The following is a 230686-nucleotide window of genomic DNA, read 5'->3' on the forward strand; positions in this document are numbered from 1 at the left end:
CAATTATCGGTTTTGGAACACGATCGAACGGTTTCGGCGGCTACCCTTCGCGGATATTTACCTTCAAGCGATAATTATTTACCGGCTGTGGTCAATAAAACCAAAAGTGACAGCGATTTCAGTAACGAACGTGAGATTTTATACAAGGTATTGTTTGACATGAAGAGTGATTTGAACGACTTGAAGAAATTAACGATGGAGTTAATGAAATCGGGCAATGCTACCGAAGTTCAAAAAAAGAATGAAGGACTCATCCAAAAAATATACGGTGGTGAAAAAGATCTCGACTACGAAGCCGAAATTGAAGAAGAAGAAGAAGAAGACAATGTGCTGGCAATAGAACCTCGCAATCTTTATAATCAGGAAATCATTGACAACACAAAAGATAGTTTTGACTTTGCCGAAGAAATTGAAGAAGAAGAAACCTTATCTTTACAAGACAAAGAACTAGAACTTATTAAAAAATCGTTGGAAAAACACAAAGGAAAACGAAAGTTAGCGGCAGACGAGCTCGGTATCAGCGAAAGAACCCTTTACCGTAAAATTAAACAATACGATTTGTAAAACCTGCGTTTTACCGATTAAACCATTATATGAAAATATTAAAGTACAGCCTTATTCTTATTTTAACAGCCGCCTTGACTAGCTGTGGATTCTATTCCTTCACCGGTGCAGATACCGGAACTGCTAAGACCTTTCAGGTGAACTTTTTTCAAAATAACGCACCATTAATTGAGCCCGGATTAGATATAGAATTCACAAATGCGCTTCAAGATTTAATACAAAATCAAACCAAGCTAAGTTTAGTAAATTCAGGGGGTGATTTAATTTACGAAGGTGAAATTGTAGAATATCGCATCTCCCCTACTACGGCTACAGCCAACGATACCGCCGCTCAAAACCGACTTACCATGACGGTAAATGTGAGATTTTTTAACAACACCAAAGAAGAGGCCAATTTTGAACAGCGCTTTTCCTTTTTCTTTGATTACGAAGGTCAAGATCAGCTTATCGGTGCACAAAAAGATACCGCACTTGCCGAAATTTTTGAGCGGATTACACAGGATATTTTTAATGCCTCATTAGCAAACTGGTAAAGCATGCAGCTCGAAACCTTTACATATTTATTACAACAACCCGAAAAAATTGATGGCGATTATACCAATGAAATAGAAGCTGTTGTAAAAGCCTATCCTTATATGCAAGCCGCCCGCGCACTTTATTTAAAAGGACTTAAAAATAAACAAAGTTTTAAATACAATCAACAATTAAAAACTACAGCGGCCTATACAACAGACCGAAGTGTGCTTTTTGATTTTATTACTTCGGAAGTCTTTAATCAAAACGAAATTTCAGAAACTATCAAGCGAAACTCAGAGCACATTAAAAATATTGCTGTTTTTGATGTTCAAGATATTTCTGTGAATAATAGTGTGACCATAGATGATGCACTTAAGCAACACATCAAAGCTTCTGAACCGACGATTGATCCCGATTTATTCGAAACAAAACTTCAAGATTCATCAGAAGACAACACAATTAACACCCAGATTTCTTCAAATGAAACATCCACTGAAACTAATTTAGACTTAGGTAAACCACTAGACTTTGACAAAAACGAAAAGCATTCGTTCTCAGAATGGCTCAAATTAACAGGAATAAAACCAATTGAAAGAGACAATAGTCCTCTAGCTAAAAATGAACTTGAAGGTAAAGCCCCGCTTGACGAAAAACTGCCAATTATTGATAAATTTTTGAGTAGTAATCCAAAAATAGAAGCTTCAAAAGATGCGCCAATTAAATCGTTAAGTATTAGTACAACCAATACATATGATGGCTTGATGACCGAAACTTTAGCCCGCGTTTATTTAGAGCAAAAAAATTACGATAAAGCCCTGCAATCTTATAAAATTTTAAGTTTGAAATATCCGGAAAAAAGTGGTTTCTTTGCAGACCAAATTAAAAGAATAAAAGAATTACAAGAAAAAAATAATATATAATGGGAACATTTACAGTATTTTTAATTTTAATAGTAGCCGTAGCATTTTTGTTAGTGGTTGTAATCATGGTTCAAAATCCTAAAGGTGGAGGTTTGTCATCATCGTTTGGCGGTGGTGGAACACAACAATTAGGTGGCGTAAAGAAAACAGGCGATTTTTTAGATAAGAGTACCTGGACTTTAGCAACCTTATTATTGGTGTTAATTCTAGCTTCAAACTTTGCCGTACCTGGACTTGGTGGAAATGTAGAATCAAAAGTGTTAAGAGACGATCAAACTACAACCGCACCGGCACCTGTTTCAGTTCCTGAAACGCAAAACACTCAGGATAACAGCGCTGAGGAGAACAATTAAGATTATCAAAATATCATAGGGAAGTCAACCACATCGGTTGACTTTTTTTATTTCATTTTCCGGGAAACTGACATTTTTTTCAAACCAAAAAACTTCGTCGTGAAACTTTGTCAGTAATAGAACAATGGCATATTATTAGCTACTTAGCAAACCGAACAAATGTTTAACCATTTAAATTAAAATAACAAAATATGGCTTTAAAAATTAAACCTTTAGCAGACAGAGTTCTTGTAGAACCAATGGAAGCTGAAACCACAACAGCTTCAGGAATCATCATTCCTGACAACGCAAAAGAAAAACCACAAAAAGGGAAAGTTATTGCCATTGGCAGCGGTAAAAAAGACGAACCTTTAACCGTTAAAGTTGGAGATACCGTATTGTATGGCAAATACTCAGGCACCGAACTAAAATTAGAAGGTAAAGATTACCTGATGATGCGTGAGAGCGATATTTTAGCAATTATTCCTGCGTAAACAGGAATCTCAGATTAGACAAGACTAATTTAAATTTCAGCTTAGATATTCATCTAATTCAATAAAAAAGCAAAACAATTTATTAACGAGATACCCGCTTCCGCGGGTACAAAAAAATAAAAATTATGGCAAAAGACATAAAATTCGATATTGATGCACGCGATGGTTTAAAACGCGGCGTTGACGCATTGGCAAATGCAGTTAAAGTAACCTTAGGACCAAAAGGTCGTAATGTAATTATCAGCAAATCGTTTGGCGCGCCACAAGTTACTAAAGATGGCGTAACGGTTGCAAAAGAAATAGAATTAGAAGATGCACTTGAAAATATGGGTGCACAAATGGTAAAAGAAGTAGCTTCAAAAACCAACGATTTAGCGGGTGATGGTACTACAACCGCTACCGTTTTAGCACAAGCCATCGTAAAAGAAGGTTTAAAGAATGTAGCCGCCGGTGCCAATCCAATGGATTTAAAACGCGGTATTGACAAGGCAGTCCAAGCTATTGTTGAAGAATTAGAAAAACAAGCCAAAAAAGTTGGTAATTCTACCGATAAAATAAAGCAAATTGCCTCTATTTCTGCCAATAACGATGATACTATAGGCGAACTCATTGCTCAAGCATTTCAAAAAGTTGGAAAAGAAGGTGTGATTACTGTGGAAGAAGCAAAAGGAACAGACACCTATGTTGATATTGTTGAAGGTATGCAATTTGATAGAGGTTACCTATCACCTTACTTTGTAACCGATGCAGATAAAATGGTTGCCGAATTAAACAATCCATACATTTTATTAATAGACAAGAAAATTTCTAATCTTCAAGAAATTCTTCCAATCCTAGAACCGGTTGCGCAATCTGGAAGACCCTTATTAATTATTGCTGAAGATGTTGAAGGACAAGCCTTAGCAACTTTAGTGGTTAACAAATTACGTGGTGGTCTAAAAATCGCGGCTGTAAAAGCACCCGGTTTTGGCGATAGACGCAAAGCGATGTTAGAAGACATTGCCATCTTAACCGGCGGCACTGTTATTTCTGAAGATCGTGGATTTACTCTTGAAAATGCTACCTTAGATATGTTAGGTACTGCTGAAACTGTTACCATTGATAAAGATAACACAACTATTGTAAATGGGTCTGGTAAAGCTACCGATATCAAAGCAAGGGTGAATCAAATTAAAACTCAAATTGAAACTACCACTTCTGATTACGATAAGGAAAAACTACAAGAACGTTTGGCTAAATTAGCCGGTGGTGTTGCTGTACTTTATATCGGTGCTGCTTCTGAAGTTGAAATGAAAGAAAAGAAAGACCGTGTTGACGATGCACTTCATGCAACCAGAGCTGCTGTTGAAGAAGGTATTGTTGCCGGTGGTGGTGTTGCTTTGGTACGCGCGAAAAAAGTACTCGAAAAATTAACTACCGCTAATTTAGATGAAACTACCGGTGTTCAAATTGTGAACAAAGCCATTGAAGCACCTTTAAGAACAATCGTTGAAAACGCAGGTGGCGAAGGCTCTGTGGTTATCAATAAAGTACTAGAAGGGAAAAAAGATTTTGGCTACGATGCCAAAAACGATGTATATGTTGACATGCACCAAGCCGGTATTATCGATCCTAAAAAAGTAACACGTGTAGCTTTAGAAAATGCGGCTTCGGTTGCCGGTATGATTCTTACTACAGAATGTGCTTTGGTAGATATTAAAGAAGATGCACCGGCCATGCCAGGCGGAATGGGCGGCGGTATGCCGGGAATGATGTAAGAGAAATTGAAACTTTTTCAATAAATTATCAAACCCTTTCAGAGTTTAAACCTCTGAAAGGGTTTTTTTTAATCTGAAATTTCAATTTATAAATAAATACACGTGTTAGTATCACTTTCTTTTTCTAAAAAAATTAACCCATACCGAGCCAATAAAAGCCATTACAGTAAGTACTATAATAATTGTATTAACAAGTCTCGCCTCGGGCAACCAGCCTGTAAGTTTTTCAATTAAAAAAGCAATATAACTATTTGGCATTCCTGTTTCACCTAATTCACGCAACACCTGATAATGCCAATCGGTTAAAAAGCAATAACCAAAGCCATACCATATCCCCAATACACCCCACGAAAACAAGGTAATTAACAAACTGTACAAATGCAACTTTCGGGTTTTGGGATACAACCAGCCAAAAAGGTTAAAAACAATCAATACTGTATGAAAACCGAAAAAGAAATAATTTAAAACATGGAGCCAAAAAGTATTCATTATTGATTCTAATATTCTGTTTAAAGTGTTAATATCTAAACCAATTTAGATGCACACGGAAATAACGCCGGTGTGCCTCCTGTGTGCCAAAACAACACCTTATCTTTCTTGTCAAATTGTTGTTTTCTTATCAAATCAATTAAACCGGCCATCGCCTTTGCCGTGTAAACGGGATCGAGTAAAATGCCTTCAGAACGAGCGAGTAAATCAATAGCTTCTTTTTCAGCTTCGCCTACTATTCCGTAGCCTTCACCTAAATAATTGTTATTTAAATAAATGTCATTTTTATGGAACTTCATTTCTAAATTGAGTTTTCGAGCGGTTGTATTGGCCAACTTTACAATAAATTTTTCAAGTGTCATACCTTCTATCTCATCTTTGTCTATACCGATTCCTAAAATTTCGGTATCTATATTATAAAGCGCTTTACCAACCATTAGGCCTGCATGTGTACCACCGGAACTAGAAGCAAATATAATATGACTAAATTGCAAAGACTTGTCTTTCATTTGAATCTTAAGCTCTTCAACTGCCCCAACAAAACCCAAAGTTCCAATACTGTTAGAACCACCATAAGGAATAATGTAAGGTGTTTTTCCATTGGATTTAAGTTGTTCAACAATTTCAGGGATTTTCTCTCCTTTTCTAAGATTACCGCAATAATGAAGGTGCGCTCCAAACAATTTATCTAATAATAAGTTGCCATTAAAATCACTCGGTTCTTCTCCGCCCAAAACCAAGTGACATTCCATTCCCAACAATGCCGAAGCAGCAGCCGTTTGCCGACAATGATTTGATTGTTGTGCACCTGCGGTTATTATGGTATCACAATTTTTAGACTTTGCATCTCCTAATAAAAATTCCAACTTTCTTGTTTTATTGCCGCCAAAAGCCAGGCCTGTGAGATCGTCTCTTTTGATATATATTTCAGGACCGGCCAAATGTCTTGTTAATGACGTTAACATAGTCAAAGGCGTTGGATAAAATCCGAGTAATATGCTGTTAAATGGTATCATAGTTATTTAAAAAGCATCCAAAATGCCATGACCAGCATGATCGCATTTTCAATAAAGGTGGCCTGGGTCATTGGTAATTTCAATGCTGTACCTAAACAAGCGCATTGAATTGATTTTTTATCTAACAAGGTTTTTGTAACACCAATGGTGGTAATACCCAATACAATGATGGTGGTTATTAGGGCAATATCCAATTCAATTCGCATTAAGAACATAATACCTAAAGCCGTTTCAATAAATGGATACACCCAACCATAGGCCGGAATTATTTTCGCCAAAGGATCGTACATTTTAAATGATTCGGGAAAGCCTTTTAAATCCAACATTTTAAAAAAGCTGAAAACAATATAAAACAAGCCCATGAAGTCAAACATCGCTTCGCCGAGATTCCACTCTTTGTAATTCAACAAAATGGAAGCCGCTGTAATGTATACTAAAATAAGAAATAAAGGGGTTAATTGTTGAAGCTTAGATTTTTCAGGCTCAGTTAATGTCGCAGAGGAAAAAACATTATTAGATGACTTTTCTGAAAGCTGATACTTCTTAGACAAGGCATTTTGCAGTATGTCTGTCTCTATATGCTGATTCATTGTGACCGTTGCAGCATTATCTTTTAAACGAACTTCCACGTTGGTGACTCCAGATACACTTTCGAGTTCATTTTTTACTGTTGCTGCACAGCCTTCGCAGGTCATTCCTGATATATGATAGTCATGTTTCATTTTTTTAAATTTTGATTGTTTTGATTGTTTTGATTGAAAAACCCACTCTAATTAGGAGTGGGCTTGGGTGTTTATTCTACTTCATGATGGTTACTGCCTTGGCCTTCAATTGGCTCGGTAAGACTCATTTCCATTTCGTGGTCATATTGGCAGCAGTTGGGCAATTCTTTGTAAGCTTCTTTGCTTCCAGCCACTTGATCAGTATCATAACCCGATGCTGCAATGGCCTTGTGAATGGTCATTTCATCGGTTTTGGAATCGTCATAAGCCACATTAATTTTTTTCAAGTCGATACTCCAGTCAGCTTTGATGACTCCATCCACATTGGCGGCAGCTTTTTCAATGGTTTTTTTGCACATTCCGCAGTTGCCTCGCACGCCAAAGGTGGTTTCGGCCATGGCTATTTCTTTCAATTCTTCAGTCACTTCTGTGTTTTCTTGTTTTTCTTCTGTTTGGTTTTTGCAGGAAGTCATTCCTATCATCGCTACAACGGCGATACTTAACATTACTTTTTTCATGGTTTTAAATTAAAGGGTTATTAATTGCTTTCAAATTTAATTATTCTCTTCTATTCGCTTTAAGTATGCTTTCATCAAAGCGATTTCTTCTTTTTGTAGTTCAATGATATCTTCTGCCAGTTTTTTGGTTTCCGGGTCTTTTAAATTGGCATTTTCACTTGTTAAAATTGCTGAAGAATGGTGCGGTATCATCGCCTTCATGTACTGCACATCCGATATCCCGGTTTGATTGCGCATCATGGAAAACACTACTCCAAATCCAATCACTGAAACCACTAAAATAAAAACGTTGAATTTTTTGTTTTTGTACATACCCCACATATATAACAGCATTACTACTGCCATAGGTGCGATCATCAGAAGCGTCATGTAAGCGCGCATGGTACTGAGCATCAAATGGTCGCTACTGGCTACATTCAAGAACATTACGGCATACATAATCACAAAGGAGGTAGCCATCATCAAGGCAAATTTTAGATACTTGTTCATTGTTTTTGTTTTAAAATTTTATTGTATACTATCAGTCACTTCACCACAACGAAGCATCACACTTCCAAAATACGGATTTTTTATCTCTTTTGAAAGGCTTAGCCAGTCGGCTCCCTGATTATTGTTTGCCATTGGGCAGTGCTGTACATAAATTACATCATCATACGGACCTGTTTGTTCGATAAACTGAATGAGTACATCTGAAATTGTTTGAAATTGTGAACGAAAACCTTCAATCTTCTTCTGATCGTTTGCCGACTCTAAGGCTGTTTTCATTTGTTTATCGAAAGCCATCCAAACATCGTTAGACTTTCCTTCAAAATACTTCATGTTGACTTTGCCCAAAGCATCCTTGAGGTTCTTTCCTGATATCAGAGCATTTTCAAAATTATCTTCAGCCAAATGTTCTTTCAGAGAGAAGTAATTTTTAAAAAGGGGCTGCAGTGCTATTTTTGCATCGTTCGTAAGTTTTACTTTTTCCGAAATATTTGGCACCTTTTCTAAATCGGAATCTCCGTGATTGTGTTCTGTATTAACACGCCCACCTTGCGGACTCATCATACTGGGTCTTCCGGAAAGTTGCACCGCTGCATCTATGGTAAATGCGCCATTAACCACCACTTCCTCACCTTCAGACAAACCACTTTTCACGATGTAATTTTCGCCCAATGCAGACCCCAAATTCACTTCCCGCAAGGCAAATCCATTACCCTCTTTTACATACACGATGGCGCGTTTTCCAGTCCATAAAATAGCCGATTTGGGCAGGATCATCTCGCTTTCAACGGTTTGTCTGGATGCTGCTTGTACCGTTCCCGACACGAACATTTCAGGCTTTAACTTTCCGTCTTTGTTGTTGACTTCAACGCGTGCCGTTGCGACGCGTGTTTGTGCGTTCATTAAGGGGTCTATAAAAGAAATGGTTCCTTCAAAGGTTTCCCCGGGGAGCGAATTCACCGTAAAAGTAATCTTACTCCCTTCATTCACCCAGTTCATCTGACTTTCATATACATCAAACAATACCCAGAGTTTACTTAAATCGGCTATTTCATAGAGTGACATTCCGCGTTCTACATAATCGCCCAATTCTACATTCTTTTTGGTAACTACCCCATTTACATCGGCTTGAATGGTAAAACGATCTAACGGTTTTTGATTGGCAATGATTTGATCAATCTGTGCATTGCTAATTTTCCAGTTACGCAATTTGGTTTTGGCCGCTTCAAAAAGTTCGGGTTGTGAGTTACGAATGACGTATGCCTGTAACAACTCTTGTTGGGCAGTGACCATTTCCGGCGAATAGATTTGTGCAAGGGTTTGTCCTCGGGAAACTTTTTCCCCTGTAAAATTGATGCGCAGTTGTTCAATTCTTCCTTGAATATGAGTGGTTTGAGAATAGGAATTGCGCTCGTCTACCTGCACTTTTCCGTTTAAACGAATGGTGCGTTCTGCATTGTCGGTTCCTACAATCATTGTGCTCACATTCGCCAGACGCAGGGCATTTTCGCTCATTACGAAGACCGTAGGATCTCCTCCTTGGTCTTCTTCCAAAGGAATGAGATCCATTCCACAAAGCGGGCAAGCACCCGATTCTGACTGCTGAATTTGCGGATGCATCGAGCAGGTCCAAATGGTCTCTCCGGCAAGTTCTTGATGGTTATGCTCATTTTCGGTGGTACCACTTACGCCAAAAATCAACCAGCCTAGGAATAACCCCAGTGCCAGAATGGCAATTGCTTGTATTCTATTTTTAGTTTTTGTTTTCATCTGTTAATATTTATTGTTTTTTTAAGGTCAGATGCAATGCCCACAAAATCATTTTCGGTTGGTTTACCATTTTGTTAATGGGCATTTCATAATTACTCTGTTTTATAACCTAAGTATTCCAGTTGTGCCTGAGCTATAAAGCCATTTTTCAAGGCTTCCAACTGTTGGGTTTGTATTAGTATTTTTTGTTGGTTCATTGTTAATATTTCTTCAAAGTCGGCCGTATTGTTCGCAAAACCGGCAACATACAAACGCGTAGCTTGATTGATACGCTCAAGTTGACTTTTATAAAGTTTTAACAGTTTTTCTGCCTGATTCAGCTCATAGCGTGTTAATTGAAAGCTGCTTTCCAAATTGTTTTGTTGTGCTTTTCGTCTTGCCGCTACTTCCACTTGCATAAATTCCACTTCCTTTTTTGCTGCTCTGTATTTTTTTCGAAAAATGGGAAGCGTTACCGAAACCATCGGCATAATGGCATCTTGCCCGTTATTTTCCGGATTGGCATCGGTACGTTTAGAAATAATTGAATAATCTATTCCTACACCAAATTTTGGTAAACCATCTTTTTCAATGGCGGTAATACGACTGTCTAAAGCCAACTTTTCACTTTCTAATGCCACCAAAGTGGGATGTTTTTCAAATAGAGGCTCATTTTTCGGTTCTTTCATTACAGAAAGGTTTTGTTCCAGATTTAGCGAATCCAGAATGGGAACACTTAAACTTTTCTCCCGATTTAAAAGCAGGTTGAATTGAACTTCCATTGGTTTCTTTTTGTCTTTCAACAACTCGATTTCGGTGATTAACGCTTCGCGTTCCATATCTACTTTTACCACATTCACCATAGGTGCATTGCCACTTCTGAAACCACTTAAGGCCAGTTCGCGATAGTTTTCGAGTATGGCTAAATTTTCTTCTTTCAGCGCCATAATTCTTTCCAGCGCATACAGTTCAGCATAACGGGATTTCACCTGAACAAATAACAAACTACGTTGATTAATATATTGATAAAACCGTGTCTGAGCAGCAGCTATTACGGCATCTTCTTGCGCTTTCAGCGTACCAAACCACGGGAACATTTGCACCAATGAAAACCTAGCTTCCTGAGCTCCAAGACGGGTTTCTATCATACGTCCAAAGGCACTTACACTTAGGCTTGGGTCTGGCAAACTCGCTACCTGCGGCGCTTTTTCTAAAGCGGCTTCAAAGCCTGCATAACTGGATTTTAGCTCCGGGTTGTTTTCGGCTGCTTCTTTAAGGTAATCTTCTAAGGTTTGTGAATACACGAACTGATTTCCAATACTTAGCACGAACACCACTAAAATTATATATTTAAACGTTGCTTTCATCTTATTCAATGGTTTCATTATGTTTGACAACAGATTCTCTCCAAGAAGCCTGTAATACCGGCACTACAAAAATGGTCATAATCTGAATGACCATACCACCCACAATGGGAATGGCCATAGGCACCATAATGTCTGAACCTTTTCCTGTGGAGGTCAATACCGGTAAAAGTGCAATTATGGTTACCGCTGTGGTCATCATTGCTGGTCGCACTCGTTTTAAACCGGCTTCCATCACAGAATCTCGCACCGCTTTTACGGTTTGCGGATTGTTTTTTTCAAATACCTGATGGATGTATGTCCCCATCAAGACCCCATCATCTGTAGCAATTCCAAAGAGGGCGATAAACCCAACCCATACCGCTACACTCAGGTTGATAGTGCCCATTTGAAAGAGGTTGCGCATATTCATATCGGCAATTGAAAAGTTCATAAACCAACCTTGACTGTAAAACCAAATCATTATAAAACCACCGGCAAACGCCACAAATACACCCGAAAAGTGGATGGATGAAGCAATAATGGTTTTGAACTGAAAATACAGCAAAAGGAAAATAATAATCAAACTGATAGGGATCACAACGGCCAAACGCTCCATAGCACGCACCTGATTTTCATAATTTCCGGAAAAGGTGTAGCTCACGCCTGCCGGCACTATTAATTCGCCTGAATCAATTTTACTGGCGATGTATTTTTGTGCATCTTCAACCACATTCACCTCAGCATAATCGGCTTTTTTGTCAAATAATACATAGCCTACCAAGAAGGTGTCTTCACTCTTAATCATTTGCGGTCCACGCACATAGTTGATTTCTGCTAGTTCGCCTAGAGGGATTTGAGCTCCATTTCCTGTGGGCACTAATATATTTTTCAGGTTTTCGGGATCATCGCGCAGTTCCCTTGGGTAACGCACTCGCACGGGGAATCGTTCTCTTCCTTCTACTGTGGTTGTGATTTCCATCCCTCCCACAGCGGTTTCAATTGTGCTTTGCACCTCTTCAATACTCAGACCATAACGGGCAATCGCCGGACGGTTGATGTCTATTTCAAGATAGGGTTTGCCCACTATCCTGTCTGCAAAAACGGCTTCGGTTTTTACTGAAGGAACTTCCTTGAGCAAGGCTTCCAATTGGGAGCCAAAATCTTCGATAGTTTGCAGGTCCGGGCCAAACACTTTAATGCCCATAGGTGCCCGCATTCCTGTTTGTAGCATCACCAGACGCGTTTCAATGGGTTGTAATTTAGGTGCTGAAGTCACTCCTGGCAAGCGTGTTACTTTTACAATTTCATTCCAAATATCATCAGGACTATTTATGTGCTCCCGCCAGTTTCTGAAATATGCTCCGTCTTTATCTTCGATTAAATAGGAATTTGAAAATCCATTGTTCAATACCTCCTCATTAGAAAGTGTATCACCCGATTTCAATACAAACCTTTTCTCCTTGTCTGTTTTAAACTTTAGCGGTTTACTGTTAGCATCTAAAGCATATTCCGGTTTGTAATTGATGACGTTTTCATACATCGATATGGGTGCCGGGTCGAGTGCGCTTTCAATGCGACCAAGCTTACCGACGGCTATTTCCACTTCGGGTATCGAAGTAACAGCAATATCGAGCTTCTGAAGGATGTCTTTTGTAGCTTCCATACCTGCGTGAGGCATCGCCGTTGGCATGAGTAAAAAGCTTCCTTCATCTAGTGAAGGCATAAACTCTTTACCCACCCCCGGAAACGTATGTGCCATGGTTGACCACGCGGCTGTTGCTCGGATATTGACCCCGACCTTGTCAAAACCAGTGGCAGCAAATCCAAATAGTTTAGGGAAACCAATCCAGATCATTGCTCCAAATAAAATAGTCACCAGGGGAAGAAGTAAAAACTTTCCTTTGTTTTCGAGGCACCAAGCGAGTATATGGCTGTAGTATTTTACTACACTGAAAAGGATGATCAATATAAACGCTAGCAATACCAATACAAAAATGTAGTTAGATACCAGCGAATTGCGATACCCAAGGGGCAACCATTCTTGGGTTAAAAACAAAATTGTAACTGCGAGAATTAACCCAAGAATGATTCGGGAAGTATTTTTCCCTAAGACTTCCGGTTTTTTGGTTTCAAGTATTTTTAAAATTCCTATTGCTGTTAGTGCCAAGGGCAACCAAAAACTGAAATACAACCACAAGGCAATACCCAAGACAATCAACAACACGTTAGAAAATTGTTTCCATTTTTCTTTTTTCACTTTAAAGTTGAAGGCGTAATAAGAAAGCATCGGTAAAATAACAATCCCCACAATAAAAGATGCCACAAGAGCAAAGGTTTTGGTAAATGCCAGTGGCCTAAACAGTTTTCCTTCGGCATTTTCCATAAAGAACACAGGCAGAAAACTCACCACTGTGGTTGCCAGGGCGGTGGTCACTGCAGGCGCCACTTCGATGGTTGCTTTATAGATGACATTCAATAATTTTTTGCCACGCGCTTCAAGATTTTCAGGGAGCTCGAGATGCCGAACCGTATTTTCGACAAACACAATCCCGACGTCGACCATGACACCAATGGCAATAGCAATACCTGAAAGCGCCACCACATTGGCATCCACCCCAAAATACCGCATCACTATAAAGGTCATTAAAACCGCTATGGGCAGCAAACTTGAAATCAGTAGCGAAGCCCTCAAATTGAGAACCAGCACAATAATCACAATAATACTAATGAGGATTTCGTGAGAGAGCGCGTGTTCCAAGGTGGAAATCGTTTCATTGATCAGCTGGGTGCGGTCATAAAAAGGAACGACGGTTAATTTACTAATCGTTCCGTCAGCCAACACTTTTTCAGGCATCCCTGAAGCCATCGCCGCTATTTTTAGCTTTGTATTTTCAATGACCTGTAACGGATTGGATCCATAACGCGCCACCACTACGCCACCAACAACCTCAGCGCCACCCTTGTCAAGCACACCACGGCGCTCAGCAGGACCCAGGGCAACTTTTCCTAAATCTTTAATTAAAACCGGTTTGTTGTCCGTTTGTGAAACAACGGTATTTTCAATGTCTTCGATGGATTTGATGTATCCCAAACCTCGCACCAGGTATTCCACCTTGTTAATCTCTAAAGTTTTGGCGCCGGCATCACGGTTGGAGTTTCTTACCGCCATCATCACCATATCAATACCGAGGTTGTAAGCCCTGAGGGCATCAGGGTTGACATCAATTTGATATTCCTGTACAAAACCTCCTATGGATGCCACTTCTGAAACACCTTCTGCTGCACTTAAACCGAGTTTTACATAGTAGTCCTGTACTTTTCGCACTTCGTGAAGATCCCATCCACCGGTGACATTGCCATCCCGGTCGCGACCTTCAAGGGTGTACCAAAACACCTGTCCAAGTGCTGTAGCATCAGGGCCTAGGGTGGGCTGTGCATCATCCGGCAACAAACCAGCAGGTAGCGAACTAAGTTTTTCCAGCACACGGCTGCGCGACCAGTAAAACTCCACCCCTTCTTCAAAGATGATGTAGATACTGGAGAAGCCAAACATAGATGTACTTCGAATGGACTTAACCCCTGAAATTCCCAACAATGAAGAGGTAAGCGGATAGGTAATCTGGTCTTCAATATCCTGAGGCGACCTTCCGGGCCATTCAGTAAAAACGATTTGTTGGTTCTCACCTATATCAGGAATGGCATCAACTGCAACAGGATCACTGGGAAGAAAGCCTGTATTCCAGTCAAAAGGAGCGGTAACCATGCCCCATCCTATAAAGAACAGCAGCAAGATAACTGTAACCAGTCGGTTGTGTAAAAAGTATTTTATGAGTTTTGAAAACATAAAAATTGAATTTGAATTTTAGTAACAAACAATTGCATGGTTTTAAAAAACCTACAATAAGCCTAGTAAAGTAGGCAGACTAAAATTTAAAATCAGATTAAGTATGTTTCGTTAAGAACAATTCGATCTAATGTGATTCGAGGCGGCGAATAGTCGTCAAAGGGAATATGCTTTTCAGAAAGCGGCTCAAAAAGATTGAAGTATGAGTAACTAAAGAGTAAGGCAAACTGTAGGGCTTGCAATTCGTGTTTATCAAAAGAAACCTTTAACTCTTTCTGACCTTCCACTGTGATAGTGATGTCTTCACAACAACTTGCTTTTTTAAAGGTATCACCAGTGGTTTTGGAATCCTTTTCCATCCCGCATTTTTTGACTTCAGAAAACATGGCCTTATCCACCAAATGCCCACCACAATAGTGCATATCCACAGTAAAAGACATCGTGGAAAACAGCACTAAAAGCGCCATTAATGGGCTCATTATTTTCTGAAAAACAGGAGTCATAACATGCAAATATAGGTAATTTTTTAATACAACGTATTTTTTAGAAAAAGCTTAACTATTTGGTTTTAAGTTTTTGATAGTAAAAAGCCGGCAGCAAGATTAAAAGAAGTATGGGTTGAATCAAAAAACGTCTGATATTAAAAAACAAATAGTAATCTTCTTGTCTTGGGTTAATTACAAAGTATAAAAAAGGCATCAAAAAAATTAAAAATGCCAACACATAGATGAGGAATGAAAAATGTACCACACCCCTATCTTTAAAAAACAAGTAGATAACACCAATTGAAATGCTACTATTAATAACATATCTAAGTGTTGTAAACATGATTAACTTAAAGGTTTCTCTTCGGGGAAAATCCATATACAAATAGTCATTTTGAAAAAAAAGCAGGTACGGATCATAAAATAATTCATGCTCAAAAACCCTTACCAGGACTAACAATCCGAAGAGCATTAAGATTAAAACTATTCTAAGCGGATTTAACATAAGATTTTTGTTGTTTAGAATAATAATAAACCCATAGCATCCATAGCACAAAAACCAGTCCGTAAATAATTAAAGGAAATACAACTGTATGCAACAAATCGCTTCGCCACGGATAACGATATAAACCTATACTTAAAACGGCTATTCTAAATAAGTTAATTGCATATATTAACACACTGCCCGCCAAACCAAACAAAAAGGTACTCTTAACTGAGGCCGAAAAGGCCATAACGAAAGACAGAAATAGAATAATCACACTTACCGAATTACAACCCTCTACCACACGTGCCACAAATTTGTTGTTGATTATAAGTTTCATTGAAGGTTCCATCTCATGTGGAGCAATTTCAGCCTTATAGCCTAACCCATTAATTAACAACTTACTTTGCTTTGCAACAAGATTAGTGACATAATCAGGGTAATATTTAGAACCATCGCTTAAATCGAGATAAAACTTATAAGAAAGGGTCATCAAACCATAAACAACTGCAAATGAAACAATGAATTTTATGACCAGTTTATATTTTTTAAAAATATCTTTCAAATATCAGTACTATTTTTGATGTGTTAAAGTTAGCCAAATTTAAATTTAAGCTAGCGACCTATTAAATACTTTTGCAAAAAAACACATCTCCATGTTTCAAAGTCTTAAGCAACAAGTAAAGCAAATTAGTAAACAATCCGAAATTGAAGTATCTGATAAACTTTTTCAAATTTGCCAATTACTCTCAAACAAAATTGAATACTACAATTGGGTTGGATTTTACTTTAGAAATGGCGACAAACAAGAACTGAAATTGGGACCATATGTTGGCGAGCCTACAGACCATACTATCATTCCATTTGGAAAAGGAATTTGCGGGCAAGTGGCCGTAAGCAATCAAAATTTTGTAGTACCTGATGTAAAGGCTCAAGACAATTATATTGCCTGTAGCATGACCGTGAAGGCCGAAATTGTAGTACCGATTTTTATCAATGGCGAAAATATTGGACAAATCGACATAGATTCAAATACCATAAATCCGTTTACGGAAGCCGATGAGCGTTTTTTAGAATTTGTATGTAAGGAAGTAGCAAAAGTATTAAAGAACAGCAACTATTTAAACCAAAACTTTTTAATTAAAGTATGAGTATCGAGTATAGTTCTCCAATAGCTTCTAAATAAATTACTGATTAAATACCAGTTCTGATAGCTTCCACCGGATCTAATTTTGACGCCGAGATTGCCGGAATAATTCCGGAAATAAGCCCAATTACTGAAGACAGTAAAAAGCCTAAAAACATATTTCCAAAGGACAGTACAAACTCAAATTCTCCGGTGAATTGAGACGCTACTAATGTGGCAATCCAAACTAAAAATAAACCTATAAGGCCACCAACCAGTGCTAAAATAACAGCTTCAAATAAAAACTGAAGTAAGATAAACTTATTTTTTGCACCAAGAGATTTTTGAATACCAATAATATTGGTGCGTTCTTTAACGCTCACAAACATAATATTGGCAATACCAAAACCACCAACCAGCAAAGAAAATCCGGAGATGAGCCATCCAATAAAATTCATGGTAGCAATAATACCATCAATAAACTGGGTAAATCCCGAAATTTTATTGATAAAAAAATTATCAGGCTCATCAGGTTTTAAACCCCTAAAAATGCGGATATTTTGTACCAAATTAGCTTCAAAGGCATTAATATCAACATCTTTAGCAGGTGTTATAATGATGGCTCCCGGTAGTCCTTGAGCACCTCCGGTTTTAAATTGCCTAACAAAATTTACGGGTACATAGGCTTTGTCATCGGGTGATTCAAAAAGTCCGGAACCATATTTTTTCAAAACACCTATCACCTGAAGTTTTCTTCCGTAAACTCTAATTTCTTTTCCAATTGGATATTCACTTTCAAATAAATTCTCGGCTACCGAATGACCCAAAACAATAACCGGCGCACCAATTTCAGATTCGGCCTCGGTATAAAATCTGCCTTCTGCAATTTTTAAATCTTCAATTTGATAGACGCCGTCTGTTATGGCAGTAACACCAACATTTGTTAAAGTTTGACCTCCGTAGCGTACCGTTTCAGAACCACCTAAAATTGCAAAAGCAATTGCTCCAATATCTGATACATTTCGTCTTACAAAGTCAAAATCTTTATATTCGGTTTGAGGAAAATTATCTCGCTGCCACCTTGGGACATCTGTTGGGCCAAACGAAAATTTTGTGAGATACATGGTATTGGTATCTAATCCTGAAAGTCCTTCTTTTATATTTCTCTCCAGAGAATCTACCGCCGCCAAAACAGCAATGATAGAAAAAATACCAACTGTAACGCCCAATAAAGATAAAAACGTTCTTAACTTATTATTTACCAGAGCACTGACTGCAAAAGAGAAACTTTCTGCCAGCACTCTTAAATAGATAATCATACACCAAACTTTTAACGGGTTAAAAATAGGACGTTTTCAACAATTGATTGTTACAAAATTATTGAATAAAGTGCGAGATTTCATTAAACTCTGTTTGTTATAATATGTACTTTTGCAACTTAAAACACAAGAACACATCATGAGTGATCCCAAAAAAATAAATTCGGCTTTAATATCGGTCTTTAATAAAGAAGGATTAGAACCGTTATTAGCCATTTTAGATAAGCTAAATGTCACAATGTATTCAACAGGTGGTACCGAAACCTTCATTAAAAATTTAGGTTATAAGGTAGTTGCTGTTGAAGATTTAACATCATATCCCTCTATTCTGGGTGGTCGCGTAAAAACATTACATCCCAAAATTTTTGGAGGTATCTTAAACAGGCAAAATGTTGATAGTGATATTGCTGAAATAGAAACTTATAACATACCTCAAATTGATTTGGTAATTGTAGATTTATATCCGTTTGAAAAAACAGTGGCATCAGGTGCAGACCATCAGGATATTATTGAAAAAATTGATATTGGTGGTATTTCACTCATCAGAGCTGCGGCTAAAAATTACGAAGATGTTACCTGTATTGCTTCAGTTGAAGATTACAGCGATCTTACCGAAATTTTAAAGAATAATCAAGGCCAAATCACCAAAGAAGAAAGAGCCAAATTTGCATCCAAGGCATTTAATGTATCTTCTCATTACGATACTGCTATTTATAATTATCTAAAAGGAAACAGTTCAGATAATTCATTAAAAATAAGCGAAACAAAAGGTCAAACCTTACGATACGGTGAAAATCCACATCAAAAAGGAAGTTTCTTTGGAGATTTTGATGCCATATTTACCAAAATTCACGGAAAAGAATTAAGCTACAACAATTTACTGGACGTAGATGCAGCCGTCAACCTGATGAACGAGTTTAAAAACGACGCACCTACTTTTGCCATTTTAAAGCATAACAATGCCTGCGGCGTAGCAACGCGTTCAACTTTGATCGAAGCTTATGACGCTGCCCTTGCAGGAGATCCGGTTTCTGCATTTGGCGGTATTCTCATTTCCAATAAAACAATAGACGAACCAACTGCCGGCGCTATCAATAATTTATTTTGTGAAGTGGTTATCTCACCCGGATTTTCAGATAAAGCTACTGAAATTTTAACGTCAAAAAAGAATAGAATTTTATTGATTCAAAAAGATATTAATTTACCTGAAACCAGTGTTAGAAGCTGTTTAAATGGCTATTTGGTTCAGGATAAGGATTTGGTTTCAGACAATGCCGAAAGCCTTAAATATGTTACCAATTTAAAACCGACAAGTACCGAAATTGAAGATTTAATTTTTGCGTCAAAAATCTGCAAACACACCAAATCCAACACCATTGTTTTAGCAAAAAACAAGCAATTGTGCGCCAGTGGTACGGGCCAAACAAGCCGCGTTGATGCCTTGAATCAGGCTATACACAAAGCTACATCCTTTAATTTTGATTTAAAAGGAGCCGTTATGGCCAGTGATGCGTTTTTCCCGTTTCCAGACTGCGTTGAGATTGCAGATCACGCCGGAATTACTGCAGTAATCCAACCCGGTGGTTCCATAAAAGACGATTTGAGCATTGATTATTGCAACAAAAATAATATTGGCATGGTATTTACCGGAATACGTCATTTTAAACATTAATTTTACTACTTTTACAACTAAACCGTTTTACAACTTAACCATTCAATTCATTTTTAAAAGCCCATGGGATTTTTTGATTTTTTCACCGAAGAAATAGCCATAGACCTTGGTACCGCCAACACACTTATAATTCACGAAGACAAGGTTGTTGTGGATGCACCTTCTATTGTTGCACGAGACCGTGTTACAGGAAAAATTACGCATGTTGGTCAAGAAGCCAATATGATGCAAGGCAAAACGCACGAAAACATTAAAACCATTCGCCCATTAAAAGATGGCGTTATAGCCGATTTTGCTGCTTCGGAAGAAATGATTAGCATGTTTATTAAAAACATTCCGGCATTAAAAAAGAAATGGTTTTCGCCTGCGCTACGCATGGTAGTTTGTATTCCATCAGGAATTACTGAGGTTGAAATGCGAGCTGTAAAGGAATCTTGTGAACGAGTTAACGGTAAAGAAGTGTATTTAATTCACGAACCCATGGCTGCGGCTATCGGTATTGGCATTGATATTATGCAACCTAAGGGGAATATGATTGTTGACATAGGTGGTGGAACAACAGAAATTGCTGTTATTGCTCTGGGTGGAATTGTATGCGACAAATCGGTTAAAGTTGCTGGTGACGTTTTCACAAACGACATTGTTTACTACATGAGAACACAGCACAATTTGTATGTGGGTGAAAGAACAGCCGAAAAGATTAAAATTCAAATTGGCGCAGCAACCGAAGATTTAGAATTACCTCCAGAAGACATGAGCGTTCAAGGTAGAGACTTACTTACCGGTAAACCAAAACAGGTTCAAATTTCTTATAGAGAAATTGCAAAAGCTTTAGACAAATCTATTTTGAGAATTGAAGATTCTGTAATGGAAACACTGTCTCAAACACCTCCCGAACTAGCGGCCGACATTTACAATACCGGTATATATCTGGCAGGTGGTGGTTCAATGTTAAGAGGCTTGGATAAAAGACTGTCTCAAAAAACAGATTTACCGGTTTACATTGCCGAAGATCCATTGCGGGCTGTGGTAAGAGGTACAGGAATTACACTTAAAAACCTTGCCAAATTTAAGAGCATACTTATAAAATAATAGCTTAGCATGCAACAAATTGTAAATTTTGTACTAAGAAATAAAACATTTCTTATGTTCATCTTGCTGTTTGCCGTTAGCCTTGCCCTTACCATTCTAAATAATAGTTATCACCAAAGCAAATATTTTAATTCTACCAACTTTGTTACCGGTAATTTATTTAAATGGCGAAACGGTGTAACGCAATATTTTAATTTACGTAGCCAAAATGAAGCGCTGTTAGAAGAAAATGAACGCTTAAGGCAAATCATCTCTAACTTACCTGAACAAGAAATTGTAGTTTCAGATTCTATTGATGAAGTATTAGGAATGTATAATATTTACACCGCAAAGGTTTATAAAAACAGTTACGCCTTACCAAATAATTACATCACCATAAATAAGGGATCAAAAGAAGGTTTAAAACAAGATTTTGGTGTCTTCACCTCACAAGGTATTTTGGGTATCCTTGATGATGTCAGCAAATCGTACGCCAGAGTACAATCGGTTTTAAACACCAAAAGCCGAATTAACGCTCAACTTAAAAACAGTAATCATATTGGTTCCTTAAGATGGAATGGAAAATCGGCAGAATTGGTTCAAATGGTTGACGTATCAAAATTTGCTCAAATTAAAGTTGGCGACACCATAGTAACAGGAGGACAATCTACAATATTTCCGCAAGGTATTTTAATTGGTGCTATTTCAAACTTTAAAATTGATCAAGGTGGCGACACCTATACAATTGATGTAACATTATTTAATGATATGACCAATATTGGTCACGTTTATATTGTTGAAAACAAGGCAGCAGAAGAAATAAAATCTCTGGATATTAATTGAAATGAATAACAACCAAACCGTTAAAATATTATCTTTTCTTTTGTTGGTTCTCGTTCAGGGATTGGTGCTTAATCACATAAATTTTTTAGGATATATCAATCCATTTCTTTACATATTATTTATTTTGATATATCCTACATCTAATAACAGAGTATTATTTCTGCTCATTAGTTTCTTTTTGGGCTTTGTAATAGATATCTTTTCAGATTCAGGAGGTATTCATGCAGCTGCGTCTGTTTTTTTAGCTTATATAAGACCCCCTTTATTAAAATTTTCCTTCGGAATGTTATATGACTATCAGTCTATTAAATTCAATCAGATTGATTTAGGTAACTTTTTTATATACACTACAATTGGTGTTTTTATACATCATTTTGTAGTCTTTATTTTAGCCTTTTTCAACTCAGAATTATGGTTAGAAATTTTAAAATCAACTTTATTTTCTTCAATTTTTAGTATTGTCGTAATTTTAATCATCAAAATTCTTTTTAGCACCAATCGAAAATGAGAAAATTATTGCTATTAACATCTGTAATTCTGGTAGGTTTCGTTTTTATTGCGAGACTCTTCTACCTGCAGATATACGACAGTAGCGAGTATAACATCTACGACGATAATGCCATACGAAAAGTTTACGATTATCCAAAACGCGGTTATATTTACGATAGAAATGGCAAATTACTGGTTGCGAACCAACCATCGTACGATTTAATGGTGATTCCACGTGAAGTGAAACCTTTGGACACGGTTGAATTTTGTAATCTTCTCAATATTACAAAAGAAGATTTTATTAAAATTTATAACCGTGCCAGAAATTATTCGCCGCGATTGCCTTCTGTCTTTGTACCACAGTTATCAAAAGAAGATTTTGGAACACTCCAGGAAAAATTGAGAAAATACGAAGGCTTTTACATACAAAAACGCTCACTCAGGTCCTATGAAACCTCAATTGGCGCTAATGTTTTAGGCGATATTGGCGAAGTTAATCAATCTATTATGGATAGAGATGACTATTACAAAATGGGTGATTTAATAGGCAAACAAGGTGTTGAAATTTCATACGAGCACATTTTAAGAGGAAAAAAAGGTATTAAATTCATTCAAAAAGACAGGTTTAACAGAGATATCGGACCTTATAAAAATGGGGTTTTTGACACCCTACCCGAATCGGGTAGAGATATCGTAATAACTATTGATGCTGTACTGCAGGAATACGGTGAAAAACTCATGCAACATAAACGTGGTGGCATAGTTGCTATAGATCCTAAATCAGGTGAAATTTTAGCCATGATATCTTCGCCTACATACAATCCCAATTTATTGGTTGGTAGAGAACGTTCAGCTAATTTTACTAAACTTTACAGAGATTCAATTGCAAAACCGCTATTTGATCGTGGCTTGCAAGCCCAGTATGCACCTGGTTCACCGTTTAAAGTAATGAATGCACTCATTGGTTTACAAGAAGGCGTTATTACTACAAGTGAAACTGTTGGTTGCAGCATGGGCTATTATTATAACGGAAGGCGCTTAACAGGTTGCCACAGTCACGCTTCTCCTGTTAACATGAATTCGGGGATAGCGCAATCTTGTAATGCCTATTTTGTAAATGTATATAGAAAAATTCTTGATAAATACAAGGATCCCGCAGAGGGTATGAATATTTGGGCCAATCACAACAAAAGTTTTGGCTTAGGCGGTTTTCTGAATAATGATTTATCTGTAGGGAGCCGAGGTAGAATACCCGATGGGGATTTTTACGACCGTGGTTATGGAAAAGGCAGATGGCGATCAACCTATGTGGTTTCTAACGCTATTGGTCAAGGTGAAGTTGAAGCAACACCCATACAATTGGCTAATATGGTCGCTGTCATTGGTAACAGAGGCTATTATTATACACCTCATATTATAAAATCTATTGAAGGCGAAGAAATCGATGAAAATTTTAAGAGTCCAAAATACACAACTATAGATGCCAAACATTTTGAACCGGTTGTTCAAGGAATGTTTGATGTTTACAATAAAGGTACCGCGCAATCATTACAAGTTCCGGGAATAGAAATTTGTGGTAAAACAGGTACTGCCGAAAATTTTGCCATCATAGACGGTAAAAAAACACAACTTACCGATCACTCTATCTTTGTTGCTTTTGCTCCAAAAGACAATCCAACCATTGCCATTGCCGTATTTGTAGAAAACGGTTACTGGGGCAGCAGATTTGCAGGGAGAATTGCCAGTTTAATGATAGAAAAATATATCAAAGGAGATATTACTCGCAAAGACATGGAAAAATGGATTTTAACCCATTCTCTCGAAGATGAATATGCCAAACCTTATTCTGGCCAACCTTTTAAAATTAATCGCGAAACTACCTTAAAAGTGATTGATTTATAATGGTGCAAGCGGATCATAAGAGACATTTTAAGTTTGATTGGATAACAATTTTACTGTTTTTAATTTTACTGTTTTTTGGATGGATCAATATTATATCGGCATCTACAACCGGCGAAATCACTAGTTATTTAGATCTAAATCAGCCTTACGGCAAACAACTACTTTACATATTTTTAACCTTCGGTCTAATCGCAGTTATATTGGCTATAGAAGCCAAATTTTACGAACGCTTTGCAAGCATTATTTATTTGGTGTCTTTATTGTCTTTAGTAGGACTGTTTATTTTTGGTAAAGAAGTAAACGGCGCCTTGTCTTGGTATGGCATTGGCAGTATTACAATCCAACCCGCAGAATTTGCCAAATTTGCAACTGCCCTGGCCATTGCTAAATACATAAGCGACTTAGAAACAGACTTAAAGACCATTAAAGATCAAATTAAATCCGTATTAATCATTACCATTCCTGCACTTTTAATCCTATTGCAAAACGACACCGGAAGCATGTTAGTATATGCGTCATTTTTCTTTGTTTTTTATAGAGAAGGAATACAACAGGTCTATCTTATTATAGGTATTGTTTTAATTTTAATCGCTGTATTATCAATTAAATTTGGCGTACTTATTACCGTAGGAACTTTTGCAGCTATTATACTGGCTATTTATTTTTTACTTCGGAAGAAGAAAATACAAATCATTCAACTTATAAGTGTGTTTTTGCTTATTTCGGTTATGTCTGTTGCAGTTAAATATGTTTACCAAACTGTTTTAAAACCCCATCAAAAAGACAGAATTGAACTTTGGTTAAGGTTAGAAAAAGACCCGGAAAAATTGCGTGAAATGCGTCAAACCATCCTATATAACTTAAACGAATCTGAAAAAGCCATTAGCAGTGGCGGAATAAAAGGCAAAGGTTTTATGGAAGGTACGCGAACAACCGGCAAGTTTGTTCCTGAACAACACACCGATTATATTTTTAGTACCGTAGGAGAAGAATGGGGATTTCTGGGTAGTGCCTTTGTAGTAATTGTATTTGTGTTGTTGATAGTAAGGATTTTATTTTTAGCAGAATCACAAAAAACTCAATTTAGCCGGGTTTATGGTTATGGTGTGGCTTCAATTTTGTTTTTTCACTTCACCATTAATATAGGTATGGTTATGGGACTTATACCAACCATTGGTATACCCTTACCGTTATTTAGTTACGGTGGCTCAGGGCTTTGGGCTTTTACCATCATGATTTTTATTTTTATAAAGCTTGACGCCAATAAAGTTAATGAATGGTAATAAAATAGAAACCACCACCATTTATTTAAATGGCGATGGTTTCATTCCATTAAATAAACAAACCTAAGGCCAGTAAAAACAATAACAGTAAAATACCGGCAAATTTTAACTTAGGCTTTTTTATAGGATGCTGCAAAACTCTTAACAAAATAAGATTTGCAACAATCGCTAAACCAACATATAATTGTGTTAGAATATAATCCATAATGATCGCAAATTATTGTCCTTGCCCTAACGAGTAACCTCTAACACCATCAAACATGTATAAGTTTTCGGTTTTGATGGTGTCTACATCAACTTCTACGGCCTTCGACAACACCTCAATAATATCGCTTTTAGATGGCGTTTTCCCATCTACAACACTAAATCTGCATCGCCAATGATCTGTACAAAAGGTTTCCTCAAATCCTTGTGGCCACACTTTTACGCCTCTATTGGTTATCATGCTTAATTGTAGTGTTTGATTATTCATTTTCTGTAATTTTTCGGCTATTATATCAGGATTGGTACCTTCCCAGTGCACAAAAACGTCAACTCCAACCAACTCTTTCTTGGCTTTTGGTTTTCTCACATGCCTTGGAATGGAAATAACACCCGAATTTTTAAGTTCTACCTTCTTAAGAGTCTTTGGTATTTGTCCTAGATTAGCAATAACAGCCTCAGCAAATTCTTTAGTACCAACTTTTTGAGTACTCACACCTTCTTTAAAAATATCGTAAGTATGAACGCCATCTTCCATAGTTTTTAACCAGGCATTTTGTACTTTTTCAGCAATTTCAGATTGGCCAATATGCTGCAACATTAAAATGGCTCCTTGTAATAACCCAGATGGGTTTGCCATATTTTGTCCGGCACGCCGCGGAGCAGAACCGTGAATAGCCTCAAACATGGCATGGTCATGACCAATATTTGCAGAGCCAGCTAAACCAACCGAACCAGTAATTTGAGCAGCCACGTCTGATAACACATCGCCATACAAGTTTGGCATCACAATAACGTCAAAAGCTTCGGGCGTATCTGCCATTTTTGCGGCCCCTATGTCTATAATCCAGTGCTCGTTTTCAATATCAGGATACTGCGATGCGATCTCATCAAATACCTTGTGAAACAAACCATCTGTTTGCTTCATAATATTATCTTTTGTGAAACAAGTTACTTTTTTCCTTCCATATTTACGGGCGTATTCAAAAGCGTACGTAACTATTTTTTCACAACCGGGGCGGCTAATTAACTTTAAACATTGAACCACCTCATCTGTTTGCTGGTGCTCAATACCTGCATATAAATCTTCTTCGTTTTCTCTTACAATCACCAAGTCCATATCGGGATGTTTGGTAGCAATAAAGGGGTGCAAACTTTTACATGGCCGAACATTAGCAAACAAGCCTAAAGTTTTTCTTGTGGTTACATTCAAACTTTTGTAGCCACCGCCTTGAGGCGTAGTAATTGGTGCTTTTAGAAAAATTTTATTTCTCCGAATAGTTTCCCAGGCTTCGTCTGATATACCTGCGGTATTACCTGCTAAGTATACTTTTTCGCCTACTTCTATTTCGTCAATTTCTAATTGCGCTCCGGCGGCCTTTAAAATCATTAATGTGGCATCCATAATTTCAGGTCCAATGCCATCGCCTTTTGCTACGGTGATTCTTGTCATAAATAATAGTTTTTTGATTTACTAGCGCAAATTTAAAAACCATTATTAATATAGTTTTATTTATGTTTTTTATATACTACATAAACATTTTTAATGCAAAATATAAAAAGAGTTCCATCTCAAATTTTCAATTAAGACTTCAAATTAAAACAAAATCAATTATCGGATATTAAATATAAAAACAATTCCAATAAAGACCTCACAGTCCCGAAGCTTCGGGATTGAAGTCTGTGAAGTCTTTACTCAACAATATTTTATTACTAAATTTAACGTACTAGCAGCAACTTATCAGTTCAAGTTTTTAAGCGCAGCTCTAAGGGTATCGATCTTAGCAAGCGCATCGGCCTCCTTGTTCCTTTCGTTTTCAATAACTGTTGGAGGTGCATTATTTACAAAGCGTTCGTTTAACAGTTTAGATTGAACAGACTTTAGGAAGCCTTCGGTGTAACTTAATTCCGCTTTTATTTTGGCAATTTCTTCCTCAATATTTACTTTTCCGGCCACCGGAATGAAATACTCATTACTCTGAACCCTGAAACTTAATGCACCTTCGGGTGCCAATTCAACACTTTCTATATTTGAAACATTACCCAATTTTTGTATAACAGGGTTGTAATTTTCAGATATGTTTAAGTTATTAATAACAGCCAGGTCAATACTGTCTTTGAAAGGAATATTTTTTTCTTTTCTAATAGATCTAATACCTGAAACAACTTGTTTTATTAATTCGAAATCTGATATGATTAGATGGTCAAATGCTATTACCTCCGGATAAGATGCCACTATTAAAGCTTGGTTTGTATTTCTATTTTGAAGTAACTGCCAAATTTCTTCAGTTAAGAATGGCATAAAGGGATGAAGGATTTTTAAATTGTCTTCAAATAATTGTTGTACCTCATTAAAAGTTTTTTGATCTATGGGGTCTCCATAGCCGGGTTTTATCGTCTCTAATAACCATGAACAAAAATCGTCCCAAATGAGTTTGTAAACGCTCATTAAGGCATCACTCAATCTAAATTTTGAGTAGTGATCTTCAATTTCTCCAAGAACACTTTGAAAACGGGCTGAATACCATTCAATAGCAATTTTAGATGATTCGGGCTGTTCGATTTCTGCAACTTCCCAGCCTTTTATCAGCCTGAAAGCATTCCATATTTTATTAGCAAAACCTTTTCCCTGATTACATAAAGACTCATCAAACAATAAATCGTTACCGGCGGCGGCACTAAGCAATAATCCCACCCTAACACCATCGGCGCCATAATTTTCAATAAGTTTTAAGGCGTCAGGACTATTTCCTAGGGATTTAGACATTTTTCTACCCTGTTTATCTCTTACCAAACCGGTGAGGTAAACATTTTTAAATGGAATATCGTTTTTAAACTCAAATCCTGCTACTATCATCCTTGCAACCCAGAAAAACAGAATATCTGGTCCGGTAACCAAATCATTAGTTGGATAGTAGTAATTAATTTCTTCATTGTTTGGGTTATTAATCCCATCAAAGACAGAAATTGGCCATAACCATGAGGAAAACCAAGTATCTAAAACATCGGCATCTTGTTTTAAATCTTCGAGATTTATTTGGTTGTTACCTGATTTTTTGCGCGCAAGATCTAGTGCTGCTTCACGGCTTTCTGCCACTACAAAATCATCTTCGGCATCACCGTAATAGTAAGCCGGTATTTGCTGACCCCAAAGTAGTTGACGCGAAATATTCCAATCGCGAATATTTTCCATCCAATGCCTGTAGGTGTTGTTGAATCGTTTTGGAAACAACCTAATAGTTTCATCTTGTAAAACTGCCTTTATTGCGGGCTTGGCTAGGTCTTCCATTTTAAGAAACCACTGCTCAGACAAGCGCGGTTCTATAATAGCCTTGGTACGTTCTGAAATCCCGACTCTATTGGTATGGCTTTCAACTTTCACCAATGCAGCGATAGATCTTAACTCTTCAACAATTTCGGGTCTTACAACAAAACGATCTTTACCCTGATAATGCAAACCATAACTATTAAGAGTGGCATCTTCATTAAAAATATCGATGATTTCCAACTGGTGTTTTTCACCTAAAACTTTATCATTTTCATCGTGGGCCGGTGTTACTTTTAGGCATCCTGTTCCAAACTCCATATCTACATAGTCATCCTCAATTATTGGAATTACCCGGTTACAAACAGGCACAATAGCCTTTTTCCCCTTCAAATGGGAAAAACGTTCATCGTTGGGGTTGATACAAATTGCGGTATCGCCCAAAATTGTTTCGGGCCTTGTGGTAGCAATGGTAAGGGTTTCATTACTTCCTTCAATTTGATATCTTATATAATATAGTTTACCATCTTGATCTACGTATTCAACCTCTTCATCGGATAGTGTTGTTTTTGCCTCCGGATCCCAATTAACCATACGATATCCGCGATATATCAAACCTTTATTAAACAAATCAACAAATACCTTGATAACTGCAGCACTCATATCATCATCCATGGTAAACTTGGTACGATTCCAATCGCATGAACAACCCAATTTTTTAAGTTGTTCTAAGATGACGCCACCATATTCGTGTGTCCAATCCCAGGCGTGTTTTAAAAATTCTTCTCTTGTTAGGTCATTTTTGTCGATGCCTTGTTCCTTTAATTTGGCTACTACTTTAGCCTCAGTTGCAATAGAGGCATGATCGGTTCCTGGCACCCAGCAGGCATTTTTACCGTGCAAACGCGCACGTCTTATTAATACATCCTGAATGGTGTTGTTTAACATATGGCCCATGTGTAAAATACCGGTTACATTTGGTGGCGGAATTACAATGGTATACGGTGTGCGATGATCTGGTTTTGAACTGAAATAATTGTTTTTCATCCAGTAGTCGTACCATTTGCGCTCTACCTTTTTTGCATCATAATGTAACGGAATTTCCATACTTTGGTACTGTTTTTGATATAGTAAAGGCAAAAGTACTGATATTTATTTTTTAATGAAATAATTGCATGTTTAAACTTTTTTAAAGCAATGTATTTAAGTAAAACTATGCATTACGTCTATTTTATTTTGTTAGAAACTAAAAACAGATTAATTTTAAACTTTAGAAAAACCCAAAAACAATGAAAAAATTAACTACAATTTTATTTTTTGGCTTACTATCAGTAGGCTTATTTGCTCAAAATAAAGTAGCCAAAATTGAATTTAAAACCGATACCATTGATTACGGAACTATCGAAAAAGGAGCCGATGGTTTAAGAACCTTTGAGTTTACCAATACTGGAGATGCGCCATTAATTATTACTGATGTAAAATCTACCTGTGGTTGCACCGTGCCAAAATGGACCAAAGAACCAATTATGCCTGGGCAAGGCGGCGAAATTCAGGTTAAATACGATACCAATCGTGTCAACCCTATTAGAAAAACAGTCACTGTTATTTCAAATGCCGAAACACCAACTGTTTCATTAAAGATTAAAGGCACAGTAGTTGACAGCACAAAAGATAATCCGCTTGAGAAAAAAGCCAAGAGCCTAATCGAACAGTAAAATTTCAAATAAATGAATGCCCTCGTTTCGGGGGCTTTTTTATTGGAATAAATCCTTCAATTTAAACTCAAACGACATTTCCTTGTCATTTCTGTCGACCACCATTTTAACAGTGCTTCCTGCCTTTAGGTAAAACAATTTATTAACCTGTTGTAGTGACAAATATTGAGTAGGTTTTCCGTTAATAGAAGTTACAACATCCCCTATTTTTAAACCGGCTTGCTCTGCCACAGAGTTTGTTCTAATTTCAACAATTTGAAAAGCAGGTTTTAAATTGTAACCATAGGTTGTAGCCGACATTAAGGTAGTTCCTGATTCATTTTTGCGGCCATAAACATCAGTAACATGTGCTTTAATTATTTCTCTTACCAAACGCATCCCTCGTTGCTCTATTACGATACCACTTTTGTTGTATTCGAAGGGTAGGCTATAATTTGCATTCTTTTTTAAGGTTAATTGATTTCTGTGATAATCAAAAATTAAATTAAACCTTCTTAATAAACCACCCGAAATACTGCCACTTCGCTCTTTAAAGGAACGCGCCAAAAAAATAGCAGAAGAATCAGGGAAAGCAGTATTTACCATAGAAAATTCAAATTTGTTTATTTTGAATTTTTCCACTTTCGATCTTTTACCATAAACATTTCCACTTAAGCCTCTACCAAGGTAATCGTCAAAATACTTATTCTGTAAAGGCTTTATGCCGAGAGAATCATCTTCAAATAACCACAAATCATCACTGCCGCCAGTATCTATCAACAACTTCAACTTTTTTGGTTTATTATCAAAATAACCAATGGCATCGAGATAAGGTTTACCATTGCTGAAACTTAAATTTAAGGTTTCGCACTTTTTACAACGCTTGTATTTATAAGTTTCAGGATTGTGAAGTTTTAAAAATTTAGCTCTGTAATTTATTTCAACCACAAAATCTTTTAATAGGTCAAACCCTATAATGCCATGTACTGGCACTCCTAAAATAGGCGTAAAGTTAATGGAGTTATCAAAAACAACAAAAATCTCCTGATTAACATTCAAAGCTTTACCTACTTTAACGACATTGCTCTTAGACCTTATAGCATTAATACTACCGTCTGCTCCAAGACCTCTCAACGGTGTTGTTTCATAATTTTTTAGCTGAAGACTATCAGCAAAATTCAAAATATTAAATAGTATGGGTCGGCTCACCCCTGTATCTAATATAAATGAAAGTTCAACCCCATTTATTGACACCGGTAAGACCATTAAATTATCAATAAGTTCAAATTTAATTTTATCAGATTCGGTATTCATCAAGCTGAATCTATTCTGACTAAGGCCAGAAGAAATGAGCATCAAACTCAGGATAAAAAAAAGTAAATAATTTTTCAATTTCAAAAATATTAATCCAATATATGAAGATACAAATCATTTATCAGATGGTTTATTTTTAATACAATTTTTAATCATTCCTTAAGAAAAATTCGCAATTTTGTGGTCTAAATTTTTAATATGCCACAGATTTCCAAAAAAGGGCAACAAATGCCTTCATCTCCTATAAGAAAATTAGTTCCTTATGCCGAAGCTGCCGAAAAAAGAGGTACCACAGTTTATTACTTAAACATTGGTCAACCCGATATAAAAACACCTCAGGTGGCATTAGATGCCGTGAAAGTTCATTCACTAGAAACCATTGCATACACAAGATCTGAAGGCTCTGAAGATTACCGTAAAAAGATTGCCGGTTACTATAAAAAAAATCAAATTGATGTAACGCATAGCGATATTATTGTCACCACAGGTGGCAGCGAAGCCTTAATGTTTGCCTTCGGGAGCGTCATGGATGAAGGCGATGAAATTATCATTCCTGAACCTTTTTATGCCAATTATAATGGATTTTCAACGGCTTCGGGCGTAAAGGTTGTTCCTGTAATTTCTAAAATCGAAGACAACTTTGCATTGCCGCCTATTGAAGTTTTTGAAAAATTAATTACACCCAAAACAAGGGCCATTCTTATTTGTAACCCCGGAAACCCAACAGGTTACCTTTATACAAAAGAAGAAATCATGAAACTGGCAGCCATCGTTAAACAACACGATTTATTTTTAATTGCAGACGAAGTTTACCGGGAGTTTGTTTATGACGACGTTAAACATTTTTCCGTGCTACAAGTACCCGGTTTAGAAGAACACGCAATTGTTATAGACTCTGTTTCGAAGCGCTACAGTATGTGCGGCGCAAGAATTGGATATTTAGTCTCGAAAAATAAAGCATTTATAAATACAGCGTTAAAATTTGCACAAGCCAGATTAAGTCCGCCAACCTTAGCACAAATAGCCAGTGAAGCTGCCTTAGATACACCTCAGCAGTATTTTGACGAAGTTAAGGCAGAGTACAAAAAAAGAAGAGATACCCTCATGCGCGAACTTGAACAAATTGAAGGGGTGAAAGTTGCAAAACCAAACGGTGCTTTTTACTGCGTGGTGGAATTACCTGTTAAAAACGCTGATGATTTTGCCCAATGGCTGCTTGAAAAATTTTCATTTAACAACGAAACGCTAATGGTCGCACCGGCCGCAGGTTTTTATTCAACGCCGGGCGTTGGTTTAAATCAAATAAGAATTGCCTACGTTCTTCTTGAACAAAGCTTAGTCAAAGCCGTAAAAATTTTAAAAGAAGCGCTTAAAGTTTATAAAGACTAATGCAAATACTAAACAACATTTCTTTAAAACCTTTCAATACTTTTGGTATCGATGTTAAAGCGAAGAAATTTGTGACAATAAGCTCTGTAGCCGAACTTCAAGCTGTATTAAAAACCTTTAAAAACGAGAAGAAATTAATTTTAGGTGGCGGCAGTAATATGTTGCTAACTAAAGATATAGAATCTTTAGTGATTCACCTCGACATCAAAGGAACAGCAGTTTTAGAAGAAGATGCGTCTCATGTTTTGGTAAAAGCTTATGCCGGAGAAAACTGGCACGAATTTGTCTTGTGGTGCATAGCACATGATTTTGGAGGTGTTGAAAACTTATCATTAATCCCGGGTAAAGTGGGCGCTGTACCAATTCAAAATATTGGTGCTTATGGTGTTGAAATCAAAGATGTACTCATTTCTTGCGAAGCAATAAATATTGAAACCGGAAACATTAAATCTTTTTCAAATAATGATTGTAATTTTAGTTATCGCGAATCGGTATTTAAACAAGATTTAAAAAACAAGTATGTGGTAATTAGTGTTACCTTAAAACTTACCAAGAACAAACACAATATTAAAATTGGCTATGGTGCCATAGCGTCGCAACTGGAAACAAATGGGATTACCACACCGGGAATTAAAGATGTTTCAGAGGCTGTTATAAGCATCAGGCAAAGTAAACTTCCTGACCCAAAGGACATAGGCAATAGTGGTAGTTTTTTTAAAAATCCCATTATATCAATTTCAAAATACCAAGCTTTACTTAATAATTTTCCCACTATGCCAAACTATCCGGTTTCAAATGAAGGGGTTAAAGTCCCTGCCGGATGGCTTATTGAACACGCCGGATTTAAAGGAAAAACTATGGGTAATTACGGTGTTCATAAAAATCAGGCTTTGGTGTTGGTAAATTATGGCGGAGCCAAAGGTGAAGATATTTTTAACCTCGCTAAGCTTATTCAACTAACAGTAAAACGCCTGTTTGACATTGAAATTGAGATGGAGGTCAATGTATTGAATTAGAGAAACAACTTCAAAATTTAAGAAATAAGTTATTTTAGAGCACACAAATTATATTACTTTCAATAAATTAGCGTTACCTTTTTCCTAACGGAAAGCCATTCAACTAAAAAACAACCTTTTGAGTACAAGCTTAGAAACACAAATCATCAAACTGCTGGAAGAGGGTAATCAACAAGCTTTAAATTTGTTGTATGAACACTATTCCGACGCCTTGTTTGGAGTCATTCAAAAAATAACAAAAAACGACGAACTGGCACAAGATGCACTTCAAGAAACTTTCGTTAAAGTGTGGCGCTACTCCAACAAGTACGATGCCGATAAAGCCAAATTATTTACATGGCTTTACCGAATTGCACGCAATACAGCCATAGACAAACTGCGAAGCCATAACTTAAAACATCAAAAAAACATCCAAATTGATCACACAAACGTATATGTACTACCAACAACCAGTTTAAATCAGGATGTATTAGACCTAAGAGCGCAACTTGACAAGATTGACGAAAAATACCAAATAGTAATTAAAGCACTGTTTTTTGAAGGTATGACACAACAAGAGGCAAGCGAAGAATTAGACATTCCATTAGGTACAATCAAATCCAGATTAAAAATTGGTTTGCGGGAACTAAAAAAGTTTTACAATTAAAGATGAATGCCATGAATAAAAAACCACAAGAATTTCTAGCGTCTAATTTATTAGACAAATATATTATTGGTGCGACTTCATCAAAAGAAAATACAGAAGTTGAGTACTTTATTGATAATTTTGAAGAAGTTAAAGAAGCCTATCAAGTAGGTCAAAAAAATCTCGAGATTTTGGCGAAGGCTGAAAGTAAATCTGCGCCAGACTTATTGAATGATATCTTCCAAACAATCAACAAAGCAGATACAATAATTGAAAAAGAACAACCGAAGATTATTCATATAACTCAAAATCAAACTTCAACGCCTTGGTATTTTATGGCAGCTTCGGTGGCTGCGGTGATTTTTGCGATTGCCGCAACAGCCCTGTATTTTGACAACAAATCCTTAAAATCTGAAAATCAAGTAGTAGTTGATGAAATTTTTGACCTTAGAAGCGATATCGAAAATACCAACTCGCAATTATCTGATTTAATGCGCCAGTTTCAAAAACTAAACAATCCTGATACTCAAAAATACGTGCTAAGCGGAAACGAACGTGCCAGCAACCTGAAAACCGTTGCCTATATCAATCCCGTTGAAAGAACCTCAATGCTTGATATTATAAGCCTACCAAAATTACCCGAAGACCAATGTTACCAAATTTGGGGTGAGTTACAAGACCGTATGGTAAGTTTGGGAATTATGCATCCAAACGATGCAAAAATTAAACCGCTACCCTATTTAGATAGTTTAATAGCACTTACAATTACCATAGAAGATAAAGGTGGAAATGTTGTGACCTCGCCTGAAAGAGAAGTTGCGGAAATTATTTTAAACCAATAAAAAAAACGCTTGAGGCATGTCCTCAAGCGTTTAAAATATCATTAACTTTGCTTTATTCTTTGTCCAAAAGCGCTTTATGAATTAAGCCGGCCACGATGGCACCTGCTATTGGTGCTACCCAAAATAACCACAACTGAGATATGTAAGCACCTTCGGCAAATAATGCCTGACTGGTAGATCTTGCAGGATTCACAGAGGTATTGGTAATTGGAATACTAATTAAATGAATAAGTGTAAGCCCAAGACCAATTGCTATAGGTGCAAATCCCTTTGGAGCACGCTCATTGGTACTTCCTAAAATAATCAGTAAAAAGAACGCTGTGAGCAAAAATTCTGCAACTAGTGCGGCGGTCATTGAGTAGCCATCGGGCGACAAGTCGCCAAAACCATTAGAAGCAAATCCGCCAACACTGGTAAAGCCATCTTTATTTGATAAAATTAGATATAACGCACCGGCGGCAGCAATAGCACCAACCAACTGGGCAATAATGTACCCAATCAAATCTTTAGCATCAAATTTACCTCCGGCCCAGAGTCCAAAAGATACTGCCGGATTAAAATGACCGCCACTAATGTGACCAACTGCGTAAGCCATTGTTAATACCGTTAAACCAAAAGCTAGCGCTACGCCGGCAAATCCAATTCCCAAATCGGGATAACCGGCCGCAAAAACAGCACTACCACAACCTCCAAAAACCAACCAAAAGGTTCCAAAGAATTCTGCAAATAATTTCTTCATATATTACATATTTAATAGTTAGATGGTTAAAAGTATAAAATATTTTCATTTCTTTAACATTTTCTAAAACTTTTTAGAAATACATAACCGTTTATATTTTATAATTGCTTTGAATACCCGTATCTTTGCAAAAATTGATTTCCATGAAATTACTATTAATAACTTTAGTTTTATTGGCGTTAGCCATTGCAGGAATTGCTATAAAAATTTGGGCCAAAAAAGACGGAAAATTTGCCGGTACATGCGCAAGCCAAAACCCCTATTTAAATCAAAATGGTGAAGCCTGCGGTTTTTGTGGCAAAAGCCCTGATCAATTCGACAGTTGTAAAGAACCTCAGCATACGTCATAACACATGCTCGCCGAAGCATTATTCTATCTTTTTACAGTAATAATAGGTATTCAAGCTTTATATTACTTATTTGTATTTTCAAAATTTACATTTTTAAACACCACCGATACTGAGACCAAAAATATTCCTGTTTCGGTGATTATTTGTGCCAAAAACGAAGCTGAAAATCTAAAGCAATATCTTCCTTTAATCATTCAGCAAGACTACCCAAGTTTTGAAATTGTTTTAGTAGACGACAATTCATCCGATGATTCATTAGAAATCATGGAGTCATTCACCGAAAAACACAAGAATATTAAAATAGTAAAAGTTAAACCCATTGATAAATTTTGGGGTAATAAAAAATACCCCCTTACTTTAGGAATCAAAGCAGCATCCAACAATTTTTTGCTCTTTACGGATGCTGATTGCCAACCAATATCCAAACAGTGGATTAAGAGTATGGCGTCCAACTTCACTAGCTCCAAATCGCTGGTTCTTGGGTATGGCGGAATTAGCGGTAAGAAGAATTCATTACTGAACAAACTTATTCGTTACGAAACTTTATTAACCGCCGTTCAATATTTTTCATTTGCGACATTTGGAATGCCCTACATGGGTGTTGGAAGAAATTTAGCCTATCGTAAAGATTTATTTTTTGAGGCTTCGGGTTTTATGAACCACATGCACATTAAATCGGGTGACGACGATTTATTTGTAAATCAGGTAGCAACTGCTCACAACACGACTATCTGTTTTAACAAGGAAAGTTTTACTTATTCAGAAGGAAAAAATTCTTTTAAAAATTGGGTTTATCAAAAAAGGCGACACACTATCACTTCTAAATATTACAAACCAAAACACAAATTATTACTCGGCTTTTTTTATCTATCTCAATTAATTTTCTGGATATTGGCCATTGTTTTAATTGTACTTCAGGTTAAACTAGTCTGGGTATTGGCGCTAATTTTCTTAAGGCTTTTAATTCAGCAAATTATTTTAATCAAAGGCGCCATAAAACTCAATGAAAACAGCTTGGTTTTTTGGATGGTGTTCTTAGACTTTTTCTTGGTTTTCTCACAATTGATTATCTTTACTCTTAACTTGATATCAAAACCAAAACATTGGAAATAAAAGAAGCCATCGACAACGCCAAAAACAACAATCAGGCAGCTTTTAGATTTTTATTAGACCATTTCTGGAATGATGTCTATGGATTTTTATTAAAACGAACCAATAATGAAAACGATGCTGAAGATATTACCATTGAAACATTCTCAAAGGCATTTGATAAATTAGACACATACAAGTCTGAATACAACTTCAAAACATGGTTAATTACCATTTCAAAAAATATCCATACCGATCTTGTAAGAAAACAAAAAGTTAGATTTTCAAAAAGCAATTTACCTTCTCACGACGACGAGTTTTATCAAATTGCAGACGAGTCGCCATCGGCCGAAGACATCATTATTACCGAACAAAATCTCGCCAAACTTCTTAGAGATATTAAAAAATTAAAACCGGCTTATCAAGAGGTTATTCAATTGCGCTACTTTCAGGAAATGAGTTACAAGGACATTGCCGTAGAGCTAAAAGAACCCGTCAACAACATTAAAGTAAAACTGTTACGAGCTAAAAAACTCCTCGCTGAGATTCTAACAAAAAAATGAAACACTTAAGCTTTAAATCTCTCGGTCCGGGATTGATTTTTGCCGGAGCAGCAATAGGAGTTTCGCATTTGGTGCAATCTACACGCGCAGGTGCCGACTTTGGTTTTGGATTGCTATGGGCCTTGTTATTGGTAACGTTATTTAAATATCCGTTTTTTGAATTTGGTATGCGCTATGCCAATGCCACTGGAGAGTCTTTGTTAGACGGTTATAAAAAACTAAACAAATTTATTTTACCATTATATTTTGTCATTACGTTCGCAACCATGTTTACCATACAAGCTGCGGTAACTATTGTAACAGCGGGATTAGCGCAACAATTATTTGGCGATTTTATGAATACCACGGTTTGGGCAATTGTTATTTTGTTCATTTCGGTATTAATACTAATTAACGGAAAATATAAACTTTTAGATAGTTTGATGAAAGTTATAGTAATAACGCTAACTATTTCAACATTAATAGCTGCAATTCTATCGTTTTTTAATTATTCTAGACCTTTCGATTTCACACAAATTATTCCTGAAAATACTATTGAAATTGCCTTCTTAATTGCTTTTATGGGTTGGATGCCGGCACCATTAGACTGCTCTATCTGGCAATCATTATGGACACTTGAAAAACAAAAACTACATCCCGATTTCAAAGGTAAGTCGCCGTTAGCAGATTTTAATATTGGCTATTTTGCCACCATTATTGTTGGTATTTGCTTTATGAGTTTGGGTGTTTTTGTGATGTATAACTCAGGACTGGAATTTGGTAATTCAAGCACGCAATTTTCGGCCCAACTTATCAATCTTTACACCCAAAGTTTAGGAAACTGGAGTTTTATTATTATTGCAGTCGCGGCATTTACAACCATGTTTAGTACTACACTAACCACCTTAGACGCCTCGCCACGAGCCATGTTCAAAACCACACAATTATTATTTTCGAACAAGCAAATCAATCAATATAAAATTTGGCTCGTAGTATTAACTATTGGTACCTGCGCCATTTTTATCTGGCTGAGTTCAGAATTATTGGTTTTGGTTAAAATAGCCACCATCATTTCATTTTTAACAGCGCCATTTTACGCCATTATTAATTATTGGCTTATTACAGGTAAATACACGCCTAAAGCGCATCAACCCTCAGGCTTCATGAAGATTTTAAGCTGGTTGGGGATACTGTTTTTAGCGGTATTCGGAATTTGGTACTTGACCTCAATATTGTAAAAGTTTAAATTTTTACTTTGTATCTTTGCAAATAAAAAATTGATATGGAAACTCAGGTGGCTTCAAACATATTACCCGAAAGACAAGCAAAACCAAAATGGCTGCGCGTTAAGCTGCCTACAGGAAAAAAATACACTGAACTAAGGGGTCTGGTTGATAAGTATAAACTCAACACCATCTGCACTTCAGGAAGTTGCCCTAATATGGGCGAATGCTGGGGCGAAGGCACCGCAACCTTTATGATTCTAGGTAATGTATGCACCAGATCTTGTGGTTTTTGTGGCGTAAAAACGGGAAGACCTGAGACTTTAGACTGGGACGAACCCGAAAAAGTGGCCCGCTCCATAAAAATCATGCAAATTAAACACGCCGTTATCACAAGTGTAGACAGAGATGATTTAAAGGATATGGGCAGCATTATGTGGGCCGAAACTGTAAAAGCCATAAGACGAATGAATCCGCAAACAACCTTGGAAACGCTTATTCCCGATTTCCAAGGCGTTGAAAGACATATCGACAGAATTATAGATGTGGCACCCGAAGTAGTTTCGCACAATATAGAAACCGTAAGACGATTAACACGAGAAGTAAGAATTCAAGCCAAATACGACCGCAGTATGGGCGTGCTTAAATACTTAAAGCAACAAGGTCAACGAAGAACCAAATCGGGAATTATGCTGGGTTTAGGAGAAACACGTGAAGAAGTTATTGAAACTTTACACGATTTGAGAGCCAATGAAGTTGATGTGGTCACCATTGGTCAATACCTTCAGCCAAGCAAAAAACACTTACCCGTAAAACAATTTATTCAACCTGAACAATTTGATGAATATAAAGCTATTGGTTTAGATTTAGGATTCAGACACGTTGAAAGTAGTGCTTTGGTGAGATCATCGTATAAAGCTCAAAAACATATCGATTAAACTTATGATAAAAGTTGGTATTAACGGGTTTGGCAGAATTGGCAGGCGCGTTTTTAGATTACTTCAGGACAAGCAAAATGTTGAAGTAGTGGCCATTAATGATCTTGCAAATGCCGAAACCTTAGCGCATTTGCTCAAATACGACAGTATTCACGGCATTTTTAATGGAGACATCTCATTTTCAGATCAAAAAATCATAGTCAATAATAAAACAGTAGTAATCAGTAATGCCAATCACCCAAAAGACATTAATTGGCAACCTTTTAACTTAGATTTTGTAATTGAGTGTTCAGGAAAATTCAAAAAGTACGAAGATTTAGAACATCATATTAATAATGGTGCTAAAAAAGTGATTTTATCGGTGCCACCGGATGATGACAGCATAGACATGATAGTTTTAGGTGTTACAAATAACAGCAATATATTTTCAGCTAACATTGTTTCGAACGCCTCATGTACTACCAACAATGCAGCACCTATGATGAAAGTTATTGATGAACTTTGCGGCATTAAACAAGCCTATATTACCACCATTCACTCATATACCACAGACCAAAGTTTACACGACCAACCCCATAAAGATCTGCGCAGAGCCAGAGCGGCCGGACAATCAATTGTACCAACTACAACAGGAGCCGCGAAAGCGCTCACCAAAGTATTTCCACATTTATCAAATGTTATTGGTGGTTGCGGCATACGCGTTCCCGTTGCCAATGGCTCCTTAACCGATATTACATTGAATGTGCAAAATATTGTGACAATTGACGAGATCAATCAGGCATTTTTAACAGCCTCTAAAACCAATTTAAAAGGTATTTTGCAGTATACCTCAGACCCAATTGTTTCGGTTGATGTAATTGGTAATACGCATTCTTGCGTGTTCGATTCTCAAATGACTTCGGTAATTGGAGATATGGTTAAAATAGTGGGATGGTACGATAATGAAACCGGTTATTCGAGTAGAATTATTGATTTAATTTGCAATTAATCGAGAAAATTATCACTTTTATCGAATAAATAATTATATTTGTTCACTAAAAGTGTGTTAAAATGTCCCGAATCAAATATCTGATATTTGTTATAATAACCTCTTTTTCAGTTTTAATTCAAGCTCAAAATCTTGTAAATGAAGACCTTGAACTTTTAAAATTGAATTTAGAAAACCTCATAGTTCAATCTGAGTTAGAGATTGACAGGGGTGATTACTACAATGCCAAAGAAAGTCTTACAAAAGCCCTTGCCATTTCAGAACAACTTGAGGATTTACAAACGCAAGGCGTACTTCATACCAAAATTGCCCGAATTGAGTACACTGTTGAAAATTCGGATAAAGCTTTTTTATCACTCACCAAAGCCGCCGAAATTCAGCGTGAGATAAGCGATTATGCCAATCTGGCCATAACTTACAACATGCGTGGTATTGTGCATAGCAGCAAGGGTGAATACCAAACAGCTTTAGATTATTTTACTTCAGCCAAAACTAAATTTGAAGAGGAAGATTTAGAGCGTTTCCTGGTGGATGTTAATATCAACGAAGCCAAGGTTTACATCAAGCTCAAAAACTACGATGAGGCTAAAGAACGATTAGAACAAGCTATTATACTAGCCAACAAATACGATCTTCAAAAGCAATTGAGTACCGCACTTATTTATAATGGTACTGTAATGGAAAAGACAGATAATATTGCTTCGGCATTTGAAAATACCGAAAAAGGCATAGAAATTGCCACAACCAATAATATTTCTAAAAATTTAATGGATGGCTACCTCATTATGAGTAACCTTTATGAAAAGAAAAAAGATTACGAAAACGCCAATATCTTCATTAAAAAACACTTAAAATTAACTGATTCGTTATTAAATATCACGCAAGATAATTTTTCGCCCGAAAAAAGTGCACAGTTACTCAAAACGTATAATCAGGCCGAAAGGCAAGAGTTGATTTCTCAACTATCTGAAGCAGATTCTGACAGTAATATCGCCAGGCTAACTACTATTTTAAGTATTGGTTTAATCACCATTTTATCGCTGCTAACCTTGTCGTTGTACAAGAACAACAACATCAGGTTAAAGACCAATAACATGCTTTACATTAAAAACGACGAGTTAATTGTTGCAAAAGAAAAAGCAGAACTGGCTTCAAAAACAAAGGCAAATTTCCTTTCAACCGTAACACATGAATTGAGAACACCACTTTATGCCGTTACCGGTTTAACCAATATGCTATTAGATGAAAATCCTAAACCCGAACAAGTACAACATTTAAAGTCGCTAAAATTTTCAGGCGAATACTTATTAACCTTCATTAACGATATTCTTCAAATCAATAAAATTGAAGCAAATAAAGTTGAATTAGATCCGGAACAATTCAATCTTAAAAATAAAGTTGAAAACGTGATTTCGGCACTAGACAACAGTGCAAAAACAAACAATACTCAGCTACATTTAAACTATGAAGAAAATTTACCTGAAAGTTTCGTAGCCGATCAGCTTAAAATTTCTCAAATACTTATTAATTTAATTGGTAATGCTATTAAGTTCACCAAAGACGGTGATATATGGGTAAAAATATCCAAACTCAACCAAAATAATGACCAATACACCCTAAGATTTGAAATAGCCGATAATGGCATAGGCATCTCAAAAGAAAAGCAAGAACATATGTTTGAGAGTTTTTCGCAAGGATCCATTCAAATCAACCGTAAATATGGCGGTACCGGACTCGGCCTTTCTATTGTAAAAGGTCTTGCAGAAATACTTAAAGGAAAAGTTTATGTGAAAAGTGAATTAGGAAAAGGCTCCAGCTTTTTCTTTGAAATACCCTTAACCTACGCCCCCGAAAATGTTATTAAAAAAGAACCAAATAGTCACGCTAAAAAAATTGAAGCATTGGATTTAAGTAACATTAAAATTTTAGTGGTTGAAGACAACAAAATCAACCAAATGATCACTAAAAAGATTCTGAACAAAATGAATCTTACTTGTGATATTGTAGAAAATGGCGAAGATGCCGTAGAACACGTTAAAAAAACCAATTATAACGTGGTACTTATGGATATCCATATGCCGGGAATTAGTGGTATAGAAGCTACTAAGATTATTAGAAGCTTTGACAAGGACCTTACAATTTTTGCCCTCACGGCTGTAACGCTGGAAGACAAAATGCAGGAATTTGACGAAGCAGGTTTTACCGATATTATCTCAAAACCATTTAAACAGGAAGATTTTGAGAAAAAACTTTACAATGCTTTAAAGAAAAATCAATCGACCTCTCAGGCTTCGGTTGAAGAATAAGTGTTGATAAAAGTTTTTACAATATCATTGAACCTGTTTTCAAAATCTATTTGTATTGAAATAGGTAAATAATACAAACCCTTGTGATTATCTAAACTACCTTTTAGTCTCACAAAATCTTTTTCAGTGGTTACTATTAAAGGTTTTGTCTTTAACAATTGTAATTCTTCAGATGTAAAAAAGTGATGATCGGGATATTCCAAATGCTCAAAAATCATTTGGTTCTGTTCTAAAAAAGTTACCAATGGCGTTGGATTGGCAATTCCAGTTAATAAAGTAAAATCTTTTCCTATCAAATCGTTTAAACCTATAGAATTTCTTTCATTTTTTATAGCGTTTTCATATTGTATACTACTAAAAAATAATGACTGATACGCTTTCAATCTAAGCTGTTTTTCTATGTTTTGCTTTTCATCGGCACTTAAATCCTGCGGACATTTCGTAACCACAATCACCTCTGCCCTATTGGCACCGCTTTTTGGCTCTCTTAAATTTCCGGTTGGCAACATCATATCGGCACAATACAAATTATTGTAAGCAGTTAGTAAAATATTTAAACCCGATCTAACCTGCCTGTGCTGAAAAGCATCATCTAATAAAATAACCTGTGGCTTATTATTCATGTTTAATAATCTTGAAATACCACGCTTTCGTTGTTCATCTACGGCAACAATTATTTGTTTAAACTTGCCGTAAATTTGAAAGGGTTCATCTCCAATTTGCTCTGCCGAAGCCTTATGATCTGCAACTACAAATCCTGAGGTTTTACGTTTATAACCTCTGCTCAATACAGCTATTTTATATTGGTTAGATAGAACTGAAATAAGGTATTCAATCATTGGTGTTTTACCGGTTCCACCAACTACCAAATTACCAACACAAATTACAGGATGATTAAATTTGGTAGATTTTAAAAGTCCGAAATTATAAACTTGGTGATAAAACCATGTAATCAGCCAGTAGACTGGCACAAAAACAATGACTATTTTTCTAAGTAATTTCACAAAACGAAATTAAAACATTTTAGCTTCACCTCAGAAATAAACCCCTAAATAAACAGTAAACCCAAACATATATCTTAATTTTATGCTGTTTATATTTGCAAATGCATCATTAAATTTATAAAAATATGATTGTTCAGGATGTGATGGAATGGCTTGAAGAATTGGCTCCACTAAAGTATGCCGAAGACTTTGATAACGTAGGACTTTTAGTTGGCAACCGCAATGCAGAAGTTACCAATATTCTTGTAAGTTTAGATACTTTAGAAGCTGTAGTTGACGAAGCTATTGCCCATAATTGCAATCTTATTGTTAGTTTTCACCCTATTATTTTTAGCGGTTTAAAAAAACTAAATGGCAACTCTTATGTAGAACGCACTGTTATAAAGGCTATTGAACATAAAATTGCTATTTACGCCATTCATACAGCCTTGGATAATCACTGGAACGGTGTTAGCGATGTTTTATGTAAAGCATTAGGCCTTAACAAGCGCCAAATCTTGGTTCCAAAGCAACAAACCATTCACAAATTAACCACTTTCGTTCCAACCAAAAGTGCAGAAACTGTAAGAGACGCACTTTTTGCCGCCGGTGCAGGTAATATAGGTAACTACAGTAATTGCAGCTTTAATTCTCAAGGACTGGGTTCATTTAACGGCAATGAAAATAGCAACCCAACCATTGGCAAAAAAGGTGAAACCCATTTTGAAGAAGAAACTCAAATTACAGTAACCTATCAAAAACATTTAGAGTCTGGTATTCTGCAAAATTTATTTAAGAGCCATCCGTATGAAGAAGTTGCTTACGAAATCATCACACTTAACAATCTCAATCAGCACATTGGCATGGGAATGATAGGTGAACTAAATGAACCTATACATACAACAGACTTTTTCAATCATATCAAACAATCATTAAATATTCCTGTAATCAAACATTCGCAACTGTGCAAAACACAAATTAGACGTGTTGCAGTGTTAGGTGGCTCAGGAAGCTTTGCCATAGAAGCTGCCAAAAGGGCAAAAGTAGACTTGTTTTTAACATCCGACCTTAAATATCATGATTATTTTAAGTCTGAAGATGAGATTATTATAGCCGATATTGGTCATTACGAAAGTGAGCAATTCACAAAAAATTATTTAGTAGACTTTCTATCAAAAAAAATTACTAATTTTGCACCTGCCTTACAGCAAAGTAAGGTGTTGATATCAACTACAAATACAAATCCGGTAAAGTATTTTTAATATGACAAAAAAGGTTGAACTTACTGTTGAAGAACGTTTAAGAGCATTGTACGATTTGCAATTAATCGATTCAAGAATAGACGAAATTAAAAACCTAAGAGGAGAACTTCCCCTGGAAGTTAGAGATTTAGAAGATGAAGTTGAAGGTCTTAATACCCGACTTGAAAAATTAAACGCCGGTATAGAAGTTGTTGACGAACAGATAAAATCCAAAAAGAATTTGATTGAAGAGTCAAAGGCTCTAATAAAAAAATATCAGGAGCAGCAGAAAAATGTTAGAAATAACAGAGAATACAACTCTATCACTAAAGAAATTGAATATCAAGAACTTGAAATTCAATTAGCCGAAAAACACATCAAAGAATTTAAAGTTCAAATTGAACAGAAAAAAGAGGTGATCAACGGCACAAAAGAAAGACTCAAAGACAGACAAACGCACCTTAAACACAAAAAGAGTGAGTTAGATGCTATTATGTCTGAAACTGAAAAAGAAGAAAATGCCCTAATAGAAAAAGCAGCCGAATATCGCGCAAAAATTGATGAGCGCTTGGCTAATGCTTATTCAAGAATTAGAAGAAATGTAAGAAATGGTTTAGCGGTTGTAGCTGTAGAAAGAGGTGCCGCAGGCGGATCGTTCTTTACAATTCCACCACAAGTACAAGTTGAAATTGCTACGAGAAAGAAAATAATTACCGACGAACACAGCGGAAGAATCTTAGTAGATCCCGCACTTGCTGAAGAAGAAAAATCTAAAATGGAAAAGCTATTCGCTAAATTGGCATAGTTTTTCGAAATTAATAACAATAAGCCTCTGTTTTCAGGGGCTTTTTTATTTAATAAAACTTTAAGTGAATTATTAACATATATCGCTAATTTTACATAAAAAAGCTATGGAAAGATTTTTATTAGCCATTATAATTTGCTTGTTTTTTAGTTGCAAACACGAAGCACAAGTTAACCCCAAACAACAAGCAGTCATCAATGCCGAACCTATTGAAGTACCATTAGAGAACGGATTGGCACGTGCCTATTTTGCAAGTGGTTGCTTTTGGTGCGTTGAGGCTGTTTATGAAAGTGTTATTGGAGTTGAAGAAGTTATTAATGGATATGCAGGAGGTTATACCAACAATCCCACTTATGAACTCAGCAACACCGGAACAACAGGTCATGCCGAAGCGGTTGAAGTTATTTACAACCCAAACATCATTAGCTTTGCGCAATTGGTGGATGTATATTTTGGATCGCAAAATCCAACACAGGTAAATGGTCAAGGGCCTGACAAAGGCAGCCAATATCGTTCTATTATTTTCTATCAGAACGAAGCCCAAAAACAAATTATTCTGGAAAAAAAAGCTGCATTATCCAAAAAGCTTAATGCAACTGTCGCAGCCGAAATTTATCCGTTTCAAAAATTTTGGGTAGCCGAAGATTACCATCAGGATTACGAAAAATTGCATCCGGGACATCCGTACATCATGAATGTTTCTATACCCAGACTTAATAGATTTAAGGCTAAATTTCCGGAGTTACTAAAAGAAAACAATTAAAAATGAAAAATATCATCTACCTTATTATTTTGAATTTTACATTATTAGCCTGTAATTCAAACAAAAAAGAAACAACAACGGAAACAATAGCCCAATTGTCTGTTCAAGAACAAATTGCCATGGCGCACGGCCTCGAAAATTGGGACAAAGTATCTAAACTAGAATTCACCTTTAATGTAGACCGGGAAGGTAACCATTTTGAGCGCAGCTGGATTTGGGAGCCAAAAACAAATCAGGTTACCATGATGACTGCTGCAGACACCATTAGTTATAACAGAATGGCTGTTGACAGCCTAAGCCTCAATGCCGACAGAGCTTTTATTAACGACAAATTCTGGTTATTAATACCGTTTCAATTGGTATGGGACAACAACACCAACATTTCTAAATCGGAAAAAGTACTCGCTCCTATTGCCAAGGATTCCATAAATAAACTCACCATTACCTATCCGTCAGATGGCGGCTACACACCGGGAGATGCCTATGATATTTTTTATAACGATGATTTTATGATTGAAGAGTGGATTTATCGCAAAGGTAATTCAAGCGAACCATCGCTTGTAAATTCCTTCGAAAATTATATAACAGTCAACGGCATTAAATTTGCCCAAGATCATAAACAACCTGATATAGACTGGAATTTAAACTTTACTAATATTAAAATTGAAAACTAATCATTAAAGCCACTGGTATTGTGATGGCCATCGCAATAAGGTTTTGTATTTGAAGCGCCACATCTGCAAAAAGCTGTGGTTCTTTTTTTAGTTTCAACATCGCCGTTTTTATGAGTAATACTTATAGTACCGTGAACCAAAAGTGGCCCTTTCTCTAAAACTTCTACTTTGGTTTCCATTTGCTAATTTTTAGTGGTTTAAAACAATTTTGCTTGTTGTGTGTAAGTTACAAAAATTATTTCAATCCTTACAATTAGTAAGTAATCATAACATTGAACGTTTATAATTCTTATTTTTGTGAATACACCAAATATTTCACAAATTGACCCACTTTAAAACAGGAATTGAATTTGCAAAACAACTCGACAAAACCGATGTGTTAAGCGACTTCAGAAATCAGTTCCACATTCCTAAAAACCACCATGGCGATCCGCTCATTTATATGTGTGGAAATTCTCTTGGTTTACAACCTAAATCCACGCAAAGCTATATCAATCAAGAACTTGAAGACTGGGCTAATCTTGGTGTTGAAGGCCATACCCAAGCCAAAAATCCTTGGTTAAATTACCATGAATACCTAACCGGAAGTATGGCTCAAATTGTGGGTGCAAAACCTATTGAAGTGGTAGTGATGAACACCCTTACAGTGAATTTGCATCTCATGATGGTATCGTTTTACAAACCCACAAAATCACGTTATAAAATTTTAATTGAAGCAGATGCATTTCCCTCAGATAAATATGCCGTAGAATCGCAATTAAGACACCACGGAATTAATGAAAAAGAAGGGCTTATCTTGTGGCATCCTCCGAAAGGTGAAAATTTAGCGAAATACGAAGATTTAGAGCAAATTCTAAAGCAAGAAGGCAACCAAATAGCACTTATTATGATAGGTGCGGTTAACTATTATACCGGGCAGTTTTTTGATTTAAAACACATAACGCAATTAGGGCATAAATACGGTTGCGTAGTAGGATTTGATTGTGCTCATGGCGCAGGCAATGTCGCATTAAATTTACACGAATCCGGTGCCGATTTCGCTACTTGGTGTACCTATAAATATTTAAATTCCGGACCCGGAAGTTTAAGCGGTTGTTTTGTTCACGAACGCCACGCTTATAACAAGGAACTCAACCGTTTTACAGGATGGTGGAGTCATAACAAAAATACACGTTTTAAAATGCGCGACGATTTTGATTTGATGCCCGGTGCCGAAGGTTGGCAATTAAGCAATCCGCCCATTTTATCTATGGCAGCCATCAAGGCTTCCTTAGATATTTTTGAAGCAGCCACCATGCCCAAACTCATTGAAAAAAGTAAATTGCTTACAGGCTATTTTGAGTTCCTTCTCCATGAATTGCGAAGCGACCGCATTCATATCATCACCCCAACAAACCCAGATGAACGTGGCTGCCAGCTATCAATTCAAGTAAAAAATGCCGATAAATCATTATTTAACCAATTAACTGAAGCGGGCGTTATTGCCGATTGGCGTGAGCCAGATGTAATTAGATGTGCGCCTACGCCTCTGTATAACCAATTTTTAGATGTTTACAACACAGTCAACATATTAAAATCGCTACTCAATGACTAAATCCAACAAACAACAAAACGTACTTATTATTGGTGCCGGATTGTGTGGCTCGTTATTGGCATTACGCTTGGGTCAGCGCGGTTATAATGTCACGGTTATGGAGAAGCGATCAGACTTGCGAAAAGTTAAAATAAGTGCAGGTCGCTCTATCAATTTGGCCTTTTCAGATCGCGGTAACAAAGGCATTAAGTTGGTAGAATTAGAAAAAAAAGTACAGGAATTATGCATTCCAATGCACGGGCGAATGCTACACGACAGAGAAGGCAACACCATTATGTCTAATTACAGTGGCAGGTCTCATGAATATATCAATTCTATTTCTCGTGGCGATTTAAACGCCTTACTACTAGACGAAGCCGAAAAACACAAAAATGTGTCAATCTATTTTAATCGGGCTTGTACTTCGGTTGACTTTGAAAAAACAACCGCTTACTTTAAAGATCTTGAAAATAATAACGAATTTATTGAAGATGCCGATGTTATCCTGGCTACAGATGGTGCTGGTTCGGTATTAAGACAGAGTTATTTCACCTCAAAAAAGTTTTTATTTAGTTTTTCGCAAAATTTCCTCACGCACGGCTATAAAGAATTAAGTATTTTACCGGCTGAAAACGGTGGCTACAAAACCTTTAAAAATGCGCTTCATATTTGGCCCAGAGGCGATTTTATGATCATTGCTTTGCCCAACCTAGATGGCAGTTTTACAGTTACGTTATTTTTGAGCTATGATGAAGGTGAATACAATTTCAACAATCTCACCACACCCGAAAGAGTGACCGATTTTTTTAAAAAAGAATTCCCTGATGCCCTCGAGTTAATGCCCAATCTAACCGAAGATTTTTTTAATAATCCAACAGCACCACTCGGAACGGTTAAGTGTCATCCTTGGCACTACAAAGGCAACACCTTGTTGCTGGGCGATGCAGCACACGCCATTGTGCCTTTTTACGGTCAAGGTATGAATGCATCGTTTGAAGACGTAGTAGAATTAGATGCCGTATTAGATCAATATGAAGGCAACTGGGAAAGAGTTTTCACAGAATATGAAAAGACCAGAAAAAAAGACACCGATGCCATTGCCGATTTGGCCATAGATAACTTCCATGAAATGAAAGACCATGTTGCTAACCCCATATTCCAGGAAAAACGCAAAATTGAAATGGTTCTTGAAAAAGAATTCCCAAACCATTATTCGTCTAAATATAGTTTGGTTACCTTTAATGAACATATTGGCTATAGGGAAGCTATGTTACGTGGTCGTGCTCAGGATAAAGCCATTCTAAGTTTGCTGTATGACGATAAAAATTTCATTATAAAAGATTTAAAAGAACTTTTAAATAAAGTAAATAACCATGCCGAAACTATTTTAAAACAAGATGAAATAGCCGGATTAAAATAATTGATATGTCAAATCAAACCGTAACACCCAGAGGTGCTTATCCGCATGTAAAAGTGGTAGGTAATTGGATTTTTGTTTCTGGAACCAGCTCAAGAAGACCCGATAACACAATTGCAGGCGTTGATATCATTGATGAAATGGGCACCAAACGCTTAAATATTGAAGTCCAAACCCGAGAAGTCTTAAACAATATCAATCGAAATTTGGAAAGCGTAGGAGCCAGCCTTAAAGATGTGGTAGACGTCACTACATTTTTAGTTAATATGAACGACTTTGCCGGGTATAACAAGGCCTATGCAGAGTTTTTTAATAAAGAAACCGGTCCTGCCAGAACTACCGTAGCGGTGCATCAATTACCACATCCTGATTTGGTGGTTGAGATTAAAGCCACTGCCTTCCTGCGAACGCCGGAATCTCTATAGAAAGAAAAAAATAATTTTAACATCTCCTTGGAGTAAAAATATTTCTGATTTCGTGGCAAGTAGTAATATAAAAGATGAGATTCCTGCTTTCCTGTCTACCGGTCAGGCTGGCGTAGGAATACAAAACTTCATCAACGGCAAATTTCAAAATCCAATCCTCAACAATTGGATAGATAATTATTGCCCGGCTAACGGTGAAATTTATGGTAAAATTCCAAACTCGAGTCATGAAGATATAGAAATGGCCTATCTGGCGGCGCAAGAGGCTTTTCCTGCTTGGTCACAAACCACTTTAGACGAACGGAGTCGTATCCTCATTAAAATTTCAGAATTACTGGAAGCTAACCTGCAACGTTTCGCCGAAGCCGAATCTATAGACAATGGCAAACCCATTAGTCTGGCTAAAACCGTAGATATACCCAGAGCTGCCAGCAACTTTAGATTTTTTGCCAATGCCATTACCCAATTTGCCAGTGAAAGTCATGAAAGCGTTGGGTATAATGCCATCAACTACACATTGCGTCAACCCATTGGCGTGGTAGGTTGTATTTCGCCATGGAACCTTCCACTCTATCTGTTTACCTGGAAAATTGCACCTGCCATAGCTGCAGGTAATTGCGTGATAGCCAAACCCAGCGAAGTCACTCCGGTTACGGCCTATTTATTGGGTGAATTGTGCAACGAAGCCGGTTTACCAAAGGGCGTTTTAAACATTGTTCACGGTCTTGGAAATACCACAGGACAAGCCATAATAGAACATCCAAATATTAAAGCCATTTCGTTTACAGGTGGTACGTCTACCGGCGCACATATAGCAAAAGTAGCAGCGCCCATGTTTAAAAAATTATCACTTGAACTAGGTGGTAAAAATCCAAACATCATTTTTGCCGATTGCGATTATGAAGACATGCTGTCTACAACTGTGCGTTCGTCGTTTGCTAATCAAGGTCAGATATGCCTTTGCGGAAGTCGGATTTTTGTGGAAACGACCATTTATGAAAAATTTAAAACCGATTTTGTTACAAAAGTCAAACAGCTCAAAGTGGGGCACCCTTCAGAATCAGCAACTAATATTGGCGCATTGGTATCTCAACCACATCTTGAAAAAGTGTTACGCTATATTGAAATTGCCCAAGAGGAAAACGGTACTATTTTGTGTGGCGGTACCAAAGTAACGATTGAAGGATTTGAAAACGGTTATTACCTGGAGCCAACCGTTATAGAAGTTACTACCGATGAATGTACGGTGAATCAAGACGAAATTTTTGGTCCTGTGGTTACCATTATGCCATTTAAAACTGAAGAAGAAGTGCTTGAAATGGCAAACAAAGTAAAATATGGCTTATCGGCAACACTTTGGACCAACGATTTAACCCGAACCATGAGAATGACACAAAAATTGCAATCAGGAATTGTCTGGGTAAATACCTGGATGTTAAGAGATTTAAGAACCCCTTTTGGTGGCGTTAAAGCTTCCGGCATTGGGCGTGAAGGTGGTTTTGAGGCTTTGCGCTTTTTTACAGAGGCTAAGAATGTGTGTATTAAATATTAAACAAGAAAATAGAAGAAAGAGAAGAGAAAATAGACTTTTTATCATCTCTTGTCTCTTATCTCTTTTCTCTTTTCTCTTATCTAAAAAAACATGGATTTAAAACTAAACAACAAATACGCCTTGGTCTGCGGTAGCACAGCAGGTATTGGAAAAGCAACAGCAATCTCATTGGCCAATGAAGGCGCCATTGTAACCTTGCTGGCACGAAATGAAGACAAATTAAAAACGGTTCTGGCTCAATTACCACAACCCGAAAAACACAACTATATTATTGCCGATTTTTCCAATCCGATGAAACTAAAAGAAAAAGTGGAAAATTTTATCAGTTCTCATCATGGCTTTCATATTTTGGTAAATAATACCGGCGGACCAAGAAGTGGTGCTGTTTTATCAGCCACTATCGAAGAATTTGAAAACGCCTTTACCAACCATTTAAAATGTAATCACGTCTTGGCACAGGCAACCATTCCGTTTATGAAAAGTGAAGGTTTTGGTCGTATTATCAACGTGATTTCTACATCGGTTAAAGAACCCATTCCGGGTTTAGGAGTTAGCAATACCATTAGAGGCGCGGTTGGTAACTGGAGTAAAACGCTCGCAGGAGAAGTTGCCGAATTTGGTATAACGGTCAATAATGTTTTACCGGGATTTACAGAAACTGAACGCCTTACCGAAATCATCATTATTAAAGCCAAGGCCGAAAACAAAACAACTGAGGATATGGCCGAAATCATGAAGCATTATACACCTGCCAAACGCTTTGCCCAGCCCGGAGAACTGGCCGATGCCATTTCATTTTTAGCTAGTGAACGCGCCGCTTATATTAATGGCATTAATTTACCTATTGATGGCGGACGCACCAAATCTTTGTAAATAATGATGCGGGTGAACTAGATGATTATGTTCAATTTTATTCGTAATTTTAATGCGCGTGAGGGATGGCAGCGGCATCCTTTTTTGTAAGTTGCAGCAAAGCGAAACTGAAACAAAAAAGATACAGCGAACAGCCCGGACCCCCAACTTGTTTGGTGGGGCACGCCCAAAAAACAAAAAATCATGAGCAAATTAGTAACACCTTTAAATTTTAAGGCCTGGATTGACGAACATCGTCATTTGCTAAAACCACCCGTTGGTAACAAAGTGGTTTGGAAAAATACCGATTACATCGTCATGGTAGTTGGAGGCCCAAATAGCAGAAAAGACTACCACTACAACGAAACGCCTGAATTTTTCTATCAAATTGAAGGTGATATGGTACTTAAAATAATGGTAGATGGCAAGCCTGTTGATGTACCCATTAACGAAGGGGATATTTATGTGCTACCTCCCAAAGTACCGCATTCACCTCAAAGAAAAGCAAATACTGTGGGTTTGGTAATTGAGTATCCACGCTCGAAGAAAATGAAAGATGCTTTAGAATGGTACTGCGAAAATTGCAACCATCAGCTCTACCGCAAAACCTTTAAACTAGCCAATATTGAAACCGATATGCCGGTTATTTTCGACAAATTCTACAGTAGCGAAAAGAAGCGTACCTGTAAAAAATGTGGCACTGTTATGCAACCACCTGCAAAACCTAATATTGACTAAATGTCTAATGTATGAACAAAACACGCAAATTGCGTATTAACGGGCATTCGCATTTATTGCCATACCCTGAAGAAATTCCTCCATTTATGCAGGAAAAAGGAATTTTTTGGGTTGATAAAGACCGTAAATTTATGCTGCAAAAAGACTGGAATCGGCCAATAACTGACTCAAGCTTTTTTCTTGACGAAAAACTCACCTGGATGGAGCGTTTCAAACTAGACCATGCGGTTGTACTTAATTTATCGCAATTGTATGGTAACGGATTGCGCGTTGAAGAAATGAAACAAGCCTTGCGATTTCAAAACGATTTTAATGCACGCATCCAGCACGACCATCCTTCAAAATTTACCTGTGGTTTTGTAGTGCATCCGGGACTGATAAAAAGTGCCATGTGGGAAATGGAACGCTGCGTTGAAGAACTTGGTCTTCAGTTACTTTGTTTACCAACCCATTATATGGATACAATAGGTACTTGGCGTTGTATTTTTGATGAAGAAAACGAACCCTTGTTTGAATTGGCGAGTCACTACAATTTAGCTGTTGAAATTCATCCTTATGACGGCGAAAAATTTATCAAACTTGAAAACACAGCCTGGCGCTTCCACCTTATATGGATGCTGGCGCAATGCGCCGATGCCTATCACTTTTTAACTTTAAACGGATATCAGGAAAAATTTCCTAATATGCGTACCTGCTTTGCCCATGGCGGTCAGTTAGCACAAATAAATTTGGGACGACGTATACAAGGATTTGATGGTCGCCCCGATTTGTTTGAAGGCAAAATCCACCCGAGAAAAGCCGTTGGCCATAAAAATATTTTCTTTGACACATTGGTGCATGATACCGGATCTTTAGCCTTACTGATAAAAAATCAAGGTAGTAAACAAGTACTCATGGGCTTAGATGATCCGTATCCTTTGGGCGAAATGGAAAGTGCAAAACAATCGTCTTACCCGGGGAAAATTCTTGATTTGGCCTTAGAACAAAAAATCATCAATCAAAAGGAATACGATGCCATTTGGGAGGATAATGTTATAAAATGGCTTTGTGGTGACGACCAGGCAGCCACAAATAAATTATTAAACAGAATTTTAGCTTAATGGAATTTATTTCGGAAGATTTAGACAACTACATTGTTAATCACAGCGAAGACGAACCCGAATTACTAAAACAACTCAGCAGGGAAACCCACTTAAAAATTCTACAACCACGCATGTTGAGTGGTCATTACCAAGGCAGATTGTTGAGTTTGATATCTAAAATAATCAATCCAAAGGCCATTTTAGAGATTGGTACTTACACCGGTTATTCGGCTTTATGCCTCGCAGAAGGTCTTCAAAACAGCGGTGTTTTACACACTATAGATATTAATGAAGAGTTATACGATTTTCAACGTAAATATTTCGATGCATCACCCTTTGGTAAACAGATGATTCAACATGTGGGCAATGCCGTTGAAATTATTAACACTATAGATAGTCAATTTGATTTGGTATTTATCGACGCCGATAAAGAAGATTATCCAACTTATTTTGAGTTGATCATCGACAAACTTAATCCCGGCGGTATTATTTTATCAGACAACGTCTTGTGGAGCGGAAAAGTAATAGAGCCTTTAGTTGAAGGCGACGAAGCTACCAAGGCCTTGATACAATACAATCAAATGCTGAAAGATGACCCAAGAATTGAAACTGTAGTGCTTCCCGTGCGCGATGGTCTTACTATTAGCAGAAAAAAATAAGTCTTAAAGTTTGCGTTTTACAGAACCGGTAAGTTCTTGTATTTCGTCTTTAACTTTATTAACCTCTTCGGTGATATCTTTGGTTATAGACGTATCAACACCGGACTTCTCGGCACTTTTTGTTATTTCATTTTTAATATCACTGCTAGCATGTTTAACCATGTTGATTCCTTTGCCCAAGCCTCTGGCAATTTCAGGAATTTTATCGGCACCAAAAAGCATCACCACGATTAACAGGATGAAAATAATTTCGGTGGTACCAATAAAGAGTATAACGTTAAAAATGGGATTCATGATGCAAATATACATAGTAAAAAAAAGCCAACAATTAGATGTTGGCTTAATTTTTAGTATTTAGTTACCCGAGCCTTTAAATTGCTCAAATTCAGATTTTTGTTCTTGTGGTGGCCAAATATTGTTAGTGGTATCAATATCGGCTGTTTCTTCTTTTGGATCTAAGGTTATTTTAACAATTTCCTTGTTAGAAGCCACTACTCTTCTCACTTCTTTATCGTTTAAACGCCAAATTTGTGCAGGAAAAGTTTCTGTTTTGGTACTGCCATCGTCGTAGGTATATTCAACTATAATTGGCATTACCAATCCTCCAGGTTTGTTAAAAGTGATTTCATAGAAAAACTTTGGCTCATTGATAGCTTTAAGTTCATCCTTTGTGAAATTGTCTTTTAAATATTTTTCAAGAGTTTTTGAAATTTCAGATGGCTTTTTGTTTTTAAGCGATGCATCAAAACCATCTGCCGACGCTTCAACAAAATACACCATGTCATCCGGATTACGTCCAAATCTGCGAGCGATTCGTTTGGTATCGTCTGAAGGTTTAGCAGTAACCTGGTAAGTTTTCACTTCGGCGATGCCTATATCGACCCAGTCAGTTGTATAAAACCAACCTCTCCAGAACCAATCTAAATCAAATGCTGATGCATCTTCCATGGTTCTAAAGAAATCTTCGGGTGTTGGATGTTTAAACTTCCAACGGTTGGCATATTCTTTAAAAGAATAGTCAAATAATTCTCTGCCCATAACAGTTTCTCTTAAAATGTTAAGTGCTGTTGCCGGTTTTCCGTAAGCATTATTTCCAAACTGATAGGTATTTAAACCCTTGGTCATAATTGGCGCAATAAAATCCTGATCGCCGCCCATGTAATTTACAATATATTTTGCCGGACCACGTCTTGATGGATAAGCAGTTTGACCGGGTGACAGTGCAGCAGGATACCATTCTCCAAAATCTTGTTCGGCTACATACTGTAAAAAGGTGTTTAAACCTTCGTCCATCCAGGTCCATTGACGCTCATCACTATTGACGATCATTGGAAAGAAATTATGCCCAACTTCGTGAATAATAACGCTAATCATTCCAAATTTAGTACGATCGTCGTACTTACCGTTTTCATCAGGTCGTCCATAGTTCCAGCAAATCATAGGATATTCCATGCCTTGTCTGTCGGCATGTACCGAAATAGCTTTGTGATATGGATAATCAAAAGTCATTCTGGAATAAGTGTTTAAAGTACTGGCTACGGCATAAGTAGACCATTGCTCCCATAGCGGGTTGCCTTCTTTAGAATATAAAGATACGGCCATAACGTCTTTACCACCAACGTTGACAGCCATCATATCCCAGATGTATTTTCTCGAGGTAGCAAAACCGTAATCACGCACATTTTCGGCAAGAAATTTCCAGGTTTTCTTCTCTTTACTTTTCGTTTTCTCTCTGGCTTCTGCCTCTTTTTGAGTGGCAATAATCACAGGCTTATCGTAAGACTTTTTGGCTTGCTCGTAACGTTGAAGCATTTCTTTTGAAAAAACTTCTTCTCTATTCAAAAGCCTACCTGTGGCATCTAATATATGGTCTGCCGGTACAGTGATGTTAACTTCAAAATTCCCAAATGGCAATGCAAACTCATCACGCCCCCAAAACTGCGAGTTTTGCCAGCCTTCAACATCGTTATAAACAGCCATACGTGGATAAAACTGTGCAATGACGTAGCTGCGGTTATCGTCTTTTGGGAAATATTCGTAACCCGAACGACCACCGTCATTAACGTGGTCATTAATATTGTACCACCATTTAATATAAAAAGAAAACTGATCGCCCTTGGCCATTGGTGTTGGTAGTTCTACCCGCATCATGGTACGGTTTATCATATAATTTAACGGCGTACCATCAGGAAGGGTAACTTTTTCAATTCTGAAACCACCATCAAAACCATCGGTGAGATAAGTTGAGGCGTAACGCTCAGGTGTAGTTAGTGGTGGCATACCACTACTTTCAATCAAGGGCGTTTTAGAGTCTCTGGCACGCATGTTTTGGTCGAGCTGCACCCAGAGGTACGTAAGAACATCTTTTGAGTTATTAGTATAGGTGATGGTTTCTTCGCCATATAAACGGGCATTTTCGTCATCAATTTCAATATTCATTTTGTAATCTGCCTGCTGCTGATAATATTCAGGACCCGGAGCGCCAGATGCCGATCTGAACATATTTGGCGTTGCAAATTCATCATAAAGTTGTTTAAACTTGTTTTGATTGGTATGACCAGGTTTACGCTCATTGGTAACGGCTTCTTGTGCCATTAATCCAAAGCCTGACACCAACAGCAATAGAAAAAATAATTTGAATCTTAACATTGTTTTTTGAATTTAAAGCCCCGAAGTTAAAAATTAAACCGACCGAAGCATTATACTTTTTAAAAATTTAACACCTTACTTCTATCTTGAGAAATAAGAATAAAACTCTTTTTTTGGTTGTTAATTTGGGTTCTTACAATATTTTGCTGTTCTTCAAACATTTCGAAGAGTATTTCGTTAGTTATTACAATGGTCTTAATTTTTTTTAGTTGCGTTATCTCAATATAGGCAACCAGCATATCGTTATCTATAGCTTTACCAACAAAATTCCACTGTGCTTTTTTACCGTCAATTTCAAACTTTAATTTAGATCTCAAGTAATTTTCGATAAGCCTATCATGGGTAGTATCATCAGACTCTGAGGATATTCTCACAGCTTCACCTGAAAATTCTTTTAGCGCATCCTCGAAATCATCTAAAAAAAGTCTGCTGATAATTTGAAGTGATTGGTCTTCTTTAACATATTCAACCTGCGTAAGACTTACATAAAATTTATGATCTTCAAACTTATTGACCGCCATAAAAACCGGCATCACAAAAACAGTTATTAAGATCAATAGTTGCAATTTGCACTTGGTAAAAAACGATTGAGACATTTATTGTTTGTTGGTAATTATATGATTGAAGGATTCTAATTTGTTTAATAAAAAGTTTAAAACCAAAGCATCATTTTGCTGTTTGATTAAGGTCTTAAATTCTTCATTATCTGAGCAATAATAAAAGAATTCATTTTTTTGACCTTCGGTTAAATTATGATTTTCAAAAAGTTGGTCACTGTATTGACTTTTTAACTTTTCAATGTAAGTTCGTTGATTATCGAGAACAACATGATTCTTCAATTTTTTTGTTCGACCACTAATCCTGTTTAAAAAAGGATTCAAATTAAATCCTACACCTGCGCCTCCCATGCCACCACCAACCGAAAAATTCTTTCCACCGGTAGCATCTGCTAGACGTCGTTCGGCTTGGGTTAATTGCTTGCCGTAATACCCCGGAACTCCAAGTTTTTGAAGGTCTAAAGTTTCGGTTTCGGTATTGGAAATATCTGAATCTAAACTACCGGTAAGTATTTTACCAACAATGACTTCGTCCAGAAGGTTTATTTTTTTATCTAACCTTACAGCTATATACTTGTCGTTTATATGCTTTGCGCTTACTATTATTTTTATGGGGTCGTACATGATACCACTAACTTCTAAAGTATCGCTCGCACCGGCCAAAATTTCGAAGGCTCCTCTTTGATTGGTGACCGTATTTTGATTGTTGCTTTTATTTAAAATATGAATACCCTCAACATCGTCTTCGGCAATTACATTTCCGCTTAACACAACCGATTGAGAATGTAATACACCACAGCTAAACAGTATTAAGCAGTATAATATTTTACTTTTTAACCCCAATTTCTTTTAAATATTCGTCGCTTTTTTCGCCTAAAAATTCCATGAATTCTAACTCTCGCCCTGACTCAAGAAGTTCAAAAGTTAAGCCATGTGTTTCAACCCAATATACAAATTCTTCGACTTTGTCTTCAGGTATGTTATAATTATCGATTAAAAATTTGTTACTGTAGTATTTCTTTATTTTGCTCACTGGCACATTGGTTGTTTTTTCGAGAACGTCTTTTTTCTTAAATAGGGGTTTAATCATAATGCCCATTAAATTGGCTACATTTAGTCCGTATTGCAAGGTTTCGCCATGAGGGAACATGGCTGAATTTTCTACTTCAGTTTTGTAATCGGCCGGAAACTCGTATTGATCGCTGTGTTTAATACCAAAATATATGGCGTTCATATCTGGATTAAAAGTTTTAACACTATTAACGTCAACATTTAAATTTCCTGAAAGACCGTAAGGTAAGAGCACAACCTCATCTAAGGCGTTAACCTTCTCAATTAGAAAAACACTAAGCTGTCTTGACTCGATAATTCGCTCGTCGATGGTAACTCTAAATTCCTGAAACTGTAAAGCCCTGAACTCTAAAACATCTTTTAAAGCAACCGGTATTGTGAAAAACCCTTCTGCGTTGGTGGTGACACCTTCTTTTGAACCCGTATTATATACTGTAATACCTTCCAAGTCGTCACTGTTAACAATAACCTTACCGGTTACTTCTACTCTATTCAAAATTTGAGAAGAAGCATTAAATGCCGACAGCAAAAAACAACAAAGAAGAATTCTTTTAATCATTCGTAAAAGTGTTAACAATTGGGTTTTATAAATTTCGGTAATCTTAATGTAAAATTCTCACATTTGCGTATAAATTTTTGTTAAAGACTCTATTTGAGTATTTTTAACGATAAAATTAAACCCATGAAATTAATTTTGGCCAGCACTTCTACCATTTATGGAGGTAAATCCTTAAGCTATCTTCAAGCTGAGTTAACCGAACTCTATAAAAACGTCACCGAAGTTTTATTTATACCCTATGCGCGTCCGGGAGGAATTTCTCATCAGGAATACACCAACAATTTAAAACCCGTTTTTGCTGAAATAGGAATTAACTTAAAAGGAATTCACGAATTTGAAAATCCAATCGAAGCTATTGAAAAGTCTTCGGGTATTTTTACCGGTGGCGGCAACACGTTTGTTTTACTATACCAACTTTATAAAAACGAGCTAATATTACCGCTTCAAAAAGCCATCAAAAACGGCACACCTTATTTAGGTACCAGTGCCGGTAGTAATATCTGCGGACTAACCATTAACACTACCAACGATATGCCAATTGTATATCCACCAAGTTTTAAAGCATTGAGCATTGTGCCTTTTAATCTTAATCCGCATTATATTGACCCTGAACCAAACAGCAAGCATATGGGTGAAACACGCGAAACCCGTATTAAAGAATTTCACGCCTATCATACCCAACCGGTAATTGGTCTAAGAGAAGGGAGCTGGCTTGAGATTAATTCTGACGATTGTATGTTAAAAGGAAGTTTATCTGCAAGAGTTTTTGAAAGTAATAAAGCCCCTTACGAAATTGATACCAACACCAATCTCAACTATCTAAAATAAAAAAACACCCCGACTAAAAGGTGTTTTTTAACTGACTAACTAACTCAAATAACTGCTTTACAAAAGCATTATTTTTTATAAGATTTCAATAATTGTGCCACATCGGTTGCTTTAGAAATTTCTGCGTATTTCAAAGCTGTAAAACCTTTATCGCATTTGGTATTTAGTTTTGCACCATTATCAAGCAACAACTTGGCAATTTCAACACGGTTGTAACGTGCTGCATATTGCAATGGTGTTTTACCATTCGATTTTTGATTGATGTCTTCGCCTAATTCAATAAGTTTTTCAACCATTTCTAAATCGCCTTGTACAATGGCGGCACAAAACGGATTCACAACAACCATCTTTTCGATGGTGACATTTTCAATAGAAGCATTGAAATTTGACATAGCTTGCCCAAAGTATGTACTTAAGGCTAACGATAAAATAATTACTGTTTTTTTCATGATGATAATTTTTTGATTGATGATTATACTTACCAAATAGACGATGAATTTGCGAATGTGTTACAGTATAATTTATTTGATAACAAATATTTAAGAAGAAGTAAACAAAAATGTTAAGGTTATATTAATCCTATCACATTCATTAATAACTGGAAAATCAAAACTTAATATAAGGTTAATAAGTTTAATTTGGAAGTCTGATATTTACTTAAAATCATATAATGCCGTATATTTGAAAATTATAATTTTAACCATGAATAAAAAGGTAATTTTAATGATTTTAGATGGTTGGGGATTATCTCCCGACCCTAAAGTTTCGGCAATCGATAACGCTCATACACCATATATAGATAATCTTTACAACAGATTTTCTCATGCCACATTAAGAACCGATGGCTTACATGTAGGTTTACCCGAAGGTCAAATGGGAAATAGCGAGGTTGGACACATGAATCTCGGTGCCGGACGCATAGTCTACCAGGATTTGGTCAAGGTAAATTTAGCAGTAGAAAACAAAACACTTCAAAACGAGCCGGCTATAAAAGAGGCTTTTAACTACGCAAAAACCAACAATAAAAAAATTCATTTATTAGGTTTGGTGAGCGATGGCGGTGTGCATTCTCATATCAATCACCTTTTTGGTTTAATGAGTGCAGCACATGAATATGGATTAGAGAATGTCTTTATTCATGCCTTTACCGACGGGCGTGATGTAGACCCAAAATCGAGTTATGGATTTATTTCAGAATTAGAAGAGCATGCCAAAACAACCAACTGTAAAATTGCCTCAGTTACCGGCCGATATTACGCCATGGATCGCGACAAGCGATGGGAGCGCGTAAAAATTGCTTACGATGCCGTTGTTAACGGTATAGGTGAACCGTCGAACAATCTTTTAAAGTCTATTCAGCATCAATATAACAATGATGTAACCGACGAATTTTTAAAACCCATTATTTCGGTCGATGCCAATAATAATCCGGTAGCAACCATTGAGACCGGCGATGTGGTCATCTTTTTCAACTTTAGAACCGATCGCGGACGTCAACTTACAATGGCGATGTGTCAGCAAGATTTTCACGAATTTAACATGCACAAACTACCATTGCATTATGTAACACTCACCAACTACGACGATACTTTTAAAAACACCCATGTAGTTTTTAATAAAGACAATTTAAACGATACGCTTGGCGAGGTGCTCGAAAAACACAATAAAACGCAAATAAGAATTGCTGAAACAGAAAAATATCCGCATGTAACATTTTTCTTTTCCGGCGGAAGAGAAACACCATTTAAAGGCGAAACCAGAATTTTAAGAAATTCACCTAAAGTAGCCACCTACGATTTACAACCTGAAATGAGTGCTTTTGAATTGCGGGATGCTTTGGTACCGGAATTAGAAAAAGAATCAGCCGATTTTGTATGTCTTAACTTTGCCAATGGCGATATGGTTGGCCATACCGGCGTTATGGCAGCAGCAATAAAAGCCTGCGAAGCGGTTGACAAATGCGTTGAAGCCGTCGTTGAAACCGCTTTAAAATACGGTTATACAACACTTTTAATTGCAGATCATGGTAATTGCGAAACCATGATTAACCCCGACGGCTCACCAAATACGGCCCATACTACCAATCCGGTACCTGTTATATGTATAGACAACGATCATCTCAAAATAAAAGACGGTATTTTGGGAGATATGGCACCAACAATCTTGCATTTAATGGGGATTGAACAACCTGAAGCTATGACCAGACATTCACTAATTGTTTAATTTGATAAACTTGAAATCACTTTTAATTGTATGAATTTACAAGACAAACTCATAATAGCCGTAGATTTTGATGGTACCATTGTGGAAGATGCCTATCCTAAAATAGGAAAACCCAGAATTTTTGCCTTCGAAACCTTGCAACGCCTACAAAGTGATGGGCATCGTCTCATATTGTGGACCTACCGCTGTGGTGATAAATTAGAGGAAGCTGTTGATTTCTGTAAAGATAATGGTATAGAGTTTTATGCGGTAAATCAGAGTTTTCCGGAGGAAGCATTTGAAAACAATAAAAGCCGAAAAATTTACGCCGATTTATTTATTGATGATAGAAATATTGGAGGTGTACTTGGATGGGGCGAAATTTACCAACTGATTACCAAAGAAACGCCAGATTTGAAAAAAAGAAAAAGAAAAACAGGGTTCTTCTCTTTCTTTAAATCTACTTAATTAACAGAACACTCCAGACATGCGACTTTCAAAAAATTCGCGTTCCAAGGTTTCTCTGTGATCAGGATGGGCTATATCCACTAAAGCTTTTGCTCTTTGCTTGATTGTTTTACCGTATAAATTAGCAATACCGTATTCGGTGATGATGTAATGTACGTGAGCTCTTGTAGTGACCACACCGGCACCAACTTTTAACGAAGGTACAATTCTACTAATACCTCTATTTGTAACCGATGGTAATGCAATAATGGCTTTACCGCCTTCGCTTAAAGAAGCACCACGTATAAAATCCATTTGACCACCTACACCCGAATACATTTTGGTGCCAATAGAATCGGCACAAACCTGACCGGTCATATCAACTTCAATGGCCGAGTTAATGGCCACCATGCGCGGATTTTGTTTAATAACTGAAACGTCGTTAACATAATCTGACGTTCTCATCTCAACAAACGGATTATCATTGACATAATCGTACAAACGCTTAGAACCCATCAAGAAAGTGGCCAATGCACGTCCTGGATTCACACCTTTATAATTACCGTTAATAACGTCTTTTAAGATTAAATCAATCACACCATCTGAAAACATTTCGGTATGTAAACCCAGGTCTTTATGATTGCCAAGTCTTGTTAAAACCGCATTAGGAATTGAGCCAATACCCATTTGCAACGTACTTCTGTCTTCAATTAAACTAGCCACATAATCACCTATTTGTTTTTCAACAGCAGTTGGCTCTACCATACTGTGTGCAGGTAAAGCTTCGTCGCATTCAACAAATGCATTTACTTCAGAAATATGAATAATTCCGTCTCCAAAGGTACGTGGCATTTGCTTATTAACCTGTGCTATTACATATTTGGCATTTTGAATGGCTGCCAAGGTCGCTTCTACAGAAACACCCAAAGAGCAGTAACCATGTTGATCGGGCACTGAAACGTGAATGAGCGCTACATCAAGATTAATGATTTTGCGCTTAAAAAGCAATGGTAACTCACTTAAGAACACAGGTGTGTATGAACCGTTTCCGGCTTCCAATGTGTGACGAATATTTTTCCCTATAAAAAAAGAATTTACGTGAAAGCTATCTCTTAATTCAGGATTAGCGTAAGGTGCCTCGCCTTCGGTGTGGAGTTGACATATTTCAACATTGCGCAATTCTTCGTGTCTGGCAGCCAGCGCTCTAATTAACACTTGCGGAGCGGCAGCCGCTGCCTGTAAATATATTTTATCGTTTGATTTTACAATTTTTAAGGCCTCTTCGGCAGTAACGGATGTATACATAATTCTAGTAGATTTAACAGATGCAAAGTTACTGTCCGGTTCATTTAAAAAAACTGCTCAATATCATGTTTTTCATATTAATTTAAAGAGTTTTAATATTATTATCTTTGCCCGAGAATTTTGACTTATGATAATACCAAAAACCAGAGAAGAAATTGAATTAATGAGAGAAGCTGCCCTAATAGTTTCTAAGACCTTAGGAATGCTTGCCTCTGAAATTAAACCGGGTGTCACCTCTTTATACCTTGATAATTTGGCAGAAACATTTATTAGAGATCACGGTGCTATCCCGGGATTTTTAGGGTTGTACGATTTTCCTAACACGCTTTGCGTTAGTCCAAATACTCAGGTTGTTCACGGTATTCCTAATGATCAGCCTTTGGAAGAAGGCGATATTTTGTCGGTTGATTGTGGCGCCATCAAACAAGGATATTACGGCGACCACGCTTATACCTTTGCAATAGGAGCCATTGACCCTGAAACAGAGAAACTTCTGAAAGTCACTAAAGAATCACTTTATGTTGGCATCAAAGAATTTAAGTTGGGTAACAGGGTTGGCGATGTAGGTTATGCTATTCAGCAGTACTGCGAAAGTCATGGCTATGGGGTTGTAAGGGAATTGGTAGGACACGGATTAGGTAAAAAAATGCACGAAGACCCCGAAATGCCCAATTACGGTAAACGTGGCCGCGGTAAAAAGTTTATTGAAGGGATGGTTGTTGCCATCGAACCTATGATTAATATGGGCACACATAAAATAAAACAACACCGAGACGGCTGGACCATCACTACCTTTGATAATAAGCCAAGCGCTCATTTTGAGCATAACGTGGCTATTGTTGACGGCAAACCTGAACTGCTTTCAACCTTTGCATATATTTATAAAGCTTTAGGAATTGTGAGTGATGAGGAAGATACCTTTAGAAAAGAGGCTTTAGTTTTATAGTTATTAGACACAGATTTCACGGATTTTCACGGATTTTCACGGATTACTCACTCGGATTATTAATTTAAAAATATTATTTATGAGTCAGCTACTTTATAACGAAGACACATACAAAATAATTGGTATTTGTATGGCTGTTCATAGTGAACTTGGTAAAGGTTTTAGCGAAGTAGTTTACGCAGATGCTTTAGAGATTGAGTTAATAGATAATAACATTACCTATTCTAGAGAAAAAAAATTTGGAATCGTATACAAAGGAAATCTACTTCCTCATGAATATAAAGCTGATTTTATAATTAACGATAAAATAGTTTTAGAAATTAAAGCAGTAATTTGTCTGACAGATTCACATGTTAAGCAAACACTTAATTATTTAGCTGTTTCAAAGTTAAAACTTGGTTTATTAATTAACTTTGGTGAAGATAGTCTTAAACACAAAAGGGTTATTTTGTGAAAATCCGTGAAATCCGTGAAATCCGTGTCAAAAAAACTCTTCAAAATAATCCTAAATGTTTTCCCTAGACCTATATTAATTAGGTTAAGCTACGTAGCACGACCTATTTTAGCTTTTTTCTTAAAAGGAGATAAATTTACCGACCCTATTGATGGAAAAAGTTTTAGAAGTTTTCTACCCTATGGCTACGGTAAGCAACGAGAGAATGTATTATCGCCTTCAACCCTTTCATTAGAGCGGCATCGCCTCTTATGGCTGTACCTGAAAAATGAAACAGATTTCTTTACTGCCGAAAAAAAAGTCTTACATTTTGCTCCGGAACAAGCGTTTTACAAGCGTTTTAGAAAGATGAAAAACTTGGATTACGTTACCACTGATTTAAACTCGCCTCTAGCCGATGTGAAAGCCGATATTTGTAATCTACCGTTTAACGACAACAGCTTTGATGTGATTTTATGTAATCATGTTTTAGAACACATTCCAGACGACACCAAAGCTATGCAAGAATTGTTTCGTGTATTAAAACCTGAAGGTTATGGTATTTTTCAAATTCCTCAAGATTTGTTAAGAGAAAAAACCTTTGAAGATGATTCTATAACCGATCAAAAAGAACGCGCTAAAATTTTTGGTCAATATGACCACGTTAGAATTTATGGTAGAGATTACTTTGATAAACTTCGCAGTATAGGATTCAAAGTCACGGAAGTTGATTACACCAAAAAATTAAACCAAACTGAGATTACCAGATTTGCCCTGGCTAAAGGTGAAATTATTCCTCTTGTGAGAAAATAACACAGACTACTCAGGAAAGTTATTTAAAGATAAGGTTTCTAATTGATTATTCTCATTCTCAAAAATGAGATATACTTTTAAATCAGGTCTGAAGTTTAAAAACTCCTTTATTTTCTCAATACCCATAGCTTTAAAAGCCGTCGCATAGGCATCGGCAGTCATGCAATCTTCGGCTATCACCGAAATACTCAACAAATTGGTTTTACTGGGATAACCTGTTTTGGTATCAATAATATGCGAGTAGCGGTTACCATCGCGGTCTACTTTATATTTTCTATAGGTGCCCGACGTGGCCATGGCTTCATCATTCAAACTAATCACTTTTGAGTAACTTTGAGACCCATCAAAATTGGGATCGTCAATACCAATTTTCCAGGGATTACCAGACTGCATGTTAAAACCTTTGGCCGAAATCTCACCACCTATGTCAACCAAAAAGTTGTTATGACCCTTATCACTTAAAAATGCTGCAATAACATCTACGGCATAACCTTTGGCAATGGCGTTAAAATCTAAAAACGTTTCGGGATGTTGTTTGACTATGCGGTTGCCATTCATAGTTACCTTATTAAAGCCTACCGATTGCATTAAAGACTCGATTTTAAGACTGTCTAAATTCTCTACTTCGCCCGTTGGACCAAAACTCCAGGCATTTACCAAAATACCAATGGTAGGATCAAAAGCTGCATCGGTAGCCTTATAAAATAATTTTGACGCTTCAAAAACTTTTTGAAAATGGTTGTCGATGGCTACTGCTTCATTTCGGTTAATTTTTGAAATATCAGAGTTTTCAATATAAGTAGACATGGACTCATTAATCACATCAAAAATACTGTCTATTTCGGGATTGTAAGCTGTGGCACCATCGTAAATAATATTATAATAAGTTCCGAAGATTGGACCTGATAATTTTTGTTGAGAAATTGGCTTTGAACAGGCAGCTAGTACCACAAACACAACACTCAAAGCTAACAATCTCATATCTTAAAAGTCTTAATTTAAATTATTTTCAATAATTTGAATACCGTTGTATTCAATTAAATATTCTTCATTGAAGTAGATAGGAAGGTTGTCGCCGTGAGGATTACCCAATCCAACACCTGCATAAAGCACCTTGGCGTCTTTACTGTTGGCGTGTTTTTTAAAAGTCTCCATCCACACAACGTCATAATTATTAGGGTTGTCAGGTAAAATAACGGCTCTAACAATCACAAAATAATACTGGCTTTTTTTATCAATACAAACAAACTGCGGATGCTTTTTAAGCCTGCTGTTAATGGCAATAAATTCAAATCCGCGGCGCTCCAAATCTCGTCCAACGTGATTCATGGCCAAATTGTGTAACTCTTGTTTGCTCAATGCCTTTTGCATAATACAAAGTTAATACATTAAAAAATGGTGACTATTTGATAATTAAAAAATAATTGTTTAAGCTTTGTTAAATATTGATTCATGACATCGATAGGAATCGCTAAAGTTGACATTCAGAAATATTTTTTTTACCTTAGAAACAAAAAAAGCCATGCAAACAACAAAAAGATTTGATGAGGCCGTCACCAAATTATACGAAGCCTTTCAAAACAACCACTTACATCCTGAATGCTGTAAAAGTTGCGCAGTTGGCAATATTCTTGACAATCAAGAATACTGGAAGCATTTAAGCGACACCCATGGTTCGTTAAAACTGAATTATGTTGGCACAGTACATCAAAACTTAGGACGAAGATTTAACGGTTATACACCTGTAGAACTGCTTAAAATTGAACAGGTGTTTTTATTAGGTTGTGGCTACTCCGGACCGTTAAACCAACAATGTATTAAACCCGAAAACCCAACCGACAAAGACATTTTATTTAATGGTTTGTGCGCCGTTGTAGGTTTGCTATGCGAATTGGATGGTATTAAAAACGTTATGGACTACAGCAAATTATTTCAATACAAACTTCAAAAGGAAGAAGTAAAACTTTAATACCTCCTATAATTACATAAAAAAAACTGACTCAAAAGGTCAGTTTTTTTTATGTAATCATTATTGAGATTCCTGTTTACACAGGAATTTATTACCCTCCGAAATCATCAAATCTAATATGTTCATCCGGAATTCCGAAATCTTCACCCATTTTCTGAACTGCCTGGTTCATTAATGGCGGACCACAGAAGTACAATTCAATGTCTTCAGGTGTTTCGTGGTGATTCAGGTAATTATCGATAACGCAGTTGTGAATAAATCCAACAAAACCATCACCTTCTTCATCGTTAATATCTTTTTTAACTTTCCAGTTGTCTTCTTCTAACGGCTCAGATAATGCCATGTAGAATTTGAAATTTGGAAAATCATTCTCTAATCTCTTAAAATGGTCGATATAGAACAACTCTCTCTTTGAACGGCCACCATACCAATAGGTTACCTTTCTTCCGGTTTTAATCGTTCTAAACAAATGGTATAAATGCGAACGCATAGGCGCCATACCGGCACCACCACCAACATATAACATTTCAGACTCAGATTCGTTAATAAAGAACTCACCATAAGGACCCGAAATAGTCACTTTATCGCCAGGTTTCTGAGCAAAAATATAGGTAGATGCAATACCAGGGTTTACATCCATCCAGCCATTTTTTGAGCGATCCCATGGTGGTGTTGCAATACGTACATTCAACATGATTTCTCTTCCTTCAGCAGGGTAAGAAGCCATAGAATAGGCACGCTCAACCACTTCGTCATTTTTCATTACTAATGGCCAAAGGTTAAATTTATCCCATTCGGCTTGAAATTTATCCGGTGTTTCGTGTTCCTCAGGGTGTGCGGTAATATCGATATCTTCATACTTAATTGTACACGGCGGTATTTCAATTTGAATATAACCCCCTGCTTTGTAATTCATATCTTCGGGAATTTCAACAACAAACTCCTTTATAAATGAAGCAACATTGTAATTTCTCACTACAGTAGCTTCCCATTTTTTGATACCAAACACTTCTTCAGGAATGGTAATTTCCATGTCCTGTTTTACTTTTACCTGGCAAGCCAACCTGGCACCATGTTGAAGTTCTTTTCTGGTGAAGTGTGGTGTTTCGGTTGGGAGTGCTTCTCCACCACCAGCTAAAACGTGGCATTCGCACTGAATACAAGTACCACCGCCACCGCAAGCCGACGGTAAAAATATTTTTTCCCCACCTAAGGTAGCTAACAAAGTACTTCCTGAAGCTACTTCTATTTCTTTTTCACCGTTTATTTTAATTTTTACCGGTCCTGAAGGCGATAATTTCTCCTTTACAACCAACAACAAGGCAACGAGTAATAATGTTACCAATAAGAAGGCAGCTACAGTAGCTATAATTGTCCCTAATGTGTTTGCAGCTAAAATAATCATATGTCTATTGTATTAACTGAGCTGTATTATCAGCTATGGTTTTATTTTCTTTTTCTTCTTCAATTTTTACCTCAACGGCGCTGTCTTCTTTGGCAACAGCATCATCACCGCCTGTTAACATACCACCAAAACTCATAAAACCAATAGCCATAAGTCCGGTAATAATAAATGTAATCCCCAAACCTCTAAGAGGAGCAGGCACGCTTGAGTATCTAATTTTTTCTCTAATTGCTGCAATAGCTAATATTGCTAAAAACCACCCAATACCAGATGACACACCATAATTAAATGCCAAACCAAGAGAAGCAATTTCTCTGGATTGCATAAACAATGAACCACCGAGAATGGCACAGTTTACGGCAATAAGTGGTAAGAATATACCCAGTGAGTTATATAACGCTGGTGAGAATTTCTCTACTACAATTTCAACTAATTGCACCATGGTAGCAATGGTGGCGATAAACATAATAAAAGACAAGAAACTCAGGTCGTAACTGGCAAATTCAGGACCTAACCACGCCAAAGCACCTTCTTGTAAAATATATTGATCTAACAACCAGTTAAGGGGTACGGTAATTCCCAATACAAATATAACCGCAGCTCCTAAACCTATAGCTGTTGAAACTTTTTTGGATACAGCAAGGTAAGAACACATTCCAAGGAATGTTGCAAATACCATGTTATCTATAAATATCGATTTAAAAAATAATTCTACGTGTTCCATTTCTAATTAATTTCTTTATTGAACCTTGAATGTTCTTAGTCTTCTATTAAAGCTTTATTTCTGCTTCTTTGCACCCAGATTATGAGTCCAACTACAATAAGCGCCATAGGTGATAATAGCATAAAACCATTATTTTCATAACCAAGCGCATAAACGCCTGTTTTTTCGATAGGGTCTCCAAGTACCGGAATTCCTAAAAGAGTTCCTGAACCTAATAGTTCTCTAAAAAATCCTACTATGATAAGGATAACACCGTAGCCAAGGGCATTGCCAATACCATCAAGAAAAGATCTCCAAAGACCGTTACCTAGGGCAAAAGCCTCAAATCTTCCCATGATAATACAGTTAGTAATGATAAGACCAACAAATACAGAAAGTGTTTTACTCAACTCATAAGCATAAGCCTTTAAAACCAAATCTACTATAATTACCAAGGTGGCTACAACAACCAGCTGTACAATAATTCTAATTTTAGAAGGTATCACATTACGCAACATAGATATCACCACATTACCTACACCCATAACGAATAATACAGAAATGGCCATTACGATAGAAGCCTTTAACTCGGCTGTAATAGCAAGAGCTGAACAAATACCTAATACCTGAATGGTAATTGGGTTGTTATCTGCCAACGGATCCAGAATTAATTTAGAATCTTTTTTTGAAAGTAGTCCCATATCTATATTAATTTAATTGGTCAAAATATGATTTATACATAGCTAAGTCACTTTTAATCATAGCCGTAACACCGTCACCGGTTATGGTAGCACCGGCAATGGCATCTACCTTATTATCTTCTTTTCTATCATTTCTAGGATCTGCATTTCCCTTAGCAACCGTTACACCGGCAAAATTACCGTTATCATCTAACAGATGCTCTCCAATAAAATCGTCCATAAAAAACCGTTCTTTGATATTAGCCCCTAAACCGGGAGTTTCGGCTTTATGATCAAAGTAAGCACTCTGTATCACCATTTTTTCATCCATTCCTACAAATCCCCAAATATCATCCCACAAACCTTTACCATAAATTGGTGCTACATAAATGGTTTTTCCATCTCTTTCACCAACAAACAATGGTAATCTGCGACTATAATTTGGATTCTTAGCATTCGATTTTTCTTTTTTCACATCAATAAGATAAGCTTGATCATCTTCTGTAACCTGACCATCTTGAATTACCAATTGCTTTTTTACGTACTTCGCGAAAGCCTCAGGTGCTTTCTCGCCTTCTATGAAGACCGCTCTGGTGTCTGTATTATCATTTACGCCCATAGCGTAAAGTATATTTTGCTGTCTTTCTATCTGTCTGTTTTTTGTAACAAGTGGCTTTGTGAAAGAGAAGAGTCCGGCAAGTATAACACCTACAACAGACACCATAATTACAGCAAATAAAACGGTATAAATATTTTTATCGGTTGTTTTTTCCATAATTAAGCTACATTTGGTTTTAGACGCTTCATACGTTTTTTAATATTGGCTTGAATCACATAGTGATCGATAGTTGGCGCAAATACATTCATTAATAAAATGGCTAAGAATACACCTTCCGGATAGGCAGGGTTAAATACCCTAATCATGATCGATATAAAGCCTATTAAAAATCCATATATCCATTTACCTTTATTAGTTTGAGAAGCAGTAACAGGATCTGTGGCCATGTAAACAGCCCCGAATAAAATACTTCCTATAATTAAATGTTGCCAGAAAGGAACACTCATTAATCCGTAAAATTTACTGGTTTCTCCTATCCAACCGGCATCTACAACACCGTTAAATATAAGACCCATTACAAGGGCTCCAATAATAGTACTTAACATAATTCTCCAGCTACCAACCTTAGTAAATATTAAAAATAAACCTCCTAAAATAATGAGTAATTTAGAGGTTTCACCGATAGAACCGGGAATAAATCCGTAGAACATATCCGACAAGGAATAGAGAACTTCTTGATTCTGAGCATAACTACCCAAGATTGTTTCTCCCGATATGGCATCGGCAGTGCCTGCACGCTCTACTGCGCCGTGAACCCATACTTTATCACCACTCATCCAAGTTGGGTAAGCAAAGAATAAAAATGCTCTAATGGTTAAGGCAGGGTTTAAAATATTCATTCCGGTACCGCCAAATACTTCTTTACCGATGACTACACCAAAGGCAACCGCCACGGCTAACATCCATAAAGGCAAATCAATTGGAACAATTAGTGGCACCAACATACCTGTTACCAGATAACCTTCTTCAACTTCGTGACCTTTGATAACTGCAAATAAGAATTCGATAGCAAGACCTACGCCGTAAGACACTACTACCAATGGCAATACCTTAATAATACCTATATACAGGGAATCCCATGATAAAAAATCAACCGGTTGGCCCAAAGCGGCATAATGCTGATAACCGGCATTAAACATACCAAATAATAAACATGGTACTAAAGCTAAAATTACGGTATTCATAGTGCGCTTTAAATCATCGGCGGCTTTTATGTGTGTACCGTTATGTGTAGTCTCATTAGGCAAATATAAAAATGTGTGTAATGCATTAAATGCAGGTGCCATTTTTGTGCCTCTGTATTTTTCTTTTAATGTGTGTAATTTTTCTTTTAATGCCATTTTCTGTTTTTTTTCATTTTTGTTATTAAATGAATACTTATCCTATTTCTTTCATCATTAAATCTAAACCGTCACGTATAATTTTTTGATGTGGTTGTTTAGAAACACAAATGAATTCGGTAAGGGCGAAATCTTCGGGAGCTACTTCATACATACCAAGCACTTCCATTTCGTCCAGATCCTTATACATACAGGCTTTCAAAATTTGCATTGGAAATATATCTAAAGGAAACACTTCCTCATAATTTCCGGTAGTTACAAAAGCTCTGTGTTCACCGTTGGTATTGGTATTTAAATCAAACTCTTTATTTGGAAACATCCACGAAAATGTGAAGGCTCTTGATACCGATATTTTATCAAAAACAGGTTTGTTCCATCCAAAAAATTCGTAATCGTCTCCTTCAGGAATTATAGTAATAACATTGCTGTAATAATCTAAATTTCCGTCTGGTTTTACTTGCTTTCCTGATAGCACATTTCCTGAAATAATACGGTCATTACCATCTTTCTTCACACCGTGGTCATATATAATCGTGGCAATTTCAGCACCAATAACAGTTCTGAAGTATCTTGGTTTTTCTACCGAAGAACCCACAAGTGCCACAATACGCTCGGCATTAAATTTTCCGGTTAACAGCAGTTCTCCAATAATAACGAGATCTTGAGGGTTAACAGTCCAAACAACTTCGCCTTTGTTAACAGGGTCAATTTTATTGATTAATGTACCAACATTTCCGGCAGGATGAGGACCTGAAACATTGTAAACAGTAATGTCTTTTAGGTTTTTTAGAGGAGAATTGCCGTCCTTGGCAACTCCCAAATGCACCTTACCAGATGTTAATTTTGATAAGGCCGTTAGTGCTGCCTGAAGCTCACGCTCCTTTCCTTGTAATACAAAATCTAAATCAGCCGAAAGTGGTGCAGTATTGACGCCACTAACAAAAATAGCTTTTGGCTGTTTGTTTGGATTGGCAATAATGTCGTACGGACGCTGTTTGATAAAAGGCCAGCAACCCGATTCTAAAAGTCTACTCTTGATGTCTTCAGCCGAGGCCTTATCAACATCAATAGACGAGAATTCATGATAAGTTTGTGTTTTATCGGCCTGAATCTTCAGGTTCAAAATACGCCTTTTTTCACCGCGCTCAATGGTTACAAGCGTTCCTGAAACAGGTGAGGCGATTTTAACGTCTTCATTAGACTTGTCAAAATATAAAGGATCACCGGCTTTAACCGTATCACCTTCTCTTTTTAATAGTTTTGGAATCACCCCGTGAAAATCTTCCGGTCTCACATTTACGAAGTTGCTGGTAACTGCGTTTTCTAGCACTTTTTCAGCTTTCCCCTTCAAATTTATATTAAGACCTTTTCGAATACGAATGTCGTTTGACATAGTTAATAGGTTGAAATTTATTAAGAAAAATCGGTGCAAAAATACGAATTTAAAAAGCAGTTAAAAGAAAATTTTACAAATATTTTTGACGATTTTAACAGCTTTTAGATTGGCCTTATTTTTGCTTATCTTTACCTTGTTTTAAACTTATCAAATGCTTAACTTTATTAAACAAACTGCACTTTTATGGTTATTGCCCATAGTTGTATGGTCTCAAATAAAAGAGGTGAATCCGCCCGAATACATCAAAACCATCACCTTTAAAAGCAGAAATTCCGATCAGGGAGAACTGCCGATTCTCCGTCTTGGGGAAACTTTTTACCTTGAATTTGACGTGCTTAAAAACAACGAACCCGATTTTTATTACACTATAGAACACTATAATTACGACTGGACCAAATCTAATTTGGTCAAGGCCGAATATCTCAGAGGATTTGATAATTTTAGACTGGTAGATTATGTAAATTCATTCAATACTTATGAAATATATTCTCATTACCGGCTTACCTTACCCAATCAGCAAACAAGAGGACTTTTAGTTTCTGGTAATTACCTGCTGTCAATTTATGACGATTATGGCGACTTGATGTTTACCAGAAAATTTATGATTATAGAAGATCTGTCAAGCGTGGGAGTATCTATTAAAAGATATCGAGATGTCACTCAAATAGATGAAAAACAGTCGGTAGATATTGCTATTTCACCCTTTAATCTAAATTTTAATAATCCGCTTGAAACAGTTAAAGTACTAATCATTCAAAACAACAATCTCAATACAGCCCTTTACAATATCAAACCACAGTATGTGCTGGGTAACGAACTTATTTACAGATATAATACCGAAACAGGTTTTTGGGGCGGCAACGAATACCTCTTTTTTGAAAACCGCGATGTAAGAGCCGCCAACATAGGGGTTCAATTTATAGATTTACTGGATATCTATCACGGTTATTTATTCACCAATGTGATACGCAAAGATTTACCATATACCTATAATCCAGATATTAACGGCAGGTTTGTAGTTACCGTTATTGACAGAGAAGACCCAAGTGTTGAAGCAGACTATGTTAATATTCACTTTTCGCTAAATCATCCGGAGTTAACTGACGGCAGTAACATCTTTGTTTACGGCAATTACAACAACTTTGCAACAGATCAGAGCAATGTGATGTATTTTAATCCTAATAAACAAGTTTACGAAGCTGTTATAAAACTAAAACAAGGCTTTTACAACTACAAATATGTAATCGTTGACGCCAATGGGCAATTAAACGAAGGTGCTATTAGTGGTAATTTTTGGCAAACAGAAAACAATTATAAAGTACTTGTTTATTACAGAGATTTAGGCGCACGATACGACAGACTTATAGGTTTTGGTGAAGGTACTTCGGTAAATATTACTAATTAACAATTACAAGAACACTATAAATTCGACGATTTTTAAAGATTTCAAGCAATTTTTAACGATTACCGGGAAATCTTTGTTAAAATATTCATTAATTAGTCTGCACCACTTCAACTACTCAAAAAATTTACATAAATTAGCTGCTGTATTTACATATTAATGATGATTCAACAAGTAACAAGCGGTATAAAAATCATGGTAGAAACCACTTTTGAGGGTACTTTCTACAAAAATTACAAAGTGCATTTTGCATTTGGTTATCGTGTCACTATTGAAAATCAAAGTAAGGACACCGTTCAATTAAATTCTCGTTATTGGAAAATTTACGATGCTCTCAATAATATTGAAACTGTTGAAGGCGAAGGTGTTATAGGTAAAAAACCTGTATTGCAACCAGGTGAATCTCACACTTACAATTCCGGTTGTTTACTCACCAGTCCTTTTGGAGCCATGCAAGGCCATTATAATATGGTGAATTTTGCTAATAGTGCAAAGTTCAAGGTTTTTATTCCTTCGTTTAAACTTTGCGCACCTTTTGCCCTCAATTAATTTAAAGTTATTAGCTTTTCCTATTCCTTTATTCTTATTGTATTTTTTCGTGAACATTTGATCAACAATGCGAAATGCGTGGTTGGATTTAATACTATTGTATCTTTAAAAACACATAAAAATTGTACCTTTACCGTGCAAAATAATTTTTTACAAAAACATCAAAAACATTATGGGAAAAGGATTTTTTAACGTGCCAATCGCATTCAATGAACCGGTAAAATCTTACGCACCCGGAACACCCGAAAGAGATTTGGTTTTAAAAACTTACCAAGAGATGTACAACTCTCAAATAGAGGTACCAATGTACATTAACGGACAACATATCAATACCGGAAAAACAGCCACCATGTCGCCACCGCACAATCACCAGCATGTGGTTGGAACCTATCATCTGGCTGAAAAACATCATATAGAAACTGCCATTAAAACAGCACTCGAAGCAAGAAAACAATGGGCCAACCTACCATGGGAACAGCGTGCTGCCATATTTTTAAAAGCGGCAGAATTGGTTGCCGGTCCCTACCGTGCCAAAATTAACGCAGCTACCATGATTGCTCAATCCAAAACCATTCACCAGGCCGAAATTGATGCAGCCTGTGAGTTTGTTGACTTCTTGCGTTTTAATGTGCAATTCATGACAGATATTTATCAAGATCAGCCCGAGAGCACAAATGAAGCATGGAACCGCGTTGAATACAGACCTCTTGAAGGATTTACTTATGCAGTTACGCCATTCAATTTTACAGCCATAGCAGGCAATTTACCGTCTTGTATGGCCCTCATGGGTAATGTGGTTGTTTGGAAACCAAGCGACAGCCAGATCTACTCTGCAAAAGTAATCATGGATGTTTTTGAAGAAGCCGGTGTACCACCTGGCGTTATTAACGTGGTATTTGGAGATCCAGTGATGATTACCAACACCATTTTATCAAGTCCCGATTTTTCAGGATTACACTTTACAGGTTCTACTTTTGTCTTTAAAGAATTATGGAAACAAATTGGAACTAACATTCACAATTACAAAACCTACCCAAGAATTGTTGGAGAAACCGGTGGTAAAGATTTTATAGTGGCCCACCATTCTGCCAATCCTAAGCAAGTAGCAACCGCCATTATTAGAGGCGCTTTTGAATTTCAGGGTCAAAAATGTAGTGCAGCATCAAGAGCCTATATACCAAAAGGTTTATGGCCTGAGGTGAAACAGCAAATATTAGCCGATTTAAAATCGATTAAAATGGGCACTCCCGAAGATATGAATAACTTCTTTACCGCAGTTATCCACGAAGGCTCGTTCGATAAATTAGCCGGATTTATAGACCGCGCTAAAGAAGATAAGGATGTTGAGGTCATTGCAGGCGGTAATTACAACAAATCCAAAGGATATTTTATTGAACCAACGGTATTGCTCACCACAAATCCGAAATACGTTACCATGTGTGAAGAACTTTTTGGACCGGTCATCACCATTTATGTTTATGAAGATGAAGCTTATGAAGAAACACTCAAGCTAGTTGACGAAACCAGCGCCTATGCGCTGACGGGTGCAATATTGGCCACCGACAGATATGCCGTAGAAACCGCCACAAAAGCCTTACAGAATGCTGCCGGTAATTTTTACATCAACGACAAACCAACAGGTGCCGTTGTTGGTCAGCAACCTTTTGGTGGCGCAAGAGCCTCAGGCACAAACGACAAAGCCGGCAGTGCCCAAAACTTGTTAAGATGGGTGTCTCCACGACTCATTAAAGAAACGTTTGTAACGCCAACAGATTACAGATATCCGTTTTTAGGATAATTCAAATAATTTGAAATAAACATCAAAATCCTCTAAATTATGTTTTTAGAGGATTTTTTTTTTACTTCAAACTGGAATGTTTCATTATCTTTAAGCCTCTATTAATCAATATTCTTACTTATGTTTAAAAATTACTTCTGGGGAATTCTATGTTTAAGTTTCTCAATTCAGGCGCAAACCGGCGGATTTGAGCTGGATCCACAGTTTGACACCTCTCAAATGTCAACCAAAATACTAGCCAATTCAAGCTTAAGTCAAGCCAAGCTATTAGATTTAGAAAACCAACATTTTACAACTTTCAGGTTTATTCAAGCCTGGCAGGAATTAGGCAGCTTAGATTTTGAAAACAGATTTCTAACGCCAAAAGATTTGATGGCGGTTAGAAAAAATTACATTCTTGATGATATCATTCCCATTGGTGTAATGATTTCTGAATTTGATTACATCAAACCAACAGCTTTTAATGAACGAGATGTTTATTTAGACAATCAACTACTCAAAAAACGCCCGGGTACGGCCAATGTTTTTGAGACCGCCCAAATTGCAGCCGCTGCACCACTTTCTGAAAGACACAAGGGTTTTTTAACGCATTTCATTTTAGATCCGAAATATATCATTAACACCACCAATAGTGATATTACCGCGATTGAAATTGACTTTAATGATTCAGAAGGCTTCAAAATGGTAGATTTGAATAACGTTATTTCTGTTCCGTATCAATCAGAGGGTGTTAAACAATTGCAATTCAGAATTACTTTAAGCAATGGTGACATTTTCAATACCACTTCAGAAATCAACATAAGGCCGGCTCATACCGATGTTTACAATTCGGGCTTAAACCGTAGCAGTAACCAAATTCTGCCCATTACGGCTACAAATATTGTTGACCTTTCTCAGTACGGTGAAACTACAAGTGATGCAGGACAAGGCGAATACGAAATTTTTATGGATACTACAGATGGAATTTTAGATAAACCAATCATTGTTGTAGACGGCTTTGACCCCGGAGACACCAGAGATATTCCCGGTATTTATAACCTGTTGAATTATGTTGATCCAATAAACGGCCCTCAAAACCTAGCCGACTTTGTTCGGAGCGAAGGTTTTGATGTAGTTATTTTAAATGCACCGCAATACGTATCTAATGGAAGTCCTATTGATGGTGGCGGTGATTATATTGAACGAAATGCCATGGTTTTGGTTGAATTGATTGAAACCATTAACAGTCAAAAAGTAGGCAGTGAAGAACTGGTCATTATTGGACCAAGTATGGGTGGGTTAATCTCAAGATATGCCCTTAACTATATGGAAAACAATAACCTTGACCACCAGACCAGATTATGGCTATCTTTTGATTCGCCTCATTTGGGAGCCAATGTACCAATTGGGTTTCAACATCAGTTTAACTTTCTGGCATTTGGTTTAGATTTAGGCGGTGTGTTTGGCAATCAAAATGTAGTTGAATTACAACCACTTGTAGAAGATTTATTAAAATCGAATGCTGCAAGACAATTGTTGGTTGACCATTTTGAGTCTCATCTGGCATCTGGCAGTAATGTAAATTTTGACCCGGCCTTATTAAATCCCGATGCGCATCCATTTCGAGATATTTTTGTCAATAATATTAATGGCTTAACCCCTTCAGGATATCCTGAAAATACGAGAAATGTGAGTGTCATTAACGGTTCTGGCATTGGTAATCCTTACTTTGCAATAGGCAATTCAGGACCAACAGTTACCAATGGCTATACGGTTATAAACAACTCATTTAATGTGGCGCTTTTAACAAATTTAAACATTTTCATAAGGTTTACTCCGGCTGCAGGTGTTACACAACAAGTAAGCGCTACCTCTATAGTGAGTTTTGGTAGCACAATTGTGTCGTCCTCTGCCAGTTCTCAATCTTTTTCATTTACAGACGGGGTAGATGCTGCTCCAGGAGGATTGTTTGATTTATCGGGTTTAACCGAAGGCACCGGTGGTGGTACTGCAGACGACTTTTTGGCAGCTATTCAAATTGATAAGTTTAGTTTTATCCCTTCGGTAAGTGCACTGGGAATGACCGTTACCAATAATGAAATAGACTGGTTCCACAACATCGACTTAGGAACACCTTCCGGCAGAGCAGTCTTAAACGAAACCCCTTTTGTAAACTGGTTTTTACCAGCCGATAATGAGCCTCACCTGCAGTTAACCCAAGCCAATGTAGCTTTCGCCATAGAAGAAATTATACCTTCAACCTTGTCTAATCAAGATTTAGTGACCAATCTGTTTAAATTAGCCCATAATCCGATAAGTCAACATTTGATTTTCACTAGTAATTCAACTTATGAGAATGCTAAGATTGTTATAGCAGATATGGCGGGTAAAGTGGTGCTGCAATTAAATAACGTGGCTATTGAAAACAACACTGCATTTCCAATCAACATTAATAATGGTATATATATTTTAAGAGTAGAAAATAGCAGCGGACTTAACCATATCCAAAAAGTAGTGGTTAATCAATAGAATTTATCAACTAATCAATTAAAGGCTGAAGCGTAACTTTCAGCCTTTATATTTTACAGGCAGGTGCACTACCTTTTTAGTTTCAAAAAAGCTTTCCTCAAAATAGCTGCTTAAATTGTAGATGGTCGCTTGAGGAAAAGACTGTAATTCTTCCGTTAAGTCACCGCCTTTTAGGTATAAAATACCGTTTTTTAAAGAATTGATTTGCTTCTTTTTAACCTTGTTTTTAACCCAATTTACAAATTGCGGCATGGTGGTTACGGCTCTACTAACTATAAAATCGAAGTCTCCCTTTACGGTTTCAGCGCGACCGTGAACGGCTTGTACATTATTAAGTTGAAGTTCTTTCGCTACTGCCTCAACAACTTTTATTTTTTTACCAATACTATCTACCAAAACAAATTTCACCTCAGGAAACATAATGGCCAATGGTATTCCCGGGAAACCACCTCCGGTTCCTACATCTAAAACAGTACTCCCCGATGTAAAACTCATCACTTTTGCAATGCCCAGAGAGTGTAATACGTGTTTGGTATACAATTCATCAATATCTTTTCTTGATATAACGTTAATTTTAGTATTCCAATCTGTATACAAATTTTCTAGTCTTCCATATTTATCTAGCTGATCTTCAGTAAACATGTCAAAATATTTTGTGATAATCTCCATAATTCTTTATATTTCGCTAAGGTATGCAATTTTTAAAATTCCTTTTTTGTGAATTCGCTAACAGCATAAAAACATATATTAAGTATCTTTGTTTAAAAATAACAACAGCTATCTTGCGTTTAGCTAAAAAACAACTATGAATAACAACACCTTATCATTTTCAAGAGCAGACTCTGCTCAATTTTTCAAGACCCTTAACAAACGTGTTAACAACTACTTTAGAGAGAATAACTTAAAGCGTACCGGAAACTGGCAACTTTGGGTGAAAACCATCGTTATGTTCAGTTTATTTTTAGCACCCTATTTTTTAATACTCACCATTGATATGCCTGGTTGGGCGCAACTACTCCTTACCATTTTAATGGGTATAGGGATGGCCGGCGTTGGTATGAACGTTATGCACGACGGCAACCATGGTTCATTTTCAAATAAAGAATGGGTTAACCGATTAATGGGTAGCAGTATTTACATTTTAGCCGGAAATGTTTACAACTGGCAAGTTCAACATAATGTGTTGCACCACACCTATACCAATATTCACGGGCATGACGAAGATCTCGATGCAGGACGCATTTTAAGATTCTCAAAGCACGCCGAGTGGAAATGGTACCACAGATTTCAACATTACTATTCTGTTTTACTATACGGTTTATTAACCATTAACTGGGCTATTACAACCGATTGGCAACAAATGACACGTTACATGAAGCGCAAATTATCTTACGGTAAAATGCCCGATCCGGTTGCTAACTGGAGTAAATTGGTGATTTCAAAGATTATTTACGTTAGTGTTTGGATTGTTCTACCATTACTTATTTTAGACCTTGCCTGGTGGAAAATCTTGTTAGGCTTTTTTATCATGCATTATACGGCCGGATTAATTCTAAGTATTGTTTTCCAGTTGGCACATGTGATGGATGAAGCCGAAATGCCTGTACCGGAAGAAGATGGTACTATGAAAAACACTTGGGCCATTCATCAATTAATGACCACGGTAAATTTTTCAACTAAAAACAAAATTGTAAACTGGTTTACCGGTGGACTGAACCATCAAGTTGAACATCATATTTTCCCGAACATTAGTCACGTTCATTATACCAAAATCTCAAAAATCGTTAAAGAAACGGCCAAAGAGTTTAACTTACCTTACAAAGAGTACAAAACAACCCGTAAGGCTATTTGGGCGCATTTTAAATTTTTGAGAGAGATGGGAATGAAACCGTCATTACAACAGGCATAATTTTATTCTAAAATCCATGAATCAATTATCAGACAGAATCAATAATCTGTCAACTTCGGCAACATTGGCAATGGCTGCCAAGGCCAGAGAACTGCGTCAACAAGGTAAAGATATTATAGGTTTAAGTTTGGGTGAACCCGACTTTAATACGCCCGATTTTGTTAAAGATGCAGCTATTCAAGCCATTCATGACAATTATAACGCCTACTCTCCGGTAGATGGTTATCAAGAATTGAAAGAAGCCATCATTCACAAATTTAAACGCGACAATAATTTAGATTACAAATTGTCGCAAATAGTGGTTTCAACAGGTGCCAAACAATCTTTGGCGAACGTAGCGCAAGTGATGCTCAACCCCGGCGATGAAGTTATTTTACCTTGTCCTTACTGGGTGAGCTATGCCGATATGGTACAACTGGCCGATGGCGTTCCCGTAGAAGTGCAAACCTCTATCGATAACGACTTTAAAATGACTCCAGCCGAACTTGAAGCTGCCATAACGCCTAAAACAAAGATGTTGTGGTATAGCTCACCGTGCAACCCCAGTGGCTCTGTTTACAGTAAAGAAGAGTTAAGAGGTCTGGCCGATGTGCTTCAAAAATATCCGAACATTATTGTTGTTTCTGATGAAATATACGAACATATCAATTTTGTTGGTGATCACGCAAGCATGGCTCAATTTCCAGACATGTACAGCCGTACCGTAACTGTTAACGGCGTGTCTAAAGCTTTTGCCATGACCGGTTGGCGAATTGGTTATATCGGCGCACCCGAATGGATTGCGAAAGCCTGTAACAAAATGCAAGGGCAAGTCACCAGCGGCGCTAATTGTATAGCTCAAAGAGCAGTTATTACAGCCTTAAACGAACCGCCATCGCGAATTCAATACATGGTAGATGAGTTTAAAAACAGAAGAAAACTGATACTTGACTTAATCAACGATATCCCCGGCTTTAAATCAAATGAACCCGAAGGAGCCTTTTATGTGTTTCCTGACATTTCTTACTACTTTGGTAAAACTTTAAAAGGGAAACTTATTGAAAACGCCAGCGACTTTGCACTGTTTTTACTAGAAGAGGCCTTGGTAGCAACCGTTACCGGTGAAGCCTTTGGAAATAAAAACTGCATTAGAATATCTTATGCCGCATCTCAGGAAGAGATTGCAGAAGCTATGAAACGTATCAAGGCTGCTGTTAGCTAAGTAAGAGATAAAAAAACATAACAAGTACCACCGAATACAACACAGTTGCAACATTTGTTTGCAACTGTTTTCTTTTATGTTCAATTTGAAGTTGCACTAATGGGTTTTGAATTTCATTAGGTGTGTCTGACACAAAATTTGTTTGGTTTTTGGTTTTATTCAAGGCAGAACTGATGGCCCCACTAAACCTTTTTCTTTTATTTAAAAGATTTGAATTATTATTCACCGAAGTTGCCACATGTTGTACAGCTGCAAAACTCATTTTAAAATCATTTAACTTTATCATTAGAAGACAAAGACTTTAAAATGTTACAGTTTGACAGAAAATAATGTTGCGACTTACTGCCTTCTCCAGAAATACGGCGTAAGAATAATTAGTACTGTAAACAGTTCCAGTCTTCCGACCAGCATTAAAAAAGCCGACCAAATTTTTGCTAAATCTGGCAGAGCCGCATAATTGTTAACCGGACCAAAATTACCCAAAGCGGGACCAACATTACCTAAACTTGAGGCCGATAAACCAATGGCCGATTCAAAATCGATGTTGAAAAATGAAAACACCAAAGCTCCGGTAATAAATAATAGCATATAAAGAATAAAAAAGCCCAGAATATTAAAAACAATATCGCCTGAGATTGACTTATTATTGTATCTCAAAGGCAATACCGCACTTGGATGTAAAGCACGTTTGAATTCTAAAAACCCATTCTTAATAAGTACCAAATGTCTGATAACCTTTACACCACCCGATGTGCTTCCTGCAGAGCCACCTAAAAACATCAGCCCAAAGAAAAACACCGTTAAAAATGGCGTCCACATGGTATAATCTGCGCTTACAAAACCGGTTGTGGTAACAATGGCCAAAACCTGAAACAGACCATGTCTAAATGCACTTTCTGCTTCACCCAACACCATTGGGTGATTAATCGATGATTTTGAAACATCAGCATAAAAGTAAATTACCAGTGATGCTATAATTGTAAAAACAGCTATAAATTTAAAGTAGAGTCTAAACTCTTCATCTTTGATAATTTTTTGAACCTTCCCTTTAAAAGCAAAGTAACTCAACACAAAATTGGTGCCTGCTAAAAACATAAACACCATAATGATATATTGTATCAGCGGTGCGTGGTTCCAATGCGCCAGACTGTCGTTTTTCGTTGAAAATCCACCTGTTGAAAGTGTAGACAAGGCGTGATTAATAGCGTCAAAAAACGACATGCCTGCCAATTTCAACAAAAGTGTTTCTATAGCTGTATAAGCGAAGTAAATTAACCACAAACGTTTGGCTGTATCAGTAATTCTGGGGTGTAATTTATCGTTATTAGGTCCGGGTGCCTCGGCTGCAAATAACTGCATCCCGCCAATACCTAACAGTGGTAATATGGCAACAGCCATTACAATAATTCCCATACCGCCAATCCAATGGGTAAGGCTGCGCCAGAACAATACACTTTCAGGCAAACTTTCAATATCATTTAATATGGATGCTCCTGTGGTAGTGTACCCCGAAATTGCCTCAAAAAAAGCATCGGTAAAACTGCCCATAGAATTGGTAAGTAAATAGGGTAAAGTTCCCGAAAAACCCATAATAAGCCAGCCAAAGCAAACCACCAGATACCCTTCTCTTTTATTGAGTTCTTTACGGTGATCTCTGGTTCTAACCATCGTCATGATACCGATTAATGTCACCGTAAATCCTGCTAAAAACATCTCAAATGCCACACCGTCATCATATACCAAACTCACTATGGTAGACAGCATCATAAATGCGCCATTAAAAACCAAAAGCAACCCAAAAAAATGGAATATGATTTTATAATTAATGCGCATGGTTAATCTTAATTAAAATAGCCTTCTACTTTGGCCAAAGATTGTGGCAGTGAGCAAACCACCACCCGGTCTTCAGGAATAATTCTAAAAGTCACGTCGGGAATGATGCCTTCACCATTTCTAATAATACCACCTATAATGGCCGATTTAGGAAAATCTAAATCTTTAATCTGTTTGTTACAAATTTTCGAGCTAGGCTTCACTACAAATTCCAGTAACTCCGCATTCATATTGGCCAGTTTGGTCATGGCAATGACCTCGCCTTTTCTAATGTATCTAAAAATATTATTGGCAGCTAATAGTTTTTTATTGATTAATGTATCTATTCCAATAGATTGAGATAATTGGTAGTAGTCCATATTTTCAACCAAAGCTATGGTTTTTCGCACACCCTTTGATTTGGCCAGCAGGCAAGACATGATATTGGTTTCGGAGTTTCCGGTAACCGCAATAAAGGCATCGGTATCTGCTATATTTTCTTCTTCAAGAATTTCAACATTTCTACCATCGGCGCATAAAATAAGCACTTTCGGCAGTAAATCGGCCAAATCTGTGGCACATGCTCTATTGCTTTCGAGAAGTTTCACTCTGAATTTACCTTCAGAAAGGTCTCGCGCCGTTTTGATTCCAATTTTACTACCACCCAAAATCATGACATCCTTTATTTCAGATTTTCCTCTGCCCGAAAGTTCAAACAACTCCTGATCGCCACCTTTAGACGTAATAAAAACAACTTTATCACCTTCCTTAAAAACAGTATCACCGCGCGGAATAATGGTATACTGCGTTCCAAAACGCTGAATGGCAATGGGTACAAAATGTAAATCATCGTACATGGCCGCAGCTTCTTTAACAGTTTTATCTACAAAGGTAGCAGTTCTTGAAAGTCTTAATCCCAACATGGTTAAAGCACCTTCATCAAACTCGTAGGTATCATTAAAACCGTATTGGTTAAGCAATAATTCTATTTCGCCTGCGGCAAGCGACTCTGGTGAAATTAACTCGTCTATCCCAAACTTGGTGAAATCAACTTCGGTTTGCTGATCTATAAACTCGGTGTTGGAAATCCTGGCAATCGTACGTGCAGCACCTAACTGCTTGGCTAATGCGCAAGCTGTAATATTGGTGGTTTCTGAAGAAGTTACGGCAATAAACAGTTTTGACGCTTCTACTCTGGCATCTTTTAAGATTTGAAGCGACGTGGCGTCACCTCGCATGGTTTTAATATCTAAATGTTCTGCCGCGTAGGTTAAACATTCCTTGTTAGAATCTATAAGTGTGATTTCTTGAGACTCGTAAGAGAGTAATTTAGCCAAGTGAAACCCTACTTCTCCGGCTCCGGCGATGATTATTTTCATCTAAAAATATTAGTAAAACAAATGCAAATATACCATCTATTTCAATATGAGATTATAAATTGACCTTAAATAACGCCAAGAACCACTTTAAAGGCAGTTATTGATTATTATATTTGCAAAAAAATTGCAATGGCCAATAATGTAAATCCATATAAAGACAGCGACCTTAATAAAAAAGCTCAGGTAGCACAAATGTTTGATAATATCTCGGGAGAATACGACGGTCTCAACCGTGTGATTAGCTTTGGCACCGATATCAAATGGCGAAACGAAGTGGTGGATTTGGTGGCCGCTACCAATCCTCAAAATATTCTGGATATCGCTACCGGCACCGGCGATTTGGCCATAAGCCTCACAGCATCGGCAGCTACCGAAATTATCGGACTTGACATTAGCGAAGGTATGCTGGAGGTTGGTAGAAAGAAAATTTTAAAAAAACAATTAGATGGTATTATCAGTATGGTGGTTGGAGATTCTGAAGATTTGCCATTTAAAAACAGCAGCTTCGATGCCATTACAGTAGCTTTTGGAATTAGAAATTTTGAAAATCTTGAGAAAGGTCTGTCAGAAATTTTTAGAGTTTTAAAACCCGGTGGTATTTTTGTAATACTGGAGACATCTGTGCCAACAAAATTCCCATTTAAACAGGGTTATAAATTTTATTCAAAAATTATCCTGCCAAATATTGGTAAACTGTTTTCAAAAGATAAATTTGCTTATAAATATTTAAGCGAATCGGCGTCAGTTTTTCCCTTTGGTGAAGCCTTAAACAATATTTTGAGAAATGTTGGGTTTATAGAAGTTGAAAACAGACCAAAAACATTTGGTGTTGCTACCATCTATACAGCATCAAAAAAATAACGTTGATTCGCAATTATGCCGCCTAAACATATGAAATATATTCTTTACATTGTTTGTTTTTTAGCCTTGGGTCACTCGGCCAATGCCCAGCTTTTTAGCAAAGAACGCATCAAAAATCAGGAAAATTTTGACAAACAAATACTTACATGGGGGTTTTATCTGGGTTTTAACAGTTTTGATTACAAATTTGAATACGAACAGGATTTACCCGATATTTTAGTTGAAAGAACCGGTGGTTTTAATGTAGGATTGATTTCAGATTTACGCATTAACGACTATATTAATCTTCGTTTCGAGCCGGGGTTGATCATCACACAGCGAAATTTGCAATATGATCCCGTCTACTTCCAGGGTCTTGATTTTAATGATAACGACTTACTTCGAGAGGTTAAATCAACTTATATTTATTTTCCCTTACTGGTAAAATTCTCAACCAAACGCATTAATAATTTCAAACCGTTTGTTACAGCCGGACTGGCAACAGCACTCAATCTTTCCAGTAACGAAAAAAACCCTGAAGATAACAGCGCTAACGAATTTAGAACTACCCAAAACAACTATTTCTACGAATTGAGTTTTGGAATCGATTTTTACCTCTACTGGTTTAAATTTACACCTTCTATTAAAGGGATTTTCGCAATTAACGACGAATTAATCAGAGATGCAGATCCTAACAGCCCTTGGACTGGCAACATTCAAACCATGCAAACCCGTGGTGTTTTTATTAACTTTACCTTTCAATAAACAGAACGCCTGAATTCGTTTAAAATAATGGCCGTTGCGGTGGCAACGTTTAAACTTTCAACCGGCTTATCAGACCCGAACTGCGGAATGCAGACTTTTTCTTGTACAAGTTGCTCTATATGTTCAGAAATTCCCTGACCTTCGTTGCCCATAATAACTAAAGCGTTTTCTGGTAATGTTTGCTTGTAAATTACTTCGCCATCCATAAAAGCACCAAACACTTTCCCATTGTATTGTTTAATAAATTCAGCTAAATCAAGGTAATGAACCTGTACCCTAGTCAACGAGCCCATACTGGCCTGAACTACTTTTTCGTTATAACAATCTACTGTATTTTCAGAACAAATTAAATGCGCTACTCCAAACCAATCACATAACCTAATAATTGTTCCCAAATTACCCGGATCGCTCACATCATCTAATGCCAAAAGAAGTCCGTTTTCTTTAAATTTTTCAGGTAAAGGAATTTCAACCAAGGCCAGCACTACATTTGGCGTTTTTAAAAAACTAATTTGAGACATTTGCTTTGTTGAAATCAAAAACCCTCCCAATTTGTCGGCAATATTGGCATCTACTGTATAAATTTCTTTAATAAGGTAATTGGAATGTGAAAATTCCTCAATGCTTTTTAGACCTTCAACAACAAATAATCTATGGCTTTGCCTCGATTTTTTTTGTTTTAGAGATCTAATTAATTTTATTTGATTATGAGATAACATTAAAATGTAGTTACTTTTGTTTTAATCGAATTGTTCAATTTACAAATTAAGTGTTTTTTGGACTAATTATTGTTTGAACATAAATCTATTAAATTACAAAACCATCATTTGCTTGAACCGGGCATTTAATAAATTCAATTCTTGTATCATTTTGCTACTCGTGGCATGGCTTTTTGCATCGTGTGATGCCACCAAACGAGTAAAGGCAGACGAGTTTTTATTAACCAAAACCGGTATCAATATCGACGGAAAGAAAACCAACAGTGAAACGCTCAATAGCTTTATCACTCAAAAAGAAAATGCCCGTTTTCTTGGAGTACCCATTAAACTTCATTTTTATAATTTAGCACATCCCAACTTAGACTCTGTTTTAAACGAACGCATTTACAATAACCCAAAAAAAGTAGCCAGAAAAACTAAATTACTCTCAAGAAAACAATTAGATAAACAAGTTGCCAGCCGCTTAGCATTTAATAAATGGATAAAAAATACTGGGGAAGCTCCGGTAATAGTTAACGAAGCACGGGCAGAAAGAACTACCAATACCCTTAGACGTTATTATTTCAGTAAAGGTTGGTTTAATGCCAAAAGTACCTACGATTTAGTAAAAAACGACGACCAAACAGCCCAAATCTCTTATAATGTTGAACGTGGACAACCTTGGCTATTGGACACTATTAAACTAAAAATAGGAACCCCTGCAATAGACTCGCTTTATCGCGATAATATTCAAAATGCTGCCATTCAACTTGGTCAACAATACGACGAAAACAACTTTACTGCCGAGCGCAAACGCATCAGCGAAATGGTGAGAAATGCGGGGTATTACAATTTTGGACAAGAGTATGTATCCTTTGAAATAGATACATTAGAACAAAAAGGACGCGTGCTTACTGAACTTCAAATTCAAAATCGCAGTATTGAAGGGATACACGGGACAGAGCGTAGACAATTTAAAAAATATACCATTAAAGAAGTTAATATTTTTACCGACTTTGGATTTGAAACAAAAGACTCGCAAATTACAGACAGTGTAAGTTATAACGGTTACAATCTATACAGCATCAGCAAACTGGCATACAGACCAAAAGCCATTACCGATGCCATCATTATAGCCAAAGGTAATTTATTTAGTGATACCGATAGAGCCAATACCAACCGCTACATCAGTCAGTTACGAACTTTTAGGTACCCGAGTATAGAATATATTGAAAATGAGACTGACAGCACATTAATTACCAATGTTTATTTATCTCCCAGAAAAAAATACGACTTGGGTTTTAGTTTTGATGTGTTACAAAGTAACATCCAAACTATTGGATTTGCATTTAGTACGGGTCTGGTTATACGAAACGTATTTAGAGGTGCCGAAACACTGGATATTTCAGGAATTGGGAGTATTGGTTCTTCTCGAGAGGCAGGTATTAGCAATAGTCAGTTTTTCAATATTAATGAATTTGGCGCCAATGTAAAACTTACCATTCCCCGCATATTTTTCCCAATAAAAACCGAGAAAATTATTCCAAAATTTATGTCGCCTACTACCCGAATAAACTTATCGGTAACAGGACAAACCAACATAGGTTTAGACAAACAAACGCTTTCGGGTATTTTGGGTTATAATTGGTTTCCTAAGCAAGGCATCACCAACACCCTCGATTTATTCAACATTCAATATGTGCGCAACCTTAACCCTACCAATTATTTTGATGTATATTCCAATGCATTCAACAATTTAAATACTATTGCACAAGATATTAACTATGTAAATCCCGGAGATGAGTTGAGCAAACCCGATGGTGCCAACCTATTCATTGATGATGTATTGAACAACAATACCTCACTAAATCCTTCAGACCCAGAGTATATTGAAGTGAGTAATATAGAGCAACGCCGGGTGCGTCTTACCGAGAACAACTTAATAGTTGGTACCAGCTTTTTATATGTAAAAGATAAGCGCACCAATTTATTCGACAATAATTTCTCAATTTTTAAAATGCGACTAGAATCTGCCGGTTTTATGCTCTCAAACCTTTCTACAATACTTAATACTAAAACCTCAGCCGATGGTAGAGAAGAATTGTTTGGTGTTAACTATTCGCAATACATTAAAACAGAATTCGACTATATCAAATACTTTGGTCTAAGTAGCAAACATACCTTGGCATTTAGAAGTTATTTTGGCATCGCAGTACCTTACGGTAATGCCGAAAACATTCCCTTTGCACGAAGTTTCTTCGCTGGCGGACCTAACGATAACCGTGCTTGGACCGCCTACAACTTAGGTCCGGGAAGCACTGCATCAACTAACGAGTTTAACGAAGCCAACCTGAAAATTCACCTAAGCACAGAATACCGTTTTCCATTAACAGGAAGTTTCTTAGGCGCTTTTTTTATCGATGCCGGCAACATTTGGAACGTTTTAGATGACATCGATGATCCTAAAGCCACTTTTACAGGTTTCAATTCTCTTAAAGATATCGCCGTAGGTACAGGTTTTGGATTGAGATACGACTTCAACTTTTTTATACTTAGAGGCGATATTGGATTTAAAACCTATGATCCCTCACAACCCGACAATAATCGCTGGTTTACAAACTACAATTTTGCCAATGCCGTTTATAATATAGGTATCAACTATCCATTTTGATGCGGTATTGCCAATTTTAAAGTTCTGTTTTTTCGTGGCAGTTAGCCATATTTTCTTTACTTTTGAAGTCAATTTTCTAACTTAAAAAGAATTACAATGAGTCATAACATCAAACCGGGCGTAGCCACAGGAAAAGAAGTACAAGCCATATTTAACCTTGCTAAAGAAAAAGGCTTTGCACTGCCTGCCGTAAACGTCATTGGTTCAAATACCATTAATGGCGTTTTAGAAACTGCTGCTGCTTTAAATGCACCCGTCATTATTCAGTTTTCAAATGGAGGCGCGCAATTTAATGCAGGAAAAGGTTTAAGTAACGAAAATCAACGCGCGGCTATTGCAGGTTCAATCGCCGGTGCCAAACATGTTCACCAGCTGGCCGAAGCTTACGGTGTTCCTGTGATACTTCATACAGACCACTGCGCTAAAAAATTACTGCCTTGGATTGATGGTTTATTAGACGCCAGTGAGCAACATTTTGCTGAAACAGGCAAATCACTTTACAGTTCTCATATGATTGACTTATCTGAAGAACCGCTTGAAGAAAACATCGCTATTTGTAAAGAATATCTAAAACGTATGAGTAAAATGGGTATGACCTTAGAAATAGAATTGGGTGTTACCGGCGGAGAAGAAGATGGCGTAGACAACACCGATGTGGACGATTCTAAGCTTTACACCCAACCTGCAGAAGTTGCATATGCTTACGAAGAACTAATTAAAGTAAGTCCGCAATTTACCATCGCTGCCGCTTTTGGGAATGTTCACGGCGTTTATAAACCGGGTAATGTGAAGCTAACGCCTAAAATTCTTAAAAATTCACAAGATTATATATCACAAAAATTTGGATTACCTCATAACAGTCTTGATTTTGTATTTCACGGTGGTTCTGGTTCTACCGTTGAGGAAATAAGAGAAGCCATTGGCTACGGAGTCATCAAAATGAACATCGATACCGATATGCAATACGCTTTTATGAGTGGTATTAGAGATTATATGAGCGAAAAAAACGCTTACTTGCAGTCTCAAATTGGCAATCCAGATGGAGAAGACGTGCCAAACAAAAAGTATTACGATCCCCGCGTTTGGCTTAGAAAAGGAGAAGATGCCTTTATCGCCAGGCTAAAGAAGGCTTTTGAAGATCTTAATAACGTAAACACACTGTAATATTTTTATTTTAATCATACATCAACTAGCTAACCGATAAACTATGGCATGGTTTAAAAGAAAAACTAAAGGTATTACTACCGCAACCGAAGAGAAAAAAGACACCCCAAAAGGCCTGTGGTATAAATCTCCTACCGGCAAAATAATTGATACTGAAGAATTAGAAAGAAATTTTTACGTGTCACCGGAAGATGGTTACCACGTTAGAATTGGCAGTAAGGAATATTTTGAAATCCTTTTCGACGACAATAAATTTAAAGAACTCGACGCCAATCTTAGCTCTAAAGATCCGCTAAATTTTGAGGATACTCAAAAATATTCAGAGCGTTTAAAGGCTGCTGAAAAGAAAACACAACTAAAAGATGCCGTGCGCTGCGCGGTTGGAAAATCAAAAGGTAAAGATCTGGTCATCGCTTGCATGGACTTCGCCTTTATTGGCGGTTCTATGGGGAGTGTTGTTGGCGAAAAAATTGCCCGTGCCGCAGATTATTCTCTAAAGAAAAAGATCCCTTTTTTGATTATCAGTAAATCGGGAGGCGCCAGAATGATGGAAGCAGCGCTATCCTTGATGCAATTGGCGAAAACCTCAGTAAAATTAGCGCAGCTGGCCGATGCTAAAATACCTTACATTTCACTATGTACCGATCCAACCACCGGAGGTACCACTGCATCATTTGCCATGTTAGGCGATATTAATATTGCAGAACCCGGCGCGCTCATTGGCTTTGCAGGGCCGCGTGTGGTAAGAGACACCACCGGTAAAGAATTGCCCGAAGGTTTTCAAACCAGTGAGTTTTTATTAGAACACGGTTTTCTGGATTTTATCACACAGCGTAAAGATTTAAAAGATAAAATTAATTTATATTTAGATTTAATTACAAATCAACCCATTAGAGCGTAAATTACGATATCTGCAACCAATGAGTTTGAGTTAAAAGTAGAATAATTGTAATCTGTAAATAATTAAAAAAAAACGTCTTTGTTCAAGACGGTTTTTTAATTTCAAACCTTTAAGTCTCTATAAAATATAATCAGTACTGATAAAATTAGAACTCTTTTTATTTAACAATTCTTGTAAAATTGAATTATTGTAGGGTGTGTCTTTCGAAGCTACAAAAGTTCTGATAGAAAAAGAACGCAAGGCATCATAAACGCTTAAAGTAGCCACAGCAGAATCTTTTCTACCCGTAAACGGATAAACATCAGGACCTCTTTGGCAGGAGCTGTTTAAGTTAACCCTGCATACCAAATTTACCAAAGTGTCAATAAGTGGCGATAAGGTGTTGATGTCGCTGCCAAAAACACTTACCTGCTGACCGTAGTTTGACTCGGCCATATCGTCCAAAGGCTCTTGAATATTTTTAAATGCGATGATTGGTATCACCGGCCCAAATTGTTCCTCTTCATAAACTCTCATACTTTTGGTAACAGGATACAACACTGCCGGAAACACATAGTTTTCTGTAGTTTTTCCACCATTTTTATTGATAATTGCAGCACCCTTTTCCTTAGCATCCTCAATCAACTCTATAATATAAGCCGGTTTACCAGGCTCGGGTAATGGCGTTAATTCAACTCCGTCATCCCACGGATTACCAAATCGAAGCGCGTCGATTTTAGCAGAAAAACGCTTGTTAAATTCTTCCACAATACTCTCATGAACGTATAAAACTTTAAGAGCAGTGCAACGTTGACCGTTAAACGAGGTGGTCCCCAAAACACATTCCTTAATGGCCAAATCTAAATCTGCATCGGGTAAAACAATGGCCGGGTTGTTAGCTTCCAGACCCAAAACCAATCGCAACCTGTTCTTATTTGGATGGTTAGCCTGAATGGCATTGGCCGATTTGCTATTACCAATCAAAGCCAATATATCGATTTTTCCTGTTTTCATGATAGGAGTTGCTAAAGTTCGGCCTCGACCAAAAATAATATTAACCACTCCGGGAGGAAAACTGTTTTTAAAGGCCTCCATTAAGGGCGACAACAATAAAACACCGTGTTTTGCCGGTTTAAAAATAGTAGTATTACCCATAATTAGCGCAGGAATTAATAAGGTAAAAGTCTCATTAAGTGGATAATTATAAGGTCCCAAACACAATACAACACCTAAAGGTCCTCGCCTAATATGTGCGTAAACACCTGAATTCTTTTCAAATTTGGCCGCATCACGATTCATCTGCTTGTACTCTTCGATGGTGTCGTAAATGTAATCCACGGTTCGGTCAAATTCTTTTTCTGAATCCGGCAGGTTTTTACCAATTTCCCACATCAGTAATTTAACAACTGCTTCTCGCTTGGTTTTCATTTGAGCAACAAATTTTTCCATGGCTTCAATTCTGCTCTCTACCCTCATGGTTGGCCATAAACCCTGACCTCTGTTATAGGCCCTTTCGGCAGACAGTAAAGCTTCCAAAGCCTCGTTCTCTCCCAATTCTGGCACCGTACCCAGTAAGGTTGGTTTGTATATTTCGGTTGATGAAATAGTAGAAAAAACCTCGGTTTGTTGACCCTGCCACTCCTTTAACTCTCCATCAACAAGGTAGCTGTTTTGATGTACTAAATGTTCTATTTGATATGCTTTGGGAATGGGTTTGAACTTCTGTTCCATAGTCTAATTTTTTATCAAAGTAACAAAAAATAAAATCAATTTTGTTTATTTTATGGAATAAAAGATTAAACATTTTATTTAGGACTCACAGTCTAAAATGATCAGCAAATACAGCAGAAACCCATTATTTAGCCTAAGACTTTTAAAATGAATTAACTTACCTTATAAAAACAAACCAGCCAATTACATGGCTGGCCTGTTGCATTCGTTATAATGATTAAACTTCTTTTTAATCAAGGTTTATTGGTATTTCAACGCCATTATTAAATGTAAACGTAGCCAGTGCATCGCAATCGCCATCGCCATAGTCTAATACACCCGCAAAATTAGTACGAGTTACTTCAACAGCACCACTAACAAAATACAAACAACCTATTTCACGTCTCAAGGCCTCAATCACCTCATAATTGTGCTCATTACCATTTACAAAACTGGCATTCCAAAATCCGGTTATTAAAAACACATTGTCATTAAAAGTTCCGCTACCAAAACCTTCTATCCATTCTCTTACCTTTTCACCGCTTCGAGAAGCTTGTAAGCCATTGGGCCAGGTAACGGTAACATCTAAACTATGGGTAAATTGCGGATTCCCATTTTCATTAAAACGCTCTCTTAATATGGTGCGTGTTGCTGCAACATTCTTGTTGTTAAAATAGAAATCAACCAAATTGTAGTTGATTAACATTTGCATGGCTTCGGGATTACGGGTATAGGATATTTCTATTTGACCTCTAATCAAATTACCATTTACCAAACATCCTTCGGTACCAAAATCAATGTTAACTTCTACCGAATTTTGTTCAACTACCGCTGTAATTACCACACATTCAGGTAAATTATTATTATAACTTGATCTACCTAATACGCCACGCTCTTGTTCCTCGAAGGCATTAACCACCAAATCTCCCAAGGCCACATCCATAGCATCCATCTCTGCAGCGCGCGACATTTCCGTTACATCATCAACACTGTTGTTCTCAACAATTAATTCTTCATCGCTACACGCATTGAAAACTAATACGTTCAATACCAATAGTGGTATTAATAAGTTTTTAAAATGATTTGTTTTCATAAAATGATTTTTTGAGTTTGGTATTAAGACGATTTTAACATCAAAAGGTTTAATACCAGTTATCGAAAAATGTTTATTTTATACAAAAATTACATTTAAATCATTTTAAATAGTATCTTTGCACCCTTGAAAGAAAGCCTTTCATTATACATAACAATCATTTAAATAATATTAGCATGTATTTGACTAAAGAAGCTAAAGAAGAGATTTTTGCAAAACACGGTGGTGCCAAAAACAATACCGGTAGTGCAGAAGGACAAATTGCGTTGTTCACGCACCGCATCAATCACCTAACCGAACACTTAAAAAGAAACCGTCAGGATTTCAATACTGAGCGTTCTTTGGTAAAATTGGTAGGTAAGCGTCGTGCCATCTTAGATTATCTAATGAAAAAAGATATTTTGAGATATCGTGCCATCGTAAAAGAATTAGGTTTAAGAAAATAAATCGAAACAAGCCACGCCCAAAAAGTGTGGCTTTTTTTATATAACATCACTCTTGCGAAAGAGTTTAAAATATCGCAAACAAGAAGCTATTCAAGGTTTTCACTGGTCTGGTTACAACTACTACTACACAACACAACCATTTCGCATTGAAAAGCGAAGTCCATTGTTTAACATTGTTAGTGCGCAATAAAGCGCATCAACACGAAGTAAAATTTTTATGATTCCAAAAACATTTAAAGAGGTCATAGACCTTGGTGACGGTAGAGAGATTTCTATCGAAACCGGAAAATTAGCAAAACAGGCGCACGGTTCTGTGGTTGTTCAAATGGGTGATGCCATGCTGCTTTGTACAGTTGTATCGTCTTACAACCCAACAACGGCAGATTTCTTTCCGTTAACAGTTGACTACCGCGAAAAATTTGCGGCAGCCGGTCGCTATCCCGGCGGATTCTTTAAAAGAGAAGCCAGACCCAGCGATGGTGAAGTACTCACCATGCGTATTGTAGACCGTGTATTAAGACCCTTGTTCCCTTCAGACTACAGGTTTGAAACGCAGGTCATGATTCAATTAATGTCTCACGATAAAGACGTTATGCCCGATGCATTGGCAGGTTTAGCCGCTTCTACAGCCATTCAGTTATCAGACATCCCTTTTGAGTGTCCTATTTCCGAAGTACGCGTAGGTAGAATCAACGGCGAATTTATCCTGAATCCCAGTCAGGCGCAATTAGACCAATCCGATATCGATATGATTATTGGTGCTTCTGAAGATTCAGTGATGATGGTGGAAGGTGAACTGAAAGAAATTTCGGAAGAAGATATGGTAGAAGCCATTAGATTCGCACACGAAGCCATTAAAATACAATGTAGAGCTCAGATAAAGCTAGCCGAAGCCTTTGGTAAAAAACCATCTAGAGAATATGAAGCTGCTCCAACCGATGACGCAATAGCGGCCAAAGTTAAAGAACTGGCCTACGACAAAATTTACGCCATTGCCAAAGGCGGTCACAGCAAAAGAGAACGCAGCGAAGCCTTTTCATCTATAAAAGATGAAGTAATGGCAGCGTTTTCTGAAGAAGAATTAGAAGAAAAAGGTGCGCTTATTAAAAACTATTTTTACAAAGTAGAAAAAGAAGCCGTAAGAGAATTGACCCTGGCCGAAGGATTGCGTTTAGATGGCCGTACCACTACCGAAATCAGACCCATTTGGTGTGAGGTAGATTACTTACCATCGGTTCACGGTTCTTCAATTTTCACAAGAGGAGAAACCCAGGCACTGGCAACAGTAACTTTAGGAACCTCAAGAGAAGCCAATATGATAGACATGCCGTCTTATCAGGGTGAAGAAAAATTCTACTTACATTATAATTTCCCACCATTTTGTACGGGTGAGGCCTATCCAATACGCGGCACATCAAGACGCGAAATTGGTCACGGTAACCTGGCGCAACGCGCTTTAAAAAATATGATTCCGGCCGATTGCCCTTATACCGTGCGTATTGTTTCTGAAGTGTTAGAATCTAACGGTTCATCATCAATGGCAACTGTTTGTTCGGGTACCATGGCATTAATGGATGCGGGTATTCAAATGGTTAAACCGGTATCTGGTATAGCTATGGGATTGATCTCAGATGGTGAACGCTTTGCGGTACTGTCTGATATTTTAGGCGATGAAGATCATTTAGGTGATATGGACTTTAAAGTCACCGGAACTGCCGATGGTATCACAGCTTGTCAAATGGATATTAAAGTAAAAGGCATGCCTTACGATATTTTAATCAAAGCCTTAAAACAAGCACGTGACGGACGTTTACATATTCTTGAAAAACTAACCGATACCATTGCACAACCAAACGCTGATGTGAAACCTCATGCACCTAAAATAGTCACTACAACTATTCCAAATAGCTTTATTGGCGCCTTAATCGGACCCGGTGGTAAAGTAATTCAAGAATTACAAAAAGCAACTGAAACCACTATTGTAATCAATGAAGATCCGGTAACCGGAGAAGGCATTGTTGAAATATTAGGTACCAATCAAAATGGTATTGATGCAGTCTTGGCTAAGATTGAATCTTTGATGTTCAAGCCTGAAGTTGGCGGTACATACGAAGTAAAAGTGATTAAAATGCTCGACTTTGGTGCTGTGGTTGAATACACTCAGGCACCGGGTAATGAAGTATTGTTACACGTATCTGAACTGGCTTGGGAACGCACCGAAAACGTAAGCGATGTGGTGAATTTAGGTGATGTATTTGAAGTAAAATACTTCGGTTCAGACCCAAAAACACGCAAAGAAAAAGTGTCGCGCAAAGCCTTATTGCCAAAACCGGAAGGTTACGTAGCAAGACCACCAAGAGACGATCGTGGTGGCAGTCGCGATAACCGCGGAAGAGACAATCGCGGTGGTGGTAATCGCGATAACCGTCGTGATGACAGAAGACCTCGTGATAATAACAGAGACAGAGATTAATCTCTAAATTTCTAAACAGCTTAAAGCCCAATAATGAAAATTATTGGGCTTTTTTGTTGCATTAAATATAACAAGCCCTTTCAGTGTTCGAAACCCTAAAAGGGCTCTATGCCCAATTTGTCACCGAGAGTCACCCAATCTGGCGCTCCCGCTTTAGGCGCGCAGGCGTCTGTGACGAGTGCCCTTTTAGTATTAAGACAAGATTATGTAGTTTGGAGTTCTGAGTTATTTAGCTTTAGATATTCCATTAATCCGGCTGTTTGAAACAAATATCAATCAAAGTAAACAACACAGGCGAGCCCACCGACACCGTTAAGAACTAGTGCGCTATATAGGTGTTATTAGTACCCAATCTGGCGCTCCCGCCACAGGCGCGCAGGCGTCTGCGACGAGTGCCCTTTTATGTGGCGTTTGCAACGCCTAGAGATTACCGCATAAAAAGCAATTAAAAACAAATCTGGCTCTCCCGCTACAGGCGCGCAGGCGTCTGTGACGAGTGCCCATTTATGAAGCGTTTGCAACGCTAAAAGATCACCATAGTGGCTGAATCATAACATTACTCAATATATCATTACCATCCTCATAGTGTCTATAACTACTATTAATATAATCTCGCTCATGAAAAACAATTTCCGCCTCAACAGGATTATAATGAATATAATTAATACGCTGTTCTATCTTGAGAAAATTATCTAAAATCACCGGATGAAATCCGTCTTTCCATAATTTATAATTAGTTGCTCTCCCTGATCTATGTGCCTCAAAACTAAATTTTTTCAATAACCAAACACGTCTGCTCTCCGGACGTTCATGAATCGCTTTAACGAGTCGTTTTGATGTATACTTCTTAAAATCTCTGATAATGTTTTGTAATTCATCACCGGTTGAAGTCACAATGAGATGAATATGACTAGTCATATAAACATAAGCATGCACAACCAGCCCTTTCTCCTTAATACAATAATTAAGTGATTCATCTAAAATATTACAATAAACAGGTCTTATGAATAAATCTACCCAATCAACAACTGTTATCGTGATAAAAGTAGGAATGGAACTGTCAATGACTTTATATTTTTCAGACATTGATTTTATTTTAAAACAATTGATCAAGTGCAATTTAATGAAAAAATTAATTGATTTTTATAATATTCTGTAGCTCCCGCCGCAGGCGCGCAGGCGTCGCTCTCTGGCGCTCGTCTGCGACGAGTGCCTATTTCCACCCATACCCGTTTGTAACGAGTACCTTCTTAGACGATAAATCTTTCATGCGGTATTGGCAGTGCTAAAAGGTTAATAAAATAGTCGCGTTACAAACGCTTTCGTTTTTCCTAAAAATGTAACTGGTACTCGTCTCAGACGAGCACCAGTCAAGCAGCTTAAAGCCCGATAATGAAAATTATTGGGCTTTTTTGTTGCATTAAATATAACAAGTCCTTTCAGTGTTCGGTAGACATCTAGCGCTCGTCTGCGACGAGTGCTCTGCGACGAGTGCTCATCTAATTGAGCGTTTGCAACGCAAACAATACCAATCTGGCGCTCCCGACGTAGGCGCGCAGGCGTCTATGACGGGAGTGCCCGTTTAAATTGGTGTTTGCAACGCAAAAAGATTTCAACTTCCCAATTTGTCACCGACAGCCTGTCAGTTCAAAAACTTTCAGATTTTACAATATCTTAAGAATGCTGCCTGTAAGTTTAGAACTTCATAATAATCACACCCAATCGTTTTATATATCACAATTCCTAAAATCTCTTTTGTTTTTGGGCACCATCGCACAGTCCTTGCAGCATTGATAGCGTAATAAAACAATTTAAATAATGAAAATTTTAGTCATTGGTGCCGGAAACATGGGTTTAACCTATGCCGAAGGCATGACAACCTCAGCACTGCTGGGTAAGAAAAAACTCAAAATATACGACACCGATCCAAAAAAAATCACCAAACTAAAAGAAGAAGGCATTTTTGATGTCTATAACAATTTAAACGATTGTTTACCTTTTTCCGATATTGTATTCATTGCCGTTAAACCCTATCATTGCGACTCTTTGTTCAGCGAAATGAAGCCTTTAATCAAGCAAGAACAAATATTTGTATCATTAATGGCCGGGGTTACCATTCAATCCATCCAGGATGGTTTAGATGCTAAAAAGGTGGTGAGAGCCATGCCAAATTTACCGGCCAAGGTAGGTAAAGGTGTTACCTCCTACACGGCATCGAAGGAGGTTTCAAAAGTAGAATTAATGAGCATTCGCCATTTTCTGGATAGCACGGGAACGTCTATTCATGTAGAAACAGAAACTTTTATTGATGCCTCTACCGGTATTTCGGGAAGCGGACCGGCTTATGTTTTTTACTTCATGCAATCTATGCTTGAGGCAGCACTTAAAATGGGATTTTCAGATTACGATTCCAAAGTTTTGGTTAGTAACACTTTTGAGGGTGCCATTGAGCTCTTTAACCAATCAAATCTATCGCCCGAAGGCTGGATAGACAAGGTAGCCTCCAAGGGTGGCACAACACAAGCCGCCATAGATTCAATGGAAGACAATAATGTAAAAGAGCTTATAAAAGATGCTGCCTATGCGGCATTCGACAGAGCTGTAGAACTAGGTAAAGAGAAATAACATGAGCGATAACATCAAACGAATTGTAGTAAAAGTAGGCACCAACGTACTAACCAACAAAGACAACCGAATTCTCGGACCTGTTCTAAAAGAATTGGTGAGACAAATTGCCGTTTTGTACGAAAGAGATATTATGGTCATATTGGTATCTTCAGGATCGGCCATTGCCGGCATTGAAATATTGGGAAATACCCATATTAAAGATAAGTCCATACGCCGCCAGGTATATTCTTCAGTTGGGCAACCAAGAATCATGAGACGATATTATACGCTCTTTCAGGATTACGGTATGCGATGCGGACAGGTATTGGCTACCAAGCGCGATTTCGACCCCGGTAAATACAGAGAAAATATGATTAACTGTTATGAAGGCTTACTGTCGGAAGGTGTGATTCCTATTGCCAATGAAGACGATACTGTATCTTTAACCACGTCGATGTTTTCAGATAACGACGAGCTTGCCAGTCTGATAGCAGAGTTGGTGAATGCTGACCGATTCATCATACTTTCAGATACCGATGGCTTATACAATGGCCATCCCGACAATGAAGATTCAGAAAAATTAAACGTGGTGACTATTAACCAAAAAGTGGAACACTATGTACAGTCGTCTTATAAAAAAGAAGGCGAAGGACGTGGCGGTATGGCTTCTAAACTTAGAATAGCTAAAGGAACGGCTAAAAAGAATATACCAACCTACATTGCCAATGGTAAAAAACACAATGTTATTGTAGATATTATTGACAATAAACCCATTGGCACCAAATTTATTAATGCATAAAATAACAAGAATGAAACTATTAGATACAGAGATAAAAAACAAAGTACTAAAATCGATGGCTCAAATCCTTCACAAGAATCGCGAAGCCATAATAAAAGCCAATAAAAAAGATATCGCAGCTTTTACGGGAGAAGATCAGGCCTTATTAGACCGATTGATTATTAACAACAAAAAGGTAGACGAGATGATAGCTGCTGTTGAAGCCGTAAGCCTTCAGGAAGACCCGGTAGGTTCAGAATTGTCTAATATCACCTTACCAAATGGATTAAAAGTTGTAAATACCACAGCGCCTTTTGGCACCATTTTAATTATCTACGAATCCAGACCCGATGTTACCATCGAAGCAGCGGTATTGGCATTTAAAGCCAATAATAAAATTCTACTGAAAGGTGGAAAAGAGGCTTATCACTCCAATGTATATTTAGAGCAATGCTGGCATGAGGCGCTTGAGTTAAACGGTCTCGATAAAGACTGGATTAAATTACTGCAGTTAGATCGCGAAGCCACTCGCGAATTCTTAAAGAACCCTCATGAACCGCTCGATTTAATTGTACCGCGTGGTGGTGAAGCACTCATTAATTTTGTAAAAACGCATGCCAACTGCGCCGTTTTGGTGAGTGGCAGGGGCAATAACTTTTTATATGTGTCAGAGCATGCCGATTGGGGAAAAGCGGTCAACGTGATTATCAACGCGAAAACCGATAAAATATCGGGTTGTAACGCATTAGACAAGGTACTGATCAATAAAAATATTCCTGAGTATCACACCAAACTCAAAATGTTATATCAAAAACTAAAACAACACCGGGTAGACGTGTTGGCAGATGAACCGATATCTAAAGTTATCCCGGAGGCATCAATGATTTCAAATGAACACATCTGGCATGAAGAATTTTTAGCCCTTAAGATTTTATTGGGTGAAGTCAATAATTTAGAGGAAGCCATTAGTACCATTAACACTTATTCAGGAAAGCACTCGGCGGCTATCATTACCGAAGACAACTTTGAGGCAAGGCAGTTCATGCAGCTTGTAGATAGCGCAGCAGTATATCATAATGCTTCTACCCGCTTTACCGATGGCGGACAAATGGGCGTAGGTGCAGAATTGGCGATAAGCACCGATAAATTACACCATCGCGGACCCTTAGGGCTCAAACAATTGGTTACCAATAAATATTATGTATATGGTGATGGGCAGATAAGAGTGTAGAAACAATTTAAAATCAATTTTGTTATTTTTCCGATTTAAAAATCAAACCTGGCGCTCCCGCCACAGGCGCTCAGGCGTCTGTGACAAGTGCCCATTTACAACAGCGTTTGCAACGCGGCCAACAAACTCTGGCGCTCCCGCCACAGGCGCGCAGGCCTCTGCGACGAGTGCCTACTACCCTATACGTGCGTTTGCAACGCTATTAATTTCAATTTTCAATTCTCAAACCTGGCGCTTGTCTCCGACGAGTGCCCGTTTAAAAATGCGTTTGTAACGCAGAAAATCAAACTCAAACTTGGCGCTCCCGCCACAGGCGCACAGGCCGCTAACTCTGGCGCTCCCGCCACAGGCGCGCAGGCGTCTGTGACAAGTGCCCATTTATGCGGCGTTTGCAACGCTAAAAGATCACCATAGTGGCTGAATCATAACATTACCAATCTGGCGCTCCCGCCACAGGCGCGCAGGCCTCTGTGACGAGTGCCTACTATCCTATACGCCCGTTTAAAAATGCGTTTATAACGCAGAAAATCAAACTTACTCAAACCTGGCGCTTGTCTCCGACGAGTGCCCGTTTAAAAATGCGTTTGTAACGCAGAAAATCAAACTCAAACCTAGCGCTCCCGCCACAGGCGCGCAGGCCTCTGCGACGAGTGCCTGCCTAAATTTTCAATTCTCAAAAAAAATGCTTATCTTAAGCCATTATGATACAATCAGATAAAACCAAGTACACAGACATTCTCAACAACTCAATTAATTACCTGCAACAATTGGGTTTTGAAGACATTAAAGCCGACGCAGACGGCTATGAGACCCCTAAATCCTATTCAAAACTGAATAGCGATATTGTTGTAATCCCTGATATTGTAGCTCAAAAAGAAGGCAGGAAACACATTTTTGAACTCAGCTTAAAATCTGATGAACCAAAGCTGCTCAAATCCAAATGGTTGTTTTTAGACACGCTTAGTAAAATGAAGTCTTATCGTTTCGGACTCATCACCACGCGCGGACATATCAAGTTCACCAACGACATGATGAACGATCTCAATCTTGAAGGTCCGAAACTTATCAAGATTTAAATTGTTAACGCTCCTATTGGTCAAACTTCCCTGCAGAGGTCAATAATAATCACAACTCTTAGAAATTAAATATCAATTACTTATTTAAATCATTGAGACGTTAATTCATATTTTTAAGTTTTTTTGTAACAAAAATTTTACTTCTTACGTATAATTACAAGGTACAGCGTTGTACCCTCTAATTTAACGTTACTAAATGAGACAGCTTAAAATTACCAAACAGGTTACCAATCGTGAAACCGCCTCGTTAGACAAATACCTTCAGGAAATTGGCAAAGTAGATCTAATCACTGCCGATGAAGAAGTAGAATTAGCGCAGCGTATCAAGGCAGGAGACCAGGCCGCTTTAGAAAAACTTACCAAGGCTAACTTGCGCTTCGTGGTATCGGTAGCCAAGCAATATCAAAACCAGGGATTAACCCTTCCCGATTTAATCAACGAAGGCAACTTAGGTTTGATTAAAGCAGCGCAGCGTTTTGATGAGACCCGTGGTTTTAAATTCATTTCTTATGCCGTATGGTGGATTCGCCAGTCTATTCTTCAAGCTTTAGCCGAACAATCGCGTATTGTACGTTTGCCGCTTAACAAAATAGGCTCTATCAACAAAATCAATAAAACTTTTGCCTTTTTAGAGCAAAGCCATGAGCGTCCGCCAAGTGCTGAAGAAATTGCCAAAGAATTAGACATGACCATTAACGATGTTAAGGAGTCTATGAAAAATTCAGGCCGTCACGTCAGTATGGATGCACCGTTGGTAGAAGGAGAAGATTCTAACCTATATGATGTATTGAATAGCGGTGAATCGCCCAACCCCGATAAAGAATTATTACACGAATCATTACGCACCGAGATTGAGCGCGCTTTAGAAACACTAACGCCTCGCGAAGCTGACGTGATAAGATTGTATTTCGGTTTGGGCAACCAGCACCCAATGACCTTAGAAGAAATTGGCGAAACCTTCGATTTAACCCGCGAACGCGTGCGCCAAATCAAAGAAAAAGCCATCAGACGCTTAAAACACACCTCAAGAAGTAAGATCTTAAAAACATACTTAGGATAATCCTAAAAATGGTAATGACGGTTTTAGATTCCTGCTTCCGCAGGAATTAAGACTGTTCGTTTTTTGATTGATGAAAGAACCCACGGCTGATTACCGTGGGTTCATTTTTTTACAAAACGCTATTGGATCTTTAAAGGTTTACAATCAGAGAAGTATTAAGTATTAAGACTTAAGTATTAAGACTTCATGACTTAAGGCTTTATGATTTAAGACTCAAACATCAAACCTGAATACAGTACGCCAAAGAATTGGCAAAACAACAATAAAGCCACTAAAAATTATATAATACAGGCAAACCCACTGACCCTATGCAGAACTAGTGAGCTTACAAAACAGAGTTGATCGTTACAATCTAGAAGTAATAATAATTAGAATAAATATTGATAAACTTGCGTAAGAAAAAAGCGAGCGGTGCGCAGCAAGTTCCTCATAGGGTCTTGATTTTTTTTGGTTCGTTTTTTTTATCAAGAAAAAAAATGAACAAGTACGATTTATACTTTATCTGGCGCTCCCGCCACAGGCGCGCAGGCGTCTGTGACGAGTGCCCAATTAAAAAAGCGTTTACAACGCAAAAACTCACCAACCCAAAACCTCCTTTAAAATAAAGTCATTCCGAGGGAGGCACGACCGCGGGAACCTCTCCGGTGTAGTTCATATCTCCTGACTTGTCCGCTTCCTCTGGCGCTCGTCTGTGACGAGTGCCCATTTAAATAAGCGTTTGTAACGCCAAACAATCCAAAACACCCACAACAGCAAAATCCTCTAGTGCTCGTCTGTGACGAGTGCCCTATTTTCGGTGCGTTTGCAACGCAAACAATGAAACAATAGCAAAACCCAAAGGGAACTATTAATTTAGCCCTTTCAGGGTTTAAATCCCTGAAAGGGCTTTACACCCCAACCCAACTCTGAAGTTCCGGCCGCAGGTACGCCGTTTTTTGCAACTAGTGCCACTAACTCTGGCGCTCCCGCCAAAGGCGCGCAGGCGTTTGCAACGAGTGCCCATTCCCAATTCTGAACCTTCCCCACAAGTGCACCCAAATCTTCAACAAGTGCCTCGGCTCAGAATCAAATACTCACCAACCCTCCTCTGGTGCTCCCACCACAGGCGCGCAGGCGTCTGTGACGAGTGCCCAATTAAAAAAGCGTTTACAACGCAAAAACTCACCAACCCAAAACCTCCTTTAAAATAAAGTCATTCCGAGGGAGGCACGACCGCGGGAACCTCTCCGGTGTAGTTCATATCTCCTGACTTGTCCGCTTCCTCTGGCGCTTGTCTTCGACGAGTGCCTACCCATTTAAATAAGCGTTTGTAACGCCAAACAATCCAAAACACCCACAACAACAAAATCTAAAAAACATTACCTATTTTTGCACCAAACATAAAAATCAATCTTTATCATGTCTTCCACCATCATTGCACCATCTATGTTAGCCGCCGATTTTGCCAACCTTCAAAGAGACATTGAAATGGTAAATGCCAGTGAAGCCGATTGGTTTCATATTGATATCATGGACGGTGTGTTTGTACCCAACATTTCATTTGGTATGCCGGTATTGGAAGCCATGGCGCGTCATACCAAAAAGCCACTGGATGTGCACCTGATGATCGTAGACCCCGACCGTTATATTCAAACTTTTGCCGATTTAGGCAGTGCCATACTGACTGTGCATTACGAAGCCTGTACGCATTTGCATCGCACCTTACAAGCCATAAAAGCTGCCGGTATGAAGGCTGGTGTAGCCCTTAATCCACACACGTCGGTAGCCTTACTTGAAGATGTGATTAACGATATTGATTTGGTGTGTGTAATGAGTGTGAATCCGGGCTTTGGCGGACAAAGCTTTATAGAAAACACCTATCAAAAGGTGGCGCAATTAAAGGCACTTATTCATAAAAAACAAGCCGCCACCCTCATTGAGATAGATGGCGGCGTGACTTCAAATAACGCACAACAACTGGTAAAAGCAGGTGCAGATGTGTTGGTTGCCGGAAGCTTTGTTTTTAAAAGCCCTACACCCGTAGCTACCATAGCCGGTTTAAAACAACTGGCCGGCAGCGCGCTATAAAAATTTTATCATATAGTTAATCAAATCGGTGGTGGTGATGATACCAACCAGTTTACCTTCATCAACAACCGGTAAAGCATGAAATTCTTTTTTGGCCAATAACTGCGCTACTTCCCTAATAGGCGTATCAGAAGATACGCTTACCAGATTTTTAGCCATTACCTGCTCAATGGTAAACATATTGTAAACCACAGTATCTACCTCATCTTCGTCTTCATTAAAGGCATCGGCAAAACTAATGCGCAATAAATCGGTGTAACTCAACATGCCAATAATGCTGTCTTCATGTACCACAGGAATATGTCTTATTTTGTGCTTTTTAAAGAGCATTTCAGCAGTTTCCAAATCATCCTTGCGGTTAAGCGCAATGATTTTCTTGGTCATTATATCGGCAATTGGGATATTAATCATCATAACTTCCGGATTTAAAATTATGATTAAATTTAATCTATTTAAGTGATTTCGATTATGACTAAAATCATGTGAGAGGTGGGAATTTTGTTTAATTGGGAACAGAGAGAAGAGAACAGAGAACAGAGAGCAGAGAGAAGACCTGTCTGCCGACAGGCAGGGAGAAGAGAGAAGAGAGAAGAGAATGCTGTGCGTATTAGGTATACGAAGTACGAATTTAGAGAAGCTTGATCCTCTTATTTAAAAACGGTCGGCTGTAATCAAAATTAGTCTATGATTTGGAATTTGGGTATGATAGTTATCGCGATTGGAATTTGAAATTTGGTGCTTGGCCCCAACACCTATCGGTATTGGAATTTGGATTTTAGAATTTGAATTTATAACCAACTACTCACAACTCAGATACTCACAACTCAAAAACTCAAAAACTCACCTATCAAAACTACCCCTTCGATCCATAACCATAGTCATAACCATAGTTATAGCCGTAGCCATAGCCTCTGCCAACGGGCACACCATTCAAGACATAGGCCATGTTTTTCAACTTACCGGACTCATATAAATCTTTTGAAAAGTTGATGAGTTGTTTTTCTGAATAGTTGGCACGCACTACATAAAGTGTCACGTCTGCTAAATGAGACACCAAAAGTGTATCGGTCACTAAGATGGTAGGTGCCGTGTCTACAATAATATAATCGTATAACAACTTAGCCTCCTCAATCAACATCTCAAATCTGCCATTGGTTAATAAACTGGCAGGGTTAGGCGGAATGCTTCCCGATATTAAGGTATCGTGTTTGGGGTGGCGATCAAAAGCTTTGATTACCATAGATTTCCAATCGGTGCCGTACTCGTGTAAATAGTTGGTAAGTCCTTTTTGATTTTTATCAATCCCTATTAATGAATGCAGTTGCGGATTTCTTAAATCGCCCCCAATCAGCAAGACTTTTTTATTAATGCTTGAAAGAGCGAGTGATAGATTGATACTGACATGACTTTTACCTTCTCCCTTAATACTTGAGGTAGAAAATATCACACGACCCATTGGTGTTTGCTGTACCGGTAAAATGTAACTTACATTCGAACTCAAAATTCTAAAAGCCTCTGCCTGTGAAGACCGGTCTTCAGGATCGCTAAAAATAGCCTGGGCTTCTTTAACCTTGGGCATTTCGGCTAGAACAGGTATTTTGTTGGTATATTGTAAAACATCGTTCCTGTTTTTAACCTTTGTATCTAACAGCATAAATATATACAAGCCCGCAAAAGGAATCAGCAAGCCTGCAATAATGCCCATCATGTAAGTATTGCGACGGTTTGGAGATATGGGCATTCCTCCCGAAAGCGCGTATTCAACAACTTTAATAGAAGGCTCGGTAATGGCCAGATTAATGGCGGCTTCTTCGCGTTTTTGCAATAAAAATAAATAGAGCGTTTGCTTTATTTCCTGCTGACGCATAATGGCGCGCAACATTTTTTCCTTGGCCGGCAACCCGTAAACCTGCGACACAAACTGCTGATTGCGTCGTTCCATTTGTTGTTTGGAAACTTTTAACTGATTTAAATAAACCCCAATAGAAGACAACATATTTTCTTTGAGATCCTTTAAGGCATCGTTATAAAGTTTGATGGACGGATTATTCTCACCACCACTTTGGGCAAATTTATCTCGTTCCAGTACTTGCGTATTATACTCGGCTATCAATGCGTTAACATCACCACTGCTCAATCCAATATTAGACGGCAACAAAGTAGACTCATCCCCAGTTTCCAGAGTTTCCTTCAGCATATTGGCCAAAATAATCTGGTTTTCTAAAACAAATAACTCTTCCTCTGTGGTGGTGCGTTGCGAAATACCCAGTGCTGCATCGGTTTCTAAGGTAATAAGATTGTTGCTTTGTTTGTAATCTTTGATGCTCGACTCTATGGAATCCAACTCGTTAGCCAGCAATAAAAAGCGCTCGTCAATAAAACTTATCGTGCGTCGGGAGATTTCCTGGCGATCGTAAATACCGTCTTCGTTAAACACCTCGATCAGGGTGTTGAGAATTTTTTCAGATTTCGCGCGGCTCTGTCCGTTATAACTCAGTTGCAGTAAATCACTTCCCTTTCCTAGCACACTAATATTAACACGACCTTTAAGACCTGTGGTGAGCGGCATTACCGGAGAAAATCTAATCAGGTAGGTACGCCCCTCAATTTGAGGCATCAATTGCGGAATACCTTGTAATTCAAAAGGTAAATTATGCTTTTTATCAAATGTGCTAAAGCCTTCAAACGATTGTACCGCACTTTCACCGCGCGTCACATCAAAACCGGCGTTAGTAACTTTGATGGTGTAGGTAGCCCAGTTAACACTGTCGTTAGAAATTTTCTTAATCACCGTAAAAGGCAATCGGTCTAACTCGGTAGTGAGGATGTTACCTTCCTCATAAAACTGCATGGTTAAATCCAATCTTTTAACCACCTGCTCAATAATGCGATAAGACTTTAAAATTTCAATTTCATTCTCAAGATTAATATTCGATCGGCTAAACACAAAAGCAGCCGATGGCAACTCCAAACCTTTGGTCTTATTAAGAATTTTTATTTTGGCAGTACTGTTGTAAACCTTAGGAGTATAACGGAGATTTAAATAAGCCCAAACCAACCCTAAAAAAAGACCTAATGCAAACCAATACCAAAAGCGCAAATACTTGTAGGCTTCATTTTTAATTTGCTGCCCCTGCTCAATGGTATGCACGTTTCGGCTAGATGGTTCTGTTTGCATACTAACGTGTTAAGAGAATAATTGTACTTAATGTAATCGAAAAAAGACCTATTAAGGCTACAGGATTAGTAATAAAGCCGGCACTTTTCACTCTGGGTTCATTTTGATTCACCACAATCACATCGTTGGGTTTGATATAGTTAAATTCGCCGTCAAGATATGCCGTGTTGGTAAGGTCAATTCTGGTAATACGGCGCACCCCTTCCAGTTCACGTATCAACATAATATCATCTCTGCGACCATTAATGGTTAAGTCGCCTGCATAACCCAAGGCCTGTAATAAATTAATATTTTGCTCGGTAAACACGTACGTGCCCGGACCGTTTACTTCGCCTAAAACAGTAAACTTGGCATTCAATAAACGCACATTTACACCGGGTTCTTTAAGATGACCACCATCCTCAAGGAGTTTCCTTAAATCTTCTCCCAATGCCATGGTAGTTTTACCCGCCACAGAAATGGTACCCAATACCGGAAAGTTAATGGTTAAATTCTCACTTACCAGGTAACCTCCCAGGTTCATCATTTGCGGGTTCATGGCTCCGCCCTGAGCCATTTGCAGATTATAGGGTTCAGCCATTTCAGGTAGGGCCGCGCTTACCTGAATGCTTAAAACATCATTGGGCTGAATAATAGAATTGGTATATTTAATTTCGGTGTCGGGATACGCATCTGCGTCTTGCATATACCAAACATCTTTTTTTGACGCGCAACTGTTAAGTAATATACCCAACACAAAAATCCACAATAATCTAATCATCTCTAAATTTAAGATTTCATAGCAAATATAAGTGCAATAACTGTATTAACAAAGGATATAGGTAGCGCTTTATTTATAAGAAATTTTGAAAGGCGGCAATACCCTTTCGTTTAAACTCCACAATAACAAAGGGAGCCGTATATAAAAAGCTGCCAAATCCTATAAGCAGCAGTAACTGCCAGTGAATATCAAGGCTGCGCCCATACCAGACACTAGCCACCAGTAGTATGTTTAAACCAACTATCATGGCTGTAGTACTTTTATGCGAAAACCCCATTTCCAGAAATCGATGATGAATATGGTTTTTATCGGCTATGAACGGACTTTTCTTATGAACAAAAATTCTGATAATAAAAATTCGCATGGTATCCAGTAACGGGAAAAACAAAATACCCAACACAAAAATAGGTGAAGAGTTATAAAACAGTGACGCACCTTGTTCAGAGGCATTAATAAATCTAACGGCCATTACAGCCAGTATAAATCCGAGAATCATAGAGCCGGTGTCGCCCAGAAACATTTTTTTACGTCGTGAAAAGTTCAGAAACAAAAAGGGAATAATCGCACCACAAACTGCGCCACCCAACACTACCATACTTACATTGTCATGATAAGAAAATAACCAGGCAAAGGCTATCACGGCCATTAATGCTAAGGACCCTGCCAAACCATCAATACCATCAATTAAATTAAAGGCGTTAATCACCAGTACATATACAAACAGCGTAAAAACTACCGATAAAGCATAGGGCATAATGGTAACACCAAACAAGCCGTGTAATCCCATAATGCGGGTATCGGTAAATATAATAAGCAGCACTGCCGCCAGTAGCTGTCCGATAAATTTCTTACGGGGCGATAACACTAAAATGTCGTCTTTCAAGCCTAAAAAAAACAAGATGGTTATCCCGCCAAGAATCAAGAATAAGCTTTTGGTATCCAGCACACCCCCAATCATGGTGATCGCCACTACAATACTCAAATAAATTCCCACACCGCCAAGATTAGGCACACGCACATGGTGTACGCTGCGTTCTTCCGGAGTATCCATCAGGTTTTTGGCCTCAGCCACGTTTTTAATAGCAGGGAAAGTTATAACTCCCGTTATAGCAGCAACAACAGCGGCGAACAAAAAAAGCCAGCCTATATAAAGTTGCGGCTCAAAATTCTGTAATAAATCTTGAATCATAATACTTTAATTAATTTAAGCTTTTAGGGAGGTATACAAAGATGATGCATTGTAAGTTAACTTATTATATAAAAATTGTTAAATTATTAACATTTTCGATAAACGGCATAAATAATCTTTAATCCATTGGTTTTTACAGTATACAAATGCTTACCCTTAACTGCAAAAACGATAAGCCTGAGACGTGAACTTCCCTGAATAGAGTTGACCGTTTTTAATATTAATTTTTCAAATTTTTGTTAAGTAGGTTTTACACCCCTAAAGTCCCCTCAAGGGGACAATTAGTTCTATGTATTGACCATAATTTTCAACCTATATCAGCCACGTACAATCAGGGACGTACAAACTTCTAACTTCTAACCTCTAACTTCTAACCTCTAACATCTAACCTCGTAAATCTTAAATCTTGTAGTCTTAATACTTAATACTTGATACTTAATACTCTGAACTTAACATCTAACCTCGTAAATCTTAAATCTTCTAGTCTTAAGTCTTAATACTTAATACTTAAATCTTAAGTCCAGCTATAAAGTTTGGAATTTGGAATTTGGAATTTAAAAATTTAACATCTAACCTCATAAATCTTAAATCTTATAGACTTAATACTTGATACTTAATACTCTGAACTTAACATCTAACCTCGTAAATCTTAAATCTTATAGTCTTAATACTTAATACTTGATACTTAATACTCTGAACTTAACATCTAACCTCGTAAATCTTAAATCTTCTAGTCTTAAGTCTTAATACTTAATACTTAATACTTGATACTTAATACTTAACACTTAATACTCCAGTCTTAAAACTACCCAAAAAACTGCGGTATCTTAGAAAGATTCTTCATAAAAAGGGTATACCAGGGTATCGGCAGTCTGTGCCTCTTTAAGGCGCGGAAATCTTCTTTAGACTTTTGAAGAATGTTCTGAATACTGCGGTTACTAACGCCGCCAACACGCATTTTTACAATGGTTAAAGGAAGGTAATGAAATTGCAGGTGTGGGTGTTTAAAAATTCGCAACACCAGCTCATAATCGGCGGCAATACGGAAGGAAGTGTCAAAAACACCGTAGGTGTGGTACAGTGAAGTTTTAAGGAATAAGGTGGGGTGTGCCGGCATCCAGCCTCTTTTAAGCAATTTCGTTTTAAAGGATTTGCTCCGCCAATTCCTAATTACTTTTGTAGTATCTTGGGCATTCACGTAATATAGATCGCCATATACCCCATCGCAGTTGTTGGCTTTAAAGGCAGCAGCTATTTGCGCGATGGTATCGGGATGCGCCAGCATATCGTCTGCATGCACAAAGCCGAGTATGTCACCGGTGGCCATGGCAATACCTTTGTTAAGTGCGTCGTAAATACCCTGGTCGGGTTCTGAGATATAGCGAATATGGGGATGATCTTTTTGATAAGATTTTACAATCTCTATGGTGTCGTCTTTTGAGGCGCCGTCCACAATTAGGTGTTCAATATTGGGGTAGGTTTGTGATATAACCGACTCGAGCGCAGACCCGATGGTTTTAGATGAATTGTAGGTGGCGGTAATAATAGAAATTTTCATTTTATAATCACGTATTATACTGATTTGTGCTGTTGTTCTATTTTTTTACCACAGATTTACACGGATAAAAACTCTACCAATCTGTGTGAATCTGCGTTATCTGTGGTGAACTTTTTTTAACACGGATTTCACGGATTTACACTGATAGAAACTCATTAATCTGTGCGAATCCACTTAATACGTAGTGCTATTTTTTCAACAGATATAATTGCTTACATCCAATTAAGATGATTTTATTCTTTAAACACCCGATCTTTCTTGAATACTGCGGGGTTACCTGTATAAATTTTATAAGGTTCTAAATTTTTTGTAGCAATGGAGCCAATGGTTAAGATGGCGTGAGAACCTACGGTTACACCCGGCGCCACACAACTTTTCGCACCTATCCAACTGCCTTCCTTCAAAATAATGGGCGCTATCATCAAATCAAAGGTAGATGTTTTATAGTTATGATTACCACATTGCAATAATGCACCCTGCGATATACAAACGTTGTCTTCTAAAATCACTTGGTCTAAGTTATCAATCCATACCTTTTCGCCTATCCAGCAATGGTTACCTATACTGAGTTTCCATGGATATTTGATTTTAACATGAGGCTTAATCACCACGCCCACCCCCAACTGCGCGCCAAATACCCGCAACCAAAAGCGTTTAAGACCATTCCAAATGGCCAGTGAATGCTCAAAAAACAGGGCGCTCACCACCAACCACAGCAACCGTTTTATAAACGATCCGGGTTGATACCAGCTGTTGTCAAAACTAGATAGGTCTGTTTTCAATTAGGTGAATTTTAATTTTCGAGGCGAATATCGTGTTTCCATTTATAATCAGCAATATATTTTTATTTTTATTCTTGTAAAAATCAGATTATCAAATATATTCACAGAAACACCAACTAAATGGACCAAACCACCACTGTCGTGGGGTCACGGCTTCGTTAGAGACAAGCAACTCAACTATAAATCCCTCGCAATGACGCAAAAGGCGCAAAGACATTACTTTGTGTGCTCCGTGACTCTGTGGTTAATATTTTGGATATTATATATTAAAAGTTAGATATTAGAAGTAACAATAACTACCAACACTCACCAACTCAAAAACTCACCCACCCAAAACCTCCTTTAAAATAAAGTCATTCCGAGGGAGGCACGACCGCGGGAACCTCCCCGGTGTAGTTGATGTCTTTCACAACTGAAAAATCCTCATAACGCCTCAAACAACCCCCTATTCGCCACTAACACCGATGTATCTTCCGCAACCCCTTTTGCAAAATTATAGGCCTTGGCCGACCAAATCTCATAATCTGCTGCAGACATAAGCAACGCAACCTCAAAAGCCCTGACCACCGCCGCTGTATCCCGTATGGGTACATCCCAGCCAATCTGCTGTTGTTCTAATTGGCGCCAGGGCGTTTGATCACTAATAATCACCGGACAACCCGCCGCAAAGGCTTCAAAAATGGCATGTCCGAAATTCTCACCTTCCGACAGGAGCACCATAAAATGGTAGTCTTGTAATACCGCCGGTACCGCGTCACCCGGTAACACACCTTGATACTGCACTTTGATGTGGGCCGGTAACTGCTGTATCACCGCCTCGCACTGCTGCCAGTAAGCAGAGTCGTAAATAGGACCGTACAAATCCAGTAACAGCGGTTGCTGCACTTGCTGCAAGGCCTGCAGCATGATGAGCGTACCTTTCTCTTTGGCAATACGGGCCATATTGGCCATTTTAACCGGCGCAGCACTCACCTTGGTTTTAGGTTGATATGGCTGGATAGGTCTGGGTAAATTAGGCGCTATTTTTATAGGAGTATCAGCCCCGAGTACTTGTTTAATATACTGTGCTTCATCGCCATTGGTAGCGTGAAAGGTCACGCCCTTATAAAGTTGAAGGACCCTGGCCAATGTTAAAAACACCTTTTTTCTAAAACCCTTTACAGAAAATGCCTGCGGATTCAACATCCCCCGTGCCGAGACCACCACCGGCTTTCCGGTACGCTTTAATAACCAAACGGGTAAAATGGAAAAATACCAGCTGTAGATGCCGTTTACCAGCGCCACATCAAAGGGCGTTTCGCTGATGAGGGTTTTGAGATGCTTAGGGCTAATGTTGTCGCTCGACAGGTAATATACCTGTGTATGATTGTTCAGTTGGTTCCAACTGTTAGACACCACGGTTGCGTAGGGCTCGGTAGTACCAAAATCGGTGTCGCGGGTAATGATGTAAAACTCAAAACCATCGTGTAATTGCGCAATCAGGTTGGCATAAGAGCGCAAGGGGCCACCCGAAGCCGTACCGGGCAAAAACCAATCGATAACAATCAGTACTTTTTGTGGTCTCATCACGCTGTCATTTCATGGTATAAGTCCATATATTGGGCCGCGATGCGTTCTAAAGAAAATCGCTTCACATTCTCAAATCCTTTTTCAATGAGCCCTGCTCTGTAATCGGTATCTGCAATGATCTGCTCCAAACCGGCCCTGATTGCACCCACATCATAAGGATCTACCAAACAAGCCGAACTGCCTGCCACTTCTTTCATGGCGCCCAGGTTAGAAGTGAGCACGGGTCTACCCGTCGCCTGTGCTTCTATAATGGGCATCCCAAAACCTTCGTAGGTAGAAGGAAAACACAACACGTCGCAGTCGGCATAGGCTTTTACAATCGCTTCCCTACTCAAAGACACACTGTTGGTGTAGGCAATGCCCAATTGATGTAACAAGTCTTGTTGAACTGTTGTTAGTTTCCCAACAATATGTAGCGTACATGGTAAGCCTGCCACACTGTTAAATACGGCTTCCAGATTTTTATTGGGCTTGGTGCCCATGCACAGCACCGTGGGATTTAGTGTATTAAAATCCTTGGCCACCGGTTTAAATTCGCTGCCAACCGGATTGTGAATCACCCGTATTTTATGGGCTTCTCCCGGTACTAGGGCTGCCAATTCTCCTTGGCTAAATTCCGAAATCACCGTCATCAACTTCACGCGCTTTGCCGGCCATTGAAACCACAGCAGCTTCATTAGCCAACGTTTTAAAGCACCACCCTGCAAGGCACTTTGCACATCGTGTACAGTTAAAACAGCGTTACCGGCCAGTTTAAGGGCCATATAATTCACATCGCCGGTAATATGATAGATGTGGTTGTTCGATAATTGAACCGATCTTAGGTTACTGAGTAAACTTGAGATAGAAGCGCCACTTTTAGGCAACGTTATTTTTTCGACCTCACAAGTTTTGGCAACTTCAGCACTAATGGTTTCAAACAGCGCTTCTATACTGTGATATTGCGGTAGTTTGTGCCTAAAAATATAAGCAATGCGCTTATTCATATGTATAATTCCAGTGTAAAAACCTTTTGGCCGCCCAGAAAAACAAAAACACCACAATGGTGGCTTTCACAAGGTGGTTGAGCACTACCACCAGCTCTGTTTCTGCCTTCACCACCTGCAAAAATATGATGGGTAAAAAGGCCAGCAGCAGTAAATTTTTTTGTGTCTTCTTATATAAAAACACCCAGTACCGCGCCACAAAAAAGCCCCAGATGCCCATAAACAAGATACCGCCAACTATTTTATAATTACCATAGGCTTCTCCTATAATGCTAATCCCCATAGAAGTACCTTCGCCCAGTTGTAATCCGGTAAATTTCGTGAAATTCTCTCTCCCCCCCGCTTGTTTTTTATCGGGATTTAAAAATCTCGGTAAGAGCGAGGCAAAAACCGCTTCTTTAATGGTTTCACCGTCTAAATAGGCAACCCTTCTGGGTATTTCGTCCATAATGGCACTAATAATCCAGCCCTGGTTCAATCGCACGTTGTTCTCGTCACCACTCAGTTCTTCTTCCTTAGAGCCGCTAAAAAAAATAGCATCCACAAACAAACCTGCAAATAATTCCAGCTTGTTACCGCCATAACCGGCCCATACTTGAGACCGATAAGCTGCCTTGATGGTTTGCAGGGTAGAAAGCGAAAACAAACCTATGAGTATGGTAATGTAAATTTGTTTTAAAGAAGGTTTGAACTTGATAGCCCAGAACATATAAAAGAACACACTCCACAGCACTAAATCATGGAACATCGCGTTGCTCAAAGCGCTCGCGAACAGGTACAACAAAGAGAAGTAAAAGACTTTCTTGAGCTTGGGGTCTTCCGAAAAGAATAAGATAATAGCCCCCGCAAACTTAAAATTGACCACAATAAACGCAAAAAAGCCCAATGTACCGGGCAGCCTGCTTGAGATCAAATCAAAAAATACCCCAATTACAAAAATAGTAAGTCCATATTTTTTGTAGTGTTTTAAGTTGGCAATCGGGATGTTCCATCTACTAGAACTGCCCACCCCGAGAAACAAAGCTGCAACAAAAACAGCGTAAGCAGGCACCACATAACTCATGTAAACTGTTTCGGGTACGTACATGTAGTATTTCCAGTGATAACTCGGCAGGTAATACTCAATCAACGGACCTACAATCCACTGCAAACCGGCAATGAGAAGCATTAACTCCAACAAGGGTATGGATTTCCCCAAACGTCTTGTAAAGCTAATAAAAACAAAAAGGGTTATTAAAACCCCTATAATGCTCCAAATTTCCATTCTAAAGGGTAAAAGTTTTTTTAATTTTAAAAACTAACACTACAATTTACATTTTAAGTAAAGGATGAATTCACAAATCTACACCTTTAATCTAAAATGATTCGATTTATTAATTTCTTATAGGCACCTTCTGCCGTGTAATTATTGTTTTGTGGAATTTCAAACTGATTTAAGGACATTAGAAAATCAATGGTTGGCAATCTCAAAAAGCTGACTGATTGAACAACATCAGAATTGTATGGTTTTATGCCGAGCATTACTTCGGGATATATTACTTTTAAACCGCATGCCAAATACTCGAAGAGTTTGTTGGGAGCATTGTAGACGTAATTTGGCGTATTACCTTTATAAAGAATGAGTCCAATGTTATAGTCCCTTAGCACCGATGGCAAATTATTGTAATCAATTCCTTCTTCAAAGAATTTAATATTTGGTGAATTGAGTCCCTTAAGATAAACCAAAGTATCTGTATGTAAATTGTAGGAATAAATATCGAAGGTCACACGTCCATTTTGCAGTTCTACCCATTCGCAATATTCCTTAATATAGGTGTCTTTTATTGATAAAGCACCAACATATACTGTTTTAATAATACCATTTACAGCAGGTTCTTTTTCTCTGTTTTTATACCACCAACTTTCCGGGGGATAATTTGGCATAATGTGTAATTGATGGTCTTTTAAAGACGGGTGGTCTTTTTGAAATAATTGCAGTCGATCCGTATTGGTTTGTGAAATCCATTCTGCTACAGGATAAAGATAACGCTTCTCTAACTGGTGATAATACTTTACCAGAATCATACCTTTGCTATAGTTGTCAGGCGACTCATACTCGTGATAATGTATAAAATAACGCTTTTGTTTTCCGAAGATTAAGTAGTACAAATAAACCGGAAAAGCGGAATAACTTTCATAGTATAAAACAACATCAGGTCTATAGATTAATAATCCAAAAAAACACTGAAAATTAAACCATAGATATTTTAACAACCGCACCAATACGAGCTCTTTTAATCCAGGAAATGGACTTCTTGCTATAGCATCAATTTTTGAATGTTTATAGTTGGAGCGTTTTTTGGGGTTTTTTGTTGACCAAACCTTAATACGAACCGGATGGTTCACCAAACAATTAAGTAAATTAGTAACCGGCGGATAAAACTCCAAGGGCATGTAATGGATTATGGCAACGTTTTTCAATCTAACAATGTTTGTAATAGTTTTGAAAATATGGATGCATAGTCATAGCCTTGTTGATAGACCACAGCGCTTCCCTTTTTAGTTAGTTCCTCTAAAGCGTTATCGTTATGCATAAAAAACTTAACTTGGGACACCAATTCGTCGGGGTTACTGTAAAATATAACCTCATCATCCTTAAAGAACAACTGGGTTTCTGTATTACGTTCTGTTAGGAGTGCAGTGCCGCAGGCCGGTATTTCAAAAGTTCGGGTGGTATGCAATTCAGCAACCCATTTACTGATGGCTCCCCAAGCTATTTTACCCTTTTGAATGGCGCGCACATATTGATCGCCATACACCCCTTCTCCCAAATAATTCAAAAGCGGATTAGTCTGATGTCGCTTCGCAAAAGTCTGCCATTTGATGCCAGCTAAAGTTATTTTGACTTGGTGCTTTAATAAAAGTTCCAGTATGGCCTCGCGCTCCCTTTCATGATGCCCTATAAAAACAAAACCATCCTTTTCGGAGAAGGGTTCTTTCGATGGTTGATGTAACTGCCTGTCAAAACCCTGAGTAGCATATAAAACTTTGTTAGTTGTACAGGCTTTTCTATAAGCATCTAGCTCATAAGATTTGGTGGTAATAACAAAATCATAATTTGGCAATGATTTAAAAAAAAGTGGAGATTGGTGAAAAGTAAAGGCGGGATCTGGGGTAAAATGTATCAATTTTGGAGTCTTAGTTCTTAAAATTCTTGTGGTTTTAGAACTTATATACACACCTTTGTCAACCCAAATCATATCATAAGTATCAGTGCCTAGAAGCCCTAAGATATAATTGTTTACTCGCTTTATCAAGGGGCCTTTTTTGTACCTAAAGCCTAAAGAACGAAAGAATTTAGGTGTTTTGTAAAATGGAACATGGATGTCAATCACACTAAAAATAGCCGGTTGCAACTGCTGTTTTAAAGTATCAGCACGCATTTTAGAAGTGGTACCTTCGGTGTATTGACCTATATATAAAAACCTTTCCAATCCCTCGACTTAAGTTTAGATAGACTAATTAAAATAACTTTCAATTTTACTTATATATTTTTTTATATCTAACTTGTTATCAAATAAGTATTGTTTTTCTGTTATTTCCTTTTTGCATTTCTCAATATTTTCATGAATTTCTAATACCCGTCTACACATTTCTTTAGGCCAAGAAACTGTTTTTTCAACCAAATGCTTTTCAAATCCAAAAATTTGAGCCTGCTCAGCTATACCCCCTGAATTAAAACCAATAACTGGGGTTATTCTAGACATAGCGTCAAAATATATTCTAGGAAATGGTTCATATGGATTAAAATGGATAGCTATATCAAAAGTCTCAAAAAGTTCATCCTTATCTTTGATAAATCCTTTAAAAGAAACACTGACATTTGATAAAGATTCTACAGTTCTATTAAATATTTGAACATCAGTATTTTCTTTATCAACATCACCATAAAAATAACATTCCAACTTTTTTGAAATATGCCGATCCCAATAATCTAAAAATTCACCTGCAAATGATACCCCTTTTGCCGAAGTCACCCTCCCAATTACACCTATCCTAACAATATCCTTTAATGGCATTACGCTTAATTGATTATAGTTTTTTATATAATAGTCATGTACCGTTTCAATTTTAGAGGAGTTAATTTTTGGATTTTGTTTCATTATTTCGCAACGAATAAAATGTGAAACCGTTATTAATCGCATATTAGTTGTTATAAAGTTTTTTATGCGATTAGCCTTGGTGTCCTCAACTAATCTAATATGCACTATAAATGTTTTTCTCGGAAAACATCTAGCTAAAATTTTAAGATATCTGATATGACCGCCTTCATTACAATAAACGGTTTTATAGTCTTTGAAAAATAACAGTAAAAAAATTTGAAAATATAACCATTTAACGCTTTTAAATGATGTAATACTATGTTTTAGATTACTTTGTCTTAAAATTGATATATAATTTTTGTTTCGACTCACAAATACTTTAAATACCTTTTCGGTATATATCAAATGTTCATGAAGGATTTGCTCACTGCCGTAATATCCACCTGAAGGACTAATAATAATAGTTTTTATATGACTCATTATTTTAATTTAATTGACTGAATTTCCAAAAGTAACTAATTAGCCAAATAAAATTAGTTTTCATCAATTTGTTTAATAATTTCCTGTAACTTCATTTGAATAACAGAAACATCATTTATTTTTTCATAGAGTTTTCTTGCTGCCTTTCTTCTTAAATGATAGGATTCTTCAGTTTCTGTGTAGGCCGTCTGTATGCATTGACTAAGTTGGTTGCTATCATTAGCGTTAAACAATAAACCTGATTTAGAATTTTGATATACTTCAGGAATAGAGCCAACCTTTGAGGCTATTATAGGTATCGATTTCCCACAAGCTTCAATTAAAGATAACGGATATCCCTCGTGTTTTGATGGAAGCACCACAAAGTCGGCATTATTGTAGAGTTCTTCAATCTCAGTTTTTTCTAAAAAGCCGTGAAATTGAACATTTTCTAAACCACTGGCCAATTGTTTAATTTTTTCAACATTACCTCTACCACAAACATCGAGCTTTATATTTACGTGGTTTTTTATCATTCTTAAAGCCTCAAACAAACAATCAAAACCTTTATCCCGATCCATTCTTCCCACATAAAGTAAACTTCCGGTTCGGTTTTTAGTATTAGGCCGTACTGCTTGCCATTCGGTCCAAAATGGAAGTATTGCTATGGATCCCTTATAAGAGTAGTTGGTAACAATATTGTGTTTTATTGTTTGTGAAGGTGCCAACATTAGGTGGGCATATTGCAGTTTTGGTATAATACCTTTTTGCACAAAGCGGTTACCCTTGTCGGCTTCAGTAGTTTCCCAGACAATTATTTTCAGCCGGTTTAAAAAGGTAAGTGCCAGTTTAACCTCATAGGTTAATCCAACGCAGTGAACAAATTTTGGTTTACCAATAATAGAAAAAAATAAAAGTCTAATAATTAGACTTAATTGTGGAAGCTTCCAACGATGGCCATAATTAATTATTGGGCCATGAATCTTTATATTTTTCTGCTCTATGCCTACTTCGCAGGAGGTTGCAAAAACCGAGATATTAAACCCCAGGTTACTATAGGCCTCTGCCAATAACTTGGTGGCTTTGTCAGCACCACCGGCAACTCCAACAGCTGAAGATAAAATATAGATAGATTTACTCACTATTTAACAAATGATTCCACATCCAAGTTAATGTATCGTTTAAACTAAATGATGGTTCCCACCGAAGATCATTTTTTGCCTTTGAAACATCTGCTATTTGATGCGGCACTAAAGACTTTTTATCGCTGTCAAAATGATATTGAAAATCATACAACTTATCTGGACATGTCGCTATTATTTGATTGATTAAATGCGTTCCCTGAGTTTTTATGCCAGATCCTATATGGTATAATTCTCCTGCCTTACCGTGCAGGATACTTAAATCAATGGCGCTGCACAAGTCTCTCTTATCTAAATAATCTCTGTAAGATGATAAATCACCAAACTGAATAGCTTGGCTATCTTTACTTATCAGCGTTTCGTGAAATAGCTTGATAGCTCTCCCTGCGAGCAGAGAATCTGGCATACCTACTCCTAAAATATTAAATAGCCTAAGTCTTATAACCTCTATATTGTGTTTTAAATAATATTGATGTGCTAATTCAGATTGCATTAGCTTTGTTAAACCGTAATAATCAACGGGATTACACTTGTCATTCTCTGAACTCGGGTTTTTAATAGGAAGACCAATTTCAGCAGATGAGCCAATAATGATAATTTTTACCGGTTTATTAATTTTTAAAACCGCATTTAATAAATTTTCGGTGGCTTTAACGTTACTCAAAAACAAGTTTTCCAGCGCCCCAAATCTACTCGATGCCAAATGAATAATTACATCGGGGGCAAATGCCGCTATCTCTTCACTTAAACGCTCGTCTGTTAATTCGATGATTTTTTCATTGATGTCGTAACGATCCAGACCTTTACTTCTTGAAAGTCCCAAAATGTTAGAGGCACTTTCCTTCTCAAGCAGGTGTTTGATATAGGTTTGACCTATAAATCCATTATGACCGGTAATTAAATATTTCATCAGTTTATATCTATTGTTTTTAAGTGGTCAGACCTGCCTTGCCGGCAGGCAGGTGGAACGCGCTAAGATAATCATACTCCTGTATGTCAATATTTTTACATGGTCGTTTCATAAATCGGTATTGGGTAAAAATAGATTCTTGTGCTTTTCAAACGCTTCTGTTGCGTTGTGAAAATCCTCTATCCTTCCAATGTCTAACCATTTGGCGTTATTATCATATCCCATAACACTATAACCTTTATTAACAAGGTCCATGGCCAGGGTTGGGAAATCCAGATATTCACCCTTTTTAATAAACTCAAGTGCTTTAGGATTGTAGATATAAATACCCATACTTACATTGTAGTTCATCACCGGCTTTTCTAAGTAACCAATAACATTATTGGTGTCATTTAATTCAAGTACCCCAAGATCAATCTTAACTTCTTTTTTATGCATGGCTATGGTAAGCATGTTGTTGTGGTCACGATGATATTTGATAATATCGGTATAATCGAGCGTTGTTAAAACATCGCCATTCATCACTAAAAAAGAATCATCCATACCTTCTAACCAAGCCAAAGAGCCGGCAGTACCTGTTGGTGTTTCCTCACCTATATAATTAATTTTGATTTTATTGGTAATCGAAGGTCTTTGGATAAAATAGGCCTTTATTAATTCTGATAAATAGCCAACCATTAAAGTGACTTCTTTAAAATTATGATGAATCAATTGACGAATAATGATTTCCAAAATTGGGTAATCACCAACCGGCACCAATGGTTTTGGCAAAACTGTTGTATATGGGGCTAAACGTGTTCCTTTTCCTCCTGCTAAAATTACTGCTTTCATGTATGCTTTGTTTTAAACTATTTGTTGTAAATATCTGCCTTGTATTTACTTAAATTATTTTTATCTGAAAACCAATCAATTGTTTTTAACAGGCCTTCATCAAGGGTTGTACCCGGTTTCCAGTTGGTATGTTGAAATAATTTTGTGTTATCCCCTAACAAACGATAAACCTCACTTTTCTCGGGTCTTAATCTTTCGGCATCACTTATGATGTTACCTTCAACACCTGTTAACTTAAACAATTTATTGGCAAGATCTTCAATAGACACCTCGTTATTAGTAGCAATATTAACTTCTTCACCAATTAAGGTTTCTTGTTTAAATATTTCAATAAAGCCTTTAGCAGTATCCTTCACATACACCAAATCTCTGGTGGGATATAAGGCTCCTAACTTAACTTCTTTAAGGCCTGATAATAACTGTGTAATGATTGTTGGTATCACCGCTCTTGCAGATTGACGCGGACCATAAGTATTAAATGGTCTTACGATGGTGACCGGCAAATTAAAGCTTCTAAAAAAAGAGTCTGCTATAGCATCAGCGCCAATTTTAGTGGCAGAATAGGGCGATTGTCCTTGTCTTGGGTGCGTTTCATTAATGGGTACCTGCAAGGCAGTTCCATAAACTTCAGATGTAGAAGTTACCAGTACTCGTTTGATGTTTAATTCCCTAGCCGCTTGCAGTATATTTAAGGTGCCATTGATATTAGTTTCCACGTAACTTTGCGGTGAATAATAGCTATAAGGTATGGCAATTAAGGCAGCTAAATGAAAGGTAGCGTCGCACCCTGTTACCGCCTCTTTTACACCGAAGGGATCACGTACATCTCCGGTAAAAATTTCAATATTGTCAAGAACATCACTTGGCAAGGTATCGAGCCACCCCCAGCTGTTAAAAGAATTGTAATAAACAAAGGCTTTTACCTTATAGCCTTGTAATACCAATTCTTCTACAAGATGGCTACCAATAAAACCGTCTGCGCCGGTTACTAAAATTTTTTCCATGTTTGTGGTTTAAGTATGGTTAATAAATCAAGCCAATTAAGTTCACAGGTTTTATAGAGCTTAATGGCATTCTTTAGCTGTCGTCTTTTTAAAAGTTCTGCAAAAAAGAGACGCACTTTGTGTGTTTTATATCTTTTTATAGACTGTTCTTTTTCAGGCTTTGTCAACGGTACGTCTTCATTTCTCATTAATTCCCAAAAGAGCTGATGATTAAGTTTAATGTAACCGTCAATTGATTGCCCTAGTTGAAATTCTTGTTCCTCATGCTGACGCCACCAAATTAAAGCAGGTTGAAATACTACTATGGGGCCTTTCAAACTAAATTTCATCCACATCTCTGTGTCACCAATATAGCGCCGTCCTGAAAAGCCTCCCAATTCAAAAAAGGCTTCTCGCTTAAAAATAGTTCCGGTGGGTCCGCTTTGAAAAAAACTATTCCCAAAAAAATGTTCCTGAAAAGCCGCTCTGCTATTGACTAAAAAAGGATAAGGTTGATGGCACTCACGAACGTTGTATTGCGTTCCAAAATCTGCATCAGGAAACTGCTCCATGGCAGCTATCATTACCTCAAGGCTGTGCGGATAGATCAAATCATCAGCATCCAGATATTTAAGGTATGTACCTTTAGCGTAAGCTGCAGCCTGATTGCGATTGGGGTAATCGCCTAAATTGGTTTCGTTGACATAGACCTGTATACGCTCATCTCGGGCGGCATACCCTTGGGCAATAGCCACTGAATTATCCTTAGATTGGTCATCAACAATAATCAGTTCCCAATCCTGAAAACTGGAAGCCAACACGCTTTCTATGCAAGCCGCTAGATATTTTTCGCGGTTGTAAACCGTAGTCAAAATAGATACTATAGGTAAACTCATCTTAAAATACAGACCTTAAGGAAAAGTAGTTTTTTCATTTTTATTTAATTTCATTAATTCATCAACTAACTTCTTTACAATAACAGGCCACAAATATTTTTTTTGTATTAAGTCTAAGGCATTTTGTTGAATGTCATAAATAGATTTGGTTTCAAAACTTGAGGTAATCGTATCAGAAAATTGTTCAACAGTGTCTGCTATTAGAATATCATTGTTATGAGTGTATTCAATTCCATCAGCGCCAATAGTAGTACTCACAACGGGCACCCCAAAACTCATGGCTTCCAAAATTTTGAGACGTGTGCCACTTCCTTCTAAAAGAGGCGCAATAGCTATAGTGCTTTTTTGATAATAGAGCGCCACATCTTCAACTTCGCCAATAAATTCTATTTGGGGATCTTGTTTTAAAGGTATATAATCTTCGTGATGGCCATTCCTACCAATCACCGTGAGCTTTATATGCTTTATTTTTGTTTTTAGGACAGGCCATATGTTGTTAAAAAACCACAACAAGCCATTTTTATTAGGTTCGTAATCCAAAGAGCCACAAAACAACAAATGAGGTTTTGAAAAATCTTTATGTTTTAAGTCAATTTGTCTTTCTTCTGTACCGTTGGGAACGACTATTCCATTAATTTTTTGATTGTTTAACAGCACTAGTCCTACCACATCTTGTTGACTACAAGCCAAAAAATAATCGGCATAGGCATATATTAAGCTTTCCTGTTGTTTGATATGATTGAATCTTTTTTGGTTGGCAGGATTGTCAAGATGATGGTTTTGTGCAAATAAGAGGTGGTCTATATTATGCTGATCTATAATACGCAATGCCTTGGGAAAGTGTTTTTTGATGAGCTTACCCAGCTGCATGCTCGATAAATGCTCCATTAGCACCACGTCAAACTCTTGGGTTTTAGTAAGTTTTTTAATTAAAGGATAAAAGGCCAAAACTGCTGCTTCTGCAGGCCCTTTTAAAGAACGCTGGTACCATCGGTATTGTAAAGCCTGTTCGATTTTTGAAACCAAATCTTTTTGGCGTTTAATATTATAAACCGGATTTAAAACTTCAATACCTAAAAAATGTGCATCTGTAATGGTGGTTTTATCCTGATAAGTTAAGAGTGTCACCTCATAGTATTTAGACAATTCTACACACAAATGGTAACAGCGAAGCGCCCCACCATTTCTCGGTGGTACAAATTGGTCATAAGGAATGATATGTAATAATTTTGGTTTAGAACTACTTTCTAACATACTTTAAAATCTTAAACAGTGGACGCGTTAAAGCATTTCCGAATCTTCAGTTTCCGGAAGCATTTAAAATGTAAATTTTCGCACTTTCTAAAAACATATTAAAATCATTGTTCATTGTTGTTTCAATAAAATCCTTTAGTTGGTGTTTTGGATTGAAAGGATTTAAATAATAAGCAGCCTTTATAGATACCTTTGACAGGCTTTTAGGATCAGCAGTAAAGTTGCTTGTAATTATATTAAAATTCCGCAACACTTGTCAAACCCAATAATAGCTACGGTTTTTAAGTGCAACGAGCACATTAAACACCCAGTCTTCGCAGCGAAATAATAATCATCGGGAAACATATTCTCATCATCAAATCGAATATTTCGCTTATAAAGTAAGGGCTGGATAGGATAGGCTACACCATTGCCGCTGCCTCATAAAAGTTGTTTTAACGGTTTTTGTATTATAGCTTTAATTTTATAGTAGTTATAAGTTTTTTATTTCATAAAAATATTGATGGTCATATATATTGAAACTTCAATATGTTTATTGAAACCCTTAATCTGTTGTTCTATTTTTTCAGTTAAAAAGTATCAACACCATCTTAAAAGTTAATGTTATTTTCTTTAGCTAGGACAAAACTTGTGTAACGGGCTTTGAATACTAATGTATTGACTTAATAGAAGCAGTAAAAACGCTTATCCTCATATGTAAAATATTTTATGACAGTTGCACTATCATCTGTTGAACTATAATAAACGATAATGCATTTTCGATTACTGAAAGTTTGGTTTTTGATGGTTTTTAACGTTTAAGCAATATAATCGTGTTAGTTAAAGTAAGCAAATAATTATAGAGACTTGGCTTGATTTATTTATTTAAAAAAATGTGTCTTGAAGAAAAAGAGTTTACTTCTAAGTTTGTATTTAATTAAGGTTTAAGTTTACTTTAAGTTTTTTGACCGCTCTCTTAACAACATTAAAGTATACTTTTCTCCAGATTCTTGGCCATAATGGGAATCCAAGTCTACCTGCAGTGTACATGGCCTTAAATATTCTACCAACTTCAATCCATACTCTCCCGCATATCAAGTCACTTAGAAATAAAACAAAAAAACCTGTTATATAGTTATCCAACACCTTTATCTCCAAACCTCTGAAAAATCCTGATTTAACAGCAAATCCCCTAAGTCTCAACATATCTGTAAACATCCACGAAGACATTTTTATTTTTCCGTTTTCAGTATCATTTGTTCTTGAAAGTCCATCTCCTCGTACCCTTATGCGACAAAGTGTATCTGGATTGATATAAAACTTTGTTTTTTTTGAAAGTTGGAGCACAAACCACCAGTCCTCGTAACATTTAAGCAACTCATGAAACCCATTAGTCATAAGAAACACTTCTTTTCTAACACAAAGCGACTGGGTGGGAATAAAATTTCCGCCACTGAGAAGTTGTTCAGAAATATCTTGCAATCCTATACAGGGGAATCCATAATGAGGCATTTTGCCAAGCTCCTTTACTCCATCAAATATAATTCCACCAGCACAATACGCTCCCATTTCTTGTCCATATTCCTCAAAATATTTATAAATATTAGAAATGTGGTCAGGAAGCCATAGATCATCACTATCCAAAAAAGCCAGAAATTGACCATTCGCAATCCTGCATCCATAATTTCGACAGCTTCCCGCTCCCTTAGGTGAACTGGAAGGCCGCTTAACAGCTTTACCCGCCAAAGCATAATTCTTTAACAGATCTCCAGCCAATTCAAAAGTTCCGTCAGTTGAACCAATATCCTTTCCATCTTCAGCTTCCTCTTCTATAATAATTACTTCTAGATCCTTAAAATTTTGTTTAGCAATGCTTTTTATTGCCTCTTCAAGATATATAGTGGAGTTATAAACTGGCATTATTACTGAAAATATTGGACTTTTATTCATTTACAATATATTTTAAATTAATATTGGCTATGTTCATTAAATATTTCGTTTACAACTTTACCACACAAAAATTGTTAGCTAAAAGTTATGGCTGCTCTGTTTTTTTATGTAAAAAGGCGTCATAACCAAATAAGGAATTAATATTTTCTCCAGTTACTAAAGCACTAGTATCTGTTGCACCGTCCACCACAATACACTACCACTTATAATAGGTATATGTTTTAATGCTTTCTATTGTATCAGCAATATAATAGCTTGATTATAACAAGTGACAATAATGGAGATTACAGAGTTCGGCATTTTTGATTTTTTGAAGATTTCGCACGTTTATACCAATAGTTTATACTACGTTTTGGTCCAATGACCAGTCGCAACACTTTTATTTTGGGAGTATTCCATTCAGGAAAATCTTTATAAAGTTTATAAGCTTTATGTAGGTAGTGCATGGCGTCATTACTTTGGTTATTGTTTAAGTCCATAGCGTGCCAAAACAAGAAATGTGCTGTTGTTTTCTTCAAGTTGGCAGAGAAAATACCTAATCTATTAAATTCTTCTATCCACTTATCGTAAAATGCCAAAGCGCTTAAAGCACCACTACTACTTACAATACGTTCCCCCTGATGTTCGCGCCATAAGCCAGTAACTCGTGGTAAATAACCAAAATTTCCTCCTGCTAAAACGCCTCTTAAAAAATAGTCTATTTCTTGATTGCGTTTTAATGAGATATCCCACAACCCAATCTTTAAAATCATAGAACGACGAAATAAAAAACTCAAGGTATGAATTACACGTCTGCCATAAAATTGACTTAGCATATCATCCCATTTTTCGCCCTTAATCAAATCATAATTATCAACTGTACCATGGTGCCAGTCACCATAAACGCCATCACACTCGATATGCTCCTTTAAAAAGGACACTTGAATTTGGAGTTTTTCAGGGTATAATAGGTCATCAGAGTCTAGAAACTGGATAAATTCACCCTTAGCATTTTTTATACCCTTATTTCTTGCTGAAGGTGCTCCAGCATTATCTTGTAAGAATAAATTAATGGAAAAGTTATCTGAATCTAATTTTATTTGTAATTCCTGTATAATTACTACGCTATCATCAGTCGAACCATCATCAACTATAACACATTCTATAGGTCTATACGTTTGTTCATGTACAGACATTATAGCATTAGAAATTAATTCTTGTCTATTGTAAACAGGAATGATAATAGATACTAAATTAGATTTTTTTGGAAGCATTGCTATTAAATCATCATTAACTAAAGTGATTAACGACCCGTTCTTAGCTTAGTTTCTTTCATCACATTAATATATTCACTCGCAATCATTGGAACGTTCCATTCCTTTATGGCAAGCTCCTTATTCTTTTCTCCATGTTTCTGTCTAGCCAAAGAAACTGCATTTTCAATAGCTACTTTTAAACTTTGTTCATCAACTATATCAAAAGTAGGATTATCTGTCTCATTTAATATTTCACCGATATCTGCTCCATTGTATCCGACAACCACCAAACCAAAGGTACACCCCAAGGTAATGTTCCCAGAGTTCAATTCTGAAGTCCTAGGAATAAACAGGAAATCTGCGGCATTTAAATACCAGTGCGCATCCTCATCTTCAATAAATCCTAAATCTATTCTTCTTTTGGGATTTAGAGTTGCTAGCCATTTTTCAAATTTCCACACCCATTCGCGAAGTCTTATATAACCAATTTTTCGTCTGTTAATTTTCCATTTTGGTGCTAACAAGACTTTATTATTACTAGGAATATAGTTAAACGCTTTATTAATTAATTCTTTTTCGTGCTCTTTAATAAGACCAAACACTATCATTACCGTGGCATCGGGATTAATATTCAAGTGTTGTCTCGCTGATGCTTTATTTGAGTTATTGGGCATTGAGGCGTAGTTGTGATGTGGAATCACCACATGGGTAATGCCTTTATGTTCAGGATACCAGGCCTTAAACTGCTCTACACTATAGTTGGCAAAATGAACAACTGTATCACAATATGAAGTTACCATACGATATAACTTTAAAACATCTTCATCATTTCTTGAATGAGGGTATTGGATATGTCTTGTGTAAACAATAGTGGAGTTTTCTTTCCAATATTGTAAACACTCCTCAATTTTAGAATACATTTTTGCTGGCAACGGATCTGTACCCCAGGTCCACTTTTGGACTTCATAAGATAAAAAATCTGGCCAATGGAGGTGTATGATATCGTACTCATTTTCACATTTCCAGAATTCTTCATAATCCCAGATAACCTCGGCATGTTGTTCCAAACCTAATTTAAGGTCTTCCATAAACAGATTACCTTGCAAAATAAAATTAGCAAATAAAATTTTCATATATTATTCAGGTTTCAAATTCCCCTCCGCAATCTCGCGAGCCATCACGGCATCATACACCCGTTTCATGCCTTCACGTATGGATATCTTTGGTTCCCAACCCAAATTGTCTTTTACCCAGGTCATATCGCAATAACGGCTGTGTACCCCAACCGGTTTATCCAGCAGCGGTTTGATCTCTGGCTGATAGCCTGCGAACTCACAAAAAATTTCAATCAAATCCCTAAACGAGGTTAAAACACCCTGTCCGATATTAATGGCACTACCATCATGAATCTTCTCCATGGCCACCTCAACACAGTCCAATACGTCATCTATATGCACAAAATCGCGACCCTGATGCCCACTACCCCACACTTCAAAAGGTGCTTCTTTAAATACCGCACGTCTGGCAATGGCAGGCGTGGGATAGGAATAATCCTGATCTTCGCCATAACCTGAAAACGGACGGATACAGGTAATACTCACCCCATAGTGCTTAGCGGTAATCTGCGCCAAAAACTCACCGGTAAGCTTGGTCCAGCCATAGGTCATATCGGGCTGCCCCATGTGGTTAAAATCAATATCGCTTTCTTTGAGCTGTATGGCGTTGCTTTCGGTTTGAAGATTGACCGGGTAGGCTGCACTCGAGCTTGGATACAACACCCGCTCCGGTTTGTGACGGCTGATCCAGTAAAAAAACTCGGCATCGATAGACAAATCTAAAGCCACTTGAATGGGGTCCCCGTCAATCATAGCGCGTCCGCCTACAATGGCCGCAAAATGGTACACATCCGCAAAGCGCTCAATGTCCAGCCCCAACTCCTTTTTAAGATACTCCGGTTGATGTACGAGCTTTTGCAAGGTAACTCTAAAGTCTTCTTCAATAAAGCACAGGCGCTCGTCTTCGCCATAGATGTTCATATTGCCTTGACTTTTTTGAAAGGGATGGTTCAGCCAGGTATTGGGATGCTTACCAACCGCTAAATTATCTATAAATACAATACGATCGTTAGTGTTGTTATAAAGACGATTTACCATATTGCGCCCTACAAAACCGCAACCGCCCGAAATTAAATGTGTTTTCATGTTTTTATATTAAGTTCTTAATGTGCTTTTCTTGCTGAGACTATTAAATCATCAAGCACACTGATATGTCTATTGATATTATAATTAGTTTGCATATGCTGCCTTCCGGCTTGTCCCATCTGTTGGCATAAGGCTTTGTCGTTATACAATTTTACCATAGCCTCGCTCATGGCCTTTACATCATACTCATCTACTAACAACCCTGTTTGCTCATGTATCACGGCTTGTGGTATCCCGGCATGTCTGGTAGAGACCACCGGCAAGGCCGCTGCACTCGCTTCTAAAATGGTATTTGGAGTGCCTTCGGCATCGCCGTAAGAGGGTTGCACAGAATGTTGCACAAACATACAAGCGTCATTAAAATAAGGCATCAACTGATTGTGGTTGATACCCCCGGTAAAAGTAACCCGGTCTTCAATATGCCATGCTTTGGCAATGGATTTACATGCCTCTAATAATTCGCCGGTACCCACCATAATTAAACGGGCCTCGGCACATTTTGGCATGGCATCTTTAAAAGCCTGCAACGTTAATTGGGGTGCTTTAATATCTGTAAAACGCCCAATATTTAATATGGTAGAACCATAACTGGATTGTACCTCATAAAAAAAAGCTTGCGGTCCATAAGGGTTATAGACAATCTTATCTTCGGGGCAGCCTAATGACAATAGTTTATCGGTCATGAAATGCGAGACGCTCACAATCTTGTAAGCATAGGCAAACATGGCTTTGTAATTAGATTTGACTTCATCGGTTAACAGAGGATCTCTGTGGGCATCATGCCCGTGGAAATGGACTACCAGAGGTATCTCCAAACTTTTGGCAAAAGGTGTGATGGCCGCTCCCTGGAACCCAAATTCTGCTAAAATTACATTGACTTGGTGGGCTTTAAAAAAGCCTGCTAAGGCATCTAGTTTACCATTAAACGATTGCTGCCATAAGGTGACTTTTTTATGGTAAAGCCATTGGGGTAATAGTTTTTTTAGCTTTTGCAACCATGGGTGTTTGCTGTAAAACAGACCAATGGAACGGTTGTTATATTGTAAATCGTGCGTTGGTCCATGTATCAACACTTTATCCCCTTTCATCAGCTCAGCGTGAGCCCTGATAAAGGAACCGCTAAAATTACTGGTGCCGGCTTGTATGATGCAAATTTTCATTTATTTTAAAAATGAAAGGATTTTTCGGAATGATAAAACCACAAACCTTACTGGTTTACTGTTCAATATTGTATTAAAAATTCTTTTTAAAACTGAAAAGTATTTTTTAACAAAATATTCAAAAACATAATAATAATACTCATAGAAACTTAATTTAGTTGATTCATCTAAATCTTCAAACTTATAATTATATATTTTTAAATCTTTATTGTATAAGTACTTCACAATTGCTTTTGTCCTTTTGTCATAAAAACTTTGATAAGGTTTTTCAGTATTTGATTTTTCAATGTGGGGTAGCTGCAAATTAAGGTTGAGTTTATTGCATACGATAGAAAAATCTTCATTTAATCTTTCAAATCTACAAACATAATCTAAAGTTTCATCTATAATATCATGGTAAAATGGGCTTTGAACCTCATGCCTAGCAGGTTTAAAATTTATTACAAAATCATAAAGTTTTTCAGTGTTTTTTGGATAATAAAAACCTCTTTTCCAGCATGATACTAGTCGACTATATGGGTTACGAACGACAGAAAATTTAAAATAATCCTCCCAAATTTCAATACCTATTAATTGTTTTGTTTCACTTGCCTTTAAATGCTTTTCAGAATAATCATTATAACTCATTTCTATGTTAAAAGCTCCCTCAATGCTAGTACCGCCGGTTCGAGGTATGTGTATAAGTATGCATTTATTTTTATGATCTATCATAACCTGAAATTACATTGATTTGTTTTGATTTAAAATTTTATATAAACGATGCTTTAGCAAGCCTAGACGTAGCTTAAGTAGATTAACTAAATCAATTATTGGCCTTCTTTTGTCTGCACGTGCTAAATCAGGATGCACGCTTGGCAATTTTAATAACTTTGGTACGGATACAATATTCAATTTTTTAGATTTAAAACTTGACAAGTAATTAAACCAATGCTCATGACATAGAGTCATAGTAAAATTCTCTGAAATGTATTGTTTTGCATTTTTAGACATGGTATGCCATAAAGTGTGATCAGCCTGAAGTGTTTTAATGGCATTTAAAAAATCATCGTTGCGGTCATTAACTACAAAGCCTGTTACGCCTTGTTTGATTTGTTCCGATATACCGCTTTTCATTTGCAAACATACCGGTACCACACCACAAGCCATGGCTTCCAGGACTGAAATGGGCAAACCTTCAAAATCAGACAGCAAGACAATCACGTGGGCTTCTAGCAACTTTTTTTGTATCTCATGTGAGGGAATACTACCGGCAATACTTACAGGTAAACCCTCGCCTTCGGTTTGTAAAATGCTTTCTAAATTGCCTTTATCGGGGCCATCACCATAGAAAACAGCTGATGTATTTGGTATTGCTGCAGTCATTCTGCAAAATGCCTTAGCAACTTCAGAAATGCGCTTTTGTTCTTCGGCAAACCGGCCCACATACACTACTTTTAGGTTGGCATCTAAGCGTTTCGCTTTTTCTTGAGGAACATGAACACCATAAGGTATGCGCTCTACAGCTATTTCATTAGCAAAAGCGCTGCCCTTTAACTGTTTTTCTAATTCGCCGGATACACACACCATACCACTGAGCCTGAAATCTTTTGAACCGTCTATAAATTCTTTTTGGATGGCATGATAAAAAGGATCGTCGGAATGCGATACGCCTATCGTATAAATCCCCGCTTTTTTGGCCCATTTAGAAGCGTAATAAGCAGGGACTACCAGATTAGGCACAAAGATTTGAGGAGGCTCATTCTTAAGACATTCAAGTATCCATTTGATATTGTCTTCTGTATAATTATTAAATTTGGTGGTTTGGCATGGTACCCCATGATTGGTTAAATGCTCGTATAAAGGTCCTGTCTCACCCAGATGAAACAAAATAAGACAGCGCACATCCAAACCACGCTGCTTTAATGCCGGTAATAAATGCTGTAACCAGGTAACAGGACCACCAATACTACCGGGTTTATCGTATGCACAAAAGGTAATACTTTGGTTCAAGATTGATTTCTCAATTTATCATTTTCAGAAGAACGAATAATTATTCTGCCTTCATGTTCTTTACTTAATAAAACAATTTGATGACCAAAAGTTGACGCTTGGGTTAAAATAAAATGCTGGCATTGTGAGGCTAAATACATATCCTTAAATCCATTTTGATCATCATTAAAATCGGCAAAATGAATTGGGAATTCGGATTTTAGATGTTTTTTACACCAATCTATGTCATCAGAAAAAACAAAAAATGCACCTGCCGAAAGTTTTGATTCTATATCGTTAATTGCATTTATATAAAAATCTAAAGTAACAGATTGCCCCCCTTCGTTAGTCAAAAAATCACCTCGTCGAACATGTATGGCAACTGGATTTTTAGAATTTTTGATTTGATTTAAAAATTCATAATCAACATTTTTAAAAAAAGTTTTATAATCTAGAGTAAGCTCTTCAAAAATGTTATTATTCTTGGCATAATCAGTTGCGGCTTCTCTTATATCAAGAGAGGCCCATATATTGACTTCAACACTATCGTGAAGAAGTACTTCATTCTTAATTCTTTCAATATCATTATTTAGCAATTTAAGTTTCCCTTTACTATAAATCGTGATGTTATTTTGACTTTTTATAAAATTTATAGTTTCAGAATCAGGTATAATGATATCGTATCTTATTCCATAATTTGTTATTTGCAAATTACGACTCGTCTGCCCTTCCTTGGTATTCGTATAAAACGTTGTATCAATAATTAATGTTGCCTTTTTAATATCGGCTAATAATCGTCCTGCCATATAACAAATCATTTGATTTGTTAAACCTCCTGCCATTTTAACTATTACGGCATTTTTTAATAAAAACTTCTTTTGATGACCTTTAAAAATATGATTTTCAACATTGCGTAAACTTATGTAACTTTTATATACATATATTGGAAATAAAATGTAACGAAATAAATTCTTAATCTTTTGATATAGTTTCATAGTTCTCTAAATACATTTTTTCTAGTTTTTTTATAACTACCTTCCAATCATATTCCCCTAAAACCCGCTGTCTGGCTTTTGAACCTATGGTGTTATCATTGATGGCCAACAGGGTTTTTCCTTTTAAATCCTCCATATTACCTAACTCATAAAAGTAACCATAAGCGCCGTTATCGATGGCTTCCATACTTCCAGGCTCATTGGAGACCACCACAGGTTTACTATGGGCCATACCCTCTAAGACCAAAGTAGGTAAGCCTTCTTTTTTTGCGGTACTTATCAGACACCTACACGCGGCAATGGCGTGTTGTACTTCTATTTGAGACATTTTTCCAAAAATTTTTAAATTTTTTGGTGGTATGATATGGTAGTGCTCCTGAAATAACAATTCTGAAAACTCACTGCCTATAATGACAAAGTTATGCTCCGGCATGCTTTTAGCTAACATTACAAACTCTCCGGGATTTTTCACAGGGTCATGCCTGCTAACATTTAAAATGTAATTGCTTAAGTGGTATTTTTCCTGAAAATAGTGAGCGTCTGCTTTGTCACATTGTGCTACATCAACGCCATTAGGAATATAAATAGTGTCTATATTAAATTTCTCTTTGTAAAATTTTTGTTGCCATTTCGACACCGATATTTTGACATCAGCCTTAGAGGCTTCTTCTACAAAAACCCTATTGAATTCTTTTTGCCAGTTTAACAAATCTTTGCCTGTATGTTCTTTAAAATAGTGTAAATGATACGTATGAATCCATTTTAAATTGTTGTTTTTAGCCCTTTGCTCTTGGCACCATAAAATATATTTTGGATACACATGAGAATGTAAAACAGCAGTACCAGGTACTTGTAATTCTTGGATGTAATCTCTTAAAAAAACATCCATACTTATTTTCTTTAAAATAGCATCTGGCGGAACAAGTGTGGTTGAAAGATTCGAATTTTTATGGATGGCGTGGATATGAAAATCAACACCATTAAGCTTTAAGATATTAGCGCCAATATATACTTGTGGCTGTTCTTTCTTGAGTTTTTTAAACCAATTAAAAACTACTCTTCTTTGTAAATACAACTCCCAATCCCTTTTGCATTTGTTTTTAAAAACATTGAGATGGTAAAAAGCCGATTTTATTTTTCTAAAAAGAATCAAAATTACTTAAAATATTGTGAATCATTATTTAATAGCGTACTTATTGAAATATTTCAATATTATATTTTTATATTCAAATTTAAATCTAAAAAAATCAATGTCCTCTTTGTATATTCTTGAAACTAAGTTTCTTGTTTTCCAATTATAATAATAACTGTAGTGATTCTTTTTTATGGGATTAACATTCGCCATAACATTGAAGAAATCAGAGTTTAAATTTAAATCTTCGATAACGCGATTTAAGCCGATTTGCAAAGAATCAAAATTTATTTCGGCATCATAAACAATCTTTTGACCATTCAAATAAAAATAGTCTTTTTGTAGTGCTAAATGGTTACCACAATACAAATGATTTTGAGTGTTATTCAAGATATTACTAAATTTGCCCTTCCTTTTTAAATAATTTTTAAAAGAATCCTCTATTTTGTAACTCCTACCTGTCCAAAAATAATCTGATAACAACTTATCCCAAGAGTTCCTGTAGACTATAAATTTATAATAAGTAGACCATTGATCTTTAGAGATCAAATTTAAATCTATAAGTTGTTGGGGAGTTGCATGCTGTAAATGTAATTTCAAATTTTCATCCCAACCAAATAATTGATCGTGGTCAGCATGTAAATAACTTGAAGTGTTTATACCAAATGCCTTTTCTATACTTGTACCTGCACATTTAGAAATGTGGATAAAAATACATTTATGTTTATGTGATATCATTATTTAACTATTGTTTTGATAATGTTTAAAAATTTGAATTCATCTTGGTACCATTGCGTCAAATTATCAATAGATTGTTGCTCTAAATTTTTATCTAATGTAATATCATTGGCATGGGCCTCAACAGTATTTTTATCAGGAAGATGAAGATTTACAGGGAGCTTAAATTTCCTCTTAAACTCCTCAAAATCGTCAACTAATTGCCCTTGTTGAAAAACAAAACCTATAGATTGTTTGCGTTGAAGCAGGTATTCTTCATTAATAAACCAATCCCAATATGATGACCTGACATGCTCTATGGAATACATCGCAAATTCCGCGTTAATACGTTTTTGACTATTATCACTATATAAATCTCTTGCTAATTCGTTAGGCGTGTGAAATATCTGAAATGCAATAGCTTCGGAAGCGCTCCACTCAGAATAATATTTTGGTTGTCCTTTCCTTTGTCTTGAGTAAAACCCACTAATAAATCGGTCTATAGGATTTCGAACTGCGAAAAAGCAAAGATGACCTTCAGGTACTGCGGTAAGCTTGAATTTATGATTGTGCAAATGTATTTTTATATGTTTAACATCACAGTTCTTTGTTAAAGCGTGTTTAATAGCTGTGCCTCCTGTTTTGCCGATATGGAGAAAGTGCAAATTTTTCTTTTTATGTAGAATATAATACATTATTAATATTTGTTTGATTATAGGTTTCTAAAGTCCCTCAAATAGGCTTATAATGTGCATCAAGTAAAAAAGACTGATAATGATCTTCCTCATGCGTTACCTGAAATTGCAGAACCTGATTCACGCGCAATAAGGCCTCAATACTATTGGCTTTAAATACCACCAGACTTAAGGTATATATGCCTTTAGTTAATTGATTTCTTTCGTGTGTTATTCTAAAATGTAGTTTATGGTTTGATATTTTTAAATGAGAATTAGTTTCATTTTTCTTCAAAACAGCTACGGGTCTTTGTTCTTTATCAAAAATAACCAGTTTAAAAATTGGTATATCTATATTTTTCTTTATCCCTAAACAAATTTCAATAGATAACGTCTCACCCCAATTGATACTATCTGTAGGACTTTTATTGGCATCTACTATTTGAATTTTTTCTAATTCGAGTACGCCTGCATCATAAACAATGTTAGCGTGGTTATTGACAAACTTTTTATAATAATCATCTATTCCTTTACTCACATCACCTCCATGGTACGCTTCTTCGCCGTTCTCCAGTAAAATGACTTGATCGCAAACTCTGGAAATCATAGGCATGTTATGAGAAACAAATATCACTGCCGTATTCTTTAAAAGTACGTCTATCGTTCTAAAGCATTTTAAAACAAATCCTAAATCTCCTACCGCCAACACTTCATCTATAATCAACACATCCGGTTCCATTTGGGCCGCGACCGCAAAACCCAGTCTTACCTTCATACCCGAGCTGTAGTTTTGTACGGGCATATCAATAAACTCTCTTATTTCGGAGAAATCGATAATAGCTTCTACTTTGGCGTCTATTTCTTTACGGGTAAACCCTAAAACCGCGCCGTTGTTGTAAATATTTTCTCTACCGGTGAGGATGGGGTTAAAACCGGCGCCCAGTTCTATCAAGGCGCCCACCCTGCCGCGCATGGTCACCGTACCGGCATCGGGATTGATTAAGCCGTTTAAAATTTTTAATAAGGTGGATTTACCGGCACCGTTATGGCCAATTAAACCCAAGCACTCGCCACGGCGCAACTCAAAATTAATGTCTTTGACGGCCCAGAATTCCTTAGGCCGCAACTCGCCATCGGTGTCATGGCCTTTAATGCCCATAAACATATCCTTAACGCCATACCACAAGCTCGTTTTTAAATCTTTGCAGAATTTTTTTGAGACGCCTTCTACTTTTACCAATACTTCACCTGCCATATCTATGCGCTTAAACGTTCTACAATTACGGGAATGGAAATTCTGTAAATCACCAAACTTATCAACAACAACACTATACCTGCTCCTGTCAAACCTATAAAATAACTTAAAAACTGTACGTCTTGCCCAACGGTTACATCTCTTAGAGTGGTGACTAAGGGCGTAAATGGGTTGTAGGTCATAATGGTTTTCATGATACCGCTATCCGGGATGCCATACATAACCGGTGTAAGGTACATCACCAAAGACAGCGCCATGGTGATTAACCTCGACACATCGGTATAGAGCAAACCTATGGGCGTCAACAGTAAACCAAAAGCTGTACCAACCAGAATGGCACAACACAGTACCAATGGAAATAGCAATAATGACCAATGAAACCCAACACCAAACACAAATATAAATACCACTAAGAGCACTACTTTAACGCTACTGTTAAACAACAATTTATAAATACCAGATAGAATTAGTGCTTCCTTTGGAAAGTTGATTTTACTTAAAATACTGCGTGCGGCATTGGTACTTACCGTGGGTGAATTGATAGCTTCTAACAACATAGACCAAATCAAAGTTCCCGAAAACACATAAACAGGATAAGGCATCCCGGTATCGGCGATGGCTAAGGTTCCTGAGCTATTTAAAAATATCCAAATGGCCGCAGAAGCCAAAGGCGTTAAAAACAGCCATATAATTCCCAAATAAGATTGCCGGTATTGCGAGCTGATATCGCGCTTGGCAAATTGCCAGGCCAAAAAATGAGAACCCCACAAATCTTGAAGGGTTTCTTTCAGCAATGAAAATACCCTTGCTTTGTTTTGCCGCTTGTATATTTTAACCGGTAGTGGACTTTGTTGCGATGTCATTTATTTAGTTTGTGAGTATTTAAGTATTTGAGTTTTCTAGTCTCTTAGTTTATTTTAACTTTTACGCCTCATGCAGTTCACCGGTGAACCTGTAGGTCTTTTATTTTTTTGTCATGATTATTTTATCATCCGTCTTCTGTCCTCCGTCCTCTCTTCTCTCTTCTCTATATTCTCTTCTCTCCCTTCAGCGCACGGCTTCGCCAATGTCAGTCACATGTTTCAGTGCTAACTAATTTATAATAAATATATTATCAATCCCTAGGCTGCGATGTCATTCAGCTTCTTTACCTGAGATTTTGAAATATCTAACGTTACTGCCCATTGCAGTACTTCGAGCGCCACCACCAAACGGTGTTGCCCTTTTAACTCTGTTAAGGTGCCGCGCATGCCTTTAAACTGTCCCTGGGTGACCTCCACCCAATCGCCTTCACACAAATGGGGACCACCCATATCAAGCTGCACCTCGTTGCCACTCCAGGCCTTGGCCAATAAGAGCAGGTTGTTAATTTCGTGCCATTTTACCAGTGCCGGTTGTCCGAACTCTTTTAAAACCCCCTGTACCAAGGCATATTGGTATAAAGCCGTTATGTTCTCTATGCTATTTTCCACAAACACCACTCCTGGAATGAGTGGCAGCTCTACCTTTTTCTTGCGGTCTGACCATTGTCTTAGGGTAGTGTAGGTAATGGCATAACAGTTAATGCCATGAGCCGAGAGTTGCTGCGCCAGTTTTTTCTCGGCGCGTGGCTTGGTTTTGACCACCAGCCATTGCTGTGATTTTAAAGCCTCTTGACTATCTTGGGGTGATTTGGTATATATGGCAGGTGAATTATTTAACATGCTAGGTTCATCTCCTTTAAAAACCACTAGAGACGGTTGTTTTTTTATTGATTTGACCTGAATAATTTGCCGTTGTTGTCATTGATATGGGGTCAATAATTTACAAAGCAAAATGATGATTTTTAACAAGCTAATTTTCTTTAAAACAATATTTGGCAAACATAAGCCATATAATTAAATGTTCAAAGTGATTGATTTAATCTTTGTGTTTTATTCGGTGAAATTTTCCGTTCATTTTTTCATGACTATTGAGTCATTACAGTTGTAAAAGCCATCTATTCCAAAAAAAAGAATTAATAAGTCAACTCAAAAAAATAAATAATCAAATGCGTCAGACTAAAACCATAACCTCTAATCAAACGGCCTTCAAAACTTCAAACCAAATTTTTTTGCCTACCCCTTGGGCTAGGGTAGAGACAAAAAAACGAACTCAAATAAGTAAATATTAACCGTAGTTAACAAAAATCACTCCCTAAAATAAATGGATTTTAATTAAACTTTAAACAATTAATAGTTACTGTAGGCATTGACAAAATAACAGTTAATTAATTTCTATAAAAACATCATTTGATAGATTTGAGCCGAGAGGCGTCCTGGAGAGAATTAAACCCCATGACAAGGGTGTAGCAAGAATAACCCAGACAGGCACTCGTTACAAACGCCTGCGCGCCTCTGGTGGGAGCGCCAGGGGCGAGTTTATATTGAAGAGCACATGTTCTGACTCGATGAGATTGCTTCACCCTTTGGGTTCGCAATGACTCCCGTTTGTTGAGGTTTTGGCTTTGGATTCAGCACCAAACAAAGCGTTGAAAACATCCGCCAACTGCGTTGGGGACAAGCCACCAATCAAAGAAAAGAACATAGGCGAACCCACCCGACCCGTTATGAGTAAACACCAATGGCAATCCCACCGACCCTATGCAGAACTAGCGAGCTAACTAAACGAAGTTAACCATTACAATCTGGAAGTCATGATAATCATTATAAACCCTGATAAAAATCCTTAAGAAAAAAGCGAGCGTTGCGCAGCAAGTTCCTCATAGGGTCTTGATTCCTGCCTGCCGGCAGGCAGGTTTGTTGGTTCGTTTTTTTGATCAAGCAAAAAAATGAACAAGAAAATATTTAAAACTCCAAATCGACCTTCAACATAAACATTCTCCTTTAAACTCTGAATTTATTTTTAAGAATATATGTTCTGACTCGAGGAGATTGCCACACCCCAACAAGTTGGGGTTCGCCTGTCTGCCGACAGGCAGGCAATGACTTCCGTTTGTTGAAGATTTGGCTTTGGCTCAATCTAATTCAGAACTCAACAAACACACAACAAACAACAGAAAACCCATCCACCAACTCCGTTGGGGACGAGCAACAACCCATCAAACCACCACACTACCCGCATAGGTACTCATAGCAGCACGCTGCTCATGCGGTCTGTAAAACCCTAGCCAAACATGTGTTACCGCACCAGTCGCATACATCCCCAGTTGCAAGGTCACTTCACCCTCGGCTCTTACCGCCAGATCATAACGGATATTGGTTATAGAACGTTCCGGTGTGTGGGTCACTATAATCAGGGCATCATCGCCATAAGCCATGGCCTGATCACTGTTATTGGTCCAGCTAAGGCGTATTTCCTGTGGCGCGCTCCCGGGTTGCCTGCCTGTCGTCAGACAGGTGAGTTGCACACCGGTAGCCGGACGCAAATCGCCAAAACTGATGAGTGCTTTGGGGTAATCGATGGTAAAAGAATCATTCACGGGTATGACCACCTCACGCAAGTAATACGATTTCGCCGCATGAAACCCCGATTTTTGAGATGCAAACGGCACATAAGCCTCTTGCAACAAGCGTTTCAACGGTTTTAAAAAGTCCATCACCGTCGTCATTTTTAAGCGTTGTCGCTCCTGAAGCACACTGGGCTTCTTCTTGGTGGGTGTAGGTACCATACTTATATAGGCACCGTTTTTACCCTTTTTAAACACCAATTCACCAACCTTTCCTGATAATTCTCCAAACGGATTTTTAACAATTCTGGCCATATCTCATAAAATTTAAGTGATTCATACGCCATCAACCCCCAAGGGATCCTTCCAGTATACATCCGGCATACTTCAAGCCTTGGCCCACTCTTAATCGTAGTTTCTTCGATATTTTTACGATAAAGGCACGTCATATATACAATATACGACTAAACATCGAAGCAGCTACGTATAAATATCGGTGTTTCTTAGAACAACATCCGAACCAATCCCCTGCCCATCCCGAAGACGAGCCAAGGGCCCATCCTCTCTTTCAACATGATATAAATGTAATAAAATAACGGACAGCTCCTGTGTTGTTTACAGCTTAGTTATTAACAAGTTATTCCCATTTTTCAACCGGCTTAGCCCAAAAACCATAAAAGGTATTACCGATTATCACTTCTCAAACAGGCCATACCATCAAAAGCTCTAAAGCCACACTCAACAATTATTTATCAACACGAAAACGTTTGCGGATTATTTTTTGTCTTTTAAATTATAATTTTATAAAATAATTCCTTCTGAAACTTTTTAAAACAACAATAAAAATGAATAAGTATTTAGTGAGTATAGCCGCAGTTTTTTTTTGTATTGTTTTTAGTTATGGACAAACACAACAAATATTTTGGCGTTCTGAAGCTGTAAATGGGGAATGGTTTGAGGCCAATCCTTGCGGAGAAATTGGAACATCTAACTCTCAATGGTTTTACCCACATTTTGGAGGTAATACGTCGAGAAACGCACCTAATTGTTTCGGAATATATGATTTAGTTTTTGGCAACAACCATGAACTAATAATGAATAATAGCGAAAGTTTTTTCAACATAAATCGAATTACTTTTGATGGTAGTAATACGAATACCCGAACGCTAAATGGCCAAGGAATTGATTTAAGAAATGAAGGTATTAATATCCCTATAATCAGAAACTTAAGTGTTGGAAGCCATATTATAAATATACCAATTGCCTTACAGAATTCCCCAGTAGAATTCAACCCAGTAAATGGCAACTTAACCTTTTCTAATACTATCTTTAACAATGGTAACTTTATTGATGTTTTTGGCAATAATGGCAATATTCTAAGATTATCCGGTAATGTACAAGGCACCGGTGGTATAGCGCTCAAACAAAATTCAATCATTGAGATTGCCGGAGCCATGACCTATACCGGCGGCACAGCCATAGAAGCTGGCACTTTAAGAATTGAAGCGGGAGGAGATTTATCAAATGATACGGCAGTAACTATTTCTAGTAGTGCTACTTTTGATTTAAATGACCAAAGCATCACAGTTCGCTCTGTATCAGAAACCGCATCAGGAAACGGTGGAACCGTAGATTTAGGATCGGGTACGTTAACTGTTGCCGGTGGATGGTCCGGCGAGTTATTTCAAAATACCATAACTGGTAGTGGCAATATTGTAAAAAATGGTAGTGGAACATGGTCTCTTTATGGCACAAATACCTATAGTGGCACTACCACAATTAATGGCGGCACTTTAAAATTACTCAATAGTTCACCTAATAGTGACATCACCATAGAAACCGGTGGTACTTTGATTATTGAAGGTAGTAGTGAAATTACCGTCAAATCAGTTAACATTCAATCCGGAGGTTTACTTCAAATTAATGGCGGGCAAAGCCTAAAAATCACGGGGGATTTGATAAATAATGGCACTGTTAATTTATCGCTTTCTTTAGGTGGCGACTTAAAAGTAGGCGGCAACTTTACCCAAAACGGTATCTTAACCAACAACGGTCGCGCCGTGTTTTTTGATGGGACAGGCGCACAAACAGTTACGGGCAGCTCTTTACCTTTAAGCTTTGACTATGTAAGAGTGGATAAATCAGGTACTACCCTGAGTTTTGCAGAAGATGTAGTGGTAACCCAGGTAAACGGCGGTGTGGGCTATGAACAAACCAACGGTATTGTTACGGTTGCAGCAGGTAAATCGCTTACGGTACAAAATGGTGGTAATTTTGACATAGTTGCAGGAACCTTTACCTTAGAATCCAACAGCACTTCTTATTCCAGTTTAATCGTTAATAATGTTACCAACACCGGTGGCAGCATACAATACAACCGCTATACCAACGCCATTGGCTCAGGAACTACCGGTGGCAACGATTTGGTAGCACCGCCTTTGGGCGGACAAGCCTTTGGTGCTTTTGCTACTACTAACGACGGTGTTTTAGCGGCTTCAGGCGACCTGCGTGCTTTTGCACCCTTCAACAATGGCGCAAATCCCGGAGCTTATCAAAATTACAATGTTGTAACCGATGCCGCTACTGCCTTGCAAGCCGGCCAAGGATACCGCGCGGCGGCCGGTGCGACTCTACTATTTACCGGTGATGTAACTACCGGCAATTTAAGTGTGGGCATCACAGCACCAACCGGCACTTTTGGTGAATGGAACCTGATAGGCAATCCGTATCCCTCTTACATTGATATTGGAGCGTTTTTAAATCATGCAGCATCAGGCACCTCCAATATTGACTTAATGAAAAATGCCTCGGGTATTTATGGTTACGACGGCGTCGCTACCGACGGCTGGGATGTGATTACCCTTGCCAACGCCGGCACCAGATTGATGGCACCCGGACAAGGATTTTTTGTAGCGGCCGATGCCGATGAAAGCTTAGAATTTACCCCTGCCATGAGAAGAACCGGAAGTTCAGATGATTTTATTCCCGGACGCAGTGCCCCGCTTACCTATTTAAAACTCAAAGCTTCCAACGGTCAGCAAAGCTATAAAACCGACTTTTACTTTAACCAAAATGCCACAACAGGCTTCGATGCGGGCTACGATGCGCGTACCTGGGGCAACCAAAGCAGCGGTTTTATCCTCTATTCTCATTTGGTAACCGATAATACAGGAATTCCCATGGCATTACAGGCTTTGGGTATGGATGATCTTAACGATGTAAGCATTCCGCTGGGCATCAACGCAGCATCGGGCAGTACCTTAGAATTTAGTATTTTGGAATCGCAATTACCGACCAATACGCAGGTGTATTTAGAGGATTTGACTAATAATACCATTACCTCTATTACCAACACCAGTTACAGTGTGAACCTTAACCAACCGGTAAGCGGCACCGGACGTTTCTTTTTAAGATTCACCACCGGTACCCTTGGCATTGGCGACGATACGGCCAACTCATTAAACATCTATCATGATGCGGCTGCACAAAACATTGTTATTGCAGGACAATTAAGTGCTAACACTCAGGCCTATCTATACGATTTACAAGGTCGAGCAGTTAGCGCCACCGCCCTAAGCGCAGCCCAATTAGATCAACGTATAGATGTAAGCAGTCTCAGCAGCGGTGTATATGTGCTTAGCTTTGATAATGGCAACACACGCATTAGTAAAAAACTGATGATTAGATAATCGCAACAGGTTATAGCATAAAGACAAGACAGCCGCTATGGCTGTCTTTTTTTTGCTGATATGATAGGTGTTAAGTATATAAGATTTCAAGACTTAAAGATTATATAGATATACCATCGTGTAGATTGCTTCACCCTTCCACGCCACAGGCAAAGTTTATCACGCCACAGGCGTGGCAATGACACCAGTTTTTTGATGCTTTGGCTTTCGGTGCTGTACCAGCCAAGCTATTGTAAACAAACATCAATCAAAGTAAACAACATAGGCGGGCAAAGCGACCCTATGAAGAACTAGCGAGCTAACTAAACAAAGTTAACTATTATAATCTGGAAGTCATGATAACGTTTATAGACCCTGATAAACATCCTTAAGAAAAAAGCGAGCGTTGCGCAGCAAGTTCCTCATAGGGTCTTGATTCCTGCCTGCCGCCAGCCTGCCGGCAGGCAGGGCAGGCAGGTTTTTTGGGTAGCCTGCCTCGAGCTTGTCGAGAGGTCTTGATCAAGCAAAAAAATGAACAAGAAACGATTAACACTCCAAAACTGCCCTTTAACTAAACACATCATCTTGATATTCTCTTGAAAGCCGCATTGCAAATGCGCTTATAATCAAAATAATTATAGACAGGGCACTCGTTACAAACGCCTGCGCGCCTGTGGCGGGAGCGCCAGGGTACCGGAAAAGGGGTGTGTTTCGAAACGAAGAATCGTATCGAGAAGCAAGCCTTCAGTTTGTAAGCAATCATAACATTAGCCTATGTAATTAACTGTTGATAAGTGCATCTAATGAAAAACTTCCCTAAATTTAATTGAAAAAAAATGGGTAAATAGCAATTTTTTTTATATTCTTGCCGCTTAAAGCATTACCTTTGTGCCGTTAACAACAATACATCCTATCAAATCTATTCATATGAAACAACTTTACATCTTCGTCATACTATTATCGTTCAGTTTTATTGGTTTTGGTCAAACCACCTTGGTGACTTATGATTTTACCGGGCAGCCGGGAACTCAGGCTACACAGCTCACTGCTACTTTAGGTAGCAATATTACAGCAACTCCAATAAGCCGTGGAACACTTGCTACAGGCTCTGCACTAACTAATAGTATGGTTTCCGGCAACTGGCCATTAACAAACAGCATCAATATAGAAACTTATTTTGAATTTAGCGTAACACCTACTCCTGGTTATGTTTTAACTTTAAACCAACTAATATTTTCTGACATAAATAGCAGAAATGGTGCCTTGAGTTTCGCTATCCGAACCAATTTTGATGCATTTGCTAATGATGTATTTACTGATGCCATACCCTCTGTATCAGGTAATAATAGCGTTACAACACCCCGCAATATAAACCTACCTGCCATTTCGTCTAGCAATGCTATTACTATTAGAATTTATGGCTACAATAGAGCAAATGGAGCAAATAGAAGTTGGGGCTTGACAAATAACATGCAATTAACCGGTACCGTTACTCCCATTACTTATGTATACGATAATGGCTGGACACCGGCTAATCCTGAAGGGCTATCTACGAATGTTAATCCTATAGAAATTGTGTCGGGAAATTATACATTTGGCGCAGATGTTACGTGCGAAAGTATAACGGTATCACCGGGCAGCACAATAACTGTTAACAATGGTGTGCTCATTGAAGCTGTGAATGGAATCAATTTGCAATCTGTTTCTAATAACTACTCTGGTCTCATTTTAAATAATGGCTTTATAGATGGACCCATAAGATACAGTAGGTATGTGAATGCCATTGGTTCTGGTACCACAGGTGGTAACGACCTTATTACTCCTCCACTAAACGGTCAGAGATTTGATCTTTTCGCCAATGCCAATGCCGGAGTATTAGCCGAATCAGGAAATGTCAGAGCTTGGGCACCTTTTAACAATGCGAGTGGTGTTTATGAAAATTACGACATCTTAACTGATAGATTTACACTTTTGGAATCTGGTCAAGGTTTCCGCGCTGCAACAATAGGTGGAGCCAATTTGTTATTTACAGGTACGTCTAATAATACCAATTTTGATGCTACCATTACTTCAGAAACAGGTACTTTTGGTAAGTGGAATGCCATTGGCAACCCTTATCCGTCCTATATTGATATTGATGCCTTTTTAAATCACACCGTTTCTGGCTTAACAAATATTGATAAATTGGCTGCCGATGCACAGGCCATCTACGGTTATGACGGATCTGCCACCGATGGCTGGGATGTTATTAATCTGGCTAATGCTGCCGGCAGACTCATGGCGCCCGGACAAGGCTTTTTTGTAGCAGCCGATACAGGCGGTGCATTCTTGCGATTTACACCGGCCATGCGCACTGTAGGTAGTGGTGACGACTTTATACTTGGGCGCACGCAACCATTAACCTTCCTAAAGCTAAATGCTACTAATGGTAGCCAAACCTACAATACTGATATTTACTTTAATGATAATGGTAGTTTAGGTTTCGACCCCGGTTACGATGCCAAATTATGGGGTGGCGATACCAGCGGGTTTAAATTGTATTCTCATGTAGTTGAGAATAATATGGGCATTCCACTGGCTTTGCAAACCGTTAATACCAACCATTTAAGTGACGTAATTATTCCGTTGGGAATTAATAGTGCTGCCGGAACTGATGTCACCTTTAGCCTGGCCGCTTTTAATTTACCGGGAACCGTTGAGGTGTATCTGGAAGATGATGTTAACAACACCATCACCCGTATTGATAACGGAAACTATACGGTTACACTTAACCAAACGGTGAGTGGCACTGGACGTTTCTTTTTAAGGGTTAGTGGTAGCAGTTTAAATATTGATGACGAAAGCCGTCCTCGTTTAAATATCTATCAACTACCTACCGAAAAGGCCATTGTAATTGCAGGGGCTATTAACAACAATACCGAAGCCCATTTATACGATATACAAGGCCGTATGGTAAGTACTACTGTATTAAATGCAGCCCAATTAGAGCAGCGTATTGATGTAAGTGGTTTGGGTACCGGCGTATATGTATTGAGTTTTGAAAATGGTGCGGAACGCATTTCTAAAAAACTGATGATACAATAAGGTGTTATTATTAACGCCCTTATTAAATGCCCATCAACAAACATTTTGTAAAGCATTGTTTAAATTGCTTTTAATTATAAATTATTTTATTACTTTTGAATTTTAAAGAGAACATATAGCGTGAAAAAGACTAGCGACAATCATAAAATTACCCGTAAGGAAGCCCTGAAAAAAATGGGGAAATATGCGGCTTTTACCGCCATTGGTACATTTTTAATTTTAAACCCCAAAACGGCACAAGCGCAATCACTACCTCCTGATCCGGGTGGAGATTTTGATTAAGCCCTATTTGTAAAGAATTTTGAATAAGCATCTGGCGCCCACATACCAGTGCCTCTTAAACGGGCATGTGGTACTTTGGCACCAAAATTCTAATAATTACAGCGTTGTTACCTCAGCATTTGTTGAATTATTGGGTCACTACCTAGACGCTAAAAACAGTGAAGACTTTATGAATAGTCTTCAAAATAGTTATGGTTTTGACGAGGCTACTGCTACAAAATTGGAAACAGACATCACCCTTCAGCTTGAGGCCGCCAATGCTTTAAAAGACAGCACACCTATTGCCCCCGATCATTACGATACGGCATTAGCTGAAATTACCAAATGTTACCAAGCGTTTAACAGCACCTTTAAAATTGCCGCCCAACATAAAGGCTTGCTGCATTATGTGCATCCGGCACTCGCCCATTTGGAATGCGAGGACCTCAACAATGCCACGACGGAATTTTACTTAAGTGAAAATCCGGATGGTTTGCATTTGTTTTTAAACCAACAACACTATGGGAGTTTTCCAAAAAAGGACTATCACCTACTGCAAGGCAGATTTGTGATGTTACTTCTTGGTGCGATTCACCATCAGAACGATGCCAACTGGATGGCATCCTTTCACGCTTCCACCATAGCCAAAAACGGTAAAGCCGTCATGCTGACGGGCGCTTCGGGTAAAGGTAAAAGTACGCTCACCGCACTACTTTCTTTTAATGGATTTGAATTTGTTGCCGACGATGTAACCGGCATGTTATACCCAAATCTGGAGGTGTACAGTTATCCCGCCGCCATTTCGGTGAAGGCCGGGGCTTTTGAGGTTTTGAAAAAGACCATTCCTGAAATAACCACGCTACCACTGGCTGCAAATCATCCTAAAGGGTCGGTTAAATTCCTGCCGGTTGTTCAGCAAAAAGCAAGCCATTATCCGTGTCAAGACATTGTGTTTGTGCATTACAGTCCTAACCCTATAACAGCAGCGCTGAAACCTATCTCGACAGTTACCGCTTTACAAACCTTAATCCCCGACACCTGGCTGTCGCCAAAACCGGAACACGCCAAAGCATTTTTAGACTGGCTGCCCGGCTTAAAAGCCTATGAGTTGCACTATCACCATAATCATGAGGCCATTGAAATCATGGAAGCGCTCTTTAAAAACTAAGGGGTTTTAGTATCTTAGCTGTAAATGATACCAATGAAACGGCAAAAGCTTTCTACCTACAAGTTAATTGGACAGATTATTAGTTTTAGCGGGACTAAAGAGACTTTGGTACAACAACTTAAGGACTATCAAAACTGGGAAGCACTGGTGTATTACGGGAGTCAGCATTTATTGTTACCTACCATCTACAAGCGACTCAAAGACCTGCAAATACTGCACTTATTACCCGATGACCTGGTAGCATATCTCGAAGAGATCCATCAAATCAACCACAACCGCAATTTGTTGCTGCTTCAACAAATAAAGCAGCTACATGGCGTCTTGTCTGAAGCACATGTCAACCACCTCTTTTTAAAAGGTGCCGCATTTTTAATTAAAGGTGCCCACAGCAACAACCTTGAACGTATGGTGGGCGATATTGACATTTTAGTAGATGTCTCTCAAGCACAAAAGGCCTTTGAATTGCTTAAAGAGAACGGCTATGACCAACAAATTGGCTTTAATTACGAGGTCAAAAACTATCGGCATCTTAACAGACAGATTTCAAAAGCCGGTTTGGCAGCGGTAGAATTACACGGCGACCTTTTAAAACATCCTAAACAATATCTTATAAAAGCCAAAGAAATGCTTGAAACACAAGTTTTATGCAACCATTTACCCATACCAAATAACTATTTTATGGGTTTGCACAGCGTTCTGGCACTTCAAATCAACGATTTAGGCTACTATTACAAAACCGTATCGCTAAAAACGCTCAATGATACTTTGGTTTTGGGTATTGCACAACAACCTCAACTTATTCAAAACCTGCAATCTCACAAATACGGGCGCTTGTTTTTAGCCTATGCCCAACAATTTAGTAGAGACTTTAGCGTTTTAAAATTGAGCAAATGGCAACAATTTCAAGGCTTATGGTTATCTTTTAAGTTAAGGTTACCTCTGTACAGTTACTTGGTACATCGCTTAAAAAGTGCTTTGTGGTTCTTATTCAACCGCTTGTATTTGTGGTTAACCAATTCAAGCTATCGAAAAAACCTGCTAAAAAATAAATTTAAACAACCTCATAATTAGCATTTTTGAAAATAAATATGTTATTTTGCCCGATAGCTTTTAATTAAATAGTTACAAATGAAAAATACTACTTTACTGCTTCTTATAATGTTCGGTTTTGGAATTGCCAACTCTTTTGGTCAATCAACAAGATCTATAGATAAAGACGAATGGTTAATAGGTGTTGGATTCAACACCATCAATTCGCAAGGTACCAAATCACCGTTTGGAGATATCTCAGACTGGGCTTTTAGATATCCTCTGGCGGTAAGTGCTGAAACTTATTGGTCAAGATTGTTCTCTGTTGAACTAGCGGCGAGCTTAAATGGCTACAAAGCCGGTGATGCTATTGACGCAGTAGGACCGTCTGACGACAACCTTACCTATTTTGCCATCGACACCCACCTTAAATATTATTTTGGAGAAAAGATTTTCCCAAGAACCGAATGGCTCGACTTTTACGCCTTAGCTGGTCTTGGTTTTTTTACAGTTGAAGATGGCAACCTCTCAGGAAATATCGGAGGTGGCGCTATGTTTTGGTTAGATAAAAAACAATCTAAAGGTATCAAACTTCAAGGTGTTGCCAAATTAGCATTTAATCACAGTAATTCAGGCTCAACTTACGCCAATAACCACTTTCAGTACAACTTAATGTTTGTTTTTAGATTGTATTAATGGTGTATATAAAATAGCAATTTAAAGGCCTCTCATAGTAGAGGCTTTTTTTATGGTATGATGTGTAGTTTCTTAGTTTGATAGGAATGCGACATGCATGTCAGGAATTAAGACTTAAGATGTAAGATGTAAGATGTAAGATTTAAAATTTGGAATTTGGAATTTGGAATTTGAATTTGGTTCTTGGAATTTAGATTTTGGAATTTGGAATTTATTAAACCCTATATCAACTAAACCTGGTGCTCGTTTGCAACGAGTGCCCATTTACACCAGCGTTTATAACGCGAGTAATATGTTTAGACTTAAGAATGAAAGACTTAAGACTTACGACTTGATCTAGTCAGGCATGCTCAAGACTTCAACCATTCAGCACAAACCAAGAACATCCAAACCCTATATCAACCCCAAATCTTTAACCGTTGCAATGAGTTGCGTGGCATTTTTAGCACCAAACTGAATGCGCAGTAAACCAATTCGCTTTTCGACCGAACTAAACTAAACCTGGTGCTCGTTTGCAACGAGTGCCCATTTACACCAGCGTTTATAACGCGAGTAATATGTTTAGACTTAAGACTGAAAGACATAAGACTTACGACTAGATCTATTCAGGCATGCTCAAGACTTCAACAATTAACCACAAACCAAGAACATCCAAACCCTATATCAACCCCAAATCTTTAACCGTTGCAATGAGTTGCGTGGCATTTTTAGCACCAAACTGAATGCGCAGTAAACCAATTCGCTTTTCGACCGAACTTAGACTGTAGGGTTTGATGCGCTGAACTTTAAACTCGTGGGCTATTTCGTCTTGCACCATACCTTTGGCCAGGTGTTTGAGCAACTCAATATCGTAGTCTTCAATTTCCATGACACTTTTTTTATGCAGGGCCGATTCAACCTGCGGCGACACATAAATATGGTTGTTACTGATACTGTTGATGGCCAGTTCCAATTCCAACAATCCCCTGCGACCTTTACACACATAGGCATCTACGCCATGAGATTTAATGAGTTTTCGCACCATTGGAATGCGTTCTTCTACACTGTAAACTATAATTTTTAAATTAGGAAAGTTAAGCTTTAGTGCCAGTGCCAGCTCATCGCCCGAGCGGATGCTTTGTTCGCGGTGGTCGGTTTTAAACGACAAATCGGTGACCACCAAATCAAATGCACAACCATCCTTGGCGGCAGCTTTTACCTTAAGGAGTGCATCATCGCAATAATTCACCCTGTGAATCTGCGGGATATTCATTTTTTCCAAAACCGCCGATACACCCATATTGATGCTCTCGAGATCGTCGGCTATTAAAACCTTTGAAAACATTATATAACTATTTTAACCTGAAACCCTTTTCCGGGTTCTGTGTCAAATGTAATACTTCCGTTTAAGGCAAAAATGCGGTTTTCCGCATTTTGCAAACCATTTTGCTTTTTTAACACCGTTCCTACCCCATTATCGGTATATTTAATTTCGGTTTTATTCTTTATTTGGCTTACGCTCAACACTACCAAAGTAGCCTCACTGTGTTTTTTCATGTTGGTTAACAATTCCTGTAACACCCGATATACGGCGTTTTTCTTGTTTTGAGACAAGACATTCCAGTTGTATTTGGACACATTGCGGTTAAGGATGCGAAGCTCATCGGACTGATAGGACGACAGTAAATCCAGTAACACTTCATCATATGGCAATTTGTTATCCAACATATTAAATTCTTTTGAAATATCTCGCGAACGGTTATAAATAGACTCTAAATCGTCTAACCACTCATCGGAAGTATCTTTATTTAATTGCATTTTTACCATGAGCTGATACACTTCGTTGGCCACTTCGTCATGCACCTTTTTTGAAATTCTGCTTTCAGTGGTAAACACTTCGCGCTGCTTGATTTGTTTGATGCGATACAGTATAAATAAAATTACAACAACAAATAACACGGCACTTAAAATAGCAATCAACAAGGTAAGTTGTTTTTCGCTTCGTTCTTTTTCCAGTTGGGCTTGGGCACGCTGACTAACCAGTTTTTCGCGGTTAACGTCAAAACGCATGGCCGCATAGATATTTTGTACTTCACGGTTGGCTTCGTTAAGACTGTCGGTTAATTTTTTATAACCAAGCACCATAGCATCATCACTTAAATCTACCAGTAAATTATAGGCCTCTTTAAGATAAGACGCACTGTTAAGCTCCTTTGCAATGCTTAGACATTTATCGGCATAAGCCCGGGCTTGTAAGAACTCGTTTTGAGCCCGGTAATAGTGTGCCAGATGGCGGTAACTGCCAAAGACACCTTCTTTACTGTTTTTAAGTTGGCGCAAACGCAAACCTTCCATTAAAACCGGCAAGGCTTCACTATGGTTTTGCCTGGTAAGAACAGCGCCATAATTATTAATGGTACGTGCCAGTGCCAGCGTATCGTTTATACTACGGGCTTTGTCCATTACCCAACGGTAATCTGTTTTAGCAGCTTCGTAGGTCTCAAGTTCGCGATACACATTACCACGGTTATTGATAATGGTAATACTATCGGATAAAGTTACCGCTACCGTTAGGGCATTGTTATAGTAATTTAAGGCCTGATCAAACAGGTCTTTATCTTCGTATAATCGGCCTAACTGATTGTACAAACCCAGTAAGCGATTGGGTATCATTTCGGGTTTTGACTTAAAATTAGCAAGCAGATTAAGTGCCTCCACGCTTTGATTTTCGCTTTCGGTTAAATCGCCTATTTTAAAAGCCGCAATAGCCAGCATGCGCATGGCATCAACAGCTGCAATGGTATCTGCATTTTTTAAAAAGACGTCCTTTTGATTGGCATAATAAAGGAAACCCCTTGGTAAATCGGATGGATTTTTTGGATATAAAATGGCTTGATGGGGCGACACTAATGTGTCGTTATTGGGTTGTGCCTTTACAACAACCATCGACAACAACAAAACCAAGCAACAAATGAAGTACCGAATCATGGCCTAAAAATACGACGAGATTTGAAAATAAAAACTGATTTAGATTCTTCACAGCCGATATTATATAATCGACATAAGATTACACCACCTAAGACATAAGACTTAAAGCGGTTAACGTTCGTCTAGAAATCTCATTACCGCGCTATAATAAAGGTACGCCTGACTGCCAAAGGTGGGATATTAGAAGTGGGATATTCGATATTAGATATTAGAAGGGTGTACGTGGCTGATATAGGTTGAATAATTATGGTCAATACATAGAACTAATTGTCCCCTTGAGGGGACTTTAGGGGTGTAAAACCTACTTAACAAAAATTTGAAAAATTAATATTAAAAACGGTCAACTCTATTCAGGGAAGTTCAGGGAATAAGAACATGATACACTCGCTAAAAACAATAAAGCCCTTCTCAAAATTGATAAAGGGCTTTTATTCTCATAAATTTTGTTTCGACTTAAAAGTGACCATATTTGGCTAAAACATACCGCCGTCACTCTTGGCTTCGTTATCATCGCGTTGCTTTCTGCTCATGGCCCGATATTTTCCACCGCCAAAACGGTAGTTGATACCTGCAAATACAGTTCTGCTTTCCCAATTCCAGTTACCCACTTGTCTAAATGGTCTGTCGCTCTCAAATCTCGAGAACATGGTTCCAAAAATATCATTAAAATTAAGTGAAAATGTGCCGTTCTCAACAAAATTATAACGCATGCCCAAATTAACCATACCCATGGCCTTTGAGTTAAACTGTACACCATCCTGAGGACCTCTAAACAGTCCGAAAGCAGAAAGACTCAGTTTTTTGGTGACCTTAAAATTATTAAAAAGGCGAGCGTTAAAAACCACATTTTCTACTGTTACGGTTTCCCTGATAATATCGTCTACACCGGCCTCATTGGTTGGTACCGTTAAACGCTCGGCGATACTTTTTTGAGACCTCGAAAACACATCGATGCCGGTATTGATGCTCCACCAGGCGGTAGGTTTTAAACTTGCAGAGACTTCCACCCCATAGGACACTGAGTTATCAAAATTATCGAAACTTATAATCAATCGGTTGAGATCGTCTCTGTCTATAAATAAATACTGATTAATCTCATCTTGAATCACCCTGTAAAAAACACCACCGGTTATACTGCCTTTTTCAAATTGTTTGGTATAATTGGCCTCTAGCGAATTTGTGAATTGCGGTTTTAAATCAGGATTCCCAAACTGCGAAACCAAAGGCGTTGTAAATTCGGGCAACGGATTTAACTGATTGGGATTGGGCCTGTCCACGCGTCTGCTGTAACTCAATTGATAAGTCCCCTTTTCGGAAGGTGCATAGGTAACAAAAGCCGACGGGTACAACTCAAAATAATTATTGGCAAAGGTTAAGCTGTTGTCAATTTCGGTATTTAAGTCGGTTTCAATGGCAATTCCGGTTTCTCTAACATTCTCAGCTCTTAAGCCCACTTGATAGGTCCATTTATCTATTTTATTGCCAAAAGTGGCGTAACCTGAATAAATATCTCGCGTTAAATCATAATTCGTGGCATTTGGAATAAAATCTCCATCAATGTTTTGTACTCTGGCATCGGAAAAATAATCGGTCACCGAATTCAACAATCTTGCTTCTAATCCGGCTTCCAGCTTCTTGGTTTCAGATAAAGGATTGGCATAATCCAAATTAAAAATGCTTTGCTCTCTTTTAACACCAATGTCTTCAATAAAGTTAGGTCGGGTATTAAAACCATTAAATGTATTAACATTAAAAGCATCTGAATCAAACCTATTATGGTCTGCTTCAAACTCAAGGGTATGATCTTCTTTATCCAGTTTTAATTTGTAGGCCAAGTTGTATTGCTGCGAATCGTTATTATTGTTTATATCTAAGTTTTGATTGATCTCTGCCAGATTATTAGCTTCACCGGTTATAAATGTATCGCCTATTAATCCACCGTCGAAAATATTCTGATTGGTAAAAACCGACAGGGTGTTTTTGTCATTAATGTAGTAATCAACCCCGATTTTATATAATGTGGACTTGTTTCTGTTTAACAAATCAAATCGTTGATTAACACCTTCATCTGTTCTGTTAATGGAGCCAAAATTGTCGTTTTTGGCAATATTATTACTCACATTACCATAAAAATTAAACTTGCCATTTCTGTAATTTAAATTCAAGGCACTGTTAAACTTAGGCTCTATTTGATAGGCTAAGCCAACATCTACGCTGCCGTTAAAACCCATGGCCACATTTTTGTGAAGTATGATATTGATAATACCGCTCATACCTTCAGGATTGTATTTGGCAGACGGATTGGTAATTAATTCAATTTGCTTAATAGCATTGGAAGGTATTTGTTTAAGCAACTGAGCCACCGGCACGTTCGACAACTTCCCGTCAACCATAACGGTAACGTTTTGATTACCTCTAAATGTTAGTTCGCCACTTTGTTCGTCAACCCGTACCGACGGTAAATTATTCATAATGTCTGAGGCAGTAGGCCCGGCAGTAGTTAGGTCTTTACCAACATTAATCACCTTGCGGTCTACTCTTTGCTCAATGCTCGAAACTTCTGCCACCACCGTTACCTCCTCTAATGAGGTCATATCTTCCTCAAGTGTAATGGTGTCGAGATTAACGGAATAAGCATCAGCGGAAATGCTAATGTCCTTTTGATAGGTCTTAAAACCTATATACTGTATCTTAACGCGATAATTACCTTCTTGTAAACTATTAACTTTAAAGTATCCTTTATCATCTGTAATACCGCCGGTTAAAATTTCTCCTAAAGTATTTTCAATGACTACTGTAACGTAAGCTAAAGGTACTTGGTGAGAGGCGTCAATTACAATACCTTCAACACTTCCCTTGCCATCTGAAGCCGGTTTGTAAAACGTTTTTGAATTTACGGTTGACCAAATGGTCAAACTCCATAGTAATGCCAAAGGCATACATAACAACACTCGTCTGTTCATTTTTTGATTGATTTATTGGTTATTAAGCTGTTGAATTAGGTGCTTATGTTTACTTGATGAGAGTATCACAATAATTCAAGCAGCATGTGTTTATAAAAGACTATTCAAATTAAATTTTGTTACAGTGGCATTCTCAATGCTTTTATAATTGTGAGGTGTCAAATTAAAAAAAAGCAATTAAAATATTTGACTATGAATAATTTAAGCAAAAAAATGATATCGATACGAAAAGATGAGATTTGGCAAGTACAAAGCGCCGAAACACCTATATGTCAATTGGTAGAAATGAGATTAAGCAAAACAAGGAGGAGCCAATAATTTAACTATCCATTAAAAATGAAAAAACCCTTCTCAAATTATGGAAGGGCTTTTTTATTTACAAATTATATCGCAGTCTAAAGGTGATAAATCTGGGTTGTATAAAATACTCCGTTACACTAACTGAAATATTATTTGCAGAGGAGTTGACCTGAGATTGTGTATTGAGTAAGTTGGTAGCTCTAATCTCATATTCAAACTTTGAGTCTTTATCTTTTCTATAGTTTAATGAGGCATTCCAGATTTCAAACGTATTGAGGGTGCTATTATCATCTTTTAGATTATTGTAAGCATAATCTGTTCTAAAGGTAAATGTTTTCCAAATCAAGGCGTCGAACTCTACGGAAGGTGCGTTTCTGTAAAACTTTGTAAAGCTGGAACCTTGATCATTTTGATCGATGCCGTAAGTATATCTGACGGTAAAATTGGGTGCTTCTCTAAAATTACTATTCACCTCAGCAGTGTAGGTTTGTCCGTAACTCTGGTTTACAGATCTCACATTTTGAATAAACTGGTTAAACTTAGCATAATTGAAACGGCCATTAGCTGTAGCTCTAATTTTTCCAAAGGTGCGCTGAAAACGTCCGAAGGCAGAAAAAGTTTCATCTGCAAATGCCGAATTAAAAGGCGAACTGGTTCTAATAACGCTTTCAAAATTGGTTAAATTTCTAATTTGGTCTATACTTTTATTGTAAGTTAAGGTTCCTATTACATTGGTGTAATTAAATAAATTAAAGCTTCGGTACGTTAAATTTACAGAATGAGACAGCGCATTCTCTAAAGCTTCATTACCCGAAAAAATAGAGTTAAAGCTATTAAGCACCAGTCCGCGTGCCAGATTAGTAACATCGGTAAACTGGTTTTGCATGCGGTAATTAAAAATAATAGTTTCACTCTTTTTTAACTGAATTCTCGCAAGAAAGTCGGGCAGTACTCTAAAGAAATTATCTTCAAATTCCTCACCAAACTGCACGTTTCTGTTACCATAGGCATGCGCTGAAAAACCTGGTGTTAAGGTGAAGATTCCCGATTTTAAGGTATAGTGCACCCCAACATACAAATCGCTAAAGTTATACTGGGTATCGTTTACATTTAATCCATCGTTAAAAATTGGCGTTGGTGTAAACACGCTGTTATCGTCTAAAAACTGAAACATATTAGAATCAAAATCCTGACGACTTAAGATGGTTCCAAATGTAAAGTTGATATTACTTTTATTATTGAGTACATTCCAGTAATCTAACTTGGCGTCTAACTGATTTGATTTAACTCTTCTATCTTGCGCAATATTGAAATTGTTTTGAAGGTTGTCAAAACCTAAAGCTGTAGCAGTATTTTCATAGCTGTCTTTATCTTCTAATACGGCATTGTAAAACGGATCTTCGTCTTGCAATAAATGCTGTACTTCAAACGCAAAGATGTTTTTTTCGTCTAGGGTATAATAATAGTTCAAGTTCTGATTGATGCTGAAAGGTGTAACATCTTCAATCTGGTCTGTGTTACCAAGTACAGATGAAAATAATTGCTCGGTTTGCACTTCTTTAGACATTCTTCCCAAAACATCGTAATCTAACTGATTATTAACATTGGGTTTGTAAATAGCACTCAACTTTAAAATGCCTTGGTCGCTACTTTGGCGCGTTCTGGAACGCGTTTCTTCGTCTGGTATACCCAAACTTTGATCGGTATAAATAAGATCCCTATTTTGCTGTAATCTAATACGACTACCGGCAAAAATGGCAAAACCACTCAAATCTAACTTGTTGTTAGGTGAATAATTAAAACTAGCCGCTCCTAATTTAGTCTGTAAATCTTGCGCTCTGTTATTTTGTAAGGCTGCAAAATTTAAATTATTGTTTCCTAAATTAATATTGGTACCACTTTGTCTGCTGGGATTTCTAAATCCCCCTGAAAAATTTCTAATATCCCTGTTAGAGAGTGCCAACTCGCCGATATTATTCATATCGCCGATAAAATTAATACTGTATTTAGGACTGTAATAAAACAATTTTGGTTGTGCCAGATACAATTCATTTTCGGTTGAAGCACCACCACCCACAGTAACATCACCAAACCAGAAATTCTTTTTGCCTTCTTTTAATTTGATATTAATGGCAATATTATCCTGATTGTTTTGCACACCGCTTAACTGGCCGACTTCAGCGTAATTTTTTAACACCTGAATTTTGTCGACCGCGTTGGAAGGTATGTTTTGAACACCGAGCTTGGTATCGCCATCAAAAAAATCTTTACCATCAATCATCAACTTTTGAACACGCACGCCATCTACTTCAATTTGGCCATCGGCATTGACTTCTACTCCGGGCAGCTTTTTAAGTACGTCTTCCAGCTTACGCTCGGTACCACTTTTAAAGGAGTCGGCATTGTAAACAATAGTATCGCCACTAATGGTTACGGGCATTTCGTAGGTGAGTTCTACCGCATCAAGCGCATTATCGGCTATTAGGATAAAGTCTTTATTGATGTCGGATTCTTTGGTCTCAATGGTTTCTTCGGAAGTTTTCATGCCTATGTAACTTACCTGTAATTTATATCTGGCATTTTTATTTAGCGATAACTGGTATCTGCCTTTGTCGTTGGTAATGGCATAAGCATCTAAACTGTTGGTTTCAATATTTATGGCAATAACATTGGCTAGCTCTAATGGCGAACCGATACTGTCTTTTACCACGCCTTGTACTTTAACCTGGGCATTGCTGTACGACACTACAGTTAAAAACAGTAGTATAAAAAATTTGTTCATTTAGTTGGTTTAGTAGTTAGTAAGTAATCTTTTTATTTAGAAGCCGCGGCTTCTATTGCGGCCACTCCACATTTCGCGCATTTCGGCCATTTTTTCCTTTACGGTTTCGTTATACTTTTCCTGTGTTATTTCTTTTCCTTTTGATGGTACTTTGATTTCTTCCTTATCGGCAGGGTTCAACACAATTTTAGTGCATAAAATAACTGTTCTGTCTGCACTAACCTCTAAAATTAAACCGGGTAATCCCCAATATTCTCCGGGACCGTGACTTACCGGTATTTGAGGTGTGTACCAAGCCGTGACTTCAACGGTTTTGGGGATTTCTATTTCTTCGGAGACCTCTTTTGTAGCGGTTGTATCGGTTTTTTTCTCGGCCGTGTCGTCTCGTCTTCTCATACTTCTCCAGTCGAACTCATCAACTTCTTTAGTAGCCGTTGCCTTTAAACACATATACTGACCAATTTGTTTGGTTTCGCCGGTCATTTTCCAGTCTAATTTTTTTAATTCGTCTTTTACCAAAAACTGCTTCCCAAAAAACTCCTGCTCTTGCAATAAGGCCAGATCCTTTACATTTTTGTATTGCGGCCCGCCGGTTAAACTGGCTCCAAATCCGCCAAAACCTCTTCCGCCACCACCGGCCCCCGGCGCTTCTAATCTTTCTTCTTCTTTATAAATAGACTCGGTTTTATTAAAGGTGAGTATAAAGGTTTTTTCAAGGAAAGTCTTCATTCGCTCCATCATCTGTTTTTTTTGCTGCTCAGATAGTTCGCGTCCGCCCCAATTGCCCATATCCATAGTGGTTTTAGTTTGGTATACGGCTCTTCCCTGAAAATCCTGGGCATTAATGGTTTGAAAAGTCATTGAAAACAGCAACAGTAAACTAATAACCAAAAGGTTGTAAAAAGATTTCATATAGTTGATTTTAAAATAGTCGATGTAAATGTATGCGATTAAACAGTACTTAGACGATTCTAAAATCTTAAAGTTAAAGTGGTTGTAGTTAAATTTATCTTAAAGTTATCCGCCAATTCTAATTTGGATATGTTCGCCGCTGCCACTTCTACCTGTTGGCCTATTTTGTTCTTGCATTTCTTTAAGCCGCTTATCTACCAACACTTTGTATTCTGCTTGACTTACCTTTTTACCTTTTGTTGGTGCTTTAATTTCCAGCTTATCTGTTGGATTCAATACAATACTCGTGCAAACTATGGTTTGAGAGCCATCGTTAATTTCTAAAATTAACCCGGGCAAACCCTGGAATTTTCCGGGTCCGTTTGAAACAGGAATTTGTGGGGTGTACCATGCGGTGGTTACAATTTCTTTTTTAACCATTTCAGGTTCTTCGTCACTTTCAACGACAGAAAAACTAAGGTTGTTGGTTTTTGGCACTTCTATCTCTCTGGTGTAGGTGGCTTTAAAGCAGGTGTAATCACCAATAAATTTGGTTTCGTTTTCAAGTTTCCAGTCGTAGTTATGCAAACTGTCTTGAATCAAAAATATTTTACCCATGGTTTCCTTTTGACTAGTAAATTCAAGTGCTTTTGTGTCTTTAAATAACACATCACTTCCGCCGCCACCAAAAGAAGTAACCATTATTCCGCCGGATGTGTTTGGTGCTTCTAAGGTTTCTTCTTCTTTATACATAGAAGTCTCCTTATCGAACACTAATTTATATGTTTTTTGAAATTGTTTTTTTAGCATTTCTTGCATTTCTTTTTCCATGGCACTGGTAACCTTGGTGCTATCCAATTTAATTTCTACCTTCCTATGAGATTTGTAGGTGGCTATACCTTGAAAGTCTTGCGCAGAGACCTTTGAAATTACGAGCATTGACATAACAATACTCAAATTAATTAGAATATTTTTCATGATTTATGGATTTTGATTATAAAATTTTATGATGGTCTTTTTTGCTTTTTGAAAACGGCTCATAAAAACGTCAAGTTCATTTGAATTACCTTCAATTTTGAGTGAAAAATTTTCTATTAAGTAATTATCGCCCTGGTCTTTCTCACAAACAAATTCAAAATAAATGCTTTGATTTGGGCTAGATGATTCAAATATGGCTCTAACATCATCATCGTTCAAAGTTTCAATTTTTTCTAAAGAATCAGCTTTTAGTGTGACACCTATATTGGATGTTAACACCTTAGATTCTAAAATTTGACCATTTAATGGTTTTGTTTGTGCCGCTACCGAAAAGCCGATGAGCATGGTGATAAAAAGAATAACAGTTTTCATAATTTGAGTTTTAATTCTACAGTGCAAATATGACAACAATAAATCAGCAATAAGGTTAACCAGTGTTAACGTGTGTTAACCAATTGTATTGGTGAAAACTAAAAAAACTACTTTTGATTTATGAAATGGCCATTAACAAAATGGTAAACCAACCGAGAATGATTTTGTGGGCATTGCACCTGCCTGCCGGCAAAGGCAGGTCTGACCGATAAAAACAAATAAATATAAACAGATGAAACGTCAATGTAGAAATATTGACGCACAGAAGTCTGATTATCGCAGGGCGTTCCATGTGACCATTGAAAATCAATAAATATAAACACATGAATAGTAAAACTTACACTTGGATTCTATACGTAATTGCCACCGTTATTGTGGCCACCATTTGCATTCAAGCTTATTGGAATTATAAAAACTACCTCGTCAACAAACAGCAACTCATTAACGAAGTTCAAATAAGTTTGGATAAAGCTGTTGACGATTATTATGCTGCCCTGGCACAAAATTCCACTGTTGGATTTACATTTAACAGCGATTCTGAAAAAAATATCTTCGGAAAGGACAGCACTTTTATTAAAATTTTATCAAGTATTGATAGTACCCAAAACAAATTTAAAAAATTAGACCATATCAAACCTGAAAGCATAGAAGGCGTTACTGTTTTTAGAGGCGCCGAGGTTAAATCGATGGATACCATTTCTCTTGAGTACGCCAGATTTGAAGATGATAACGCCACCACTTCTTTTTTAAGAAATAATCCCGATTCACTTCAAGAAAAAGCAATCAAATTCTTAACATCTAAAATTGTGATATCCATCAAAAACGACAGTTTAGATTTGAAGCAAGTTGACAGTCTGCTTAAAAACGAATTCCAACGAAAAAAAATAAATGTCACTTACCTCATGCAGTATAGCAATGATAAAAAGGCGCAGTATTTTAGATGGTTTGAAGACAACTTTGAAACAACAAGTAAATCGGACTCGTTGGTAAAAGGCCTCAACACCAAAGCAAACTCAAGCTTTCTCCCGCCGGGAAGTGAATTAAACTTGTACTTTACCAATGAAATGCCTTTGCTTTTAAAACGAATATCGGGCGGTATTTTATTGTCCTCAATTCTTGTTTTAGGAGTGATTGGCTGTTTGTTTTATTTGCTCAAAATCATCAATCATCAAAAACAATTGGCCGAAATTAAAAATGATTTGATTAGCAACATTACCCACGAATTTAAAACACCCATTGCCACCATTAGTGCCGCTTTAGAAGGTATGAGTACTTTTAACGCCATAGATGACAAGAACAAATCCAGACATTATATTAACATGTCTGCCAACCAGTTAGCGAAATTGAATACCATGGTTGAAAAACTCCTGGAAACGGCCACTCTAGATAGTAACGAACTTGAATTTAGTAAAGAAGAAATTAATCTGAGCAATTTAATCGAAGCCTCTGTGAATAGCTTTAAAAATCAGCATCCCGATAAGACTTTTATAATCAATAAAGACAGCGATCTCATCTCGACTGAAGTAGATGTCTTTCATTTTGAAAATGCCATTAATAACATTTTAGACAATGCCGTTAAATATGGCGGCAATATAATTGAAGTGGGTATTAAATCCTTAAAAAATAATATTGAAATTGATATTTCAGATAATGGCAACAGCTTAAAAAATTCGGACAAGGATCGCATCTTCGATAAGTTTTATCGTGTTCCAAAGGGTAATACACATGATGTGAAAGGTTTTGGAATTGGTTTGTTTTACAGCAAAACCATCATAGAAAAACACGGTGGAAGTATTGTCTTAAATTTGAATGACCATAAAACAACCTTTAAAATTAAGTTGCCTCATGAGCGCTAAAATAAAATTATTATTAGCTGAAGATGAAGCTGCTTTGGGACAAATCATTAAAGAGAGTCTTGAAACACGCGATTTTGAGGTATTACTTTGTGAAAATGGAGACAAAGCCTTTGAAGCTTACAAAAAACATCAACCCGATGTGTTGGTTTTAGATGTGATGATGCCTAAAAAAGATGGTTTTACTCTGGCAAAAGATATTAGAACCATTGACCATAGCGTTCCTATTATTTTCTTAACAGCTAAATCTCAAACTGCCGATGTGGTGGAAGGTTTTTCGATTGGTGGCAACGATTATTTAAAGAAACCATTTAGCATGGAAGAGTTGATTGTGCGCGTTCATAATTTACTCGACCGTAAAAAGCATCAGCATAAAGTGGCACTGGTTACATTGGGCGACTACACCTTTGATTTTCCCAAGCAACAACTTGCTTATAAAACCGAGGCAGCTGTTCAACTTACACACAGAGAGGCCCATTTACTGTTTCATTTAATAAAAAATAAAAATCAGGTTTTAGATCGAACCATCATTCTCAATCACCTTTGGGGTACCGACGACTTTTTTGCGGCGCGCAGTATGGATGTTTTTATTACCAAACTTCGTAAAAAACTTCAAAAAGACGAGACGATTCAAATACTAAATGTACGCGGTTACGGTTATAAATTAGTGTGCTAAACATCTATTTATTTTTGTAATTTGTGGCTTGTATGATACGATTGTTTTTTACATTTTTTATAGGAGTGGTTCCTTTGTTTGGTCAGGACACTATTGTGCCAGTTCTCCTTAAAACTGAAGCTGTAAAAGCCGAAGTGATTGGCGGCTACGACAAGTTTGACAACTTTTATTACACCACAATAAACAACAACTTTATTAAACGCAGTAATGGTAAAGAAACAACGTTTAGTAATGTGCAATTGGGCACTATTGAAAGTGTTAATATTTTTAATCCCTTAAAAATCAATATTTTTTATAAAGACTTGAATAGTTTTATCATCTTAGATAATCGGATGGCCGATGTGTTTATCATCGATTTTAACCAATTACAACCTTTTAGAAACATCACCCATCTGTCTACCGGACCGGACAACACAGTATGGATTTTTAATACAGACAGCCAGCAACTGGAATTGTACGATTACAAGCAAAATCGCTCGAGATTTAGATCGGTACCAATTAACGGCAAGGTTCTGGATTTAAAAAGCAACTTCAACTTTTGTTGGTTACTCACTCAAAATTATCTTTATCAGTATAATTATTTGGGTAGCATGATATCTAAAATCCCAAACAACGGCTACGAAAAAATAGCACTTTCAAAAGAGAAACTCATAGTTTTAAAACAAGGGCAATTATACAGAGTGACGAAAGATTTAGAGGTCATGCAACCCATTAAATCACCAAATTTGTTAATAAAACAGTTTTTTGCAACCACAGAAACCTTGTATATTTACGATGGTGAAATTTTACACCACTACCAACTAAAATTAGACTAACATTATGCATATTGCCGTAGCAGGAAACATTGGCGCCGGAAAGACAACGCTTACAAAATTTTTAGCCAAACATTACAAATGGGAAGCCCAACTTGAAGATGTAGTAGACAACCCATATCTCGATGATTTTTACAACCAAATGGAACGTTGGAGCTTTAACCTTCAGGTTTACTTTTTGAACAGCCGTTTTCGTCAGGTATTACAAATTAGAGAAAGTGGTAAAGACATTATTCAAGACCGTACCATCTATGAAGATGCCCATATTTTTGCACCAAACTTACATGCCATGGGTTTAATGACCAATAGAGATTTTGAAAATTATCGCTCGCTTTTTGATTTAATGGAATCTTTGGTAAAAGGCCCGGATTTATTAATTTATTTAAGAAGCTCCATTCCAAATTTAGTGTCTCAAATTCACAAACGCGGTCGCGATTACGAAAACTCCATCAGTATTGATTATTTAAGTCGACTTAACGAACGTTACGAAGCATGGATTCACGATTACAACAAAGGCAATTTACTGATTATAGATGTGGATCGTATAGATTTTGTTGCCAACCCTGAAGATTTAGGTTTGGTCATTAATAAAATTGATGCTGAAATTAATGGGTTGTTTTAGACCATAACAATTCCACTAATTTTTATCCATAGACACCTATAAAACTCAATAAACTTCAACCGTAAAACCTATCGCTGAATTGATGGGTTTTATTCTTCAGGTATTTGATGGTGCACTTTTTGTCGGAATAGTTAAATCTCCTATAAACGTTAATCTTTCTTTAAAAAACACCCAACTCGATTGTTGGTGTTGGCTTCCATAGTAATGATTTATTACTTTAGTAGCTTTAATGATCAAATCACCAACTTCACATCGCATGAAAAAAACTATTTTTGTTTCCTTTTTAGGGCTATTAATGTTGATGGCCCATTCGCAAGACAAACCCAACAACACACCAACACCAAACTACCGTGCAGCAGCAAAATTTTCGCCAACTAATCTTGCCAAACTGGTTCATTCTACTTCAGTGAATCCACATTGGTTAAAAAATGGTAATCGTTTTTGGTACCAGTACAAAACCACCGAAGGTTCTAAATATTACCTGGTAGACGCCGATAAACGAACCAAAACCGAATTATTCGACAACGAAAAAATGGCCCGATGGCTTACTGAAATCACCAAAGATCCCTACGACGCCCAACACCTGCCACGTTTCGATTTTAAATTTGTAAAAAACGAAACCGCTATTCAATTTAGAGTTACCTCAACAGAAAAAGTTGAAGTTACAGAAGATGAAGACGAAAAAACTACGGTTGAAACCGATTCTACCAAAACCAAAAAGAAACCCAAAAAACCCAAAATGGAAAACAAAGTATACCATTTTGAATACCAATTGGGCAGTAACTCGCTCACACTTCTAGACAACAAAAAGAAAGACAAAGAAGACTGGAAAAAATGGGCCAACATAGCTCCCGACAGTTCTATTGTTCTGTTTTCAAAACATCACAATTTATATTGGATGGATAAAGAAAACTTCCTGAAGGCCGTAAAAAATGAAAAAGACACCACCATTGTTGAAAATCAATGGACCACAGATGGTGAGGAACACTATTCCTACGGTGGTAGCAGTGGTCGCGGCGAAACCAATGAGAGTAAAATTAAAGAAAAAGATGACCGAAAAAGTATTTATGGCTTGTGGTCGCACGACTCGAAAAAGTTCGTCTTTCAAAAATCTGATTCTAGACACATTAAAGATTTATGGGTAATCAATACCACTTCAGACAAACGTCCAACTCTAGAAACTTACAAATACCATATGCCGGGCGAAGATGAATTTTATAAGTATGAAATGATTGTATTTGATATCCCAACAAAAGGGATGACCAAAGTTGCCCTTGACACCACCAAACAGCAGAGTATACAGGTGTATCGCGAGCCTATTAAAAACTCCGATCGCGACGACGATTTTAAACCGGCATTATTACTATCTAAAAAAGGCGATATCTATTTCAATACCATTAGTCGAGATCGCAAAAAATTAGATATATGTGTTGCCGATATGAATACCGGTGAAGTTAAAACGCTTATAGAAGAACGCTTTAATACTTATATTGAAACACGCCCCTTAGTATTATTCAACAACGAAACCGAGATGCTGCACTGGGCCGAGCGCGATGGTTGGGCACATTATTATTTGTACGACACAAAAGGCAATCTGAAAAATCAAATTACCAAAGGTTCCTTTCATGTTGAAAGCGCCATTGGTGTAGATGAAAAAACCAGAACACTCTATTTTACCGCGCACGGTATCCCGAAAGATCAAGACCCCTATTACGAGCAGTTGTATAAAATTAATTTGAATGGCAGTGGTCTGAAATCGCTTAATCCCGGTGATTTCAGCACCAATACCAGTATGGCAGACTCCAATATGTTTTTTGTGAGCAATTACTCTAGAGTAAATACCGTTCCGAAATCTGAATTGAGAAATAGCTCAGGTAATGTGGTCATGCAGCTGGAAGAAGCCGATTTATCGCAATTGATGGCAGCGGGATATCAATTTCCGGAACCTTTTAAAATGAAAGCCGATGATGGTATCACCGATATTTATGGTGTGATGTATAAACCTTTTGACTTTGATGAAACACTAAAATATCCTTTATTACAATATGTATATCCGGGTCCGCAAACCGAGGCAGTTAACAAATCCTTTTCTTTAGGAATGGACAGGTTAGACAGAATGGCGCAGGTTGGATTTATAGTAGTGACATTAGGTAACCGAGGCGGTCATCCCGACCGTTCTAAGTGGTATCACAATTACGGTTACGGCAATTTGCGCGATTACGGTCTTGCCGATAAGCGTCACGTAGCCGAGCAATTGGCCGACGCCTATAATTTTATCGATATTGAAAAGGTTGGAATTTACGGGCATTCGGGTGGCGGATTTATGTCTACCGCTGCTATGCTGGTTTATCCCGACTTTTTTAAAGCTGCCGTGTCGTCTGCCGGAAATCACGACAATACCATCTACAACAGCTGGTGGAGTGAAACACACCATGGTGTTCAAGAGGAAATAGACGACAATGGTAATGTAAAATACAAGTATATGATTGACACCAACCAATCGCTGGCCAAAAATCTTAAAGGTAAATTAATGCTCATCACAGGCGATGTAGATAACAATGTTCATCCCGGCGGCACCATTCGCATGGCTGAAGCCTTGATAAAAGCCAATAAAAGATTTGATTTTATGCTCATGCCCGGGCAGCGTCATGGCTTTGGCAACATGACCGAATATTCCTTCTGGTTAAGAGCCGATCATTTTAGTAAACACCTGCTGGGCCATGAAATTGAAGAAGTCGACATCACCGAAATGAATAGAGACACACCCAAAACAAAAGGATAATATTTATTGATAAGACACAAAAAAACCCGCAAAAGCGGGTTTTTTTATTACTTTAAATTTAAAGTTATATTTTCTCAATAATCACTTCGTTGATGATTACCTGTCTGTTTTCATCAATTTTCAGGGTAGATTCAAAAACCTTAATAGCCTCGTTTACCTCAGCTTCAGTACCTTCAAATTCTTTAATCTCATCGCTTACAATACCGTCTTCAATAACGGAATAATTAACCGTGGCTTTTGCAAAGTCATTTTCAACTACCATTTCAACTTCAACATTATTGCCAGCCACACTATTTATTTCAGAATGATGACCTAATATAGGCGCAATAACCAAACCTACTAAACAAGTTAATTTGATTAAAATATTCATTGAAGGGCCTGATGTATCTTTAAATGGATCACCAACCGTATCACCTGTTACGGCAGCTTTGTGCGCCTCACTTCCTTTGTATTCCATTTTTCCGTTGATTTCAACGCCTGCTTCAAATGATTTTTTGGCATTATCCCAGGCACCACCGGCATTATTTTGAAAAATAGCCCACATTACACCACTAACACAAACACCGGCCATATAACCACCAAGTGGTTCAGCACCAAATAAAAATCCGATAATAATAGGCGTAATAATAGTGATTAATCCGGGTAAAAGCATTTCTCTTAAGGCGGCTTGTGTAGAAATATCCACACATTTGGCGTATTCAGGTTTTCCGGTACCTTCTAAAATTCCGGGGATTTCTCTAAACTGTCTTCTCACCTCCTGTACCATCTCCATAGCAGCTTTACCTACCGATTGCATGGCCAAAGCTGAAAATACCACCGGTATCATTCCACCAACAAATAGCATGGCTAATACATCGGCTTTAAAAATGTTTATACCGTCAATTCCTGTAAAAGTTACATAAGCCGCGAATAAGGCCAGAGCCGTTAAAGCCGCAGATGCAATAGCAAAACCTTTACCAACTGCAGCTGTGGTATTACCAACAGAATCTAATATATCGGTGCGTTCTCTAACTTCAGGATCTAGTTCGCTCATTTCGGCAACACCACCTGCATTATCGGCAATAGGTCCAAAAGCATCAATGGCCAATTGCATAGCCGTTGTGGCCATCATAGCAGAGGCTGCCAGTGCCACGCCGTAAAAACCGGCTAAGGTATACGAACCAAAAATAGCAGCAGCAAACAAAATAACCGATGCGAAGGTAGATTTCATACCAACGGCCAAACCGGCAATGATGTTAGTTGCAGCACCGGTTGAACTATTTTTTACAATATTTAAAACCGGCTTTTTACCCAAACTGGTGTAATAAGCAGTAACCATTGAGATTAACGCACCAACCGCCAAGCCAATGGTAGCGGCATAAAATACATGTCTGGATGGAATAGATTTAACCCCTTCACCAAAAAAGGTCATGTCCATTTGCATTGGTAACATCCATTTAATTAAAAACCAGCTGGCAACCCATGTTAAACCGATAGCTGCCCAGTTACCTGTATCTAAAGCTTTTTGAACTTGCGGTTCTCTAGCATCATTACTTGTTATATTCACCAAAAACGTTCCTAAAATGGAGGCCAATACGCCAACACCGGCAATCACCAATGGTAATAAAATCGGACCCATATTATTAAAGGCGTCTGTAAATTGTGTGGTAGCAGACATATCTTTAATAAGGTAATTACCCAACACCATCGCTGCTAAAACCGTGGCCACATAACTACCAAATAAATCGGCACCCATACCGGCAACATCACCTACGTTATCACCAACATTATCGGCAATGGTAGCTGGGTTTCTAGGATCATCCTCAGGAATACCAGCTTCAACTTTACCCACCAAATCCGCACCAACATCGGCTGCTTTGGTATAGATACCGCCACCAACACGCGCAAATAGAGCGATTGATTCAGCACCAAGAGAAAATCCTGCTAAGGCTTCCAATACCATGGTCATATTATCATAGAAACTACCGTCCTGACTCATGAACTGACCTAAAAAAAACAAAAACAACAAACTTAAACCTAATACGGCCAAACCTGCAACGCCAAGACCCATCACAGTGCCACCACCAAACGATACCTTCAAGGCTTGTGGCAGACTTGTTTTGGCAGCTTCTGCTGTTCTAGTATTTGCGTCTGTAGCAATTCTCATACCTATATTACCGGCCAAAGCTGAAAAGAATGCACCAATAACGAATGCAGGAACAATCATCCAACTGGTTGCAGGAACCATATAAGAAATTCCAAATAATGCGACTGATGCAACAATAACAAACACAACCAAAATTCTATATTCAGCATCCAAAAATGCCAATGCACCTTCTTTAATAGCTTTTGAGATTTGTTGCATTTTTTCGCTGCCGGGATTTTGTTTCCTAACCCAGGTCATTTTGATGTACATAAAAACTAGTCCAAGGATTGCCAAGGCTATTGGCAGAAAAATTATATTAGATTCCATATAAAATTGATTTGTTAATTGCTCGGCAAAAGTAGTAAAATGAATGATAATAGAAAAACCCTTTTCTGCCGTAGCAAAAAGGGTTTTATTTTGTTGTTTTACAGTTGTTTAAATTGAAAAAGCCGATGTTTTCTTCAAACCGTTATCAACGTAGCGCTTAACACAAGCATGTAAAATTTCCACAGCTTCGTTCACATCTCCCCAGCCACCAACGTCAACTTTCTTCTTTTCCAAGTCTTTGTAAACCTGAAAAAAGTGCTCGATTTCTTTCATTAGATGCGGATTCATTTCAGATAAATCGTTTAGATTATTCCAAATGGGGTCGGACATCGGTACACAGATGATCTTTTCATCAGGACCTTTTTCGTCGGTCATATGAAAAACGCCTATTGGCTTCACTTCCATTACACACATCGGGAAAGTAGGTTCTGATCCAAGAACTAACACATCTAAAGGATCGCCGTCTAATGCTAAGGTTTCAGGGATAAAACCGTAATCGGCCGGATACATCATAGATGAGAATAACATCCTGTCGAATCTAATTTTCTTCAATTTAAAATCGTATTCATACTTATTACGGCTGCCTTTTGGTATTTCAATTAAAACATCAAAGGTTGGAGTGTCGTTTGTCATTTTATTATTATTTAGAGTGCAAAGATACTGAATTAATTAGGTTAAAAATAGAATCCGAAGCTACCTGTAACACCAAATCTTCTGGCACCGGGTGCATCGAGATAATTACCTCTGAAATTGAAGTCTAACCGCAGAATTTTAAAAATATTGGCTACCCCAAAACTGTATTCGTAGTAAACCTGATTGTTTGGCGCAATTAAAGGAAACTCAACCGGATTTCCGGTGGTACTGATGGCTCTGTTGGCATCGGAAAGATCACCCCAGACGCCGCGCAAGCCTACAATGGCGCGTAAATTATATTTTTTTAGAAACGGTATTCGAGAAAACAACCTGCCGTTAAAATTGTGTTCTAAATGCACTGATGTGTAGGTGTCGGTTACAAATTCGTAAAAGTCTAACTGTGGAAATGTGTTGTAAATTGAAAAGTAGGTTTGGTTACCCGGTACCACACTAAGCAAGCCCAAAGGTACATCGCCAAAGGTTTTACCGGCTTCTAAAGAGGTTACCAATCTTCCAAATCCGCCAACCTGTATGGGCTGCACGTAAGACATTTGCAATTTGGTATAGTTGAAATCGCTATCCAAAAAACCTGAATTTCCCAAACTTATCTGGGTTAAAATTCTGGCAAAATAGTCGTTAGCCGTTTTTCTTTCAACACCAAAACCTGTCATTTTTCTACCGGGAAAGTAATTAACGGAAAATCTGCTCTCAAACTGATTAATTTCAGATGACACACCGGTTGGCGACGTATCGTCTACATAATCTAAACTAAAAGTTGGTGATGCAGATCTGAGGGTTCTATAAGTGGCTTGCATAGAGAACACCAAATTTTTTACCGGCTCAATTTCAAGACCTAAGGTAGATAAATTAATATTGGTAAGCTTATCGTTAGCACCTGTACCTATCACCGCCGACGATGCCAGGCTGCGACCCAATACATCGGTTGAACTGGTTAAACTGGCCCCTATTTGTTCAACATCCCGCCTGTTTCCACCAAAAACAATGAGTCGGTTGTATTTATTTAAAAGGAATTTTGCCGAAATACCATACTTAAATTTGTTGTCTCTAAAACCGTAAGCCGTAAAACCTTCCAAACGCCACAAATCATTGGGACCAAAATAGGTTCTACCGCCGGTTCTCAGCCTAAGACCTTCGACTTCGTTATAACCAAACGTTGAAAAAATAGGGCCATAATCGAGCTTTAACGAAGGTATTTCAACATAACCCGAAGCCATAATACTACCAATGTTATAAAGCGTTCTAAACTTTTTAACGGTGGTTAAGGTATCGAGCATTTTATAAATCCCGGCTTCGTCTTTGTTGAGGGCTTCTAATCTGTTTTGTTCCCAGAAATCATCGTCGCGGTTGTAAACTTCTTCATCAAAATTAAAAACCTTAACATCGTAAAACTTGGGTTCTTTTGGCTCATCAAATTTATAATTCGTAAATAAAGTAGTGCGTTTTCCATACACACCCTTAGAGGACTCTTTCTTATTTAAGGTGAAATCTGATAGGAAATAATCTCTTGTAAGTAAGAATAAGGAATCGTTAACAACTTCAAATTCCTGTTCTATATAAATTTCTTTAACCCAGTTAATGTTAGCGCTTTTTGAAGCCTGAAGTTTTATTTCCTTAATGGCGTAGGTGGTGTCATTCACCCAAAAATCGCCTTTAAAGGTAAGTTCGTTTTTGCGACGCGGATAATAAATGATATTATAGCACCATTTATTATCGATGAAAGCACTGTCTGATAACACATAATTGTAATTATCGATACCTGTTTTGGATAACGGACTTACAAAACTCTTATCAAAGAACTTCAAGTAATTATCGTAAATATCATAGTCTGAATACAAGTCATCAACAAAGTCGATAATCACCTGATTGTTACTAAACCCCGAGTTTTTATTGCCTACAAGCTCTTCGCGTTCTTTTTTAAGATTGTTATCGCCGTAAATGCGCTTAAAAGATTCATTTAAAAAAATGGGTAAATATGTTTTTCCGGTAATATTAGAAGTATCGACCTCTTCAAAAACAAACTCCATACCTTTAAACAGTTTGCTTTTCATCAAAGCACTGTCTATGGTATTGAGGTCGAACTCAATTTTTTCGTATTTGTCGTATTCGTATTGTTTGAATTGTTTGAGACCGTTTTGACGTTTACGCTCCCAGATTTTCCTTAAAATATCAATAGCCGGATTGTTCTTTTTTGATTGTTTACCGGTAACGATAAACACCTCGCCCAAGGCACTGGCTTCTTCTTCTAAAATTACTATTAAATCAAAAACTACTTTTGAATTTAGAGGAATAAATTTAGTCTTATATCCTAAAAACGAAATGACTAAAGTATCATGTGAATTGCGCGATTCCAGATAAAATCGACCATTCTCATCAGTAATGGTTCCCTCGGTAGAATTTTTAAAAAGCACATTGGCGTAGGCAACAGACTGATTTTTTACATCAAACACATTACCACTCACTTTAGTTTGAGCAATAACAGCAAGTTGTAGAAACAATAATAAACCAAGTAGATAATACTTCATAAAAACCTGACTTCACATTGGTCGTAAACATGAAGCATAAATAACGAAAATAAAGTTGCTTTATTTGTAAAGCACTTTTTTTACAGCCTTAATAACATCTTTGCTGTTAGGTAGCCATTCTTCCAGCAACACAGGAGAATAAGGTGCCGGAGTATCTGCAGTATTAATTTTAATAATTGGCGCATCGAGGTAATCAAAAATTTGAGATTGCACCTGATAGGTTATTTCGGTAGCAACGTTTCCAAATGGCCAAGCCTCTTCAAGAATTACCAAACGGTTGGTTTTCTTTACCGAAGTCAGGATAGCATCGTGATCCATTGGTCTTACCGTTCTCAAATCTATGATTTCGCATGAAATACCTTCTTTTTCCAATTCTTCGGCAGCGATGTAGGCTTCTTTAATAATCTTTCCGAAAGATACAATAGTAACATCGGTACCTTCACGTTTGATTTCGGCAACGCCAATTGGTATGGTATATTCACCTTCGGGCACTTCGCCTTTATCACCATACATTTGCTCGCTTTCCATAAAAATTACCGGATCATCATCTCTAATGGCCGATTTTAAAAGCCCTTTTGCATCGTAAGGATTTGAAGGCACAATTACTTTTAAACCGGGAGTGTTGGCAAACCAGCTTTCAAAAGCCTGCGAGTGCGTAGCTGCCAGCTGTCCGGCTGAAGCCGTGGGACCTCTAAAAACTATGGGGCATTTAAACTGACCGCCAGACATTTGTCTGATTTTGGCAGCGTTATTTATAATTTGATCAATCCCCACCAACGAGAAATTAAAAGTCATGTATTCTACAATAGGTCTGTTGCCTGTCATGGTAGAACCAATGGCTATACCGGCAAAACCAAGTTCGGCAATTGGGGTATCGATAACGCGTTTAGGTCCAAATTCATCTAACATTCCTTTAGAAGCCTTGTAAGCACCGTTATATTCTGCAACTTCTTCACCCATCAAATAAATGCTTTCATCTCTTCGCATTTCTTCGCTCATGGCTTCACAAATGGCTTCTCTAAATTGGATCGTTCTCATTTAACATGTTTTAAAATGAAACGCAAAAGTAAAAAATCTGAATCATAATTCCTCACAAAATGTGACTCAGAATTTTTCAAAAACTACCTTAATTGCAAATTTCCTTTAGTTCGCAATATATGCTCAACTTTACAGAGGCGGTTTTATAAAAAATTTATTATGCATGCATAGGAAATTTAAAATTTAATCCTTAATTTTGACAGCTCAAATTCATTCCAATAAACTATTTCTATTATTATGAAAATACTAGTATGTATAAGTCACGTACCCGATACCACCTCAAAAATTAATTTTACAGAAGGCGATACCAAATTCGACACCAATGGTGTTCAATTTGTAATTAACCCTAACGATGAGTTTGGCTTAACACGTGCCATGTGGTTTAAAGAAAAGCAAGGTGCTACCGTAGATGTAGTAAACGTTGGCGGGCCCGAAACAGAACCAACATTGAGAAAAGCTCTGGCTATTGGCGCTGATAGTGCTATTAGAGTTAACATGCCCGCAACCGATGGATTTGCCGTAGCACAACAATTGGCCAGCGTTGCTAAGGATGGTGCCTACGATTTAATTATTGCCGGTCGCGAATCTATAGATTACAACGGCGGTATGGTACCGGGTATGATGGCCGCGATGCTAGGTAAAGCTTTTGTAACCAATTGTGTTGGACTTGAAATTGAAGGCAATACCGCAACTGCTGTAAGAGAAATTGACGGTGGTAAGGAAACCGTCACTGCTACATTACCTCTGGTAATTGGCGGACAAAAAGGATTGGTTGAAGAAAGCGATTTAAAAATACCAAACATGCGCGGTATCATGATGGCCAGACAAAAACCTCTAAAAGTAGTAGAACCTGTTGATGTGAACAATGCTTCGGCTACCAATAAATTTGAAAAACCGGCTCCTCGAGGCGCTGTTAAATTGATTGATGCCGACAACATAGATGAGCTTATTAACTTATTACACAATGAGGCCAAAGTGCTGTAAACAATTTATATTTTAAAATTAAAACAAAAAAACTATGTCAGTTTTAGTATATACCGAATCAGAAAAAGGAAAATTTAAAAAAGCGGCTTTTGAAGTGGCATCTTATGCCAAGGCTGTGGCCGACTTACTTAATACCACTGTTACCGCCATATCTGTAAATGCAGAAGGTGCAGACCAGCTGGGAACTTACGGGGTTACGAAGGTGCTTAAGGTATCTAACAGCAGTATAGAGAACTTTAATGTAGATACCTACGCCAGCATTGTTGCACAAGCGGCTCAGCACGAAACTGCTCAAATAGTGATAGTGAGTTCGTCGGCCGATAGCAGATACCTGGCACCTGTTTTAGCCGTTAAATTAAATGCAGGATATGCCTCTAATGTTGTGGCTGTACCTACTTCAACCGCACCACTAACGGTAAAAAGAACCGCTTTTACCAACAAAGCATTTGCGCATACCGAGTTAACTACCAACAACAAAATTATAGGTTTGTCTAACAACTCATTTGGTTTGGTTGAAAATCCTATTGCAGCGCAGGTTGAAGAATTCAACGTTGATTTACCTGTTTCTAACATCACGGTGAAAAGCGTAGATAAGGCTGCCAATAAAGTTACCATTGCCGATGCAGAAGTAGTAGTGTCGGGCGGTAGAGGATTAAAAGGGCCTGAAAACTGGGGATTAATTGAAGACCTCGCCGAAGTTTTAGGAGCAGCAACCGCTTGCTCTAAACCGGTATCAGATTTGGGTTGGAGACCTCACAGTGAACACGTAGGGCAAACGGGTAAACCCGTAGCTACCAACTTGTATATTGCCATTGGAATTTCAGGAGCCATTCAGCATTTGGCAGGTATTAACGCCTCAAAAGTAAAGGTGGTGATCAATACCGATCCTGAAGCACCATTTTTTAAAGCTGCAGACTACGGGATTGTTGGCGATGCTTTCGAAGTGGTACCAAAACTCACACAAAAATTAAAGGAATTTAAAGCTCAAAACGCATAATTTTCTTAAATTGTAGGTCCAAACGTCAAGGATTTGTCTTTAACATTTATCCAAATGTGAGTGAGTCGCTTAGGCTTATGTTGAATAATTGACGTTTGGGCATTTGGTAATTTCCAAATTTAAGCTGTTATTTGCGTTTTAATTTATGAGCTTAGTTAAACTAAATATTAAAGGTATTTCTTACAGCCAAACACAAAATGGTGCCTATGCACTCATTTTAAGTGAAGTTGATGGCGATAGAAAATTACCTATAGTTATTGGGGCTTTTGAAGCCCAATCTATTGCCATAGCTCTTGAAAAAGAAATCAGACCACCGCGTCCCTTAACACACGATTTATTTAAAAATTTTGCCGACAGGTTTGATATTGTTGTAAAACAAGTCATTATCCATAAGTTGGTTGACGGCGTCTTTTATTCCAGTATGATTTGCGAGCGTGATAAAATTGAAGAAATTATCGATGCGCGCACCAGTGATGCAATTGCATTGGCTTTAAGATTTCAGGCACCAATTTTTACCTATAAAAACATATTGGATAAAGCGGGTATTTACCTTAAAGTGAATCCGAAATCAGATACCGAAAATGAGGATAAAATATTGGTAGACGAATTAATTGCCGAAGAAGTAGATGCGGCCATTCATGAAAATTACAAAAATAAATCTCTCGAAGAGCTTCATCAATTACTTAGCGAGGCCGTTCAAAACGAAGATTACGAATTAGCAGCTAAAATAAGAGACGAAATTTCTAAACGTTAATTACTGCATGAAAAAACAATTGGTTTTATTCCTTGTACTTGTTCTTGCTACCATAAATTTTCAAGCACAAGAAATAGAAAAAACCTGGCAATTTAGTAGCATTGAAAATTTAGACAATCTTCCACTTTACACCATTTCAAAACAAGACACCTTAAGTTTAAAAAGCGGCGAATTTATCTATTCGCTACAAGCTAAAGACAACTTAATGGCTAAAGGAGATTACCTTCATCAGAATAATTTGTTGGTGTTCTACTATAATCAGCCTAACGATACGATAAGACGGTATAAAATCACCACACTAACCGATTCAACCCTTGTTTTTGAAGATCGCGGCATTCAATACAAATTTACAGACCAGGCTTATTTACAAAACAAAGCCCTTGCTGCCAAGCTCGAGGCTGAAAATAGCATTGTTAAAAGTGAAGGGTTTTCATTAAACAGCTTGTTAAGAGGTGCTTTAGGAATGTTTATTTTAATTTTCATAGCCTTTCTTTTAAGCAGCAACCGAAAAGCTATTAAATGGAAAACCGTTGGACTAGGCCTATTAGCCCAACTGGTGCTCGCCATTGGCGTATTAAAAGTACCCTTTGTACAAAGCATCTTTGAGTTTATAGGTCAGGGATTTGTTGCCATATTAGATTTTACAGTAGCCGGTAGTACCTTTTTATTGGGAGATTTAATGAACGTTGACAGCTACGGATTTATATTTTTATTCCAGGTGTTACCAACCATTATCTTCTTTTCGGCACTTACATCGGTGTTGTTTTATTTGGGAATTATTCAAAAAATAGTAAAAGGTTTGGCATTGGCACTTACCAAACTCCTTGGAATTTCGGGTGCTGAAAGTTTAAGTGTAGCCGGCAATATTTTCTTAGGCCAAACCGAAGCGCCGCTGATGATTAAGGCCTATCTGGAAAAAATGACCAAATCTGAAATTTTACTGGTAATGATTGGCGGTATGGCCACCGTAGCCGGTGGGGTTTTAGCCGCTTATATAGGGTTTTTAGGCGGCGAAGATGAGGCATTAAAGTTATTTTATGCCAAGCACTTATTAACGGCTTCGGTCATGGCCGCACCGGGTGCCATTGTGATTTCTAAAATATTGTATCCGCAACAGGCAAAAATCAATACCGAAGTTGAAATTACCCAGGATAAAATTGGCTCAAACATTCTGGATGCCATCGCCAACGGTACCACCGAAGGTCTAAAATTAGCTGCCAACGTGGGTGCCATGTTACTCGTTTTTCTTGCATTTATTGCCATGATCAATGGTATTTTAGGATTTGTAGCCGGATTTAACGGGTTTACCATTGAGGCACTTAACATCAGCTGGCATTTTACGTCTTTAAATGAAGTGATTGCCAACAACACCCAATACGACGGCTTGTCGCTTGAATTCATTCTCGGTTATATGTTTGCACCATTAATGTGGCTCATTGGGGTAGCCAAAGAAGACATTGCGCTCATGGGGCAACTTCTGGGCATTAAATTAGCAGCCAGTGAATTTGTAGGCTATATACAATTAGCCGAACTTAAAAACGTGGCCAGCCTTACCCATTTAAAATTTGAAAAATCCATTATCATGGCCACCTATATGTTGTGCGGATTTGCCAATTTTGCCTCGATTGGTATACAAATTGGCGGTATTGGCTCACTCGCACCCGGACAAAGAAAAACGCTTTCTGAATTTGGAATGCGCGCCTTGATTGGAGGCACCATTGCATCGCTATTATCGGCTACCATTGCCGGAATGATCATAGGTTAAATTCCTGCGAACGCAGGAATCTCGTCGTTAGAAATATCAATTTGAATTTTTTTGTCATCATCTCACTAATTGTTTGCTCATTACGTTCTGTGCACATCTGTGCCATCTGTGAGAAAATTACCTCCATAGCCACATCACATTTCAGCATTGATAGTTAATAACTTTTAATAGAATTATAAGCCTAATAGGTTTGATATTTTTTGCTTTTTGATATTTTTGATGACAACTGAAATTTTACAATAACTAAAAAGAGATTCCCGCTTTCGCGGGAAATGTTATGAAACAATACCACGATCTCGTTAAATACGTGTTAGAGCACGGACACGAAAAATCAGACAGAACCGGCACCGGTACCAAAAGCGTTTTTGGCTACCAAATGCGATTTGATTTAAGCGAAGGTTTCCCTATGGTTACCACCAAAAAACTGCATTTAAAATCCATTATTTATGAGTTGTTATGGTTTTTAAACGGCGATACTAATATTAAATATTTACAAGACAACGGTGTAAGAATCTGGAATGAATGGGCAGACGACAACGGCAATCTTGGACCGGTGTACGGACATCAATGGCGCAACTGGAACAGCGACGACATTGATCAGATAAAAGAAGTCATCCATACCCTTAAGCACAATCCAGACAGCCGACGTATGTTGGTATCTGCATGGAACCCTTCGGTGTTGCCCGACAATTCCAAAAGTTTTGCCGAAAATGTAGCCAATGACAAAGCGGCCTTACCTCCTTGTCATGCCTTTTTTCAATTTTATGTAGCCAACGGTAAATTATCTTGTCAGTTATACCAACGCAGTGCAGATATTTTTCTGGGTGTTCCTTTTAATATTGCATCATACGCCTTACTTACCATGATGGTGGCGCAGGTTTGCGGTTATCAACCGGGCGATTTTGTGCATACCTTTGGCGATGCTCATATTTACAGCAATCACTATGAGCAACTAGAACTTCAGTTATCCAGAGACATCAGACCATTACCAAAAATGATATTAAACGCAGAGGTGAAAGATATTTTCAGTTTTAAGTTTGAAGATTTTACTTTGGTAGATTATAATCCGCATCCACATATAAAAGGAACCGTTGCGGTTTAATATGATGAGATAACAAAAAAAGCGCTACCATTGGGTAGCGCTTTTTCAGTAAAACAAAATAACTAATTACAAATTTAGTACACCATTTTCGGCTGCTGCAAATTCATTCCATTGAAAAGCATCAGCTTGCTCGTCGTTAACGTAAGTACCGTCAACAACATATCTAAATTCATAAGAGTTGTCTTTTTCTAAATCAACGGTTCCTTTAAAAGTGCCGTTTTTTAATTTAGTAAGTTGTGTAGCTTCAGTATTCCACTCGTTAAAGCTTCCTACCACCGATACATTTTGAGCCTCTTCTGCTTCAATAGCAAAAGTTACTTTGCACACGGGCTTGCTTTTTAAATACTGTTTTCTAATTGCCATGATTTAAGTGTTTAATGTTGGGTCAAAATTATAAAAGAAAAATATAGCTTGGTAATTCTTAACACAATGATGATGAAGATTTACGAATATGTCAATTTTTTAATAGTATTTGCGCGAATAGCGTACTTTTACAAGTGCATTTCTGGATATTTTTCAATAAAAAAATATTATGTTAATACCTGATTTTCAACTATATCGTTTTCGAAAATTGTAAATCTCAAAAAGCAAAAACTCATTACATCGTTTTCGTAATTATTAAGTAACTTTACTTACTTATTTTTTATCATGTTCGGAAGAAAAAAACAACCACAAATTAGTAAAGAAGATTTGGCTTTATACGAAAATGCCAAACGCAGAATTCGTCAGAAAAAAAGACTTCAGGCTCATGCCGTAGTATTTGTTATAGGAGCCATTTTTTTGGTGGTGGCATCGCAACTCCTAAAAATTGGTGAAAACCTTACCTTTTTTGGTTATAATTGGGTTATTTACGCTATTTTAATTTGGGTTGCCATGTTGTTATATCATCTCGTTTCGGTTTTTATCACCAATCGTTTTATGGGAAAAGAATGGGAAGACGAACAAACAGCCATTTTAATAGCCAAGCAAAAAGCGCGTATTGAAGCCCTTGCTAAAAAAGTAGAAGCCGATCAACCATTACAACTCAAAGCAACTCTTAAAGCGCAAACGGTGACTATTATTGCTGCAGCCGATGAAAACAACGCCATTGGAAAAGACAACCAACTTATTTGGCATTTAAGTGAAGATTTAAAGCGTTTTAAAACGCTTACCAATGGGCATCATATTATTATGGGCAGAAAAACCTTTGAAAGTTTTCCAAAGCCACTACCTAACAGAACTCACATTGTAATAAGCAGACAAAGAGACTACAAAGTACCAAAAGGCGTTATTGTAGTAAATAATTTGCTCGATGCACTTGATGCTGCAAAAAGTGATGACCGACCCTATATTATTGGTGGTGGTGAAATTTATAAACAGGCCATGGAATTTGCCGATGTTATCGAACTTACCAAAGTACACCATCGCTTTGAAAATGCAGACACCTATTTTCCTGAAATAGATACCGCCGTATGGCAAATTGTCAATAATCAGAAATTTGAAATTGATGAACGCCACGATTACCCCTATTCTTTTATAACTTATAAAAGAAAGTAAACATGGTTAAAGAGCTTCAACTGCGTGTAGCCTTGCATGAAGAAGCTACACAAGCTGATATTTTAAGCCAGAAAGCTGCTGAAAATTTAGGCATATCTCCCGAACAAATTTCGGGTATTAAAGTGCTTAGAAAATCTATAGATGCCAGAAAATCAACCATCTATTTAAATTACAAGTTGGCCGTTTATATCAACGAACCTGTACCTGAGTCCTCAGACTATGAGTTTGATTACAAAGACGTTTCCAATGCCAAACCCATTCATATCATTGGGTTTGGACCTGCCGGTATGTACGCTGCCTTGCGCTGTATAGAACTGGGTTTTAAACCTGTAGTTTTAGAGCGAGGTAAAAATGTTCGAGACCGTCGTCGCGATATTCGCGCTATCAATCAAGACCATATTGTCAATAACGATTCAAACTATTGCTTTGGCGAAGGTGGCGCCGGTACTTACAGCGATGGCAAACTTTACACACGCAGCTTAAAACGTGGTGATGTACGACGAATTTTTGAAAATTTGGTCTATCATGGTGCTACCGACCAGATATTGGTAGATGCACATCCACATATTGGCACCAACAAATTACCAAAGGTGGTGCAGAATATTCGTGAAACCATCCTAAAATATGGTGGCGACATTCATTTTGAAACACGAGTAACCGACTTCACTCTTAAAAACAATCAGATAGTTAGCGTACACCTTCATAATGGTGATGAGATTCCTGTACAGCGCGTGATTTTGGCAACAGGACACTCGGCGCGCGATATTTTTTATTTACTTCAAAAGAAGGCTATTGCCTTGCAAGCAAAATCTTTCGCCATGGGTGTTCGCGTAGAACATCCGCAGCATATTATAGACAGCATTCAGTACCATTGCTCCGGCAAACGAGACGACTTGCTACCGGCAGCAGCTTACAGTTTGGTTCAGCAGGTAAATGATCGCGGTGTGTATTCGTTTTGCATGTGTCCTGGTGGTTTTATAGTTCCGGCAGCCACGGCTCATGGCGAGGTTGTAGTTAACGGGATGTCGCCTTCCAAACGAAATAATTTGTATGCCAACTCCGGTATTGTGGTTGAAATTAATGCCGATAAAGATTTATACAAATACGAACATTTTGGTGCTTTGAAAGGTTTAGAATATCAAAAGGATCTGGAAAAGTTGGCTTTTACCTCGGGTGGACGAACCCAGACAGCTCCCGCGCAACGCCTTACCGATTTTGTTGAAGGCAAATTGTCGTCTACCTTAAACGACACATCCTACCAACCCGGTTTAAAATCGGCACCCTTACACTCGTTATTGCCAAAAATTATAGGAAGTCGTTTGCGCACAGGTTTTATGGCTTTTGGCCAAAAAATGCGTGGCTATTACACTGAGGAAGCTAATATTGTTGGTGTTGAATCTCGAACCTCGTCACCGGTTACTGTACCAAGAAACGAACATTTTGCCCATCCGCAAATCAACAATTTATTTCCTTGTGGCGAAGGTGGTGGTTATGCCGGCGGTATTGTTTCGGCAGCTATGGATGGTGAACGCTGCGCTGAGGCTGCGATTGCTGGCATGTAACAAGCCAAAGTCAATAAAATATTTGGGCGTTACCCATTTATGCACCTTTATTGTGCATAAATGCGTCGGGCTATTCGTTTCAATCTTTTGACTCGTACCTCATCAAAAGGATTTCCACTACTATCCCTAACGCAGTAGTCACTAACGGCTCAAAGATTAAAACCCATAGCCTAAACCAAGAATTTCAACTATATCAAGTTCTAATAAAATAATTCCTATTTTTGTCGCCATAACAGAAATTAATTATGAATGCATATATATTTCCCGGTCAAGGCGCACAATTTACGGGCATGGGATTAGACCTTTACAACCAATCAGCACTCGCCAAACAATTATTTGAGCAAGCCAACGATATTTTAGGTTTTCGCATTACCGACATTATGTTTGAAGGCACTGCCGAAGATTTAAAACAAACCAAGGTAACACAACCTGCTATATTTTTACATTCGGTTATTTTAGCCAAAACCTTAGGTGATCATTTTAAACCGGATATGGTTGCGGGTCATTCATTGGGTGAATTTTCAGCCCTAGTGGCCAATAAAACTTTAAGCTTTGAAGATGGTTTACAATTGGTTTTTAAGCGTGCTTTGGCTATGCAAAAAGCCTGCGAATTACAACCAAGTACCATGGCTGCTGTTTTAGGCTTAGAAGATGACATAGTTGAAAATATTTGTGCAGAAACCGCCGGTGTGGTAGTGGCAGCCAATTATAATTGTCCGGGCCAGTTAGTAATTTCAGGAGACATAGATGCCGTTAATAACGCATGCGAAGCCTTAAAAGCCGCCGGTGCCAGACGTGCCTTGGTGTTGCCCGTTGGTGGCGCATTCCATTCTCCTTTAATGGAGCCGGCAAGGGAAGAACTTGCTAACGCTATTGAAAACACGCAATTTAGCAAACCCATTTGTCCCATCTATCAAAATGTAACGGCAGCGGCCGTCAATAATGAAGCCGATATTAAACAAAATTTAATTTCCCAACTCACGGCACCGGTAAAATGGACGCAATCGGTTAACCAAATGATTGCCGATGGTGCTTCAGAATTTATAGAAGTTGGTCCCGGTAATGTTTTGCAAGGACTCGTTAAAAAAATTAACCGAGACGCCATTACCTCAGCCGCTCAACTTAACCCATAAATCTATCAAATGAAGTTATCGAGAAATGCTTTTATAATTGTACTCATCATTATCAATATTGCTTTAGACCAAATTTCAAAAGCCATAGCAAGAGTTTATATACAAAAAGGCGAAGTCATCGATGTGATTGGCGATGTATTTCAGCTATACCATGTAGAAAATAAAGGTGCTTTTTTAGGCATGGGTAGCGACATGAATGATACCATGAAGTTGATTTTTTTATTAATACTCCCGGTGCTGGTATTAGGTTACGTGATTTACTTTATCGTCAAAAATAAAGAACTTGACAAATTAAGCCTGATCGCCTTTTGCTGTATTGTTGGTGGCGGGATTGCCAACGTTTACGACCGAATTGTTTATGGAAAAGTAACCGACTTTCTGCACTTAGATTTTGGAGGCGTGTTTAGAACCGGCATCTTTAATGTAGCCGATATGTCTGTAACCACCGGAATGATTATTCTGCTTTATGCAAGTTTCTTTATAAAGCCCAAAAAGGAGGAAGTAAGCAACAACTAATTAACGCTGCAAATTGCAATCGACGCAATCTTTAACCTCGCCGTAGTAGGTTTCCCTGTATTTGTGAATTGTTTGAACCGGAATGTTCAATACCTTTCTTTTGATGTAAGTAACGCGGGTTTGTAGTTTACCCATTTTTGGTGTGTAACGGTCTTCAACTACCGTTTTACGTTTAACGCTTATTAGCTTCATAACACTCATTTTTTCCATTATCATTGAATACAAAGGTAAGGTTTATATGACGGAATGGCAAATATGAAAGTATATTAAATTGATTTTATGATATTTAATATATTTTATAAACATCTAAAGCGAAGCATTCACCCGCATTTTTGAATGAACCAGTCGGTAGCAATAAAGCCCACACCATCCAAGAAAACCAGATGAATGTGTCAAAATGTACGGATACGAAAAAATATTAATTCCAGATTGAAATAACTATTTCAATAGATAATTATTTAATATTTCTAATTTGTTTTTCCCACTCCCAGGCAGAAGCCATGGCTTCATCTAATGACAGCTCGGCTCTCCACCCTAAATCTTCATTAGCTTTGGTGGTTTCGGCATATGCCGCAATGACATCGCCTTCTCTTCTACCTACAATTTGATAATTTAATTTTTGACCCGTAACGCGCTCAAAAGATTGTACGACCTCTAAAACAGAGCTGCCTTTACCGGTGCCTAAGTTAAAAATCTCACAATTAGATTTATTTTTGTGTTGAAGTAATCTTTGCAATGCCACCACATGCGCTTTCGCAAGATCAACCACATGAATGTAATCTCTAATACAGGTACCATCTTCGGTAGGATAATCGTCTCCAAAAACAGACAGTTTTTCACGTAAGCCGGCAGCAGTTTGGGTAATAAACGGCACCAAATTTTGAGGTACACCAAGAGGTAACTCGCCAATTTTCGCACTTGGATGCGCACCAATAGGATTGAAATATCTCAAGGCAATGGCTTTAAATTTTAGATCAATTTTACACAAATCCTTAATGATTTCTTCTCCAATTTGTTTGGTGTTTCCGTAAGGAGATTCGGCTGGTTTTACCGGTGCATTTTCTGAAATTGGCAATGCATCGGCTTGGCCATATACGGTACACGAAGAACTAAAAATAAAATTAGCATCGGCCAATTGGCGCAACTCTTGAAGCAAATACACCAATGTACTGATGTTGTTTTCGTAATAAAGCAAGGGTTCCTGAACACTTTCGCCCACCGCTTTACTGGCTGCAAAATGTATGATGCCCTTTATATTTGGATAACGTTTAAAAAAATCTTGAACTTTTGGTTTTTCTCTTAAATCGAACTTCTCAAAAATTGGTTTCTTGCCAGATATTTCGGTAATACCATCTAAAACATCTATCGAAGAGTTAGATAAATTATCTATGATAATAACTTCAAAACCTTCGTTTTGCAATTCAACTACGGTATGAGAACCTATAAAACCGAGTCCGCCGGTAACAACTATTTGCATTAATTATTCTGATTTAAAAAATTGATAACTGTATTAGTAATGAATTGAATTTGGTCATCGTCTAATTCGGTGTGCATGGGCAACGAAATAACTTCGTCAGACAATTGGTTTGTTACTTCAAAGTCGGCTTCGTTATAACGTTCGTCTGCGTAAGCCTTTTGTCTGTGTAACGGAATTGGGTAATAAATACCATGAGGAATACCCTTTTCAGCTAAATGTTGTGCCAGTGCATCTCTGTCGGCATTGACAATCTTCAAAGTATATTGATGAAACACATGGCAGTCGCAAGTGCTGCAAATACCATCGCAAGTTGATAATCCTGTTGGTGTGATAATATTTGGGTGATTTTTAAATGCGTCGTTATATTTTCTGGCTGCATTTCTTCTGGCGTTGTTATACGCATCTAAATTGGGTAATTTGGCATCTAAAACCGCTGCCTGTATAGCATCCAATCTCGAGTTAACACCCACCACATCGTGATGATAACGCACATACATACCGTGATTAACAATACCGCGAATGGTATGCGCCAATTCGTCGTTATTGGTAAAAATGGCACCGCCATCACCATAACATCCTAAATTCTTTGAAGGAAAAAATGAGGTACAACCAACATCGCCAATCACGCCGGCTTTTACTTTGCTGCCATCTTTAAAAGTATAATTAGCGCCTATGGCCTGAGCATTATCTTCGATGACGTATAAATTATGTTCTTTGGCAAGTTCCATCACATCTTCCATATTAGCCACCAGACCAAACAAGTGAACAGGTACAATAGCTTTGGTTTTGGGTGTAATGGCCCTTTTTAAAGCTTCAATATCGATATTAAAATTAACCGGATCTACATCAACCAAAACCGGTGTAAGTTTTAGCAGCGCAATCACCTCAACGGTTGCCGCGAAGGTGAAATCGGCTGTAATCACCTCATCGCCTTGCTCCAAACCAAGTCCCATAATGGCAATTTGAAGCGCATCGGTACCATTGGCACAAGGGATTACATGCTTCACATTAAGGTAATTTTCCAGATTTTTTTGAAACTCATGAACTTTTGGTCCGTTTATAAACATTGCTGAATCAATTACTTCCTGGATGGACGCATCTACTTCGGCTTTAATTGGCTCATATTGACGCTGCAGGTCAACCATTTGAATTTTTCTCATAAAAACAATTTGAAATTTACGCACCATCACAACGGTTTGGTACGCCAAGCGAAAATACAAAATTTAGCCCGCTAACACTAATTCAAGTTTAAGAAAAGAACTGTATTTTAGCACAAATAAATTGAGTTTGCACACATTTTATAACATAGTTATTGCGCTTTTAGAAGTGATTTTAAAAATCGGGTCGCGATTTGATTTAAAGTTAAGACAAGGTTATGTTGGCCGAAAGCAAACATTTGAGCGTTTGGCGCAACATATAACGGTTCAAGATAAGGTTTTCTGGTTTCATTGTGCTTCATTAGGCGAATACGAACAGGGCTTACCGGTTTTTGAAGCGTTGAAACAGAAACGGCCGGACCACAAGGTTGTACTTAGCTTTTTTTCACCTTCGGGTTATGAAATTAAACAAAACGCCGAAATTGCCGACGTTGTAGTTTATTTACCAACAGACAGTAAAAGCAATGCTAAAAAGTTTTTAGACCTGGTACATCCCGAACTAATTGTATTTGTTAAGTATGAAATTTGGATTAATTACCTTTTTGAAATAAAAAACAGACATTATAAAGCCATTTTAATTTCGGCCTTGTTTAGAGACCAACAAATTTTCTTTAAATGGTATGGCGGTTTATTTAGAAAAGCTTTAACAGCTTTTCATCACATTTTTGTTCAAAATGTCAACTCGCAAATTTTACTGGAAAACAAAGGCATTCAAAACACAACTGTTGCCGGCGATACCAGATTTGATCGAGTTTTACAAAACAAAGCTACTTCGAAACCGGTTGCGCATATCAATGAATTCATCAACGGAAAGCTTTGCATAGTTATTGGTAGTTCATGGCCCGAAGATGAAATTATTTTGTCTCGATATATCAATCAAACCAAACACGATGTGAAGTTTATTTTCGTGCCACATAATGTTAATACATCACATATCAATCACATAAAAAACTTATTAAAAGTACCAACCATTGTGTTTTCTGAAGCAGATTCAGACAACTGTGTTGAGATGAAAGTAATGATCGTTAACAAAATTGGTCTGTTGCGTAATTTATACAACTTTGGAGATATTGCTTATGTGGGCGGCGCCATGGGAAAAACAGGATTACATAATATACTTGAACCGGCTGTATTTGGGATACCCATTATTATTGGAAAGAACTTTGCAAAATTTCCTGAAGCCAAAGCCATGATCAAAAATGGCGGTGTAATAAGTATTGACAACTATAAATCATTAGCCGCTGAACTAGAAGACCTTATTACGAATGATATTGCGCGACGAGATAAAGGTCAGAAAAACGCGAACTTTGTTAACCTAAATTCGGGTGTCGTGTCAAAAATTATTGGCATTATTGAATTGTAGTACCCTAATTGTGTTAAAATAAATATAAATTTTTTCATGGTTTTTTAAAATTAAGTTCTTAATTTCGTAGTTATCAATTAACACTAAAACTATAAAAATGAAGAAATTAGTATTAAGCTTAATCATGTTAATGGCCTTAACGGTTACCTTAACTTCATGCAGAGACACTAAAGACAAAACAGAAGATGCTGTTGAAGATGCTATCGACGCTACGGGCGATGCCATTGAGGATGCAACAGATGCTGCTAATGATGCTATGGATGATGCTAGCGACGCCGCTAACGACGCCATGGAAAGTGCAGAAGATGCTGCCGAAGAAGCAAAAGATGCTGTAGATGGCGCTGTTGAGGATGCTAAAGAAGCGATTGACGGTGCTGTTAAAGATGCAAAAGACGCCGCCAACAAAGCAGTTGAAGATGCTGAAAAAACCGGTACTGATGCTATGAAGAAAGCAGCAGACAAAGTGAAACAGAACTAATTCATTTTGACGTAAAATGTTAAAAGCCTGATTTTTCAGGCTTTTTTTATATCTCTTAAGACCTCACAGGTTTCAAAAACCTGTGAGGTCTTTTATTAAGAACAAATAAGAATTTTGTTGCTATAGTGTTTTAAGATTGACATTAAGCAATGATGTCAGATCTAAAGAACCTGTTAATACATCCTATAACTAAATCTAAATAGAAGATGTAACCAATCTAAATGCCTGCTTGGCAATCTCCAATTCTTCATTAGTAGGTATTACAAATATTTTCGCCCTAGAAGAATCGCTGTTGATTTCTCGGAGTATGGCCGATTTGGTTTCATTTTTAGTTGCGTCTAATTTTATGCCAAACACCTCCATATCATCACACACCAGTTGCCTCATCAAACTAGAGTTTTCACCAATACCGGCTGTAAAAATTAACGCATCTAACCCGTTCAGGGCTGCTGTATAGGCACCAATGTATTTTTTAATTCTATAGGCATTCATTGCCAAAGCCAACTTACAATCTGTGTTGCCTTCTTCGGCTTTTGCTTGAATATCTCTTAAATCGCTGTATCCGGTTAAACCAAGCATACCACTCTTTTTGGTGAGTAAATTATTGACTTCGGTAAGTGAGTATCCTAAATTTTCAACCAAATAAAAAATTATGGCATGATCAATATCGCCACTTCTGGTACCCATAATTAAACCATTAGAAGGTGAAAACCCCAAACTATGGTCTACACTTTTACCATTTTTACTGGCAGTAATGCTGCAGCCGTTCCCCAAGTGAACAGAAATGATTTTTGATGTTGCTAACCCTAAGTATTCTATAGCTTTTTCTGTTACATATTTATGACTGGTACCGTGAAAACCGTACAATTGAATACCGTGTTCAGCTGTTAAATGTTTAGGAATGGCATACTGTTTGGCTTTCTGTGGAATGGTTTGATGAAATGCCGTGTCGAAAACAGCAACTTGTGCAGCCTGAGGAAAAAGCTGTTCTGCCACCAAAATTCCTTCAAGATTATTAGGGTTATGTAATGGTGCCAGGCTCGAAAAATTTTTAATTTCCTGTTTGACTTCTGCAGTAATCAAAGCAGTATCTGAAAATGAATTTCCTCCATGAACAACGCGGTGTCCCACGACATTGATTTCGCTGGTATCATGAATCACACCGTTTTGGGAATTTTGTAATAAATCTATAATTTTCTGCAAACCCTCATTATAGGTTTTAATATAAGATGATTTTTTAATGTTGATTTCTTTGGTTTTATAATTAAGAACAGCATCTTTTTCGCCAATTCGCTCTACGATACCGCTGCATACCAGTACTTCTGAGGGCATTTGAATTAATTGAAACTTGATGGAAGAACTTCCTGAATTGAGCACTAAAATATTCATAAACCTGCTGTATTTTAAGAGTTTTGAGCCTGTATGGCAGTTACAATAACTGTGTTGAAAATATCATCTACCGTGCAGCCTCTGCTCAAATCATTAACCGGCTTGTTCAAACCTTGAATAATAGGACCAATAGCCAATGCTTTGGTTTCGCGTTGTACGGCTTTGTAGGTGTTGTTACCCGTGTTCAAATCAGGAAAAATAAATACGTTGGCGCGTCCTGCGACTTCTGAATGTGGTAGTTTTATTTTACCAACATTAATATCTACTGCGGCATCATACTGAATTGGTCCTTCAACTTTTAAATCTGGTCTTTTACTTTTAATAATTTCGGTGGCTTTTCTTACGCGCTCCACATCGGCTCCTACGCCCGAAGTACCCGATGAATAAGACAACATGGCAATTTTTGGTTTAATATCAAACGCCATGCTCGATTCTGCCGACGAAATAGCTATCTCGGCCAGTTGCTCTGCAGTAGGATTTGGATTAATGGCACAATCTCCATAAACCGAAACCCGATCTTCTAAACACATAAAAAACACAGAGGAAACAATTGATGCTTCAGGTTTAGTTTTAATAAACTGTAATGCCGGTCTTATGGTGTGTTGTGTTGTGTGTACTGCGCCTGAAACCATTCCGTCGGCATGACCGTGATACACCATCATGGTGCCAAAATAAGACACGTCTTCCATCAAGTCTTTAGCCATGGCAAGGTTCACATTTTTATGTTTACGAAGCTCGTACAAGGTATTGGCATAAAATTCAAAATTATCAGATTCAACAGGATTGATAACATTAATACCGTTTAGATCTAATCCGAGATTAAGCGTAGCAATTTTTTCTTCTATTTGTTTTTGGTCGCCAAGCAAAGTGATTTTTACCACATCGAGATCTTTCAGGTGCTTGGTAGCTTTTAAAATACGCTCGTCTAATCCTTCGGGTAAGACAATATGTTTTTGATTAGATTTTGCCTTTTTTAATAAATTGTACTGAAACATTCTGGGCGTAACCCCATTCGATTTAAAGGTGATGAGTCGTTCAATTAACGCTTCAACCTTCACAAATTTCTCAAAATCGTTGATAGACGTAGTTATTTTTTGTGTATTTCCGGCATAGATTTGAGATTTAATCATACCTATTCTATTCGCTACTGAAAACGTACCCTCTTGCACAGATATAATTGGCACCACATCAGAAAGTCCTTCGATAAGACGTATAATGGTTGGTTCAGGAATCAAGCCACCTGTAAGAACAATACCTGAAACAGCAGGATAATTCTCTGAAATATTGGCTTGCAAGGCACCTAAAATAAGATCGGCTCTGTCTCCCGGTGTAATGACCAGTCCGTTCTCCTGCAGATGGGTTAGATAATTTCGTAATTGCATGGCACCAACGCTAAACGATGCCGCCTGATTATTGATAGATGATTCACCAAACAAGACTTTTGCGTCGAGTTCATCTACAATTTCCTTAATGGATGGATTGGCCAAAACCGGGTTTAGTGGTATAGCGCTAACAATAACATCTTTAGGCAGGTATTGCTCTAATTGTGTTACTACCAACTCCAAATTTTCGGTTTGAACTTTATTAGCAATTACCGATAACACTTCAACGCCTTTATCTTTAAAAGAATCATAGGCCATTTGTATGTTTCCCGTAAGTTCATCGATAGTTTTGTTCTTACCGCTGGCAATAATAATGGCCGGAACACCCAAATTTTTAGCAATCACCACATTAATATCTAACTCGATGATAGCACCTTCACCTTCAAAACTAGTGCCTTCAACCAGCACAAAATCGAAACGATCTTCCAGGGCTTTGTACTTTTCTATAATTCTACCAATGATCTCGTCATCCTTATTCTCGTTTTTCATTTTAATGACCTCGCTTCTATGAAAAGCGTAAGCATCTTCAAATGAAATATTTAAATTAAAGTAACTGTTAACAGTATTGATATGATTGTCGATTTCACCCTCTTTAAGGTCGTCAATAATCGGTCTAAAATAACCTACCTTGGCTGCTCTTCCCAATAGGGAATGCATTAAACCTAAGGAGACAATTGATTTTCCGCTGTTAGATTCTGTGGTGGCGATATAGATGGCTTTGCTCATTTTTACGGTGTTCTAAATAAATTTGTTATGGTTTCTGTATCAATAAGTCAGCAAAATTAAGGCAAAAAAAGCATGAGGTTTATGATAATTATTAGAATTGTTAGATTTAGTGTTCAATTTAATGTGAAAAAGCGATGTTACTTCCAGCTTCAGATTAAATAACAGAATTCAAGCTTACAAAAGAATATAGCCATATTTAGTACTTAAAATAACAGCTATAATTTTGGGATTATTTAAGTCAAAAATCAATTTTCGGAAAAGAAAATATTCTGTAGATCAACATAAATTTTGTTTTCACGGCATTTATTCCTACTATTTATTACCTTTAAAATATTTAACTTAAAATTAAAATTTATGAAAATTACAAAAATAGTAGGTATACTTTTAATAGTGGCAGGCGTTTTCTTGGGGTATTTAGGAATAACTAAAATTGTTGATAACAGTGCCGAGGTGAAAATTTTCGATTTAGAAATTGATGTTTCTAACGAATCCGGAAAGGAACAGGGATATGTTTATTTGGGTATAGCTGCGCTGTTATTTGCAGGTGGCGTGTATTCATTAAAGAAGAAATAAGTTTGTAAGAGATAAGCCAAAACCTCACAGGTTTTGAAAATCCCTGAGGTCTTTTTAAGTCTTAGCTATAAGAATCGGTTAATCTTATCAAATGCCAAATATTGCGCATAAAAAAACCGTAAAATGTTATCATTTAACAATTTACGGTTTTAGTACAGAAGGCGGGACTTGAACCCGCACGAACATTACTGCTCATTGGATTTTAAGTCCAACGTGTCTACCGATTCCACCACTTCTGCATTCGGTATTTTACTTGAGCGAAAGACGGGATTTGAACCCGCGACCCTCACCTTGGCAAGGTGATGCTCTACCCCTGAGCTACTTTCGCGATTTAATGAACGTTTGCGCTATTGCGGATGCAAATTTAAAACATTTCTTATAATACCAAAGCCTTTTGTAAAAAATAATTAACGCTTAAGCTTGTTTCTTTTTTACCAACATGCGCTTTATTTCGTTTAACTTCATTAAAGCCTCAACCGGCGTTAAGGTATCTATATCGGTTTCAAGAATTTCATCCTTAATTTGGGCTAGTAGAGGATCGTCCAGATTAAAGAAGCTCAACTGCATTTCGCTGCCTAGTTGTTTGACGGTATCGGTTAGTTTTTCGCTGCTGTGAGATTGCTCTAATTGCTTTAGCATTTTGTTAGCCCTGCTAATGACTTGCTTGGGCATGCCGGCCATTTTGGCTACGTGTATACCAAAACTGTGGGCACTACCGCCGGCAACCAGTTTTCTTAAAAACAACACATTGTCTTTTAATTCCTTCACCGAGACATTAAAATTTTTAATGCGTTTAAAAGTCTCGCTCATTTCGTTGAGCTCGTGATAATGGGTTGCAAACAGTGTTTTTGGTTTGGATGGATGTTCATGCAGGTACTCGGTAATAGCCCAGGCAATCGATATACCGTCATAAGTACTGGTGCCACGCCCTATTTCATCTAACAATACCAAACTGCGATTAGAAATGTTGTTTAATATAGAAGCCGTTTCGTTCATTTCAACCATAAAGGTAGATTCGCCCATAGATATATTATCGCTGGCACCAACTCTGGTAAATACCTTATCTACCAACCCAAGTCTGGCCGATTTTGCCGGTACAAAACTGCCCATTTGTGCCAGTAATACAATAAGTGCGGTTTGCCTTAATATAGCCGACTTACCACTCATGTTTGGACCGGTGATCATGATAATTTGCTGGGATGTGGTATTTAAAAATACATCGTTGGCAATATAGGCTTCGCCGGGTGGCAGTTGTTTTTCAATTACCGGATGGCGACCTTCGGTAATATCTAAATCTAAACTTTCGTCTAAAACCGGACGTTCATAGTTTTGTGTTTTTGCCAATTGGGCAAATCCTGAAAGGCAATCTAACTTTGCAACAATAAATGCGTTTTGCTGTACGGGTTTAATATAGTCGTGCATCCACAAAACCAGATCTGAAAACAGCTGTTGCTCAATGGCCATAATGCGCTCTTCAGCACCCAATATCTTTGCTTCGTATGTTTTTAATTCTTCGGTAATGTAGCGCTCGGCACTTACTAAAGTTTGTTTTCTAATCCACTCAGACGGCACTTTGTCTTTATGGGTATTGCGCACTTCAATATAATAACCAAACACGTTGTTAGAGGCTATTTTAAGCGAAGGTATGCCCGTGCGTTCACTTTCGCGCTCTAGCATTTGGTCTAGATAATCTTTTCCTGAAATAGCCAAACTTCTAAGCTCATCTAACTCACCCGAAACACCCGGCGCAATACTGCTGCCTTTTAAAATGTTGACCGGTGCAGCTTCGTTTAGGGTGGCTTTAATTTTTTCTCTTAACAAGGTGCAGTCGTGAAGCGTATCACCTAAAATTTTTAATGACTCATTATCACTTTTTGAAGCCATACTTTTTACGGGAACAATGGCTTCTAAAGCATTTTTAAGCTGAATAACTTCGCGCGGTGATATTTTAGCAGTAGCTACTTTAGAAATCAATCGTTCCAAATCGCCTACCTGCTTGGTATAATGTTGAATTTTTTGAAGTAACTCGGGTTGTGCTAAAAAATAACTCACCACTTCATGTCGCTGATTAATGGCTTCTATGTTTTTTAGCGGAAGTGCTAACCATCGTTTTAACAATCTGGCACCCATTGGTGATACTGTATAATCAATACAGTCTAACAAGGTTACACCGTTGTAATTATTGGTGTGATACAATTCTAAATTTCTAATCGTGAATTTATCCATCCAAACATAGGCGTCTTCGGCTATTCTGGAAATGGCCGAAATATGTTTGAGTTTGTGATGTTGTGTTTCACCCAAATAATGTAAGATTGCACCAGAGGCAATAATACCTTCGTATAGGTCGTCGATACCAAAACCTTTTAATGATTTGGTTTCAAAATGCTTGGTGAGTAGCTCGTAAGTGTAATCACTTTGAAATACCCAATCTTCCAAATAAAAGGTATTAAAATCGGCGCCGAAAGTTTCTTTAAATTCTTTTCGTTGTTGTTTTGAAATGAGTACTTCGCTGGGATTGAAATTTTGCAACAGTTTATCAATGTATTCACTATTACCCTGAGCGGTTAAAAATTCGCCCGTTGAAATATCTAAAAACGACACGCCCAGCCTGTTGTTATCAAAATGAACCGACGCTAGGAAATTATTACTTCTAGAGGACAAGACCTCATCATTGAGTGCTACTCCAGGAGTTACCAATTCGGTAACACCGCGTTTTACAATGGTTTTGGTTTGTTTAGGATCTTCCAACTGATCGCAGATAGCCACACGGCAACCTGCCTTTACTAACTTTGGTAGATAGGTGTTTAGCGAATGATGCGGAAAACCGGCCAGCTCGGTTTCACTGCTACTTCCGGCACCGCGTTTGGTTAGTATGATATCTAAAATTTTAGCCGCTTTAATGGCATCTTCACCAAAGGTTTCGTAAAAATCGCCCACACGAAACAATAATAAGGCATCAGGATATTTGGCCTTAATGGCATTGTATTGTTTCATTAAAGGTGTTTCTTTGTCGGCTTTTTTAGACACAATTCTGCGGTTTAATATTACTTTTGTAAAAAATAAAGTGTGCTAAGATAACCATATTTTAGCCTTTTTTAAAGGCCGAAGCTACCAAGTTATCTACAAAAATCACAAGATTTTAACATGCGAAAACTTAAAAACAGCGAGTTAGACCGTTTAGATGTCGATGCCTTTAAGCAAGCCGAAAAAACACCCATTATTGTGGTGTTGGACAATATTAGAAGCTTGAACAATATTGGCTCTGTATTTAGAACCGCCGATGCCTTTATAGTTCAGAAGATTTATCTCTGCGGCATTACTGCCCAACCACCGCACAAAGACATTCATAAAACCGCGTTGGGCAGCACCGAAAGTGTAGACTGGGAATATGTACCAAAAACCGAAGATGTGGTGAACCGCTTAAAATCTGAAGGTGTTGTGGTCATATCAGTCGAACAAGCTGAAAACGCCGTAATGCTACATGAATTTAAACCTGAGCCTAACATTACCTATGCCTTTATTTTTGGCAATGAGGTGAAAGGCGTTTCTCAGGGAGTAGTGAATATGAGTGATGTGGTTTTAGAAATACCTCAATATGGCACCAAACATTCTTTAAATATTTCGGTGAGTTCTGGTGTGGTGCTATGGGATGTTTTTAGTAAAATGAGATTTTAACTGTGAATTTGATCCAGTACCCAAACATAATCTTCCCTGTTTTTCACGAAGTCTTTTTCTGAAATATCAATGATTTTTACATTAAAATCGGGATGGTTTTTTAAAAATTCAAGATATCCTGCATTGATTTTTTCTAAGTAGTCATCAGCTATATTTTGCTCATAATTACGACCGCGTTTTTTAATATTGGCTTGTAAACGCTCTGTGTTTTGGTAGAGATAGATGTATAAATCGGGCTTGGCAATATCTTTATATACCTGATAAAACAATTTTCGGTACAGGGCAAACTCATCTTCGGGCAAGGTAATTTTTGAAAAAATTAATGATTTAAACACATCATAATCGCTTACTATAAAGTCTTTAAACAAATCTAATTGCGACAAATCATCGCTTATTTGCTGGTACCTGTCGGCCAAAAAAGACATTTCTAAAGTGAAGGCATAGCGCTTGGGTTCTTTATAAAATTTTGGCAAAAATGGATTATCGGCAAAGCGTTCTAAAATGAGTTTCGCATTGAATTCGTGAGATATAATTGTAGCCAAACTGGTTTTACCGGCACCAATATTACCTTCAATAGCTATGTAATTATAATCTTTAAACCTGTATTGTTTACTTGGGTTTTTTAGCCAAATATTGATGGGGTCTACTTCTAGATTATCTTCACATTCACCAAGTAAAGTGGTTACATTTTTTTTAAAAACAGGATGGTATAGCTGCGAGCTTACATCCATTAACGGGACCAATACAAACTTGCGAAATTGCAACTGCGGATGCGGTATGGTTAAATTGGGGAACTCGACAATGTCATCATTAAAAAACAGTATATCAAGGTCGATTATTCTAGATTGGTAACCTTTGGTATTACTGCGCTGACGACCCATGTCTCTTTCAATTTCGAGCAAGGTCTTGAGTAATTTCTTAGCTCCCAAATAGGTTTCAACCAAAATACAGGCATTATTAAAATCGTCTGCATCAAAACCCCAGGCCTTGGTTTTATAAACTCTCGAAATTGATTTAACATACCCAATCTTTTGATGAATGGCATCTATGGCCAACTGCAGATTTCTAAAGGCATCGCCTTTATTACTACCCAAAGATATGTATGCCTGATTTTGTGGTGTCATAAGGTTTTCAAAAAAACAAAAAGTTAATAAGATTTACAGATAAATTTGAATAAAAAACTGAGATATTATTAACAACATCAACCCGAATGAAAAACCTTGCCAATTCTCACTGATTATAAATTAATTGCTTAGTTTTGTCGCTTGTTTTAAAAAACCAAATGAGTCTAAAAGACAAACTTCTTGCTCAAAAAATCTATTTGTGGCTGGCGGCCTTGTTTATTACATCGCTGGTGGTTTCGAATTTGATTTTTCAAAAGTTTTTTTACTGGTATCCTTTTGAAGTTGAAATTTTTGGTTCAAAATTATTCGAAATTTCTGTTGGCATACTTCCCTACCCAATCACCTTTTTAATCACCGATTTAATCAGTGAGATTTACGGTAAAAAACGTGCCAATCAGGTGGTGGTTGCGGGTATTTTTGCTTCGTTTTTTTCAATGGCTATTATTTACACAGCCAACGCAGTACCCGCTACAGAATGGTCGCCGGTTAACGATGAAAAATTTACAACAGTTTTTGGTGCCACAGCCATTGCCGTTTTTGCCTCGATGATGGCCTATTTATTAGCGCAATTTATTGATATACATATTTATCATTATTGGAAAAACCTCACCAAGGGCAAACATTTATGGCTAAGAAATAATTTTTCTACCTTTTCATCTCAGTTTATAGATACAGCCACTGTATTGCTGCTACTGTGCTCATTCGGGAAAATTAGCTGGGATAATTTCGCCGCATTATTGGTAAGCGGTTTTGTGTTTAAAGTACTGATTGCAATGCTTGACACACCCTTTTTATATCTGTTTGTTTTTATGTTCAGAAAACGTTTCAACGTAAAAGTAAACCAAGAGATAGAACTGTTATAAGATTACTAATTTACAGGGCTTAAAGATCTTTCTTTCCTAACTTTGCGTATATTATATAATACGTAACTTTAAATCGCTCAATCTTATGAAACTTAAAAAAGTAATAAAGATTTCGTTAATAACTTTAGGAATTATCGTTGTTGTACTGGCTGTAACGCCATTTCTTTTTAAAGATAAAATAACTGAGATGGTGAAAAAGTCTCTTAATGAAAGTGTCAATGCAAAAATTGACTTCGCATCGGTTGATTTAAGTTTACTTAAAAGTTTTCCGAAATTAAATGTAGGCATCAACAATTTATCGGTAATTAACTACGCTCCTTTTGAAGGCGATACGCTGGCATTTGTTGAAACCACCCAATTAAAAATGGGAATCAAAGAATTGTTTAAAAAAGAAGGCGAGGCCATGAGTATCAATTCAATTGACATCAATAAAGCACGGTTAAATTTATTGAACAATCTGGACGGTATTACCAACTACGACATTTCAATAGCCGATTCAACTTCTGATAACAATTCAAGCGAAAGCACACTAAATATAGATCTTGAAAATTACAGCATTTCAAACAGTAGCCTAACTTACTTCGACCAAGAAAGTGATATGGGTTTAATAATTAACGAATTCAATCACACCGGAAGCGGTAATTTTAAAGGCGAAACCTCCAAACTTATAACCAAATCAAATGCACTGGTAAGCTTTGTAATGGGAGAAACCAATTACCTCAACAAAAACAAGGTCACCCTAGACGCGGTGATAGGTATTGATTTTGGAACCAATACCTACCGTTTTGAAGACAATTCAGGCTACGTAAATAATTTATTACTGGAATTTGATGGCTTTGTGCAATTATTAGACGAAGGTCAACTGGTAGACATTACTTTTAGTAATCCCGGTGCCTCATTTAAAGACTTTTTAGCCCTGATTCCCGAAACTTATTCTAAAAATTTAAACGACGTTGAGACCAATGGCAATTTTAAATTACATGGTGTTATAAAAGGTTTAAATAATGATGACCGTATTCCGGGGTTTAATATTAATATGACTTCAAACGATGCCGCTTTTAAATATAAAAGTTTGCCCAAAGCTGTTGAGAACATTAATATAGATATTTCGGTGTTAAATGAAACGGGAATCACCGCCAACACTATTGTGGACATCAACGCCTTCAATTTTAAAATAGATCAAGACGTTTTTAAATCTGAAGCCCATCTTAAAAACATTACCGAAAATATGTTGGTTGATGCCAAATTAAGCGGTACCATTAACTTAGCCAATCTTACTAAAGCCTATCCTGTTGAACTGGATCACGAACTAAGTGGTATTTTAAAAGCCAATATCATTACAGCCTTTGACATGGAGGCTGTAACCAACAATAATTATGAACGCATTAAAAGTTCGGGAGATTTAAATTTATCTAACTTTAATTATCAACCCGAAGGCTTTGTGGATGCTTTAAACATCAACTCGGCCGGATTAACATTTAACCCTGCAACTATAATACTCACTAATTTTGACGCCTTAATTGGCAGTACAGATATTAAAATGAGTGGTGATATCAAGAATTTGTTTGGTTATGTTTTAAACAATCAAGAACTACAAGGCAACTTTAACATAAGCTCTAATCGTTTTGTAGTGCAGGATGTCTTGGCTAAAGAAACCGAAACAGTAGCTGAGGAAACAGAAAGAGTACAATTTAAAATACCTCAATTTTTAGACTGCACCTTAAATGCCAATGCTCAAACCGTAGTTTATGACAACCTCAACCTAAATAATGTGAGCGGCCAATTGAGAATTAAAGATCAAACCGTTAGCCTTAACAACATGCAAGCCGATATTTTTAAAGGGCTAATTAATTTTAACGGTTCGGTTTCAACAAGTGAAGCAACGCCTGCGTTCAGTATGGATTTAAACTTGCAAAATATGGATATAGCCCAATCTTTCGCAGGTTTGGAATTATTGCAAAACATCGCTCCTATTGCCAAAGTAATTAACGGCGCATTTAATTCTACCTTAAAACTATCAGGTAATTTAAATTCTGAAATGAGTGCCGATCTGAATACTTTAACAGGAAAATTTCTAGCGGGCATCACGCAAGCCACCGTTAACGTTCCTGACAATAACGCGCTAAAACTTATAGATAATCAACTAAATTTTGTTGACTTCAAAGACTTAAACTTAAAAGACAGCAAGTTTGATATGAGCTTTAATAACGGTGTTGTAGACATGAAACCCGTTAAATTTAAAATAAAAGATATTGAAGTAGATTTGGCCGGCGGTCATAGTTTTAGTCAAGCCATGAATTATAAAGCCACTTTTAATGTGCCTGCGAAATATTTAGGCAACGAGATTAACAATTTACTATCTCAATTGAATAGCGTAGAAGCATCTAATATTGTAGTACCGGTAGCAGCCAATATAACAGGTAACATTTTTAAACCCGAAATCAAGACCGATTTGTCCTCGAGTGTAACCAATCTCACCAAACAATTGGTTGAAATTAAAAAGCAAGAATTAATTGGCGACGGAAAAACCAAAGCAAATGAGTTAATTGGTAATCTTTTTGGCGGTAATACTACCAAACAAAAAGATAGTATTACAGTACAGGATAGCATAAAAACCAACCAGGTTGAAAATACAGTGAAAAATGTGTTAGATGGCCTGTTGAATAAAAAGAAAAAAACTAAGGATACAATTAAGAACTAAAACCGATGTGTTTTTAAGAATACCGTAAAAATCAAAGGTTTTATGTTAAGACTTAGCCAATAGTTTGGAAATGTTAAATATTATGTTATAATGGAAATAATAACTTCTAATAGCATATATGAGACAATTAAAAATCACCAAACAAATTACCAACAGAGCAGAAAAATCTTTAGACAGTTATCTGCAAGATATTAGTAAAATTCCAATGATTACCGCCGATGAAGAAGTAGAATTGGCGCAGCGCATAAAAAAAGGAGACCAACAAGCTGCAGACAAACTGGTAAATTCCAATTTGCGCTTTGTGGTTTCGGTAGCGAAACAATACCAAAATCAAGGTTTAAAATTACCCGATTTAATAAACGAAGGTAATGCAGGTTTAGTAAAAGCCGCCAAGCGTTTTGACGAAACACGAGGATTTAAGTTTATCTCTTATGCGGTTTGGTGGATTAGGCAATCGATTCTACAGGCTTTGGCCGAGCAATCCAGAATTGTAAGATTACCTCTTAACAAAATTGGCTCAATTAATAAAATTAATAAGGCCTATTCTTTTTTAGAACAACAACATGAAAGACCACCATCACCCGAAGAATTGGCCACACAGCTTGAAATGACCATTACAGATGTAAAGCAATGTTTAAAAAACTCAGGAAGGCATCTGTCTATGGATGCGCCGGTTAGAGAAGACAGTGATTTTAATCTTCACGACATGGTTAGTTCATCCAGTGAGCCTAACCCGGATGCCTCACTAATTGACGATTCACTTTCTATCGAAATAGAAAGGGCTTTGGAAACGTTGCCTCAAAAAGAAAGTGATGTGTTAAAATTATACTTTGGTTTAGGCGGTAATATGCCATTAAGCTTAAACGAAATAGGCGAAGTGTTTGAACTCACTAGAGAACGCGTGCGTCAAATAAAAGAAAAAGCCATTAGAAGATTGAGACACACTTCAAGAAACAAAATTTTAAAAACCTATTTAGGATAAAAACACATTATGATAAAAATTGAAATTAAAGAAGGCGAAAATATTGAACGCGCATTAAAACGCTACAAACGAAAACACAGAAATGTGCAGGTGATGCAAAATATTAGAGCCAATCAGTACTTTACCAAGAAATCTGTAAAGAGACGACAAGAATTACAAAAGGCAACTTATATACAATCGCTTAAAGATTCTCAGGATATTTAGATATCGTCTTGATTCATGGGATTGTCTTCATAAAAATGCTTAAATGTTTTTGTGGTGGTATAATTGTCGGTTAAAACCTTATATACCATCACAGCTACAAACACTTGACCTATTACAGTGAGATAAAATATCCAGTTAAAAGGTAAATTCATGGCGGCCATAATGGTTATTGTAATTAGTAATACAGTGGTTAGTGCTACGTAAAACATTGGTGAAACTTTCATGGCTTTATTTTTTTTTGATTAGCTCCTAACAGGATGGCTAATCCATTCTTGTTTAAAATTAAGACAAAAATATTAAACATATCAAGCTTTAACTAAACACTAACAGTTTACTGTACCGCTATTGAAACTACCAAACCTTCATTAGAGCGCACGTTAAAAACAGTATTATCTTCGAACAATAAGTACTGACCTTTAATGCCTACCAACTTGCCGCTGTAATTTTGAGATTTCAGTAAATTGAGGCTATTTGGCTTTTCAGGATAGGACAACACAGGAAAATGAATATTGGTTTCTTTATGATTCTCTAAAAAATAAGGCAAGGCTTCTTGAGGAATATACGGTTTTAACTTGTCGCGCCACACTACTAAATCTTCATCTTTTAAATCATTTTTTAGCATACTACGCCAGTTGGTTTTATCGGCAACATGATCTTTAAGTGCAACTTCGGTTATGCCTGCCAGATACCGGTTGGGCACCTCAACAATTTCAATGGCTTCGTGTGCACCTTGATCAATCCACCGGGTTGGCACCTGACTTTTTCTGGTAACACCAACTTTAACATTACTGCTATTGGCCAAATACACGATGTGCGGTTGAAGTTGTACCTGTTTTTCGTATGTCAAATCACGATCTTCAATATCAAGATGGGCTTTGCTCAACTCCGGATGCATGATCCAATCGGCGGCTTGTGGAATTTCAAAAAAACACGACTTGCAAAAACCTTGTCTAAAAATTGGCGCATCGCTGCCGCAGTTTAAGCACTGAAATTTCTCGAACTTAATTTCAATGTTTTTACCAATTAATTGATTGACATTAAGAAAGTCATCTTCAAATACCAGATAGTATGAAACGGGTTCTTTAAACTCGGTTTGCATTTTTGTTAAAACCCCGGTGTAAATCATAATAGTTTTTTGTTATTTTTAGGAACTGTAAAGATAACCAATCTATGCCAATCACTATTGTTAATTCTGTTGCCAGCTGGTTTCTTAAAAAACGAATTCATCAGATGGAATTGTTTTTAAAGTACCCCAACGATGTGCAAAACGAATTACTTCTGGATTTGATTAAAACAGCCAAAGACACCGAACTTGGCAGGCTTTACAACTTCTCTGAAATTAATAATTACCACACCTTTTCTGAACGCGTACCAATTGTTAATTACGAAGGCTTTCATCATTATATTGAACGGGCGCGCTTAGGAGAAGCCAATATTTTTTGGCCGGGTAGTATCAAGTGGTTTGCCAAATCAAGTGGCACCACCAATGCCCAAAGCAAATTTATTCCTGTAACCGAAGCTTCTCTTGAAGACTGCCACTACGCCGCCAGTAAAGATTTGCTTTGCATTTATTTAAACAACAACGAAGACTCACAACTTTTTACAGGTAAAAGCTTAAGACTAGGCGGCAGTAAAGAATTGTACAAAGAAAATGGTACTGCCTTTGGCGACCTAAGTGCCATTCTCATTGACAATATGCCATTTTGGGCAGAGTTTAGCAGCACACCAAGCAACAAAGTGTCGCTCATGAGCGACTGGGAATATAAACTCGATGCCATAGTAAAAGAAACCATACAGGAAAACGTAACCAGTTTGGCCGGCGTACCTTCGTGGATGCTGGTATTGCTCAACAGAGTCCTGGAGCACACCAGTAAAAACGACCTTACCCAAATCTGGCCTAATCTTGAAGTATATTTTCATGGGGGCGTTAGCTTTGTGCCTTACCGAAATCAATATCAAAATATTATTCAAAAGCAAGATTTCAGGTATTACGAGATTTACAACGCTTCGGAAGGATTTTTTGCTGTGCAAGACCAAAATAATTCCGATGAATTGCTACTCATGCTAGATTATGGCATTTATTACGAGTTTATCCCTATAGATACTTATGGCAAAGAAAACCAATATGCCATACCTCTAAATCAGGTTGAACTCGATACCATATATGCCGTTGTAATAACTACTAACGCCGGTTTATGGCGCTATAAAATTGGGGATACCGTGAGGTTTACTTCTGTTAATCCGTACCGTATTAAAATATCGGGAAGAACCAAACACCACATCAATGTATTTGGAGAAGAGTTGGTAATTGAAAATGCCGAAACAGCCATTGCCAGCACTTGCCAATTACTCAACGCAGAAATAACCGACTTTACAGTAGCGCCAATCTTCATGGAAGGAAAAGAAAAGGGTGCGCACGAATGGCTTATTGAGTTTAAAAAATCTCCGTCGTGTATGGATGAATTTAGAGATGTATTAGATAAAGAATTACAACAACTCAATTCAGATTACAAGGCCAAGCGGTATTTAAATATGACTTTGAATGCTCCAAAAATTCAAATTGCCAAATCTGAATTGTTTCATACCTGGTTAAAAACAAAAAACAAACTGGGTGGTCAACATAAAATACCGAGATTGTCAAATTCGCGCGTGCATCTTGAAGAGCTACTAGCCATGAATACTGCCTTGTTTGCTTAATAGTAAAAAAATCTTAAATCGTCTTTTATCGTAAAAATTGACACTAAGATATTTTATATCGAATTTAAAATGTGCTTTATCTAAAAATTAGGTTTGTAAGGTTTTTCATTAAAATAAGCTATTATATTTGAATCATCATTAACCGAATAACCCTAAACTAAACATATTTTTCGGCAACATATTAGTGATTAATCCAAATAAAAAAACCACTCTTCCAATTTAGACGAGTGGTTTAATTATTTTAAGTGCTTGGGTGTTTACGAAACAGCTTTCAGCTTTTTAAGTGTTGTTTTACTTAATTTATCCTCGGCATAGGCTTTGGTAACATTAAGTTCTTTTAGATCGCTACTAGGTAATTCAAACATGGCATCGGTTAAGATTTCTTCGCATAACGATCTTAAACCACGTGCCCCCAATTTATATTCTACGGCTTTTTCTACAATATAATCTAAAGCACCATCGGTTATTTTAAAGGTAACATCGTCCATTGAGAACAACTTCTCATATTGCTTGATAATGGCGTTTTTAGGTTCGGTAAGAATGGCTCTTAGCGTAGAAGCATCAAGCGGATCCATGTGTGTCAATACAGGCAATCTACCAATAATTTCAGGAATCAATCCAAAATCTTTTAAATCTTTAGGTATGATATATTGTAATAGGTTACTAAAATCAACCTTAGCATCAGACTTGGAGGCACTGTAACCAACAGCCTGCATATTTAGTCTTTTAGAAATCACGCGCTCAATACCATCAAATGCGCCACCGGCGATAAACAAAATATTTTCGGTGTTTACCTCGATGAACTTTTGGTCGGGATGCTTTCGGCCACCTTTGGGTGGTACATTTACCACGGTACCTTCAAGTAGCTTCAATAAGGCTTGTTGTACGCCTTCACCAGAAACATCCCGAGTAATTGAAGGGTTATCGCTTTTACGAGCAATTTTATCAATTTCGTCTATAAAAACAATTCCTTTTTCAGCGCGCTCGAGATTATAATCGGCGGCCTGCAGCAATCTGGTTAAAATACTTTCAACATCTTCGCCTACATAACCTGCCTCAGTTAAAACGGTAGCATCAACAATAGCTAATGGTACATTCAACATTTTGGCAATAGTCTTTGCAATGAGGGTTTTTCCGGTACCGGTTTGACCAACCATGATGATATTACTTTTTTGAATTTCAACATCATCTTTGGTTTGCTTTTGAAACAATCGTTTATAGTGATTGTAAACTGCCACCGACATTACTTTTTTGGTGTGCTCCTGACCAATGATATACTCGTCTAAAAACTCTTTAATTTCAAGAGGTTTTTTAAGCATTACATCGGCTGAGAGTGCTTCCTTACCGCTTTGTTTTGATTCTTCAAGAACAATACCGTGTGCCTGAACAATACATCTGTCGCAAATATGTGCATCTAAACCTGCGATTAGCAGATTCGTTTCAGACTTTTTTCGTCCGCAGAAGGAGCATTCTAATTCTACTTTAGACATGAATTTATGTTTTCTCTTTTTTCTTTAATTAAATGGTGTTAGTTTCTCACCAAAATTTCGTCAATCATACCGTATTGTTTAGCTTCTTCGGCACGCATCCAGTAATCACGATCAGAGTCTTTTTCGATTTGTTCGTAAGATTTTCCGGAATGTTTAGAAAGTATCTTGTACAATTCTTCTTTCACCTTTAAAGTTTCTCTTAACGAAATTTCCATATCAGACACCTGACCTTGCATACCGCTCATAGGTTGGTGTATCATCACTCTGGAGTGTGTTAATGCTGAACGTTTTCCGGCTTGACCGGCACAAAGTAACACAGCACCCATTGAGGCTGCCATACCTGTACAAATAGTAGCAACATCAGGCTTTATAAAATGCATGGTGTCGTAAATACCCAAACCGGCGTAAACACTCCCGCCCGGAGAATTGATATAAATTTGAATGTCTTTAGACGCATCTGTACTTTCTAAAAACAGCAATTGCGCCTGAATAATATTAGCCACCTGATCGTTGATGGCGGTACCTAAAAATATAATTCTATCCATCATCAATCTTGAAAATACGTCGAATATGGCGATGTTCATCTGGCGCTCTTCAATAATATTTGGCGTTAGGTTTGTTGGGTACATACTTTTGATGATTTTATCGTAATAAGTAGTACTGATGCCTTGATCTTTTGTGGCAAATTTTTCAAATTCTTTTCCGTAGTCCATATTTCTTTTTAAAATGTTTAGTTTATTTAATTGAATTTCAACTGTTAAAAAAAAGCGCAAAACATTACAGTTTTGCGCCTTAAAGATACTAATTTATTCTGTAATACTTAACTGTAGAATTCCTTTACAAAATCGTCGTAGGTTATTTTTTTAACCTTCAAATTGGCTTCTGCCTTGTATAAATCGAGTAATTTTTTGCTTACCAATTGCTCGCTTAAGCGTTTTACTTCGTCTCTGTTTGATAAAATTCTTGCAGCGATATCGTCAAGTTCTTGCTCAGACGGATTTAACTGCCCGAATTGCGCCATTTGAGATTTAATGAGTTCTTTGGCATGTGTTTTTAAATCTTCAAATTCAACTTTAACATTGTATTTTTCCATCAACTTACCTTCAATCAACTGGTAGCGAATGCTTTTTTCTGATTTTTCGTATTCATCTTTAGCTTCTTCCTCGTTCATTGGCTTTTCGCCTGCATTTTGAAGCCATTTTTGAAGAAAGGATGCCGGTAAATCAAATTTGATGTTCTCAATTAAATAATCGGTAACATCGTTCATTAACTTTTGGTCGGATTGCTGTTGAAACTGCTTCTCAGAATCGGTTTTAATTTTCTCCTTCAATTCGGTTACAGTGTTTACTTCGCCTTTGGCAAAAAGCTTGTCAAAAAGATCTTGATCTAAATCGGCCAAAACTCTGCTATTAATTTCAGCTATAGTCAACTTTACATCAACCTTTAAATCGTGTGCTGCATCATGAGACACCTTTAAATAGGTCATTAAGTCATGAGAATCATTAAACAACTCTTTGGTGTTTAATGTAATAACATCACCAACTTTGGCACCTGTCAAATTTTTGATATTGCTTTTACCTTTTATTTTTTCTAATGAAAAGGTTGCCGTGTTGTTAATGTTGTTGTCTTCGTTTACAAAGGTTCCTGTAATTTCAGAATTGGCTTCAACCACATCGGTGCTCACCAATTTACCGTATTGCTTTTGAATGTGTTTAACCTGGTCGTCAATCATCTTATCATCTGCATAGATTTGATAATGCGTAATGGCTTTTTTGATTTTCAAATCAATATCAAATTCAGGAGATAAACCCAATTCAAACTCAAAACTAAACTGGTCTGAATTCCAATCTAAATCGTCTTGTGGTTTTGGCAGTGGATTCCCTAAAACATCCAGTTTTTCTTCGACCAGATATTTATTTAAGGCATCTTGAAGTAACTTGTTTACCTCATCAACCAATACAGCTTTACCGTATTGTTTTTTAACCAAGGTCATAGGAACGTGCCCTTTTCTAAAACCCGGAATGTTTGCTGATTTACGGTAATCAGTCAATATTTTTTCAACCTTATCGCTATAATCTTCTTTTGCGATATCCACCTTTACTACGGCGTTTAGATTGTCAATGTTTGTTCTTGTAATATTCATGCTACGATGCTAAAAAAATTGGAGTGCAAAAATACAACATTTCTCTATGCTAACAAAGTTTTTAAATCACTGTCTGTCAGTAACAACTTTATCTTCTCTTAGTACAGAATAGAAGATAGATTGCAGAATGGTGAGTAAAATACTAAAAAGCATCGCTGTCCAAATTGACGAGACCGTAAAACCGGTAACTAAATAATCGGCTAAAAGAATTATTAATCCATTAATTACCAGCAAGAATAATCCCAAAGTCAAAATGGTTGCAGGCAAGGTTAATAAGATGAGTAACGGCCTTACAAACAAATCTAATATAGCGAGAACTACAGCTACCAGCAAGGCCGTAAAATAGTCTACAACCGTAACACCAGGCAGCAATTTAGAAATTAATACTACGGCTATAGCCGACAAAATAAATTTTACAATTAGCTTCATAATGGGTAATATTTTGATTAAAAGAAGTGATTTAAAGTTATTAACGTTAAAGATAATGAATTTAAGCTATTTATAAAATCTAACCGTCTAACCCAGAAATTTCATCACTACTTGATAGAAGTCTTCAGGGTTTTCGGCATGCAACCAATGACCGGCATTTGCTATGGTCTCTATTTGCGCCGAAGGAAACTGTCTTTTAATAATATCAAAATCTTGAATACCGATATATTCAGACTTATCACCACGTAAAAATAAGCTTGGTCCGCTATATTTAGCATGAATTGGTAAGGCTTCACCAACTTCAGCTACTTGCTCGGTAAGCACTTTGAGGTTTAACCTTAAGCCAAGCGTTTCTTTGTCTTTCCAATATAAATTTTTTAGTAAAAATTGTCTGATTGGTTTTGATTTAATATGCTGTGATAAAGCCTTATCTGCATCACCTCTTGATTTACAGGTTGTAAAATTAATGGCATTTAAACCGTCTAAAATACCGTCATGATGCACGGGATAATATCTTGGAGAAATATCGGCAACAATTAAATGCTTCACGAGCTCTGTGAATTGAGTCGCCACTGTCATAGCTGTTTTACCACCCATAGAATGACCAAGCAAAATAATATCCTCTAAACTATGTTTTTCACAATAACTCACAACATCCTGTGCCATCACTTCGTAATTAAAATCATTGCTGTGAAAACTTCGGCCGTGGTTGCGCTGATCAATTAAATGAACCTCATAACCTGCTTCAGAAAAGGTAGTTCCTAGGCTTTTCCAATTGTCTCCCATACCTAAAAATCCGTGTAAAATAACAAAAGGCTTTCCGCTACCAATAATATTTGAATACAATTCCATTACTTAAGCTTATTTAAATACATTTGAATAACATTTTCTACTCCCAAATACAAACTTTCGGCAATTAAGGCATGGCCAATAGAAACTTCCAGTAACCCGGGAATGTTTTGTTTGAAATAGGCAATATTTTCAAGAGATAAATCGTGACCGGCATTAACACCCAAGCCTAATTGATTTGCCAAAACTGCACAATCTGTGTATGGTTTAATGGCAAATGTATTGCCAAGCGCATACTGGTGCGCATAAGCTTCGGTGTAAAGCTCAATTCTGTCGGTGCCAATTTGCTTGGCGCCTTCTATTTGAGATATCACGGGGTCTACAAAAACAGATGTTCTAATGCCATTTCGTTTAAATTCAGAAATCACCTCTAATAAAAACGATTTGTGCCTAATGGTGTCCCATCCGGCATTAGAAGTGATGGCATCGTCTGCATCGGGCACCAGGGTTACCTGAGTTGGTTTCACATCAAGAACCATTTTGATAAAATGGGGATTGGGATTGCCTTCAATGTTATATTCGGTGATAACAACCGGTTTTAAATCGTATACATCTTTGAAGGTTATATGGCGCTGGTCGGGACGCGGATGAATGGTGATTCCCTGAGCACCAAAACGCTGCGCATCTTTTGCGAATTCTACTACATTTGGCACATTGCCACCTCTGGCATTTCTAAGGGTTGCCACTTTATTGATGTTAACACTTAATTTGGTCATAAGTTGAATTTTAAAGTGCAAAAATACAAACAAGAACAGGCTTATTACGGTAATTTTTGATTAATTTGCAGTGTTTTTAAATTACGCTATGCAGCTGGAAGATCTTATCATAAACGACTTAACTCCTGTTAAATTCAACGACACCATTGGCGATGTTAAAATGATGTTTAGCCAGCTCACCTATTCCCATATTCCAGTTAAAAACGGTGATATTTATGTGGGATGTATTTCTGAAACTGATGCGCATTGTTTTGAATCACAAAAGGTATTAGCAGATATTAACTACTCTTTAGAGGGTTTTTACGTGCGAAACACCACCAACTGGCTTGACATACTTGAAGCTTTTGCCCAAAATGATTCTAACGTGATGCCGGTTTTAGATTCCAACAATAATTACCTTGGATATTACGAGTTAAACGACATCATACAGTTGTTTAACGAAACGCCTTTTTTTGCCGAAAGTGGCGGCATCATTATTGTTGAAAAAGGTATTTTTGATTATTCTTTTAGCGAAGTTTGCCAGATTATTGAATCTAACAATTCTAAAATTTACGGTGCCTTAATTTCTAAAATGGAAAATGACAAAGTGCAAATAACCATCAAAATTGGTAATGCTGCAATTAACGATGTGCTTCAAAGTTTTCGTCGCTATGGCTATAGCATTGTCTCAGGCATTGAACAAGACAGCTATGTTGAAAGTTTAAAAGAACGCTCTGATTACCTTAAAAAATATTTAGATTTCTAAAATAATTTCTTTTGAAAGTAGCAATATTTGGTCAACAATATCAAGAAAACGCTTTAAACAGCATTCATGTTTTATTAAATTGTTTAACAGCTCATGGCGCCAATTTACTAATAGAAGAAAATTTTGCTCAACAATTGAAAAATAATGATGTTTTAGATTTAAAATCGCGTCAAATAGGCGTTTACAATAATTTAGATAAGTCTTTTGATCTGTTGGTAAGTATTGGCGGCGATGGCACTATTTTAAGAGCAATAACAGGGGTAAAAGATTTAGGAATTCCAATAGTGGGTATCAATACCGGCAGATTGGGGTTTCTAGCCACTGTTCAAATCAATGAAATTGAGCGCGCTTTTAACGATATTTATAAAGGAAATTACACCATTTCAAGTCGCAGCCTTGTGGCTGTTGCAACCAATCCATCACATCCTGATTTAGACGATATCAATTTTGCATTGAATGAAATTGCCGTAAGCAGGAAAAATACCACATCCATGATTTCGGTTGAAACGCAGCTTAATGACGAATACCTAACCAATTACTGGTCTGACGGCTTAATAGTATCAACGCCGACCGGTTCAACAGGTTATTCGTTGAGCTGTGGTGGTCCGGTAATTATTCCCCAAGCCGGTAACTTTGTAATTACCCCAATTGCGCCACATAATTTAAATGCCAGACCATTGGTGATTCCCGATTCAACGAAAATAACCCTCAAAGTTAACAGTCGCGAAGAGGATTTTTTATTGTCTTTAGATAGTAGACTAGTGAGTTTATCCACCCAAACCGAAGTTGTCATAACAAAAGCACACTTCAAAATAAAAATGATAGAACTTAAATATGATAGCTTCATTAGCACACTTCGAAAAAAAATGCTTTGGGGAGAAGACAAGCGCAATTAAACAATAAATTTCGGTGTTTGCTGTTAATCACTAAAGCAATTCAATTGAAATTGCAATAGGCTTATCAATATTGTTATATTTGCAAACTTTTAAATCTTATGAAGCGGTTCATCATCATCTTAATAACTATGTTCGCTATAAAAAATACTACAGCACAAATTTACGAAGTTGGCGTATTTTTAGGAGGAAGCAATTTTATTGGAGACGTTGGTGCTACCAACTACATCAAACCAAACCAGCTGGCAATGGGTGGTATAGTTAAATGGAATCGCAGTCCGAGACATTCGTTTAGAGCGTCAATATTGTTTAGTAACTTAAAAGGTGTTGATAGCGAATCGAGCGACAACAGACGAATAGCAAGAGATTACAGCTTTGAAAACAGTATTGTTGAATTTTCAGCAGGTATGGAATTTAACTTTTTTGATTTTGATTTGCATATTTCAGGAAATAAAACCACACCCTATTTGTTTACAGGAATATCAGTAGCTCATCACGATAATTACTATTGGGATGGCGGTGGAAATTACAGATCAGAAAATACTTCCAGCTACGCTTGGGGTATTCCTATGGTGATAGGAGTGAAAACCACTTTAACCAGTCATATTATCTTAGCAGCCGAAGTTGGCGCCAGATATACCTTTAGCGACGAAATTGACGGCAGCGTGCCCGATGCACCGCAACTATCTCAATTTAGCTTTGGTAATACCAACAGTAACGACTGGTATGTGTTTACAGGCATTACCTTAACCTACACCTTCGGTCAAAAACCTTGTTATTGCGCTTTTTAATGGATACAAAACCAACCTTTAATACAGACAAACTACCAAAACACGTTGCCATCATCATGGATGGTAATGGCAGGTGGGCCAAACAAAAAGGAATGCTGAGAATTGTTGGGCATGAAAATGGCACCAAATCGGTACGAACTACCGTTGAAGCCTGTGCCGAAATAGGTATTAAAAATTTAACCTTATACGCCTTTTCAACAGAAAACTGGAACAGACCAAAAAGCGAGGTCAATACGCTGATGAAACTTTTGGTAAAGTCCTTAAAAAAAGAAATTAAGACACTTCAAGACAACAACATTAGGCTTCGAGCCATAGGTAAATTAGAAGAATTACCCGAAAAAGCCTTTAAAGAATTGCATGAAGTTATTGAAAAAACAAAAGATAATACCCACATGAATCTTACGCTTGCACTTAGCTACGGATCAAGAGAAGAATTAATTAGCGCTGTTAAAAGCATAAGTACCAACGTTAAAAATAATATAATTTCAATAGAATCTATTGACGAATCAATTATAAATAAGCATCTTTACACGCAAAATTTACCAGATGTAGATTTGCTCATCAGAACCAGTGGCGAGCAACGCATTAGTAATTTTTTGCTTTGGCAGATTGCCTATGCCGAATTGTATTTTACAGACGTGCTATGGCCCGATTTTTCAAAAGAAGATCTGTACAAGGCTCTAAAATGCTATGAAAAAAGAGAACGAAGATTTGGTAAAACTAGCGAACAGCTTAGCAAATAAATCATAATTTGAAAACGCATCAAAAAACCCTAATACTTTTTAGCTTTTTATTATGCAGCCTTCTAGGCAATGCACAAGAATACCAGTTCGACACCGGTAAATCTTACATCATAGGCGACATCGCTATTAGCGGAAGTACTTCGTATGCAGAACAAACCATTATTGTTTATTCTGGTCTAAGAAAAGAGGAATTAATTAAAATTCCTGGTGAAAAATTAAGCAACGCCATAAAAAAATTATGGAAGTCTAACCTGTTTAGTAGCATTGATATTTACGCTACCAAATTTGTGCAAGATACGGTGTATCTGGAAATAGAAATTAACGATTTACCCGAACTTAATAATGTTACTATTAAAGGCGTTAAAAAAGGTAAATTTGAAGAAATTAAAACCGAAAACAAACTACAAAAGGGCACTAAAGTCACCGAAAACTTAATCACTACCACCAAAAATTATCTTACTAATAAATACAAAAAGAAAGGCTATTTAAATGCCGACGTTAATATTATTACCACCGAAGTATTAGATTCAATTGAAAAGAAAAGGGTTAACATGTTAATTGACATCGATCAAAAAGATAAGGTGAAAATTAAATCTATCACTTTTGTAGGCAACGAAGTTTTTAAAGACAAGCGACTAAGAAAGGTCATGAAAAAAACAAAAGTGCGAAATCCCGTGCGCTTTTGGAAACGCTCTAAATACATTGTTGAAGATTACAAAGAAGATCTCACGTCGCTAATCGATTTTTATAAAGAAAATGGGTATCGAGACGCCAGAGTCGTATCAGATACCCTTATCAAAAACGATGACAATACCATAGCGCTTAAGTTAAATATTAATGAAGGTTCTTTGTACACCTTTGGTAAAATTACCTTTGTAGGTAATACAGTTTACTCAGATGCCCAATTAAGATCTGTTTTAAGAATTGAGGAAGGCTCAACTTATAACGGTGTTGAATTGGCCAAACGCATTGAAGACAATACAAAACCAGATGGAGATAACCTTGTAAATCGATATCAGGATTCAGGATATTTATTTTCTTCCATCAATCCTGTTGAAACCAGTGCCGACGGCAATGTGATTGATATGGAAATTAGAATTACCGAAGGTAAACCGGCCTATCTTAATAAAGTTACCGTTGTTGGCAACGATATCACTAACGACCGCGTAATTTACCGAGAACTTCGAACCAGACCGGGACAGCTTTACAGTAAATCTAATATAGTACGAACCATAAGGGAATTAGGTCAATTAGGCTTTTTTGATGCACAGCAAATAGCACCAAATATTAAAAACCCAGATCCCAATGCCGGCACCTTGGATATTGAATACTCAGTTGTTGAACAAGGCTCGAGTCAAATAGAATTGCAAGGTGGCTATGGCGGTGGTGGATTTATAGGTACTTTGGGGCTTTCATTTAATAACTTTGCAATTAAAGATATTTTAAAGAAAGACGCTTACAAACCTGTACCTCGTGGAGATGGACAAACATTAGCATTAAGATTACAGGCCAGCCAGTTCTTTCAAACTTATAGTTTAAACTTCATGGAACCTTGGTTGGGCGGCAAAAGACCACAGCAGTTTTCTGTGTCGTTATCGCAAACCAAACAATTCTTGTTTGATCAACAAACATTTAGAGCAGACCGAAGCAGAAGCTTTAATATTTCTGGTATTTCTGTGGGGCTAGCAAGAAGATTATCAATACCCGACGACTATTTCACTTTATCTCAATCTATAGGTTTACAGCACTACAACCTCAATAATTATAACACAGGTTTATTTACCTTTGGTGACGGTTATGCCAACAACCTTTCATATACGGTAGCATTAGCCAGAAATAACACTTATACAGATCCTATATTCCCAACCGGTGGTTCTAACTTTATTGTTTCGGCCAAGTTGTCTCTACCATATTCTCTATTTAATAATGTAGATTACAAGGCACTGAGCGAAGAAAGAGAAAGTCTGAACCCAAATGATCCTTCAGATTTTGCCAGAATTGGTGAAATAGACCAAGAGCGTTTTAGTTGGTTAGAATTTTATAAAATTAAATTAAGAGGTGATAATTACACCACTTTATTTAAAAAGTTTGTTTTAAGGTCTAACGTTGAATTCGGATTTTTAGGTGCCTATAACAACGACAGAGGTATCATTCCGTTTGAAAGATTCTTTCTTGGTGGTGACGGATTAGGAAACTTCGCTCTTGATGGCCGAGAGGTAGTACAGCTAAGAGGTTATCCAAACCAATCACTTTCAAGTGTAGACGGTGGTGCGATTTACAACAAATTTTCAATTGAGCTTCGACATCCCATCACTTTGGGAGCCGGTGCAAAGATATTTGCATTAGGCTTCTTAGAAGCAGGTGCGTCGTTTAATAGTTTTAGAGAATACAATCCGTTTAATATGAATCGTTCTGCCGGTTTTGGTGTGAGAATATTTATGCCTGCATTTGGCTTGTTGGGCATTGATTTTGGTCACGGCTTTGACCCATTACCGGGCCAAACAGTTAAAAACGGATGGGAAACACACTTCATTATTGGACAACAATTTTAAGTTTGGCACGATATTTTCTAAAGATGATTTTGGTAATTCATGAGTAGGTTAAAATTTTTCAGAATATATTTCGTTAATTTGAAAAATATATCGACTTAATTTAAATCAAATGAACGCATGAAATACAAAGTTCTTTATATATTGATTTTCGTTTTTTTTGTTAATCTCACTCTGCACGCACAAAGAGGTATTAGAATTGCCTACATCGATACAGAATACATCTTACAAAATGTACCTGAATATCAGGAAGCAAATGCACAGTTAGATAAAAAAGTTCAAGAATGGAAATCTGAAATCGATAAAAAGTTAAGTGTGATTGCTACAAAAAAGCAGGAGCTTGAAGCTGAACGAATTCTTCTAACAAAAGAGTTATATGAAGAGCGCTTAGAAGATATTCAGATAGAAGAAAATGAAGTTTTAGATTACCAACAAAAACGATTTGGCCCTGAAGGTGATTATATTGCACAAAAAAATCAATTGGTTCAACCCATTCAAGATCAAATTTTTGCTACTGTTCAAGAGATTGCAGAATCCAGAAACTATGATTTTATTTTTGATAAATCGGCCGATTTAACCATGCTATTCTCCGCAAAACAATACGATGTAAGCGAATTTGTTTTGAGAAGTATTACGCGTTCGGCAACAAGAAAGCAAGCGCAAACCAAAGAAGAAAGACGTGCGGCTGAAGATGAAGAACTGGTTCCTGAAATTAACACTGCAAAAGAAGAACGTGAACTTGCTTTAGCCGAGAAAAAAGCAGCAAGAGAAAAAGAAATTGAAGCTCGCAGACAACAGCAATTGGAAGAAAGAGAAGCGGCCAAGGCAGCGGCAGAAGCCAGAAGACAGCAAATTTTAGAAGAACGTGCCAAAGCCAGAGAAGCTAAATCTGGTAATAAATCGGGAGACGCGAGCGAAACAGTAAATAAAAAAGAAGAAAGTACAGAGAAATCTGCAAAAGAATTAATGGAAGAGCAACGTGCGCAAAAGTTAAAGGAACGTGAAGCGTTGCGTCAAAAAGCGGTAGAAGTGAAACAAGGCACTAATCCTCCTGCTTTAAAAGAAGATTCTGAAGTTAAAGGTGAAGAAAAAACAGATAGCACCGCTGTCGAAGAGACTAAAACACCTCAGCAACTCATGGAAGAAGAACGCCAGAGAAAACTAAAAGAGCGTGAAGAAAAGAGACAAGCAGTTCTAAATCCTAAAAAACAAGAGTCTGATTCAAAAACTGAAGAGAAAAACGAAAAAGCATCAGACTCTACAAAAGCCGAAAAACCAATGACAGCTCAGGAAAAAATGGAGGCTGAAAGACAGAAAAAAATTGAAGAAAGAGAACAACGACGAAAAGAATTAGAAGAACGCAAACAAAAAATATTAGAAGAACGTAAAAAACAAAGAGAACAACAAGAAGCAGAGAAAAAAACAGATACCACCAAAAACAATAACTAGTAAAAATTAATTAATACAATTATAATATTTAAACACATGAAACAAATTACAACCTTTTTATTTGCAGCAGTCGTATTTTTTGCAGCTAATACCTTTAGTAACGCTCAAAGTAAAATTGCACACATAGATTCGCAGGCCTTAATTGGAGAAATGCCTGCAACCAAAGCTGCTCAAGCCGAAATTGAAAAGCTTGAAAAAACATACCAGACTGAAATTGAAGGTATGATCACAGAGTATCAAAACAAAATTAAGCGTTATGATGCTGAGGCCGCTTCTCAAACAGACGATGAAAACGCCAAAAGAATGCAAGAAGTTGAAACCATGCAAAGAAGCATTAGAGAGTACCAAGGCCAGGCTCAAGAAGACCTTCAAAAAAAGCAATTTGAATTGTTAAAGCCAATTGCAGAAAAAGTACAGGCAGCCATTTCTAAAGTTGCCAAAGCTAAGGGTATCGAGTATGTTTTACAATCTACTCCAAACAACGGTATTGTTCTTGTTGCAGATGGTTATGATTTAATGGGAGATGTTAAGAAAGAGTTAGGTCTTTAAAATTTTACAAAACAAATAACTGATCAAGCCGCTTTTTTTAAAGCGGCTTGTTTATTTTTATACCATGCAAAGTCAACCCATAGGTATATTCGATTCTGGCGTTGGTGGTACTTCTGTTTTTAAAGAAATCCACCAATTATTACCTAATGAATCCATTATTTATTTGGCAGATAGTTTTAATGCGCCTTATGGCAACAAATCAGCGGAAGAAATTAAAAACTTAAGCGAAAAAAATACCCGTTTTTTAATTTCAATGAACTGCAAGCTAATTGTAGTTGCTTGTAATACAGCCACTACTAATGCCATTGGTTATTTAAGATCTAACTTTAATTTACCTTTTATTGGTATCGAACCCGCAATTAAACCGGCTGCCCTTCAATCCAAGACCGGCTCTATTGGTATTTTAGCAACCAAAGGTACCTTGGCGAGTGATTTATTTCACAAAACCACTAATCTTTACAGCAACAACATTAAAGTAGTTGAACAAACCGGAACCGGTATTGTTGAACTTATTGAAAGTGGTAAGTTATATTCTGAAGATATGCGCAATCTATTAAAAACATATCTTCAACCTATGATTTTAGCTAATATTGACCATCTTGTCTTAGGTTGTACGCACTACCCCTACCTAATACCTCTGTTTAAAGAATTGTTACCGGAAAATGTAAAGATTATAGATTCAGGTGAGGCTGTGGCCAGACAGACTAAAAATATTCTGATTCAGAATCAACTTTTAAATACAGGTGAGGAACAACCAAACATTTCATTTTATACCAATACCAATCCCGCTGTGTTAAAACAAATTTTAGAAAATAAATATAGTGTTGCCTATAAAGATTTTTAGTAAGGTTAGCGACAAAATCACAACCAATCTATTATGGAGCTAATGATGGTTTATAACGCAAAATCCGGGCTTAAAAATGCCGTTTTAGATAGTTTACATAAAATGTTGAGTCCGTCAACTTACCAATGCGATTTATGCGCACTAACTTATGGTAATTTCACTGAAAAAGCTGTTTGGAAAGAATTTAAGGAAAAATCTAAATTTGAAATCAGATTCTATCATATTGACGAATTTGAAGCTAAATTCGGTAAACAAAACTACATTTATCCGGTTGCCTTGAGGTATGACAATCAAAGTTTTGAAACTGTAATTTCACACCAAGCATTTAAAACATTTAAAAACACCGAGGAACTTATAACTCATGTGAAGTGCATCATAAATGATTATGCCTAATAATCTAACTACTCTTTAAACCAAGAGGCATATTTTATATAATTTTCGGCTATTCTGTTGATCTCTCCACTAATTAATTCCTGGCTGATATCTTTTACTTTTTTAGCAGGCACACCGGCATAGATACTACCGGTTTCCACTCTTGTATTTTGTGTTACAACAGCGCCCGCGGCAATAATACTGTTACTTTCAATCACACAATGATCCATAACAATACTTCCCATCCCAATTAACACATTATCATGGATGGTGCAACCATGTACAATGGCATTATGACCTATTGAAACATTATTCCCTATGGTTGTTGGTGCTTTTTGGTAGGTTGCATGAATTACAGCACCGTCTTGAATATTAACCTTATTGCCTATTTTTATATAGTGAACATCGCCACGTATTACGGCATTGAACCAAATACTACAATTAGCACCCATGATAACCTCTCCAACAATTGTTGCATTTTCGGCTATATAACAATCATCCGGAATTTCCGGAGCTATTCCCCTAACTGACTTAATGATTGGCATAATGATATGATGACATTAATTTACCGCCGGACAATTACAATCGTATTTTTCTCTTCGGCAGTTAAAATTGTAACCCAAAGTTATTTGATGAAATCCCCCATTATTGAAGACCACTGAATTTGCCTGATAACTATAAGTATAGGCAAACACAAAGTTGTTATAATCAACACCAATAAAAGGGGTTACATACTGAAGTCTTTGATTACTCACACCTGAACCGTCCAAAAGTTGAGCACCATCAAAACTTCTTCTGTAAGATAAACCGCCCCAAAGTCTTCCAAAATCCATTTGTTTGTAAACCTTTCCGTTGATATCGATTGAAGATTCTTGAGTAGCATCTCGATACATAAACATAATTGAAGGTTCGTAACTCCAGTCACTTCCATACTTGCTGAATGTATTACCAACCGACAATAAATAAGTTCTTAGGTTATCAAAACTCAATCCCTGTTCATTAAAATTAATGCCTTCGTTATTGAGTACATTTTTCACCGTGGCATGCGCATAAAAATTTAGGAAGTGATAGGAAAAACCAAAATCTATATTAAAGTTAGTAGCACTTTGTTCTATACCGGCAATAATAGGGTCAAATCCTTGAGATAAAAATGATGTCTCATCTAATTTGTATTGAATAAAACCGGCACTTAGTCCGAATGACAACATGTTTAGATCAATTTCATTTCGGGAAAACATAATATGATGTGCATAGGTAGCATAGGCGCCAACTTGCGAGTGAAATCCGTTTCTGTCGCTATAAATAATCCCTCCAAGAGCCGACGGACCATCTCCCAACCTACCATTGACACTGAGCGTTCCCAATCTCGGAGCGTTGTCTGAACCGAACCATTGTTGACGCGCTGTAAGTCTTACTTTGGCACAATTTGCCACACCTGCCATAGACGGGTGAATCAGGTAATAATTATCGGTTAAATAATCGGAATAAATAGGTAGACCTTCTTGGGCATTCATAGTTGTTATAGATAATAACAACAACATAACTTTTAGATAGGTTTTTAAATTCATAAGTTTTTATCTTTTCAAAGTAAAATGAGTTCTAAACTCCTTTTAATCATCAGTGCTGTAAAATGGTATCTGGCACCCAATGACAATCTTTCGTTGACATAAATTAAATATTCTGCATCTAAACCAATAATTATGGTTAAGACCATCACGCTAAAGGCATTTGCCATAACGGTCAAATATATAAATTTTTGAGCTTGTTATGTTGTTTAATTGTACAATGACTCAAATATTATGAACTATTTATAAATTTCGACGAAATATGCAAGGATGTTATCAGTCATCATGGTATATGGAATAAACTTCATATATATTGATTTATTATTTATACTTCAATTTAATAAAAAGCATATAAATTATAGGGACTTTTAGGAATAAATATTTATGCAATATTATCTCTGGCATTAAAAACGTTAAATGACTCAAAATTTAATCCTATTTAGAGCCTGATTTATTTATTTTTGCAAAAAAATTGCCATGAGCATCACAATAAAACCTACTAATAGAGAAACAATTTTAAAATTTGAAACCGAGCAGTTTTTAGTCAATGCAGGAAGTTTTCAATTTAACAATATAGATGAAGCCAAAAACTCTCCATTATCTCAACAGTTATTCTACTTACCCTTTGTTAAAAAGGTTTTTATTTCGTCAAATTTTATAGCCATTGAACGTTATGACATTGTTGAATGGAAAGACGTGCAAGAAGAAGTTGCTAATCAAATTGCCGCTTATATCAAAAGTGGACAGCCGATTATTGACGAAAAAACTATTGTTAAAAAGACAGCAGTAACAGTTTATGCAGAAAGTACTCCAAACCCGGGAGTTT

General features: G+C 37.4%; 208 protein-coding genes and 2 tRNA genes (2 of these 210 running past the window's edge). 103 read left to right on the top strand and 107 right to left on the bottom strand.

The window, feature by feature from the left end; all coding sequences use genetic code 11:
* From FJ651_RS01590 to groL, 6 genes are all read left to right on the top strand, one after another.
* Positions 1-564, top strand: partial view of a sigma 54-interacting transcriptional regulator gene (locus FJ651_RS01590; RefSeq protein ID WP_140988640.1) — the 3' portion only. It extends 714 nt beyond the left edge of the window; the window shows 564 of its 1278 coding nt (coding positions 715-1278); its start codon lies off the left edge, out of view; it ends in the stop codon at positions 562-564.
* Between the two features lie 29 nt (positions 565-593).
* Positions 594-1097 carry an LptE family protein gene (locus tag FJ651_RS01595; RefSeq protein ID WP_140988641.1) on the top strand — a complete coding sequence of 168 codons (504 nt, stop codon included), beginning with the start codon at positions 594-596 and terminating at the stop codon, positions 1095-1097.
* A gap of 3 nt (positions 1098-1100) precedes the next feature.
* Entirely contained in the window at positions 1101-2000 is a 900-nt protein-coding gene (locus FJ651_RS01600; RefSeq protein WP_140988642.1) for a hypothetical protein, read from the top strand.
* On the top strand, positions 2000-2353 hold the full coding sequence (gene secG / locus FJ651_RS01605; RefSeq protein WP_140988643.1) for a preprotein translocase subunit SecG: 354 nt from the start codon (positions 2000-2002) through the stop codon (positions 2351-2353). The genes FJ651_RS01600 and secG overlap by 1 nt, the downstream gene beginning before the upstream one ends.
* Before the next feature lie 191 nt (positions 2354-2544).
* Positions 2545-2826, top strand: coding sequence for a co-chaperone GroES (locus FJ651_RS01610; RefSeq protein ID WP_140988644.1), 282 nt, complete (start codon positions 2545-2547; stop codon positions 2824-2826).
* Positions 2827-2951: 125 nt separating this feature from the next.
* A complete protein-coding gene (gene groL / locus FJ651_RS01615) occupies positions 2952-4583 on the top strand; it encodes a chaperonin GroEL (protein WP_140988645.1) in 1632 nt (543 codons plus the stop codon).
* Positions 4584-4694: 111 nt separating this feature from the next.
* Here groL and FJ651_RS01620 read toward each other — a convergent pair whose 3' ends face one another.
* The 11 genes from FJ651_RS01620 to xrtF all read right to left on the bottom strand — a co-directional run bounded on the left by FJ651_RS01620 (position 4695) and on the right by xrtF (position 16287).
* Positions 4695-5072, bottom strand: a complete 378-nt coding sequence (locus FJ651_RS01620) for a DUF2784 domain-containing protein (RefSeq protein ID WP_140988646.1) — start codon at positions 5070-5072, stop codon at positions 4695-4697.
* A 35-nt stretch (positions 5073-5107) separates the two neighbouring features.
* Complete coding sequence (locus FJ651_RS01625; protein ID WP_140988647.1) at positions 5108-6088, bottom strand: D-cysteine desulfhydrase family protein; 981 nt, start codon at positions 6086-6088, stop codon at positions 5108-5110.
* A 2-nt stretch (positions 6089-6090) separates the two neighbouring features.
* On the bottom strand, positions 6091-6810 hold the full coding sequence (locus tag FJ651_RS01630; RefSeq protein ID WP_140988648.1) for a heavy metal translocating P-type ATPase: 720 nt from the start codon (positions 6808-6810) through the stop codon (positions 6091-6093).
* Between the two features lie 71 nt (positions 6811-6881).
* A complete protein-coding gene (locus FJ651_RS01635; protein ID WP_140988649.1) occupies positions 6882-7328 on the bottom strand; it encodes a heavy-metal-associated domain-containing protein in 447 nt (148 codons plus the stop codon).
* A gap of 36 nt (positions 7329-7364) precedes the next feature.
* A complete protein-coding gene (locus tag FJ651_RS01640; RefSeq protein WP_140988650.1) occupies positions 7365-7817 on the bottom strand; it encodes a DUF305 domain-containing protein in 453 nt (150 codons plus the stop codon).
* 18 nt (positions 7818-7835) lie between these two features.
* Complete coding sequence (locus tag FJ651_RS01645) at positions 7836-9584, bottom strand: efflux RND transporter periplasmic adaptor subunit (RefSeq protein WP_140988651.1); 1749 nt, start codon at positions 9582-9584, stop codon at positions 7836-7838.
* Positions 9585-9676: 92 nt separating this feature from the next.
* Positions 9677-10930: a TolC family protein gene (locus FJ651_RS01650; protein WP_216746055.1), complete on the bottom strand. Its 1254-nt coding sequence runs from the start codon at positions 10928-10930 to the stop codon at positions 9677-9679.
* Position 10931: 1 nt separating this feature from the next.
* Positions 10932-14753, bottom strand: coding sequence for an efflux RND transporter permease subunit (locus tag FJ651_RS01655; protein WP_140988653.1), 3822 nt, complete (start codon positions 14751-14753; stop codon positions 10932-10934).
* 92 nt (positions 14754-14845) lie between these two features.
* Positions 14846-15256 (bottom strand): HYC_CC_PP family protein, encoded by a 411-nt coding sequence (locus tag FJ651_RS01660; protein WP_246085289.1) that lies wholly within the window; start codon positions 15254-15256, stop codon positions 14846-14848.
* A 55-nt stretch (positions 15257-15311) separates the two neighbouring features.
* Entirely contained in the window at positions 15312-15743 is a 432-nt protein-coding gene (locus FJ651_RS01665; protein WP_140988654.1) for an exosortase F system-associated membrane protein, read from the bottom strand.
* Positions 15727-16287: an exosortase family protein XrtF gene (gene xrtF, locus FJ651_RS01670; RefSeq protein WP_140988655.1), complete on the bottom strand. Its 561-nt coding sequence runs from the start codon at positions 16285-16287 to the stop codon at positions 15727-15729. Before xrtF ends, FJ651_RS01665 begins: the two co-directional genes overlap by 17 nt.
* Positions 16288-16378: 91 nt before the next feature.
* Between xrtF and FJ651_RS01675 the strand changes: the two genes are divergently transcribed.
* A complete protein-coding gene (locus FJ651_RS01675) occupies positions 16379-16873 on the top strand; it encodes a GAF domain-containing protein (RefSeq protein WP_140988656.1) in 495 nt (164 codons plus the stop codon).
* A 43-nt stretch (positions 16874-16916) separates the two neighbouring features.
* On the opposite strand, the gene FJ651_RS01680 is transcribed toward FJ651_RS01675, so the two are convergent.
* Entirely contained in the window at positions 16917-18167 is a 1251-nt protein-coding gene (locus tag FJ651_RS01680; protein WP_140988657.1) for an ABC transporter permease, read from the bottom strand.
* 139 nt (positions 18168-18306) lie between these two features.
* Between FJ651_RS01680 and purH the strand changes: the two genes are divergently transcribed.
* The 6 genes from purH to rodA all read left to right on the top strand — a co-directional run bounded on the left by purH (position 18307) and on the right by rodA (position 25427).
* Positions 18307-19839, top strand: coding sequence for a bifunctional phosphoribosylaminoimidazolecarboxamide formyltransferase/IMP cyclohydrolase (gene purH / locus FJ651_RS01685; protein ID WP_140988658.1), 1533 nt, complete (start codon positions 18307-18309; stop codon positions 19837-19839).
* A gap of 63 nt (positions 19840-19902) precedes the next feature.
* Complete coding sequence (locus FJ651_RS01690) at positions 19903-20931, top strand: rod shape-determining protein (protein ID WP_140988659.1); 1029 nt, start codon at positions 19903-19905, stop codon at positions 20929-20931.
* Between the two features lie 9 nt (positions 20932-20940).
* The gene (gene mreC / locus FJ651_RS01695) at positions 20941-21753 is read left to right on the top strand and encodes a rod shape-determining protein MreC (RefSeq protein ID WP_140988660.1); all 813 of its coding nucleotides are present in this window, start codon (positions 20941-20943) and stop codon (positions 21751-21753) included.
* A 1-nt stretch (position 21754) separates the two neighbouring features.
* Positions 21755-22261, top strand: coding sequence for a rod shape-determining protein MreD (gene mreD / locus FJ651_RS01700; RefSeq protein WP_140988661.1), 507 nt, complete (start codon positions 21755-21757; stop codon positions 22259-22261).
* Complete coding sequence (locus FJ651_RS01705) at positions 22258-24144, top strand: peptidoglycan D,D-transpeptidase FtsI family protein (RefSeq protein ID WP_140988662.1); 1887 nt, start codon at positions 22258-22260, stop codon at positions 24142-24144. Before mreD ends, FJ651_RS01705 begins: the two co-directional genes overlap by 4 nt.
* 2 nt (positions 24145-24146) lie before the next feature.
* The gene (gene rodA / locus FJ651_RS01710; protein WP_394348076.1) at positions 24147-25427 is read left to right on the top strand and encodes a rod shape-determining protein RodA; all 1281 of its coding nucleotides are present in this window, start codon (positions 24147-24149) and stop codon (positions 25425-25427) included.
* A 217-nt stretch (positions 25428-25644) separates the two neighbouring features.
* On the opposite strand, the gene FJ651_RS01715 is transcribed toward rodA, so the two are convergent.
* Both FJ651_RS01715 and FJ651_RS01720 read right to left on the bottom strand, forming a co-directional pair.
* Entirely contained in the window at positions 25645-27081 is a 1437-nt protein-coding gene (locus tag FJ651_RS01715) for an NADP-dependent isocitrate dehydrogenase (protein ID WP_140988664.1), read from the bottom strand.
* Positions 27082-27369: 288 nt separating this feature from the next.
* The gene (locus FJ651_RS01720; protein WP_140989022.1) at positions 27370-30000 is read right to left on the bottom strand and encodes a valine--tRNA ligase; all 2631 of its coding nucleotides are present in this window, start codon (positions 29998-30000) and stop codon (positions 27370-27372) included.
* Between the two features lie 182 nt (positions 30001-30182).
* Here FJ651_RS01720 and FJ651_RS01725 point away from each other — a divergent pair, with 182 nt between their 5' ends.
* Positions 30183-30608 carry a DUF1573 domain-containing protein gene (locus tag FJ651_RS01725; RefSeq protein ID WP_140988665.1) on the top strand — a complete coding sequence of 142 codons (426 nt, stop codon included), beginning with the start codon at positions 30183-30185 and terminating at the stop codon, positions 30606-30608.
* Positions 30609-30647: 39 nt separating this feature from the next.
* Here FJ651_RS01725 and FJ651_RS01730 read toward each other — a convergent pair whose 3' ends face one another.
* Positions 30648-31943 carry a pepsin/retropepsin-like aspartic protease family protein gene (locus FJ651_RS01730; protein ID WP_140988666.1) on the bottom strand — a complete coding sequence of 432 codons (1296 nt, stop codon included), beginning with the start codon at positions 31941-31943 and terminating at the stop codon, positions 30648-30650.
* A 156-nt stretch (positions 31944-32099) separates the two neighbouring features.
* Between FJ651_RS01730 and FJ651_RS01735 the strand changes: the two genes are divergently transcribed.
* From FJ651_RS01735 to FJ651_RS01750, 4 genes are all read left to right on the top strand, one after another.
* Positions 32100-33290, top strand: a complete 1191-nt coding sequence (locus FJ651_RS01735; RefSeq protein ID WP_140988667.1) for a pyridoxal phosphate-dependent aminotransferase — start codon at positions 32100-32102, stop codon at positions 33288-33290.
* Positions 33290-34306, top strand: a complete 1017-nt coding sequence (gene murB / locus FJ651_RS01740; protein WP_140988668.1) for a UDP-N-acetylmuramate dehydrogenase — start codon at positions 33290-33292, stop codon at positions 34304-34306. Before FJ651_RS01735 ends, murB begins: the two co-directional genes overlap by 1 nt.
* A gap of 118 nt (positions 34307-34424) precedes the next feature.
* The gene (locus tag FJ651_RS01745) at positions 34425-34952 is read left to right on the top strand and encodes an RNA polymerase sigma factor (RefSeq protein ID WP_140988669.1); all 528 of its coding nucleotides are present in this window, start codon (positions 34425-34427) and stop codon (positions 34950-34952) included.
* A gap of 11 nt (positions 34953-34963) precedes the next feature.
* Positions 34964-35773 (top strand): anti-sigma factor domain-containing protein, encoded by an 810-nt coding sequence (locus FJ651_RS01750; protein ID WP_140988670.1) that lies wholly within the window; start codon positions 34964-34966, stop codon positions 35771-35773.
* 52 nt (positions 35774-35825) lie between these two features.
* Here the strand turns inward: FJ651_RS01750 and aqpZ are convergent, their stop codons facing one another.
* A complete protein-coding gene (gene aqpZ, locus FJ651_RS01755; RefSeq protein ID WP_140988671.1) occupies positions 35826-36512 on the bottom strand; it encodes an aquaporin Z in 687 nt (228 codons plus the stop codon).
* A 143-nt stretch (positions 36513-36655) separates the two neighbouring features.
* Here aqpZ and FJ651_RS01760 point away from each other — a divergent pair, with 143 nt between their 5' ends.
* The 7 genes from FJ651_RS01760 (at position 36656) to FJ651_RS01790 (ending at position 43948) form a co-directional block, all read left to right on the top strand.
* Positions 36656-36862 carry a membrane or secreted protein gene (locus FJ651_RS01760; RefSeq protein WP_140988672.1) on the top strand — a complete coding sequence of 69 codons (207 nt, stop codon included), beginning with the start codon at positions 36656-36658 and terminating at the stop codon, positions 36860-36862.
* 3 nt (positions 36863-36865) lie between these two features.
* Complete coding sequence (locus FJ651_RS01765) at positions 36866-37975, top strand: glycosyltransferase (RefSeq protein WP_140988673.1); 1110 nt, start codon at positions 36866-36868, stop codon at positions 37973-37975.
* Entirely contained in the window at positions 37966-38514 is a 549-nt protein-coding gene (locus FJ651_RS01770; RefSeq protein WP_140988674.1) for an RNA polymerase sigma factor, read from the top strand. The genes FJ651_RS01765 and FJ651_RS01770 overlap by 10 nt, the downstream gene beginning before the upstream one ends.
* On the top strand, positions 38511-39731 hold the full coding sequence (locus tag FJ651_RS01775; protein WP_140988675.1) for an Nramp family divalent metal transporter: 1221 nt from the start codon (positions 38511-38513) through the stop codon (positions 39729-39731). Before FJ651_RS01770 ends, FJ651_RS01775 begins: the two co-directional genes overlap by 4 nt.
* 44 nt (positions 39732-39775) lie before the next feature.
* A complete protein-coding gene (gene lipA, locus FJ651_RS01780) occupies positions 39776-40654 on the top strand; it encodes a lipoyl synthase (RefSeq protein ID WP_140988676.1) in 879 nt (292 codons plus the stop codon).
* A 4-nt stretch (positions 40655-40658) separates the two neighbouring features.
* On the top strand, positions 40659-41642 hold the full coding sequence (gap, locus tag FJ651_RS01785; protein ID WP_140988677.1) for a type I glyceraldehyde-3-phosphate dehydrogenase: 984 nt from the start codon (positions 40659-40661) through the stop codon (positions 41640-41642).
* Positions 41643-41803: 161 nt separating this feature from the next.
* Positions 41804-43948 carry a tetratricopeptide repeat-containing hybrid sensor histidine kinase/response regulator gene (locus FJ651_RS01790; protein WP_246085291.1) on the top strand — a complete coding sequence of 715 codons (2145 nt, stop codon included), beginning with the start codon at positions 41804-41806 and terminating at the stop codon, positions 43946-43948.
* Here the strand turns inward: FJ651_RS01790 and lpxK are convergent.
* Positions 43927-44952, bottom strand: coding sequence for a tetraacyldisaccharide 4'-kinase (gene lpxK / locus FJ651_RS01795; protein ID WP_140988679.1), 1026 nt, complete (start codon positions 44950-44952; stop codon positions 43927-43929). The genes FJ651_RS01790 and lpxK overlap by 22 nt on opposite strands.
* A gap of 125 nt (positions 44953-45077) precedes the next feature.
* Between lpxK and FJ651_RS01800 the strand changes: the two genes are divergently transcribed.
* The 4 genes from FJ651_RS01800 to FJ651_RS01815 all read left to right on the top strand — a co-directional run bounded on the left by FJ651_RS01800 (position 45078) and on the right by FJ651_RS01815 (position 48414).
* A complete protein-coding gene (locus FJ651_RS01800; protein ID WP_140988680.1) occupies positions 45078-46193 on the top strand; it encodes a Nif3-like dinuclear metal center hexameric protein in 1116 nt (371 codons plus the stop codon).
* Position 46194: 1 nt separating this feature from the next.
* Positions 46195-46977, top strand: coding sequence for a zinc ribbon domain-containing protein (locus tag FJ651_RS01805; protein WP_140988681.1), 783 nt, complete (start codon positions 46195-46197; stop codon positions 46975-46977).
* A 106-nt stretch (positions 46978-47083) separates the two neighbouring features.
* A complete protein-coding gene (msrA, locus tag FJ651_RS01810; protein ID WP_140988682.1) occupies positions 47084-47740 on the top strand; it encodes a peptide-methionine (S)-S-oxide reductase MsrA in 657 nt (218 codons plus the stop codon).
* A gap of 2 nt (positions 47741-47742) precedes the next feature.
* Positions 47743-48414 (top strand): hypothetical protein, encoded by a 672-nt coding sequence (locus tag FJ651_RS01815; RefSeq protein ID WP_140988683.1) that lies wholly within the window; start codon positions 47743-47745, stop codon positions 48412-48414.
* On the opposite strand, the gene FJ651_RS01820 is transcribed toward FJ651_RS01815, so the two are convergent.
* Positions 48411-48593: a CDGSH iron-sulfur domain-containing protein gene (locus FJ651_RS01820; RefSeq protein ID WP_140988684.1), complete on the bottom strand. Its 183-nt coding sequence runs from the start codon at positions 48591-48593 to the stop codon at positions 48411-48413. The genes FJ651_RS01815 and FJ651_RS01820 overlap by 4 nt on opposite strands.
* 143 nt (positions 48594-48736) lie before the next feature.
* Here FJ651_RS01820 and kynU point away from each other — a divergent pair, with 143 nt between their 5' ends.
* The 8 genes from kynU to FJ651_RS01860 all read left to right on the top strand — a co-directional run bounded on the left by kynU (position 48737) and on the right by FJ651_RS01860 (position 56712).
* The gene (gene kynU, locus FJ651_RS01825; RefSeq protein WP_140988685.1) at positions 48737-50008 is read left to right on the top strand and encodes a kynureninase; all 1272 of its coding nucleotides are present in this window, start codon (positions 48737-48739) and stop codon (positions 50006-50008) included.
* On the top strand, positions 50001-51407 hold the full coding sequence (locus FJ651_RS01830) for an FAD-dependent oxidoreductase (protein WP_140988686.1): 1407 nt from the start codon (positions 50001-50003) through the stop codon (positions 51405-51407). Before kynU ends, FJ651_RS01830 begins: the two co-directional genes overlap by 8 nt.
* 5 nt (positions 51408-51412) lie before the next feature.
* Positions 51413-51829 (top strand): RidA family protein, encoded by a 417-nt coding sequence (locus FJ651_RS01835; protein ID WP_140988687.1) that lies wholly within the window; start codon positions 51413-51415, stop codon positions 51827-51829.
* A 118-nt stretch (positions 51830-51947) separates the two neighbouring features.
* Positions 51948-53381 (top strand): aldehyde dehydrogenase, encoded by a 1434-nt coding sequence (locus FJ651_RS01840; protein ID WP_394348077.1) that lies wholly within the window; start codon positions 51948-51950, stop codon positions 53379-53381.
* 90 nt (positions 53382-53471) lie between these two features.
* Complete coding sequence (locus tag FJ651_RS01845; protein ID WP_140988688.1) at positions 53472-54254, top strand: SDR family oxidoreductase; 783 nt, start codon at positions 53472-53474, stop codon at positions 54252-54254.
* 183 nt (positions 54255-54437) lie between these two features.
* Positions 54438-54971 (top strand): 3-hydroxyanthranilate 3,4-dioxygenase, encoded by a 534-nt coding sequence (locus FJ651_RS01850; protein ID WP_140988689.1) that lies wholly within the window; start codon positions 54438-54440, stop codon positions 54969-54971.
* Positions 54972-54982: 11 nt separating this feature from the next.
* Positions 54983-56071, top strand: a complete 1089-nt coding sequence (locus FJ651_RS01855) for an amidohydrolase family protein (protein WP_140988690.1) — start codon at positions 54983-54985, stop codon at positions 56069-56071.
* Positions 56071-56712 carry an O-methyltransferase gene (locus FJ651_RS01860; protein ID WP_140988691.1) on the top strand — a complete coding sequence of 214 codons (642 nt, stop codon included), beginning with the start codon at positions 56071-56073 and terminating at the stop codon, positions 56710-56712. The genes FJ651_RS01855 and FJ651_RS01860 overlap by 1 nt, the downstream gene beginning before the upstream one ends.
* A gap of 3 nt (positions 56713-56715) precedes the next feature.
* Here the strand turns inward: FJ651_RS01860 and FJ651_RS01865 are convergent, their stop codons facing one another.
* From FJ651_RS01865 to FJ651_RS01885, 5 genes are read right to left on the bottom strand one after another with little or no spacing between them, the layout of a single operon-like run.
* Positions 56716-57006, bottom strand: coding sequence for a Sec-independent protein translocase subunit TatA/TatB (locus tag FJ651_RS01865; protein WP_140988692.1), 291 nt, complete (start codon positions 57004-57006; stop codon positions 56716-56718).
* 60 nt (positions 57007-57066) lie between these two features.
* Positions 57067-59361, bottom strand: coding sequence for a M1 family metallopeptidase (locus FJ651_RS01870; protein WP_140988693.1), 2295 nt, complete (start codon positions 59359-59361; stop codon positions 57067-57069).
* A 59-nt stretch (positions 59362-59420) separates the two neighbouring features.
* On the bottom strand, positions 59421-59918 hold the full coding sequence (locus tag FJ651_RS01875; protein ID WP_140988694.1) for a DUF6702 family protein: 498 nt from the start codon (positions 59916-59918) through the stop codon (positions 59421-59423).
* Positions 59919-59957: 39 nt separating this feature from the next.
* The gene (locus tag FJ651_RS01880; RefSeq protein ID WP_216746056.1) at positions 59958-60689 is read right to left on the bottom strand and encodes a carboxypeptidase-like regulatory domain-containing protein; all 732 of its coding nucleotides are present in this window, start codon (positions 60687-60689) and stop codon (positions 59958-59960) included.
* 55 nt (positions 60690-60744) lie between these two features.
* Positions 60745-61548, bottom strand: coding sequence for a carboxypeptidase-like regulatory domain-containing protein (locus tag FJ651_RS01885; RefSeq protein WP_140988696.1), 804 nt, complete (start codon positions 61546-61548; stop codon positions 60745-60747).
* 123 nt (positions 61549-61671) lie between these two features.
* On the opposite strand from FJ651_RS01885, the gene pepE reads away from it, so the two are divergent.
* Positions 61672-62376, top strand: a complete 705-nt coding sequence (gene pepE, locus FJ651_RS01890) for a dipeptidase PepE (protein WP_140988697.1) — start codon at positions 61672-61674, stop codon at positions 62374-62376.
* 68 nt (positions 62377-62444) lie between these two features.
* On the opposite strand, the gene FJ651_RS01895 is transcribed toward pepE, so the two are convergent.
* On the bottom strand, positions 62445-62825 hold the full coding sequence (locus FJ651_RS01895; protein ID WP_140988698.1) for an ankyrin repeat domain-containing protein: 381 nt from the start codon (positions 62823-62825) through the stop codon (positions 62445-62447).
* A gap of 253 nt (positions 62826-63078) precedes the next feature.
* On the opposite strand from FJ651_RS01895, the gene gpmI reads away from it, so the two are divergent.
* Positions 63079-64599 (top strand): 2,3-bisphosphoglycerate-independent phosphoglycerate mutase, encoded by a 1521-nt coding sequence (gpmI, locus tag FJ651_RS01900; RefSeq protein WP_140988699.1) that lies wholly within the window; start codon positions 63079-63081, stop codon positions 64597-64599.
* A 30-nt stretch (positions 64600-64629) separates the two neighbouring features.
* Positions 64630-65046, top strand: a complete 417-nt coding sequence (locus FJ651_RS01905; RefSeq protein WP_140988700.1) for a BT0820 family HAD-type phosphatase — start codon at positions 64630-64632, stop codon at positions 65044-65046.
* Here the strand turns inward: FJ651_RS01905 and FJ651_RS01910 are convergent, their stop codons facing one another.
* A complete protein-coding gene (locus FJ651_RS01910) occupies positions 65047-66330 on the bottom strand; it encodes an acetyl-CoA hydrolase/transferase family protein (RefSeq protein ID WP_140988701.1) in 1284 nt (427 codons plus the stop codon).
* Between the two features lie 127 nt (positions 66331-66457).
* Here FJ651_RS01910 and map point away from each other — a divergent pair, with 127 nt between their 5' ends.
* From map to FJ651_RS01925, 3 genes are all read left to right on the top strand, one after another.
* Entirely contained in the window at positions 66458-67276 is an 819-nt protein-coding gene (map, locus tag FJ651_RS01915; protein WP_140988702.1) for a type I methionyl aminopeptidase, read from the top strand.
* Between the two features lie 79 nt (positions 67277-67355).
* Complete coding sequence (locus FJ651_RS01920) at positions 67356-67730, top strand: GxxExxY protein (protein WP_140988703.1); 375 nt, start codon at positions 67356-67358, stop codon at positions 67728-67730.
* A gap of 24 nt (positions 67731-67754) precedes the next feature.
* The gene (locus tag FJ651_RS01925) at positions 67755-68522 is read left to right on the top strand and encodes a class I SAM-dependent methyltransferase (protein ID WP_140988704.1); all 768 of its coding nucleotides are present in this window, start codon (positions 67755-67757) and stop codon (positions 68520-68522) included.
* 6 nt (positions 68523-68528) lie between these two features.
* On the opposite strand, the gene FJ651_RS01930 is transcribed toward FJ651_RS01925, so the two are convergent.
* The gene (locus FJ651_RS01930) at positions 68529-69503 is read right to left on the bottom strand and encodes an FAD:protein FMN transferase (RefSeq protein WP_140988705.1); all 975 of its coding nucleotides are present in this window, start codon (positions 69501-69503) and stop codon (positions 68529-68531) included.
* 12 nt (positions 69504-69515) lie between these two features.
* Entirely contained in the window at positions 69516-69893 is a 378-nt protein-coding gene (locus tag FJ651_RS01935) for a Na(+)-translocating NADH-quinone reductase subunit F (RefSeq protein WP_140988706.1), read from the bottom strand.
* A 151-nt stretch (positions 69894-70044) separates the two neighbouring features.
* On the opposite strand from FJ651_RS01935, the gene FJ651_RS01940 reads away from it, so the two are divergent.
* On the top strand, positions 70045-70491 hold the full coding sequence (locus FJ651_RS01940) for a Na(+)-translocating NADH-quinone reductase subunit F (RefSeq protein WP_140988707.1): 447 nt from the start codon (positions 70045-70047) through the stop codon (positions 70489-70491).
* Positions 70492-70582: 91 nt separating this feature from the next.
* On the opposite strand, the gene nqrF is transcribed toward FJ651_RS01940, so the two are convergent.
* Genes nqrF through FJ651_RS01970 form a run of 6 tightly spaced genes read right to left on the bottom strand, consistent with a single transcriptional unit; the run spans position 70583 to position 76631 of the window.
* Positions 70583-71893, bottom strand: coding sequence for an NADH:ubiquinone reductase (Na(+)-transporting) subunit F (nqrF, locus tag FJ651_RS01945; protein WP_140989024.1), 1311 nt, complete (start codon positions 71891-71893; stop codon positions 70583-70585).
* A 7-nt stretch (positions 71894-71900) separates the two neighbouring features.
* Positions 71901-72620, bottom strand: coding sequence for an NADH:ubiquinone reductase (Na(+)-transporting) subunit E (nqrE, locus tag FJ651_RS01950; protein ID WP_140988708.1), 720 nt, complete (start codon positions 72618-72620; stop codon positions 71901-71903).
* 35 nt (positions 72621-72655) lie between these two features.
* Positions 72656-73300: an NADH:ubiquinone reductase (Na(+)-transporting) subunit D gene (locus FJ651_RS01955; protein WP_140988709.1), complete on the bottom strand. Its 645-nt coding sequence runs from the start codon at positions 73298-73300 to the stop codon at positions 72656-72658.
* 7 nt (positions 73301-73307) lie between these two features.
* Complete coding sequence (locus FJ651_RS01960) at positions 73308-74054, bottom strand: Na(+)-translocating NADH-quinone reductase subunit C (protein WP_140988710.1); 747 nt, start codon at positions 74052-74054, stop codon at positions 73308-73310.
* A 2-nt stretch (positions 74055-74056) separates the two neighbouring features.
* Positions 74057-75238: an NADH:ubiquinone reductase (Na(+)-transporting) subunit B gene (locus FJ651_RS01965; protein ID WP_140988711.1), complete on the bottom strand. Its 1182-nt coding sequence runs from the start codon at positions 75236-75238 to the stop codon at positions 74057-74059.
* A gap of 37 nt (positions 75239-75275) precedes the next feature.
* Entirely contained in the window at positions 75276-76631 is a 1356-nt protein-coding gene (locus FJ651_RS01970; protein WP_140988712.1) for a Na(+)-translocating NADH-quinone reductase subunit A, read from the bottom strand.
* A gap of 154 nt (positions 76632-76785) precedes the next feature.
* On the opposite strand from FJ651_RS01970, the gene FJ651_RS01975 reads away from it, so the two are divergent.
* From FJ651_RS01975 to FJ651_RS01990, 4 genes are all read left to right on the top strand, one after another.
* Positions 76786-78039 (top strand): type IX secretion system plug protein, encoded by a 1254-nt coding sequence (locus FJ651_RS01975; RefSeq protein WP_140988713.1) that lies wholly within the window; start codon positions 76786-76788, stop codon positions 78037-78039.
* Positions 78040-78198: 159 nt separating this feature from the next.
* Entirely contained in the window at positions 78199-78585 is a 387-nt protein-coding gene (apaG, locus tag FJ651_RS01980) for a Co2+/Mg2+ efflux protein ApaG (protein ID WP_140989025.1), read from the top strand.
* A 172-nt stretch (positions 78586-78757) separates the two neighbouring features.
* Positions 78758-80383 (top strand): L-glutamate gamma-semialdehyde dehydrogenase, encoded by a 1626-nt coding sequence (pruA, locus tag FJ651_RS01985; protein WP_140988714.1) that lies wholly within the window; start codon positions 78758-78760, stop codon positions 80381-80383.
* 120 nt (positions 80384-80503) lie between these two features.
* On the top strand, positions 80504-82891 hold the full coding sequence (locus tag FJ651_RS01990; protein ID WP_140988715.1) for a T9SS type A sorting domain-containing protein: 2388 nt from the start codon (positions 80504-80506) through the stop codon (positions 82889-82891).
* Between the two features lie 39 nt (positions 82892-82930).
* Here FJ651_RS01990 and rsmG read toward each other — a convergent pair whose 3' ends face one another.
* Entirely contained in the window at positions 82931-83560 is a 630-nt protein-coding gene (gene rsmG / locus FJ651_RS01995) for a 16S rRNA (guanine(527)-N(7))-methyltransferase RsmG (protein ID WP_140988716.1), read from the bottom strand.
* A gap of 136 nt (positions 83561-83696) precedes the next feature.
* Between rsmG and FJ651_RS02000 the strand changes: the two genes are divergently transcribed.
* Both FJ651_RS02000 and FJ651_RS02005 read left to right on the top strand, forming a co-directional pair.
* The gene (locus FJ651_RS02000) at positions 83697-84800 is read left to right on the top strand and encodes a fatty acid desaturase family protein (RefSeq protein WP_140988717.1); all 1104 of its coding nucleotides are present in this window, start codon (positions 83697-83699) and stop codon (positions 84798-84800) included.
* A 16-nt stretch (positions 84801-84816) separates the two neighbouring features.
* Entirely contained in the window at positions 84817-86001 is a 1185-nt protein-coding gene (locus FJ651_RS02005; RefSeq protein WP_140988718.1) for a pyridoxal phosphate-dependent aminotransferase, read from the top strand.
* Here FJ651_RS02005 and FJ651_RS02010 read toward each other — a convergent pair.
* From FJ651_RS02010 to trkA, 3 genes are all read right to left on the bottom strand, one after another.
* Positions 85994-86263: a hypothetical protein gene (locus tag FJ651_RS02010; protein WP_140988719.1), complete on the bottom strand. Its 270-nt coding sequence runs from the start codon at positions 86261-86263 to the stop codon at positions 85994-85996. The two genes, FJ651_RS02005 and FJ651_RS02010, sit on opposite strands and share 8 nt — an antisense overlap.
* A 77-nt stretch (positions 86264-86340) precedes the next feature.
* Positions 86341-87834: a TrkH family potassium uptake protein gene (locus FJ651_RS02015; protein WP_140988720.1), complete on the bottom strand. Its 1494-nt coding sequence runs from the start codon at positions 87832-87834 to the stop codon at positions 86341-86343.
* A gap of 8 nt (positions 87835-87842) precedes the next feature.
* Positions 87843-89192 (bottom strand): Trk system potassium transporter TrkA, encoded by a 1350-nt coding sequence (trkA, locus tag FJ651_RS02020; protein WP_140988721.1) that lies wholly within the window; start codon positions 89190-89192, stop codon positions 87843-87845.
* A gap of 129 nt (positions 89193-89321) precedes the next feature.
* Here trkA and ubiE point away from each other — a divergent pair, with 129 nt between their 5' ends.
* Both ubiE and porT read left to right on the top strand, forming a co-directional pair.
* The gene (gene ubiE / locus FJ651_RS02025) at positions 89322-90053 is read left to right on the top strand and encodes a bifunctional demethylmenaquinone methyltransferase/2-methoxy-6-polyprenyl-1,4-benzoquinol methylase UbiE (RefSeq protein WP_140988722.1); all 732 of its coding nucleotides are present in this window, start codon (positions 89322-89324) and stop codon (positions 90051-90053) included.
* A 30-nt stretch (positions 90054-90083) separates the two neighbouring features.
* On the top strand, positions 90084-90797 hold the full coding sequence (porT, locus tag FJ651_RS02030) for a type IX secretion/gliding motility protein PorT/SprT (protein ID WP_140988723.1): 714 nt from the start codon (positions 90084-90086) through the stop codon (positions 90795-90797).
* On the opposite strand, the gene FJ651_RS02035 is transcribed toward porT, so the two are convergent.
* Positions 90791-91516, bottom strand: coding sequence for a TrmH family RNA methyltransferase (locus FJ651_RS02035; RefSeq protein WP_140988724.1), 726 nt, complete (start codon positions 91514-91516; stop codon positions 90791-90793). The genes porT and FJ651_RS02035 overlap by 7 nt on opposite strands.
* Before the next feature lie 112 nt (positions 91517-91628).
* On the opposite strand from FJ651_RS02035, the gene tamL reads away from it, so the two are divergent.
* The 3 genes from tamL to accD all read left to right on the top strand — a co-directional run bounded on the left by tamL (position 91629) and on the right by accD (position 96231).
* Positions 91629-94166 (top strand): translocation and assembly module lipoprotein TamL, encoded by a 2538-nt coding sequence (tamL, locus tag FJ651_RS02040; protein ID WP_140988725.1) that lies wholly within the window; start codon positions 91629-91631, stop codon positions 94164-94166.
* 96 nt (positions 94167-94262) lie between these two features.
* Positions 94263-95330: a class II fructose-bisphosphate aldolase gene (gene fbaA / locus FJ651_RS02045; protein ID WP_140988726.1), complete on the top strand. Its 1068-nt coding sequence runs from the start codon at positions 94263-94265 to the stop codon at positions 95328-95330.
* A gap of 43 nt (positions 95331-95373) precedes the next feature.
* The gene (accD, locus tag FJ651_RS02050) at positions 95374-96231 is read left to right on the top strand and encodes an acetyl-CoA carboxylase, carboxyltransferase subunit beta (protein ID WP_140988727.1); all 858 of its coding nucleotides are present in this window, start codon (positions 95374-95376) and stop codon (positions 96229-96231) included.
* Between the two features lie 117 nt (positions 96232-96348).
* On the opposite strand, the gene FJ651_RS02055 is transcribed toward accD, so the two are convergent.
* Both FJ651_RS02055 and FJ651_RS02060 read right to left on the bottom strand, forming a co-directional pair.
* Entirely contained in the window at positions 96349-97941 is a 1593-nt protein-coding gene (locus tag FJ651_RS02055; RefSeq protein ID WP_140988728.1) for an NADP-dependent glyceraldehyde-3-phosphate dehydrogenase, read from the bottom strand.
* Positions 97942-98170: 229 nt separating this feature from the next.
* The gene (locus tag FJ651_RS02060; protein WP_140988729.1) at positions 98171-99013 is read right to left on the bottom strand and encodes a hypothetical protein; all 843 of its coding nucleotides are present in this window, start codon (positions 99011-99013) and stop codon (positions 98171-98173) included.
* A 176-nt stretch (positions 99014-99189) separates the two neighbouring features.
* Here FJ651_RS02060 and rpsO point away from each other — a divergent pair, with 176 nt between their 5' ends.
* From rpsO to FJ651_RS15665, 3 genes are all read left to right on the top strand, one after another.
* Positions 99190-99459 (top strand): 30S ribosomal protein S15, encoded by a 270-nt coding sequence (rpsO, locus tag FJ651_RS02065; protein WP_140988730.1) that lies wholly within the window; start codon positions 99190-99192, stop codon positions 99457-99459.
* A gap of 217 nt (positions 99460-99676) precedes the next feature.
* The gene (locus FJ651_RS02070; protein WP_140988731.1) at positions 99677-101932 is read left to right on the top strand and encodes a polyribonucleotide nucleotidyltransferase; all 2256 of its coding nucleotides are present in this window, start codon (positions 99677-99679) and stop codon (positions 101930-101932) included.
* Between the two features lie 108 nt (positions 101933-102040).
* Positions 102041-102196 (top strand): hypothetical protein, encoded by a 156-nt coding sequence (locus tag FJ651_RS15665; RefSeq protein ID WP_216746058.1) that lies wholly within the window; start codon positions 102041-102043, stop codon positions 102194-102196.
* A 267-nt stretch (positions 102197-102463) separates the two neighbouring features.
* On the opposite strand, the gene FJ651_RS02075 is transcribed toward FJ651_RS15665, so the two are convergent.
* A complete protein-coding gene (locus tag FJ651_RS02075; RefSeq protein WP_140988732.1) occupies positions 102464-103018 on the bottom strand; it encodes a transposase in 555 nt (184 codons plus the stop codon).
* Positions 103019-103750: 732 nt separating this feature from the next.
* Here FJ651_RS02075 and proC point away from each other — a divergent pair.
* From proC to FJ651_RS02100, 5 genes are all read left to right on the top strand, one after another.
* Positions 103751-104557, top strand: a complete 807-nt coding sequence (gene proC, locus FJ651_RS02080) for a pyrroline-5-carboxylate reductase (RefSeq protein WP_140988733.1) — start codon at positions 103751-103753, stop codon at positions 104555-104557.
* Position 104558: 1 nt separating this feature from the next.
* Complete coding sequence (gene proB / locus FJ651_RS02085; protein ID WP_140988734.1) at positions 104559-105338, top strand: glutamate 5-kinase; 780 nt, start codon at positions 104559-104561, stop codon at positions 105336-105338.
* A 10-nt stretch (positions 105339-105348) separates the two neighbouring features.
* On the top strand, positions 105349-106548 hold the full coding sequence (locus FJ651_RS02090) for a glutamate-5-semialdehyde dehydrogenase (RefSeq protein ID WP_140988735.1): 1200 nt from the start codon (positions 105349-105351) through the stop codon (positions 106546-106548).
* Positions 106549-107249: 701 nt separating this feature from the next.
* Positions 107250-107624 (top strand): hypothetical protein, encoded by a 375-nt coding sequence (locus FJ651_RS02095; protein ID WP_140988736.1) that lies wholly within the window; start codon positions 107250-107252, stop codon positions 107622-107624.
* A 196-nt stretch (positions 107625-107820) separates the two neighbouring features.
* Positions 107821-108684, top strand: coding sequence for a sigma-70 family RNA polymerase sigma factor (locus FJ651_RS02100; RefSeq protein ID WP_140988737.1), 864 nt, complete (start codon positions 107821-107823; stop codon positions 108682-108684).
* 861 nt (positions 108685-109545) lie between these two features.
* Here FJ651_RS02100 and FJ651_RS15670 read toward each other — a convergent pair.
* Complete coding sequence (locus FJ651_RS15670; protein ID WP_216746059.1) at positions 109546-109722, bottom strand: hypothetical protein; 177 nt, start codon at positions 109720-109722, stop codon at positions 109546-109548.
* 360 nt (positions 109723-110082) lie between these two features.
* On the opposite strand from FJ651_RS15670, the gene rpe reads away from it, so the two are divergent.
* Positions 110083-110751, top strand: coding sequence for a ribulose-phosphate 3-epimerase (gene rpe, locus FJ651_RS02105; RefSeq protein ID WP_140988738.1), 669 nt, complete (start codon positions 110083-110085; stop codon positions 110749-110751).
* Here the strand turns inward: rpe and FJ651_RS02110 are convergent.
* The 33 genes from FJ651_RS02110 to FJ651_RS02270 form a co-directional block, all read right to left on the bottom strand.
* Positions 110746-111165 (bottom strand): CBS domain-containing protein, encoded by a 420-nt coding sequence (locus FJ651_RS02110; protein WP_140988739.1) that lies wholly within the window; start codon positions 111163-111165, stop codon positions 110746-110748. The genes rpe and FJ651_RS02110 overlap by 6 nt on opposite strands.
* 439 nt (positions 111166-111604) lie before the next feature.
* Complete coding sequence (locus FJ651_RS02115) at positions 111605-113929, bottom strand: GumC family protein (RefSeq protein ID WP_140988740.1); 2325 nt, start codon at positions 113927-113929, stop codon at positions 111605-111607.
* Between the two features lies 1 nt (position 113930).
* On the bottom strand, positions 113931-114689 hold the full coding sequence (locus FJ651_RS02120; protein WP_140988741.1) for a polysaccharide biosynthesis/export family protein: 759 nt from the start codon (positions 114687-114689) through the stop codon (positions 113931-113933).
* A gap of 73 nt (positions 114690-114762) precedes the next feature.
* Entirely contained in the window at positions 114763-115878 is a 1116-nt protein-coding gene (locus FJ651_RS02125) for an MraY family glycosyltransferase (RefSeq protein ID WP_140988742.1), read from the bottom strand.
* A gap of 805 nt (positions 115879-116683) precedes the next feature.
* A complete protein-coding gene (locus FJ651_RS02130; RefSeq protein ID WP_140988743.1) occupies positions 116684-117436 on the bottom strand; it encodes a glycosyltransferase family 2 protein in 753 nt (250 codons plus the stop codon).
* A 233-nt stretch (positions 117437-117669) separates the two neighbouring features.
* Positions 117670-118218, bottom strand: coding sequence for a WcaF family extracellular polysaccharide biosynthesis acetyltransferase (locus FJ651_RS02135; RefSeq protein ID WP_140988744.1), 549 nt, complete (start codon positions 118216-118218; stop codon positions 117670-117672).
* A gap of 423 nt (positions 118219-118641) precedes the next feature.
* Complete coding sequence (locus FJ651_RS02140; protein WP_140988745.1) at positions 118642-119784, bottom strand: glycosyltransferase; 1143 nt, start codon at positions 119782-119784, stop codon at positions 118642-118644.
* Positions 119784-120773 (bottom strand): glycosyltransferase family 4 protein, encoded by a 990-nt coding sequence (locus FJ651_RS02145; RefSeq protein WP_140988746.1) that lies wholly within the window; start codon positions 120771-120773, stop codon positions 119784-119786. Before FJ651_RS02145 ends, FJ651_RS02140 begins: the two co-directional genes overlap by 1 nt.
* Positions 120766-122037, bottom strand: a complete 1272-nt coding sequence (locus FJ651_RS02150; RefSeq protein ID WP_140988747.1) for a hypothetical protein — start codon at positions 122035-122037, stop codon at positions 120766-120768. The genes FJ651_RS02145 and FJ651_RS02150 overlap by 8 nt, the downstream gene beginning before the upstream one ends.
* An 86-nt stretch (positions 122038-122123) precedes the next feature.
* On the bottom strand, positions 122124-123233 hold the full coding sequence (locus FJ651_RS02155; protein ID WP_140988748.1) for a glycosyltransferase family protein: 1110 nt from the start codon (positions 123231-123233) through the stop codon (positions 122124-122126).
* A complete protein-coding gene (locus FJ651_RS02160; protein ID WP_140988749.1) occupies positions 123230-124246 on the bottom strand; it encodes a CgeB family protein in 1017 nt (338 codons plus the stop codon). The genes FJ651_RS02155 and FJ651_RS02160 overlap by 4 nt, the downstream gene beginning before the upstream one ends.
* Positions 124247-124270: 24 nt before the next feature.
* Positions 124271-125335 carry a glycosyltransferase gene (locus FJ651_RS02165; protein ID WP_140988750.1) on the bottom strand — a complete coding sequence of 355 codons (1065 nt, stop codon included), beginning with the start codon at positions 125333-125335 and terminating at the stop codon, positions 124271-124273.
* A gap of 53 nt (positions 125336-125388) precedes the next feature.
* Positions 125389-126456, bottom strand: coding sequence for a glycosyltransferase family 4 protein (locus tag FJ651_RS02170; RefSeq protein ID WP_140988751.1), 1068 nt, complete (start codon positions 126454-126456; stop codon positions 125389-125391).
* Positions 126449-127366 (bottom strand): NAD-dependent epimerase/dehydratase family protein, encoded by a 918-nt coding sequence (locus FJ651_RS02175; RefSeq protein ID WP_140988752.1) that lies wholly within the window; start codon positions 127364-127366, stop codon positions 126449-126451. Before FJ651_RS02175 ends, FJ651_RS02170 begins: the two co-directional genes overlap by 8 nt.
* 108 nt (positions 127367-127474) lie before the next feature.
* Positions 127475-128197: a sugar phosphate nucleotidyltransferase gene (locus tag FJ651_RS02180; RefSeq protein WP_140988753.1), complete on the bottom strand. Its 723-nt coding sequence runs from the start codon at positions 128195-128197 to the stop codon at positions 127475-127477.
* A gap of 17 nt (positions 128198-128214) precedes the next feature.
* A complete protein-coding gene (locus tag FJ651_RS02185; RefSeq protein ID WP_140988754.1) occupies positions 128215-129201 on the bottom strand; it encodes an NAD-dependent 4,6-dehydratase LegB in 987 nt (328 codons plus the stop codon).
* Positions 129186-130076: a glycosyltransferase family 2 protein gene (locus FJ651_RS02190; RefSeq protein ID WP_140988755.1), complete on the bottom strand. Its 891-nt coding sequence runs from the start codon at positions 130074-130076 to the stop codon at positions 129186-129188. Before FJ651_RS02190 ends, FJ651_RS02185 begins: the two co-directional genes overlap by 16 nt.
* A gap of 15 nt (positions 130077-130091) precedes the next feature.
* A complete protein-coding gene (locus tag FJ651_RS02195; RefSeq protein ID WP_140988756.1) occupies positions 130092-131330 on the bottom strand; it encodes a glycosyltransferase family 4 protein in 1239 nt (412 codons plus the stop codon).
* 912 nt (positions 131331-132242) lie between these two features.
* A complete protein-coding gene (locus FJ651_RS02200) occupies positions 132243-133259 on the bottom strand; it encodes a glycosyltransferase family A protein (RefSeq protein ID WP_140988757.1) in 1017 nt (338 codons plus the stop codon).
* A gap of 284 nt (positions 133260-133543) precedes the next feature.
* Positions 133544-134512: a glycosyltransferase family 2 protein gene (locus tag FJ651_RS02205; RefSeq protein WP_140988758.1), complete on the bottom strand. Its 969-nt coding sequence runs from the start codon at positions 134510-134512 to the stop codon at positions 133544-133546.
* Positions 134513-134541: 29 nt separating this feature from the next.
* Entirely contained in the window at positions 134542-135600 is a 1059-nt protein-coding gene (locus tag FJ651_RS02210) for a glycosyltransferase (RefSeq protein WP_140988759.1), read from the bottom strand.
* Positions 135601-135630: 30 nt separating this feature from the next.
* Complete coding sequence (locus FJ651_RS02215; protein ID WP_140988760.1) at positions 135631-136695, bottom strand: NAD-dependent epimerase/dehydratase family protein; 1065 nt, start codon at positions 136693-136695, stop codon at positions 135631-135633.
* A 17-nt stretch (positions 136696-136712) separates the two neighbouring features.
* Positions 136713-137855: a glycosyltransferase gene (locus FJ651_RS02220; RefSeq protein ID WP_140988761.1), complete on the bottom strand. Its 1143-nt coding sequence runs from the start codon at positions 137853-137855 to the stop codon at positions 136713-136715.
* On the bottom strand, positions 137856-138566 hold the full coding sequence (locus tag FJ651_RS02225; protein ID WP_140988762.1) for a sulfotransferase family 2 domain-containing protein: 711 nt from the start codon (positions 138564-138566) through the stop codon (positions 137856-137858).
* 9 nt (positions 138567-138575) lie between these two features.
* Positions 138576-139844, bottom strand: coding sequence for a glycosyltransferase family 4 protein (locus FJ651_RS02230; protein WP_140988763.1), 1269 nt, complete (start codon positions 139842-139844; stop codon positions 138576-138578).
* A complete protein-coding gene (locus FJ651_RS02235; protein WP_140988764.1) occupies positions 139841-140818 on the bottom strand; it encodes an alpha-1,2-fucosyltransferase in 978 nt (325 codons plus the stop codon). The genes FJ651_RS02230 and FJ651_RS02235 overlap by 4 nt, the downstream gene beginning before the upstream one ends.
* Positions 140796-141893: a glycosyltransferase family 4 protein gene (locus FJ651_RS02240; RefSeq protein ID WP_140988765.1), complete on the bottom strand. Its 1098-nt coding sequence runs from the start codon at positions 141891-141893 to the stop codon at positions 140796-140798. Before FJ651_RS02240 ends, FJ651_RS02235 begins: the two co-directional genes overlap by 23 nt.
* Before the next feature lie 102 nt (positions 141894-141995).
* Positions 141996-142688, bottom strand: coding sequence for a sulfotransferase family 2 domain-containing protein (locus FJ651_RS02245; RefSeq protein ID WP_140988766.1), 693 nt, complete (start codon positions 142686-142688; stop codon positions 141996-141998).
* Entirely contained in the window at positions 142688-143362 is a 675-nt protein-coding gene (locus FJ651_RS02250; protein WP_140988767.1) for a sulfotransferase family 2 domain-containing protein, read from the bottom strand. Before FJ651_RS02250 ends, FJ651_RS02245 begins: the two co-directional genes overlap by 1 nt.
* A 37-nt stretch (positions 143363-143399) precedes the next feature.
* Entirely contained in the window at positions 143400-144596 is a 1197-nt protein-coding gene (locus FJ651_RS02255) for an ABC transporter ATP-binding protein (protein ID WP_140988768.1), read from the bottom strand.
* 2 nt (positions 144597-144598) lie between these two features.
* Positions 144599-145459, bottom strand: a complete 861-nt coding sequence (locus FJ651_RS02260; RefSeq protein ID WP_140988769.1) for an ABC transporter permease — start codon at positions 145457-145459, stop codon at positions 144599-144601.
* A gap of 258 nt (positions 145460-145717) precedes the next feature.
* Positions 145718-146326, bottom strand: a complete 609-nt coding sequence (locus FJ651_RS02265) for a UpxY family transcription antiterminator (protein ID WP_140988770.1) — start codon at positions 146324-146326, stop codon at positions 145718-145720.
* A 1349-nt stretch (positions 146327-147675) separates the two neighbouring features.
* Positions 147676-148338 (bottom strand): DUF6266 family protein, encoded by a 663-nt coding sequence (locus FJ651_RS02270; protein WP_140988771.1) that lies wholly within the window; start codon positions 148336-148338, stop codon positions 147676-147678.
* A gap of 530 nt (positions 148339-148868) precedes the next feature.
* Between FJ651_RS02270 and FJ651_RS02275 the strand changes: the two genes are divergently transcribed.
* The 6 genes from FJ651_RS02275 to FJ651_RS02295 all read left to right on the top strand — a co-directional run bounded on the left by FJ651_RS02275 (position 148869) and on the right by FJ651_RS02295 (position 157929).
* Positions 148869-151712 (top strand): beta strand repeat-containing protein, encoded by a 2844-nt coding sequence (locus FJ651_RS02275; protein ID WP_140988772.1) that lies wholly within the window; start codon positions 148869-148871, stop codon positions 151710-151712.
* A 906-nt stretch (positions 151713-152618) separates the two neighbouring features.
* Positions 152619-154775, top strand: coding sequence for a T9SS type A sorting domain-containing protein (locus FJ651_RS02280; protein ID WP_140988773.1), 2157 nt, complete (start codon positions 152619-152621; stop codon positions 154773-154775).
* Between the two features lie 120 nt (positions 154776-154895).
* On the top strand, positions 154896-155057 hold the full coding sequence (locus tag FJ651_RS15675; protein ID WP_216746074.1) for a hypothetical protein: 162 nt from the start codon (positions 154896-154898) through the stop codon (positions 155055-155057).
* Between the two features lie 19 nt (positions 155058-155076).
* Positions 155077-156204 carry a phosphoenolpyruvate carboxykinase (ATP) gene (locus tag FJ651_RS02285; RefSeq protein ID WP_140988774.1) on the top strand — a complete coding sequence of 376 codons (1128 nt, stop codon included), beginning with the start codon at positions 155077-155079 and terminating at the stop codon, positions 156202-156204.
* Between the two features lie 33 nt (positions 156205-156237).
* Complete coding sequence (locus FJ651_RS02290; protein ID WP_216746060.1) at positions 156238-157275, top strand: nucleotidyltransferase family protein; 1038 nt, start codon at positions 156238-156240, stop codon at positions 157273-157275.
* A gap of 57 nt (positions 157276-157332) precedes the next feature.
* Positions 157333-157929: a hypothetical protein gene (locus FJ651_RS02295; protein WP_140988776.1), complete on the top strand. Its 597-nt coding sequence runs from the start codon at positions 157333-157335 to the stop codon at positions 157927-157929.
* Between the two features lie 658 nt (positions 157930-158587).
* Here the strand turns inward: FJ651_RS02295 and FJ651_RS02300 are convergent.
* The 7 genes from FJ651_RS02300 to FJ651_RS02330 all read right to left on the bottom strand — a co-directional run bounded on the left by FJ651_RS02300 (position 158588) and on the right by FJ651_RS02330 (position 169182).
* A complete protein-coding gene (locus tag FJ651_RS02300; protein ID WP_140988777.1) occupies positions 158588-159253 on the bottom strand; it encodes a DNA-binding response regulator in 666 nt (221 codons plus the stop codon).
* The gene (locus FJ651_RS02305; RefSeq protein ID WP_140988778.1) at positions 159253-160896 is read right to left on the bottom strand and encodes a tetratricopeptide repeat-containing sensor histidine kinase; all 1644 of its coding nucleotides are present in this window, start codon (positions 160894-160896) and stop codon (positions 159253-159255) included. The genes FJ651_RS02300 and FJ651_RS02305 overlap by 1 nt, the downstream gene beginning before the upstream one ends.
* Before the next feature lie 473 nt (positions 160897-161369).
* Complete coding sequence (locus FJ651_RS02310) at positions 161370-163859, bottom strand: outer membrane beta-barrel family protein (RefSeq protein ID WP_140988779.1); 2490 nt, start codon at positions 163857-163859, stop codon at positions 161370-161372.
* 376 nt (positions 163860-164235) lie between these two features.
* Positions 164236-166941, bottom strand: a complete 2706-nt coding sequence (locus FJ651_RS02315; protein WP_140988780.1) for a TonB-dependent receptor — start codon at positions 166939-166941, stop codon at positions 164236-164238.
* A gap of 36 nt (positions 166942-166977) precedes the next feature.
* Entirely contained in the window at positions 166978-167853 is an 876-nt protein-coding gene (locus FJ651_RS02320; protein ID WP_140988781.1) for a GLPGLI family protein, read from the bottom strand.
* Between the two features lie 105 nt (positions 167854-167958).
* Positions 167959-168810: a GLPGLI family protein gene (locus tag FJ651_RS02325; protein WP_140988782.1), complete on the bottom strand. Its 852-nt coding sequence runs from the start codon at positions 168808-168810 to the stop codon at positions 167959-167961.
* Between the two features lie 3 nt (positions 168811-168813).
* Complete coding sequence (locus FJ651_RS02330; protein WP_140988783.1) at positions 168814-169182, bottom strand: hypothetical protein; 369 nt, start codon at positions 169180-169182, stop codon at positions 168814-168816.
* Positions 169183-169505: 323 nt separating this feature from the next.
* Here FJ651_RS02330 and FJ651_RS02335 point away from each other — a divergent pair, with 323 nt between their 5' ends.
* From FJ651_RS02335 to FJ651_RS02355, 5 genes are all read left to right on the top strand, one after another.
* A complete protein-coding gene (locus FJ651_RS02335; RefSeq protein WP_140988784.1) occupies positions 169506-171038 on the top strand; it encodes a sensor histidine kinase in 1533 nt (510 codons plus the stop codon).
* Positions 171028-171711 carry a response regulator transcription factor gene (locus FJ651_RS02340; protein WP_140988785.1) on the top strand — a complete coding sequence of 228 codons (684 nt, stop codon included), beginning with the start codon at positions 171028-171030 and terminating at the stop codon, positions 171709-171711. The genes FJ651_RS02335 and FJ651_RS02340 overlap by 11 nt, the downstream gene beginning before the upstream one ends.
* A 32-nt stretch (positions 171712-171743) precedes the next feature.
* Complete coding sequence (locus tag FJ651_RS02345) at positions 171744-172526, top strand: hypothetical protein (RefSeq protein ID WP_140988786.1); 783 nt, start codon at positions 171744-171746, stop codon at positions 172524-172526.
* A gap of 4 nt (positions 172527-172530) precedes the next feature.
* Positions 172531-173145 (top strand): deoxynucleoside kinase, encoded by a 615-nt coding sequence (locus tag FJ651_RS02350; protein WP_140988787.1) that lies wholly within the window; start codon positions 172531-172533, stop codon positions 173143-173145.
* A 256-nt stretch (positions 173146-173401) separates the two neighbouring features.
* Positions 173402-175927 carry a S9 family peptidase gene (locus FJ651_RS02355; RefSeq protein WP_140988788.1) on the top strand — a complete coding sequence of 842 codons (2526 nt, stop codon included), beginning with the start codon at positions 173402-173404 and terminating at the stop codon, positions 175925-175927.
* A gap of 64 nt (positions 175928-175991) precedes the next feature.
* On the opposite strand, the gene FJ651_RS02360 is transcribed toward FJ651_RS02355, so the two are convergent.
* The 4 genes from FJ651_RS02360 to FJ651_RS02375 form a co-directional block, all read right to left on the bottom strand.
* A complete protein-coding gene (locus FJ651_RS02360; RefSeq protein WP_140988789.1) occupies positions 175992-178379 on the bottom strand; it encodes a sodium-translocating pyrophosphatase in 2388 nt (795 codons plus the stop codon).
* Between the two features lie 108 nt (positions 178380-178487).
* Positions 178488-179012, bottom strand: coding sequence for an inorganic diphosphatase (locus FJ651_RS02365; RefSeq protein WP_140988790.1), 525 nt, complete (start codon positions 179010-179012; stop codon positions 178488-178490).
* 41 nt (positions 179013-179053) lie between these two features.
* A complete protein-coding gene (locus tag FJ651_RS02370) occupies positions 179054-181555 on the bottom strand; it encodes a DUF5686 and carboxypeptidase-like regulatory domain-containing protein (protein ID WP_140988791.1) in 2502 nt (833 codons plus the stop codon).
* Positions 181556-181615: 60 nt separating this feature from the next.
* Positions 181616-182593 (bottom strand): pyruvate dehydrogenase complex E1 component subunit beta, encoded by a 978-nt coding sequence (locus tag FJ651_RS02375; RefSeq protein ID WP_140988792.1) that lies wholly within the window; start codon positions 182591-182593, stop codon positions 181616-181618.
* A 237-nt stretch (positions 182594-182830) separates the two neighbouring features.
* Here FJ651_RS02375 and FJ651_RS02380 point away from each other — a divergent pair, with 237 nt between their 5' ends.
* From FJ651_RS02380 to FJ651_RS02400, 5 genes are all read left to right on the top strand, one after another.
* Entirely contained in the window at positions 182831-183577 is a 747-nt protein-coding gene (locus FJ651_RS02380) for an electron transfer flavoprotein subunit beta/FixA family protein (RefSeq protein WP_140988793.1), read from the top strand.
* A gap of 34 nt (positions 183578-183611) precedes the next feature.
* Complete coding sequence (locus tag FJ651_RS02385) at positions 183612-184574, top strand: electron transfer flavoprotein subunit alpha/FixB family protein (protein ID WP_140988794.1); 963 nt, start codon at positions 183612-183614, stop codon at positions 184572-184574.
* Between the two features lie 145 nt (positions 184575-184719).
* On the top strand, positions 184720-185328 hold the full coding sequence (locus tag FJ651_RS02390) for a bifunctional nuclease family protein (protein ID WP_140988795.1): 609 nt from the start codon (positions 184720-184722) through the stop codon (positions 185326-185328).
* A 7-nt stretch (positions 185329-185335) separates the two neighbouring features.
* The gene (locus FJ651_RS02395; protein ID WP_140988796.1) at positions 185336-187093 is read left to right on the top strand and encodes a nucleoside transporter C-terminal domain-containing protein; all 1758 of its coding nucleotides are present in this window, start codon (positions 185336-185338) and stop codon (positions 187091-187093) included.
* Positions 187094-187370: 277 nt separating this feature from the next.
* On the top strand, positions 187371-188195 hold the full coding sequence (locus tag FJ651_RS02400; protein ID WP_140988797.1) for a thymidylate synthase: 825 nt from the start codon (positions 187371-187373) through the stop codon (positions 188193-188195).
* 66 nt (positions 188196-188261) lie between these two features.
* Here FJ651_RS02400 and FJ651_RS02405 read toward each other — a convergent pair whose 3' ends face one another.
* The gene (locus FJ651_RS02405) at positions 188262-188558 is read right to left on the bottom strand and encodes an isoamylase early set domain-containing protein (RefSeq protein WP_140988798.1); all 297 of its coding nucleotides are present in this window, start codon (positions 188556-188558) and stop codon (positions 188262-188264) included.
* A gap of 285 nt (positions 188559-188843) precedes the next feature.
* On the opposite strand from FJ651_RS02405, the gene FJ651_RS02410 reads away from it, so the two are divergent.
* The 4 genes from FJ651_RS02410 to lspA all read left to right on the top strand — a co-directional run bounded on the left by FJ651_RS02410 (position 188844) and on the right by lspA (position 192942).
* Positions 188844-189731, top strand: a complete 888-nt coding sequence (locus FJ651_RS02410) for a dihydrofolate reductase (protein ID WP_140988799.1) — start codon at positions 188844-188846, stop codon at positions 189729-189731.
* 2 nt (positions 189732-189733) lie between these two features.
* Positions 189734-191293, top strand: a complete 1560-nt coding sequence (locus FJ651_RS02415; protein WP_140988800.1) for an NAD(P)/FAD-dependent oxidoreductase — start codon at positions 189734-189736, stop codon at positions 191291-191293.
* A 245-nt stretch (positions 191294-191538) separates the two neighbouring features.
* A complete protein-coding gene (fabD, locus tag FJ651_RS02420) occupies positions 191539-192426 on the top strand; it encodes an ACP S-malonyltransferase (RefSeq protein WP_140988801.1) in 888 nt (295 codons plus the stop codon).
* Positions 192427-192435: 9 nt separating this feature from the next.
* Positions 192436-192942, top strand: a complete 507-nt coding sequence (gene lspA, locus FJ651_RS02425) for a signal peptidase II (RefSeq protein WP_140988802.1) — start codon at positions 192436-192438, stop codon at positions 192940-192942.
* Here the strand turns inward: lspA and FJ651_RS02430 are convergent, their stop codons facing one another.
* From FJ651_RS02430 to FJ651_RS02440, 3 genes are all read right to left on the bottom strand, one after another.
* A complete protein-coding gene (locus FJ651_RS02430) occupies positions 192943-193134 on the bottom strand; it encodes a hypothetical protein (RefSeq protein WP_140988803.1) in 192 nt (63 codons plus the stop codon).
* A gap of 262 nt (positions 193135-193396) precedes the next feature.
* Positions 193397-194419 (bottom strand): UDP-glucose 4-epimerase GalE, encoded by a 1023-nt coding sequence (galE, locus tag FJ651_RS02435; protein ID WP_140988804.1) that lies wholly within the window; start codon positions 194417-194419, stop codon positions 193397-193399.
* Complete coding sequence (locus FJ651_RS02440) at positions 194419-195579, bottom strand: DegT/DnrJ/EryC1/StrS family aminotransferase (protein ID WP_140988805.1); 1161 nt, start codon at positions 195577-195579, stop codon at positions 194419-194421. Before FJ651_RS02440 ends, galE begins: the two co-directional genes overlap by 1 nt.
* A 121-nt stretch (positions 195580-195700) precedes the next feature.
* On the opposite strand from FJ651_RS02440, the gene FJ651_RS02445 reads away from it, so the two are divergent.
* Together FJ651_RS02445 and FJ651_RS02450 are read left to right on the top strand one after the other, a co-directional pair.
* The gene (locus tag FJ651_RS02445; protein WP_246085292.1) at positions 195701-196939 is read left to right on the top strand and encodes a 3-deoxy-D-manno-octulosonic acid transferase; all 1239 of its coding nucleotides are present in this window, start codon (positions 195701-195703) and stop codon (positions 196937-196939) included.
* A gap of 97 nt (positions 196940-197036) precedes the next feature.
* Positions 197037-197417: a hypothetical protein gene (locus FJ651_RS02450; RefSeq protein ID WP_216746061.1), complete on the top strand. Its 381-nt coding sequence runs from the start codon at positions 197037-197039 to the stop codon at positions 197415-197417.
* A 195-nt stretch (positions 197418-197612) separates the two neighbouring features.
* Here the strand turns inward: FJ651_RS02450 and FJ651_RS02455 are convergent, their stop codons facing one another.
* Positions 197613-198806: an acetate/propionate family kinase gene (locus FJ651_RS02455; RefSeq protein WP_140988807.1), complete on the bottom strand. Its 1194-nt coding sequence runs from the start codon at positions 198804-198806 to the stop codon at positions 197613-197615.
* Between the two features lie 14 nt (positions 198807-198820).
* Entirely contained in the window at positions 198821-200914 is a 2094-nt protein-coding gene (gene pta / locus FJ651_RS02460) for a phosphate acetyltransferase (RefSeq protein ID WP_140988808.1), read from the bottom strand.
* Between the two features lie 354 nt (positions 200915-201268).
* Between pta and FJ651_RS02465 the strand changes: the two genes are divergently transcribed.
* Positions 201269-201487 carry a DUF3185 family protein gene (locus FJ651_RS02465; RefSeq protein WP_140988809.1) on the top strand — a complete coding sequence of 73 codons (219 nt, stop codon included), beginning with the start codon at positions 201269-201271 and terminating at the stop codon, positions 201485-201487.
* A gap of 153 nt (positions 201488-201640) precedes the next feature.
* Here FJ651_RS02465 and FJ651_RS02470 read toward each other — a convergent pair.
* The 3 genes from FJ651_RS02470 to mutS form a co-directional block, all read right to left on the bottom strand.
* Positions 201641-201726, bottom strand: a tRNA-Leu gene (locus FJ651_RS02470).
* 17 nt (positions 201727-201743) lie between these two features.
* Positions 201744-201815: transfer RNA gene (locus FJ651_RS02475), tRNA-Gly, on the bottom strand.
* Positions 201816-201901: 86 nt separating this feature from the next.
* Positions 201902-204514, bottom strand: a complete 2613-nt coding sequence (mutS, locus tag FJ651_RS02480; RefSeq protein WP_140988810.1) for a DNA mismatch repair protein MutS — start codon at positions 204512-204514, stop codon at positions 201902-201904.
* A gap of 117 nt (positions 204515-204631) precedes the next feature.
* On the opposite strand from mutS, the gene FJ651_RS02485 reads away from it, so the two are divergent.
* Entirely contained in the window at positions 204632-205162 is a 531-nt protein-coding gene (locus tag FJ651_RS02485; RefSeq protein WP_140988811.1) for an RNA methyltransferase, read from the top strand.
* Here the strand turns inward: FJ651_RS02485 and folK are convergent.
* The gene (folK, locus tag FJ651_RS02490; protein ID WP_140988812.1) at positions 205159-206286 is read right to left on the bottom strand and encodes a 2-amino-4-hydroxy-6-hydroxymethyldihydropteridine diphosphokinase; all 1128 of its coding nucleotides are present in this window, start codon (positions 206284-206286) and stop codon (positions 205159-205161) included. The two genes, FJ651_RS02485 and folK, sit on opposite strands and share 4 nt — an antisense overlap.
* Positions 206287-206444: 158 nt before the next feature.
* On the opposite strand from folK, the gene FJ651_RS02495 reads away from it, so the two are divergent.
* The 4 genes from FJ651_RS02495 to rpsU all read left to right on the top strand — a co-directional run bounded on the left by FJ651_RS02495 (position 206445) and on the right by rpsU (position 211036).
* The gene (locus FJ651_RS02495; protein ID WP_140988813.1) at positions 206445-207149 is read left to right on the top strand and encodes a queuosine precursor transporter; all 705 of its coding nucleotides are present in this window, start codon (positions 206445-206447) and stop codon (positions 207147-207149) included.
* An 85-nt stretch (positions 207150-207234) separates the two neighbouring features.
* Entirely contained in the window at positions 207235-209850 is a 2616-nt protein-coding gene (locus FJ651_RS02500; RefSeq protein WP_140988814.1) for an AsmA-like C-terminal region-containing protein, read from the top strand.
* A 118-nt stretch (positions 209851-209968) separates the two neighbouring features.
* A complete protein-coding gene (locus tag FJ651_RS02505; protein ID WP_140988815.1) occupies positions 209969-210832 on the top strand; it encodes a sigma-70 family RNA polymerase sigma factor in 864 nt (287 codons plus the stop codon).
* A 9-nt stretch (positions 210833-210841) separates the two neighbouring features.
* Positions 210842-211036, top strand: coding sequence for a 30S ribosomal protein S21 (gene rpsU, locus FJ651_RS02510; protein WP_140988816.1), 195 nt, complete (start codon positions 210842-210844; stop codon positions 211034-211036).
* Here the strand turns inward: rpsU and FJ651_RS02515 are convergent.
* Complete coding sequence (locus FJ651_RS02515; RefSeq protein WP_140988817.1) at positions 211033-211260, bottom strand: hypothetical protein; 228 nt, start codon at positions 211258-211260, stop codon at positions 211033-211035. The genes rpsU and FJ651_RS02515 overlap by 4 nt on opposite strands.
* A gap of 107 nt (positions 211261-211367) precedes the next feature.
* Complete coding sequence (locus FJ651_RS02520; RefSeq protein WP_140988818.1) at positions 211368-212162, bottom strand: DUF2797 domain-containing protein; 795 nt, start codon at positions 212160-212162, stop codon at positions 211368-211370.
* 44 nt (positions 212163-212206) lie between these two features.
* Between FJ651_RS02520 and FJ651_RS02525 the strand changes: the two genes are divergently transcribed.
* Complete coding sequence (locus FJ651_RS02525; protein WP_140988819.1) at positions 212207-213733, top strand: GH3 auxin-responsive promoter family protein; 1527 nt, start codon at positions 212207-212209, stop codon at positions 213731-213733.
* A gap of 257 nt (positions 213734-213990) precedes the next feature.
* Here the strand turns inward: FJ651_RS02525 and clpX are convergent, their stop codons facing one another.
* The 6 genes from clpX to FJ651_RS02555 all read right to left on the bottom strand — a co-directional run bounded on the left by clpX (position 213991) and on the right by FJ651_RS02555 (position 219360).
* Complete coding sequence (gene clpX, locus FJ651_RS02530; protein ID WP_140988820.1) at positions 213991-215223, bottom strand: ATP-dependent Clp protease ATP-binding subunit ClpX; 1233 nt, start codon at positions 215221-215223, stop codon at positions 213991-213993.
* A gap of 38 nt (positions 215224-215261) precedes the next feature.
* Complete coding sequence (locus FJ651_RS02535) at positions 215262-215936, bottom strand: ClpP family protease (protein ID WP_140988821.1); 675 nt, start codon at positions 215934-215936, stop codon at positions 215262-215264.
* Between the two features lie 107 nt (positions 215937-216043).
* Positions 216044-217366, bottom strand: a complete 1323-nt coding sequence (gene tig / locus FJ651_RS02540) for a trigger factor (RefSeq protein ID WP_140988822.1) — start codon at positions 217364-217366, stop codon at positions 216044-216046.
* Positions 217367-217432: 66 nt separating this feature from the next.
* Positions 217433-217795 carry a phage holin family protein gene (locus FJ651_RS02545; protein WP_140988823.1) on the bottom strand — a complete coding sequence of 121 codons (363 nt, stop codon included), beginning with the start codon at positions 217793-217795 and terminating at the stop codon, positions 217433-217435.
* Positions 217796-217882: 87 nt separating this feature from the next.
* The gene (locus tag FJ651_RS02550) at positions 217883-218647 is read right to left on the bottom strand and encodes an alpha/beta fold hydrolase (RefSeq protein WP_140988824.1); all 765 of its coding nucleotides are present in this window, start codon (positions 218645-218647) and stop codon (positions 217883-217885) included.
* Positions 218647-219360, bottom strand: a complete 714-nt coding sequence (locus FJ651_RS02555; protein WP_140988825.1) for a pyridoxine 5'-phosphate synthase — start codon at positions 219358-219360, stop codon at positions 218647-218649. Before FJ651_RS02555 ends, FJ651_RS02550 begins: the two co-directional genes overlap by 1 nt.
* A gap of 88 nt (positions 219361-219448) precedes the next feature.
* Between FJ651_RS02555 and FJ651_RS02560 the strand changes: the two genes are divergently transcribed.
* The 9 genes from FJ651_RS02560 to FJ651_RS02600 all read left to right on the top strand — a co-directional run bounded on the left by FJ651_RS02560 (position 219449) and on the right by FJ651_RS02600 (position 228316).
* A complete protein-coding gene (locus FJ651_RS02560; RefSeq protein ID WP_140988826.1) occupies positions 219449-220105 on the top strand; it encodes a CBS domain-containing protein in 657 nt (218 codons plus the stop codon).
* An 11-nt stretch (positions 220106-220116) separates the two neighbouring features.
* Positions 220117-221001, top strand: a complete 885-nt coding sequence (locus FJ651_RS02565) for an NAD kinase (protein WP_140988827.1) — start codon at positions 220117-220119, stop codon at positions 220999-221001.
* A gap of 98 nt (positions 221002-221099) precedes the next feature.
* Positions 221100-221789, top strand: a complete 690-nt coding sequence (porG, locus tag FJ651_RS02570) for a type IX secretion system protein PorG (RefSeq protein WP_140988828.1) — start codon at positions 221100-221102, stop codon at positions 221787-221789.
* Complete coding sequence (locus FJ651_RS02575; protein ID WP_140988829.1) at positions 221789-222532, top strand: isoprenyl transferase; 744 nt, start codon at positions 221789-221791, stop codon at positions 222530-222532. The genes porG and FJ651_RS02575 overlap by 1 nt, the downstream gene beginning before the upstream one ends.
* A gap of 8 nt (positions 222533-222540) precedes the next feature.
* Positions 222541-225084 carry an outer membrane protein assembly factor BamA gene (gene bamA / locus FJ651_RS02580; RefSeq protein ID WP_140988830.1) on the top strand — a complete coding sequence of 848 codons (2544 nt, stop codon included), beginning with the start codon at positions 222541-222543 and terminating at the stop codon, positions 225082-225084.
* A gap of 117 nt (positions 225085-225201) precedes the next feature.
* Complete coding sequence (locus FJ651_RS02585; RefSeq protein WP_140988831.1) at positions 225202-226530, top strand: OmpH family outer membrane protein; 1329 nt, start codon at positions 225202-225204, stop codon at positions 226528-226530.
* Between the two features lie 36 nt (positions 226531-226566).
* Positions 226567-227079 (top strand): OmpH family outer membrane protein, encoded by a 513-nt coding sequence (locus FJ651_RS02590; protein ID WP_140988832.1) that lies wholly within the window; start codon positions 226567-226569, stop codon positions 227077-227079.
* 64 nt (positions 227080-227143) lie between these two features.
* Positions 227144-227923, top strand: coding sequence for a glutamate racemase (gene murI, locus FJ651_RS02595; protein ID WP_140988833.1), 780 nt, complete (start codon positions 227144-227146; stop codon positions 227921-227923).
* A 33-nt stretch (positions 227924-227956) separates the two neighbouring features.
* Positions 227957-228316, top strand: a complete 360-nt coding sequence (locus FJ651_RS02600) for a GTPase (RefSeq protein WP_216746062.1) — start codon at positions 227957-227959, stop codon at positions 228314-228316.
* A gap of 8 nt (positions 228317-228324) precedes the next feature.
* Here the strand turns inward: FJ651_RS02600 and FJ651_RS02605 are convergent, their stop codons facing one another.
* The 3 genes from FJ651_RS02605 to FJ651_RS15680 are packed head-to-tail and all read right to left on the bottom strand — an operon-like array spanning position 228325 to position 230030.
* Entirely contained in the window at positions 228325-228840 is a 516-nt protein-coding gene (locus FJ651_RS02605) for a gamma carbonic anhydrase family protein (RefSeq protein ID WP_140988835.1), read from the bottom strand.
* 15 nt (positions 228841-228855) lie between these two features.
* Entirely contained in the window at positions 228856-229863 is a 1008-nt protein-coding gene (locus FJ651_RS02610; RefSeq protein ID WP_140988836.1) for a PorP/SprF family type IX secretion system membrane protein, read from the bottom strand.
* A 14-nt stretch (positions 229864-229877) separates the two neighbouring features.
* On the bottom strand, positions 229878-230030 hold the full coding sequence (locus FJ651_RS15680) for a hypothetical protein (protein WP_216746063.1): 153 nt from the start codon (positions 230028-230030) through the stop codon (positions 229878-229880).
* Between the two features lie 307 nt (positions 230031-230337).
* Between FJ651_RS15680 and FJ651_RS02615 the strand changes: the two genes are divergently transcribed.
* A protein-coding gene (locus FJ651_RS02615) for a NifU family protein (RefSeq protein WP_140988837.1) crosses the window boundary here: on the top strand, positions 230338-230686 show its 5' portion. Its footprint extends 545 nt past the window's final position; the window shows 349 of its 894 coding nt (coding positions 1-349); its start codon is at positions 230338-230340; its stop codon lies off the right edge, out of view.

This window comes from Paucihalobacter ruber (assembly GCF_006494535.1).
GTDB classification, from domain to species: domain Bacteria; phylum Bacteroidota; class Bacteroidia; order Flavobacteriales; family Flavobacteriaceae; genus Paucihalobacter; species Paucihalobacter ruber.

Excerpts from the sequence above, each read along its gene's own strand:
- FJ651_RS01595 (WP_140988641.1), top strand. The coding sequence starts at position 594 with ATGAAAATATTAAAGTACAGCCTTATTCTTATTTTAACAGCCGCCTTG.
- FJ651_RS01600 (WP_140988642.1), top strand. The coding sequence starts at position 1,101 with ATGCAGCTCGAAACCTTTACATATTTATTACAACAACCCGAAAAAATT.
- secG (WP_140988643.1), top strand. The coding sequence starts at position 2,000 with ATGGGAACATTTACAGTATTTTTAATTTTAATAGTAGCCGTAGCATTT.
- FJ651_RS01610 (WP_140988644.1), top strand. The coding sequence starts at position 2,545 with ATGGCTTTAAAAATTAAACCTTTAGCAGACAGAGTTCTTGTAGAACCA.
- groL (WP_140988645.1), top strand. The coding sequence starts at position 2,952 with ATGGCAAAAGACATAAAATTCGATATTGATGCACGCGATGGTTTAAAA.
- FJ651_RS01620 (WP_140988646.1), bottom strand. The coding sequence starts at position 5,072 with ATGAATACTTTTTGGCTCCATGTTTTAAATTATTTCTTTTTCGGTTTT.
- FJ651_RS01625 (WP_140988647.1), bottom strand. The coding sequence starts at position 6,088 with ATGATACCATTTAACAGCATATTACTCGGATTTTATCCAACGCCTTTG.
- FJ651_RS01630 (WP_140988648.1), bottom strand. The coding sequence starts at position 6,810 with ATGAAACATGACTATCATATATCAGGAATGACCTGCGAAGGCTGTGCA.
- FJ651_RS01635 (WP_140988649.1), bottom strand. The coding sequence starts at position 7,328 with ATGAAAAAAGTAATGTTAAGTATCGCCGTTGTAGCGATGATAGGAATG.
- FJ651_RS01640 (WP_140988650.1), bottom strand. The coding sequence starts at position 7,817 with ATGAACAAGTATCTAAAATTTGCCTTGATGATGGCTACCTCCTTTGTG.
- FJ651_RS01645 (WP_140988651.1), bottom strand. The coding sequence starts at position 9,584 with ATGAAAACAAAAACTAAAAATAGAATACAAGCAATTGCCATTCTGGCA.
- FJ651_RS01650 (WP_216746055.1), bottom strand. The coding sequence starts at position 10,930 with ATGAAAGCAACGTTTAAATATATAATTTTAGTGGTGTTCGTGCTAAGT.
- FJ651_RS01655 (WP_140988653.1), bottom strand. The coding sequence starts at position 14,753 with ATGTTTTCAAAACTCATAAAATACTTTTTACACAACCGACTGGTTACA.
- FJ651_RS01660 (WP_246085289.1), bottom strand. The coding sequence starts at position 15,256 with ATGACTCCTGTTTTTCAGAAAATAATGAGCCCATTAATGGCGCTTTTA.
- FJ651_RS01665 (WP_140988654.1), bottom strand. The coding sequence starts at position 15,743 with ATGTTAAATCCGCTTAGAATAGTTTTAATCTTAATGCTCTTCGGATTG.
- FJ651_RS01675 (WP_140988656.1), top strand. The coding sequence starts at position 16,379 with ATGTTTCAAAGTCTTAAGCAACAAGTAAAGCAAATTAGTAAACAATCC.
- FJ651_RS01680 (WP_140988657.1), bottom strand. The coding sequence starts at position 18,167 with ATGATTATCTATTTAAGAGTGCTGGCAGAAAGTTTCTCTTTTGCAGTC.
- purH (WP_140988658.1), top strand. The coding sequence starts at position 18,307 with ATGAGTGATCCCAAAAAAATAAATTCGGCTTTAATATCGGTCTTTAAT.
- FJ651_RS01690 (WP_140988659.1), top strand. The coding sequence starts at position 19,903 with ATGGGATTTTTTGATTTTTTCACCGAAGAAATAGCCATAGACCTTGGT.
- mreC (WP_140988660.1), top strand. The coding sequence starts at position 20,941 with ATGCAACAAATTGTAAATTTTGTACTAAGAAATAAAACATTTCTTATG.
- mreD (WP_140988661.1), top strand. The coding sequence starts at position 21,755 with ATGAATAACAACCAAACCGTTAAAATATTATCTTTTCTTTTGTTGGTT.
- FJ651_RS01705 (WP_140988662.1), top strand. The coding sequence starts at position 22,258 with ATGAGAAAATTATTGCTATTAACATCTGTAATTCTGGTAGGTTTCGTT.
- FJ651_RS01715 (WP_140988664.1), bottom strand. The coding sequence starts at position 27,081 with ATGACAAGAATCACCGTAGCAAAAGGCGATGGCATTGGACCTGAAATT.
- FJ651_RS01720 (WP_140989022.1), bottom strand. The coding sequence starts at position 30,000 with ATGGAAATTCCGTTACATTATGATGCAAAAAAGGTAGAGCGCAAATGG.
- FJ651_RS01725 (WP_140988665.1), top strand. The coding sequence starts at position 30,183 with ATGAAAAAATTAACTACAATTTTATTTTTTGGCTTACTATCAGTAGGC.
- FJ651_RS01730 (WP_140988666.1), bottom strand. The coding sequence starts at position 31,943 with ATGCTCATTTCTTCTGGCCTTAGTCAGAATAGATTCAGCTTGATGAAT.
- FJ651_RS01735 (WP_140988667.1), top strand. The coding sequence starts at position 32,100 with ATGCCACAGATTTCCAAAAAAGGGCAACAAATGCCTTCATCTCCTATA.
- murB (WP_140988668.1), top strand. The coding sequence starts at position 33,290 with ATGCAAATACTAAACAACATTTCTTTAAAACCTTTCAATACTTTTGGT.
- FJ651_RS01750 (WP_140988670.1), top strand. The coding sequence starts at position 34,964 with ATGAATAAAAAACCACAAGAATTTCTAGCGTCTAATTTATTAGACAAA.
- aqpZ (WP_140988671.1), bottom strand. The coding sequence starts at position 36,512 with ATGAAGAAATTATTTGCAGAATTCTTTGGAACCTTTTGGTTGGTTTTT.
- FJ651_RS01760 (WP_140988672.1), top strand. The coding sequence starts at position 36,656 with ATGAAATTACTATTAATAACTTTAGTTTTATTGGCGTTAGCCATTGCA.
- FJ651_RS01765 (WP_140988673.1), top strand. The coding sequence starts at position 36,866 with ATGCTCGCCGAAGCATTATTCTATCTTTTTACAGTAATAATAGGTATT.
- FJ651_RS01775 (WP_140988675.1), top strand. The coding sequence starts at position 38,511 with ATGAAACACTTAAGCTTTAAATCTCTCGGTCCGGGATTGATTTTTGCC.
- lipA (WP_140988676.1), top strand. The coding sequence starts at position 39,776 with ATGGAAACTCAGGTGGCTTCAAACATATTACCCGAAAGACAAGCAAAA.
- gap (WP_140988677.1), top strand. The coding sequence starts at position 40,659 with ATGATAAAAGTTGGTATTAACGGGTTTGGCAGAATTGGCAGGCGCGTT.
- FJ651_RS01800 (WP_140988680.1), top strand. The coding sequence starts at position 45,078 with ATGATTGTTCAGGATGTGATGGAATGGCTTGAAGAATTGGCTCCACTA.
- FJ651_RS01805 (WP_140988681.1), top strand. The coding sequence starts at position 46,195 with ATGACAAAAAAGGTTGAACTTACTGTTGAAGAACGTTTAAGAGCATTG.
- msrA (WP_140988682.1), top strand. The coding sequence starts at position 47,084 with ATGGAAAGATTTTTATTAGCCATTATAATTTGCTTGTTTTTTAGTTGC.
- FJ651_RS01815 (WP_140988683.1), top strand. The coding sequence starts at position 47,743 with ATGAAAAATATCATCTACCTTATTATTTTGAATTTTACATTATTAGCC.
- FJ651_RS01820 (WP_140988684.1), bottom strand. The coding sequence starts at position 48,593 with ATGGAAACCAAAGTAGAAGTTTTAGAGAAAGGGCCACTTTTGGTTCAC.
- FJ651_RS01830 (WP_140988686.1), top strand. The coding sequence starts at position 50,001 with ATGACTAAATCCAACAAACAACAAAACGTACTTATTATTGGTGCCGGA.
- FJ651_RS01835 (WP_140988687.1), top strand. The coding sequence starts at position 51,413 with ATGTCAAATCAAACCGTAACACCCAGAGGTGCTTATCCGCATGTAAAA.
- FJ651_RS01845 (WP_140988688.1), top strand. The coding sequence starts at position 53,472 with ATGGATTTAAAACTAAACAACAAATACGCCTTGGTCTGCGGTAGCACA.
- FJ651_RS01850 (WP_140988689.1), top strand. The coding sequence starts at position 54,438 with ATGAGCAAATTAGTAACACCTTTAAATTTTAAGGCCTGGATTGACGAA.
- FJ651_RS01855 (WP_140988690.1), top strand. The coding sequence starts at position 54,983 with ATGAACAAAACACGCAAATTGCGTATTAACGGGCATTCGCATTTATTG.
- FJ651_RS01860 (WP_140988691.1), top strand. The coding sequence starts at position 56,071 with ATGGAATTTATTTCGGAAGATTTAGACAACTACATTGTTAATCACAGC.
- FJ651_RS01865 (WP_140988692.1), bottom strand. The coding sequence starts at position 57,006 with ATGAATCCCATTTTTAACGTTATACTCTTTATTGGTACCACCGAAATT.
- FJ651_RS01870 (WP_140988693.1), bottom strand. The coding sequence starts at position 59,361 with ATGTTAAGATTCAAATTATTTTTTCTATTGCTGTTGGTGTCAGGCTTT.
- FJ651_RS01885 (WP_140988696.1), bottom strand. The coding sequence starts at position 61,548 with ATGATTAAAAGAATTCTTCTTTGTTGTTTTTTGCTGTCGGCATTTAAT.
- pepE (WP_140988697.1), top strand. The coding sequence starts at position 61,672 with ATGAAATTAATTTTGGCCAGCACTTCTACCATTTATGGAGGTAAATCC.
- FJ651_RS01895 (WP_140988698.1), bottom strand. The coding sequence starts at position 62,825 with ATGAAAAAAACAGTAATTATTTTATCGTTAGCCTTAAGTACATACTTT.
- gpmI (WP_140988699.1), top strand. The coding sequence starts at position 63,079 with ATGAATAAAAAGGTAATTTTAATGATTTTAGATGGTTGGGGATTATCT.
- FJ651_RS01905 (WP_140988700.1), top strand. The coding sequence starts at position 64,630 with ATGAATTTACAAGACAAACTCATAATAGCCGTAGATTTTGATGGTACC.
- FJ651_RS01910 (WP_140988701.1), bottom strand. The coding sequence starts at position 66,330 with ATGTATACATCCGTTACTGCCGAAGAGGCCTTAAAAATTGTAAAATCA.
- map (WP_140988702.1), top strand. The coding sequence starts at position 66,458 with ATGATAATACCAAAAACCAGAGAAGAAATTGAATTAATGAGAGAAGCT.
- FJ651_RS01920 (WP_140988703.1), top strand. The coding sequence starts at position 67,356 with ATGAGTCAGCTACTTTATAACGAAGACACATACAAAATAATTGGTATT.
- FJ651_RS01930 (WP_140988705.1), bottom strand. The coding sequence starts at position 69,503 with ATGAGATTGTTAGCTTTGAGTGTTGTGTTTGTGGTACTAGCTGCCTGT.
- FJ651_RS01935 (WP_140988706.1), bottom strand. The coding sequence starts at position 69,893 with ATGCAAAAGGCATTGAGCAAACAAGAGTTACACAATTTGGCCATGAAT.
- FJ651_RS01940 (WP_140988707.1), top strand. The coding sequence starts at position 70,045 with ATGCAAACAACAAAAAGATTTGATGAGGCCGTCACCAAATTATACGAA.
- nqrE (WP_140988708.1), bottom strand. The coding sequence starts at position 72,620 with ATGGAACACGTAGAATTATTTTTTAAATCGATATTTATAGATAACATG.
- FJ651_RS01955 (WP_140988709.1), bottom strand. The coding sequence starts at position 73,300 with ATGGGACTACTTTCAAAAAAAGATTCTAAATTAATTCTGGATCCGTTG.
- FJ651_RS01960 (WP_140988710.1), bottom strand. The coding sequence starts at position 74,054 with ATGGAAAAAACAACCGATAAAAATATTTATACCGTTTTATTTGCTGTA.
- FJ651_RS01965 (WP_140988711.1), bottom strand. The coding sequence starts at position 75,238 with ATGGCATTAAAAGAAAAATTACACACATTAAAAGAAAAATACAGAGGC.
- FJ651_RS01970 (WP_140988712.1), bottom strand. The coding sequence starts at position 76,631 with ATGTCAAACGACATTCGTATTCGAAAAGGTCTTAATATAAATTTGAAG.
- FJ651_RS01975 (WP_140988713.1), top strand. The coding sequence starts at position 76,786 with ATGCTTAACTTTATTAAACAAACTGCACTTTTATGGTTATTGCCCATA.
- apaG (WP_140989025.1), top strand. The coding sequence starts at position 78,199 with ATGATTCAACAAGTAACAAGCGGTATAAAAATCATGGTAGAAACCACT.
- pruA (WP_140988714.1), top strand. The coding sequence starts at position 78,758 with ATGGGAAAAGGATTTTTTAACGTGCCAATCGCATTCAATGAACCGGTA.
- FJ651_RS01990 (WP_140988715.1), top strand. The coding sequence starts at position 80,504 with ATGTTTAAAAATTACTTCTGGGGAATTCTATGTTTAAGTTTCTCAATT.
- rsmG (WP_140988716.1), bottom strand. The coding sequence starts at position 83,560 with ATGGAGATTATCACAAAATATTTTGACATGTTTACTGAAGATCAGCTA.
- FJ651_RS02000 (WP_140988717.1), top strand. The coding sequence starts at position 83,697 with ATGAATAACAACACCTTATCATTTTCAAGAGCAGACTCTGCTCAATTT.
- FJ651_RS02005 (WP_140988718.1), top strand. The coding sequence starts at position 84,817 with ATGAATCAATTATCAGACAGAATCAATAATCTGTCAACTTCGGCAACA.
- FJ651_RS02010 (WP_140988719.1), bottom strand. The coding sequence starts at position 86,263 with ATGAGTTTTGCAGCTGTACAACATGTGGCAACTTCGGTGAATAATAAT.
- FJ651_RS02015 (WP_140988720.1), bottom strand. The coding sequence starts at position 87,834 with ATGCGCATTAATTATAAAATCATATTCCATTTTTTTGGGTTGCTTTTG.
- trkA (WP_140988721.1), bottom strand. The coding sequence starts at position 89,192 with ATGAAAATAATCATCGCCGGAGCCGGAGAAGTAGGGTTTCACTTGGCT.
- ubiE (WP_140988722.1), top strand. The coding sequence starts at position 89,322 with ATGGCCAATAATGTAAATCCATATAAAGACAGCGACCTTAATAAAAAA.
- porT (WP_140988723.1), top strand. The coding sequence starts at position 90,084 with ATGAAATATATTCTTTACATTGTTTGTTTTTTAGCCTTGGGTCACTCG.
- FJ651_RS02035 (WP_140988724.1), bottom strand. The coding sequence starts at position 91,516 with ATGTTATCTCATAATCAAATAAAATTAATTAGATCTCTAAAACAAAAA.
- fbaA (WP_140988726.1), top strand. The coding sequence starts at position 94,263 with ATGAGTCATAACATCAAACCGGGCGTAGCCACAGGAAAAGAAGTACAA.
- accD (WP_140988727.1), top strand. The coding sequence starts at position 95,374 with ATGGCATGGTTTAAAAGAAAAACTAAAGGTATTACTACCGCAACCGAA.
- FJ651_RS02055 (WP_140988728.1), bottom strand. The coding sequence starts at position 97,941 with ATGGAACAGAAGTTCAAACCCATTCCCAAAGCATATCAAATAGAACAT.
- FJ651_RS02060 (WP_140988729.1), bottom strand. The coding sequence starts at position 99,013 with ATGAAAACAAATCATTTTAAAAACTTATTAATACCACTATTGGTATTG.
- rpsO (WP_140988730.1), top strand. The coding sequence starts at position 99,190 with ATGTATTTGACTAAAGAAGCTAAAGAAGAGATTTTTGCAAAACACGGT.
- FJ651_RS02070 (WP_140988731.1), top strand. The coding sequence starts at position 99,677 with ATGATTCCAAAAACATTTAAAGAGGTCATAGACCTTGGTGACGGTAGA.
- FJ651_RS15665 (WP_216746058.1), top strand. The coding sequence starts at position 102,041 with ATGCCCAATTTGTCACCGAGAGTCACCCAATCTGGCGCTCCCGCTTTA.
- FJ651_RS02075 (WP_140988732.1), bottom strand. The coding sequence starts at position 103,018 with ATGTCTGAAAAATATAAAGTCATTGACAGTTCCATTCCTACTTTTATC.
- proC (WP_140988733.1), top strand. The coding sequence starts at position 103,751 with ATGAAAATTTTAGTCATTGGTGCCGGAAACATGGGTTTAACCTATGCC.
- proB (WP_140988734.1), top strand. The coding sequence starts at position 104,559 with ATGAGCGATAACATCAAACGAATTGTAGTAAAAGTAGGCACCAACGTA.
- FJ651_RS02090 (WP_140988735.1), top strand. The coding sequence starts at position 105,349 with ATGAAACTATTAGATACAGAGATAAAAAACAAAGTACTAAAATCGATG.
- FJ651_RS02095 (WP_140988736.1), top strand. The coding sequence starts at position 107,250 with ATGATACAATCAGATAAAACCAAGTACACAGACATTCTCAACAACTCA.
- FJ651_RS02100 (WP_140988737.1), top strand. The coding sequence starts at position 107,821 with ATGAGACAGCTTAAAATTACCAAACAGGTTACCAATCGTGAAACCGCC.
- rpe (WP_140988738.1), top strand. The coding sequence starts at position 110,083 with ATGTCTTCCACCATCATTGCACCATCTATGTTAGCCGCCGATTTTGCC.
- FJ651_RS02110 (WP_140988739.1), bottom strand. The coding sequence starts at position 111,165 with ATGATGATTAATATCCCAATTGCCGATATAATGACCAAGAAAATCATT.
- FJ651_RS02115 (WP_140988740.1), bottom strand. The coding sequence starts at position 113,929 with ATGCAAACAGAACCATCTAGCCGAAACGTGCATACCATTGAGCAGGGG.
- FJ651_RS02120 (WP_140988741.1), bottom strand. The coding sequence starts at position 114,689 with ATGATTAGATTATTGTGGATTTTTGTGTTGGGTATATTACTTAACAGT.
- FJ651_RS02125 (WP_140988742.1), bottom strand. The coding sequence starts at position 115,878 with ATGATTCAAGATTTATTACAGAATTTTGAGCCGCAACTTTATATAGGC.
- FJ651_RS02130 (WP_140988743.1), bottom strand. The coding sequence starts at position 117,436 with ATGAAAATTTCTATTATTACCGCCACCTACAATTCATCTAAAACCATC.
- FJ651_RS02140 (WP_140988745.1), bottom strand. The coding sequence starts at position 119,784 with ATGAGACCACAAAAAGTACTGATTGTTATCGATTGGTTTTTGCCCGGT.
- FJ651_RS02145 (WP_140988746.1), bottom strand. The coding sequence starts at position 120,773 with ATGAATAAGCGCATTGCTTATATTTTTAGGCACAAACTACCGCAATAT.
- FJ651_RS02150 (WP_140988747.1), bottom strand. The coding sequence starts at position 122,037 with ATGGAAATTTGGAGCATTATAGGGGTTTTAATAACCCTTTTTGTTTTT.
- FJ651_RS02165 (WP_140988750.1), bottom strand. The coding sequence starts at position 125,335 with ATGAGTCATATAAAAACTATTATTATTAGTCCTTCAGGTGGATATTAC.
- FJ651_RS02175 (WP_140988752.1), bottom strand. The coding sequence starts at position 127,366 with ATGAAATATTTAATTACCGGTCATAATGGATTTATAGGTCAAACCTAT.
- FJ651_RS02180 (WP_140988753.1), bottom strand. The coding sequence starts at position 128,197 with ATGAAAGCAGTAATTTTAGCAGGAGGAAAAGGAACACGTTTAGCCCCA.
- FJ651_RS02185 (WP_140988754.1), bottom strand. The coding sequence starts at position 129,201 with ATGGAAAAAATTTTAGTAACCGGCGCAGACGGTTTTATTGGTAGCCAT.
- FJ651_RS02190 (WP_140988755.1), bottom strand. The coding sequence starts at position 130,076 with ATGAGTTTACCTATAGTATCTATTTTGACTACGGTTTACAACCGCGAA.
- FJ651_RS02195 (WP_140988756.1), bottom strand. The coding sequence starts at position 131,330 with ATGTTAGAAAGTAGTTCTAAACCAAAATTATTACATATCATTCCTTAT.
- FJ651_RS02200 (WP_140988757.1), bottom strand. The coding sequence starts at position 133,259 with ATGAATAAAAGTCCAATATTTTCAGTAATAATGCCAGTTTATAACTCC.
- FJ651_RS02205 (WP_140988758.1), bottom strand. The coding sequence starts at position 134,512 with ATGCTTCCAAAAAAATCTAATTTAGTATCTATTATCATTCCTGTTTAC.
- FJ651_RS02215 (WP_140988760.1), bottom strand. The coding sequence starts at position 136,695 with ATGAAAACACATTTAATTTCGGGCGGTTGCGGTTTTGTAGGGCGCAAT.
- FJ651_RS02220 (WP_140988761.1), bottom strand. The coding sequence starts at position 137,855 with ATGAAAATTTGCATCATACAAGCCGGCACCAGTAATTTTAGCGGTTCC.
- FJ651_RS02225 (WP_140988762.1), bottom strand. The coding sequence starts at position 138,566 with ATGATAGATCATAAAAATAAATGCATACTTATACACATACCTCGAACC.
- FJ651_RS02235 (WP_140988764.1), bottom strand. The coding sequence starts at position 140,818 with ATGAAACTATATCAAAAGATTAAGAATTTATTTCGTTACATTTTATTT.
- FJ651_RS02245 (WP_140988766.1), bottom strand. The coding sequence starts at position 142,688 with ATGATATCACATAAACATAAATGTATTTTTATCCACATTTCTAAATGT.
- FJ651_RS02250 (WP_140988767.1), bottom strand. The coding sequence starts at position 143,362 with ATGTATTATATTCTACATAAAAAGAAAAATTTGCACTTTCTCCATATC.
- FJ651_RS02255 (WP_140988768.1), bottom strand. The coding sequence starts at position 144,596 with ATGGCAGGTGAAGTATTGGTAAAAGTAGAAGGCGTCTCAAAAAAATTC.
- FJ651_RS02260 (WP_140988769.1), bottom strand. The coding sequence starts at position 145,459 with ATGACATCGCAACAAAGTCCACTACCGGTTAAAATATACAAGCGGCAA.
- FJ651_RS02270 (WP_140988771.1), bottom strand. The coding sequence starts at position 148,338 with ATGGCCAGAATTGTTAAAAATCCGTTTGGAGAATTATCAGGAAAGGTT.
- FJ651_RS02275 (WP_140988772.1), top strand. The coding sequence starts at position 148,869 with ATGAATAAGTATTTAGTGAGTATAGCCGCAGTTTTTTTTTGTATTGTT.
- FJ651_RS02280 (WP_140988773.1), top strand. The coding sequence starts at position 152,619 with ATGAAACAACTTTACATCTTCGTCATACTATTATCGTTCAGTTTTATT.
- FJ651_RS02290 (WP_216746060.1), top strand. The coding sequence starts at position 156,238 with ATGAAACGGCAAAAGCTTTCTACCTACAAGTTAATTGGACAGATTATT.
- FJ651_RS02295 (WP_140988776.1), top strand. The coding sequence starts at position 157,333 with ATGAAAAATACTACTTTACTGCTTCTTATAATGTTCGGTTTTGGAATT.
- FJ651_RS02300 (WP_140988777.1), bottom strand. The coding sequence starts at position 159,253 with ATGTTTTCAAAGGTTTTAATAGCCGACGATCTCGAGAGCATCAATATG.
- FJ651_RS02305 (WP_140988778.1), bottom strand. The coding sequence starts at position 160,896 with ATGATTCGGTACTTCATTTGTTGCTTGGTTTTGTTGTTGTCGATGGTT.
- FJ651_RS02310 (WP_140988779.1), bottom strand. The coding sequence starts at position 163,859 with ATGAACAGACGAGTGTTGTTATGTATGCCTTTGGCATTACTATGGAGT.
- FJ651_RS02315 (WP_140988780.1), bottom strand. The coding sequence starts at position 166,941 with ATGAACAAATTTTTTATACTACTGTTTTTAACTGTAGTGTCGTACAGC.
- FJ651_RS02320 (WP_140988781.1), bottom strand. The coding sequence starts at position 167,853 with ATGAAATCTTTTTACAACCTTTTGGTTATTAGTTTACTGTTGCTGTTT.
- FJ651_RS02325 (WP_140988782.1), bottom strand. The coding sequence starts at position 168,810 with ATGAAAAATATTCTAATTAATTTGAGTATTGTTATGTCAATGCTCGTA.
- FJ651_RS02330 (WP_140988783.1), bottom strand. The coding sequence starts at position 169,182 with ATGAAAACTGTTATTCTTTTTATCACCATGCTCATCGGCTTTTCGGTA.
- FJ651_RS02335 (WP_140988784.1), top strand. The coding sequence starts at position 169,506 with ATGAATAGTAAAACTTACACTTGGATTCTATACGTAATTGCCACCGTT.
- FJ651_RS02340 (WP_140988785.1), top strand. The coding sequence starts at position 171,028 with ATGAGCGCTAAAATAAAATTATTATTAGCTGAAGATGAAGCTGCTTTG.
- FJ651_RS02345 (WP_140988786.1), top strand. The coding sequence starts at position 171,744 with ATGATACGATTGTTTTTTACATTTTTTATAGGAGTGGTTCCTTTGTTT.
- FJ651_RS02350 (WP_140988787.1), top strand. The coding sequence starts at position 172,531 with ATGCATATTGCCGTAGCAGGAAACATTGGCGCCGGAAAGACAACGCTT.
- FJ651_RS02355 (WP_140988788.1), top strand. The coding sequence starts at position 173,402 with ATGAAAAAAACTATTTTTGTTTCCTTTTTAGGGCTATTAATGTTGATG.
- FJ651_RS02360 (WP_140988789.1), bottom strand. The coding sequence starts at position 178,379 with ATGGAATCTAATATAATTTTTCTGCCAATAGCCTTGGCAATCCTTGGA.
- FJ651_RS02365 (WP_140988790.1), bottom strand. The coding sequence starts at position 179,012 with ATGACAAACGACACTCCAACCTTTGATGTTTTAATTGAAATACCAAAA.
- FJ651_RS02370 (WP_140988791.1), bottom strand. The coding sequence starts at position 181,555 with ATGAAGTATTATCTACTTGGTTTATTATTGTTTCTACAACTTGCTGTT.
- FJ651_RS02375 (WP_140988792.1), bottom strand. The coding sequence starts at position 182,593 with ATGAGAACGATCCAATTTAGAGAAGCCATTTGTGAAGCCATGAGCGAA.
- FJ651_RS02380 (WP_140988793.1), top strand. The coding sequence starts at position 182,831 with ATGAAAATACTAGTATGTATAAGTCACGTACCCGATACCACCTCAAAA.
- FJ651_RS02385 (WP_140988794.1), top strand. The coding sequence starts at position 183,612 with ATGTCAGTTTTAGTATATACCGAATCAGAAAAAGGAAAATTTAAAAAA.
- FJ651_RS02390 (WP_140988795.1), top strand. The coding sequence starts at position 184,720 with ATGAGCTTAGTTAAACTAAATATTAAAGGTATTTCTTACAGCCAAACA.
- FJ651_RS02395 (WP_140988796.1), top strand. The coding sequence starts at position 185,336 with ATGAAAAAACAATTGGTTTTATTCCTTGTACTTGTTCTTGCTACCATA.
- FJ651_RS02400 (WP_140988797.1), top strand. The coding sequence starts at position 187,371 with ATGAAACAATACCACGATCTCGTTAAATACGTGTTAGAGCACGGACAC.
- FJ651_RS02405 (WP_140988798.1), bottom strand. The coding sequence starts at position 188,558 with ATGGCAATTAGAAAACAGTATTTAAAAAGCAAGCCCGTGTGCAAAGTA.
- FJ651_RS02410 (WP_140988799.1), top strand. The coding sequence starts at position 188,844 with ATGTTCGGAAGAAAAAAACAACCACAAATTAGTAAAGAAGATTTGGCT.
- FJ651_RS02415 (WP_140988800.1), top strand. The coding sequence starts at position 189,734 with ATGGTTAAAGAGCTTCAACTGCGTGTAGCCTTGCATGAAGAAGCTACA.
- fabD (WP_140988801.1), top strand. The coding sequence starts at position 191,539 with ATGAATGCATATATATTTCCCGGTCAAGGCGCACAATTTACGGGCATG.
- lspA (WP_140988802.1), top strand. The coding sequence starts at position 192,436 with ATGAAGTTATCGAGAAATGCTTTTATAATTGTACTCATCATTATCAAT.
- FJ651_RS02430 (WP_140988803.1), bottom strand. The coding sequence starts at position 193,134 with ATGAAGCTAATAAGCGTTAAACGTAAAACGGTAGTTGAAGACCGTTAC.
- galE (WP_140988804.1), bottom strand. The coding sequence starts at position 194,419 with ATGCAAATAGTTGTTACCGGCGGACTCGGTTTTATAGGTTCTCATACC.
- FJ651_RS02440 (WP_140988805.1), bottom strand. The coding sequence starts at position 195,579 with ATGAGAAAAATTCAAATGGTTGACCTGCAGCGTCAATATGAGCCAATT.
- FJ651_RS02450 (WP_216746061.1), top strand. The coding sequence starts at position 197,037 with ATGAAGAAATTAGTATTAAGCTTAATCATGTTAATGGCCTTAACGGTT.
- FJ651_RS02455 (WP_140988807.1), bottom strand. The coding sequence starts at position 198,806 with ATGAATATTTTAGTGCTCAATTCAGGAAGTTCTTCCATCAAGTTTCAA.
- pta (WP_140988808.1), bottom strand. The coding sequence starts at position 200,914 with ATGAGCAAAGCCATCTATATCGCCACCACAGAATCTAACAGCGGAAAA.
- FJ651_RS02465 (WP_140988809.1), top strand. The coding sequence starts at position 201,269 with ATGAAAATTACAAAAATAGTAGGTATACTTTTAATAGTGGCAGGCGTT.
- FJ651_RS02485 (WP_140988811.1), top strand. The coding sequence starts at position 204,632 with ATGCGAAAACTTAAAAACAGCGAGTTAGACCGTTTAGATGTCGATGCC.
- folK (WP_140988812.1), bottom strand. The coding sequence starts at position 206,286 with ATGACACCACAAAATCAGGCATACATATCTTTGGGTAGTAATAAAGGC.
- FJ651_RS02495 (WP_140988813.1), top strand. The coding sequence starts at position 206,445 with ATGAGTCTAAAAGACAAACTTCTTGCTCAAAAAATCTATTTGTGGCTG.
- FJ651_RS02500 (WP_140988814.1), top strand. The coding sequence starts at position 207,235 with ATGAAACTTAAAAAAGTAATAAAGATTTCGTTAATAACTTTAGGAATT.
- FJ651_RS02505 (WP_140988815.1), top strand. The coding sequence starts at position 209,969 with ATGAGACAATTAAAAATCACCAAACAAATTACCAACAGAGCAGAAAAA.
- rpsU (WP_140988816.1), top strand. The coding sequence starts at position 210,842 with ATGATAAAAATTGAAATTAAAGAAGGCGAAAATATTGAACGCGCATTA.
- FJ651_RS02515 (WP_140988817.1), bottom strand. The coding sequence starts at position 211,260 with ATGAAAGTTTCACCAATGTTTTACGTAGCACTAACCACTGTATTACTA.
- FJ651_RS02520 (WP_140988818.1), bottom strand. The coding sequence starts at position 212,162 with ATGATTTACACCGGGGTTTTAACAAAAATGCAAACCGAGTTTAAAGAA.
- FJ651_RS02525 (WP_140988819.1), top strand. The coding sequence starts at position 212,207 with ATGCCAATCACTATTGTTAATTCTGTTGCCAGCTGGTTTCTTAAAAAA.
- clpX (WP_140988820.1), bottom strand. The coding sequence starts at position 215,223 with ATGTCTAAAGTAGAATTAGAATGCTCCTTCTGCGGACGAAAAAAGTCT.
- FJ651_RS02535 (WP_140988821.1), bottom strand. The coding sequence starts at position 215,936 with ATGGACTACGGAAAAGAATTTGAAAAATTTGCCACAAAAGATCAAGGC.
- tig (WP_140988822.1), bottom strand. The coding sequence starts at position 217,366 with ATGAATATTACAAGAACAAACATTGACAATCTAAACGCCGTAGTAAAG.
- FJ651_RS02545 (WP_140988823.1), bottom strand. The coding sequence starts at position 217,795 with ATGAAGCTAATTGTAAAATTTATTTTGTCGGCTATAGCCGTAGTATTA.
- FJ651_RS02550 (WP_140988824.1), bottom strand. The coding sequence starts at position 218,647 with ATGGAATTGTATTCAAATATTATTGGTAGCGGAAAGCCTTTTGTTATT.
- FJ651_RS02555 (WP_140988825.1), bottom strand. The coding sequence starts at position 219,360 with ATGACCAAATTAAGTGTTAACATCAATAAAGTGGCAACCCTTAGAAAT.
- FJ651_RS02560 (WP_140988826.1), top strand. The coding sequence starts at position 219,449 with ATGCAGCTGGAAGATCTTATCATAAACGACTTAACTCCTGTTAAATTC.
- porG (WP_140988828.1), top strand. The coding sequence starts at position 221,100 with ATGAAGCGGTTCATCATCATCTTAATAACTATGTTCGCTATAAAAAAT.
- FJ651_RS02575 (WP_140988829.1), top strand. The coding sequence starts at position 221,789 with ATGGATACAAAACCAACCTTTAATACAGACAAACTACCAAAACACGTT.
- FJ651_RS02585 (WP_140988831.1), top strand. The coding sequence starts at position 225,202 with ATGAAATACAAAGTTCTTTATATATTGATTTTCGTTTTTTTTGTTAAT.
- FJ651_RS02590 (WP_140988832.1), top strand. The coding sequence starts at position 226,567 with ATGAAACAAATTACAACCTTTTTATTTGCAGCAGTCGTATTTTTTGCA.
- murI (WP_140988833.1), top strand. The coding sequence starts at position 227,144 with ATGCAAAGTCAACCCATAGGTATATTCGATTCTGGCGTTGGTGGTACT.
- FJ651_RS02600 (WP_216746062.1), top strand. The coding sequence starts at position 227,957 with ATGGAGCTAATGATGGTTTATAACGCAAAATCCGGGCTTAAAAATGCC.
- FJ651_RS02605 (WP_140988835.1), bottom strand. The coding sequence starts at position 228,840 with ATGCCAATCATTAAGTCAGTTAGGGGAATAGCTCCGGAAATTCCGGAT.
- FJ651_RS02610 (WP_140988836.1), bottom strand. The coding sequence starts at position 229,863 with ATGAATTTAAAAACCTATCTAAAAGTTATGTTGTTGTTATTATCTATA.
- FJ651_RS15680 (WP_216746063.1), bottom strand. The coding sequence starts at position 230,030 with ATGGCAAATGCCTTTAGCGTGATGGTCTTAACCATAATTATTGGTTTA.